This is a genomic window from Roseivirga sp., from assembly GCF_034669765.1.
GTDB lineage: Bacteria > Bacteroidota > Bacteroidia > Cytophagales > Cyclobacteriaceae > Roseivirga.
The window spans coordinates 115344-346029 of sequence record NZ_JAXMOQ010000002.1 but is presented as its reverse complement, the minus strand read 5'-3'; the positions used below and the strand labels follow the sequence as shown (position 1 = coordinate 346029).

Annotated in this window: 199 protein-coding genes, 2 tRNA genes, 1 other RNA gene and 1 pseudogene (2 of these 203 only partly in view); 99 read left to right on the top strand and 104 right to left on the bottom strand. The window is 40.3% G+C overall.

What is annotated here, in order from left to right:
- Together VOI17_RS04510 and VOI17_RS04505 are read left to right on the top strand one after the other, a co-directional pair.
- A protein-coding gene (locus VOI17_RS04510) for a glycosyltransferase family 2 protein (RefSeq protein WP_323756050.1) crosses the window boundary here: on the top strand, positions 1–48 show its final stretch. Its footprint begins 897 nt before the window's first position; 48 of the gene's 945 nt are visible here — the last part of the coding sequence; its start codon lies off the left edge, out of view; the stop codon is at positions 46–48.
- Positions 29–922, top strand: a complete 894-nt coding sequence (locus VOI17_RS04505) for a lysylphosphatidylglycerol synthase transmembrane domain-containing protein (protein WP_323756049.1) — start codon at positions 29–31, stop codon at positions 920–922. Before VOI17_RS04510 ends, VOI17_RS04505 begins: the two co-directional genes overlap by 20 nt.
- Here the strand turns inward: VOI17_RS04505 and VOI17_RS04500 are convergent.
- The gene (locus tag VOI17_RS04500; RefSeq protein WP_323756048.1) at positions 919–1431 is read right to left on the bottom strand and encodes a phosphoglycerate mutase family protein; all 513 of its coding nucleotides are present in this window, start codon (positions 1429–1431) and stop codon (positions 919–921) included. The two genes, VOI17_RS04505 and VOI17_RS04500, sit on opposite strands and share 4 nt — an antisense overlap.
- A gap of 59 nt (positions 1432–1490) precedes the next feature.
- Entirely contained in the window at positions 1491–2090 is a 600-nt protein-coding gene (locus VOI17_RS04495) for a phosphoribosylanthranilate isomerase (protein ID WP_323756047.1), read from the bottom strand.
- Between the two features lie 165 nt (positions 2091–2255).
- On the opposite strand from VOI17_RS04495, the gene VOI17_RS04490 reads away from it, so the two are divergent.
- The 5 genes from VOI17_RS04490 to rpe all read left to right on the top strand — a co-directional run bounded on the left by VOI17_RS04490 (position 2256) and on the right by rpe (position 5922).
- Complete coding sequence (locus VOI17_RS04490; protein ID WP_323756046.1) at positions 2256–2573, top strand: thioredoxin family protein; 318 nt, start codon at positions 2256–2258, stop codon at positions 2571–2573.
- A gap of 1 nt (position 2574) precedes the next feature.
- On the top strand, positions 2575–2817 hold the full coding sequence (locus tag VOI17_RS04485; RefSeq protein ID WP_323756045.1) for a DUF6952 family protein: 243 nt from the start codon (positions 2575–2577) through the stop codon (positions 2815–2817).
- Between the two features lie 116 nt (positions 2818–2933).
- Positions 2934–3653: a hypothetical protein gene (locus VOI17_RS04480; protein ID WP_323756044.1), complete on the top strand. Its 720-nt coding sequence runs from the start codon at positions 2934–2936 to the stop codon at positions 3651–3653.
- Positions 3646–5250, top strand: coding sequence for a S8 family serine peptidase (locus tag VOI17_RS04475; RefSeq protein ID WP_323756043.1), 1605 nt, complete (start codon positions 3646–3648; stop codon positions 5248–5250). Before VOI17_RS04480 ends, VOI17_RS04475 begins: the two co-directional genes overlap by 8 nt.
- Positions 5251–5265: 15 nt before the next feature.
- The gene (gene rpe, locus VOI17_RS04470) at positions 5266–5922 is read left to right on the top strand and encodes a ribulose-phosphate 3-epimerase (RefSeq protein ID WP_068417363.1); all 657 of its coding nucleotides are present in this window, start codon (positions 5266–5268) and stop codon (positions 5920–5922) included.
- A 5-nt stretch (positions 5923–5927) separates the two neighbouring features.
- Here the strand turns inward: rpe and VOI17_RS04465 are convergent, their stop codons facing one another.
- Positions 5928–6275: an arsenate reductase family protein gene (locus VOI17_RS04465; protein WP_323756042.1), complete on the bottom strand. Its 348-nt coding sequence runs from the start codon at positions 6273–6275 to the stop codon at positions 5928–5930.
- A 255-nt stretch (positions 6276–6530) separates the two neighbouring features.
- Here VOI17_RS04465 and VOI17_RS04460 point away from each other — a divergent pair, with 255 nt between their 5' ends.
- From VOI17_RS04460 to greB, 10 genes are all read left to right on the top strand, one after another.
- On the top strand, positions 6531–6995 hold the full coding sequence (locus VOI17_RS04460; RefSeq protein WP_323756041.1) for a hypothetical protein: 465 nt from the start codon (positions 6531–6533) through the stop codon (positions 6993–6995).
- Between the two features lie 108 nt (positions 6996–7103).
- Positions 7104–8219 carry a hypothetical protein gene (locus VOI17_RS04455; protein ID WP_323756040.1) on the top strand — a complete coding sequence of 372 codons (1116 nt, stop codon included), beginning with the start codon at positions 7104–7106 and terminating at the stop codon, positions 8217–8219.
- A gap of 89 nt (positions 8220–8308) precedes the next feature.
- Positions 8309–10855 (top strand): DNA gyrase subunit A, encoded by a 2547-nt coding sequence (gene gyrA, locus VOI17_RS04450; protein WP_323756039.1) that lies wholly within the window; start codon positions 8309–8311, stop codon positions 10853–10855.
- A gap of 29 nt (positions 10856–10884) precedes the next feature.
- Positions 10885–12054 (top strand): tetratricopeptide repeat protein, encoded by a 1170-nt coding sequence (locus VOI17_RS04445; RefSeq protein WP_323756038.1) that lies wholly within the window; start codon positions 10885–10887, stop codon positions 12052–12054.
- A gap of 406 nt (positions 12055–12460) precedes the next feature.
- A complete protein-coding gene (locus VOI17_RS04440; RefSeq protein WP_323756037.1) occupies positions 12461–13318 on the top strand; it encodes an AraC family transcriptional regulator in 858 nt (285 codons plus the stop codon).
- 425 nt (positions 13319–13743) lie between these two features.
- Positions 13744–14256, top strand: a complete 513-nt coding sequence (locus VOI17_RS04435) for a DUF1772 domain-containing protein (RefSeq protein ID WP_323756036.1) — start codon at positions 13744–13746, stop codon at positions 14254–14256.
- A gap of 5 nt (positions 14257–14261) precedes the next feature.
- A complete protein-coding gene (locus tag VOI17_RS04430; RefSeq protein WP_323756035.1) occupies positions 14262–15104 on the top strand; it encodes an NmrA family NAD(P)-binding protein in 843 nt (280 codons plus the stop codon).
- Between the two features lie 151 nt (positions 15105–15255).
- On the top strand, positions 15256–15657 hold the full coding sequence (locus tag VOI17_RS04425) for a DUF5367 family protein (protein WP_323756034.1): 402 nt from the start codon (positions 15256–15258) through the stop codon (positions 15655–15657).
- Positions 15658–15702: 45 nt separating this feature from the next.
- The gene (locus tag VOI17_RS04420) at positions 15703–16047 is read left to right on the top strand and encodes a 5-carboxymethyl-2-hydroxymuconate Delta-isomerase (RefSeq protein ID WP_323756033.1); all 345 of its coding nucleotides are present in this window, start codon (positions 15703–15705) and stop codon (positions 16045–16047) included.
- A gap of 340 nt (positions 16048–16387) precedes the next feature.
- Positions 16388–16903 (top strand): transcription elongation factor GreB, encoded by a 516-nt coding sequence (greB, locus tag VOI17_RS04415; protein WP_323756032.1) that lies wholly within the window; start codon positions 16388–16390, stop codon positions 16901–16903.
- Between the two features lie 43 nt (positions 16904–16946).
- On the opposite strand, the gene VOI17_RS04410 is transcribed toward greB, so the two are convergent.
- Both VOI17_RS04410 and VOI17_RS04405 read right to left on the bottom strand, forming a co-directional pair.
- The gene (locus VOI17_RS04410; protein ID WP_323756031.1) at positions 16947–18746 is read right to left on the bottom strand and encodes a serine hydrolase domain-containing protein; all 1800 of its coding nucleotides are present in this window, start codon (positions 18744–18746) and stop codon (positions 16947–16949) included.
- A gap of 17 nt (positions 18747–18763) precedes the next feature.
- Positions 18764–20482 carry an alpha/beta hydrolase-fold protein gene (locus VOI17_RS04405; RefSeq protein ID WP_323756030.1) on the bottom strand — a complete coding sequence of 573 codons (1719 nt, stop codon included), beginning with the start codon at positions 20480–20482 and terminating at the stop codon, positions 18764–18766.
- Between the two features lie 161 nt (positions 20483–20643).
- Here VOI17_RS04405 and VOI17_RS04400 point away from each other — a divergent pair, with 161 nt between their 5' ends.
- Together VOI17_RS04400 and VOI17_RS04395 are read left to right on the top strand one after the other, a co-directional pair.
- A complete protein-coding gene (locus VOI17_RS04400) occupies positions 20644–22326 on the top strand; it encodes a histidine kinase (RefSeq protein WP_323756029.1) in 1683 nt (560 codons plus the stop codon).
- Between the two features lie 5 nt (positions 22327–22331).
- The gene (locus tag VOI17_RS04395) at positions 22332–23030 is read left to right on the top strand and encodes a LytTR family DNA-binding domain-containing protein (RefSeq protein ID WP_323756028.1); all 699 of its coding nucleotides are present in this window, start codon (positions 22332–22334) and stop codon (positions 23028–23030) included.
- Positions 23031–23172: 142 nt separating this feature from the next.
- Here the strand turns inward: VOI17_RS04395 and VOI17_RS04390 are convergent, their stop codons facing one another.
- Positions 23173–25005 (bottom strand): S41 family peptidase, encoded by a 1833-nt coding sequence (locus VOI17_RS04390; protein WP_323756027.1) that lies wholly within the window; start codon positions 25003–25005, stop codon positions 23173–23175.
- A 159-nt stretch (positions 25006–25164) separates the two neighbouring features.
- Here VOI17_RS04390 and VOI17_RS04385 point away from each other — a divergent pair, with 159 nt between their 5' ends.
- The 3 genes from VOI17_RS04385 (at position 25165) to VOI17_RS04375 (ending at position 29065) form a co-directional block, all read left to right on the top strand.
- Positions 25165–26175, top strand: coding sequence for a sensor histidine kinase (locus tag VOI17_RS04385; RefSeq protein ID WP_323756026.1), 1011 nt, complete (start codon positions 25165–25167; stop codon positions 26173–26175).
- On the top strand, positions 26176–26877 hold the full coding sequence (locus tag VOI17_RS04380; protein ID WP_323756025.1) for a LytTR family DNA-binding domain-containing protein: 702 nt from the start codon (positions 26176–26178) through the stop codon (positions 26875–26877).
- A 523-nt stretch (positions 26878–27400) separates the two neighbouring features.
- Positions 27401–29065 (top strand): NAD-dependent malic enzyme, encoded by a 1665-nt coding sequence (locus VOI17_RS04375; RefSeq protein WP_323756349.1) that lies wholly within the window; start codon positions 27401–27403, stop codon positions 29063–29065.
- A 107-nt stretch (positions 29066–29172) separates the two neighbouring features.
- On the opposite strand, the gene VOI17_RS04370 is transcribed toward VOI17_RS04375, so the two are convergent.
- A complete protein-coding gene (locus tag VOI17_RS04370; RefSeq protein WP_323756024.1) occupies positions 29173–29496 on the bottom strand; it encodes a hypothetical protein in 324 nt (107 codons plus the stop codon).
- 120 nt (positions 29497–29616) lie between these two features.
- Between VOI17_RS04370 and VOI17_RS04365 the strand changes: the two genes are divergently transcribed.
- Genes VOI17_RS04365 through VOI17_RS04330 form a run of 8 tightly spaced genes read left to right on the top strand, consistent with a single transcriptional unit; the run spans position 29617 to position 36626 of the window.
- On the top strand, positions 29617–30228 hold the full coding sequence (locus VOI17_RS04365; protein WP_323756023.1) for a TetR/AcrR family transcriptional regulator: 612 nt from the start codon (positions 29617–29619) through the stop codon (positions 30226–30228).
- 2 nt (positions 30229–30230) lie between these two features.
- Positions 30231–31475 (top strand): TolC family protein, encoded by a 1245-nt coding sequence (locus VOI17_RS04360; RefSeq protein ID WP_323756022.1) that lies wholly within the window; start codon positions 30231–30233, stop codon positions 31473–31475.
- Between the two features lie 4 nt (positions 31476–31479).
- Entirely contained in the window at positions 31480–32382 is a 903-nt protein-coding gene (locus VOI17_RS04355) for an HlyD family secretion protein (RefSeq protein ID WP_323756021.1), read from the top strand.
- 5 nt (positions 32383–32387) lie between these two features.
- Positions 32388–32771, top strand: coding sequence for a cupin domain-containing protein (locus VOI17_RS04350; RefSeq protein WP_323756020.1), 384 nt, complete (start codon positions 32388–32390; stop codon positions 32769–32771).
- Positions 32771–33673 carry an ABC transporter ATP-binding protein gene (locus tag VOI17_RS04345; protein WP_323756019.1) on the top strand — a complete coding sequence of 301 codons (903 nt, stop codon included), beginning with the start codon at positions 32771–32773 and terminating at the stop codon, positions 33671–33673. The genes VOI17_RS04350 and VOI17_RS04345 overlap by 1 nt, the downstream gene beginning before the upstream one ends.
- Positions 33674–34402 carry an ABC transporter ATP-binding protein gene (locus VOI17_RS04340; protein ID WP_323756018.1) on the top strand — a complete coding sequence of 243 codons (729 nt, stop codon included), beginning with the start codon at positions 33674–33676 and terminating at the stop codon, positions 34400–34402. It abuts the gene before it with no gap.
- The gene (locus VOI17_RS04335; protein WP_323756017.1) at positions 34399–35505 is read left to right on the top strand and encodes an ABC transporter permease; all 1107 of its coding nucleotides are present in this window, start codon (positions 34399–34401) and stop codon (positions 35503–35505) included. The genes VOI17_RS04340 and VOI17_RS04335 overlap by 4 nt, the downstream gene beginning before the upstream one ends.
- Positions 35505–36626: an ABC transporter permease gene (locus VOI17_RS04330; protein WP_323756016.1), complete on the top strand. Its 1122-nt coding sequence runs from the start codon at positions 35505–35507 to the stop codon at positions 36624–36626. Before VOI17_RS04335 ends, VOI17_RS04330 begins: the two co-directional genes overlap by 1 nt.
- A gap of 29 nt (positions 36627–36655) precedes the next feature.
- Here the strand turns inward: VOI17_RS04330 and VOI17_RS04325 are convergent, their stop codons facing one another.
- Positions 36656–36928 (bottom strand): DUF1456 family protein, encoded by a 273-nt coding sequence (locus VOI17_RS04325; RefSeq protein ID WP_323756015.1) that lies wholly within the window; start codon positions 36926–36928, stop codon positions 36656–36658.
- 419 nt (positions 36929–37347) lie between these two features.
- Positions 37348–37722, bottom strand: coding sequence for an endonuclease domain-containing protein (locus VOI17_RS04320; protein ID WP_323756014.1), 375 nt, complete (start codon positions 37720–37722; stop codon positions 37348–37350).
- A 199-nt stretch (positions 37723–37921) separates the two neighbouring features.
- On the opposite strand from VOI17_RS04320, the gene VOI17_RS04315 reads away from it, so the two are divergent.
- Complete coding sequence (locus VOI17_RS04315; protein WP_323756013.1) at positions 37922–38413, top strand: c-type cytochrome; 492 nt, start codon at positions 37922–37924, stop codon at positions 38411–38413.
- 269 nt (positions 38414–38682) lie between these two features.
- Here the strand turns inward: VOI17_RS04315 and VOI17_RS04310 are convergent, their stop codons facing one another.
- The gene (locus VOI17_RS04310; RefSeq protein ID WP_323756012.1) at positions 38683–41409 is read right to left on the bottom strand and encodes a S9 family peptidase; all 2727 of its coding nucleotides are present in this window, start codon (positions 41407–41409) and stop codon (positions 38683–38685) included.
- Positions 41410–41701: 292 nt separating this feature from the next.
- Entirely contained in the window at positions 41702–42811 is a 1110-nt protein-coding gene (locus VOI17_RS04305) for a mechanosensitive ion channel family protein (protein ID WP_323756011.1), read from the bottom strand.
- 209 nt (positions 42812–43020) lie between these two features.
- On the opposite strand from VOI17_RS04305, the gene VOI17_RS04300 reads away from it, so the two are divergent.
- Positions 43021–46062, top strand: coding sequence for a VPS10 domain-containing protein (locus VOI17_RS04300; RefSeq protein ID WP_323756010.1), 3042 nt, complete (start codon positions 43021–43023; stop codon positions 46060–46062).
- An 81-nt stretch (positions 46063–46143) separates the two neighbouring features.
- Here VOI17_RS04300 and VOI17_RS04295 read toward each other — a convergent pair whose 3' ends face one another.
- The 10 genes from VOI17_RS04295 to VOI17_RS04250 all read right to left on the bottom strand — a co-directional run bounded on the left by VOI17_RS04295 (position 46144) and on the right by VOI17_RS04250 (position 60604).
- The gene (locus VOI17_RS04295; RefSeq protein WP_323756009.1) at positions 46144–48753 is read right to left on the bottom strand and encodes an ABC transporter permease; all 2610 of its coding nucleotides are present in this window, start codon (positions 48751–48753) and stop codon (positions 46144–46146) included.
- Complete coding sequence (locus tag VOI17_RS04290; protein ID WP_323756008.1) at positions 48750–49088, bottom strand: PadR family transcriptional regulator; 339 nt, start codon at positions 49086–49088, stop codon at positions 48750–48752. Before VOI17_RS04290 ends, VOI17_RS04295 begins: the two co-directional genes overlap by 4 nt.
- A gap of 198 nt (positions 49089–49286) precedes the next feature.
- A complete protein-coding gene (locus VOI17_RS04285; RefSeq protein ID WP_323756007.1) occupies positions 49287–52952 on the bottom strand; it encodes an ABC transporter permease/M1 family aminopeptidase in 3666 nt (1221 codons plus the stop codon).
- A gap of 10 nt (positions 52953–52962) precedes the next feature.
- Positions 52963–53850 (bottom strand): ABC transporter ATP-binding protein, encoded by an 888-nt coding sequence (locus VOI17_RS04280; protein ID WP_323756006.1) that lies wholly within the window; start codon positions 53848–53850, stop codon positions 52963–52965.
- 253 nt (positions 53851–54103) lie between these two features.
- Positions 54104–55432 (bottom strand): Gfo/Idh/MocA family oxidoreductase, encoded by a 1329-nt coding sequence (locus VOI17_RS04275; RefSeq protein WP_323756005.1) that lies wholly within the window; start codon positions 55430–55432, stop codon positions 54104–54106.
- A gap of 81 nt (positions 55433–55513) precedes the next feature.
- Positions 55514–56233, bottom strand: coding sequence for a DUF1080 domain-containing protein (locus VOI17_RS04270; protein WP_323756004.1), 720 nt, complete (start codon positions 56231–56233; stop codon positions 55514–55516).
- Positions 56234–56286: 53 nt separating this feature from the next.
- Complete coding sequence (locus VOI17_RS04265) at positions 56287–56907, bottom strand: DUF1080 domain-containing protein (protein ID WP_323756003.1); 621 nt, start codon at positions 56905–56907, stop codon at positions 56287–56289.
- A gap of 127 nt (positions 56908–57034) precedes the next feature.
- The gene (locus VOI17_RS04260) at positions 57035–57568 is read right to left on the bottom strand and encodes a HEAT repeat domain-containing protein (RefSeq protein WP_323756002.1); all 534 of its coding nucleotides are present in this window, start codon (positions 57566–57568) and stop codon (positions 57035–57037) included.
- An 86-nt stretch (positions 57569–57654) separates the two neighbouring features.
- The gene (locus VOI17_RS04255; RefSeq protein ID WP_323756001.1) at positions 57655–58695 is read right to left on the bottom strand and encodes a response regulator; all 1041 of its coding nucleotides are present in this window, start codon (positions 58693–58695) and stop codon (positions 57655–57657) included.
- 43 nt (positions 58696–58738) lie between these two features.
- Positions 58739–60604 (bottom strand): PAS domain S-box protein, encoded by a 1866-nt coding sequence (locus tag VOI17_RS04250; RefSeq protein WP_323756000.1) that lies wholly within the window; start codon positions 60602–60604, stop codon positions 58739–58741.
- A 182-nt stretch (positions 60605–60786) separates the two neighbouring features.
- Here VOI17_RS04250 and VOI17_RS04245 point away from each other — a divergent pair, with 182 nt between their 5' ends.
- Entirely contained in the window at positions 60787–62025 is a 1239-nt protein-coding gene (locus VOI17_RS04245; RefSeq protein WP_323755999.1) for a sterol desaturase family protein, read from the top strand.
- On the top strand, positions 62022–62396 hold the full coding sequence (locus tag VOI17_RS04240) for a hypothetical protein (RefSeq protein ID WP_323755998.1): 375 nt from the start codon (positions 62022–62024) through the stop codon (positions 62394–62396). The genes VOI17_RS04245 and VOI17_RS04240 overlap by 4 nt, the downstream gene beginning before the upstream one ends.
- Before the next feature lie 260 nt (positions 62397–62656).
- On the opposite strand, the gene VOI17_RS04235 is transcribed toward VOI17_RS04240, so the two are convergent.
- Entirely contained in the window at positions 62657–63487 is an 831-nt protein-coding gene (locus VOI17_RS04235; RefSeq protein WP_323755997.1) for a S1 RNA-binding domain-containing protein, read from the bottom strand.
- A gap of 122 nt (positions 63488–63609) precedes the next feature.
- Here VOI17_RS04235 and VOI17_RS04230 point away from each other — a divergent pair, with 122 nt between their 5' ends.
- Entirely contained in the window at positions 63610–64635 is a 1026-nt protein-coding gene (locus tag VOI17_RS04230; RefSeq protein WP_323755996.1) for a hypothetical protein, read from the top strand.
- A gap of 25 nt (positions 64636–64660) precedes the next feature.
- Here the strand turns inward: VOI17_RS04230 and VOI17_RS04225 are convergent, their stop codons facing one another.
- The 9 genes from VOI17_RS04225 to VOI17_RS04185 all read right to left on the bottom strand — a co-directional run bounded on the left by VOI17_RS04225 (position 64661) and on the right by VOI17_RS04185 (position 73728).
- Complete coding sequence (locus VOI17_RS04225; RefSeq protein WP_323755995.1) at positions 64661–65239, bottom strand: YqaA family protein; 579 nt, start codon at positions 65237–65239, stop codon at positions 64661–64663.
- A gap of 25 nt (positions 65240–65264) precedes the next feature.
- The gene (locus VOI17_RS04220; protein ID WP_323755994.1) at positions 65265–66617 is read right to left on the bottom strand and encodes a M24 family metallopeptidase; all 1353 of its coding nucleotides are present in this window, start codon (positions 66615–66617) and stop codon (positions 65265–65267) included.
- Positions 66618–66699: 82 nt separating this feature from the next.
- Positions 66700–67725, bottom strand: a complete 1026-nt coding sequence (locus VOI17_RS04215) for a c-type cytochrome (RefSeq protein WP_323755993.1) — start codon at positions 67723–67725, stop codon at positions 66700–66702.
- A gap of 9 nt (positions 67726–67734) precedes the next feature.
- The gene (locus VOI17_RS04210) at positions 67735–68964 is read right to left on the bottom strand and encodes a hypothetical protein (RefSeq protein ID WP_323755992.1); all 1230 of its coding nucleotides are present in this window, start codon (positions 68962–68964) and stop codon (positions 67735–67737) included.
- A 125-nt stretch (positions 68965–69089) separates the two neighbouring features.
- Positions 69090–69503: a DUF6691 family protein gene (locus VOI17_RS04205; RefSeq protein ID WP_323755991.1), complete on the bottom strand. Its 414-nt coding sequence runs from the start codon at positions 69501–69503 to the stop codon at positions 69090–69092.
- 10 nt (positions 69504–69513) lie between these two features.
- A complete protein-coding gene (locus tag VOI17_RS04200) occupies positions 69514–70089 on the bottom strand; it encodes a YeeE/YedE family protein (RefSeq protein WP_323755990.1) in 576 nt (191 codons plus the stop codon).
- 95 nt (positions 70090–70184) lie between these two features.
- The gene (locus tag VOI17_RS04195; protein WP_323755989.1) at positions 70185–71594 is read right to left on the bottom strand and encodes an MBL fold metallo-hydrolase; all 1410 of its coding nucleotides are present in this window, start codon (positions 71592–71594) and stop codon (positions 70185–70187) included.
- 58 nt (positions 71595–71652) lie between these two features.
- Complete coding sequence (locus tag VOI17_RS04190) at positions 71653–73377, bottom strand: SulP family inorganic anion transporter (protein ID WP_323755988.1); 1725 nt, start codon at positions 73375–73377, stop codon at positions 71653–71655.
- A gap of 99 nt (positions 73378–73476) precedes the next feature.
- Complete coding sequence (locus VOI17_RS04185) at positions 73477–73728, bottom strand: hypothetical protein (protein ID WP_323755987.1); 252 nt, start codon at positions 73726–73728, stop codon at positions 73477–73479.
- A gap of 167 nt (positions 73729–73895) precedes the next feature.
- Here VOI17_RS04185 and VOI17_RS04180 point away from each other — a divergent pair, with 167 nt between their 5' ends.
- A complete protein-coding gene (locus VOI17_RS04180) occupies positions 73896–75521 on the top strand; it encodes a M1 family metallopeptidase (protein WP_323755986.1) in 1626 nt (541 codons plus the stop codon).
- A gap of 3 nt (positions 75522–75524) precedes the next feature.
- Here the strand turns inward: VOI17_RS04180 and VOI17_RS04175 are convergent, their stop codons facing one another.
- Entirely contained in the window at positions 75525–76208 is a 684-nt protein-coding gene (locus tag VOI17_RS04175) for a metal-dependent transcriptional regulator (RefSeq protein WP_323755985.1), read from the bottom strand.
- Positions 76209–76307: 99 nt separating this feature from the next.
- On the opposite strand from VOI17_RS04175, the gene VOI17_RS04170 reads away from it, so the two are divergent.
- Genes VOI17_RS04170 through VOI17_RS04160 form a run of 3 tightly spaced genes read left to right on the top strand, consistent with a single transcriptional unit; the run spans position 76308 to position 81019 of the window.
- Positions 76308–78620, top strand: coding sequence for a TonB-dependent receptor (locus tag VOI17_RS04170; protein ID WP_323755984.1), 2313 nt, complete (start codon positions 76308–76310; stop codon positions 78618–78620).
- A gap of 8 nt (positions 78621–78628) precedes the next feature.
- Positions 78629–79126, top strand: a complete 498-nt coding sequence (locus tag VOI17_RS04165) for a thioredoxin family protein (RefSeq protein WP_323755983.1) — start codon at positions 78629–78631, stop codon at positions 79124–79126.
- Positions 79127–79144: 18 nt separating this feature from the next.
- Positions 79145–81019 (top strand): Nramp family divalent metal transporter, encoded by a 1875-nt coding sequence (locus tag VOI17_RS04160; protein WP_323755982.1) that lies wholly within the window; start codon positions 79145–79147, stop codon positions 81017–81019.
- A gap of 69 nt (positions 81020–81088) precedes the next feature.
- Here VOI17_RS04160 and VOI17_RS04155 read toward each other — a convergent pair whose 3' ends face one another.
- The 4 genes from VOI17_RS04155 to VOI17_RS04140 all read right to left on the bottom strand — a co-directional run bounded on the left by VOI17_RS04155 (position 81089) and on the right by VOI17_RS04140 (position 84551).
- A complete protein-coding gene (locus VOI17_RS04155; RefSeq protein WP_323755981.1) occupies positions 81089–81880 on the bottom strand; it encodes a TIGR00266 family protein in 792 nt (263 codons plus the stop codon).
- 52 nt (positions 81881–81932) lie between these two features.
- Positions 81933–83087: a DUF3095 family protein gene (locus VOI17_RS04150; RefSeq protein WP_323755980.1), complete on the bottom strand. Its 1155-nt coding sequence runs from the start codon at positions 83085–83087 to the stop codon at positions 81933–81935.
- 48 nt (positions 83088–83135) lie between these two features.
- On the bottom strand, positions 83136–83543 hold the full coding sequence (locus VOI17_RS04145; RefSeq protein ID WP_323755979.1) for a hypothetical protein: 408 nt from the start codon (positions 83541–83543) through the stop codon (positions 83136–83138).
- 102 nt (positions 83544–83645) lie between these two features.
- Complete coding sequence (locus tag VOI17_RS04140) at positions 83646–84551, bottom strand: sterol desaturase family protein (RefSeq protein WP_323755978.1); 906 nt, start codon at positions 84549–84551, stop codon at positions 83646–83648.
- Between the two features lie 121 nt (positions 84552–84672).
- Here VOI17_RS04140 and VOI17_RS04135 point away from each other — a divergent pair, with 121 nt between their 5' ends.
- The 4 genes from VOI17_RS04135 to VOI17_RS04120 all read left to right on the top strand — a co-directional run bounded on the left by VOI17_RS04135 (position 84673) and on the right by VOI17_RS04120 (position 91815).
- Complete coding sequence (locus VOI17_RS04135) at positions 84673–87141, top strand: zinc-dependent metalloprotease (protein WP_323755977.1); 2469 nt, start codon at positions 84673–84675, stop codon at positions 87139–87141.
- 268 nt (positions 87142–87409) lie between these two features.
- Complete coding sequence (locus tag VOI17_RS04130) at positions 87410–89104, top strand: amidohydrolase family protein (protein WP_323755976.1); 1695 nt, start codon at positions 87410–87412, stop codon at positions 89102–89104.
- Positions 89105–89115: 11 nt separating this feature from the next.
- A complete protein-coding gene (locus VOI17_RS04125) occupies positions 89116–90480 on the top strand; it encodes an amidohydrolase (protein ID WP_323755975.1) in 1365 nt (454 codons plus the stop codon).
- A gap of 9 nt (positions 90481–90489) precedes the next feature.
- Positions 90490–91815, top strand: coding sequence for an amidohydrolase family protein (locus VOI17_RS04120; RefSeq protein WP_323755974.1), 1326 nt, complete (start codon positions 90490–90492; stop codon positions 91813–91815).
- Between the two features lie 129 nt (positions 91816–91944).
- On the opposite strand, the gene VOI17_RS04115 is transcribed toward VOI17_RS04120, so the two are convergent.
- The 8 genes from VOI17_RS04115 to VOI17_RS04080 form a co-directional block, all read right to left on the bottom strand.
- Complete coding sequence (locus VOI17_RS04115; protein WP_323755973.1) at positions 91945–94308, bottom strand: ABC transporter permease; 2364 nt, start codon at positions 94306–94308, stop codon at positions 91945–91947.
- A 166-nt stretch (positions 94309–94474) separates the two neighbouring features.
- Complete coding sequence (locus tag VOI17_RS04110; RefSeq protein ID WP_323755972.1) at positions 94475–96826, bottom strand: ABC transporter permease; 2352 nt, start codon at positions 96824–96826, stop codon at positions 94475–94477.
- A gap of 141 nt (positions 96827–96967) precedes the next feature.
- The gene (locus tag VOI17_RS04105; RefSeq protein WP_323755971.1) at positions 96968–99319 is read right to left on the bottom strand and encodes an ABC transporter permease; all 2352 of its coding nucleotides are present in this window, start codon (positions 99317–99319) and stop codon (positions 96968–96970) included.
- 136 nt (positions 99320–99455) lie between these two features.
- The gene (locus VOI17_RS04100; RefSeq protein WP_323755970.1) at positions 99456–101795 is read right to left on the bottom strand and encodes an ABC transporter permease; all 2340 of its coding nucleotides are present in this window, start codon (positions 101793–101795) and stop codon (positions 99456–99458) included.
- A 103-nt stretch (positions 101796–101898) separates the two neighbouring features.
- Positions 101899–104250, bottom strand: a complete 2352-nt coding sequence (locus VOI17_RS04095; RefSeq protein WP_323755969.1) for an ABC transporter permease — start codon at positions 104248–104250, stop codon at positions 101899–101901.
- Positions 104251–104377: 127 nt separating this feature from the next.
- The gene (locus VOI17_RS04090) at positions 104378–106771 is read right to left on the bottom strand and encodes an ABC transporter permease (RefSeq protein ID WP_323755968.1); all 2394 of its coding nucleotides are present in this window, start codon (positions 106769–106771) and stop codon (positions 104378–104380) included.
- Between the two features lie 25 nt (positions 106772–106796).
- Positions 106797–109169 carry an ABC transporter permease gene (locus VOI17_RS04085; protein ID WP_323755967.1) on the bottom strand — a complete coding sequence of 791 codons (2373 nt, stop codon included), beginning with the start codon at positions 109167–109169 and terminating at the stop codon, positions 106797–106799.
- A gap of 179 nt (positions 109170–109348) precedes the next feature.
- Complete coding sequence (locus tag VOI17_RS04080; protein ID WP_323755966.1) at positions 109349–111745, bottom strand: FtsX-like permease family protein; 2397 nt, start codon at positions 111743–111745, stop codon at positions 109349–109351.
- Between the two features lie 594 nt (positions 111746–112339).
- On the opposite strand from VOI17_RS04080, the gene VOI17_RS04075 reads away from it, so the two are divergent.
- The 3 genes from VOI17_RS04075 (at position 112340) to VOI17_RS04065 (ending at position 115864) form a co-directional block, all read left to right on the top strand.
- A complete protein-coding gene (locus VOI17_RS04075) occupies positions 112340–112735 on the top strand; it encodes an endonuclease domain-containing protein (RefSeq protein WP_323755965.1) in 396 nt (131 codons plus the stop codon).
- A 407-nt stretch (positions 112736–113142) separates the two neighbouring features.
- On the top strand, positions 113143–114519 hold the full coding sequence (locus tag VOI17_RS04070) for a sigma-54 dependent transcriptional regulator (RefSeq protein WP_323755964.1): 1377 nt from the start codon (positions 113143–113145) through the stop codon (positions 114517–114519).
- A complete protein-coding gene (locus VOI17_RS04065) occupies positions 114509–115864 on the top strand; it encodes a sensor histidine kinase (RefSeq protein ID WP_323755963.1) in 1356 nt (451 codons plus the stop codon). The genes VOI17_RS04070 and VOI17_RS04065 overlap by 11 nt, the downstream gene beginning before the upstream one ends.
- Positions 115865–116284: 420 nt before the next feature.
- On the opposite strand, the gene VOI17_RS04060 is transcribed toward VOI17_RS04065, so the two are convergent.
- The 6 genes from VOI17_RS04060 to VOI17_RS04035 all read right to left on the bottom strand — a co-directional run bounded on the left by VOI17_RS04060 (position 116285) and on the right by VOI17_RS04035 (position 122894).
- Positions 116285–117175, bottom strand: coding sequence for a 3-hydroxyacyl-CoA dehydrogenase (locus VOI17_RS04060; RefSeq protein WP_323755962.1), 891 nt, complete (start codon positions 117173–117175; stop codon positions 116285–116287).
- A gap of 114 nt (positions 117176–117289) precedes the next feature.
- Positions 117290–118342: a phosphotransferase family protein gene (locus VOI17_RS04055; RefSeq protein ID WP_323755961.1), complete on the bottom strand. Its 1053-nt coding sequence runs from the start codon at positions 118340–118342 to the stop codon at positions 117290–117292.
- A 239-nt stretch (positions 118343–118581) separates the two neighbouring features.
- Positions 118582–119778 (bottom strand): acyl-CoA dehydrogenase family protein, encoded by a 1197-nt coding sequence (locus VOI17_RS04050; protein WP_323755960.1) that lies wholly within the window; start codon positions 119776–119778, stop codon positions 118582–118584.
- Between the two features lie 219 nt (positions 119779–119997).
- On the bottom strand, positions 119998–121050 hold the full coding sequence (locus VOI17_RS04045) for an agmatinase family protein (RefSeq protein WP_323755959.1): 1053 nt from the start codon (positions 121048–121050) through the stop codon (positions 119998–120000).
- Between the two features lie 3 nt (positions 121051–121053).
- On the bottom strand, positions 121054–122331 hold the full coding sequence (gene speE, locus VOI17_RS04040) for a polyamine aminopropyltransferase (protein ID WP_323755958.1): 1278 nt from the start codon (positions 122329–122331) through the stop codon (positions 121054–121056).
- 65 nt (positions 122332–122396) lie between these two features.
- A complete protein-coding gene (locus VOI17_RS04035) occupies positions 122397–122894 on the bottom strand; it encodes a SixA phosphatase family protein (protein WP_323755957.1) in 498 nt (165 codons plus the stop codon).
- Between the two features lie 145 nt (positions 122895–123039).
- Here VOI17_RS04035 and topA point away from each other — a divergent pair, with 145 nt between their 5' ends.
- From topA to VOI17_RS04010, 5 genes are all read left to right on the top strand, one after another.
- The gene (topA, locus tag VOI17_RS04030) at positions 123040–125544 is read left to right on the top strand and encodes a type I DNA topoisomerase (protein WP_323755956.1); all 2505 of its coding nucleotides are present in this window, start codon (positions 123040–123042) and stop codon (positions 125542–125544) included.
- Positions 125545–125901: 357 nt separating this feature from the next.
- Positions 125902–126201, top strand: a complete 300-nt coding sequence (locus tag VOI17_RS04025; protein WP_323755955.1) for a helix-turn-helix transcriptional regulator — start codon at positions 125902–125904, stop codon at positions 126199–126201.
- A 60-nt stretch (positions 126202–126261) separates the two neighbouring features.
- The gene (locus tag VOI17_RS04020) at positions 126262–127032 is read left to right on the top strand and encodes a hypothetical protein (RefSeq protein ID WP_323755954.1); all 771 of its coding nucleotides are present in this window, start codon (positions 126262–126264) and stop codon (positions 127030–127032) included.
- Positions 127033–127142: 110 nt separating this feature from the next.
- Complete coding sequence (locus tag VOI17_RS04015; protein ID WP_323755953.1) at positions 127143–127352, top strand: hypothetical protein; 210 nt, start codon at positions 127143–127145, stop codon at positions 127350–127352.
- Entirely contained in the window at positions 127342–127686 is a 345-nt protein-coding gene (locus tag VOI17_RS04010) for a cupin domain-containing protein (RefSeq protein ID WP_323755952.1), read from the top strand. Before VOI17_RS04015 ends, VOI17_RS04010 begins: the two co-directional genes overlap by 11 nt.
- 66 nt (positions 127687–127752) lie before the next feature.
- On the opposite strand, the gene VOI17_RS04005 is transcribed toward VOI17_RS04010, so the two are convergent.
- Positions 127753–129606 carry a hypothetical protein gene (locus VOI17_RS04005; RefSeq protein ID WP_323755951.1) on the bottom strand — a complete coding sequence of 618 codons (1854 nt, stop codon included), beginning with the start codon at positions 129604–129606 and terminating at the stop codon, positions 127753–127755.
- Positions 129607–129929: 323 nt separating this feature from the next.
- Between VOI17_RS04005 and VOI17_RS04000 the strand changes: the two genes are divergently transcribed.
- Together VOI17_RS04000 and VOI17_RS03995 are read left to right on the top strand one after the other, a co-directional pair.
- Complete coding sequence (locus VOI17_RS04000; protein WP_323755950.1) at positions 129930–130793, top strand: acetylxylan esterase; 864 nt, start codon at positions 129930–129932, stop codon at positions 130791–130793.
- Complete coding sequence (locus tag VOI17_RS03995) at positions 130790–131311, top strand: DUF1648 domain-containing protein (RefSeq protein WP_323755949.1); 522 nt, start codon at positions 130790–130792, stop codon at positions 131309–131311. Before VOI17_RS04000 ends, VOI17_RS03995 begins: the two co-directional genes overlap by 4 nt.
- A 61-nt stretch (positions 131312–131372) precedes the next feature.
- Here the strand turns inward: VOI17_RS03995 and VOI17_RS03990 are convergent, their stop codons facing one another.
- The 12 genes from VOI17_RS03990 to VOI17_RS03935 all read right to left on the bottom strand — a co-directional run bounded on the left by VOI17_RS03990 (position 131373) and on the right by VOI17_RS03935 (position 146038).
- Entirely contained in the window at positions 131373–132455 is a 1083-nt protein-coding gene (locus tag VOI17_RS03990) for an o-succinylbenzoate synthase (protein WP_323755948.1), read from the bottom strand.
- Positions 132455–133039, bottom strand: coding sequence for a riboflavin synthase (locus VOI17_RS03985; protein WP_323755947.1), 585 nt, complete (start codon positions 133037–133039; stop codon positions 132455–132457). The genes VOI17_RS03990 and VOI17_RS03985 overlap by 1 nt, the downstream gene beginning before the upstream one ends.
- Before the next feature lie 16 nt (positions 133040–133055).
- Positions 133056–133619: a 1-acyl-sn-glycerol-3-phosphate acyltransferase gene (locus VOI17_RS03980; protein WP_323755946.1), complete on the bottom strand. Its 564-nt coding sequence runs from the start codon at positions 133617–133619 to the stop codon at positions 133056–133058.
- Positions 133616–134425, bottom strand: coding sequence for a patatin-like phospholipase family protein (locus tag VOI17_RS03975; protein WP_323755945.1), 810 nt, complete (start codon positions 134423–134425; stop codon positions 133616–133618). The genes VOI17_RS03980 and VOI17_RS03975 overlap by 4 nt, the downstream gene beginning before the upstream one ends.
- Position 134426: 1 nt before the next feature.
- Entirely contained in the window at positions 134427–135275 is an 849-nt protein-coding gene (locus tag VOI17_RS03970) for an MBL fold metallo-hydrolase (RefSeq protein ID WP_323755944.1), read from the bottom strand.
- A 131-nt stretch (positions 135276–135406) separates the two neighbouring features.
- A complete protein-coding gene (argE, locus tag VOI17_RS03965; protein ID WP_323755943.1) occupies positions 135407–136558 on the bottom strand; it encodes an acetylornithine deacetylase in 1152 nt (383 codons plus the stop codon).
- Between the two features lie 75 nt (positions 136559–136633).
- Positions 136634–138028, bottom strand: a complete 1395-nt coding sequence (locus tag VOI17_RS03960; RefSeq protein WP_323755942.1) for a hypothetical protein — start codon at positions 138026–138028, stop codon at positions 136634–136636.
- A 183-nt stretch (positions 138029–138211) separates the two neighbouring features.
- Positions 138212–141214: a WD40/YVTN/BNR-like repeat-containing protein gene (locus VOI17_RS03955; RefSeq protein ID WP_323755941.1), complete on the bottom strand. Its 3003-nt coding sequence runs from the start codon at positions 141212–141214 to the stop codon at positions 138212–138214.
- Between the two features lie 184 nt (positions 141215–141398).
- Positions 141399–144038, bottom strand: coding sequence for an ABC transporter permease (locus VOI17_RS03950; RefSeq protein WP_323755940.1), 2640 nt, complete (start codon positions 144036–144038; stop codon positions 141399–141401).
- Positions 144025–144372 carry a PadR family transcriptional regulator gene (locus tag VOI17_RS03945; RefSeq protein ID WP_323755939.1) on the bottom strand — a complete coding sequence of 116 codons (348 nt, stop codon included), beginning with the start codon at positions 144370–144372 and terminating at the stop codon, positions 144025–144027. The genes VOI17_RS03950 and VOI17_RS03945 overlap by 14 nt, the downstream gene beginning before the upstream one ends.
- 152 nt (positions 144373–144524) lie before the next feature.
- Entirely contained in the window at positions 144525–145460 is a 936-nt protein-coding gene (locus VOI17_RS03940; RefSeq protein ID WP_323755938.1) for a glyoxylate/hydroxypyruvate reductase A, read from the bottom strand.
- Positions 145442–146038: a DNA-3-methyladenine glycosylase gene (locus tag VOI17_RS03935; RefSeq protein ID WP_323755937.1), complete on the bottom strand. Its 597-nt coding sequence runs from the start codon at positions 146036–146038 to the stop codon at positions 145442–145444. The genes VOI17_RS03940 and VOI17_RS03935 overlap by 19 nt, the downstream gene beginning before the upstream one ends.
- A gap of 134 nt (positions 146039–146172) precedes the next feature.
- On the opposite strand from VOI17_RS03935, the gene VOI17_RS03930 reads away from it, so the two are divergent.
- The 8 genes from VOI17_RS03930 to yidD all read left to right on the top strand — a co-directional run bounded on the left by VOI17_RS03930 (position 146173) and on the right by yidD (position 152917).
- A complete protein-coding gene (locus VOI17_RS03930) occupies positions 146173–146712 on the top strand; it encodes a DUF2911 domain-containing protein (RefSeq protein WP_323755936.1) in 540 nt (179 codons plus the stop codon).
- Between the two features lie 144 nt (positions 146713–146856).
- Positions 146857–147702: a DUF2911 domain-containing protein gene (locus VOI17_RS03925; protein WP_323755935.1), complete on the top strand. Its 846-nt coding sequence runs from the start codon at positions 146857–146859 to the stop codon at positions 147700–147702.
- A 303-nt stretch (positions 147703–148005) separates the two neighbouring features.
- Entirely contained in the window at positions 148006–148284 is a 279-nt protein-coding gene (locus VOI17_RS03920; protein ID WP_068413244.1) for a co-chaperone GroES, read from the top strand.
- 30 nt (positions 148285–148314) lie between these two features.
- On the top strand, positions 148315–149949 hold the full coding sequence (groL, locus tag VOI17_RS03915) for a chaperonin GroEL (protein WP_323755934.1): 1635 nt from the start codon (positions 148315–148317) through the stop codon (positions 149947–149949).
- 540 nt (positions 149950–150489) lie between these two features.
- A complete protein-coding gene (locus tag VOI17_RS03910) occupies positions 150490–150873 on the top strand; it encodes a VOC family protein (RefSeq protein WP_323755933.1) in 384 nt (127 codons plus the stop codon).
- 128 nt (positions 150874–151001) lie between these two features.
- Positions 151002–151952 (top strand): calcium/sodium antiporter, encoded by a 951-nt coding sequence (locus tag VOI17_RS03905; protein WP_323755932.1) that lies wholly within the window; start codon positions 151002–151004, stop codon positions 151950–151952.
- Between the two features lie 102 nt (positions 151953–152054).
- Entirely contained in the window at positions 152055–152627 is a 573-nt protein-coding gene (locus VOI17_RS03900; protein WP_323755931.1) for a hypothetical protein, read from the top strand.
- 50 nt (positions 152628–152677) lie between these two features.
- A complete protein-coding gene (yidD, locus tag VOI17_RS03895) occupies positions 152678–152917 on the top strand; it encodes a membrane protein insertion efficiency factor YidD (protein WP_323755930.1) in 240 nt (79 codons plus the stop codon).
- A gap of 2 nt (positions 152918–152919) precedes the next feature.
- Here the strand turns inward: yidD and VOI17_RS03890 are convergent, their stop codons facing one another.
- Positions 152920–153504 carry an HD domain-containing protein gene (locus VOI17_RS03890; protein WP_323755929.1) on the bottom strand — a complete coding sequence of 195 codons (585 nt, stop codon included), beginning with the start codon at positions 153502–153504 and terminating at the stop codon, positions 152920–152922.
- A gap of 88 nt (positions 153505–153592) precedes the next feature.
- Between VOI17_RS03890 and VOI17_RS03885 the strand changes: the two genes are divergently transcribed.
- A complete protein-coding gene (locus VOI17_RS03885) occupies positions 153593–154165 on the top strand; it encodes a Crp/Fnr family transcriptional regulator (protein ID WP_323755928.1) in 573 nt (190 codons plus the stop codon).
- Here the strand turns inward: VOI17_RS03885 and VOI17_RS03880 are convergent.
- On the bottom strand, positions 154162–154902 hold the full coding sequence (locus VOI17_RS03880) for a membrane or secreted protein (RefSeq protein ID WP_323755927.1): 741 nt from the start codon (positions 154900–154902) through the stop codon (positions 154162–154164). The genes VOI17_RS03885 and VOI17_RS03880 overlap by 4 nt on opposite strands.
- A gap of 202 nt (positions 154903–155104) precedes the next feature.
- Here VOI17_RS03880 and VOI17_RS03875 point away from each other — a divergent pair, with 202 nt between their 5' ends.
- Positions 155105–155773 (top strand): MCP four helix bundle domain-containing protein, encoded by a 669-nt coding sequence (locus VOI17_RS03875; RefSeq protein WP_323755926.1) that lies wholly within the window; start codon positions 155105–155107, stop codon positions 155771–155773.
- Positions 155774–155796: 23 nt separating this feature from the next.
- On the opposite strand, the gene surE is transcribed toward VOI17_RS03875, so the two are convergent.
- From surE to dnaG, 4 genes are read right to left on the bottom strand one after another with little or no spacing between them, the layout of a single operon-like run.
- Positions 155797–156573: a 5'/3'-nucleotidase SurE gene (gene surE, locus VOI17_RS03870; RefSeq protein ID WP_323755925.1), complete on the bottom strand. Its 777-nt coding sequence runs from the start codon at positions 156571–156573 to the stop codon at positions 155797–155799.
- Positions 156574–157212, bottom strand: a complete 639-nt coding sequence (locus VOI17_RS03865) for a hypothetical protein (protein ID WP_323755924.1) — start codon at positions 157210–157212, stop codon at positions 156574–156576.
- Positions 157213–157262: 50 nt separating this feature from the next.
- Positions 157263–158417 (bottom strand): 3,4-dihydroxy-2-butanone-4-phosphate synthase, encoded by a 1155-nt coding sequence (gene ribB / locus VOI17_RS03860; protein ID WP_323755923.1) that lies wholly within the window; start codon positions 158415–158417, stop codon positions 157263–157265.
- A 31-nt stretch (positions 158418–158448) separates the two neighbouring features.
- Positions 158449–160371: a DNA primase gene (dnaG, locus tag VOI17_RS03855; RefSeq protein ID WP_323755922.1), complete on the bottom strand. Its 1923-nt coding sequence runs from the start codon at positions 160369–160371 to the stop codon at positions 158449–158451.
- A 120-nt stretch (positions 160372–160491) separates the two neighbouring features.
- Between dnaG and VOI17_RS03850 the strand changes: the two genes are divergently transcribed.
- The 5 genes from VOI17_RS03850 to VOI17_RS03830 all read left to right on the top strand — a co-directional run bounded on the left by VOI17_RS03850 (position 160492) and on the right by VOI17_RS03830 (position 165055).
- Positions 160492–161589: an Mrp/NBP35 family ATP-binding protein gene (locus tag VOI17_RS03850; protein WP_323755921.1), complete on the top strand. Its 1098-nt coding sequence runs from the start codon at positions 160492–160494 to the stop codon at positions 161587–161589.
- Positions 161590–161604: 15 nt separating this feature from the next.
- Complete coding sequence (locus VOI17_RS03845; protein WP_323755920.1) at positions 161605–161841, top strand: NifU family protein; 237 nt, start codon at positions 161605–161607, stop codon at positions 161839–161841.
- Between the two features lie 213 nt (positions 161842–162054).
- A complete protein-coding gene (locus tag VOI17_RS03840) occupies positions 162055–162864 on the top strand; it encodes a PASTA domain-containing protein (RefSeq protein ID WP_323755919.1) in 810 nt (269 codons plus the stop codon).
- A 2-nt stretch (positions 162865–162866) separates the two neighbouring features.
- Positions 162867–164750, top strand: coding sequence for a T9SS type A sorting domain-containing protein (locus VOI17_RS03835; RefSeq protein ID WP_323755918.1), 1884 nt, complete (start codon positions 162867–162869; stop codon positions 164748–164750).
- Positions 164751–164752: 2 nt separating this feature from the next.
- Positions 164753–165055 (top strand): rhodanese-like domain-containing protein, encoded by a 303-nt coding sequence (locus tag VOI17_RS03830; RefSeq protein WP_323755917.1) that lies wholly within the window; start codon positions 164753–164755, stop codon positions 165053–165055.
- A gap of 400 nt (positions 165056–165455) precedes the next feature.
- Here VOI17_RS03830 and VOI17_RS03825 read toward each other — a convergent pair whose 3' ends face one another.
- Positions 165456–166082, bottom strand: coding sequence for an HAD family phosphatase (locus VOI17_RS03825; RefSeq protein WP_323755916.1), 627 nt, complete (start codon positions 166080–166082; stop codon positions 165456–165458).
- A gap of 130 nt (positions 166083–166212) precedes the next feature.
- Here VOI17_RS03825 and VOI17_RS03820 point away from each other — a divergent pair.
- Positions 166213–166286: transfer RNA gene (locus VOI17_RS03820), tRNA-Ile, on the top strand.
- A 146-nt stretch (positions 166287–166432) separates the two neighbouring features.
- On the opposite strand, the gene VOI17_RS03815 is transcribed toward VOI17_RS03820, so the two are convergent.
- Both VOI17_RS03815 and VOI17_RS03810 read right to left on the bottom strand, forming a co-directional pair.
- Positions 166433–166813: a DUF6768 family protein gene (locus VOI17_RS03815; protein ID WP_323755915.1), complete on the bottom strand. Its 381-nt coding sequence runs from the start codon at positions 166811–166813 to the stop codon at positions 166433–166435.
- The gene (locus VOI17_RS03810) at positions 166806–167354 is read right to left on the bottom strand and encodes an RNA polymerase sigma factor (protein ID WP_323755914.1); all 549 of its coding nucleotides are present in this window, start codon (positions 167352–167354) and stop codon (positions 166806–166808) included. Before VOI17_RS03810 ends, VOI17_RS03815 begins: the two co-directional genes overlap by 8 nt.
- A gap of 177 nt (positions 167355–167531) precedes the next feature.
- Between VOI17_RS03810 and VOI17_RS03805 the strand changes: the two genes are divergently transcribed.
- The 4 genes from VOI17_RS03805 to VOI17_RS03790 all read left to right on the top strand — a co-directional run bounded on the left by VOI17_RS03805 (position 167532) and on the right by VOI17_RS03790 (position 171422).
- The gene (locus VOI17_RS03805) at positions 167532–168521 is read left to right on the top strand and encodes a Gfo/Idh/MocA family oxidoreductase (protein ID WP_323755913.1); all 990 of its coding nucleotides are present in this window, start codon (positions 167532–167534) and stop codon (positions 168519–168521) included.
- Positions 168522–168539: 18 nt separating this feature from the next.
- Positions 168540–169367 carry a prohibitin family protein gene (locus tag VOI17_RS03800; protein ID WP_323755912.1) on the top strand — a complete coding sequence of 276 codons (828 nt, stop codon included), beginning with the start codon at positions 168540–168542 and terminating at the stop codon, positions 169365–169367.
- Positions 169368–169467: 100 nt separating this feature from the next.
- The gene (locus tag VOI17_RS03795) at positions 169468–170754 is read left to right on the top strand and encodes a citrate synthase (RefSeq protein WP_323755911.1); all 1287 of its coding nucleotides are present in this window, start codon (positions 169468–169470) and stop codon (positions 170752–170754) included.
- Positions 170755–170963: 209 nt separating this feature from the next.
- Positions 170964–171422 carry a CBS domain-containing protein gene (locus tag VOI17_RS03790; RefSeq protein WP_323755910.1) on the top strand — a complete coding sequence of 153 codons (459 nt, stop codon included), beginning with the start codon at positions 170964–170966 and terminating at the stop codon, positions 171420–171422.
- Positions 171423–171425: 3 nt separating this feature from the next.
- Here VOI17_RS03790 and VOI17_RS03785 read toward each other — a convergent pair.
- A pseudogene (locus tag VOI17_RS03785) lies at positions 171426–171628 on the bottom strand (GNAT family N-acetyltransferase).
- A gap of 560 nt (positions 171629–172188) precedes the next feature.
- Here VOI17_RS03785 and VOI17_RS03780 point away from each other — a divergent pair.
- The 7 genes from VOI17_RS03780 to VOI17_RS03750 all read left to right on the top strand — a co-directional run bounded on the left by VOI17_RS03780 (position 172189) and on the right by VOI17_RS03750 (position 178180).
- Positions 172189–172262: transfer RNA gene (locus VOI17_RS03780), tRNA-Asp, on the top strand.
- A gap of 96 nt (positions 172263–172358) precedes the next feature.
- Positions 172359–173645 (top strand): tyrosine--tRNA ligase, encoded by a 1287-nt coding sequence (tyrS, locus tag VOI17_RS03775; RefSeq protein ID WP_323755909.1) that lies wholly within the window; start codon positions 172359–172361, stop codon positions 173643–173645.
- A 122-nt stretch (positions 173646–173767) separates the two neighbouring features.
- Complete coding sequence (locus VOI17_RS03770; protein ID WP_323755908.1) at positions 173768–174418, top strand: protein-L-isoaspartate(D-aspartate) O-methyltransferase; 651 nt, start codon at positions 173768–173770, stop codon at positions 174416–174418.
- Positions 174419–174528: 110 nt separating this feature from the next.
- Positions 174529–175050 carry an acyl-CoA thioesterase gene (locus VOI17_RS03765; RefSeq protein ID WP_323755907.1) on the top strand — a complete coding sequence of 174 codons (522 nt, stop codon included), beginning with the start codon at positions 174529–174531 and terminating at the stop codon, positions 175048–175050.
- A 52-nt stretch (positions 175051–175102) separates the two neighbouring features.
- Positions 175103–175729, top strand: coding sequence for a hypothetical protein (locus tag VOI17_RS03760; RefSeq protein WP_323755906.1), 627 nt, complete (start codon positions 175103–175105; stop codon positions 175727–175729).
- On the top strand, positions 175729–177477 hold the full coding sequence (locus tag VOI17_RS03755; RefSeq protein ID WP_323755905.1) for a TrkH family potassium uptake protein: 1749 nt from the start codon (positions 175729–175731) through the stop codon (positions 177475–177477). Before VOI17_RS03760 ends, VOI17_RS03755 begins: the two co-directional genes overlap by 1 nt.
- A gap of 10 nt (positions 177478–177487) precedes the next feature.
- On the top strand, positions 177488–178180 hold the full coding sequence (locus VOI17_RS03750; protein WP_323755904.1) for a TrkA family potassium uptake protein: 693 nt from the start codon (positions 177488–177490) through the stop codon (positions 178178–178180).
- A 15-nt stretch (positions 178181–178195) separates the two neighbouring features.
- Here the strand turns inward: VOI17_RS03750 and VOI17_RS03745 are convergent, their stop codons facing one another.
- Genes VOI17_RS03745 through VOI17_RS03725 form a run of 5 tightly spaced genes read right to left on the bottom strand, consistent with a single transcriptional unit; the run spans position 178196 to position 181350 of the window.
- Positions 178196–178615, bottom strand: coding sequence for a molybdenum cofactor biosynthesis protein MoaE (locus VOI17_RS03745; RefSeq protein ID WP_323755903.1), 420 nt, complete (start codon positions 178613–178615; stop codon positions 178196–178198).
- The gene (locus tag VOI17_RS03740) at positions 178612–178869 is read right to left on the bottom strand and encodes a MoaD/ThiS family protein (protein ID WP_323755902.1); all 258 of its coding nucleotides are present in this window, start codon (positions 178867–178869) and stop codon (positions 178612–178614) included. The genes VOI17_RS03745 and VOI17_RS03740 overlap by 4 nt, the downstream gene beginning before the upstream one ends.
- Entirely contained in the window at positions 178866–179624 is a 759-nt protein-coding gene (locus VOI17_RS03735) for a sulfite exporter TauE/SafE family protein (protein ID WP_323755901.1), read from the bottom strand. The genes VOI17_RS03740 and VOI17_RS03735 overlap by 4 nt, the downstream gene beginning before the upstream one ends.
- Before the next feature lie 3 nt (positions 179625–179627).
- A complete protein-coding gene (gene moeB, locus VOI17_RS03730; RefSeq protein WP_323755900.1) occupies positions 179628–180767 on the bottom strand; it encodes a molybdopterin-synthase adenylyltransferase MoeB in 1140 nt (379 codons plus the stop codon).
- The gene (locus VOI17_RS03725) at positions 180757–181350 is read right to left on the bottom strand and encodes a nucleotidyltransferase family protein (RefSeq protein WP_323755899.1); all 594 of its coding nucleotides are present in this window, start codon (positions 181348–181350) and stop codon (positions 180757–180759) included. The genes moeB and VOI17_RS03725 overlap by 11 nt, the downstream gene beginning before the upstream one ends.
- Positions 181351–181462: 112 nt before the next feature.
- Between VOI17_RS03725 and VOI17_RS03720 the strand changes: the two genes are divergently transcribed.
- Positions 181463–182125 carry a class I SAM-dependent methyltransferase gene (locus VOI17_RS03720; RefSeq protein WP_323755898.1) on the top strand — a complete coding sequence of 221 codons (663 nt, stop codon included), beginning with the start codon at positions 181463–181465 and terminating at the stop codon, positions 182123–182125.
- Positions 182126–182130: 5 nt separating this feature from the next.
- Here the strand turns inward: VOI17_RS03720 and ilvA are convergent, their stop codons facing one another.
- From ilvA to VOI17_RS03685, 7 genes are all read right to left on the bottom strand, one after another.
- Positions 182131–183396 carry a threonine ammonia-lyase gene (gene ilvA / locus VOI17_RS03715; protein WP_323755897.1) on the bottom strand — a complete coding sequence of 422 codons (1266 nt, stop codon included), beginning with the start codon at positions 183394–183396 and terminating at the stop codon, positions 182131–182133.
- Positions 183397–183477: 81 nt separating this feature from the next.
- The gene (ilvC, locus tag VOI17_RS03710) at positions 183478–184554 is read right to left on the bottom strand and encodes a ketol-acid reductoisomerase (RefSeq protein ID WP_323755896.1); all 1077 of its coding nucleotides are present in this window, start codon (positions 184552–184554) and stop codon (positions 183478–183480) included.
- Positions 184555–184705: 151 nt separating this feature from the next.
- Positions 184706–185209, bottom strand: a complete 504-nt coding sequence (gene ilvN / locus VOI17_RS03705; RefSeq protein ID WP_323755895.1) for an acetolactate synthase small subunit — start codon at positions 185207–185209, stop codon at positions 184706–184708.
- Between the two features lies 1 nt (position 185210).
- A complete protein-coding gene (gene ilvB, locus VOI17_RS03700) occupies positions 185211–186938 on the bottom strand; it encodes a biosynthetic-type acetolactate synthase large subunit (protein WP_323755894.1) in 1728 nt (575 codons plus the stop codon).
- A gap of 1 nt (position 186939) precedes the next feature.
- Complete coding sequence (gene ilvD / locus VOI17_RS03695) at positions 186940–188613, bottom strand: dihydroxy-acid dehydratase (protein ID WP_323755893.1); 1674 nt, start codon at positions 188611–188613, stop codon at positions 186940–186942.
- Positions 188613–189506 carry a branched-chain amino acid transaminase gene (locus VOI17_RS03690; RefSeq protein WP_323755892.1) on the bottom strand — a complete coding sequence of 298 codons (894 nt, stop codon included), beginning with the start codon at positions 189504–189506 and terminating at the stop codon, positions 188613–188615. Before VOI17_RS03690 ends, ilvD begins: the two co-directional genes overlap by 1 nt.
- A 523-nt stretch (positions 189507–190029) precedes the next feature.
- Positions 190030–190731: a hypothetical protein gene (locus VOI17_RS03685; protein WP_323755891.1), complete on the bottom strand. Its 702-nt coding sequence runs from the start codon at positions 190729–190731 to the stop codon at positions 190030–190032.
- A 172-nt stretch (positions 190732–190903) separates the two neighbouring features.
- Here VOI17_RS03685 and VOI17_RS03680 point away from each other — a divergent pair, with 172 nt between their 5' ends.
- The 5 genes from VOI17_RS03680 (at position 190904) to VOI17_RS03660 (ending at position 200559) form a co-directional block, all read left to right on the top strand.
- Positions 190904–193504, top strand: a complete 2601-nt coding sequence (locus tag VOI17_RS03680; RefSeq protein WP_323755890.1) for a VPS10 domain-containing protein — start codon at positions 190904–190906, stop codon at positions 193502–193504.
- A gap of 103 nt (positions 193505–193607) precedes the next feature.
- On the top strand, positions 193608–196790 hold the full coding sequence (locus VOI17_RS03675) for a glycosyl hydrolase (protein ID WP_323755889.1): 3183 nt from the start codon (positions 193608–193610) through the stop codon (positions 196788–196790).
- A gap of 637 nt (positions 196791–197427) precedes the next feature.
- Positions 197428–198453 carry a hypothetical protein gene (locus VOI17_RS03670; protein ID WP_323755888.1) on the top strand — a complete coding sequence of 342 codons (1026 nt, stop codon included), beginning with the start codon at positions 197428–197430 and terminating at the stop codon, positions 198451–198453.
- 99 nt (positions 198454–198552) lie between these two features.
- Complete coding sequence (locus tag VOI17_RS03665) at positions 198553–199404, top strand: DUF5694 domain-containing protein (RefSeq protein ID WP_323755887.1); 852 nt, start codon at positions 198553–198555, stop codon at positions 199402–199404.
- A 57-nt stretch (positions 199405–199461) separates the two neighbouring features.
- Entirely contained in the window at positions 199462–200559 is a 1098-nt protein-coding gene (locus tag VOI17_RS03660; protein WP_323755886.1) for an MBL fold metallo-hydrolase, read from the top strand.
- Here the strand turns inward: VOI17_RS03660 and VOI17_RS03655 are convergent.
- The gene (locus VOI17_RS03655; RefSeq protein WP_323755885.1) at positions 200556–202817 is read right to left on the bottom strand and encodes an alpha/beta hydrolase family protein; all 2262 of its coding nucleotides are present in this window, start codon (positions 202815–202817) and stop codon (positions 200556–200558) included. The two genes, VOI17_RS03660 and VOI17_RS03655, sit on opposite strands and share 4 nt — an antisense overlap.
- A 298-nt stretch (positions 202818–203115) precedes the next feature.
- Between VOI17_RS03655 and VOI17_RS03650 the strand changes: the two genes are divergently transcribed.
- Together VOI17_RS03650 and VOI17_RS03645 are read left to right on the top strand one after the other, a co-directional pair.
- Positions 203116–204609: a BCCT family transporter gene (locus VOI17_RS03650; protein WP_323755884.1), complete on the top strand. Its 1494-nt coding sequence runs from the start codon at positions 203116–203118 to the stop codon at positions 204607–204609.
- A gap of 112 nt (positions 204610–204721) precedes the next feature.
- Positions 204722–205597: a DUF2279 domain-containing protein gene (locus VOI17_RS03645; protein ID WP_323755883.1), complete on the top strand. Its 876-nt coding sequence runs from the start codon at positions 204722–204724 to the stop codon at positions 205595–205597.
- Here the strand turns inward: VOI17_RS03645 and VOI17_RS03640 are convergent.
- Genes VOI17_RS03640 through VOI17_RS03625 form a run of 4 tightly spaced genes read right to left on the bottom strand, consistent with a single transcriptional unit; the run spans position 205557 to position 208371 of the window.
- Positions 205557–206432: a hypothetical protein gene (locus VOI17_RS03640; protein WP_323755882.1), complete on the bottom strand. Its 876-nt coding sequence runs from the start codon at positions 206430–206432 to the stop codon at positions 205557–205559. The genes VOI17_RS03645 and VOI17_RS03640 overlap by 41 nt on opposite strands.
- 2 nt (positions 206433–206434) lie before the next feature.
- A complete protein-coding gene (locus VOI17_RS03635; RefSeq protein ID WP_323755881.1) occupies positions 206435–206794 on the bottom strand; it encodes a GntR family transcriptional regulator in 360 nt (119 codons plus the stop codon).
- A 1-nt stretch (position 206795) separates the two neighbouring features.
- Entirely contained in the window at positions 206796–207542 is a 747-nt protein-coding gene (locus VOI17_RS03630) for a hypothetical protein (protein WP_323755880.1), read from the bottom strand.
- On the bottom strand, positions 207535–208371 hold the full coding sequence (locus VOI17_RS03625) for an ATP-binding cassette domain-containing protein (RefSeq protein WP_323755879.1): 837 nt from the start codon (positions 208369–208371) through the stop codon (positions 207535–207537). Before VOI17_RS03625 ends, VOI17_RS03630 begins: the two co-directional genes overlap by 8 nt.
- 127 nt (positions 208372–208498) lie before the next feature.
- Between VOI17_RS03625 and rnpB the strand changes: the two genes are divergently transcribed.
- Both rnpB and VOI17_RS03615 read left to right on the top strand, forming a co-directional pair.
- Positions 208499–208833: RNase P RNA component class A (rnpB, locus tag VOI17_RS03620), an RNA gene on the top strand.
- Between the two features lie 132 nt (positions 208834–208965).
- Positions 208966–210120, top strand: a complete 1155-nt coding sequence (locus VOI17_RS03615) for a sigma-54 dependent transcriptional regulator (RefSeq protein ID WP_323755878.1) — start codon at positions 208966–208968, stop codon at positions 210118–210120.
- Between the two features lie 232 nt (positions 210121–210352).
- Here the strand turns inward: VOI17_RS03615 and VOI17_RS03610 are convergent, their stop codons facing one another.
- Entirely contained in the window at positions 210353–211342 is a 990-nt protein-coding gene (locus VOI17_RS03610; RefSeq protein ID WP_323755877.1) for an acyl transferase, read from the bottom strand.
- 72 nt (positions 211343–211414) lie between these two features.
- Here VOI17_RS03610 and VOI17_RS03605 point away from each other — a divergent pair, with 72 nt between their 5' ends.
- Positions 211415–212191 (top strand): hypothetical protein, encoded by a 777-nt coding sequence (locus VOI17_RS03605; protein WP_323755876.1) that lies wholly within the window; start codon positions 211415–211417, stop codon positions 212189–212191.
- An 18-nt stretch (positions 212192–212209) separates the two neighbouring features.
- On the opposite strand, the gene VOI17_RS03600 is transcribed toward VOI17_RS03605, so the two are convergent.
- Complete coding sequence (locus VOI17_RS03600; protein WP_323755875.1) at positions 212210–213082, bottom strand: helix-turn-helix transcriptional regulator; 873 nt, start codon at positions 213080–213082, stop codon at positions 212210–212212.
- A 102-nt stretch (positions 213083–213184) separates the two neighbouring features.
- Between VOI17_RS03600 and VOI17_RS03595 the strand changes: the two genes are divergently transcribed.
- From VOI17_RS03595 to VOI17_RS03585, 3 genes are all read left to right on the top strand, one after another.
- The gene (locus tag VOI17_RS03595; protein ID WP_323755874.1) at positions 213185–213580 is read left to right on the top strand and encodes a hypothetical protein; all 396 of its coding nucleotides are present in this window, start codon (positions 213185–213187) and stop codon (positions 213578–213580) included.
- 74 nt (positions 213581–213654) lie between these two features.
- Positions 213655–214374 (top strand): pseudouridine synthase, encoded by a 720-nt coding sequence (locus VOI17_RS03590; protein ID WP_323755873.1) that lies wholly within the window; start codon positions 213655–213657, stop codon positions 214372–214374.
- 790 nt (positions 214375–215164) lie between these two features.
- Complete coding sequence (locus VOI17_RS03585) at positions 215165–215818, top strand: DUF2306 domain-containing protein (RefSeq protein WP_323755872.1); 654 nt, start codon at positions 215165–215167, stop codon at positions 215816–215818.
- Here VOI17_RS03585 and VOI17_RS03580 read toward each other — a convergent pair.
- Positions 215790–217991, bottom strand: coding sequence for a radical SAM protein (locus VOI17_RS03580; RefSeq protein WP_323755871.1), 2202 nt, complete (start codon positions 217989–217991; stop codon positions 215790–215792). The two genes, VOI17_RS03585 and VOI17_RS03580, sit on opposite strands and share 29 nt — an antisense overlap.
- Before the next feature lie 236 nt (positions 217992–218227).
- Here VOI17_RS03580 and VOI17_RS03575 point away from each other — a divergent pair, with 236 nt between their 5' ends.
- From VOI17_RS03575 to arsB, 5 genes are all read left to right on the top strand, one after another.
- Positions 218228–219232, top strand: coding sequence for an NAD-dependent epimerase/dehydratase family protein (locus tag VOI17_RS03575; RefSeq protein WP_323755870.1), 1005 nt, complete (start codon positions 218228–218230; stop codon positions 219230–219232).
- Positions 219233–219433: 201 nt separating this feature from the next.
- Positions 219434–219766, top strand: a complete 333-nt coding sequence (locus VOI17_RS03570) for a metalloregulator ArsR/SmtB family transcription factor (RefSeq protein ID WP_323755869.1) — start codon at positions 219434–219436, stop codon at positions 219764–219766.
- A 42-nt stretch (positions 219767–219808) separates the two neighbouring features.
- Complete coding sequence (locus VOI17_RS03565) at positions 219809–220276, top strand: DUF6428 family protein (protein ID WP_323755868.1); 468 nt, start codon at positions 219809–219811, stop codon at positions 220274–220276.
- A gap of 19 nt (positions 220277–220295) precedes the next feature.
- Positions 220296–220925, top strand: a complete 630-nt coding sequence (locus VOI17_RS03560; protein ID WP_323755867.1) for a protein-tyrosine-phosphatase — start codon at positions 220296–220298, stop codon at positions 220923–220925.
- Entirely contained in the window at positions 220922–221956 is a 1035-nt protein-coding gene (arsB, locus tag VOI17_RS03555) for an ACR3 family arsenite efflux transporter (RefSeq protein ID WP_323755866.1), read from the top strand. The genes VOI17_RS03560 and arsB overlap by 4 nt, the downstream gene beginning before the upstream one ends.
- 252 nt (positions 221957–222208) lie before the next feature.
- Here the strand turns inward: arsB and VOI17_RS03550 are convergent, their stop codons facing one another.
- From VOI17_RS03550 to VOI17_RS03505, 11 genes are all read right to left on the bottom strand, one after another.
- The gene (locus tag VOI17_RS03550) at positions 222209–222685 is read right to left on the bottom strand and encodes a Dps family protein (RefSeq protein WP_323755865.1); all 477 of its coding nucleotides are present in this window, start codon (positions 222683–222685) and stop codon (positions 222209–222211) included.
- A gap of 18 nt (positions 222686–222703) precedes the next feature.
- Complete coding sequence (locus tag VOI17_RS03545) at positions 222704–223021, bottom strand: rhodanese-like domain-containing protein (RefSeq protein ID WP_323755864.1); 318 nt, start codon at positions 223019–223021, stop codon at positions 222704–222706.
- A gap of 5 nt (positions 223022–223026) precedes the next feature.
- Positions 223027–223311: a rhodanese-like domain-containing protein gene (locus VOI17_RS03540; protein ID WP_323755863.1), complete on the bottom strand. Its 285-nt coding sequence runs from the start codon at positions 223309–223311 to the stop codon at positions 223027–223029.
- A gap of 113 nt (positions 223312–223424) precedes the next feature.
- A complete protein-coding gene (gene cydB / locus VOI17_RS03535; RefSeq protein WP_323755862.1) occupies positions 223425–224462 on the bottom strand; it encodes a cytochrome d ubiquinol oxidase subunit II in 1038 nt (345 codons plus the stop codon).
- Between the two features lie 5 nt (positions 224463–224467).
- Complete coding sequence (locus VOI17_RS03530) at positions 224468–225838, bottom strand: cytochrome ubiquinol oxidase subunit I (RefSeq protein WP_323755861.1); 1371 nt, start codon at positions 225836–225838, stop codon at positions 224468–224470.
- Between the two features lie 61 nt (positions 225839–225899).
- Positions 225900–226145, bottom strand: a complete 246-nt coding sequence (locus VOI17_RS03525; RefSeq protein ID WP_323755860.1) for a hypothetical protein — start codon at positions 226143–226145, stop codon at positions 225900–225902.
- 14 nt (positions 226146–226159) lie between these two features.
- Entirely contained in the window at positions 226160–226789 is a 630-nt protein-coding gene (locus VOI17_RS03520) for a Crp/Fnr family transcriptional regulator (protein WP_323755859.1), read from the bottom strand.
- Between the two features lie 111 nt (positions 226790–226900).
- Complete coding sequence (locus VOI17_RS17990) at positions 226901–227104, bottom strand: DUF2892 domain-containing protein (protein ID WP_416376043.1); 204 nt, start codon at positions 227102–227104, stop codon at positions 226901–226903.
- Positions 227105–227114: 10 nt separating this feature from the next.
- Positions 227115–227426: a hypothetical protein gene (locus VOI17_RS03515; RefSeq protein ID WP_323755858.1), complete on the bottom strand. Its 312-nt coding sequence runs from the start codon at positions 227424–227426 to the stop codon at positions 227115–227117.
- A gap of 10 nt (positions 227427–227436) precedes the next feature.
- On the bottom strand, positions 227437–230643 hold the full coding sequence (locus VOI17_RS03510; protein WP_323755857.1) for an efflux RND transporter permease subunit: 3207 nt from the start codon (positions 230641–230643) through the stop codon (positions 227437–227439).
- A gap of 40 nt (positions 230644–230683) precedes the next feature.
- Positions 230684–230686 carry the 3' portion of an efflux RND transporter periplasmic adaptor subunit gene (locus tag VOI17_RS03505; RefSeq protein ID WP_323755856.1) on the bottom strand. 1071 nt of this gene lie beyond the right edge of the window, so 3 of the gene's 1074 nt are visible here — the last part of the coding sequence; its start codon lies off the right edge, out of view — the gene reads right to left on this strand; the stop codon is at positions 230684–230686.

Genomic DNA, 230686 nt, shown 5'->3' with positions numbered 1-230686 from the left:
AAAGTCTATCGTTTAAAAGAAGTCTTTGTTGGACAAGCAGAAGCGTAATAAGTGGCTTAAGCTAGCCGCTCAAGTTGTAATAGCCGTAGTCGCCATTTACTTTGTAATTGGTGAAATCGACTTAAAAGAGTATAAAAACCGACTTCTTGGGGTGAAATTTGGATGGCTTGTTTTAGCCATAATTGCATTTAACGCTTCCAAACTCTTGGCTGCTTTCAGGCTCAATCACTTCTTTAAGGCCATTCAGCTTGAACTAGATAGTCGTTTCAATCTCACGCTTTACTATGTTGGGATGCTCTATAATCAGGTTTTACCCGGAGGTATTGGGGGAGACGGATATAAAGTATACTTACTCAACAAACAGTACAAAACACCACTGAAAGGTTTGATTGCCGCCACTCTGCTCGACCGAATCAGTGGAGTAGTGGCACTAGGGTTTCTGGCCTTTCTTTTAGCGCTTATTGGCGGAGAAGCCTATGGCCTTTTAGAAGGTTATGGTTTTCTGATTTGGGTAGGACTTATCATCGCTTACCCTTGCTATTATGTTTTAGTACAGTTTGTTTTCCCAACCTTTAAAAAGGTAAACCACATCACCAACCTGCAATCGTTAAGTTCGCAAATACTGCAAGTGCTATGTGCCTATCTTATGCTGAAAAGCCTTGGGGTAGCTGATGGTTATTTGGACTACTTCACGCTATTCTTAGCTTCATCTGTTGCTGCTGCCTTCCCTATTTCATTACCCGGTGGACTGGGCGTAAGAGAAGGGGTAATGGTTTGGGGTGCCCATCTCTTTATTTTAGATCAAAATGCGGCAATGGCTTTTGCCTCATTGTTTTTCCTAATCACGCTCTTTAGCTCATTGATTGGGCTAATTTACTTGCGTCAGGTCAAATCTGTTGAGGCAAAAAGCAATAGCAATTAATAATTCAAAACCATTACACGGGCTTTTCCTACTGTGTCAACAGTAACAATAAAGATTTTGCTGTATTCGCTTTCATCCAATTGTTTGAATTTATCTTCACCCAAAAGATAATTGGCTAGTCCCGGAACCGTGTTAGAATGGCCAGAAACTAATATCGTCTTTCCTTGGTAACTCTTTAAAGCCTCATCTGCAAAGGTGTTTTCACTAGGGTTGTATTCTTGAATTTCAAGTCCGAGCTGAGAGGCTAGGGGTGCTACTGTTTCTCTAGTTCTTTTATAAGGAGACGAATAAATGGCTCCAACTTCAGCCGAAGACAGCATGTTTAGCAATTTTTCAGCCCTTAAAATACCTTCTTCATTCAATGAAGGGTTTCTAGGATCATCAGTACCTTTTTCAGCATGACGCACAAGAATAAAGGTGGTAGAAGGGACTTCAACTACTTCAGCAGGTTGAGGCGTACAGCCTAAAAAGCAAAAAGAGAATAAGGCAACGAATAAAAAGTTTTTCATGGTCTAAAAATTAATTCAGGCCAATATAGAAAAAGTTTTTTAGCGTTTAGTAAAGGAAACTACTCATCGGCAAGGTCATCAATTTCAAGGGCTTCTAGAATATCAGCCATTTCATCAAAGTCTTTATAACCCGGTCTAATTTCGTTTCCACCTTGAATGGAAATTCCTTTTAAATCACTTTTGGCCAATTCTGTGACGGTTTCAGCATCAAAGCCCGAAGCCAATACAACGGGGATATCTTTGGCCAAAGCCATTAAAGCACTCTCTTCGATTTCAGAGGCATCGAGGAGAACATAAGCCAACTGGTTTTGAGATGCTTCCCAAGCACTCCTGACTGAATCAATATCATGGGCTAAAAAGCTTACAGGCAAACCTGTTTCCAGTGCTTCTGAGATTTGACCTATATTTTCTATCTGAATAGCATCTAACTGATAACCTTCAATAAGCGTTTTGATGGCTGTACCTGTGGATGTGATTTCTCCAACATATTCCACTCCAGAAAGCCAATCACTAATTTCTTTAAATTTATGAATATCAGTGTAGTTAGAGGCTGTTTCTTCAACTTCAAAACCAAGTTGATCCACTTCCATTCCTGCGCAATATCTTGCATCGCTCAGGTTATTAATTCCACTAACTTTTACAAAGGTTTTTAAGGCCATAATTATTGAGGTTCTCTATAATCAATTGATTGTTTGAATTCAGAATGTTGGCAAAACTAATAGAATTAATGCTGTTTTGCATACAATTCAGAAGCTTCTGATTATTTCGTTAGAACAGTTTAAGAATTGAGGTATAAACATATTTACTAAAGAATCAGATTAAAAATGGCAGTTGAATTAGCGAACGATACGAATTTCGAAAATGAAATTCGTGAAAATGGGAAAGTAGTAGTAAAGTATTATGCAGGCTGGTGTGGTAGCTGCAGACTATTCTCTCCAAAATTCAAAAGACTTTCAGTAGACGAGCGCTTTAATGGCATTAGGTTCTTGGATGTTGATGCCGAAGAAAGTCCAATTGCAAGAAACTTAGGGAAAGTCTCTAATTTACCTACTTTCGCTATTTTTAAGGATGGAGCATTGATAGAGACAATTGCTTCCAACAAAGAAGACCAAGTGGTAGAGCTCATTGCGAAATTGAATTGAAATGAAGATTCCCGTTATAAAGAAATTGGTTGAAGAGGTGGATCTAGAAGATTTAAGGGCAGCTGAAGAGGCTTTGATGGAAGAGCTTAAGCCAGCCATAGAAATTCAAGGCGAAGATGAAGGAGAGCAGCTGACGCACGTATTTGCAGCCATTTTTATTTTAGAAAAGATGAAGACTGGTGATGTTGATTTCAAAACCGCTTTGCGTGAATACACCCAAAAAGTAAGGACAAGTATCAGTTAAAAACTTATATTTGTTTGGGTAAACAAGAGAAATGGTAGTGCAATGTTTTTGCAGTACCATTTTTTTATACTGTGCCTTATGATAATACGTTTGTATTGAAGTTCTATATTTGTTTTATGTGGAAAAAAGTCTGCCTCTTCTTCTTTATTACTATGTTGGCCTTTTCTGCTTGTCAGTCAGGCGAAGACCCCATTCCCGCTTTAAATGCTGACCGAGGAAAGAGCTATTTCTTTATGGCTGAGAACAAATATCGAGAGTACAATGTGCGAGAAATCAGATATTCGGCTGTAGACATTAGTGATACGCTCATATACCAATTGAGAGAAGAAGTACATGAGTCGTTTATTAATAGCCAAGGCGAAGAGTCTAGAATAATCCATAGGTTAAGCCGCACCAATGACACCCAACCATGGTCCTTAGATTCAGTATGGACTGCCCGAATTGAAAAGGACAGAGCCGTATCTATCGAAAACAATATTTCTATTGTTAAGATGGTCTTCCCATCGCAGGTGGGTCGTGTTTGGGATGGAAACATCTTTAATACCAAAGCAGTCGATCAATTTAAGATTTTGAATTTTGACGTGTTAACCAATATTGCCGTAAACAATGACTTGGAGACTACTTCTACCATGACCATTGAACAGGAAAATGATGAAGATGGAATTACCTTCAGAGATATTAGAAGGGAGATTTATGCAGATAGTATTGGCTTAATTTCTAAGCTTTATAATGTGGTAAAGATCTGTTCTCGCCAAGAATGCCTAGGTGAAGAGAAAATCGAATCAGGACGATTTTACAGAGAAACCATTTATGCACATGGTTTTATAAATGAGTAGGAAGGCAAAATTTATTGTAATTCTAATCCTTATAGGCTTTAGGCTTTCTGCCCAAGACCGATACATGGTTTTCTTTTCCGACAAATCAAACTCCCCATACACTACTAGCAACCCAAGTCAATTTCTTTCGCAAAGATCAATTCAACGCAGACAAAAACAGCACATTCCAATTATTGAAAACGACCTTCCCGTAAATCAGTCTTACGTGGATGCTTTGTCCAATATCGGAATCAAAGCAATACACCGTACTAAATGGATGAATGGGGTTTTGGTTGAAATGGAAACCGTAGAGGTAAATCTAGTTCAAGCTTTAACTTTTGTTGAAAGGATTGAATATGTGGCTCCAGGCCAAATACCTTCAGGTGGCGCGGGCGGGAGTGAAGCCAATGGTAAACTAGAAGACGGAGGAGCGGCAGACTTTCAAAACAGTATGCTAGGCATTGATCAAATGCATGATGAAGGTTTTGAAGGACAGGGGATGTTGGTAGGAATATTTGATGGCGGCTTTCAGAACATGAGTCAAATTGGGGCGCTGCAACCTTTAATCACTTCCAATAGAATTATGGTGAAAAAGAATTTTGTGACCAATACCACTCAAATTGAAAATAGTGAATCACATGGCACAAGGGTTCTGTCTATTCTAGCAGCTGATGAAGCGAATGTCTATGTCGGTACGGCACCAGGAGCCAACTATATTTTATGTGTTACCGAAGCAGCAGGGGAATATAGGGTAGAAGAATACAATTGGTTATTTGCCGCGGAAATGGCCGACAGTACCGGTGTTGATGTGATCAATACTTCACTGGGATACAGTGAGTTTGATGATGCTACTATGAGTTATGCTTATAGTGATATGGACGGTGAAACGACTGTCATTTCCAAAGCCTCAAATATAGCAGCCACCAAAGGAATTGCGCTCATCAATAGTGCAGGTAATGAAGGGAATAAAGTTTGGCATTTTATCACCGCTCCATCCGATAGCAAAAACGTATTGTCTGTCGGGGCAGTAGATGGCGCTGGTTTTAGGGCCAGTTTTAGCAGTTTTGGTCCTTCCGCAGATAATCGGGTAAAACCAGATGTAAGTGCTTTGGGTCAGGGAACAGCTGTGATTACAGCCACTGGAGACATTGCATTTCAAAATGGCACCTCATTTTCTGGACCTGTGATGGCGGGTTTTGCTACTTGTCTTTGGCAAGCATTCCCAACGTTGACCAACCTTCAGTTACTGGATTTAATCAGACGAAGTGCCCATCAATTCGATACTCCAGATAATGAAATAGGGTATGGCATCCCCAATTACACAAAGGCTTATGAGTTGGCTTTTGTACCTGAGTCGCTAGAAAATCAAGTGCTGATTTATCCTAACCCAACATCTGACAGTTTCATTAACCTTGTTTTTCCTGAGGGCTTTTTGAGTGAATCGGTTAGTGTGAGTTTAGTGGACATGAATGGGCAGCAACTCAATAACTTTCAAATTGAACCGCAATTGAACAACAACAAAGTTCAGATTGATATGACCAACAGAATGGCGGGGGTCTATATTCTAAAAATCGATGGTCAAAGAACCAGTTTCAAGAAGAAAATCATAAAATATTAGCCTTATATTTGGGCCATGAACGCTCCAATAATTGCCCCTTCTGTATTAGCTGCCGACTTTGCCAACTTGCAGCGCGATGTTGAAATGTTGAATGAAAGTCAAGCTGACTGGATTCATATTGATATCATGGATGGTATGTTTGTGCCAAATATCTCTTTCGGTTTGCCCGTTTGTGAAGCAATTAATAAGCATGCTAAAAAGCCGTTGGACGTTCATTTGATGATAGCACAGCCTGATCGTTATCTAGAAGACTTTAGAAATGCTGGAGCCGCCACCATTACAGTACATTATGAGGCTTGCGATCACTTGCACAGAACGCTTCAAGTAATTAAGTCGCTCGACTGTAAAGCGGGTGTAGCTTTGAACCCACATACCAATGTTCAATTGTTAGAAGATATCATCTGCGATATCGATATGGTGTGTATCATGTCTGTGAATCCTGGTTTTGGTGGACAGAAATTCATTGAAAACACTTACAAGAAAGTACGTCAGCTTAAAGAGATCATTGCCGAGAACGATGCTAAAACCCTGATTGAAATTGATGGAGGAGTGAATGCTACCAATGCACCATTACTAATGGAGGCTGGTGCCGATGTACTGGTGGCTGGTAGCTTTGTATTCAAATCACTCGATCCGTTGGCGACCATCGAAGAGTTAAAGAGAATAGGGTAGTAGCCTTAGTTTAATAAGGCTGCCAGTTCTTCCACAACTTTTTTACTGTTTCCTACAAAGATCTGACCATCTACGATAAACACTGGGCGTTTTAAGAAAGTGTATTCCTCTAAAATGTATTTACGGTAATCCTTTTCTTCCAAAGTTATTTCGTTGAGGCCCATCGACCTGAACTTCATTGCTTTTCTGCTGAAGAGCGATTCATAAGTACCTGACATTTCCTTCATATCATCCAATTGATTAGCAGTGATGGCATTTGTTTTAATGTCTTGCTTCTCGAAATCCGATAGATTTAAATCGTCCATAATTCGTTTACAAGTAGAACAAGTAGAGAGGTAGTATACTTTTTTCATTGTGCTATTTAAGTTCATTTTTTAAATTTTCATTTTAAAAACGGAAGATTCAGTTCATCTACGTTTTGATTTCGCAGTGATAGCTCATTTATAATCTTTAAACTAAAAAGATCGTTGAATAGTGCTAACTCTTGAGCCGTACGAAAAAAAATAAAGGTCAATTGAAGCATTAGGCAATTTTTCTCTTGTATTATTTGATCGAATGCTATTATTTGTAGAATCAAAATTAACACTAACCGACTAAGAGGAGAAAACATGATGAAAAACTTAACAAAAGCTGTATTGGTTTGCTTGATGGTAACTTTGACTTCAACTGCTGTAAGAGCTCAAGGAATCACTGATCAAGACATGAAAGACTATGCCATTATTATGTTGGCACAAAAAGCTATTACAGACAAGATTAGCCCATATGTTAATGATCTGATTGAAAAACAAGATGGAATAGATGGTAATAGATATGCAGAATTAGATGCTGCGGCAAAAGGAGATATAAGTAAATTGCCTGCAGACGCTACAGATTTTGAAAAACAATTTTACGGGATTGTTCAAAAGAGAGTTAAAGACAGAACAGATGCTGCAGGAGTTGTAGTTAACAGTTTGGCCAAATACTCATTAGGAGCATCAGCATACAACGCTGTTAAGAAAGCATATGCTAGCGGTGGAGACACTAAATCGAAGATTGATGCAATGATGGCGCAGTTAGTTTCAGAGAAACCTTAATCAACCTTAACATACTAAGTCAGAAAGGTCGCAGTGATGCGGCCTTTTTTATTTGTCTATGATAATAAATCCGTTAGTTTTCCTTTATTAGTCTAAACATTGCAAATCTTGAAACACGGACGCTTACTCTTTCTTCTGGTTCTTCTTTCTTCATTGGCCCCTGCTGAGGTGAATGCCCAATTTTGGAAAAAGAAAAGTACAAGCGATGTACAAGCTTTTACCCCGGACCAAGCCAAGGAAAAGGAAGAGGTGAAAATGGTGAGCCCCATTCGGGAAGTGCTGAATAAGTTCAACCTGCAATTAGAAAAGGGCTATGGCTTTTTCCTTTATGAAAACGAGCTTACGGATGTATCTTTAGTCCGTAACCCAAGAGGTGATCAACTTTATATTGTTCCTATTGGTCAAGAATCTACTTCTGGGCCATATAATGCATACTCCAACTGGTTCAACGATCTTACTCCAACGAGTATTTATAGAATTGATGATGATTCTCAAATTGTAAGAACAGATACCACTTCTGTTATTTACAAAAACAGCGGAAGAGTAAGTCCTCTCACGCTAAGAGTTTCTTTCTCACTCAATAAAGTCGACAAACTGAGGCTAAAAACCACAGGTGAGCGCGTAATGTCCGACAAAGAGATGCTTCGTGTAGGAGTGGGGATAAGTACTGGCGCATTGAAATTCACCAATACGGTTAACTACCAAGAAGTAGACGATAGAATAGGGTATTTCAATGTGCCCCAAACCAAGATTTCGACTACCAAACTCTTTGCCTCGTTGACCTACAACGCCTATACTTTTATGGATTTCTCTTTTATGCTTGATGCAGGCGGGGGATTCTGGAAAACTAAATCGTCAGACCTTAATCAAGACTTAGTGACTTATGATCCTTTCTTTAATGTTGGGGTTATTATGGAGAAGCAAGTTTCGAAGTATTTTAAGCTCTATCTACGCCCTTCTTTCGAGATGAGGAAATACAGTCTATCCGATGCGTTCATCACCACAGCGCACTCGCTAAGTCTATTCACCATTGATATAGGTGCACTGATTAAATACCCAACATATCCAAGAAATCGACATGGCGCCAACCGAGTACAAATGGAGCATGTTTTCAACGGTAGAATCTATCGTGGAAGGTCTATATTTCAACCTCAAAATCCACGTACAGGTCAGTTCGGCCAGAACAAAAAGAAGAAAGTTAAATATGGTGGAAGAAACGATTAAAAACCGCCATTTTTAGTCCGTATTTTACATTTTACTCCAACAAAATTTAGTATCTTGCCACATTATATTTCGAACTATTTTTAGACTAAATGGCAGAAGGAACGAACGAAACAATCATCCCTATCAATATTGAAGATGAAATGAAGGGAGCCTACATCGACTACTCCATGTCGGTGATTATTTCAAGAGCTTTACCAGATGTAAGAGACGGCTTAAAACCCGTTCATAGAAGAGTACTCTTTGGTATGTTAGACCTGGGGGTAAACTGGAACAAATCATATAAAAAGTCAGCCAGAATCGTTGGAGAGGTGCTGGGTAAGTATCACCCACACGGTGATTCATCAGTATACGATACCATGGTGCGTATGGCCCAACCTTGGTCTTTGCGTTATCCGTTGGTGGACGGTCAAGGTAACTTTGGTTCTGTAGATGGAGATTCACCTGCAGCCATGCGTTATACCGAGGCCAGGCTAAGAAGAATTGCAGACGAGCTTTTAACAGACATCAATAAAGATACGGTTGATTTTCAATTCAACTTTGATGATTCCTTAAAAGAACCATCGGTACTTCCTGGAAAGCTTCCGAACCTACTGTTGAACGGTAGTTCAGGGATTGCTGTGGGTATGGCCACCAATATGGCACCACACAACCTTACAGAGGTAGTGAACGGTACCATCGCCTATATAGAAAATAACGATATCTCTTCAGAGGAATTGATGCAGCACATTACTGCACCAGATTTTCCAACTGGAGGAACCATTTATGGTTATACGGGTGTGAAATCTGCCTTCGAAACAGGTAGAGGTAGGGTAATGCTGAGGGCAAAATCAGAAATTGAAACCATGCCTTCTGGGCGTGAGCGAATTATCGTTACAGAGATTCCATACATGGTGAACAAAGCCAGTATGATCGAAAAAACGGCAGCCTTAATCAATGAAAAGCGAATTGAAGGTATTTCAGATTTACGTGACGAGTCGGATCGTAATGGAATGCGGATCGTTTATGAACTGAAGAAAGATGCCATTGGTAATGTAGTGTTGAACAACTTGTTCAAATACACTCAATTGCAATCTTCTTTCAGTGTAAACAATGTAGCCCTTGTAAAAGGAAGGCCTTATACGCTGAACACAAAGGACTTAATTAAGTATTATGTAGAACATAGGCATGAAGTGGTGGTTCGCAGAACTCAGTACGAACTGAATGAAGCAGAAAAAAGAGCCCACATTCTCCAAGGATACCTTATTGCCTTGGATCATCTTGACGAAGTAATTTCTTTGATCAGAAACTCTAGAGATCCTGAAGTAGCCAAAACTGGTTTGATGGAGAAGTTTGATCTCTCTGAAATTCAAGCCAAAGCCATTTTGGAAATGCGTCTCCAAAGACTCACAGGTCTGGAAAGAGATAAGATCCAAAAGGAATATGATGAGATCATGGAGTTGATTACCGGACTAAAAGAAATCCTTGAAAAAGAGGAGCTTAGAATGGAGATCATAAAGAATGAGTTGATAGAAATCAGAGACCGTTATGGTGATGAGCGTAGAACGGATATCATCCATTCTGCAGAGGATTTCAGTGCTGAAGACATGATTCCTAATGAGGAAATGTTGATCACTATTTCTCACCTAGGTTATGTAAAAAGAACCTTATTGTCTGAATACAGAACTCAAGGTAGAGGAGGAGTTGGCTCTAAAGGCGCTGGTTCTAAAACGGATGACTTTACTGAATACTTATTTACTGGAATGACGCACGATTACTTGCTCATTTTCACTGAGTTTGGTAAAGTGTTCTGGAAGAAAGTATGGGAATTACCAGAAGGCAGTAAAACCGCCAAAGGTCGTCCGGTACAAAACCTGATCAATATTGAAGCTGGAGATAGAATAAGAGCGGTAATTAACGTTCAAAACCTTAAAGATGAAGACTACATTAACAACAATTATGTAGTAATGTGTACCGAACTCGGAACCATTAAAAAGACTTCTTTAGAAGCTTATTCTCGTCCACGTACCAATGGTATAAATGCCATTACAATTAACGAAGGAGATCGCTTACTTGAGGTCAAATTCACAAACGGTGATAATCACATCATTATTGGAGCTAAATCTGGTAGGGCTATTCACTTCCACGAAAGCGATGTTCGTCCAATGGGAAGAACAGCAGCTGGAGTAAGAGGTTTTAGGCTGGCTGGCGAAGACGATAGGGTGATTGGCATGGTATGTGTAAACAGGGAAGAGGCTAACCTATTGGTTGTGTCTGAAAACGGATACGGAAAGCGCTCACCAATTGATGACTACCGAATTACCAAAAGAGGTGGTAAAGGGGTGAAAACCATTAATGTTACTGAAAAAACAGGAAACCTTGTGGCCATTAAAGAGGTAATCGACAGCGATGACCTTATGATCATTAACAAATCAGGAATTACCATAAGAATATCAGTGGATTCTCTTAGAGTAATGGGAAGGGCCACTCAAGGTGTTAAACTTATACGCTTAAACGAAGGTGATGCTATTTCATCTGTAGAGAAGATTCAAAACATCGAATCAGACATCGAATTAGAGGAAGTAGAACAAATTGAAGGAACCAACGACACACCGGAAGTTGAAGGCGGAGACCAAGACGAAAGTAAAACAGAAGAGTAAATTTTAAATTAAACAAGAAACTAGAAAACATGAAAAAGCTATTTTTTACCGCCTTGCTATTGTTTTTTGTAGCAGGGGTATACGGACAAAAGAAAGTGCTAAAAAGTGCCGATAAGGCACTTAAAAAGGGCGAATACGCAGAAGCACTTACATTGGCCAAACAGGCCTCGGAAAATGCTGAGACCAAGGATGATCCAGAGGTATATGTAATCCTTGGTAAAGCGAAACTATATCAGTTTAAAGCTGATTTAGAGAACTTAGATTTAGCGAAAGAATCATTTGCATATTTGAACACTGCTGTGGAAAAAGGAGACGCAGATCTTAAGGAAGATTTATATTTTCCTCCAGTGATGAACTCTAATGGTGATTTTATAGGTGGTGGAGAGGGCTTCATCTTTCTTCAAAACCTTTTGAACAAGAAAGGAAACGATTACTTTGAAGTGGATGACTTTGCAGCTGCATTTAACTATTTCGACTTATCGGCAGCGATTAAAGCGGATGTTATTATGAACTTCTATGCGGGTTATAGTGCATATAATGCTGATTTGTACGAGAAAGCTATTCCATTTTATGTAGCAGTAGTAGAGTCAAATGAGGAGTTTGAGAATACTAACTTCGCTTATAATGGTCTGATTGATATGTACATGTCTAACAAGGATTTCGATAATGCTTTGAAGTATGCGAGAATGGCGCAAAAGTCGTTTCCCGATGAAAAAGTGTACAGAGACTTCGAGATTGATATCTTAATTCAAGGTGATAAATTGGACGAGGCTATCGCTGGAATTCAAAAAAATATTGACAGTGGTGACAAAACTGCTATTCTTTATTATACCCTTGCTTTCTTGCAGTACAATGCTCAGGATTATCCTGCAGCTTTAGTGTCTGCAAATAAAGCCTTAGAACTACAGCCTGTTTATCCAGATGCTTCTTACGTAGTTGGTAGTGTTTATTTTAACGAAGGTGTTGATATTCTTAAAGCGGCAAATGATTTAACTGACAATGACGCATACGATAAGAAACGCGAGGAAGCTTTTGCGAAATTTAAATTGGCATTGCCACACTTCGAACAAGCAGAAAAGTCTAAACCGAATGATCTATTCATACTTAACCCTTTAAGTACTGTATATGACCAATTGGGTATGGATGCGAAAAGAGATGCCATTCTAGCCAGAATTGATGCGCTAGAAGGAGGAGAATAAAAGGATGAAGAATGAGGGAGGTTTAACGATCTCCCTTTTCTTTGATAACTATATTTAACATAATATAAATTATATAACATTATAGCAATTCCCGTAATACGAAGCCTGCGGAGTATTCAACATAAATGCAGTTCTTGACACAGCCTTAGCTGTTCAATAATGTTAGCATTTATGTTAAGGGAATTGCGGCCTACACCGCCACCGCTTGCTCTATAATTCTATATTAAATTCACCCCGAGAGAAATCTCGGGAACCGAACGCTTTGGTTTCTCATTGAAGCTCTTGGCTCTCGTTAAGCTGCCCAGCCCTGTTCCGTACGTGATGAAAAAGCCTGATTTTTAACTTCTGCCTCGATTAACCCAATTATTATCCCGTAATTAACAATTGAAACTACAGCAGCCAATTTATGACCAGAGACGTCATAGACATTAACGATTTTACGATTTTGGTAGAAACAGGTAATTCAGAAGAAGAAACCGTTGATACCTGCTCTTTTGAAGAGCCGCTAATAGCTGTCGCTTTTTACGGTTCGGGTAATGTAGACCTGAAAGTAAAGTATGGTGATAGTCATCAAAAATACAACTATACCAAAGGGTTAACACTAGCTTTCTATGCCAGTAATGAAGTAGAATTCATCCATACTGTATCTGCGCTTAAGCCTTTGGAGTGTATTGTGATTGCTACATCCATAAGAAATCTGGATAAGTTGCCACATCAAGAAGGCGAACTTTTTGGTGAAATGTTGCAGCAGTTGGTTAATCCAAAAGCTGCCTATGTAGAAGGGCCTAGTTTTTTTATGTCCCCTGAAATGCAGCATATCGTAGATCAGGTTTTTAATAACAAGTATAAGGGAAAGGCTAAAATGGTGTTTTTCAAAAGTCAAATGACTTCGCTTTTAGCTCACTTTTTTGGTCAGCTTTCTATTATAAGCGAAGAAACTATTTCTGCCGATGAAAGGCAGCGACTGCAGCGTGCTAAAGAAATTCTTTCCGATAACCTTGACAACCCGCCTTCCCTCTCCGAACTCTCAAAGGAAATTGGTTTGAATACTTTTAAGCTAAAGAAAAACTTTAAGGAATTGTTTGGTGTACCCGTATTCAAATACCTTCAAAACGAGCGCCTCACTACCGCTCACAATTTATTGAGAAATAATCAACTCTCTATCCAGGAAGCCGCCTGGCATGTCGGTTATGACAGTCTAAGTTCATTCTCCAATGCCTTTGCCAAGAAATTTGGCTTCCGGCCCAGCGAAATAAAGTGGTAATCCTTTTCGAACAAATCATACTCCTTTTCAGACAAATAGAACGGTAGCATAAGCCGCAGCTTTGTCTCATAATCTTAAACAATAAGAGCATGAGACGAATAAACTTTAAAACACAGACGATAATAGCATTTCTCTGTTTTCCTTCCAATATCACTCGGAAGAGATCAGCGCTGCTCAAGTTTGGGCTACCGAGGCCTATGACTTAAAAGAAGAGGCTTATAAGGTGCTACAGGTCAAGTGTAATTTATGCCACCAAAAACGGAATCCGCGCAAAGTATTCATGATAGCAATATGCTTGACTATGGCACAAAGATCTACGAGCAGGTTTTTGTGAAAAGGAGAATGCCCAAGGGTAATAAAATCAAATTAACTCAAAGCAAATTGGCCAAGCTTAAAAAGTGGCTGACAACAACAAACACATTATAATGATGGAACTATCAACAAAACAAATCACACTGTATGTCGCGGTATTACTTACTGGTCTGTCTGCAGGATTGTTCTTTGCTTGGTTTGTATCAGTAATACCGGGTACTCGAAGATTTTCAGATTTCGCCTATTTGGAAACCATGCAGTCCATCAACAGGGCGATCATCAATCCGGCATTCATAATCATCTTCTTGGGCAGCGCGGTTTTACTAGCTATGGGCACTATGCAGCACTATCAATCAGGGAGCACCTTTTGGATTTTACTTGCTGCGACTGTCACTTATCTGATCGGGACTATAGGTGTTACTGGGATGGGCAATGTACCCCTAAATAATGCTTTAGAGACGTTTCAGCTGGATAAGTTTAGCCTAAAGGAGCTGGCAATCGTCAGAAAAAACTACGAATTACCTTGGAACAAGCTGCATATGATTAGAACCGTGTTTTCGGTGCTATCATTTGCCTTAGCATTGGCAGCAGTTTTTATGAATACAACAACAAATTTTAATCAATAATAGTCATGAAAAACAATATTTTAGTTATCGGTGGCATGGGAAAAACCGGTCGTAAAGTAGTAGAACAATTAAAAACGCAGAACTATCCTGTTCGCATAGGATCAAGAAGGGCCTCCATTCCTTTTGATTGGAATGATGAGACCACCTGGGGCAAGGCTTTGGAGGGCATAGAAAAAATGTACATCACCTATCAACCTGATTTGGCCGTGCCTGGCGCACTTGATTCGATTGAGGCTTTGATAAAGCAGGCAAAGAGAAGTGGTGTGAAAAAAGCCGTATTGCTTTCTGGTAAAGGCGAGCGTGAAGCTGAGTTATGTGAGCAGGTGGTAATCCATTCGGGAATGGATTACACTATTGTGAGAGCGAGCTGGTTTATGCAAAATTTTAGTGAGAGCTTCTTTTTGGATCCAATTATAGCAGGGCATGTTGCGCTACCCAAAGCTGAGGCAAAGGTACCGTATGTGAATACTGATGATATTGCAGCCGTGGTGGTAGCGGCCTTAACCAATGAAGAGCATAACGGACAGTTGTATGAATTGACGGGGCCTAGGGTACTTACTTTCGAAGAAGTGGTGCAAGAAATAGCCAAGCAAGCTGACCGCGAAATTCAATTCACGCCAATTTCAATGGATGCTTATGTCAACATGTTGAAGCAGGCCAATGTGCCTGATGATTACATCTGGTTGATTAACTATTTGTTTACCGAAGTGCTAGATGCCAAGGGTAACAATATGATCACCGGAGACATAGAAAAAGTGCTGGGCAGGAAGCCGAAGGATTTTAGTCAGTATGCCAAAGAAACTGCAAGTACAGGGGTTTGGAATAGTGTAGCCTCAGGAGTACTATAAACCTGAACCCGTTTAACAAGATAACGTCATGCCTGAAAATAAAGGTTTACATTTTATAAACCTCTATTTATCCGTTATCTCGAATTCAGATACAATTAGGGACAATTTTCTACACCCATTTTAAAATAGGTAAAACCCAAATTCAAACATTATGAAAAATTTAAACATTAAGCATGCAATTGTTAGCTCTATAATAGTTTATGTACTGTTGATTCCAGTTTTTATCGGATCTTTTTATGTACCACTAATAGATGACCCTGACCTTCAGGCCAACTTAGCGTTAATGGTAGCTATGTTGCCAGCTGCTTACTTAGCAGCACATATTTACTACAGGAAGGGACATAAAACCAATGGTCTTGTATTGGGCCTTTTTATGTTTTTAAATGCCATAGTGCTAGATGCAATTATAACTGTCCCTGTTTTTATTATTCCACTTGGCGGAGATCACTTATCTTTCTTTAGTGATATCAGTTTTTGGCTTATTGGTTTGGAATATGTGACAATTATTGCCACTTACTGGCAACTTAAAGTGGTGAAAAACGCTACTGTTTAGTATGCAATATATTAGCTAGTATCAATCATTTAAGCTGAAATCAAAATGCCACATTTCGTAATCGACTGCTCGGAAAACATCATAAAATTGAAATCACCTGAAGAAATTATTCGGGTTGTATATGACGCAGCTGAATCAACCCATCTTTTTGAAAAGGACGATATTAAGGTAAGAATTAATCCCTTTGAATATTATACTGTTGGAAATTCTCAAGGTGATTTCATTCACGTTTTTGGCAATATCATGGAAGGCCGAACAACGGAACAAAAAAGTCATTTGTCCAACAAGATAATCAAAGAATTAAAGTTTTTGTTTCCAAGTGTCCCTATCCTGTCCATCAATATCAGGAATTTTGAAAAGGCAACTTATTGTAATAAAGCAATGGTGTGATAAGGTTATGAGCAATGAAATTTTCTGCTGCCTATTTTAATCTTTTCATTACATAAGACTAAGTCTATGAGCCTATTTCTAATTTCGCTTGTACTGCTATACCATATACCAAATACCAAAAATGTCAAATGAGTGCTCCACTCCTACTAATACTAAGTATAATATGAAATGCTTAGAAGTAAAAAGAATGGCCTTCTCTAAAACTATGAATCCCACCTACAGGTTAAAGCTAAGTAACATAACGCAGAACATTATATACCTATCAATTGATTCTTCTGCACGAGCAAACTATCTATCATTATCTTATCTTGCGAAAATTTTCACAACAAGATCAGTTATCATGAGGCGAAAAATCCCAGAATCAACCCTGCCAAAACTCAATCGCTCGCAAATGATTACTTCCGAAGGCTTTCAAAAATTACGGGAAGAACATGATCACTTGTGGCGAGTTGAACGTCCAGACGTTACCGCTAAGGTTACATGGGCCGCAAGTTTGGGAGATCGTTCAGAAAATGCCGATTACCATTACAACAAAAAACGTCTTCGAGAAATTGATAATCGCGTTCGTTATTTGCGTAAGTGTATTGATGACTTTAAAGTTATTGACTACCACCCCAGCCAAGAAGGAAAAGTGAGTTTTGGTGCTTGGATAGAAATTAAAAACGAAGAGAAAGGTTTTCAAAACCGCCTTCGTATTGTTGGTTACGAAGAGTTAATAGGTAATAAAGATTATATCTCTATGGACTCCCCCATGGCTAAAGCCCTTCTTGATAAAACTGTTGGAGATGAAGTAATAGTTAAAACCAAAATAGGTGATTTTGTATGGAAAATTCTTAAAATAGAGTATCAGATGTAGTATAACCAAAATAGATAACAGGCACCGAAGGGTAAGGCTTGTTTCATTTACTTTTTTGTAGTTCCTTAAGTTCATGCCTCGCTCGATTATTTTGAGGGTTTAACTCAAGTGATCGAGTATAGGTTGCAATGGCCAGATCAATCACTCCCGCTTTCATACAGGCTTCTGCATAGCTATCATATACTTTGTAGCTATCAGGATAGAGCATCATATTCACTTTGAAGGTGTTTAGCGATAATGTCATTCTATCGGCATGGTAAAAATCATAACCAATATCATTGATGTAGTATTCAGTAACCATTGGATGAGTAGGATTAAGCTCCTTCCAATTCTTATAGGCTATAAGTGCGTTTTCAAAATCACCTTCAAGAAGGAATTCTACCGGATATTTTTTGTTGCTGGCGACCTTAACTAGGGTTGAAAGTACAGCTTCATCGTTTCTATTCAAATACTGTAAATTGATTGTTCCATTTTCAGAATCTGGTTTGAATTGAATAAATTGACTGGAACTCCTTAGAACGAAAAGGCTATCTGATACTTTAATGAGTTCTTCTCCCTGCTCAGCAAGTATATTTTTGTAAAACAGCTGATTGTCCTCTTGATAGATTTCTACAATCACCTCGTCAGACTGGTATTTACCTATAATTTCATCTACTAACGAAGGTTCAATTTCCATTTTTTGATGTACTGGAACATAATTACTCCAGTCATACGCCAGGGCTACAGAGCGCATCACTTCAGCATTAAATTCGGGAAAAGTTGAATTTGTTAACACCACCACTCCATAACCCTTATCTCTATGAGCCGCTATCTCAGCATAAAAACCTGTGTTCCATCCATGATGCCTTAAGTAGATTTCATCGTTTCTATTTAAAAGCTGAAAACCTAAACCGAGTGTAAAAGACCAACCAGAATTACTCACCCCATATGGTGTACCCATCAATTCTGTCAGATCTTTTGATTGCTGTATGTGGGTTATAAATTTCGCATAGTCTTCGGCAGTTGTCCATAATCCATGTGAAGCTGTTGCGGGATAGATATGCCTTCTCCCTTCAACCATAGAACCATCCTGTAAATAACCTGTTGCTGCCTTCGTTAACTGATCTGCTGTAAGAGATTGGTTGAACGTGCTGTTATTCATTTCTAAGGGTTGCAATACAAGTTCATGCATGATCTCTGGGAATGCTTCCCTCCCAACATCCAGCATCATTTGTTGAATAGGAACATAGCTTGCGTATGCAAAACTAACACTTTCGCCAGGCTCTTTATTTACAGTAATTGGCTCGTTTGAAGCTGGAGAACTTCCATTTAGTATCTCCACAAGTGTTGGAAGTTCTTCACTTATACTGTATGATCCCGTTCCGTAAGGATATATTCCAGCAGAATGATTTAAAAGATTCCTTACGGTAACTTTCTTTTCTTCGGTAAATGCATTTCCCGGTACTTTCCATGATTCTAGGTAGCTGTTTATGTTTTCATCTAGGCCTAGATTATTTTGTTCAACTAGACGTAATGCTCCGTAAGCCGTTACTGGCATACTAGTTGCCGCAGCCTGGAAGAGTGTTTGTGTTGTTACGGGGGTTTGACTTTCCTTATCCATCACACCGTATCCTTTTACCCAAGCAATTTCACCATTGTATATTACAGCAATACTAACACCCGGAATTCCGTAGTGCTCCATGCGGTCTTGTATAGACCATGTAGAATCACCTTCTATATGTACCCATGTGGTGAGACCAGTTTCTACCTTTCTAATTAAATCCGCTGTATTATCCTCATTTGATTTTTCTGTACAGGACTGCAAAAGAATTACAATTAGGAGAATTGAGATGATATTTTTCATTGTCTAATTTTTGATGATTATTGTTTGGGTCTAAGAGTCTCAATAATCTGTGCATCCACCCAGTAGATATCGACATTCATATTGTCATTGTTAATGCCGTCATCTATGCGTCTGTTAAAGAGTATGTACTTGCCGTCTGAAGTGACGCTCGCATAGGCATCCCATTTGTCAGTGTTGACCTTGTCCCCCATATTAATGGCAGGCCCCCATGCACCATCCTTTTGACGGAAACTAATGTAGAGATCTGAACCACCGTAACCACCCTCGCGCTCGCTATCCCAAATGAGGTAACTTTCATCAGGGGCTATAAAGGGATGAGCTGTCCATTTTCCTGTGTTCACCATTGTACCCATCTTTTTAGGCTCTTGCCGTATGCCGTCTTTAATTGTTGAAATTCGGATGACATCGCCACTTTTATAATCGTCAAAAACATAGGTGCCTTTTGATGAGGCCGTCAGGCGCATAATACCCCAATCGTCCCGGTCAAACATTGGACCAAGGCTTTTGCGTTCTGACCAGCCTTCACCCTTACGGTCTTTGTAGCCTTCCGCCATGTGCATGCGTGAACCATCTGGAGAGAACGATATTTCACCTCTACGCGGGAATTCAATGTATTTCTTCCAGGTATTGTCTTGTTGCCGAAATCCAATTACCGTGATGGGCGTCTCTTTGCTGCTGCGAGTGACAAAGTAAAACTCCTTCATGCTTGGTGCAAAAACACCTTCGATTTCCCAGCCTTCTTTGGAAACTATGCCCGGTGCAAACGGCTCCGCAATTATCCCTGGAGGCTTTTGTCCAAAGTAAGGGCCTTCCAAGACTGGATAGTCACCATCTTTTGTTAAGCTTGATAGCCAAGTGATGCTGCGCACACCGGTCAACGGAAACGCTGTTTGATGATCACCCTCAATCACTACACTCTCTATGGATAGAGTATTATCCTTTCTGGCTTCCAACAAATTAACAAATTCACTTATCGGCTCGCGTAACTCCTCTTCTTCTAGAGTGCCGCGTGAAATGAAAACATTGGCATTGAGTTTTTTAGTTGTGAATTCGATTTTATACTTTGTAAGTAAGTCAACCGATGGGCTACCAAGAATATATTTATTGAAAGTTTCAGGCTGTGTCACTAGTATGTAGGCACCAAATACTCCACCCAGGGAATATCCAAAATAAGAACGGTCATTTGGATCGGTACGATAGTTTTGCTCTACATAACTAAAGACTTCGTTGCGAATAAATGATAAGTGATTACTGGCTTGGCCAAACTTCAATAGTGAATGTTCTGGGTTGGTTGTTTTCCAGAACGAGTAATCCTCAAATCGACTGGCATGAGCTCCATATTTTTGTTTTACATCTTCTTTTATATCCTTCTGCCAGGAAATTCCAACCAAAATAACATCTTCCATTATGTTCTCAGTGGAAGTAGATAATATTTCTATATGGTAGATTGCATCAGTAAAATAGATCACAGGATAGGTTTTATTACTATCTTCTAAGTACTCGTCTGGGAGCTTTATATAGAGTTCATATTGTCCTCCTGATTCGGGATCTTGAATGGGTACTACCTGCGTTCTAGGCATTTTATATGCTTTTTGTGCACCATCGTTTATACTATAATCTTGAGCAAAAACAGGGTTTATCGCTATCAAAATCGCTACAAATAGCATTATTATGAACTTAACTCCTCTCATATTCTTGCTCAGTTCTTTCCGGAATTCGGTGAATGAAATTTTCATTATAGGTTTGGGTTTTTGACGACTTTACTCCAAACCTCTCGGATAAGTTGTAAATAGTCATTGTTTAGTTTGTCAACTGCTCTATGGTTGTGTGAACTGCCCTAGGCTTCTTAGAAAAGACAGATTTATCATTTACTTTACATTCTAAATGTCACCTCAAAATGACCCTGAAATTCTCACCCTATTATCTTTTGATATCGGTTGTGCTATTGGCATCTTCCTGCGCTCAGGATCCTGCTATTTTCAGCGAACACGAGACTGTATACAACATAGGTGATCAATCCAAATGGGCTGCCAAGGAATTTAATGATCAGGACTGGCATAAAAGGCTGAAGTCTGTTCCGGATGGTGAAATTTTCTGGTCTAGAACCAAGGTTGATATTTTAGCCTCACCTGAGAAATTTCGGCCTTATGGCCTTGAAATAGACGCTTACGGAGAGTATGAAATTTTTTGGGATGGGATGTTGATTGGGAAAAATGGAAACCCGGGACAAGAAGCAAAACTTCCTCCTGAGGGCGAAGTTTGGGTAACCTACGGCATTCCTACGCAGCTGGCGACAGCAGGAGAACATGTACTGGCCTTGCGATTAAGTAACTATTATTTTCCAGACCATGTAGGGCAATACCAACTAAAGATTGCGGGTTATGAGGATTTAGTCACCGACCTTCTTATTAAAACTTCCTACATGCACGTCTTTGCAGGAACTTTTCTGATCGCATCCATCTATTTTCTTTTTCTATTCCTTAACAATAGAAAAGAATATCCCACACTTATTTTTAGTGTTTGCTGCTTTCTCATTTTTGCTCTTGTTATAACCGTATTTAGCAAAGATTACGTACCCATGCATTACAGTTTGCATGTCATAAGATTACAAATCATTAACTCGTTTTTGTTGGGTATTTCATTTTTGATTCCTTACTACTTCTCTATGCAATTCCCCTATCCAAGGCGGGGATTGTCATTAATTTTATACGCGGTGTTACTCATTTCCCTGTGGTTTATAAATGGTCATGCTTTTGATCTCAAAACAGGTAGCATGGTACTGAGTATGTTATGTTTTTCCTTTGGTATAGTAGCTTATGGAGCTTATAAAAATGCAAGAGGAGCACGCCTTGTTCTTGCAGCCTTACTTTTGTCGGTCGTGGTATTTATTGTCTTCGGATTTGTCATTAGTATGTACACTGGGTTAGGGCTTGTTCTGTTAGGTATGCTATATCTTTTAACGCTTAATATAAAGGCACAACGCTTGGCTTATGAAAATTCATTAGTTCAATCGACCCGCCTGCGTCTAGAATTACTAAAAAAGAACATTCAACCGCATTTTTTAATGAACACTTTAACCTCATTGATAGACTGGGTGGAAGAATCGCCAAAGAAAGGAGCTTTGTTTATAGAAGCACTGGCCAAAGAATTTGATCTTTTCAATCAGATAGAAGACCAAACCTTGATTCCTATTGCTCAGGAAATAGCGCTGTGCCGTACACATCTTGAGATTATGGAGTACCGGAAAGAACTCAACTATTCGTGGGAAGAAGAAGGTATAGACCTTGATCAAAAAATCCCACCTGGAATTCTTCACACCCTATTAGAAAATGGAATTACACATAGCTTGCCTCCGGAGGATAGCAGTATCAAGTTTAAGCTAGTGTATGAATCAAACATTGACTGCCAATCCTATACGTTTTTAACGTTTGCAAATATAAGTGATGCAAAAAGCAGAAAAGAAGGTACGGGACTCAAGTACATAAAGGCTCGACTGACAGAAAGTTATCAGTCGAAATGGGAAATCAATTCGGAGGCCGCCAATCACGGTTGGAAAAGTGTCATAAAAATACATTACTAATCAGAATGAATCTACTGATCGTTGAAGATGAATCGAGAATCGCCAAAAGAATAGAGCGAATGGCTAGAGAGATTCTTGGCAATACCTTACAGTCATTGACTCATATTAACACACTTCATGAAGCGTTGGTATTTATTGAAAACAACTCATTGGACCTCGTTCTTTTGGATTTGAACCTTAACGGTGATAATGGTTTTGAACTACTGAAAACAGCAGTTTCTCATCCCTTTCACACCATAGTAGTTTCCGCCTATAAAGACCAAGCTATTACTGCTTTTGAATACGGAGTGTTAGATTTTGTACCTAAACCTTTCAACAGAGATAGGCTGGAGCAAGCCTTAAATCGGCTCACCACAAATGAAAAAGCAGAAACGGATAAGATTAAATTTTTAGCCGTAAAGAAAAGGCACAGAATTCAGCTCATCCCCATTGAAGATTTACTTTACGTAAAAGGAGCTGGTGTGTATACTGAACTGTTTTTGGCAGACGGAACAAAAGAACTCCATGACAAATCACTCGAAAAGCTAGAACAGCTGTTATCGTTTTCTTTTGAGCGTATCCACAAATCTTACTTACTGAAGATGTCTGAGATAAGTGAGATCATTGTAAAGTCTGGAAGCCAATATAGTGTCGAGCTGAAAAACGGAGTACTTCTTCCTATCGGTAGAACTAAATACAAAGACATAAAAGCCAAGTGGCATTAATCTTCAATAACCATTTCCGATTCTTTAAGTTATAAAATTCATTTGGCGGGTTTTAATGCACACACATGCGCCAGAAAAGAGTGTCGCATAAGTGCTCAATTGCTTCTATCCTATTTCCAGTCTTCTCTCATTCGGCCAATCATCACCTATTAATCATTTCAATTAACCTGTTCAACTGAACATCTATTCCTTTTAATACTTGGGCTTCATTTTTTGGAATAATGATGTCGGGTAGGGTGCCATTTCCGTCTAGTGTTTTCCCATTCCTTTGAAAGGACAACATGGTAGAAACCTTCACTCGAATGTTGGAGTTTGTGAGGTACAATTCCCTTGAATTACCGCTTGAACCATCCGTTGTTTCGCCTACAATTTTAACATTGGGCAAGCCCTTCAATGCGCTTGTAAAAACAGTGGCCGCACTAAAACTACTTTCATTCACCAAGATGTAAACAGGCTTTGGATAAGATTGATTTCCATGATGCAAGATCATAAAGTAGGGATCACTAAACTTTGACCGATCCACCGTCTTTTCAGGCTTGAAGCTCTTATTAAACTGGTCGATGGCATTTCTTTCGCTGTCCGTAAACTCTTCAGAGTGATAACTGTACATATACCTCGCATTCATCGATTCTTCATCGGTATTCAAGGTTTTATCGGTGCGCAGATAAGCCACATTCGCTACCCATGGCGACTGCGCTGGTTGCACCACATAACTGGCCACCGTTTGAAGAATGTCTCTTACACCTCCAGGGTTATTTCTGACATCAATAATCAATGCTTTGGTAGTTGAAAAACGAGCAAACGTGTTTTGGATAAACACTTCCAAACCTTCTACTTCATCATAATGGTACATTTCTGGAAGTTTGATGTAGCCGATATTATGGTCTAACACTTTGCTCAAACCAGCAAGGTTTCCGTTGGCAACTTGCTCACTATTCCTATCATTCGCTTCATTCACTATTGAGCTGTATCCTTTTTCATCGGAGGTTAATTGAAATGTTTCAGTTTTTTCATTCATACCATCGCTGAAAACTACTTGTACACTGTCTGCGCTATCCATGTTGTTATTGAATAATAGTGCGCCATAATTCTCAATGGCCACGGCTCCTCTGGTATTTTTTGCCGCTGTGGGTGCTTTGGCTGCTTTATAATTATAGCTGTTGACCAAGGTTGCTATGAAGACTCCATCAATGCTTTTTAGATACGGATATTTCTCATAGTAATAGTCGTAACCCTGCTCATCCAAATTTTGCTTTATAGCCACCAGTTTTCCTTCAATTGTAACTACACCAAAGGGAAGTTTTAAATTATAGCTTTCATTCCCCCTACTATTGAAGGATTCATTTTTGATGGAAGAGTGCCTATCCCCTATTTGAGCCATAATTTTGGCCATTTCGTGAGCCAACTCATTAATATCAATATCCTTGTTTCGGCCGGCAATAGAGGCCGATAATTCCTTTATAGCGGCCTTATAGTCAACACCAGAAATTTGAGCGTAGGATGACCTAGACTCCAGTATTTTCTCAAACTCCTTTAAGTCTTCAATGGCTTGCGCCTTCGTGATTTTTTGAGGCCGCTTGGCCTGTTCTGAACTTGCATTGTATTGAAGCGCGCGCTGTCTATTGGCCAAAGTAAATGTTCCTATGTATCTTTTTGAAACACCATTTTGAGACAGTTGTAATTCAACTTTCACATTGGGTGCATAACTGAGACCTTCTAATACTTCCACCAGGTCCTCAGAGAAGCGCCTTTTCCATTTACCACCAAACTCACTTTTACAAAAGGCTAAGACCTCCTCCTTACTTAGGTGATCTAACTTTTCAAAATGATACCATTCATTATCGAATTGAACGATGGGCTGGTCTTCTTCCCATTTTACGGCAGTAAAAGGCGATGCCTTTGCTAATTCTAGTTTTTGACCAAAAACGACTAGTGAACTGAAGCACAAAGCAATTAGAATGAAAAACGATCTCATGTTGGATATTTTAGTGATTTACGATCAAACGTATTTTTATTTGGGCTTCAATAAAAATGAGATAGACGAACATTAGGTCTGTACAGATGAACCCAACTTTCTAACCGACTTAGCAGAATATGATTTCTATATCTTTACGGGTACTTATTAGAAGTCAATATGTTGCAACTATCGCTCAAGACCATACGGAAGATTAAGATCATTTTTAACGTGACGTTAATCTCAATTGTGGTTTTTCAACTCGCAAGAAGTGCCTATTTCTTGATTCCAGACGATTGGCTTTTCTTTTGGACCAGCGATGCGGTAGAAAACCTCCTATTCGCTTTGAGTGCTTATGTCTTGTACTATTACGGATTAAAACTAAAGGGTATTTGGAAGAAAATCGGCTTGGCCATAGCCCTTATGATCCCCCTAGTGCTATTGGCAGGGCTGAAAGATTACAGAATCCATGATGTCGTTGTTTTTGAACAGAGCTTTGAATACTTCACCAGCTTTTTAGGGCATGCTCTCTTGTATTACTTACTGACCTATTTCTTCAATCGATTAGAGTTTTTTAGTCGTTATCAGCAATTAGAAGATGAATTGAGCCAAGCCAAAGCCCAGTTATTGCGGAATCAATTGCATCCTCATTTCCTGTTCAATGCCTTTAATTCGCTGTATAGTTTGTCATTGAAAAATCATCCCGACACCTCTGAATATATCCTTAAACTATCGAGTATGATGCGTTATTTAACCGATGAAACGCATCATAATAAGATCCAGCTGAGGAAGGAATTAGACTTCATTCAAAAATACATCGCTATTGAAGAAATTAGATTTGGCAAGGATGCTCGGATCAAGCTGAGCATTGATGACTCCCTTGATCATGAAAAATGGATAGAACCTTTCCTCTTAATCGTACTCGTAGAGAACGCCTTTAAACATGGGTTTTACACTAATTCGAAGGGTGCATTTGTGAATATAGCTGTGACTATCGAACATAACGAACTTCAGTTTACCGTAGAAAACAGTGTTTTTAAGAAGCAGCATTTTCAAGAAAGTAACAGAGAAGGAAAAGGACTGGAAAACTTAAAACAACGCTTAGCGCTGCTTTACCCTAAAAGTTCGAGTTTAGAGGTTATCAATAATGAAGAAGTTTATACCGCAAAACTTAAAGTAACTTTGACATAAATGGAGTTGTATAAAACCATAATCATTGATGATGAGCCTTTAGCGATTGACGTGATAGCCCACCATTTAAAGCGGTTCTCTAATTTTGAAGTCATCAAGACATTTACCGACTCGGTGGAAGCCTTTAACTTTCTCAAAGAAGGCGCTAAAGTGGACCTTGTCTTTACAGACATTGCCATGCCCGAAATTTCTGGAATCGAACTGGTAAAGCTTTCTCGTTCTGATACTCAATTTATCATCACGACTTCTTTTAGCGAATATGCTGTGGAGAGTTTTGATTTAGAAGTGGTGGATTACCTGCTAAAACCCATTTCCTTTGAGCGTTTTGCCAAAGCCATTTCACGCTTTGAAAGCTTAGAAAACAATGTGCCTCAAAACACACTAGCCCCCTCCTTTTTCGTAAAGGAAGGAGATGAATTCGTGAAGATTTTGGTGAAGGACATTGACTACATAGAAGGTTTGAAAGACTATGCTAAAATTGTGATTGGGAACAATCATTGTTTGGCTTTAAAAACGCTAAAGTCAATCGAAGAAACACTGAGTGCTTATCAATTTATGAGAATCCACAAATCATACATTGTTCCATTGGCAAAAATAAGTCAGTACAATGGAAGGTGTGTACTGATCAACAATACTGAAATTCCCGTGGGCAGCAGTTACCGAGAAGCCTTAAAAGCTTATTTGAATAGCAATAAGTTGTAAGCCAGCTTCATTCCTATTCTTTGTCAGTGCTCAGCACATTCTTGGTCAACCGTTTGTTTTATAACCCTATATTTGATTGACCAGCTGGGTCTTCTGTTAAAGTGAGTATTTCCTGATTTTTTCTTTTCGCTTATAAGTAACAACTTCTTCGGTCTGGGTTTGATTTTCTTCTTGAAAGCCGAAAAAACACAATAGCTGATAGATGAAAAATCTGATGTTAAGGATGCAAGGCCTACCACAATTATCGACTTTGTCTATGCCCTCATTCTCATTTGGTTTAATTGGGTAATCACGATTCCAATGAGTACTACCTGGGTTTTCATAGGCTTATTGGGAGGTCGGGGACTGGGAATAAGAATTAGGAATTAAGACAAGCTAAAGAAATAAATCATGACATCTTCATTATCAATGCTTTATTAAAGTATAGGTCTATCATAAGATAGCATTAGAAATCAGTGAATACTTTATTTACCTTAAGCCCATAACAGTTTTAGTAAAAAAGTGGTTATTGCCATCTACTTAAATATGTAATATTGCCGCTGTTAAAAAGCCAACCCACAAATACTCAAAAAAAATGAACCCAACCGAAAAGGGAAGCCGAATCCTGCATGATGGCACATTAAATAAATCGACAGCTTTCACCAAAGAAGAACGAAAAGTTTTTGGCTTGCGAGGACTTTTGCCACATGCCGTCTCCACTCAAGCAATGCAGGTGAATCGTGTAATGGGCAATGTGAGACGTAAGACTTCTGACATTGAGAAGTATGTATTATTGAACGCACTTCAAGACCGTACTGAGCGTTTGTTTTACAAAACGGTAATTCAACACATTGAGGAATTGATGCCCATCATCTATACCCCCACTGTAGGACAGGCTTGCCGGGAGTTTTCTCACATTTTCAGGCAGTCAAAAGGATTATACATTACGCCTGAGGACAAAGGTGAAATCAATAAAATTTTAGACAATTGGCCCCAAACAGACATCCGTGTGATCGTGATCACTGACGGGCAACGGATTCTTGGCTTGGGCGACCTTGGGGCGAACGGCATGGGGATTCCTATTGGTAAATTGGCCCTTTACACTGCTTGTGCAGGCATTCACCCTCATCAATGTTTGCCGGTGATGTTAGATGTGGGAACTGGCAACAAAGACTTATTGAATGATCCGCTTTATTTAGGATACCCTCATCCACGACTGGAAGGCGAAGCATATTTCGATTTGGTGGAAGAGTTTGTGATGACGGTCCAGGATAAATACCCCAATGTACTGATACAGTTCGAGGACTTTTTGACGCCCAATGCCTACGCGTTGTTAAGGAAATACAGGGACAGGGTGCTGTGCTTCAATGATGATATTCAGGGAACGGCCTCTGTAGCGCTGGCCGGAGTGTATGCGTCAAGCAGAATTACTGGGCGAAACTTCGCGGACCTGAAAATTATGTTTTTAGGAGCAGGCTCGGCAGCTACAGGAATAGCCGATTTGATGGTTTCCGCATTTCAGGAAGCTGGGCTGACTAAGGAAGAAGCATATAACAGGCTTTGCTTTGTGGACATTAACGGATTGGTGGTTTCCTCCAGAAATGACCTGATGGAACATAACCTTCCTTATGCACATGACTTTGAACAAATGGATTTGATCCAAGCGATTGACAGCCTTAAGCCCCATGTGCTTATCGGGGCTACTGGAGCACCTGGTACATTTAATCAAGCAGTGATCGAGCACATGAGTGCCAACAATGCTAGGCCTGTAATTTTTGCGCTATCCAACCCCACGGACCGCGCTGAATGTACGGCTGAAGAGGCCTATGAATGGAGTAATGGGAAAGCTGTATTTGCCAGCGGAAGCCCATTTGCTAAAGTTGATTATGATGGGCACAGTTTTAGACCAGGACAAGGGAATAATGCTTATATCTTTCCGGGAATAGGTTTAGGAGCGGTGGCTTGTTGTGCGAGCAAAATTACCGATCCTTTATTTCTAGCGGCTGCTAAAACACTCTCTGAATTTGTGAGTGAGCAGGATATTATGGAAGGTTCTCTTTATCCTCCCTTAAAAGACATTAGAGAAGTATCCCTTCAAATTGCGGTGGCTGTGGCAGAGAAAGCTTACGACTTTGGCCTTGCCGGAAACGAGCGGCCAGATAATTTGAAACAGTCTATTAGTGACTATATGTACGACCCTGAGTATTAAACTGGTTTAGAAGAATGGAAGTCATGTGAGATGACTAGGTTTATGGTGAGTTTGCCCATGTAAGCGAAAACTAGAATACTTTTTTTGGTATAAAAATCAAACTCGATCTAATCCGTTGTTACCCTTCTAAACTTTTCGGCACAGCCTTCATCACATGAAGTAGGATCTGGAGATAAGATGATGAAGTTACCTTCAGAATCAAATTTGTTTGTAATTACAACATTGTCTTCTGTGAAGGTGTAAGTGTAGCCATCCGTTACCGAAGACCATTGACCAGGCCCACCACTACTTGTATACCTTTCTACCAGTTGCCATGTCCCTTTGATATCGTGCTGGTCAATATATGGGGTATCAATATCATTTTTGCCGCATGAGCTAAGCAACAATGTTAGCGTTAGCAAAGTCAGTAAAAAAGAACGTCTTTGGTTCATGATATCCTGCTAATTAATAATACTAAATAAATATAAACAGAATTTAATTTTTCCACCCCTTGCCTCTATAAAACTTTCCATTACCTTTGTTAACCATTTGGTTAAACCAAACAGTCAACAATGGCGAGAACGAAAAACGAGGATACCGAACAGCAGATTTTAGAGGCCGCTAAGAAGGTCTTTCAACTGAAAGGCATGGATGGTGCCAGAATGCAAGAGATTGCGGATGAGGCGGGTATTAACAAAGCCATGCTTCATTATTATTATAGAAGTAAGCAGTTGCTTTTCGAAGCGGTCTTCTCTCATGCCTTTGCTATGATGGCGCCTCAATTGAATCAGATCTTAAACGATGATTCTTCCATAGAGGATAAAATCCGACATTTCACACATGACCACCTGAGCTTCATCATGGCGCACCCCTACCTTCCAAAATTCATCATTCAAGAGCTCAATAGAAATCCAGACTTTGTTACGAATATGAAAACCAAAACGGGTTTTCCTAGTATTGAAAAATTCAAAACACAAGTAGCGGCTGAAGTGAAGCAGGGAATTCTTAAACCCATTGAAGGTGAACAACTCTTTATCAATGTATTGGCGCTCAACATCTTTCCAATTATCGCCAGCCCTATGATTAAAGCCTTTGTTCGTGCAGAGGATGAGGAGTATACGCGATTACTCGAAACCAGAAAAACAGAAGTCGCCAACTTTATTATCAACGCTATAAAAGCCTAGTTATGAAGAAAATAAGTTTCATCGCAATGTTCCTTTTTTCTCTACTTTCAATTGCCCAAGAGCAACTGAGCTTGGAGGAATGTTATAAGTTGGTCAGTGTCAATTACCCTTTGGCACTCCAAAACGAAATATTGACAAGGCAGAATACCATCGATATAGACATCACCAATACGGGTAAATTGCCCCAATTCGATCTGAATGCTCAGGTCACTTATCAGTCGGATGTTATTGAAGTACCGTTTCCAGGAGCAACCCCACTGAATAAAGACCAGTACCGCGCTACGGTTTCCGTCAATCAATTGATTTACAACGGTGGAATGATTGACGCCACCCTCAATACCCAAACGGCAGCGCTGAACACCAAGAAGAAACAGATTGAGGTTAATTTGTATGGTTTGAAAAAACAGGTGAATCAGCTTTATTTCTCCGTTTTATTGCTCCAAGAAAAGGCTGCTTTATTAAGCGCCAGACAAGAACAGCTGGAAGCCAAACTAAAAGAGGTGAAATCGGGGATCGAATACGGTACGATTCTGCCCACTTCGGACAAGGTGATTGAAGCTGAACTGATCAAAATAAAGCAGCAACTCAACGAAGTGGAGTATAACCAAAGTAGTTTATTCCAAAGTCTTTCTTCGCTTTTGGGCAAAAATATCAATCCAAGCACGAAGCTTCAAAATCCAGAAATCAACGCTCCTCTCACTTCTGAAATCAAACGACCAGAACTGGAGTTGTTTCAACTTAAAAAGACGGAAATCGAAACTAATCTATCCTTAATGTCGAAACAGAACTCACCTAAGGTATTCGGCTTTGCAACAGGCGGTTATGGAAATCCAGGATTAAACATGTTGGACAATTCCTTTCAAGCCTTTTATACCGTGGGTGTAAAGCTCAATTGGAACATTTTTGATTGGGATGTCAATACCAAAAAGCGTCAGTCGCTTTCCATCAATAAGGAAATTATTGACAATGAGACCAAAGTATTTGAGCTGAATACCCAAATAGAAATGGATCAGTTGCAATCTGAAATGGAAAAGCTGACAGGCTTTATCAGCTCAGATGCTGAGATTATTGAATTACGTGACGAGGTACTTAAATCGGCAGATGCCCAATTGAGAAACGGAGTGATTACCGCTTCCGCCTACATTACCGAATTGACCAACCTTTTCGAAGCCAAGAATACCTTGGCCATCCATAAGATCCAGCTCAAATTGCTGAAAGCGAACTACAACACCACCAAAGGACAATAGAACGATGAAACAGATACAAACAATCTCCATTTTAAGTCTCAGCCTCTTGACACTCTTCTCATGTGCAGAGCAAAACGACAGGGCCGATGGTTATGGCAACTTTGAAGCCACGGAAACCACCATTTCCGCTGAGAGCAATGGCAAACTGATGGCCTTTAATGTGGAAGAAGGTCAACAACTGACCCAAGGCAGCTTTATTGGCTACATCGATACCATTCCTTTGGCCTTGAAACGTGAACAACTCGGTGTTTCGAAGGAATTGATTGCTTCAAAGTCTAGAGGGGTTTTGTCGCAAATTAATGTACTGAATGCCCAATTGGCTGCAGCAGAGGTCAATAAAGTTCGCATTGAAAACCTGATCAGGGAAAACGCAGGTACGCAGAAGCAACTGGATGATATCAATGGAGAAATGGCGGTAATCAGACAGCAGATCAAAAGCATCGAAATTCAGAATGCCCCTGTCATGACCGAGCTCAAAAGTATTGATGTGCAGATCAAACAGATCAACGATCAGATTGCTAAAAGTAAAATCATTAACCCGATCAACGGAACGGTTTTAGCAAAATACGCGGAACCGAATGAGATAACCGCCTTTGGGAAGCCATTATACAAGATTGCTAACTTAAGTGTTTTGGAATTAAGGGTTTATGTCAGTGAAACGCAGTTGTCCAGTATCAAAATCGGTCAAGAAGTGGAAGTGAAAATTGACACGAACGAGGACATGGAAGCATTTACTGGCACCGTCACTTGGATTGCTTCAGAAGCCGAGTTTACCCCTAAAATTATTCAAACCAAAGAAGAGCGCGTGGCCTTGGTCTATGCGGTAAAAGTGAATGTTAAAAACGATGGCCGATTGAAAATCGGAATGCCAGCTGAAATGAATTTATCAACAAACAATAAGCTCTAGCAATTATGAAAACAGCGAAATCAGCCCTGCTCCTCTCCCTGGTCTTTTTCCTTGGCCTATTGGGGCAACAAAATCTATCTGCACAAGAAACCAAAGCGGTTACCAACCTAAAAGAACTGCACACTGAACAGAAAGCGGTGCAAACCAAAGTGATATTTACTGCGGAAGATGGCAAAGTGGTTTCACTAAAAATTGCGAAGGGTGAAGAACTGAAAGATCATGTCAGCAATCTATCGGCATTGTTCCTTTGTGTTACGGGAGACGCGACCTATGAAGACGTAAACGGCAAATCTATCCGCTTGAAGGCGGGAGATTATATGTTTATCGAGAAAGACGTGATGCATAAAGTGACAGCTAAAAAGGACAGTAACTTCATCCTCATTAGATAATGAGCATCAGCCTCCATCATATCAGCAAATCGTATAAGGACATTATTGCCTTGACCGACATCTCATTTGAGGTGAAGGAAGGTGAGTTATTCGGTTTGATTGGGCCTGATGGCGCTGGCAAAACCACCCTATTCCGAATTTTGACCACACTCCTATTTGCCGATCAAGGCGATGCCACGGTAGCGGGTTATGATGTGGTCAAAGATTACAAACAGATCAGAAATAGTGTGGGCTATATGCCAGGCAAGTTCTCGTTGTATCAGGATATGACAGTCGAAGAAAACCTGAATTTCTTCGCAACCATTTTCGGAACCACTATTGAAGAGAACTACGAGCTGATTCAGGACATCTACGTTCAGATTGAACCTTTCAAAAAACGAAGGGCTGGCCAACTTTCAGGAGGAATGAAGCAGAAACTTGCGCTTTGTTGTGCTTTGATCCATAAACCTGAAGTACTGTTTCTAGACGAACCTACCACTGGAGTCGATCCAGTGTCAAGAAAAGAGTTTTGGGAAATGCTGAAAAGACTTCAGCAAAAAGGAATTACAATTTTGGTTTCTACGCCCTATATGGATGAGGCCGCTTTATGCGATCGCATTGCTTTTATTCAAGAAGGAAAGATTTTGGAAATAGACACGCCACAGGCCATTGTAAAGCATTATCCAAAGCAGCTGTACAATGTGAAGGCCAACAATATGTATGCGCTTATACAAGGCCTAAAAGCCTATGAGCATCATTATAGCGTGTACCCTTTTGGTGAGTTTGTGCACTACACCGACCAAAGAACGGATTTCGACAGCAGTGACTTGAACGCCTTTCTCGAAACACAAGGACTCAAGGACATTATCATTGAACCCACCGCCCCGACTATTGAAGACACTTTTATGGAATTAGCCAAATAGATGACCAACGAACTCGTCATACAAGCTGAAAACCTTACCAAAACCTTTGGTCCTTTCACTGCTGTAGATGCCATTAGCTTCTCGGTGCGGAAGGGTGAAATCTTTGGTTTTTTGGGCGCCAATGGTGCCGGAAAAACCACTGCCATGAAAATGCTGATTGGTATTTCATCCCCTAGTGCCGGTAAGGCCACAGTTGCGGGTTTTGATGTTTCTAGCGAAGCTGAAAAGATCAAAAAGAACATTGGGTACATGAGCCAGAAATTTGCGCTCTATGACGACCTCACGGTAAAACAGAATATCACCTTCTTTGGCGGCATCTATGGCTTGTCCAGGGCGCAGATCAAATTGAAAACTGCCGAATTGGTAGAAGAACTCGATTTGAAAGAAGTGGTGAACCAACTGGTGGGTGCATTGCCTTTAGGTTGGAAACAGAAGATTTCCTTTTCTGTATCACTTTTACACAACCCTAAAATCGTATTTCTGGATGAACCTACAGGTGGTGTGGATCCGATTACCAGACGTCAGTTTTGGGAAATGATTTACAAAGCCGCCAATAACGGCACTACCGTTTTCGTGACCACCCACTATATGGATGAAGCTGAATATTGCGACCGTGTGTCCATTATGGTCAATGGGAAAATTGAGGCATTAGACAGCCCAAAAAATCTCAAAGTGCAATTCGGTGTGGAAAATATGAACGATGTATTTTTAAAACTGGCCAGAGGATGAAGCGCTTTATAGGATTCGTTAAAAAAGAATTTTACCACATTTTCAGAGACAAGCGTTCTTTGTTTATCCTGTTCGGAATGCCCATTGCCCAAATTTTGCTTTTCGGCTTTGCCATTACCAATGAAATCAACAATGTGGATATCGCGGTGTTGGACCATTCCAAAGATGTGACCACCCAAGAAATCATCAATAAGATTTCGGCTTCCAAATATTTTACCATTGAAACCGTAATAGAACGTGAAGCAGACATTGAGGCGATCTTTAAAAAAGGAAAAATCAAGGCTGTATTGACTTTTGAAAAGGATTTTGGTCAACACTTGATCACAGAAGGCACTGCAACTGTTCAAATTATTACGGATGCTACAGACCCTAACACGGCCAATACCATCAGCAATTACACCAATACCATTCTCCAGAATTATCAGCAACAAATCAATAAAGATGTCAAGCTTGCTTATCAAATTGTTCCACAAACCCACATGGTATACAACCCAGAACTCAAGGGCGTATTTATGTTTGTGCCCGGGGTAATGACCATCATCCTGATGTTGGTTTCTGCCATGATGACTTCAATTTCCATTGCACGCGAAAAGGAATTGGGCACCATGGAAATCCTCCTGGTTTCGCCTTTAAAGCCACTGCAAGTGATTATAGGCAAAGTAGTTCCTTATATCTTCCTTTCCATTATCAACGCCAGTGTCATTGTGCTGATGAGCATATTCATCTTTAGAGTACCTGTGAATGGAAGCTTGTTTTTGCTGGCACTAGAAAGCATCCTCTTTATCATCACTTCATTGTCATTGGGCATTTTGATATCCACGGCATCGGCTACCCAACAAACAGCCATGATGATCTCGCTAATGGGATTAATGCTGCCTACTATTCTACTCTCGGGCTTTATTTTCCCGATTACTAGCATGCCTTTGCCCCTGCAAGTGATCAGTAATATTATCCCTGCCAAGTGGTTTATCATTATCCTGAAAGGGATTATGCTCAAAGGCGTTGGTATCAATTTCCTATGGAAGGAAACACTGGTGCTCGTAGGCATGACTTTGTTTTTGATTGGCTTGAGTGCGAAAAAATATAAAATCAGACTGGAATAATGAAGACGATCGGATACATCATTCAGAAGGAATTCAGGCAGATCTTTAGAAATAAAGCCATGCTTCCTATCATTTTCATTATGCCGCTTTTTCAGCTCATTATTCTTTCGAATGCGGCTACTTTTGAGGTGAAAAACATCAAGTTTTCCTATATCGACCACGACCATAGTGCGGTGTCTAGGGCTTTGGTGGAGAAATTCGATATTTCCAGCTATTTCAATGTTATTACCGATTTCCCTTCCCACCACTTGGCAACTGCTGCTATGCTCAATGGTGAAGTCGATGTGATTTTAGAAATACCCCAAAATTTCGAACGCGACCTGGCCAAGGACAAATACGCACCACTGGGCATCACCATCAACGCCATTGACGGTGCGGCTGCGGGAATTGAAAATGTATATATCAGCCAGATAATACAGGGCTTTAACCGCAACATCAGACCAGAGTTGATGCAACAGGGGCAATCCAGCAATGTGATGAAAAGCATCAATACCATTCCCTTGTTCTGGTACAATGAAACCCTCAATTATAAAACCTTTATGGTGCCTGGTATTTTGGTGCTGCTGGTGACGATGATCACCCTATTTCTATCGGGAATGAATATTGTGCGCGAAAAAGAGATAGGCACTTTGGAACAAATCAATGTAACGCCCATTAAAAAGAGCCAGTTTATCATTGGTAAACTCTTTCCGTTTTGGGTGATTGGTTTGGCTTTGCTGAGCGTTGGGCTGATCATTGCCAAACTGATTTTTGATGTGCCTATGCTGGGCAGCTTGCTACTTATGTATGGCTACACTTCCATTTATATCTTGGTGATTTTAGGCATTGGGCTGTTTATCTCCAATTTTACCGATACACAGCAACAGGCCATGTTTATCTCTTGGTTTTTTATTGTGATTTTCATTCTGATGAGTGGCCTCTTTACCCCAATTGAAAGTATGCCCAAATGGGCGCAGACAATTACTGATTTTAACCCCATCAAGTATTTTGTGCAAGTCATGCGGATGGTCATGCTCAAAGGCTCCAGCCTTACCGACATAATGCCTCAACTTTTAAAAACACTTGCCTTTGCCGTAATCATGAATGGATTGGCCGTTTGGAGTTATAGGAAGACGAGTTGAGAAAAGAATTACTCTAACAAGGCCGATTATTACTTTGGCTTTTCAAGCGTAATGACTGCTTCTTTTGCTTTGACTTTTGGTGGCCGTTCCCCTCTGAGGTGGATGATCAGTCCATCTAAAAATTTTCTAAGGATTTGGTCTCCAGCATCCACATATTTGGGGTGGTCTTCTGCCCTGAACAGGTCGCCAAGGGCTCCTTTGGTGATTTCAAAGTCTACCAATTTTAGAATTTCCACGATGTTTTCATCTCGGAGTTTATGAGCTACTCTTAATTTTTTGAGGATATCGTTGTTCGTCAGCATAAAGAGCCGAATTTAAGGGTTTTTATCTTCTAGTTAGCAAGTTTGGTTGAGGTTATATGACCTCAGGTCCTAGGGGCAGGAGGTATTAATACCCCTCAGTCCTGCGGACAGCTCCCCTAAAACATGGGAGCAGCAGATTCTGCTGAAATTTGGGGTTTTAACTCAATTTAAGATTCCGCTATTTATTGGATAACCTGTCATGAGGCGGTTCTTGTAACACAAGTACTAGTATCCGTTTTCTTGCTGAAATTTATAATGTATTCTCAAGATTATATTCCTTGCACTAATCCACTCCCCTCCTGTTTAGGAGGGGTGCGCGGTGGGGTGGTTTTTTCCTTCCTGTTTAGGAGGGGCATAAAACGGAGTGGTCCTTTTCCAATTATTTAAGAGCTGCACAATTTAGGGTGATATTTCCACCACTATTCAGGTGGATTACCAAAACTACCTTTTATCCTCTCCAACACGGCTTCTAGTGCTTCAAACACCTCCCTGTTTTCAAATCTAATCACTGTAATTCCATGACTATTCAGAACTTTAGTCCGCTCAGTATCGTATTCAACCCCAGCAGCTGTATAGTGGTGAGCTCCATCCAATTCAATCGCTAATTGCTCTGAGGGACAATAAAAGTCTAAGATGTAATTCTCTACACTAAATTGTCTTCTAAACTTCCTGCCTTCGAGCTGTTTACCTTTTAGGAATTTCCAGAGTGTAGCTTCAGCACTGGTCAGGTTATTCCTCAAATTTTTCCTGAATTCCTTTAATGTTGGTCTGTTATTGATTTGTCTTTTGTCCATCAGCCAATACTTGCGTTTAGTCTTTCAGTACCAATGAAATTACACAATTTTAAAATTTAAAGCACCTTTCCTTATCATCACTTCTTCGATATCCAATCAGATATAAATCGACTCCAGTAACAATTGTTACACATTCTTAATTAAGAGATGTGTCTATTTACTGTAGGAAGCTTTCCCACTTTATGACACGATAAAAGACATGAAACAGAAAAACATATTTTTGGCCTTAGGCCTGTTATTGATAGCCACATTTGCAGCCGTGGGTTGTAATGGTAAAAGTAGTGTTACCACAGAAGAGGCTGAAAAGCCAACAGATCAACCCATGGAGGTAATGGCAGGTATTGATGCCGCCAACTTGCTCACTACTGTGTGCTATGCTTGTCACAATCCTAAAAGTGGTTCGCATGATGAAATGCTTGCTCCACCCCTTGTTGGTATCAAACAGCAATACTTAAATGCTACTGAAGATCGTGCGGGTTTTGTAGAACGTATGGCGGCATTCGTCACCAACCCAAGTGAAGAGAAAGCACTAATGAAAGGGCCAATAGGGCGTTTTGGATTAATGCCTAAACCACCGGTAACTGATGAGCAAATCAAGGCCATTGTTGCTTTTATTTATGATAATGAGCTTCCAGAACCAGCATGGTTTGCTGAGCACGAAGAAGAAATGCACGGCACAGATAAGAATTGAATGTTTAGCCAGTAGTTATTTCATCAATTTCAGATTCTCTTTGTCGTCTCCAAACAGACAGACTCTCACGGTTTCGTTTTGCAAACTTCAACCTCAGAGTGACGGTATATTTTTATCGTCATTCTGAGGAAGAGTATTTCGCGATAGAGAAATAATCGACCGCAAGCTCCGAAGCCTCTGAGTGTCAGTTATTTAGCGCTTACCTCTCTAGACAGACTCTCACGATTTCGTTCTTCAAACTTCACTCCAGGGTGACAGTTTATTTTAGCTTACTTATTCCCCTCCATAACCTCTGGCCCTACTCTCTTTTTATCTGAGTTTGGAACGCCTTGGGTCATCCATAAAGGAGCTTCAGCGCCTTTAAGGTAATGATCAAAGTATTGTTTCATACGGATTTGGAAATCCTTCTGGTTGTCTTCTTTGCCCAAATGATGTGGCTCATCTGGGTAGGACAACATAATCACTTCTTTGCCCAGTCTTCTGGCGGCAGAATAAAATTCCAAGCCTTGGTTCCAATCTACAGCGCCATCAGCAGTACCATGCAAAAGTAAGAAAGGTGTTTTGATGTTTTGAGCATGAAATAATGGCGATTGATCTTGGTACAACTGCATGTTTTCCCAAGGGCTTACACCCATTCTACCCTGAGACCATTCGATGATTGGGCCGTTCAAACTACCTGACTGTTTGTAAGCAATATTATACATGCTGATGAGGTTAGTCAGCGGTGCACCAGTAACAACGGCAGCAAACATATCGGTTTGGGTAACAATAAAGGAAGACTCATAACCTCCCCAGCTATGCCCCTGTAAACCAATTCGTTCAGGGTCAGCATAACCGAGTTTAATCACTTCTTTGGCCGCACTGGTAACATCGTCTAATGCAGAAGAGCCTGGCTTGCCTTCATCAAAAACGATATCAGGCATTAACACCAAATAGCCGTTGCTGGCGTAAGTAGACATGTGTGGTCTGTCGTCATAAGTAGGCATAGAATACTGGTGGTGGCGCTGCGACATTTTTTCATAGAAGTACATGACCATTGGGTATTTCTTACCCGGCTCATAGTCGGCAGGTAAGGCCAAAGTAGCTTGCAGCTTGTTACCACGTTGGTCTGTATAGTCCACCAAAATCCTTTTCCCCCATTTGAAATTGGCTTGTTGAGGGTTGGCATCTGTGATTTTCTTCGGGCTCTTAAATGTCAAGTCAGCTATCCAATAATCAGGGAAATCCACAAAAGTTTGTTCAGTGTAAATAAGCTTATTAGCATCTTTTGCCTTGGTAGGTCTTCCAATCATGCTGTCTTCATAACGCAGTACTCGTGGCTTTTTGCCCATCTCTACCGTGTAATAACCTGATTTCTTCGTCCATTCGCCATAAGCAGAAACGAGTAATGGTTGTTTCATGTCATAATCGTCTTCTTCAGGGTCTAGTCTTGCAAGTCTGAATTGAATTTCTTCTTGATCGCCCATGCCTTGTGTTATGTTTTTGGCTTCGTTTGAGTTTAAGGAAATGGCCCAAAGGTCATATCTGTTATTCAACAGCAGCCACTTGCCGTCTTTCGACCAGCCTGCGACACCATAAGAAGGCTTTTCCACAGGCGTGTCATAATCTACGTTTTGAAAACTCACACCAGCTTTGGCTGTCATATTGGTAGTTTTTCCCGTTCCGAAATTGTAAGCGAATACCTCTCCCTCTCTCGAAAAAACCGTCCATTCTCCATTAGGCGACATTCCCAATTTCCAATACAACCTTTCAGCTATCAGCTTCTTCTCCCCTGTGCGGGTGTTGACGCTGTAAATGTCTGCGTAGTTGCCAGGAATGTTCACGTCATTACGGTACTTCGTATTGTTTTGGCCCAAAGCCCATTGGCTCTTGTCGCTGTAACTTACATTGGGCATGTCTTCATTTTCCAATTGAATAAACTTCTTATCAGCAAGATTTAATACAGCCGTGTAAGTAGACCTGCGATCTCTGCCCGCTTGCACCATTTGTACTGACTGTACACGCTCATCTTTCCAATGCCATACATCTACATTGGCTTTCAGTTCATCGTCCTTTTTCAGTTCCTTCTCCTGTGCTCTCACCCCAAAATAGAGTTGTGTGTTTTTCTCATTCCATGTTAGTCTGCTGTATTCGCTAATCACCATGTCTTGAGGGAAATTAGAGTCAGCAGAAGCCGAATAAGTATTCTGTGTATTCAAAGCCGACATGCCAGCGCTAAGGTTTGACGCCCAATAAAGTGTGTTGTCTTGCTCTACATTTCCTTTTTTAGTAGTTCCATATAATACGGCCAGTTGATTACCTTCTTCATTCCATGTCATTTGACTGTAAGTAAATGCCCCTGTATGGAGTGGCCAAGAGCGATTGTTGCTTAGGTCGATAATATACAAGCCATTACCATTGTCACCATCTGCATCTACTAGATAAGCGAAGAGTGTTCCTTTTTCATTGAAGGCATAACTTGATACGTTTCCGATATTCAGCGTTTTATCGCTTTTTAAGTTCTTCAGAATAAGGTCACTTCCTTTGTGTTCCGCTTTTCTGTCGGCTGGATTTTTCTGAATGGCGATGTAATTAGAAGCGTCAGAGAAACTGTAACCACTGGTGTTTTCAACTGTCAACACCGTGTTTGAGGCCAGGTTAAATAATTCAAGTGTACTAGTACTCGGCTGTCCTGCTTTCTTTGATTTTTCTGGAACATCGGTAAGATAGGCCACCCATTGATTGTCCATGGAGAAATTCACTTGCTTTCCATTAATGGCAGTGCGCACTGTGTCACCTTCTATTTTGCGAATATGAAGTTTAGAGTCTCCATCATTGGGCACGTAAGAATAAGTCATCCAAAGCCCGTTGGGCGAAATGGAAGTGTTTCTGATGCTATTCCATTGATGGTAATCGTCAAGAGATAAGGCTTTCTTTTCTTGACTTATGGCTACATGACTGAAAAGTAGTAAGCCAAAAAGGAGTGTGAAAAAATGAGGTTTGAAGAGTTTCTGCATGACAAGAGTGCATTTAAGGTTGAATGAGAAAAAGAGTTCTCTAAAATTGAAAATGGTGTTGTCGATCAATATACAGTTTATCCTTATGATTTAGAACTGTACTTCTTTGGGTGTTGTGTTTTTTGATGTGAATGAGGGACTTACCGCAAAGGGCGCTAAGGAACACAAAGAAATTATGATGGGTAGATTGCTTCGTGCCTTGCAGTGATGATAATTGCCAAGCTCAATCGAAGTGTCATTGCAGAAAATCAGGAAACAAAGTGGAAGGGTGACCTAAACCTTTAGATTAGTGCTACTTCTTCCCTTTCACCTTTTCCTCTGACTTCTCCTTTTTCATTACAATGGTGCGGTAAGGGAATGGGATTTCGATGCCTTCGTTATCGAAGCGTTCTTTGATACTTTCGAGCACATCAATTCGAAGCTGGAAAGCGTTTGTGAAGTTAGCTGCCCAAGCCCATGCTCTAATGGTTACGGATGAATCGTTCAGTGTAGTGAGTGCTACTCTCACCTTAGGGAGGTCGTTAGCTAAATCTATTTCGGAACGGTTATCAAAAATAAGTGGGTGATTTTCGCACTCTTGCTGCATGATACTTTTTGCCAGTTTCACATTACTATCATAGGAAATACCAATCTCAACGTGCTCACAACACTTCTTTTCCCCCAAGTCATAATTGATCAGTCGTTCCTTATTGATGATACTGTTAGGGATGACGATCATCTTATTTTCAAAATTCCTGATTATCGTATGTCGTAACGTAATATCCGTCACTGTACCTACCATGTTGTCCGTCACCTTAATAATGTCACCAATTTTAAATGGCTTAAAAGAAATGATAAAAACACCTCCTACTAGATTGGATAAAGCTTCCTGCGAAGCAATACCAGCAATAATGGCTATGACTCCTGCTCCACCCAAAGCGGTTTGGGCTACGTTTTGAAAAGAAGGGATTGCAAGAAGCCCGAAAAATAGGCCTATAAAATAGATACCATATACTGCTACATACCTTAAAAACTTTAAACTCGTAGGGTCTTCATTGTTGTTTGTCTTTTTAGCGATGCTCTGCTTAAACCATAAATTAACTGATGTTGCACCAACTATAGTACAAACGGATAAAAAGCCTAAATAAAAGATGAACCTAAAGTCAGTAGTCAGTGATTCGTTGTGGATCACATCAGGGAAAATCTGGAGAAGAGTAAGAACCCCTAAAACTAACCAAAGGGCATTCAGAATTCTTTTTATAAAATAAACCGGCTTAGTGATTTCACCTGAAAACCTCTTTTCTTCTTTTTTAATGAGCCATTTATGTAAGAGGTTGGTGAGGTAACGTAACACTACAACACTGACCACTACGAGAGCTGTGTACAAAAGTTGATGCTTATAATTCTGTAAAAATTCCTCCATTATGTTCGATTACAATCAAGTCATGGGTTAGCTTGTCTACTTTCTTCCAAAGATAATTCGAAGCAAGATAAATATTCCTTTTAGTACATACTAAATGGTAAGCTGTTCATTCGCATAAATATGTCCTTAGTAATCACCATTAAAGTAAATTGGTGAATGATATGCCTTTTAGATTTTGTAATTTCCCTTTCAACCTTATTACAAAAACAATGAAAATCAATCGATCCTTATTTACGCTTATTCTGTGCATCAGCGCCTTGCTTTTGCCCGATAAAGCAATGTTTGCGCAAGCTCAAAAACAGACCTTACCTGTTGATCCCTCTTTCTACAAAAACTACTCGTGGCGAAACATTGGCCCAGACCGTGGTGGACGTTCGTTAGGGAGCTCCGGAAGCCCAGGCCGACCTAACGAATACTATTTTGGTGCTACTGGCGGTGGTTTATGGAAAACTGTTGATGGCGGAAATGAATGGTTTCCTGTCACCGATGGCCAAATTACCTCTTCTAGTATTGGTGCTGTGGCCGTAGCAGAAACCAACCCAGATATTGTTTATATCGGAGGTGGAGAAACCCAGCTTCGTGGTAGCATTACCCAAGGTGATGGCGTGTATAAAACCACCGATGGTGGAAAAACATGGAGGGATATCGGACTGAAAGAAACGCAAGCGATTTCAAGGATTAGAATTCACCCTACTAACCCCAACATCGTTTATGTAGCGGCTTTAGGTCACCCCTATGGCGACAATGAAGAACGTGGTGTTTTCCGATCGAAAGACGGAGGAAATACCTGGGAAAAAGTATTGTATGTTAGTGATAAAGCCGGTGCTGCTGATTTAATCATCGACCGTACCAATCCTAATGTACTTTATGCCTCTACTTGGCAGGTGTACCGTAAAGCATGGAAAATGTGGGGCGGTGGCCCAGACAGTAAGCTTTTCAAATCATTAGATGGTGGCGACACTTGGATCGACTTGACCAAAAACCCTGGAATGCCAGAAGGGCCGATCGGTAAAATTGGAGTAACGGTATCCCCTGCTGACCCCAATCGTGTTTGGGCAACTGTTGAAGCCAATGAAGGCGGTATTTTCCGTTCCGATGATGGTGGCTGGACTTGGGAGCGTGTCAATTCAGAACGTAAACTACGTCAGCGTGCCTTTTATTACTCAAGAATCTATGCCGATCCATTCGATAGAGATGTGGTATACGGCTTGAATGTTGGTTTCTACAAATCTACGGATGGCGGAAGAACCTTCGATATAACCATTCGACCACCTCATGGTGATAACCACGATTTATGGATCGATCCAAATGACCCTATGCGAATGATCAGTTCGAATGATGGTGGAGGAACTGTAAGTGTGAATGGCGGCCAATCTTGGACGGATTTAGATTTCCCTACCGCTCAGTTTTATCATGTTATGACTACTAGTGATGTACCTTATCATGTCGCTGGAGCTCAGCAAGACAACAGCACACTGGCCATGCCTAGCCAAGGCAGAGGGCCATCTTATTCTGTTGGTGGTGGAGAAAGTGGTTGGATTACCCAAAGCCCAGTTGATCCTGATGTATTTTATGCAGGAAGCCAAGGCGCTTTGTTAACGCGTTATAACCGTAGAACAGGCCAATACAGAGATATTCAGGTGTATCCTAGATTTTTCTCTGGTGAACCTTCAAGTGCTTTGCCAGAAAGATGGCAGTGGACTTTCCCGATTATGTTCTCACCAAAAGATCCATCGGTAATGTACACGACATCGCAACATGTATGGAAAACCACCAATGACGGACAGACTTGGGAAAAAATCAGTCCAGACCTAACCTATGCCGACCCTGAAACTTTGGGTGTAACGGGTGGTGTAATTACGATGGATATGAACGGTCCAGAAATTTATGCCACTGTATTTGCTTTGGCCCCTTCTAACTATGACGTGAATACCATTTGGGCTGGCTCAGACGATGGTAAAGTGCATATTACCAGAAATGGTGGAAAGAAATGGGACGATATCACCCCTAAAGACCTTCCTAAGTTCTCAAGGGTGAGTATTATCGAAGAAAGTAAATTCAACCCAGGCACTTTGTATTTGGCAGCCAACCGTTATCAGGTGGATGATAGAGAGCCTTATGTGTTCAAAACCACAGATTATGGTAAAACATGGACAAAGATCATTACTGGTATTAAGTCAGGTCATTTTGCCCGTTCCATTCGTGAAGATTTAAAAGTACCAGGGCTATTGTATTTGGCTACGGAACACGGTGTATATGTTTCATTCAATGATGGCGCCATGTGGCAATCATTGCAAATGAATTTACCGGATACCCCTATCCGTGATTTGGTATTGAAAAATGATGATGTTGTATTAGGATCTCATGGCCGAGGTTTCTGGATTATGCATGATGTAGCTCCCTTGAGAGATGCCGCTTCAATGAACATGAATCAAGTAAAACTATTTAAGTCAGCCAACCCGATCAGAGGTGTTTACAGTGCTACCATTCAGTATTACTTACCAAAAGAGGCTAATAATGTGACAATAGAAATCATGGACGCCAAAGGTAACCTCATTGAAACTTACAAGGGTACACCACCTGAAGGAAGAAGATCGCGCGTAGCCACTGGCAAAGGCTTAAATGACTTTAATTGGAATTTGCGCTATCCAGGTGCTACCACCTTTGAAGGAATGATTATCTGGAGTGGAAGACCTCAAAACGGGCCTCTAGCGCCATTAGGTGATTATCAGGTGAAACTCACCGCGGATGGAGTGTCTCAAACTAGTACATTCACTGTAGAAATGGATCCGAACTTAGAAGGCATTACTAAAGAGGATATTCAAAAGCAATTCGATTTGGCCGTGCAGATTAGAGATAAAACTTCAGCCGCTAATGAAGCCGTAATTCAAATTAGAGATATCCGTAAGCAAGCCGAAGCATTATCCAAATCAGACGATGCTGGTCTTAACAGCGCCATCAACGATATGCTTGAAAAAATGAAGGTCATTGAAGAGGATTTATACCAAGTGAAGAATCAAAGTGGTCAAGATCCACTCAACTTCCCTATTAAGCTCAATAACCGTTTGGCTTCTTTAAGACGAAGTGTTGAAAGTGGTCAGGCGAGACCAACAGATGCTTCTTATGTGGTATTTGATGAGCTTTCTGCTGAATTGAAAATGCATTTAGACAAACTGGATCAAGTATTGAATTCTGATCTAAAGCAACAACCGCTTTCTGGTAAAATCACATTAGAGAAAAAGGGCAACTAATCTAGTTCCAATTAACAAAAAGGCTTCCTTCTATGTCTGTAGACATTGTGAAGGAAGCCATTTTTTTTAGACACCGTTAATTCACTCGTACCTCAGTGAGTCGATAGGATTGAGATAAGCTACTCTCAAGGTTTGCCAACTAATGGCAATTAAAGCAACCATGGTGACCAAAAGTCCTACCAAGCCGAAAACCCACCAGCTAATGGCAACGCGGTAGGCAAAATTATCGAGCCATTGTTTCATTAAGAACCAAGCCACTGGGCAGGCTAAAATGAAGGCAATAATTATAGAGTTCAGAAATGAACGGCTCAGTAACCAGAAAACATTGCCAGCATTAGCCCCATTTACTTTTCTAATGCCTATTTCTTTGGTTCTACGTTTGGTTTCGTGGAAAGCAAAGGTGAATAACCCTACTGAGGACAGTAATAACGCAACAATACTTAAAGCCAAGTAGATTTTGCCTGTCTGCTGCTCTTTTGAGTACTGTTGGGCAATCTGCTCTTCCATAGTGGTATAGGTGAAAAAACCTCTTGGATTGATCTCATTAAACAACTCTTCTAAAAAACTGAATATCTCAGCTTGTTTTTCTGGCTTTACACGAATCAGTATATCACTGTCCATATAGGTATAGTACGAAAGCACTAACGGTCGTATTTTCTGCGATAAGTGTTCATAGTGGTAGTCTTTTACCACACCAATGATATTATAACTCACTGTTTCATTGGAGCGAGAATTAGTGGTAAGCTTCACTTGACCAATATCATCGATGCCCCAATATTTCATGGCAGCCTCGTTAATTACCAGTTTTGGAGAATTATTGGTATCCAATGAATCAGCAAAAAAGCGGCCTTTGACCAATTGCAAACCAAACAGTTCACCGTAATGTGGATCAACAGACATACTGTTCACTGAATTATAACCATCCTGCGAACCCACTACTTTCCAATCATTTTGATAGGCTATATCAATAGGCATACTGCCTTGTGAAACAGCCATAACATTAGGCTGTTCCGCTATATGCGACATCACATATTGAAACTGCAGTTCCATGTTTTGCTGAGCCAGACTGTCTTGAGCTCCATTAGGCGACAATTCAAAAAAGTCAGTTTTAATGATGTTGGTCTGATTCAAGCCTGTGTCCTTATTCAGCATAAAACGGAGTTGCAGAAACACTACTGAAGTTGCGACTAAAAGCAATACGGTTACGCTGTATTGAATAGTCGTCATCACACGTTGTGAACGAGGTATTTTCAGCATATTCGCTTCCCCCGAAATGGCCTGCATCGTTTTAATTTTGGCAGTTTGAATAAGTGAAGTGATTATGGAGATCATAACAATAATACCTATGACTGTCAATAAATTGAAAAGGTTACGAATTGGATAAAAATCCAAAGAAAGTTCCATTGTATTTACATACCAGGGGAAGGTAAATTGATAAAGCAGATAAGCCATTCCTGAGGCTACTAAGAAATAGAGTAATCTACTCACTACTACCTCAAAACCAAGGTCGAATTTACTGGCACCCATCACCTGTTTCACACCTAACTTCTTAACTAAAGTCAATTGCAGTGTGGATTGTAAATTCACAAAGCTAATGAGCGTTATAAGGAAAACGATGGCAGCCACAAATTGCATGGTCTTGAAGCTCGTGCTGTCGCCATATTTCGAGAACAGTGAAATATTAAAGGGACGATCATTGTAGACCGTATTCAATGGTATGGTAGAAATTTGGCTATCAGGAAAGCGGGCATTTTCCCTTCCTACTGATTCAATTTGCTGATTGAAAACCTCACGATTGAAATTATCATTCACCAAGAGTAAATCCTGTGGCATTCTGCGCCAAAAGCCCTTTGATTGTCTTGGAACCAGAAAATCAAAGGATATTGAACTGTTTGAAGGGATATTGGCGGTTATTCCAGCTACCTTATAGGTGCCAGTTTGATCGCAGCGGATTGACACCAATTTACCCATTGGGTCTTCATTACCAAAAACACGTTCTGCGAATTCCTGCGTGAGAACAATACTACTTGGATCGTTCAAAACGAATTGATCACCTCGAATCAATTCGAAATCAAAGAAGTCGAAAAATGTGCTGTCCGCTATCAATGCTTTTCCTCCAAATTCAACTTCTTCCTTAATCAGCTTGATTTCATCTTCTCCATAAGTATGTACAATCAGGCTTTTCTCTATTTGAGGAAACTTACTGTAATCTAGATTGAAAATTCGTTGAACATGTAGCGGTGACAATTCAGCCTTGGGATTCAGTTTTGCCACAGCAATGTAAATTCGATCTGACTCACTATGAAACTGATCCATGCTTTGTTCATTTTGAAGCCAAGCATTAATGAGCTGAAAACAAACGGATCCAAAAATGAGCGTAAGAAGGCTCATGGTGGCTACCATTCGGTGTTTGAAATAATTTCTTGTTGCGCTTTTGACCATTAGTTTAAACATGCCGAAATAATTTAATTGATAGGAACCAGACATTCCACGGAGTAGACTGGGCCTTAATAGTTTGAGTGTTTCTATGATATATCGCCTTTTGGCACGGGCAGGAGAATGCATTTCTAGGTAATCTGCAAATACCTCTTCCATGTCTCCCTCTATCTCTTCTAAATAATGTGGCTTGACCAAACCACGAAGAAGTTTAAGGGGCCATTTGGGTGGATGAATATGTCCTTTGGGATTCATGAATTTGGAAAGCTCAATGAGGTTTTTGGAATTGCACCCCACAATTGAGCGCGGATATCTTTCATTTCGTTAAGCACTCTTGTGCCAGATGCGGTTACGGTATAAATACGTTTTCGCTTACCTCCTCTTTTCAGCGTTGTTTCCCCAAACTCTGAATCTAAATAGCCTTTCTCTTCTAGTCTCTTTAAAGCTGATTGAACCGAACCTACGCTTAACGATTCTTTTAAACGAACTTCTAAATCGCGTTTAATTTCGACTCCATAAGCCTCCTCTCTTAAAACTAGCACCGTTAGTAGCACCAACTCTTCGAACTCTCCAAGTTTAGTTTTCTTCATTGTATATTAATCGTAATTGCAGTAAATATAAATAAAATTATTTTAGTCGCAATTGCAGTTTTAATAAAAGTCAATGTGGTTGGCTATAGTGAGTACAGTTCAAAACAACAAAAAGTCCCAGTCTGATTAACAGCTGGGACTTTTTGTAAATAAATCAGATTTCAACTAATTCTAAAAAGGTCTCTTAAAGGTTCAACTCTATTCTTTGTTAGAAGAACTTTCAACTTCTACATCCACAACATTGTCATCTGGCATCCTATCGATTAATTTATTGTAAGGATCAATCCCAGCCCTGACTGGGACACCTTTAACCCTGACTGTTAAACTCGTTTGACCAGGGCTAATTTTATGCTTTTGGAGATAAATAGAATTGGTTCTAGTTCTTCCGTTTTCATCTTTATCATCTTCAGAGAACACTCCTATATCAATAAAGTCGCCTAAGTATTCAGCCTTAGATTCCATTCCTGCACTGTCGGCATATAGTTTTTGAGAGTTGATATCAAATGTTACTAAATACTCATCCTCAGCAATTTTCTCAGCCTTTACTTGGTTTGCTTTGTTTTCATAGAGCGTGATTTTATTCCAAGTATCTTCTAAATAATATTGAAGGCTATCTGGCGTATTCTCTGCTAAGTGTCTGTACAAATCAGTGCTACCAGCGAATGGTGGCGTTTGTTTTAAAGCAAACTCATCTGCAAAGCTTCTCAAGGCTGTATTCATGGCCTCTTCTCCAATATAATCGCGCAAACCGTAAAGTATAAGGCTACCCTTGTTGTACCATTGATAAGCCCTATTACAGTTAATGAAAGTATTCTCTTTCTTACTTTCATTCGCCCTACCAAATAAGTAATCGTCTAACTCATTTCTTAAGAAATACGTCATGTTATCCTTACCATATTGTCTTTCTGTAAGCACTAAAGCAGAATATTCAGCCAGTGCTTCAGAAACAAGGTTGGCTCCTCGGGTGTAATTAGGCGCAATTTGATGTCCCCACCATTGGTGTGCCAACTCATGTGCAGTAACGAAATAAGTATAGTCAAAATCGTCTGGGTCATCGAAATCTGCCAACCAACCAAAGCCTTCGGAAAAAGGAACCGTATTCGGGAACGACTGGGCGAAACTAGCATATTTAGGGAATTCGAGTAAACGCATTTGTCTAAACTGAAATGATCCATAGGTCTCAGAAAAATACTTCAGCCCATCTTTATAAGCCGCCTCAAATCGATCTAAGTTATAATCATGGTCTGAGTGGTAGAAAATTTCAATATTCACCTTTTCTCCGTTTGGAAGCTCTTGCTCTGACTTTAGCACGTCATACTTTGCTGATACGATGTTGAAAAAGGCTTGAATGGGTGTGTCTTGGATATAGTGAAAATAACGTCTCCCATTTTCTACCCATTCGCGTTGCAAATAACCTGGTGCAATCGCAATTTGATCTGGCACGGTGCTTATGGTCGCTTCAAACTGAATGAAATCTGCATCATCAGTAAACAAAAGTGTACGCCTACCCAATTCGTCATCATGAGCGGGTAAATCATAATCTTTGGCCGGTAGATCATACTTTTTCCGCTCACTGTCACTGGTAAGTTCAACCTGAGGATTGTAACCTATTGTGGGTAAAGTTTCTGAGGTGAAAGTGCCATTATAAACTATATCTCTTCCGGAACCAGCGTTTGGAAAACCTTTAAAGATTCTTTTGCTATTCATTACCAAGTTCAGCGTATCTCCAGGAGCCATAGTTTTGGGTAGTGCCATAATTCTATAATTACCCAGTCTTGGTTTCTTTCCAAACACTTGGAATTTCCTAGGTGCAAGCTTCATTGGGGTTCTATATTGAAGCGTATCTTTTCCAAACATTACCACTAAATCAGAAAGCTGACCTATATCTAAGTGTAGTGAGTCAATATTGCTATCAGTTTTGTTGACCAAGGTAACTTCGGCATTAAAGTGCGCCTCTCTGTCGTATGGAAAAAGATCCGCTTTCATATTTACACTTGTCAGTTTTGGCTGAGGTAAATGCTCATATTGTTTCAGCTGTTTCTCATAACTCACAGATGACAATGTGGCCTCATCAGAAGTAAGATAGTTATTATCATAAACCACACTTTTAAAGATATAACCGCCTAAGGCTATTGTAATGATTAAAAACAGATAAGACACTTTAGCATTGGCAGAAGTTAGTCTACCTCTGGCGACCCGAAGTCTACTTTTGAATCCGTCATCAGTACCTCGGCTAAAAAATATGCTGAAGAATAAGACCAAGAATATACCAAATGCTGTCCAGTAACTATTGAACCAAAAAAGTGATTCTCCAAAGTGCCCTAAGCCATTCATTTCAGACCAACTGAAGCCTGGTTTATACGAAAAGAAGAACATATTGAAATCATAGCCTGCAAAGTTCCTCAGGATTAGCATTGCAAGCCACACAACCACACTTGTGGCATGACCCGCAAACTTATTATTCACAAGCAAGTGTATAGCAAATACGAGCATGACCATCTGTAAGTAATCAGGAAGCGCTATAAGGAAAGCATCAATTAAATAGACATCCAAATGATAATTGAAGTAGCCATTTAGCGTCTGAGTAACCAAGCCTGCAAAAACGGGTACTAGAGTGAGTAGCACACAAATAAAGGCCATTCCAGCAAACTTAGAGGCCACGATTGCGCTATCTTTTACTGGAAAAGTATCATTGATTGATGCATAACCACTCGCTTTATCGCGATGGAGTGATTCACCAGTGAAGAATACGATGATGATGAAAACAAAAATACCATAAGTAAAACCTCTATTTGCTACTATGTCAGACGTAACTGGTAACGAAGACACTCCATAGAGTGGAAAGCCAAACCAAAGGTCAACAAACAAAAATATAACTCCTCCTAGCAGAATTACCTTGAAGTAAACATCCTTTAAAACATTTTGAACCTCAATTTTCGCCAGTGTTTTGAAGCTTGACCATTGATATTTGTTGGTAAAACTCACATTTGCTACTAGTCTTTTTATGCTGCTGATTTTTGTGGTTTCTTTTTCTTTTTTAGTCTTGGCTACTTTTGGTGAAAAGAAGTTTTCAAAATTAAACCTTGCATAAGCACTTACAAAAAGAACCGCGCCAACCCCAAACCACAGAAGTCTGTTCAATAGGAGGTTTCCTTCAACCTGCAATAAAAAATTATTCTGCTCATAAGGAGTTAGGTACCTCGTTTGAATGTCAAAAGTGTTCAAACCAAAAGGATCTAAAATCTGAGCAATGCTACTACTCGCTACGTCTTCTGAAAAAATACTGGAGAGCATATAAATAATAAATACAATAATTCCTCCTGCGTAAATTGCCTTAATGTTTTTGGTAAATACGATTACTGCAAAAAACAGGGTACCCGCCAACCATAAATTAGGTAAGGTAAGCGTAAGCCAAGGGTACAAATAGTTCATCAACAAATTTGGGCCGTACCTCGAAGCTTCTTCCCAGCCAAGTGCAGGGCCTATTATACTCCCTAGGTAAGACCCTATTATTGACCCAAATGAGATGAAAACGAGTATAAAGAAAGACCCCCAGAATCGACCCATAAAATAGGCTGTTTTTGAAATGGGATAACTAAAGAGGAAAGTCCCTGTTTTATGTTCTAGGTCTCTATAAATAGGCACTCCCATTACAGCCGAAGCTAGAAAAATACCAAACAGCGACATGGTGAGCTGTAAGAAGGCCAATGTTATGGGAGCATTGTGAAATACCTTTTCGGTAGCTGGCGTATTACCAACACCAACTAATACAAATGACACCAGAAACAGCAATGCAAAATATATGTAAGTAGCAGGTCTACTGAACCGATACTTCAATTCGAAGTTGAAAATATTAAAAAACATGGAGCACGGATTAAATAGTGATTGGATCTACTTTTTTAGAGATGTTACTGAAATACACATCCTCTAAATCTGCTTTAGAAGCTTCAAACCCATTGCCAGGTGAAACATCACTATAAATACGTAAGCTTAATCGCCCCTCTTTTAGTTGTGTAGAAATTACCTGATGGCCCTCGCGGTATTCATCTAGTTCTACCTTATCTATCGTTTTAGCATATATTTTACCATCCATACTCTGAATACCCTCTGATGGCTTTCCTTGCATTAATACTTCTCCAGCACAAATAATAGCCATATTAGAGCATAAAGTGCTAACATCTTCTACTATGTGCGTAGATAGAATTACAATCGTATTCTCCCCTATTTCACTTAATAAATTGTAAAACCGATTACGTTCCGATGGATCAAGCCCTGCTGTAGGTTCATCAACAATAATTAAGGAGGGATTACCGGCTAAGGCTTGTGCAATACCGAAGCGTTGGCGCATCCCCCCAGAATAAGTACCTAAGGCCTTCTTACGGTGCCTGTAAAGGTTAACCTTTTCCAGCAGTCCATTGACCAACTCTTTGCGCTCTGACTTATTCCCCACTCCTTTCATCTGTGCAATGTGGTCTAACATTACCTCGGCACTTATTCGTGGATAAAGCCCAAAATCCTGCGGTAAATAACCCAGTTTCTCTCGTATGGCTTGCTTGTTTTCAGACAGGTTGATGTCATCTAGAAAAATCGTTCCCGAATCCGCATCTTGAAGAGTGGCGATTGTCCTCATTAATGTTGATTTACCAGCGCCATTAGGGCCTAGTAAACCAAACATACCTTGGTTGATGGTCAGTGAAACATTGTTGAGGGCACAAACACCATTTGAATAGGTCTTTGTAAGGTTTTTGATGGTTAATTGCATGGTTGTTTTGGTTGGTTGGTAAAAAATAATCGTTAGAAGATACGTGTGATTATTGTAACTCACAATATAAATTTTATCATTCACCATAAATAATCTGTTGATAGCGAGGTTTTTATAGTTCAAATGTGGATATACATCGACTATGGAGCACTGGTGACTGTCAAGTTTGGCATAAACAAAAAAAGTCCCAATCGTTGATTCGACTGAGACTTTAAATGATAAAGTAAGTTTTTAGTAAATGAACCGAAGTCAATTAAAACTCGCGATACTCTCCATCTAAAAAGGCATTGGCTGCCTCTTCTTTGAAACGGGCTGTTTGGTTGTTCCAGTGCAGCTTTTTGTTTGGGAATCGGCCTGCGATCACTCCTAAAAGAATGGTTTCTGTCAGTCGGGCTGCGTATGAAAATGGTGCACTTACTTGATCTTTACCCATACAAGCATCCACAAACTGGTGGTAGTGCTTCTTGCTTTCTGCACCATAGTCTTCCGTAGGACTTCCTACATTTGAGAAAGGCTCCAAGTCAATATCTACATATTCCCCTTTAACAATGTGTTTAGGAAGCTGCATAAAGTGCGGTAGCAAGAGTCTACCCTTCTCACCAATAAACATAGCCCCTTGGTCAGGCAATTGGTCGCCATTCGGCAGCTTCAAATCTTTATGGTTTTTAGGAGCACCAGGACCATCGTACCACACCCATTTAAACTTCTTGGTAGTGTATTCTGTCCCTGGAAATTCATAAGTAACTATGTTGTTTTCTGGAAATCCAAAACCCGTTGGTTTTCTACACTTAGTTCGAATCGTTTTCGGGATATCTAGGGCCAAAGCGTTGTAAGGGGTATCAAAAATATGTACGCCCATATCCCCTAAGGTGCCACAGCCATAATCCATAATCTTTCTCCAGTTTCCTGGGTGATAAACTCCTTGTTTATAGGGTCTTTCAGGCGCTGTTCCTAACCAAAGGTTCCAGTCCAAAGTATTTGGTACGGGATCGCTGCCTTCTGGTGCAGGACCATCAAAACCCCAGTTCTTTGGAGACCAAGCATGCACCGCTTTCACTTTACCGATAATACCTGATTGAATCAAAGCCGTTCCTAATTTGTAATCGTAGAATGAATGCACTTGGATACCCATTTGAGTAATCAAGTTTTTCTCTTCTGCCATTTTACGCATGGCACGGGCCTCAGTAACATGGTGCGTCAAAGGCTTTTGACAATACACAGGCTTATCCATGCCCATGGCCATCATTGATGCGGGTGCATGCGTATGATCCGGAGTAGAAACCACTACAGCATCAATGCTTCCTCCCATTTCCTTAAGCATTTCACGATAATCCGTATATGTTTTTGCATTAGGGTGCATTTTAAGCGCAGCAGCCAGATTGTTGGCATCAACATCGCAAAGGGCAGTTACTTCTACCGCTGCGTGCGATGAGATAGCTTTTAGGTCTTCCATTCCCATACCACCTACTCCAATATGAGCAGTTCTGAGTTTGTCAGCTTTTCCCAATGCCCATAGCGATGATGGAAGCATGGAAGCTGAAGTAAGTATGGCTGCGTTTTTTAAAAAGTCTCTTTTGTTCATAATAATGAATTAATGAGGAAATGAATTAGGGGGTTATTGAAATAAGGAATTAATGATAGAATGAGTTAATGAAGAAATGGATTACAGTTTTCTGATTTTGATATTCTTAAACCAAAGTGGGCTATCGTGGTCTTGCAAACCGATATATCCCGTTTTGAATGAACCGTATTTTGGATAATCTTTCCATTTTCCAACAGATTTACGCTCATACCAATCGTCTGACCAAGGCACAAACGACACAATCATCTTTCCATTTAACCAATGTTCAACACGCTCTGGGGTGAAGGTGATTTTAGTAGTGTTCCACTCCCCTGCTGGTTTAACGATTTTCTGCGTAAGATCAGGAAGATGCATGGCGTAATCTGCGCCAGTCTTTTGCCATTCTTCGAGTTTGGCGTTATTGATTTCTTCCCATTTTAGGTCATCTAGTAATTGGTATTCAGGGGCTACAGCCGCAGGGCCTCCTTCAATACCTTCTTTCAAATGATAGAAAACACCGCTGTTTCCACCTTCTGGTATTTTCCATTCCAAGTACAACTCAAAGTTGTCAAATTCTTCTGCAGCATAAATGATGTCTTTCCCGCCTTGGCGCTCAGACTCTAATTTTTTTTCAGTGTCAAAAGTCAGAGCTCCATCTTCAATGACCCATTGGGGAGGAAGATCTTCTCCATTATAGGCCCTCCATCCTTCTGTACTGGTGCCATCAAACAGGTAAATCCAACCATCATCTTCGGTTTTTGAACCAGAACTACATGCCGAAACTGTGGCAGCCAAAAGTGTAAGTAGAAAGAGTTTTTTCATCTTTGTGATTATTGATTTTATATTCATCATTTCAGTTTTTAATCAGGTAAAGGTTATTCGGCCTCTATCGGAGTTAATTTAATATTTCTCCAGCTTACTTTAATTCCGCCACCATCATGGATTTGAAGGGCGATGGAGCCTTTGCCAGCACCTATTTTCTCATCTACCAAGTTGATCATTTGAGTACCATTTAACCAAGTTGTCACTTCTGGTCCTACTACTCTAATTTTCATTGTATTCCATTCCCCCATTTTCAGGGCTTTGTCTTTTTCAGCGTCAGGTTGAATTAACCAACCACGGCCGTATGATTCATAAATACCGCCCGTATTGTCGCCTGGAGGGGCTACTTCTACCTGCCATCCACTCACCTTAGTACCTTCTACTGTGGACCTGATAAATACTCCACTGTTGCCATTGGCATCTTGTTTAAAATCAAGAGTCAATTCGAAGTCATCATAAAAGTCTACTGTAGAAAGGTAGCCATATTGGGCAGCAGGTCCACTTTCGCAAACTAAGAGTCCATCTTCTACATACCACTTTTCTTCTCCGTGATTCACCCAGCCCTCTAAATTTTCACCATTAAATAGATCAATGGTATTTGATTTTGGAGTGCATGCTACAGAAAAAAGTGATAGAACGATTGCGACAATTGAATATTTGGGATTGAATCTCATAAAGCGATTTTAGTTTGGCTTATTGGCATATGTGAAAAAATATCTAGCGCTGAATGTAAAAAATAACTCTATTAAAAACGAAAAAAATTAGCTAATCGGTTCAATGCTTAGTCAGTCATTGATAACTCTAACTTTGAGAATCATCGATAAAACCCTTGAGGTCATTCAACCTTTCTTCAACTTCTATTTTTTGAAGCATAAAGGCTTCATCTTGTTTTACATTATTAGAGAAATGAACCCAATGTTTTTGCGCCTTTCTCAACACACGAGGTGTAATATTAAATTCCTTGTGGTCTAATAAGTCTTCGGCAATACGCGAGACTTTAAAGCTACCGAAAAGGTACAATTTAAAAATATCTACATAACTATCACTCACATCGAAACCTTCTAAGGCCATTAATAAATCACCCAGTATTTCACTATTTTCTTTCTTCTTAAAAGCCTCAAAAAGCGAAGATAATGCAGCTGAATTATTTTCGATCAAGCCCAGTGTTCTAGAGGCCATAAACCGAGTTTCAGGGTTTGGGTTATCTAGCAATACGATCATGGCATTCACAACCTCTTCGGAACCAATGCTTCCTAGGTAATTTGAAGCATTAAAACTCTTATCATTTAATTCCCCCGTCAGTTCTTTGAGTGCGGTAGTGATTTCTATAGCCATTTGATTTTTTAGTAAGCATCGAAATTACATAAAATACCAGTATGCACAATTGATTTTTAGATTCCTTAATCGATTGAATAATTGTATTAACTCATAGGAAAGCTTATGTCGTAAGAAGTGCCCTCTCCTATTTTACTATTAAGTGCACAGGTGCCATTCAATAAATTTATTCTACTCTCTATATTATCGATACCAAATGATGATTTGGTATCTTTTATAACATCAAGGTCAAACCCAGAACCATTATCCTTGATCAGGATATTGATGAAATTTTCATTTTGTATCATAGAGACTGAACAGTGTGTAGCTTTCGCGTGCTTAATCATATTATTGAAAATTTCTTGCACAACTCTATAGACAGTCATGTACTTATCTTCTGAAAGGTCTTCAGAAACTATGTCATAATTGAAATCAACGTTGATACTGGCTAGTGATCGAATATCTTCCATTAATTCGCTCAAGGCGAGTTTCAATCCTGTATTTTGAATCGCATTTGGGATTAACGAATGAGCAATATTTCTTACTTCATCTACCGAGTTCTTTAATTGCTTTCTGGTTTTCGCAATCAAGGCACTGTTGTCTTCATCAAAGTCAGGGTTTTTCTTAATAAGAAGGTCTACGGTCAATAAACTTATGGTTAGGGTTTGAACAACTCCATCATGTAGATCTCTGGCAATTCTTGTTCTCTCTGTTTCGGCCCCTTTAATAATAGCGTTTATATAATTCCGCTCCATGTTATATCGATCCATAAACCATTGATGTCTTTCAATGGAGTATTCAATCGATTTCATCAAATCTTTTGGTTGATAGACCCCTTTTACTAAGTAATCTTGCGCTCCCTTATGGATGATTCTCCTGGCTATTCCTTGGTCTTCTACTCCCGTGAGAACAATGATCGGAAATTTTGGAGAGCAGCTCATCAACGACTCAAAACTGGAAATCCCAGAGGTGTCTGGTAATGTAAGGTCCAACAGCGCTAAATCAAAAGTCTTATTTTTCAAAACCTCTCTCACTTCTTTAGAAGTAGCTAATGCTGTGACTTTAGCACTGGAAAACCCAATTAAGTTTAAATACTCCATCATCAGGAATACATCGTTTTCATTATCTTCAATTAGTAAAATTTCCATTGCGGATTGATTTTTATATTTTTTCTGAAGACTTGAATTAATTCTAAGCCCCTTGGCCAACATTGATTATATTCTGCGGTATGGTGAAATGGAATACTGCACCTTTATCTTTTTCAGAGCTAAGCCAAATCTCGCCTCTGTGCTGCTTAATTACTCTTTTGCACAAAGCCAAGCCAATACCATTCCCTTCGTATTGGGCTCTTGCATGCAACCTCCTGAATGGGTCAAAAACAGACTCGTAATACTCTGGCTCAATTCCAACCCCATTGTCGGTGATCATAAAGGTATAAAGCCCATTATTCAAACTCCAATCCACATGAATCTCAGGATGGGAATCCGGCTTCTTGAATTTAATGGCGTTTGATATAAGGTTTTGAAAGAGGATATTTATTCTTCTCAAGTCACACTCTATAATGGGCAGCTTATTTTTCAAGACAATATTAGCTTTTGATTCGCTAATACTTGCAGTAAGGTCCTGTTCAAGCTCATTAAACATAACATTAAGGTCATTCGTCTCAATGAATAAATCATTATTATCGAGCTGTGAATAAGAGAGTATGTCTGAAATGAGACTTTTCATTCTTCCAGCCCCTTTTTCAATAATTTCTAAGTACTTCTCAATACTCTCTTCAACATCCCCCATTTCCATTCTTAGCAATTGAATAAAGCTGGTTATAGTTCTTAGTGGTTCCTGAAGATCATGTGAAGCTACATATGCAAATTGCTTTAATGCATCATTTTTCTTCTCAAGAAGCTCATTATACAACATCAAGGATTCCTGAATCTGAATCTCGGAAGTACGATCTCGTACAGCTCCTCTAACGATAATTACTCTTCCTGATTTATCAAATACACTCTCACCTTTTACATGAATATGTTTTACTTTATCTCCTACCCATATTCTGTGCTCTACATTAAAATCAACCCCATCATTTAAGGTGGTTTCAATTGCCTGCTGAATCCTTTCTAAATCATCTTCATGAACATATTCAACATAATTTTCAACGACCAAAGCTTTATTATCCAGCTGCTCTCTTTCAAACATATCATAGGTACCTATGGACCAATACAATTGATCTGAACGAACGAGCCATTCCCAACTTCCAACACCTGACAATTGCTCAGTTGTTTCAAGAAGGCGTGTTTTACTCTCAAGTTTACGCTGAAGTTTAAAGCGGTCTGTGATTATTCTGCTTTCTGGAATTAATAGAATTACTTCACCATTTTCGTTGTATACTGGTCTAATAGAAAAATCAATCGTTTCGGTTCTTAAGCCTTGAGTAACCTGTACGTCATATCTCACAAACTCACCTTTTGATGCCAACGTGACCGAAGAAATTAGCTTTTCAGTTCCATGGTTATCTTGATTTATTCCTGATACTTCCCAGATTTTTTTACCTATAAACTCTTCTCTTGTCTTTTTATAGAATTGAGTAATCGCTTTATTAACTTCGATAAAAGTACCATCAGTTTTCATGAGCCCAATAAACTGATACGTGTTATCGAAAATGCCCTTAAATTTGGTTCGTTGTTCTCTGAGCTCATCTTGCAACAACTTGGCCTCTGAAATATCTTTAATAAATGAAATTACAGTCTCTTGACCTTCTACCTTTTCCCCTAAAAACACACTTAACTCGGCCCATATCGTTTCTCCTTTTTTTGTTATGTACCTTTTACTAAGTTTATAGTGAGGTATTTCTCCACTTTTTAGTTTCTCGAATAGTTGCCAATCTTTGTCGACATCTTCAGGGTGAGTAATCTCTATAAAATTCACTCCTGTCATTTCATCGTTAGCGTATCCTAGAAAATCACAGAACGCATTATTGATCTTGATAATTTTTCCATCATGATTCACCAATGCAATGCCTATTACAGGGTTATTAAAGATTTGATCGTAAATGATTTCCATAAAGAAAAAGTAATGGCTAATACTTAGTTAATATCAATTCAACTAAATGTACATACATTTCATTGTATAATCTCCATTTTTTGGACTTACCCTTTTCTGTAACCTTTTATCCACACTAATGTTTGATATAACTCTTGAAACTTATGGGGGAACATGATACCTTAGGTAATTGATATAGCCAGATGATCTTAGACCCAACTGTCATTGCAATTCCTGTTTACTTCCTTCTGATAGGAATTGAATTAATAGTGCACCGTGTTCAAGCAGTTAAATCATATAGGCTAAACGATGCCATTGCAAATATTAATTGCGGGGTAACTTCACAAGTGACAGGGGCATTCCTTAAAGTATTAAGTATTGGAGTTTATACAATAATATTTGAGAAGGTCAGGGTAATGGATTTACCCAATTCAGCCATTGTATGGATAGGTGCATTTATAGCATATGACTTCTTTTATTATTGGGCCCATCGAATGAGTCATGAGGTAAATTTGTTTTGGGGTGGCCACAGTGTACATCATCAAAGCGAAGAATATAACCTTTCAGTAGCTTTAAGACAGAGCTCAACTCAAACCATTTGGACATTCGCTTTTTATATTCCAATGGCTTTAGTTGGTGTCCACCCTATCCTTTTGGTTTCCGTTTCTGGGTTTAATCTTCTATATCAATTTTGGATTCATACTGAGTCCATCAATAAGCTACCTAAATGGTTTGAAGCCATATTTAATACGCCTTCACACCATAGGGTTCACCACGCCAGAAACCCAAAATATATTGACAAAAATCATGCTGGTACTTTTATCGTTTGGGATAAGCTTTTCGGTACCTTTAAAGCTGAAGAAGAAAGGCCTATTTACGGTATTACAAAAAACTTAAACAGCTGGAACCCTGTATGGGCAAACCTGGCTCATTATTCAGACATGTGGGGGGATATCAAATCCATTCCAAATTTCGGTGATAAATTTCGATATGTCTTTGAGAAACCGGGATGGCTACCTGATTATATGGGAGGTTATAGGGCTCCTCAAGATGTAGACACAAATACTTATCAGAAATTTAATACCAATACGGCTGCTAAGCTCAATGTCTATGTATTGGTTCAGTATATTTTGTTACTTGCTGGTACTTCAATGTTTTTATTCAACTTGGACAAAATGCTGCCCACTGATAAGTTGATTTTCGCTGGGGTTATTGTTTTCTCGGTGGTTTGCTTTGGAGCGCTGTTTGAAAATCGTAGTTGGAGCTTCTTCATGGAATCTCTTCGCCTAGTTGTTGTCATCTCTGCGGCTTTTTATGCCTTCATAGGAATGAATGCAAGCTCAATAATGATTATACTTTCCATTACGCTTCTTATCGTGTTTCAAATTTGGTTGATGCAGGTACGCAAAGTAACTTTGCCAGCCAAAGCTCAATTGGAATGAAATCATCTAAACTAAAAGTAATTACATTATTCTCTCTCTTTCTATTTAGTACCGCGTGTACTAAAAAAATAGATGTGGGAGATTTTGATTCTGAAAAATGGATTGGTGATCAAGATGGTTGTTTAAACCAAAGGGCAGAGATGATTCAAGACTTGATTAAAATCAAACCAAACTTATTGGCCTTATATCACAAATCAATAATCGAAGTCTTGGGTAAACCCGAAGCCGAAGAACTTTATGAAAGAAGCCAAACTTATTATTGGTATTATATTGATCCATCTCCAAAATGTGATCAACCTTCGGAAAACCCTAGAAAATTATCGATTCGTTTTACTGCTATGGGCATTGCCAACGAAATTGATATTAAGTAGTGATAAATGGATTTCCCACTAATCGTTGAGGAAATATGATTCCACCCGCTAAATAGTTCGTTAATTTATTTATTGTAAAATATTATTTTACAAGTCAGTATTTTTACCTAATTTAATGGTGTCTATCGGTTTAACGTCAATAGACACTAACAAGCTTTAAGCGCTCTATTTTAGAATGGAGTGTGTTAGTTTAATCAAACTAAGTTTAAGTTAGTTTTAGTTTTATAGGTAGTTTATGTGAAGGTTAGTCTCTCCTCAGGCTAACCTTCTGCTTTTAAACGCACCTCATGGTCAAAGATTTCTACTTGGCCTGCTTTATAAAGGCCACCTAGGATTTTCTTGAAGTTCTTTTTGCTCATTCCGAGCTTATATTTTATCTCTTCTGGGCTGCTTTTATCTCCTAACGCTAGACTACCTGTAATTTTAATCTTATCCAGTACAATTTGACTCATATCCTTTACAGCTTCATAACCTTGCTTTTGTAAGGAAATATCAATTTTACCATCCTCCCTGATTGCTTTTACATAACCAGAACGCTCATCACCAATTTCAACATGATCAAAGATTTCGTTATGAAAAACCAATCCTTGGTAGGTATTGTTAATCACAACTTTATAGCCCAAAGTAGTCTCTTGCCAAATATGAATACTTACCTGCTCCCCTTCCTCTAATTCGTCTTTGTGTGGACTCAGGAAAGGCCCAATTTTAGTTGTACCAATCATCCGATTGGTTTTAAAATCTAGAAGTACTTTAACAACGTACTTATGGCCTGTTTCCATCCTTTGGCCTTGCTCTTTAAAAGGAACCATCAAATCTTTTTCCAGGCCTATATCCATAAATGCACCCACACTCGACACTTGCTTTACTTCTAAGCTGGCAATGTCACCTACCTTTGCAAAAGGCTGAGCAGTTACAGCAATGGGTCGACCTAATGAGTCAACATAAACGAACACTTCAATGTCATCTCCAATGTTCGTATCCGAAGGCACATATTTCATTGGTAAAAGAATATCTTCTTCGCCATTAGTCAAGTATAAACCAAAATCTACTTCACGAGCTACTTTTAATACGTGGTTTTTACCTATTTCCATGCTCATTATGATTTATCTTTTACTAATTTAGTTTACCAATCGACAAAGTTATGATTAACCAATCGTGTTTTAGGCATTCGAAGCAAAAAATAAACATTGTCTTATGGTGCTGTTTATTGTTAATGCCTTTTGCCACCCTTGGTCAAAAGCCTTATTTGGCCAGTGAGTCATTCGATCCTAGCCCAAGAAATGAAGAAAGGGTCAGGCTTGCTTTCTACAATGTAGAAAACCTTTTCGATTACTTCGATGACAGTCTTACAATTGACGAACAGTTCTTGCCTCGTGGAGATCATTATTGGACAAAAGCCCGCTATACTGAAAAGCAAAATAAGTTGGCTAAAACGATTCTAGCAATGGGGGGTTGGGACGCCCCTGAGTTAATTGGTTTTTGCGAAATTGAAAACAGGTATGTTTTAGAGTCGTTGACCCAGTTTACTCAGCTCAAATCCATTGGCTACGAAATCATACATAAAGACTCACGAGACGCCCGAGGAATTGATGTGGCAGCTATTTACAGACCTGATAGGCTTAAATTGCTCAATTATGAATTTTATGAGCTGAACTTTCCTTTTGATACTACAAGTCGTACTCGAGACATTTTGCATGCGGTTATGGAGCTGCCCAATCAAGATACCCTTCACTTTTTTGTAAACCATTGGCCTTCAAAATTTGGTGGGGAATTCGAAACTCAACCAAAGCGTATGTTTACCGCTCAGTTTATAAGGTTAAAAGCTGATTCATTGTTAGTGTTAAACCCCAATGCTCATATTGTGATTACTGGTGACTTTAATGATGAACCAGAAGAAGAAAGTATGCTTAATGGATTAGCCGTGAATACGGATATAAATATGCTAAAACCCTCTGACCTCTATAACCTGATGTTTGACCTTAGGTATGTAGCAGGTACCCATAGTTTCGAAAATAAATGGGGTATCCTGGATCAGTTTGTGGTTTCTGGCAATTTACTACTGAAGCAATCGAAAACCAGAGTGAGCAATCGAACAGCTCAAATATTCGATATGGACTTCTTGATTATGGAAGGTGCTACTGGGGCAAGGAGACCATTTAGGACATATCAGGGGCCAAAATACATTGGAGGCTATAGCGATCACTTACCTATTATTATGGATCTGATTCTAGATAGATGAATAGCTTAAAAATTTAGATAAGTACTTATATCACCCCTTCTAAATGCCATACAACAATGCCATAAACAATAAACCTAAGTATTCTAAAAGAAGAATAAACCATGTACTTTTTTGCTGGGTATGACATTGAACCAGTAAACAAGCTGATCAATGAGAATGGCAAAGGCGTTAAAGCTGCCACCACTATAAAACCTCCCCCATACTGTTCATAGCGTCTTTGAAATTTGCGCAATCGCCTTTTAAAGATGCGATGAAAGAAATGCTTGGTACTGATCTTTTTCCCAACCCAATAATTAATCCAACCAGCAAAAAGTGAGATAACCGTCATGGTGGCTACTATCGCTATGTAAACCATCATTGGGTCGTCAATTGACCATATCATAAAAAGCTCTGGGGGAAGAATGCCGACAAAAATTTCAGAGATTAAAAATATGACCAACATCACACCATAGTCATCAGACACCCAATGCTCTATGGCGTCATGTTGTTCTTGAAAGTAATTTTTGAAAATAATGATGAGAACGACAAGAACTGCCAAATAAAGAAATCCCTTGATCAGGTTCTTAGTAAAGTAGTTATAGAAACCCTTTTTCTGCTTTTTCATCTGCTGAAACAAATCAACGTAAGACTTATTTAGACCTGGCTGGTGTTCTCGGAATGGTCAAGATTTCATTCTGACGACCATCAATATACCAAACACCCGATTTATCGAAAAAGGCTTCTTCTTCCAACATTATTCGAATTTCTTTTTGCCATTCTTTAATGAAGGTAGCAGCATTCAACTCAATCGAATAAGCTGTGTTTAAGTGTAATGGATAATCGCCAGTAACGGGCACCCCACCTTGCGAATCCCACATACCCAGCGTAGTTCCAGAAGCATGACCATGGTAGCCAATTGGATGGGTATAAATTGACGGTTTAATACCCTCGGCAATGGCTTGCTCACGAGACATTTTCAACACTTCATTACCGGTCCGTCCTTCTTTAAAATTACCAGTAAAGATATCTTGAAGCCTGTTTCCGTTTTTGAAAGCAGCTTGTAGGTACGATGGCACTTCAGTTTCGCCTGGTCTTAACACATAAGCATGCTGCTGTTGGTCAGTGTTTAGTCTTAGATAGGTAATCCCGAAATCGCAATGTAAAAGATCCCCAGGAAGGATAACATTCTCTTCTGGGCGCTTTGAAAAAGTGCGTAAATGATCAAAGCTTTCTGGGTCAGCACGTTGCACATCAATGGTGGGATGAAACCATGTTTGTAGCCCTAATTCAATCACTTTATCTCGCATCCACCATACTACATCTTCTGTTGTAGTTACCCCTGGGGTGATCACCTTATCTGAAAATGCCTCTTGAATAATCATGTGTGAAATACGCACAATGTGAGGGTATATGGTCATTTCAGCTTCGGTACGAGTTTCTAACCAACCTATGGCTACCTTTTCTGCCGAAATAATTTTATTTTGATCTTTCTTGTCTAATGCTGCAGTAAACTCCTCTAAATCTGTGGCTACTACTCCATCAGTAATACCAAAGTGTTTTGACTTATTGACTGCAATTTTCTTTGGGTTTCTTTCTCGAATAATCTCGGCAACTCTTGCCCATTGGTCGGGCTGTTCTTCTGGGTTCCAAGCACTTTTAAAACTTGAGCCAACATCGTATCGAGCAACAGCAATTGATTCAATACCTTCCTTTTCGCCACGATCAAACATGATCAAGATGGTTCTTCTTCTGGCTGCCAACCAAGTAGCTGGCAATAAAGTCTTAATCACTGGATCTTCATTGTACTCTCTTGACATTACCACCCACATGTCCACTCCCTCTCTTCTCATAATTTCAGGAAGGTAATTCTGAATTTTGTCTTCAAGTAGGCGATCAATGGTTTCAGCCCTATCTTTCATTGATAGAATATGGGTACTATTGGCTTGAGAATAGGTAGGCAAAACAGCAAAGGCCAGCAATGCGAGTGTCAAAAAAGTCTTCATAGTTTAAGGTTGTTTCCTAAAGCTAGACAGATTTCGATTATACACAAAGTATAAAGCCGTTGTAACCTAAAGAGTCAGACTACTATTTAGATTTCTTCAAGCCGAACTCCTGTTGGTAATAAGCCATTATAGGTTGAAAAGGCCCGTATTTATGCTGCTCTGCAGAAAAAGTATCCGTCCAAGGACCATAAGGTGTGGAGACAGGTTTGAGCGTTTTATCTGGAAAGTCGGCTTCTTTATTTGCCTTCTCAGGCCGATTAAAACTGTTGATATAAGCTGCCACGTTATAAGCCTCTTCATCTGATAATACTGGATTGTCCCAAGTGGCCTGTAAGTAGGGCATATTGCCCTTGATGAATTCTGCTGCGGTGATAATTCGGTGCATTCCTGCACCGTCATTAAAGGTATCATTTCCCCAAAGTGGTGGATATTGATATAGACTATTTTCATTAAGTCTTACTCCTTGCCCATCAGCGCCATGACAGGTTACACAAGTTTTCTCATAAATGGATTTTCCAGTCAAAAGATCAGCTTTTACATTAGGCAATTCAACCTTTACAAAGCCTTTATATATATCAATTTTTTCTTCAGGAACATCTTCACTTACCCACTTGATGTAGGCAATCATGGCCTTCATTTCTAAGCTAGTTTCCGGTAAAGAATCGCCATTCATGCTGCGCTGCATACAGCCATTGATGCGTTCTTCAAGTGACCCCATCTTATTTTCTCTTCCACGGAACTGGGGAAAACGATTAAATACACCCACAAAAGAGCCTGCTCCTGGTTTGGTACCTGCTTCTAAATGGCAATTCTGACAAGTAAGGTTATTGCCCGCCAAACGCTTCTTCTCGTTCGCTGACATTGGGCCAATATATTGTGGTGTTTTAGTAATCAGTTCATGACCAAAATTGATAAGGGAAGCCTGACTTTCACCTTCTAAATCAGTGAGTACCGAACGAGGTTTCCAATGGGTGGGATCTACCTTTTTTGATAGAAATGCTTCTGGATTAAAATGAAGCATCAAAACAAAAACGATGAGGGTCACCAAAACCGAGAGTATCAGTTTCAGTATTTGACTTATCGCTTTTATACCTTCGATAGGGTTCATTCTCCAATTTTAGAAAATGTAACTCAAAATCAAGTCAGAATGAAAGAAATCCGCACGATTAATTAGATAAGCGGGGTTTGAAACTGTTTCTCCAGCTAAAAATCGTCCGGCCACATAAAGTTCTGCCGAAAACCCACGGAGTTTATTTTTAGGACTGTATTTAATTGAGCCATCTAAATGTGCCGTTGATGGTACCTGATATTTATTTTTAGCCGCATCAGCTGGATCTGGCAAGCTGTGATAGCCTAAACTTGAAAACATATTGAGTTTATAGTTTTCCTTGTCATGGCTAGTCTCCCATTTAACAGTCACAGCCGTAACATCACTAATGCCTTCAACTCGAGTTCTCCTCTGGAATGTATAGAATGGCTCTTTCCCCCATTCACGCGGCAAGAGCAGTCGACTTCCGTCTCCTATTCTTGTAAAGGCCACAGACAAAGCGCTTTTAGAAATGTCTTTTTTTACCATGAACCCAAAACTACTGGCCGATTCATCTTGTTTGTACTGAAGAATTGCGGAATCATTACCGCCATCTCCTACTTTAGTTTGATAGATAAACTGACTTGAAATATGCCAATCTTTATCTGTTCCTAAATCAAATTTAGCTTCGGTGAAAACCGTATTCGAAATGTTATCGGTATAATAATTCCAAAGTGATAAATCAAGTCCACCAGAGAAACGATATCCTAGTTTAGAAATAACAATGAAATTTGAATTAGTGTCATTCCAGTATTGGCTACCACTGCCATTTGTTCCAACGCCAAGCCCTCCAGTACCAATCGTGTTACCTACGTTATCAAACTCTCCTGTAAACCGAGATGAAATTCTATCAATAAATCCCGCTTCAGCATTAAAACCTTCAACAGATTGATATTTATACCACAGACCTTTTAAAGCATTTGGGAAAGGCCAGCCTTCACCGTTGATCAGAGGTGAATCTTCAACAAATCTCCCTAGTCTTATTAAATGACTATCAAACTTAAAGTCTAGATAAAACTCTGGTAAACTGAATTCTGCCGAACCAGCCATGAACCTACTGTTCCAGAGGTTAGCCTCGTAAATTGGCCCAGATCCTGTTGTCTGGTCTCTTTTATCAACCCCTCCTGTACCATAATGAACCAGTCCATTTCCAGAAACGCCAAATTTAAGCCAATCACGCAGCTGAATATGGTAGCCAACACTACCATATGAAGCCAGAATAGAGAAGTCTTCTAGGCTTCCTTTATTGGAGGTTTGCATGTAGCGTGTGGTTATTGCGCCAGACCAAAACCCCCGTTCTCTTTCTCCTTCTTGGGCTAAAGCAGTTACAAATGGAAGATTAAAAAAGCAAATCAAAAATAAAGAACGAGTGCATTTCATAGTTTCTAGTGTGGTAGTTTATGTCTTATTTTACCGTAAACATAGGTGCCCAAGAGCCCCGATGCGATGGCCACGAAAATAACAAACACACCATTACCAGCCAAAATAAACATTGGTCCTGGGCAAGCACCAGTTAAGGCCCAGCCAAAACCGAAAATGATACCACCTAAAAGATAACGCCAAACTGAGAGTTTCTTGGGAGTTATAACAATGGATTTCCCCTGTGCATCCTTCATTTTGGTTCGCTTTATAATTTGAGTAATAACAACTCCAAAAACTACCGCAGAACCTATGACTCCATACATGTGAAAAGATTGAAAACGGAACATTTCATAAATCCTGAACCATGAAATCAATTCGGCCTTCGTTAGCGTAATTCCGAAAAGCGTCCCTAATATTAAGTACTTAAAATATTTCATTATCAGCAGTTTACAGAGGTAATATTGAAGGAAGAACAAAGTAAGTGATGGTGAGGCCACCAATAAAGAATCCCACAACTGCAATTAGAGAAGCCGGCTGAAGATCACTTAATCCGGAAATGGCATGACCTGAAGTACATCCACCTGCATAGCGTGTCCCGAAACCTACACAAAAGCCGCCAAAAACTATAAATATGACACCTTTCAAAGTGAACAGGGACTCGAAACTAAAGATGGACATGGGTACTATATCAGCACCTGGATTTTCTAAGCCGTAGCCTTGAAGTTCAGTAATTGTTTTTTCTGAAAGCGCAATGGCATCTCCCGAAGATAGGTAATGACTTGCTAAGAATCCCCCAAGAATAGCACCTACTGCAAAGACTAAGTTCCAAGTTTGTTTTTTCCAGTCAAAATCGAAAAAATCGCATGATTTGCCTGCGCCAAACATAGAACACATCGTTCTAAAATTAGCAGAGAATCCGAAACTGTTTCCGAAATAGATGAGGGTGAACATTAACAGAGCAATAGCCGGACCTGCCACCCACCACGGCCATGGTGAGCTAATGATCTCAATAATATTATTCATAATGGAATTGAAATGAGTATAAAAGAAAACCAGCTACCCTTGATCTGTTATAGATCAAGAATAGCCGGAAGAATAATGTTTTGTGCTTTATTTACTTATTTGAGTGTCGTAGGACAAACGAAATTGGTTATTGGTAAATCAGTTTCGCTAATGGCTTTAAAACCACCCGCTACATCAATCACCTTATCGAAACCTCTAGACTTAAGAATTGAAGAGAAAATCATAGAGCGATACCCACCTGCACAATGAATGTGATAGGTTTTATCTTTACTGATTTTATCCATATTCTCATTAATGTAATCAAGTGCTACGTTTTCAGCACCTTCAATATGCTCAGCAGAGTACTCCGTTGGTTTTCTAACATCAAGCACATTCAAACTACCAGACTTGAAATCTTCCGCTAACTGGGTGGCTGGGATTGATTCAATAGCATCAACCTCTTTACCTGCCTTTTTCCAAGCGTCAATTCCGCCTTTCAAATAACCCAGAGTATTGTCGTAGCCTACCCTAGATAAACGTGTTACCACTTCTTCTTCTCTGCCTTCATCAGCCAAGAAAACGATTGGCTGTTTTAAGTCGGTAATTAAAGCACCTACCCAAGGAGCAAAGCTTCCGTCTATGCCAATGAAAATAGAATTAGGAATAAAACCGTCTTTAAAATCAACTTGGTTTCTGGTATCTAAGATCAAAGCTTCCTCATGGTTCGCAATGGCCTCAAAAGTTTCTATATCTAAAGGAATACTTCCTTTTTCTAAAATTTCGTCCAAACCAGAAGCACCTGTTTTGTTCAACATGGCATTTTTCTGGAAGTATTGTGGCGGAGGTAAAATACCAGTGGTTACTTCTTTGATAAACTCTTCACGCGTCATGTTCGCACGAAGTGCATAGTTTACTTTCTTTTGATTACCCAATGTATCAGAAGTCTCCTTACTCATGTTTTTACCACAAGCCGATCCTGCACCGTGTGCCGGATACACAATAACATCGTCTGGCAAAGTCATGATTTTATTACGAAGACTATCGAATAGCATACTGGCTAAATCTTCTTGGGTTAAATCAGACTTAACGGCCAAGTCAGGTCTACCCACATCACCGATAAAAAGGGTATCGCCACTAAACAGTGCGTTTTCTTTACCATTCTCATCTATTAAAAGATAACTTGAGCTCTCTTGTGTATGGCCTGGGGTATGAAGCACTTTGAATTTAACCTTACCCAATTCAAAAATCTCACCGTCTTTGGCTTGATGGATATCAAAACTGGTCGTTGCATTTGGTCCATAAATAATGGTAGCTCCTGTTTTATTGGCCAAGTCTAAATGGCCAGAAACGAAATCGGCATGGAAATGCGTTTCGAAGATATACTTTATTTTCGCACCGTTTTTTTCAGCTTTATTTATGTAGGGCTGAGTTTCTCGAAGCGGATCAATAATTGCCACTTCTCCGTTGCTTTCAATATAGTAGGCTCCTTGAGCCAAACATCCTGTGTAAATTTGATCTATTTTCATCTCTTTATATTTATTTTTTAATAATAATAGTTAAGTAGTACTATTTACTTAACAAATATTATATTTTTTCGTTCACTTGTACCGCAAAATTAGCATGCTGATTTTTAAAATCCTCTGAAATACAATAAGTTACTGCCTCATCTGTAGTCATAAAGAAGATTTCATAAGCTTTCTCGCTAAACAAATGATTTCTATGGAAGGCATCGCGCACTGGGCCAATTACTTCTGAGAAAATCAATTCAATTTCTTTCTTTTTTAAAGAGTCGATAAGGTCGCGTATACCATCAATGCCCGTAGCATCAATGTAAGAAACTGGGCCTGCATCTATAATTACCTTCTTTAGTTTACCCTCTCTTTTCTGAGTTTCATTCAAAACCCATTCTTTAATCGTCTGAATATTAACAAATGCAAATGGGGCATCTACACGAATGATGAGCAGATGTTCCCAAGACTCCAAATCGTTAAAACGCTTTTCGTTCCTGTATTCTGTAAAGCCTTTTATTCTTCCCAAAACAGCCATATGCGGGTTTGCCGCTTTAAAAAGCAGTAACAAAATTGATAATGCCACTCCAGTAACTATACCTTGAACCATACCAAAACTAAATGTGACCAAGAAAGTGATAAGCATTAGCACAAATTCCATTTTACTGGTACGCCAGAGGTATTTTAGGTACGCCAATTCAATTAAGTTGACCACGGCAATCATGATAATGGAAGCTAGAATGGCTTTAGGTAAATAGTAAAACAGAGGGGTTAAAAAGAGTAATGTGAGTATCACAATTACCGCACTGATAATTCCAGCCAAAGGCGTTTTAGCCCCAGATTCGTAATTGACTGCCGAACGGGAAAAGCCAGCAGTGGCTGGGAATGACTGAAAAAACGAACCAAACATATTTGAAGCACCTAATGCAATCAATTCTTGATTCGGAACAATCTTATAACTCTTTGCTTTTGCCTCCATTGCCTTGCCTACGGAATAGGCTTCAATGAATGAGATCACTGCCAAAGTACCTGCCAAAGGCACTAATGTTTTGAAATGTACTAATGTGATTTCTGGAATGATAAATTGCGGTAAACCGGATGGAATGTTTTCTACAATACTTACCCCCTGGTTATGAAGGCCTAATCCATAAACCGCGACAATACCAAGCACTAAGGCCATAAAAGCACCTGGCAACTTCTTGTTCCAGCTTTTAATCATCTTGATCAATACAATCCCCAACACTCCAATAACTAAAGTCAATAGGTGTGTGCTTCCTATATTTTCCACTGCGGAAATAAGAATTTCATGACTGTGATTGCTCTTTACCAATTCCACACCTATTAAATCTTTCAGCTGATTCAGAGCGATTATAAAAGCGACTGCCGAAGTAAAGCCACTAATCACCGGTTTTGATAGTAAATTGGTGATAAATCCCATTTTCATAACACCCAATAGGAACTGCAATGCACCCACAAAAAAAGCAAGAAGTATGGCAAAGGCTAAATAGGTTTCCGTACCTTCTGTAGCTAGAATAGAAATACCAGAAGCTACCAATAAAGAGTCCATCGCTACAGGGCCAACCGCCAACTGACGTGAAGTACCCATGATGGCATAAATTAACTGAGGAAAAATAGCGGTATATAATCCATAAACTGGCGGTAGACCTGCAATCATGGCGTAAGCCATACCTTGAGGAATCAGCATTACACCAACCGCTAAACCAGCAAAAACATCACCATTGAGGTTTTCTTTCTGGTAATTTGGAAGCCAACTAAGAATGGGAAACAATCTTTTAATCACTGAATGCTAATTTGAAAACCCTTTATTCTCTCGATTACAGAACAAAGATAACCAAAGTTAAAAGAAATGAATTGGCTTTGTAACATAGGTTACAAAGCATTAACAGTCGCAGGTGAAATCTTCGATATGCTTATAATTCTCAGCATAACACCCGTTAATACTGATCACCTTTTCTAATGGTATTTCATCACCAGTAGTCAACACTATGGTTTCGCCAACCTCGCCTTGCCCTATACTTTTGATTAGTGCATCCACCGAATGGAACTCTCGGTATTCATTGAAATAGGTGATTCTAGAATAATGCTTACCGATAAAGCACTCGTGAATTTTAGTTTCGAAAGGTGTAAGCATATTATTTGTAGTTGATGAACGAACAATCGATGACATCAGCAACACTTAATAGATAATCATCCGTTCCCAAATGGGAAAATAATGGGCAATTATTTCTTTGCGTTTTTATCCCATTGAGGGAATTAAATTAAGCCCAATAATTCTTAATTTAGGTCAAAATTAAAATCATGAGATTTACATTTCTAATTTTCAGCCTCGTGCTTTGCGTATCGCTGAATGCTCAAAACTTCAGCAGACAAGATACGCTTCGCGGAAGCATCACTCCTGAACGCGAATGGTGGGACCTCACTTATTATCATCTTTCCATCAAAACCGATATTGATAACAAGTTTTTGAAAGGCACAAACCTAGTGCAATACAAGGTTTTGAAGCCTGCGCAGCGCATGCAAATTGACTTGCAGTCTCCTATGCGGATTACGAAAGTAACCCAAGAAGGAAAAACCTTAAAGGTTGAACAAGATGGGAATGCTTATTTCATTGAACTCAGTCAAAAGCAAACCAAAAATAGTGTAAATGAGATTTTAATTGAGTTTGAAGGCAATCCAGTGATCAGTAAAAACCCACCGTGGAGCGGTGGTGTGACCTGGAAAAAAGACAGCAATGGTTTGGACTTCATCGCTACCAGTTGCCAAGGTGATGGCGCTAGCCTTTGGTGGCCAAATAAAGACCATATGTATGATGAAGTGGACAGTATGCTCATTAGCGTTACTGTTCCTGAACATTTAATGGATGTTTCAAATGGTAGATTAAGGTCGGTAGATCAAAATGCAGACAAAACCAAAACCTATAACTGGTTCGTAAATAACCCAATTAACAATTATGGGGTGAACATGAATATTGGCGACTACGTGCATTTCTCTGAGGTTTTTGATGGAGAAAATGGCCCATTAGATTGTGATTATTATGTGCTGCGCGAAAACTTATACAAGGCCAAAGAACAGTTCAAACAGGCCTCACTTATGTTGAAGGCCTTTGAACATTGGTTTGGTCCTTACCCATTTTACGAAGACAGCTATAAACTCGTAGAAGTGCCCTATTTAGGTATGGAACACCAAAGTTCTGTGACTTATGGAAACAAGTATGCCAATGGTTATTTAGGCCGTGATGTAAGTGGAAGTGGTTGGGGCCTGAAATTCGACTTTATCATTATTCACGAATCTGGTCACGAGTGGTTTGCTAATAACATTACTTATAAAGACATGGCTGATATGTGGGTGCATGAAGGCTTCACCTCTTATTCAGAAAATCTATATGTGGATTACCATTTCGGTAAAGAGGCAAGCCAAGACTATGTGGTTGGCATACGTAAAAACATAGTAAATGACAGGCCTATTATTGGAACTTATGGAGTAAACGCCTCGGGCTCGAGCGATATGTACTATAAAGGAGCCAATATGCTCCACAACATCAGAACCATTATTGAAAATGATGAAAAATGGAGGGGGATTTTAAGGGGCTTGAACAAGGAGTTCTATCACCAAACGGTTACCACAGCTCAAATCGAGAATTACATTTCTAAAATGGCTGGAATCGACTTATCCAAAGTGTTTGACCAGTACTTGAGGGACACCATGATTCCTGAGTTTGAATATAGCTTTGAAGGAAGCAAACTTACTTATCAGTGGAAAAAGGTCGTCAATGGCTTTGATATGCCGTTGGATATTATGGTAAACGGGAAAAAAGTAAGGATAAAACCATCTACTAAAGCACAGACCAAAAAGTTTGATAACACCATTCAAACAGTGGAAGTTGATCGTAATTATTACGTTATGAACAAACAGATCAAAAAATAAAATTTACCCCACTCTTTCCACCAATAGACTTTCACAAACGGCTTTAGTGAAAGTTTCCGAAGCATGGTTTTGATAGCTTAAAACCATGCTTCCATCATAAGTTTCAATGGATTTGATTTCTATTTCGGTTCCTAAACTGAGTTCACGGCTGTTCAAGAATTTCAAGAACTCAGTGGAAGAGTGACCAAGTGCGGCAAGTTTGACCTTTCGGCCTGAACTAAATTTACTTAGAGGCTCATAGGCTGATTCAGAGATATTCCCCTGTTTGTCAGGAATTGGTGAACCATGTGGATCTACCAAAGGATGATCCATTAACTCATCCATTCTATCAAAAAGTGCGGACGAATTCACATGCTCCAATTGCTCTGCAATCTCGTGCACCTCCTCCCAGCCAAATCCCATTTTCTCAACCAAGAACATTTCGGTAAGCCTGTGCTTACGGACGATTAATGCAGCCGCTTTCCTCCCCTTTTCTGTAAGCGAAAGTGGTTTGTACTTTTCATACTTCACCAAACCTTTGCTTTTAAGGTTTTTCACCATACTGTTTACAGTAGGATTACTCACATTAAGAGCCGCGCTCAATTCGGAAATATTAACCTCCATTTTCCCAACGGATAGCGAGTATAATGCCTTTAGATAATTTTCTTCAGTTTGTGAAGCCATGTCTTTTCGTCTCTGTGAAAGCAAAAGTATAAAATTTGTTTAGAAAACATTTGTTAGAAGACTCTAACATATTAGTTTTGTGATTCAAATTAATAAAATCGATTACTCTAGAGGCCCTCATTTATGAAGCATCAAATACTGATTACACTCATAGGGATTTGCTTATCTTCATCTTCATTTGCCCAAACGAGTAGTTTATCAGGTACTGTTCGTGACCAATATGATATTCTAGCCTATGCTACCGTAATTTTGATAGGCACTGATATTGGCACCAGCACAGACGCTAGAGGTAGATTTAAATTCGAAAAAATACCTCAAGGGAAATATAATCTCATGGTTAGCTCGGTGGGTTATGAAAACTATAACCAAGCCATTGAAATTGTTGAAGGGGAAGAGCTTACGCTTGATGTAAGCTTAACAGAAAGTAAATTAAACCTAAATGAAGTAGTTGTTACAGGGACAAGAACTGCCAAAAGAAGAGTCAACACTCCTGTAATTGTCAACTTAATGGACAGCAAGGAATTGGACAGGGTTGTTGCCACCAATCTATCGGAAGGCTTGCGCTTTCAACCTGGCTTACGTGTTGAAACGGATTGCCAAACCTGCAATTATACCCAACTAAGAATGAATGGCTTGCAAGGTGGCTATTCTCAAATCCTGATTAATGGCAGACCAATATTCAGTCCATTGACTGGTCTTTATGGAATGGAACAAATTCCTGCCAACATGATTGAGCGGATTGAAGTAGTAAGGGGTGGCGTTTCGGCATTGTATGGATCAAGCGCTATTGGTGGCACAGTAAACGTGATTACTAAAGTTCCAGATAGAAATGAATATACACTTACCAACACCTTTCAAAGTATAGATGGCCAAGCTGCAGACAATATCCTTTCAGGAAATGCCACTTTAATTAATGAGGACGAAGATGCTGGAGCAACTTTTTTTGTGAACAACAGAACGCGGCAAGCTTATGATGCCAACGGTGACAATTTTTCGGAGGCGCCAGAATTAAAAAACACATCCTTCGGAACTAACCTTTTCTATTTGCCCAGCAAAGATCAAAAGCTTTCCATAAGCCTGAGTAGCATCAACGAATATCGCTTTGGTGGAGAGATAGTAAGTAAACCTGCTCATTTGGCTCAACAAGCTGAAGAAAGAACTCATAATATTTTTATGGGCAGCCTAGACTATCAGGTGAACTTTAATGAAAACAAGAACTCTTTCATTTTCTATTATGGAGGGCAAAAGACGGACAGACAGCATTACACAGGAATCATTCCTGATAACAGTCCTGCGCTAGAAGAATTCCTTGCCAATCCTCCCTACGGTACTTCAGATGTGGTGACGCATCAAGGAGGCGTTCAAATGAATAATAGGTTTGATGAGTTTTTAGGCGGGAATGCGGTTTTAACTTTTGGTGCCGAATATGTCCACGACAAAGTATACGATCAAATTGAGGCTTACAATTACCTTATTGATCAAACCACAAGGAATATAGGGACATTTGTTCAGCACGACTGGGACGTTAGTCCTCAACTAAATCTACTTACAGGTTTTAGACTAGACAAACACAATTTAATGGACAAGGCCATCTTTAGTCCTAGGGTCTCGCTGCTTTATAAACTGAAACCAACAGCGCAGATAAGGTTGGGTTGGGGTACAGGATTTAGAGCACCGCAGGCCTTTGATGCTGATCTTCATATCGCTTTTGCTGGGGGTGGAATTTCCAGAATTTCATTGGCTGACAATCTGAAAGAAGAGCGTTCAAATAGCTTAACAGCCTCTTTTAATTACGACAAAGCCACTGAGCACGTTATTGCGGGCTTCACCCTAGAAGGGTTTTATACCAATTTGAAAGACGCTTTCTTCTTGTCTCCATTAGGGACAGATGACTTTGGTGAGCGTTTCGAAAAGCGCAATGGCGATGGCGCTACGGTGCGTGGAATCACCTTAGAAACCAGGGCCAATTTTGATTATGTATTTGAAGTAGACGCTGGTTTCACCATTCAATCGAGTCTATTTACTTCACCAGTTGAAAACATTGAGGGTTTGCCTGAAAAGCGTGAGTTTTTAAGAACCCCAAACCATTACGGTTATGCTACACTTACTTACACGCCAGTTAAAAATTGGTCCTTAAGTGGTAACTTGGTTTATACAGGCACAATGGAACTGGTTCATTTTGGAGGCCCAGCCACTGGAAATAGCGAAGACAAATATTACAGCTCTCCTACTTTTACAGAGTTAGGAGTAAGGCTTGGACATATGGTAGATTTACCTAAGATCGATACCAGTCTTGAGTTTTTTGGGGGAATTAAAAATGTTTTCGATGCATATCAGAGTGATTTTGACTACGGTAAGAACAGGGATAGCAATTATGTTTATGGCCCAAGCCTGCCTCGCACCTTTTTCTTTGGGCTAAAAGTGAAATCCAACTAGTTTTCAGCATGGCAAAACGGACATTAAACATATTGACAATATTTTTGCTTTGGTTAAGCTTGATCTTTACTGGACATAAACAGCTCAATGCGCAAAAAACAGATCAGATAAACTGGCTCAATTTTGAGCAACTGGAAGACTCACTCAAAGTAAACCCGAAAAAGGTTTTTGTTTATTTTAATGCCGATTGGTGTACTTACTGCCATAAAATGGATCGAAATGTATTTGAAGATCCAACCATCATAGAGCGTTTTAACAAAGATTACTATGTGGTAAAAATGAATATTGAATCAGAGGATACTATAATTTTTGGTAACACTGAATTCAAGAATAAGAATGCTAATAAACGAATGTCTGTCCACGAAATCCCTTTGATGATGGCCAGCAGAAAGGGAAAGCCTTTTTCACTACCCGCCATGGTCGTATTGAATGAGAATTTCGAAGCTACAGCCCGTTACTTCCAATATTTAGATGCTCAACAGATGCTTGAGATATTAGAAAATTAATATATACTTGACCGATATATGAAATCAGAATCGTTAAGCGAAGTCCACTCTACGGTACGCACCGACAAAAAAGGTTGGAGAAAGGTTTTAGCATTTCTAGGCCCTGCCTATTTAGTAAGTGTGGGCTATATGGACCCAGGAAACTGGGCCACCGATATTGCAGGAGGGTCGGAATTTGGCTACAAGCTAATTTGGGTGTTACTCATGTCCAATATAATGGCCTTGCTGCTCCAATCGTTAAGTGCCCGTTTAGGGATTGTAAAAGGCCTAGACTTAGCACAAGCGTCTAAAAATGCCTATCCAAAATGGGCTAACATTCCGCTTTATATTTTAGCTGAAATAGCCATTGCCGCCTGCGACCTTGCTGAGATTGTGGGGATGGCCATTGGTTTAAGCTTATTGTTCGACCTACCCTTGATTTGGGGGGTGAGTATTACCGCATTAGATACATTTCTGCTCCTTTTCCTACTTAAAAAGGGAATGCGGGTAATGGAAGTTTTTATCATTTCTTTGATCTTTATCATAGGTGTTTCTTTTATCATACAAATGATTGTCGTTGCGCCTGTGTATGGCGATGTGGTGAAGGGCTTTGTTCCTTCTGACCTTGGTGGAAATGCATTATACCTGGCCATCGGTATTATTGGGGCTACGGTGATGCCCCATAACCTGTACTTACATTCTTCATTAGTTCAAACTCGAAAAATTGATCGCTCTTTTCAAGGTTTAAAAAAGGCGATTAAGTACAATTTTATTGATACTGTGATTGCCTTGAATATGGCGTTTTTTGTTAACGCTGCCATTCTAATTTTAGCTGCTGCCGCCTTCTATACCAATGGTTTTTATAATGTGGCCGAAATTCAAGATGCTTCTATTTTATTGGAAAATCTGTTTGGCAGCATTGCCCCAACATTCTTTGCCATTGCTTTGATTGCCGCTGGCCAAAGTTCTACGATCACGGGCACACTTGCTGGCCAAATTGTAATGGAAGGCCATTTGAACTTAAGAATTCAACCTTGGCTCAGAAGGTTAATTACTCGTTTACTGGCCATTGCTCCTGCCCTTTTTACCATTATCTATTTTGGTGAAGAAGCCTTAGGAAGTCTTTTGATCCTTAGCCAGGTAGTTTTGAGTTTACAATTGGGTTTCGCTGTGATTCCACTGATCCATTTTAACTCAGACAAAAAAATGATGGGAGAATTTGCGATCAAGCCTTGGGTAAAAGGGCTTGCTTGGTTAATTGCAGCCATCATTGTTTACCTCAATATTACCTTAGTCATTGATGAAATAAGCTCTTGGGCAATTAACTCTGGTGACAATAGAATATACATATATACCATTGTTATCCCTATTGCCCTCGCTTGTCTCGCATTATTGGTATATGTGTTTATCCACCCTTTCCTTAACAAAAACAAAGAAGAAGAGCCTAATGAAACCAACCATTTACCTCATGGACAAGCTGAAGACTTTTCTGAAGAACTGATTATTGAATACAAGCACATTGGTATTACGATTGATTTCTCTGGCAATGACCAAACCATCATTCAGAACGCATTAAAACAGGGAGGGAAATCCGCTACTTATATTTTCATACATGTGGTAGAAAGTGCTGCTGCGCGTTATTTAGGCAAGAATACCCTGGATAATGAAACTCAACTTGATATTGATAACCTAAAGCAGTATCAGAAAATGTTGGAAGAGTTAGGCTATAAAACCGAGCAAAAAATTGGCTTTGGAAGTGCCCCAACAGAGATTGTCAAAATTGTGAAGGAGAATGATATCGATATGCTGGTGATGGGAGCTCATGGCCATAAAGGCCTTAAAGATTTGGTTTTCGGTACTACCTTAGACGTAGTACGGCACAAAGTAAATATCCCTATTTTAATTATCAGCTAAGGAAAACTAAAGGGTTTATATTCAAAAAGGCATTAAACAGGATCTCCTGCCTAATGCCTTTTCATTAAACTATCGGTCACCGTCAATTATTCTTCCCAGGCCACCCAAGATAGAGCCCTCACCTTTTGAAGAACCACCTGCCCTTGGTGCATGTTGAATGATTCTGTCCGCTAGTCTTGAGAATGGTAAGCTTTGTAAATAAACCGTTCCAGTACCTCTTAAAGTAGCTAAGAATAAGCCTTCTCCTCCAAAAAACATTGATTTCAGGTTACCTGCTCGCTGAATATCATAATCAATACCGGGAGAAAAAGCGACTATACAGCCCGTATCGACCCGGAGCGTTTCGCCATTCAACTGGCGTTTCACTACCGTTCCACCAGCATGCATAAATGCCATTCCATCACCCTTAAGTTTCTGTAGAATAAAACCTTCACCACCAAAAAAACCAGCGCCTAACTTTCTACTAAAGGCTATAGAAACGTTTGTACCCATAGCGGCACAAAGAAATGCATCTTTCTGGCAGATAATACTTTGGCCTATTTCGTTTAAATCAATAGGAATGATTTTACCTGGATATGGTGCCGCGAAAGTGACTTTTCGCTTTGCATAACCCAAATTAGTGAAATGGGTCATAAAAATGGATTCACCAGTAAGCACTCGTTTTCCTACACTAAGTAGTTTTCCAAAAATACCATTATCAGGCTCAGAACCGTCTCCCATTTTGGCCTGAAAATCAATATCTTCTTCCATCCAGTTCATGGCGCCTGCTTCGGCAATTACTGTTTCCTGTGGATCAAGCTCTATTTCCACCATTTGCATGTCATCGCCATGCAATTCATAATCTATTTCGTGTGATCTCATGATTTATAATTTGACTTGAAAATGTTTAAAAAAGAGAGTACTTCCAAATGGACTAAAGTGATTTTTGATATTTGCTTTTAAGCATTTTCGATGCTTGCGTATAACCTCCCCCGATACCATCTACAAAATGAACATGGTCGGCCTCCATGCTCCTCACATAACAAGAAAGAATTGAGGCATGTGTAATGTGATAACCAAAATGAATTTGCCCTTCACCTTCCATTTTTGCCAAGCCAGAAATGAGTGATTGACACTGATCTGTAGTACCCGAGATTACAGTGTTAATTCTTCCATCAATCACCAATGTATCCGAAGATTCAACCATGTTCTCCAAATATCGTCTCCCCTTTTTTGAATTCGGTAGATACGATTTCCCAATGAAAGTCATCACGGAAGCTGATAAGGTTCGGAAAAAGCTCCTTTGTCCCAGTTTCACCTTAATTTCGTCTTGTAATTTTGTGAAGCTTGGGTTTAGATTGAGTTTTGCTAATGAAATAGGGTTACGCTTTGCAATGTCACCATAAATCTCTTCCATTTCCAACATTACTTTGGCCATCATTGCATGTTGTTCGGCTGGGTTGATCACGTCAACCAAAAGGCTCAATACTTCATTCCCAGTGTTTGGTGCTTTTATCTCATTCCACCTACAATTCATACCCTCAAGCGATAAATAGCCCAATTGTTTATTGTCTAATGTTAGAGAGGGAAGGTTGTTTTTCAATACTTTTTCGGCATAATGTAAACCCGAACCAACAATGACAGGGGATATTAATGTTTTAGAGATTTGAGCCTTAGCGATCTTTATTTTATGACCATTTTCATAGATCGCAGAAACGGGAATAGACCCCACTCTCAAGTCTAAATTAAAGTTCTTTTTTGTATTGTACCTATGTTCAAATAAGGCATTTAAAACCTCTTTCTTTAAAGTCAAAGGAACAAGCATAGCCGCTCCGTCACCACCAAAGAAAAATGGTATGTCAATATTTGCCTTGTGAGCAATATTTAAACCTGCAATAATACTCCCAGTAGCAATCAAATTAACAAGTTGATGTTTGCCATTCCTTATGCTATTGGTCGAATTTTTAATATCTGTGGTGATCACAACCCAATCGGGCGGGCAATGGGAAAACATCGCTTCGTTTGATAAGAGCTGGCTAATTGTGCTCTTTTGAATGGGAAGGTGAGTATAGAACTTATTGTCTGACAACTATGGTGTGCTGTATAGATAGCTTTGTCTATGTATTACTTTATTGATTTAGCTTTTAGAATTAAGCCATTTTTCCGCTTTCTTCAATTCTTTAAATGCATGGAATTCAACTGGTTTCATTCGAAGCCCTAAATCAATACCTGAAAATCGGGCAATAAATTTGGGAGAGAGTATATGGGCCATGTATCGTAAACCAGTTTGAACGGCCACAGGCACTACGTTAGCCTCTAACCATTCATTGATCTCTAAAAAATTACTGGTGAGTAAACTATTATCGTTTAATAACTTTCTACAACCAGAAATAGCAAGCAGGTCTAAGTAAGCTTGAGTTCCTCTTTTAACATCCTCAATTTCAATATCTCCAATCCAATTGATATAGATCCATCCATTCTCTTGATCGAGGTTCGCTTCGTAGAAAATCTCGTTTTGGGCGTTTCGGATAATTTGTTTGTTCATGGCTTTCTCTTCGACATGATAAACCAAAAAAATGAAAAATTGATTTAAACTGGGTGAAATTTTTCAACTAAAGTAATGATTCGTTGTTCCAATTTAAAACAGCTATTCTTTCTCGGAAGTATTTCGCCTATTAAAACCGTACGAAATTTGGCCCCAAAAGCCCTTTGGGAATTTCTTGACCCCTGGAAATCCGAGCTTAATGTTTTGACCACTATGTGGAATATAAGCAGTTCTGAAAATGTAATCCCAAAGACTTAACGTCAATCCAAAATTGACACCCGTCCTTCTTTCTTTTGGCAGATCATGAGCATGGTGCCACATATGCATATTCGGATTATTGAAAATGTACTTTAAATACCCCAGTCTCACATTGATATTGGCATGGTTCCAATGACCTACCGCCAAGGTAAACATGTGAACGAAGAAGAAATCATCAATACCGAAACCAATCATGGCCAAAGGCAAGTATTCAATGGTGCGATACACTATGGTTTCCATCCAATGATACCGCAAGTGAGCTGCAAACCCCATCTGCTCTACTGAATGGTGTACCTTATGGAATTCCCATAGCCTTGGCGAAGCATGTAAAAGTCTATGCACCCACCATTGAATAAAATCTCGGATGATGAAAAGCATAAACAGCTGTGCGATTTTTGGCCAAGTTTCAATCTTTAGTGCTACCACATTTGTAAGTCCAAAAATGCCTAAAAAGTCATTGAACAGATTTACAAATACATCAGACAGGGCATTGAATACGATAAGTGAAAAAAGGAAGAAGTTAAAGAACATGTAAAAAGCATCGAGCCAAAAGTCCTTTCTAAACTTAGGTTGTTCTTTTCTCCATGGCCTTGTCCATTCCCAAATAAAAAAGAACAATGATAGAAGAATTAACCCCCAAAAATAGTTCTGCCAAAGCGGCTTATAATCGTATTGAAAGGTAATTTCATTCCAAATATAATTTGCATATCCGCTGTAAGATTCCTTTGCTAATTCCCAATACCTGCTCATTTCAATTTTATCTATGACCACTAACATAACCATTTACCCTTTGTGTTAAATAAAAGTTCCACAATTATCTCATTAGGTGTTCATTTACTTATTGGTCAAAAATTCATTTAACCACTTTAATATGAAATTGAAATTAAGAAACACAGCAATCTTAGCGCTATCGTTCGCTACTATTGGCGCATTACCCACAGGATTACAGGCACAAAGAAATAGGAACAATACTGCCACGGAACAAACGGTTCCTGAAGTAAAACCAGAGAAAAAAGAAAAAGGATACTCAGACCTTGTAAAAGACTTGAATCAAGATGAAGGTCTTTTTAATCTTTATCAAAAGGATGATAAGGTAATGTTTGAAATCCCTATGTCTGAATTAGGAAAAGACATGCTTTGGGTAACACGCGTTGTTGCTGTACCAGAGAATTTTGGTGGCTTTATCGGTAGTGGCTGGAAGATGAATGAGCAAGTAGTAAAATGGGAAAAGGTGAACGAGAATATCTTGCTCAGGTCTATCTCATTCAATAATGTAGCCGATACTACAGACGCTATCTCTAAGTCCGTAGCAGATAATAACCTCGCTCCTATCATTGGCTCATTCAAAATAGAAGGACAACCTGATGGTAAAGAAGCGTACTTAATTGATGTAAGTAAATTCTTCACGCAAGATACAAAGGCGATTAGTGCGATAAGTAACGGAATGCGTTCACAATTTCAAGTGCGTAGACTTGATACCGAAAAGAGTTATTTATCATCTGTAAAAAGTTTTCCAATCAATGTAGAAGTTCGTCAGGTAATGACCTACGATGCAGGCAGACCTCCTTCTGACTCAGAAATAGGCTTAATGACAGTAGAAGTAAGTCAGTCGATGATTAAGCTGCCTGAAAACAAAATGATGCCTCGTTTGGCAGATGAACGTGTTGGATGGTTTACTCAAAGCAACATTAACTATAGTTCTTTGAAGCTAAAAGGTGATCAACAAACCTTTTTGAAAAGATGGAGATTAGAGCCGAAAGATCCTGCTGCTTATGCGAGAGGTGAATTGGTTGAGCCTATCAAGCCTATTATTTATTACTTGGACCCTGCTACCCCAGAAAGATTCGTTAAGTGGTTTAAGCTTGGAATTGAAGATTGGCAAGTTGCCTTTGAAGCTGCTGGCTTTAAAAACGCCATCATCGCTAAAGAGCCACCAAGCAAAGAAGAAGATCCAGATTGGTCACCAGAAGACGCGCGGTATTCTACAGTTCGATACGTAGCTAGTATGACCCGTAATGCGGTTGGACCAAGCACTGCTGACCCAAGAACAGGTGAAATTATTGAGAGTGATATAGTATGGTTTCACAACCACTTGAGATCATACAGAAACTGGTATATGATTCAAACGGGTGCAGCAAATCCTTTGGCCAGAAGTTTTGATGTTCCTGAAGATGAAATTGGTGAAATGATGAGAGCAGTAGTGGCACATGAAATTGGTCATGCGCTAGGTTTACCTCACAATATGAAAGCCAGTTCGGCCTACCCTGTTGAAAAATTAAGAGACCCTGAATTCACTCAAGAATACGGTGTAGCACCAACAATTATGGATTACGCTCGAGTGAATTACATAGCACAGCCAGGTGATGGTGTAACTCGTTTTATCCGTAAAATTGGCCCTTACGACAAATATTCAATCAATTGGGGCTATAGAGTTATTCCTTCTGCGAATACGCCTCAAGCAGAGTCAAACATTTTGGACGGCTGGATCATGGAAAAGGCCAATGACAGAATGTACCGCTTTGGAAGTAGCAACGGAAGTAATCCAGAAGCACAAACTGAAGATTTGGGAGACAATGCTGTAATGGCAAGTATGTATGGAATGGAAAACCTCAAAAAAGTAGTACCTAACTTATTGACGTGGACTACTACTGCTGGTGAAGATTATACTGAAACAAATGAAATCTATGGTGAGATCATTGGTCAGTGGAGACGTTTCACAGGGCATGTTACTACGGTAATCGGTGGTATCACCGAAGATTTGAAATCAACTGACCAGTCTGGAGCAGTATTTAATGTAGTTCCAGAAACCTATCAAAAGGAAGCTATGGCATGGATGCAGAAATATGCTTTCAGCACACCTGATTGGTTACTTGATGAAGAATTGCTGAGAAGACTTGAAAGCTATGGTGCAGTTAACCGTATAAGTGGAACGCAGTCTTCTTTCTTAAATTCGGTTTTGGATCCTACTAGAGCCCAAAGGTTAATAGAAGCCGAAGCATTTAAGGGCAGAAACACTTATACCATTTATCAACTTTTTGGTGATATGAGAAAAGGATTGTTTTCTGAGCTTAATACAGGTAATGAAATCGATACTTTCCGAAGAAACTTACAGCGATCGTTTGTTGAAAAGCTTGAATCCTTAATGACGACTGATTCAAATTCATTCCAAGCAAGACAGGTGAATGTTGCCATGTCGGACATTCGTCCAGTGGTGAAGTCTGAGTTGAAAGCACTTCAACAAGAGATCAAGACTAACAAAGGTAAATTTACAGACAGGGCCAGTTCAGTTCATTTGGAAGATTTATTAGACCGAATAGCTGAGGCCCTTGATCCGAAATAAGTTATATAACCTTAAAAAAGGGCTCATATGAGCCCTTTTTTTTTGTTTAATCTCAAGTGAAGATACTTTTAGGTTTATTAGGTGTTGATGATTTGAATAATCAAATATGGTTAAGGAAACGAGCAGATTTGACCTGTCAATTTTATAAAAATGTCAATTCAACCTTTACTTAAATTGGATTCTTACCACTCCTATATTTGACTTTGAAAAAGTGCCGTAGTTTCTTATATATTAGGTTTTTAATTTTCAACAATTCAAAGCGCTAAGAATGAAACTACTACTTACGAAAACCATTCGCGCGGTTTTCCTTATGCTGTTAACGGTAAGCACAGTGAGCTTAAACGCTCAAAGTGATCCAACCGGAGAATCAGCAGTAACTCGAACCTTCGCCATCACCAATGCAACGGTGATTCAAGCACCTGGTAAGGAGTTAAAAGGAGCAACCGTAGTGATTAAAAATGGCCTAATTCAGGCTGTAGGCACCAATGTAACGGTACCTACGAATGCACAAGTAATTGACGGCAAAGACATGTTTGTTTATGCTGGGTTTATTGATGGACTTGCTAATACAGGAGCAAAACGCCCTGAAAACACACCACGTCCAAATGACCTATTCAGTCCTGACCCTCCGAACGATTATGCTGGAATAACACCCGAGCATAGCCTTTTGGATCAATTGGATATTGAAAGCAATACAATTGCTTCCATGAGAAAAGAAGGTTTTGCAATCTCTCACTCTGTGCCTTTTGGAAGAATGCTTCCAGGAGCTGGTTCTATCATCCTTTTGGGAGATAAGAAGCACGCAGATGAACTTATCTTGTCTAAAGATGTAACTATGTTCACTCAGTTCGCTGGTGCACCGGGAGCTTATCCAGGTAATGTATTGGGGATTATGGCCAAATACAGAAATCTCTATCGCAATGCTGAAAACAACAAGAAGCATTATGATTCTTATGCTGAAAACCCAAGCGGTATTGAAAGACCAGAAAGAGACAGAGTAACAGAAGCTTTCTTCCCTGTAGTTACTAAACAACAGGCTGTAATGTATGATGCTTCTGGAGTTCTTGAAGTTCAAAGGGCAATGAGATTACAAAAAGAGCTAGGTTTCAGACTGATGGTTGGCAATGTAAAACAGGCATGGGATTTAGGCCAAATGTTCAAAGACAATGGCACTGGTGTATTCTTGTCTCTAGACTTACCTGATGCTCCGAAAGAAGCGAAAGGGAAAGATTTAGATGAAATGACAGAAGAAACCAAAAGGTTAGAAGCTAGAAAAGTAGACTTCTACAAAAAATATGTTGGTCAAGCGGCTTCTCTAGCCAATTCAGGTGTGAAATTTGGCTTCTCTTCACTTGATGCTACTAGCACAAAGGTAAAAGCCAATTTATTGACCATGATAGAAAATGGTTTGAGCGAAAATGACGCACTTGCTGCACTTACAACAAATGCTGCTAGTCTTTTAGGAATTGATAAAATCACAGGAACCGTAGAAGCAGGTAAGATTGCCAACATTATGGTGAGCAATGCTCCTTACTTCACTAAAGATTCACAAATTAAATTCATGTTTGTGGATGGTGACAAGTATGACTTCGAAATCAAAGAAAAAGGTGCAGCCGGAAATGGTAACAGGTCAGCTGCTGCTGGCAATGACCCAATTGTTGGTTCATGGACTTATAACTTTGAAACACCTAATGGTGCCTCTACTGGTAAAATGACTTTCGCGAAAGATGGCGATACATATACTGGAAAAATGACCAGCAATGACGGTGCCCCTGATGCCAACTTGCAAGAAGTAACTTTTGCCAATGGCACTCTTAGCTTTATCTTCATGATAGATGCAGGTGGTCAATCTGTTGAATTAGTTGTTTCTGGAACTGTTACTGGCAACCAATATGATGCAGAGGTTACAGTTTCTGCCTTCAATTTCTCTACTCCGATGAGCGCTACTAAAGACGGCCAATAAAATCTGAAAACATGAAAAAAAATATTTTAATACTAACACTCATACTCTTTACAGGCTTTATTTCTGAAGCTCAAGTAAAGAAGGGAGATGTGCTGATTAAGAATGGAACCGTTTTGACCATTACCAAAGGAACTTTGGACAATACAGACGTTCTCATTAAAGACGGCAAGATCTCTAGAATTGGAAAGAATCTTAAAGCTCCAAACGGAGTTCAGGAGATTGATGCTACAGGTAAGTTCATTATGCCTGGAATTATCGATGCACATTCACATATTGCACTTAGCTCTGTTAACGAAGGCACAAGCCAAGTAACAGCTGAGGTAAATATGGGCGATGTTATTGATCCTTTCGATGTTTCTATTTACAGAGCATTGGCTGGTGGTGTTACCTCTACTCACGCACTTCACGGTTCTGCTAATGTAATTGGTGGAGAAAGCGAAACTTTAAAACTTCGTTATGGAACTTCTAACCCTGAGGAATTAAAGTTCGAAGATGCGCCTAGAACAATCAAGTTCGCATTGGGTGAAAACCCAACTAGAGGTGGGCGTTCTCGTGGTATTCAGCCTTCAAGCCGTATGGGCGTTGAGGCTATGTTGAGAAATTCATTTAACGATGCTATTGCTTACAGGTCTACATGGGCTGCTTACAAAGCAGATAAAAACCCGAGAAAAGTAGCTCCAGAGTATGATTTAAGAATGGAGACTTTGGTTGATATTCTTGATGGTAAAGTTTTGGTGCATTGTCACTCTTACCGTGCGGATGAGATTTATATGTTGTTGAAAGTTTTCACTGATTTCGGAATCAAGAAACTCACCTTCCAACATGCAAACGAAGCATACAAAGTAGCTTCTGAATTGGCTGAATTTGGAGCAAGTGCTTCAGTTTTCGCTGATTGGTGGGCTTACAAATTAGAGGTATACTGGTCTACAGCATACAACGCTACTATTCTTACTAGAAATGGCGTGTTGACTTCTATCAACTCTGATTCAGGCGAATTGATTCGTCACTTATTCCACGAAGCTGCTAAAACTCAAAAATATGGTGACTTAAGCGATGAGGAAGCACTTTCATTGATCACATTAAACCCTGCTAAGCAATTAGGTATCGACAACAGAGTTGGTTCAATTGAAGTAGGAAAAGATGCTGATATCGCAATCTTTGAGGGTCATCCCCTATCTGTTTATGCTATTCCAGTAATGACTTTTGTGGATGGTGTGAAATACTTTGATAGAGCTAACGATATAGCTGACCAACGGATCTATATTAACCCTGAAGAAGCAGTTGAAAATATCACTATTTTCAACCGCGAGGATGAAGACAGATGCATGGAAGAAGGTGTAGTTAGTTTCGAGGCATTATTCTCCAACAAAAAATAGAAAGTAGCTATGAAAAGAATATTCCAAATACTCATAATCGCTTTAATGGTTCCACTTCTTTCTTTTGGACAAGAAGACGACCAAGTAATGAAAGCACGAGCGGGTAAATTCGCTCTTACAAATGCCAAGATATATACTGTAACTAACGGTATTATTGAGAACGGTACTTTGATAATCAACAATGGTATCATCGAAGCAGTTGGCGCCAATATTTCTATTCCAGATGATGCGGAAATAATTGACTGCAAGGGAAAAGAGATTTACCCAGGTATGATTGATTCTGGTACTAAAGTAGGTTTATCAGAGATCGGTAGTATTGACGTATCTCAAGATTTCAGTGAAAGTGGAGCTTTAACTCCTCAAATGCAGGCATTAACTGCGGTTAACCCAAATTCAGCTGTAATTCCAGTAACCCGTGTAAGTGGTGTTACTACTGTATGGACTACTCCTAGCGGAGGGTTCTTACCAGGTACTGCTGCTGCCATTAATTTGTTTGGCTACACTCCGGATCAAATGTTCGCTGGTGCAAAAGGAATCATCATGAACTTCCCTTCTACCGCTGGTGGAGGCCGTTTCAGAAGAAGATCTCCTGAAGAGCAAGCAAAAGCTACTGAACGAGCTTTAAAGCAAGTAAACGATGCTTGGGACAAAGCAGAACTTTATGCTAAAATTGAGAATTCAGATGACGTTAGAAATTACCCTGAAATCGAAGCTTTAGTACCTGTTGTTAAAGGTGAGATGAAACTTTTCATCGAAGCCAATGCTGCCAAGGATATCCTTGCTGTTATTGATTGGGTAAAAGCTAGAGGTTATAAGGATGTGGTTATCACTGGCGTTTCTGAAGGCTGGAGAGTAGCCGATGAAATTGCTAAGTCTAAGCTTCCTGTAATTGCTGGTCCTATCCAAGCCATCCCTACACGTGGTTCTGATAAATACGATGCAGCTTATGCCAACCCAGGAATTATGAGTGCAGCAGGTGTTAAAGTAGCCTTGCGTACTGGTGATACTGAAAATGTTAGAAACTTACCTTACCATGCAGGCTTTGCGGCTTCATACGGAATGGGTAGAGAAGAAGCATTGAAGGCAATTACAATTAATGCAGCTGAGATTTTAGGCGTTTCTAGTAGTATTGGATCAATTGAAGTAGGAAAGAAAGCAAACGTGTTTATTTCTACTGGCGATCCATTTGAAACTGCTTCTAAGATTACTGATTTGTTCATTGACGGTTATAAAGTACCAATGACTTCTCAGCAAATCCGATTGTATGACGAATTCTTGAACAGAACTCCAGGTGTTAAAAAGAACGACCCTGCGCTTAAAATCATTAAGAAATAAGCATATTTCAAACACATAAAAAAAGCGACTAGTGATAGTCGCTTTTTTTATGTCTCTTTTGAGTAATTGGTGTATTGGTTATTAGTTATGGGGAGGCTCACGTCTTCGTACTTCTGACTTCCAACTTTCTCACTCCTTCCTCAACACTTCAACTGGATTGGTTTTGCTGAATTGAAGCATTTTAAAGCCGATAACCACGAATAGCAGTACAATCATAAAGACACCAGCGATAAGCCCTTGGCCAGCATTAAGACTTATTCTTACGGCATAGTCTTGTAGATATTGCTCCATCAAATAATAGCCAATGGGCAAGGCAATTAGTAATGCAATAATAAGGCTATAAAGGAAAGGAAGTGACAACCTGCCCAATAACTCAGGAACACTTGCACCTAGAATTTTACGGATACTCACCGCTTTCATTTTAGAGTTGGCAAACATAATGGCCATGCCGAAAAGGTTCATAAAAGAAAGCAAAAGCACTACTCCTGCTAGAATGCTAAAGAGCGTTGAGATCTTTGACATGTTTTGAACACTGCCATTTACTTTTTGATCAAGCTGAGTAATGTCTGGTTCAATTACGGTTTCGTATTCCTTCCAAATGGATTCAAGACTGGCCACCAGTTTATCTCTACTTTCAGGTTTTACTTTGATTAGATAACTATGTGCAATATTGTTGACATCTGGCAGAAAAATATGTGCCATTGGATCAGGACTTCCTACTCCCCAAGTGGAAATATCGTTGGCTAATCCTACAATAGTTTTTGGTTTACCATCAACGTTCAGCGTAGTTCCCACAGGGCTTTGTAACCCTAATTCTTTCGCCAGACGCTCATTGATAATACAGGCGTTTTCCAGAGGTGTATTGGTATCAGAAAAGACATTACCTTCCTCCAACTCTATATCTACTAAGTCAAAAAAGTTATCTGACACGTAGATTCTTGATGGGTTGTTCTTTATCAAGGTGTCCACTAACTGTAATTCAATATTGGAAAAGCCATTAAAGTTGAATGGAAAGGGCCCTTTGGCTACTTTCTGCACTCCAGGAAGGTTTTTAAGTCTTTCATTAATCACCTCAGCGTTCTTCTTTATTTTCGGGTTACTATTACCGAAAGTCAGTACATTCTCTACGTTATAGCCTGTATCAAAGTGATTCATTTTAGTCACTTGAAGTTTCAATACATAAACCCCAAACACCAAGCAAATGGTAATGACAAACTGAGTGGTAAGCAGTACTCTCTTCAATATAAAACCAGCACCTCTCGGACTAGAAAAACCAGAGAGCACTTTGACAGGGTTCAGTTTTGAAACTACTAAGGACGGGTAAAGCCCTGCAACTAAACCTGTGAATAAGGTAAATACAATTAAGAAAATAATCACTTCGGGTTGACCGCTTCTCAACCCTACAGGGACTTGAAATAGGTCAGAAATGCTCTTTTCGCTAAGTTCCAAAGCCACTACGGTAAGCAATAGAGCCACCACCGCATAAACCACAGATTCCATAAGAAACTGCGTTCTTATTTCCTTTACATTAGCACCATTGACCTTTCGGATACCAACCTCTTTGGCACGTTTAAGCGAAAGACTTAAGGCAATGGCCACATAGCCTAAAAAGGCACAAAGCAAAACTCCAAAAGTGATGTACATTACCGTTTTAATCATTTTTTTGGAAGCCCCAAAAAGGGAGTAGTACTGCGCACCATAATCATAGATAGAATTACCCCAGTATGCGTCTGCTAGGTTTTCGGTATAGATTCCTTTAAGATTTTCAAAAGCACCTACATTCTGAGCCGTTCTAAAAACACCTTCTTCGAGCTGTTCTTTCGATACTTCTTCCTTAAGCTTGACATGCGTTAACAAGTAGAAGAACGCTCTGTTTGAGTCGGCCATTTCCTTTTTAAATTCTTCCATGGAAAAGAATAGCCCTGGATTAAATACGGATAACTCAGAAACCTGATCCATGACTCCAGAAATCAAGAATGTGCCCTTCTCATGAATTTGTATTTCTTCGCCTACAGGGTTCTTATTTGGAAATAAGGTCTCGGACAAACTACTTGAAATCACAACTTTCCCCGTTCCTTCCAAGGCGTTTTGAGGATTACCATATTTGAGAGGAAAGCTAAAAACATCAAATACATTGTTGTCCGTATAAAAGCCATTCCCTTCTTTTAAATAGGCCTCTCCGTCCGCACTTAGATAAAGGTCACCTCTTACACCATTAATGGTATTGAGTTCCTCAATTTCAGGATTAGATGTCTTGATTTGCTCAGCAAAATCTTCGGTGATATAATCTTTGTACTCCCCAAAATCTAACATGATCCTGTACACCCTATCCGCATTGGCGTGATTTAGGTTTCTGGAATATTCATAGCGCACATAAAGCCCCGCCATTACAAAACAGTACATGCCTAAAGCCAATGAAAAGATCATCAAGAGTGTATAGCCTGTATTTCGTTTTAGGTTAGTAAAGGCTGATTTTATATAGTTCCGTAACATGGCTTGTTGGTTTATTAGTTAATTGATGATTAGTGAAAACGAAAACCCATTTCTGAATCCATCTTCGGTCTTCCAACCTTGTTTCATTAATTCCTTATTTCATTAATCCATTATCTCATTTCTTCATTATTTCATTAATCCCCTCTCTCATTATTTCATTAATTCCTTACTCACTTCTCAACACATCTATCGGGTTTTTCTGGACACTGAAATAGCTATGTAAACCAAGCACAGCAATGGCCAATACACCCACCATAATAATGGCTTGGACAAAGAATGGGGTTAAGTTTTCTAGTCTGTAAGGGAAATCGGCAATCCATTTTTCCAAACCATAATAGGTAAGCGGAACGGCTGCAATAAAGGCTAATATTATCAGCCAAGTGAATCGCTTATTTAAAGTTTGTGCTAAGTGCAGATAGCTTGCGCCTAGTACTTTTCTGATCCCCACTTCTTTTTCTCTTAACTTATTCTCGAAAGAAGAGAGCGCAAAGAGCCCTAAGAAAGCAACCGAAACGACCATCAAAGTGAGGAAATCGAAAATAGTAATGAGCTGCGATTCTTTCTCATAGGCAGGAGAGAAAAAACCTTCAAGCTCTGTTAAGTTAGGGTCTGATTTTACGCCTAGTTTATTGAGCGCCAGGCCTATTTGCGCTTTTACCGTCTCCTTATTGTTAGCCCTATACTTAAACTGAACAGGCCCCCTTGGATTAGCCGTATAGGTAATCATAGCGGGTTCTATTACATTTTTAGCCGAAGAGAAATGAAAGTCCTTCACTACCCCCACTACAGTTCTACCATTAGGCATTTTTGCCCCAATGGCTGGGTTCAATCCAAGTTTCTTTTTTGCTGTTTCATTGATAATGACCAAACTGTCCAATTTAGACTTTGGCAGGTTAGAGAAGTCGGTTCCCTCTAAAACCTCAAGTTCAAATAGCTCATTAAAATTTTGGTCCGCTGCACCAGAGTAAATAGTAATGGGAACAGGTTTTCCATCCACCAAAATCGTCATAGGTGGCGGAGGCGCAAACATAGGCAACGGAGAAGAAGTTACTTTTTCAATTTGCGGAATCGCTTCTAGCGCATTTCTAACGGTCTGATAATCGAGTGATCGCCCCTCTTGGTAAAGACTAAAAGTCATTATATTCTCCTCGTTATAACCCTTATCTAAATTGATTAAGTAATTCGATTGCCCTCGAATAACCAAGGCCGTAATGAGTAAGCCAGTACAAATCATAAACTGTAATACGAACAGTGATTTCCGAAGAATATTCACTTTAGATTGAGGCAAAACCCCTCTGAGTACTCCTGAAATACTGAAAGAACTCAATGAAATTGCTGGATAAATTCCTGAAATCAACACTACAAGAATGAGTACAGCAACAGGTAACAATAATAGCTGTGGGGCTTGACTAAAATTGATATCCAATTCTTTACCAATGAGCGGTTGGGCGTATGGTAATGCCAATTCAAGCCCAATTAACGCGACTATTAAAGCACAAAAGGACAAGGCTAAAGTTTCTGCCATTTGAGAAAGTACCAAACGGCTGCGACTTGCGCCCATTATTTTCCGAATGCCCATTTGCTTCACCTTAGAAAAAGAAAGGGCTGTAGTAAGGTTGATGTAGTTGAAGCAGGCCACAAATAGAATTAAGCCTCCAACAAGAGAAAAAATGTATAAGTACTTTGATTGACCACCAAACAAATTTTTAGCGTCATAGCGTTCGGTTTGCCCATTGAGGTATAGATCTGAGAACTTAAGAAATGCAAGTCCATCCGCTACTTGTGTAACATCATGTAAGACCAATATTTGCTTAGCATCTGCCATCAACTCATTCGGTGAATGTCCTTCTTTTAATAGAAAATAGCTGAAGCCTGACCCATTCAGCCAATTGTCTTTATTGTAATCATAATTTGATATTTCGGCATTAATCGACCCTAAAAAATCAAACTTTAAATGACTGTTTTTAGGAATAGGCTTTAGTACTCCTGCTATTCTAAAACTACCTTTATTTTGAAAAGTGAGCGTTTCGCCTACGGGGTTAATTCCTGGAAAAAGGGTTTCTGCAATAGCAGAAGAGAGGATGATGTCAGAGGGATCAGCCAGTGCCAATTCCTCATTGCCAAATTTTAAACCAAAATCAAAGAGTTTAAAAAGTGATGGAGAAGAGAAAAACAGTTTATCCGTTCGTATCCATTCATCATTGACCATATAACTAGCATAAGAGTTTCTACTTATACTAACAGCGTCCAATACAGCAGAACTCTCCTCTTTCAATACATGCATCAGTGCATCAGATGGCCTTACTTTAAATGACGTGCCATCTTCTCTTTTCATCTCTAAAGACGACATAAAGGTGTTTGGAGCATTCTCATGCCAACGGTCATAGGTCACTTCGTCTCGAACATAAAGAGCAGTCACCAAAAAGCAGAACATGCCAATGCTTAAACCTATAAGGTTAATCAGCGTAAAAGCTTTCTCGCGTTTTAGGCTTCGGAATACAGTCTCAAAATATTTCATCAGTCGTTATGGTTTATTAGTTAATTGGTCATTAGTGAAAAAAAACTATTTCTGACTTCCAACCTTGTTTCATTAATTCAATATTTCATTCCCTCATTCCTTTATTCCTTCATTAATCCCTTCACTCATTACCTCATTATTTCACTCATCCTTCAATATCTCCACTGGGTTAATCAAATAGGCTTTAACACTATGAATGGAAACGGTAATGAAAATCACTACTGAAGCAACGGCAATGGCTCCGAAGATTAGGAACACAGGCATTTCAATTCGATAAGCAAAAGAACTAAGCCAATTGTCCATCCAATACACCACTACAGGTACAGCAATAGCCACCGCAATCAGTAGCTTCCAGACGCTTGATACATTCAGTGTTTTCTGAATGCTCAAAAAGCCTGCTCCCAGCACTTTGCGAATACCCATTTCCTTCAGCCTGCGTTTTACCGAATAACCTGCAATACCGAACAAGCCAATAAAAGCGACCAAAGCAGCAATTACCGTAAAGGTGTTCAGCATGGTAATCATCACGTTTTCTTGTTTGTACTGGGAGTTGATTTGGTCTTCTAGGAAGAAGAAGGTGGCCTCATCGCCACTGGTTAAACCTGAGTATTTCGATTTGACATTTTCAACAACCGACACCATATTTTCCTTATCTAACTTCAGCACCAATACCCCTGTATAGGCGCCCAAAGGTTTAAACAGTGTGGCTTCCACAGGTTCTTTTTTAGAGACAAAATGAAAGTCATTCACTACTCCTACAATTGTTAAGGCAGTGCTATTTTGTTCGATAGTCCGCCCAACAGCATTATTGCCAAAACCAAGTTTTTCGGCAGCTGTGGTATTGATTATGATCAAGTTCGATGAGTCGGTATCTTCGGGAAGGAATCCCCTACCATGAATAATTTCCATGCCCATGGTTTTAAAATAATCAGGGTCTACATCAAACATATTCCAACGAAAATCATAATCACTGAAGGTCATTGACCCCATAACCCTAGAAGGAATAGATGTAGCATAAGTGGCAGAAAGCACCCCTGGCACTTTGAGCAACTCATTCTTAAGCAATACTTTTTTACTTACAGCTTCTCGTGAAAATCTATTGAGTACTAGTTGAGAATCTTTATCAAAGCCAAGGTTTTCATTCCGCATAAATTGCATCTGACGATTGGCCGTAAACGAAACACAAATGAGCACGATGAAAACTACAATTTGAAAAATACTGACAGCACCTATTAGCCTCTTGGTTGAAAAATTACTTGATGTGTTTTTGAAAATTTTCACCACATTAAGCCGAGTGCTTAAATAAGCGGGATAAAGAGAACACAGACCGGCAATAATCAAAGAAAACACTAAGCCTTTGACTAAAAACTCTGGTCGTTCAAAAACACTAATGGCTAAACTTCTATCGATAAGGCTTTCCAGTTGCGGAAGTAATAATTCCACCAAAATGATAGCGGCCAAGAAACTGAAAAACACCTGAATGACAGACTCAATCAAAAACTGGGTATAGAGCTCTTTATTTCTAGCGCCCGACACTTTTCTTACGCCAATTTCTTTAGTTCGTTCTATAGACTGCGAAAGCGCTAAACTTACATAATTAAACACAGAGCAAATGAGTATAAACGCGGCCACAAGGGTGAAAATAAAAATGTACTGACGATCTGTTTTTTCAGTTACAGGCCCTCTTACATCCAAAGAGAAATGCACATCTGCCAACGGTTGTAATGTTAAGCGTCTAGTTTCACTTATAGCATTTACTTTAAACAGATTGTTTAGTTTTGATTCTACCTCACTTATTTGAGCCTCTTTGTTGAGCAAAAAATAGGTTTGATCATTGTAACTCGCATTCCATTGGTTAAAGCCATTCTCACCCCTCCAGCCATTCACTGTGGTGTGTAATGCAATAATTTCGGCTTTGATCGAAGTGGTATTTGGCAGGTCTTTATACACCCCATCAATGATCAAATCAACACGCCCCACTTTAACCACCTTGCCCATTGCATTATTTGCGCTGCCAAAATATTGAGTGGCTTTTGATTCATTGATTAACATTGAATTCGGTGTCTTTAATACACTCGAGACACTACCCGCTACGAAATCGAGATCGAAGAACTCTAAAAACCCAGGATCAATGGCCGCACTTTCAACCCTGCCCACTGAGTCTTGAACTCCTTTGACTACAATGCTTTTAGGTAAATTCTCCAATCTACTGAAAGCTTCTATTTCAGGAATTTCGCCCTGTGCTGTAGGCCCAAGTGCTGAAGTAAGCCCGCTCTGCTTCTCTTCACCTATGTCTGATGTATTAATTTGAACCACTCTGTAAATCCTATCCTTCTTTTCATGAAACTGATCATAGGCCAATTCATTCTGAAGAAAAAGGTAAATGATAAAGAATGAGCCCAAACCGATACTCAGCCCTAATATGTTCAGACTTGCATAGAGCTTGTTTCTTCTCAGGTTTCTAAAAGCAACTTTGATGTAGTTTCGTAGCATGGTTGTTTAGTTATGGGTGTATTAGTTATTAGTTATGCGGGCTCTTCCAAGTTACCTCTTCGGTCTTCCAAACCCTTATTTCATTAATCCCTTCCCTCATTAATTCAGTGTTTCATTGTTCCCTTTATTCATTATTTCATTCGTCTTTTAGTATCTCCACTGGGTTAATCAAATAGGCTTTTATGCTGTGAATGGAAACCGTAAGAAAAATCACGATGGAGGCAACAGCAATGGCTCCGAAGATTAGGAACACAGGCATTTCAATTCGATAAGCAAAAGAACTAAGCCAATTGTCCATCCAATACAATACTACAGGTACAGCAATAGCCACCGCAATCAGTAGCTTCCAAACGCTTGATACATTCAGTGTTTTCTGAATACTCAGGAAGCCCGCACCGAGCACTTTGCGAATGCCCATTTCTTTCAACCTGCGTTTTACTGAATAACCTGCAATACCGAACAAGCCAATAAAAGCCACCAAAGCTGCAATTACCGTAAAGGTGTTGAGCATGGTAATCATCACATTTTCTTGTTTGTATTGGGCGTCAATGCGGTCTTCAAAAAAGAAAAATGAAGACCTAGAGAGGTTTGGAATCTTATTGTAGACATCCAAAACTCGTTTGGAAGTGGAAGCCCAATTGGCATCATCAAGTTTAACCAAGAACTGATTATTAGAACCTTCGGTATATTGTCTGAATACTACTGGTTCTATAAGTTCCTTTTTGGAGGCAAAGTGAAAATCACTGACTACTCCAATAATTGTAAATGGTGAAGATGCTGAACCTACTGTTTTACCGACAGCTGTCACTTCATCATAACCCAATTTTTTAGCTGCTGTGGCATTGATCATTATGAGTCTAGATGAATCGAGGTCTTCAATTACAAAATTTCGACCACTTAACAGGTCCATCCCCATAGTTTGGATATAATCGTGATCTATTTCAAAAAAACTAAATTTAACATCTGATCCGTAAAAACCCGTAGAGGAGACAACATCATTAGGAAGTTGGCTACCACTACTCACAGATTTTACACCTGGGAGCTTTAATAACTCATTCTTATATACCTCTCTAGTTCTCCAAGGAATGTACTCCAAAACCAACTGATGATCCTTATCGAAGCCTAAATTTTCGTTTCGCATAAAGCGCATTTGTCGGTTTGCAGTAACCGAAACACAGATAAGTACTACAAATACTACAATTTGGAAAACACCAATGGTACCGATCAGTCGCTGTGATGAAAAGCTGCCCTTACCATTCTTGAATACATTCACTACTTTCAATCTGGTGCTCAAATAGGTAGGATAGAACGAACATACTATTGCATTGACCATAGAGAAAACGATGCCTTTGACCAATAATACAGGCTGTGCTAAAACGCTAATTCCTAAATCTCTCTCTATCAATCCTTCGAGTTGAGGAATCAGTAACTCTACCAAAATCATCGCGATTACAAAGCTTATAAAGACATGAAGTAGAGATTCCAAAATAAACTGTTTGCCTAGCTCCAATTTACTGGCTCCCGTTACTTTTCTTACCCCTATTTCCTTTGCTCTCACTATTGATTGAGAGACTGCTAAACTGATGTAATTGAAAACAGAACTGACTAAAATGAAAATAGCGACATAGGCAAAAATAGAAACATACTGTCTGTCAGTTTTTTCAAATACTTTATCCCTCACATCTAAGGAGTAATGAACATCAGTAATGGGTTGTAAGGTGAGTTTCTTTCCTTTTGCCCATTTATTATTAGATGTATAGTGTTGTGTAAGTTTTTCCTTTAGGTCACTTATGTTTGTACCCTCTTCTAGGAGTAAATAACATTGTGCACCTACGTTCCAACTCCAAGAACCCTGACCATAACGGGCATGTATAATTTCATTGAGCATAATAACATCACCCTTGATGGATGAACTGTTTGGTAGGTCATGAAACACTCCATCAACTACATAATTCACCTTATTATAATTAATTACTTGACCCAAAGCATCAGAAGTTCCATAAAATCTCATTGCCGTTGACTCGCTTATTAATACCGAATTAGGAGACTTCAGAACTGTTTCATTAGTTCCATAAATATAATCTAGGGTGAAAAAATCCAGAAACTCAGGATCAACAATTAGGGCTCCTATGCCTGATTCTCCTTCGCTACCCTCGTTAAATGAAAGTGGAACTGGCTTCTGTATGACTCTACTAAAAGCCTCAATACCTGGAATGCTCTCCACAAATTCAGGGGAAAAAGCATAGGACATATTGGCTTCCTTTTCTACACCAAAATCGCTTTCAATAGTCTGTACTACCCTATAAACCCTGTCCTTCTTTTCATGGAACTGATCATAGGCCAATTCATTCTGAAGAAAAAGGTAAATGATAAAGAATGAGCCCAAACCAATACTCAGCCCAAGAATGTTCAGGCCAGCATAGAGCTTGTTCCTTCTCAGGTTTCTAAAAGCGACTTTAATATAATTTCGTAGCATGGCTATTTAGTTATTCGTGTATTAGTTATTGGTTAAAAGGGGCCTCCGGTCTTCGGACTTCCAACCTTGTTTCATTAATTCATTACTTCATTAATCCCTTGTTTCATTCATTCCTCAATACGTCAACGGGGTTCTTTCTTGAGCTTAAATAACCATGTACGCCAAGGATACCTATGGTAAGGAAAACTATAGCCGCAGTCGCAATGGAAAACTGTGGAGTCAGATCAGTAATTCTATAGGGGAATGACGACAACCAATTATTAATCAAATAGTAACAAACGGGTGTCGCAAGGAGTAACGCCAAGACAACCAGAACCACAAACCGTTGACTTAGTGCCTTGATTAATTGAAGGTAATTGGCACCAAGTACTTTTCTGATTCCCAGCTCTTTTTCACGCAATTGTCCCTCGAAACTAGAAAGTGCAAACAGACCAAGGAAAGCGATGACCACAAGCATTGCTGTAAGCCAATTAAAAATCCTAACCAATGTTTCTTCCTGCTGATAAGCGGATGCATAGAATGTGGCCAATTCGGTTGTTTCGAACGGTGTTCCCGTGTTAAAGCTCTCCCATACGTTTTTAACAGCGAGCATTACCGTTGCCCTTTCCCCTTCTTTGAACTTGAAATGAAGGTTGGGGATTTCAGGTTTCCTGGTAGAAATTAATAATGGAGTAATCTGACTTTTTGCATCAGCAAAATGAAAATCCTTCATAACGCCAACAATCTTATACCTACCCGCTAACTCCATACCAATCGGGTCATCAACCCCTAATTCTTTATAGGCTGTTTCATTAATCAGAACAGCCTTTTTCAATTCTGAAGTTTCGAGTTCAGTAAATGATCTTCCCTGAAGAATTTCAATTTCCAGTAAATCAGCGAAATCGATATCCGCAGCACCTGTCATAAAATCTGTCAACACTCGTTCTCCATTTTTCTCAATAGGAAATGAAAAACCAATTCCCCTAGTGGGCATTGGTGCTCCACTAACATCTAAAATTTGAGCAATTCTCTCCAGCTCCGTTTTCAGCTGTTCATACTTACCATCAAAACCTCCCTTGTATAAATTTATATAATGCACGTTCTCAACATTGTAACCGAAATCCATATTGATCATGAACTTTGCTTGAGACCTGATTGCCAGCGCACTCATTAAAAGGCCAGCACAGATGAGAAACTGAAAAACAAGGAGGCCTTTCCGCAATGTTGAAGTTTTGGAGTATGGAAATACCCCCTTCAGCAAATTTGAAATATTGAATGACGAGGCAACAATCGCTGGATAAAAACCTGAAATGAGTACTACTAATAATAAAGCAGTTCCTGGAATAAATAATAGCACTGGGTTATTGAACAAAGAGAATTCAAGCCTTTTATTAAGAACTGAATTGATACTACCCAAACTTAGTTCTACAGCGATAACGGCTACTATTAACGAGACAAAGGCGATAAAAGCAGTTTCACTTACTAACAAAGAAAGTAATCGGGTTCGGCTGGCGCCAATCACTTTGCGTATGGCTAAATCTTTGGTTCTGGCAAAAGTTCTGGCAGTATGTAGGTTTACATAATTGAAACAAGCCACCAATAAAATCAAACCTCCAACAAGAGAAAATATAACAATGTACCTCCTTTGCCCACCAAACATCTTGGTTTCATAACCATATGTTTTTCCGTCTAAATATAAGTCGCCAAATGAGTTCACCACCAAGCCTTCAGCATAGGTTTTGTTTTTATTGTTTATCAAAATCGCCTTGGCATCTTCAGCTAGTTGATCAGCTGTATAGTTCTCTTTCAGTAAAATATAGTTTTGGCCATAACCCAACGACCAACGATCCTTATACTGAGTATATGGAGTTTCGTTAAAGTTGGCCGACATCAACATGTCAAACTGTAAATGCGAATTACTAGGAATTGGATTTAAAACCCCTGTGACTTTAAAAACTCCCTTTTCCTCAAATTCAATTATTTCTCCAATGGGGTTTTTATCACCAAAATGTTTTTTAGCCAATACTGATGAAAGAATTACACTATGAGGCTCAACCAGCGCACTTTCTTCGTTCCCCAATTGTAAGCCAAAGTCAAATACTTTAAAAAATGAGGGTTCGGTATAGTGTAGGTCTCCTGTTTCAAACCAATCATCGCTTATTTTATAATTATCATTTAACTTATAACCAACATTGGCAATGGTTTCAACACCCGGGCTTTCATTGAGCAGGGCTTCTCTCAAAGCAAATGGAGGTAGTAGAGATGAGGATTCACCATTATTGTATTTCATAATTACTTCAGTAGTAAAAATCCGATCTACTTTGCTATGCCATTTGTCATGAGTGAGCTCATCCCTTACGTAAAGGGAAGTGACAATGAAACAGAACATTCCCAAACTAAGGCTCAGAATATTCACCATTGCGAAGAATTTACCTTTCCTTAAATTCCTTATTCCAGTTTTTAAAAAGTTAATCATGGCTTAGTTTATTAGTCATTGGTCATTGGTCATTGGTGAAGACGAAAACCCACTTCTGACTTCCTTCTTCGATCTTCTAACCTTGTTTCACTCCTTCATTAATTCATTATCCCCTTCACTCATTATTTTACTCATTCCTTAAAGAGTCTACTGGGTTTGAAAATGCGGCCTTAACAGATTGATAAGAAACCGTAAGCATAGCCACCATCACAGTGACCAAACCTGCAATTAGGAAATAGTACCAACTGAGGTTGATACTATAAGCAAAACCTTCCAGCCAACGACTCATGGCGATATAGGCGATTGGCCAACCGATAAGATTAGAAATCAAAATAATTCGAACGTACTCTTTAGAAAGCATCATGACGATCTTGGAAACATCGGCTCCGAGCACTTTTCTAATGCCAATTTCTTTGGTGCGTTTTTCGGCTAAATAAGAAGCCAAACCAAACAAGCCCAAACAACCAATTGCAATGGCCAAAACCGTAAAGGTGAGAATGATTTGACTGAGCTGCTTGTCCTTTTCATACAGTTCTTTGACCGCTTCATCAACATACCTTAATTCAAACGGACGATTGGGAACTAGCGAAGTCCATACTTTAGCCATTTCAGCCTTAACTGATTCTATTCGGGACATATTGACCTTGGCATACAGCAGTTGCTTATAGTCTTGTGGCCCCGTATAAACTGCCCAAGGCTCGATATCATTGTGAAAGCTAGTAAAGTGAAAATCGTCAACCACTCCAGTGATAGTGCCCATCATACTTTCCTCTATTCCAAAATGTTTTCCAATTGCTTCTTCTGGCGTTAACCCTAGCTTTTCGATGCCAGTTTTATTCACCAAATAGTAAAATGAAGAGTCCCAATCGGATTTATTCTTAAAGCCCTCGCCAGCCAACAGTTCGAAACCAAAAGTTTCCAGAAAGTCTTGGTCGCCATACATTCCTCTGAAGGAAATACTGACATTTTTAGGCAGACCATCCATCACCGCTCCCCAACCGGAAAGCACATTAGAAATCTCATTATTACTCCCCGTTACTTCCTCTACCCCCGTAATGGTTTCGAATTGAGTTTTTAAAGAGTTATAAGCATTTCGGGCTGCGCGATCTGGAAGTTTGAGATACACTACCTGATCTTGGTCATAGCCTATATCTGTATTCTGAACATACCGGAGTTGATAGAAAATGACCAAAGTGCCAGTGATGAGAAAAACACTGACTGTAAACTGAAGCGTCACCAATATTCTTCGGAACACATTCCCTCCTTTTACATTGAAAGTACCTTTGAGCACCTTTACCGGCTGAAATGAAGAAAGGAATGAAGCGGGATAACTGCCCGCAATAAAGCTGATCACCAAAACAAAGCCGAACAATATGAGCATTAAACTAGGGTCGCTTTGAAGGTTAATAGACAGTTGAGTACCTGCCATTTGATTAAAAAACGGCATTGAAATTTCCGCCAACACCACACCGATAATTACCGATAAAAGCGTGATCATAAAAGTCTCCCCATAGAACTGTAGAATCAGCTGTCTTCTATAGGCGCCCATTACCTTACGAATTCCAACTTCCTTCGCTCGTTTTTCAGACTTGGCTGTACTCAGGTTAATATAATTGATACAAGCGATAAGCAGAATAAAGGCGGCAATCGCCACTAAGGAGTACAACAACTCCTTAGATATTTTCTCAGGATAATCAGACCCTATGCTTGTATCAAAATGCATTTGTGTGATCGGTGCTATTTCAAATGACATTTTGAAACCTCCTGCCGTCATTTCATCACCAATATCATCTTCGATATATTGGTTTAGCTTGTTTTTAAAGCTTTCGGCAGCAGATTTATCGTTAAGTTTTACATAGCTAAAATAATTCATAGGGAACCACCTAGAATTATCAATTTGGCCAAAGATTGAATTCAACGATATAACCATATCAAAATTCAAAGCTGTATTCCCGGCAGGATTTGCCACAACCCCCGTTACTACAAAATCACTGCCGTTGGCATTTATCGTTTTGCCATAGGCATCGGCTGCGTTATCAAAATATTTTTGGGCAGTCGATTCGGTCAATACAATGGACTGCTTCTTAAGAAGTGCATTATTGGCATTGCCATCTAAGAATCGATATTGAAATACCTTAAAGAAACTTGAGTCGGCATAAAACACATTCGTTTCAGTAAATATTTTGTCCTCATACCTCACCAAAAACTCTCGCCCAACACTCCAGTCAAAAACAAAGGTGGCTAATTCCGTTTCTGGAATATGCTCTAATGCCACCTGAGTGGCTTTACTCGGAGCGATTGCAATATGCTCCGTTTGTCCAGAGGTTTCAAAAATAGAAGTGACTCGGTAAATTTTATCCGCATCTGGGTAAAACTTCTCGTAAGACGATTCATTTCTTACATAGAGTAAAATGATAATACAGGCCATAATGCCTACCGACAACCCTGAGATGTTGATCAGTGAGTAAGCCTTCTGCCTTTTTAGGCTTCTAATTGCAATGTTGATGTAATTTCTGAACATGACCTTGTTGTTTTAATTATTGAGTTTATTCGTTGCGTAATGAGTCTACTGGATTTTTTCTGGCTGAATTAACAGACTGATAAAGCGTAGTAAGCCAAGCAAAAAGCATTACCAAGACCACTGGCAATGCAAAAAGAGACCAGTCAAGTTTAATCCTAAAAGCAAAGGTGTTGATCCAATCTTCAAGGAAATAATAGACCAAAGGAATGACCAATGCGGTGCTGATCAGCAGCATACGACTGATGCCACTGTTCATTAACCAAATCAAATGGATGTTTGAAGCCCCGAGCACTTTTCGAATGCTGAATTCTTTCAGGCGCTGTTCGGCCAAGAATAGGGTAAGCCCAAACAAACCTAGCAATGCAATTAAAATGGCCACCCCACTGAATGTGGTAAATATATTGGCCAAGCGCTGTTCTTGAGCGTATTGCGCGGCAAATTCTTGATCTAAAAACGAGTATTCAAAAGGATAAAGATTGGCGAACTTTTCGTATGTGGTTTGAATAGAAGCAATGGTGGCTTCCATATTTTCAGGCTTTACCTTTATATAAGCCAGATTATTGTCATTGGGCTTATAAAGGTATGCCGCAGGTGTTACTTCATTCTTCACGGAGAAGAACACGAAATTTTCTACTACTCCACCTAAATTCGGGACGCCAACATCATACTTAAAGACGTTCTTGCCGATTTTATCTTCAATCTTCCATCCGCCCACTTTGGCCAAGGCTTCATTCACGATTAGAAAATCATTTCCTTCTTTACCCAATTCCGGCTGGTAAAGCCTTCCTTCTAGTAGTTTTATATCGAATTTTTGAAAGAAATCTTCATCCACTGGAAAAATGGAAACTGGGGTAACGTCTTCACTGCCCTCTATTTCTAAATAAAACTGTGCTTGTCCGCCAAAGGCCTTTGGTCCCGCTCCTGTCATCCATTCAATCGAAGGATTTGAACTCAATTCATTCTTGAAAGCTTTGTATGATTGTTTGATGGCCGCGTCATTCAACGGAATCATAATGACTTGCTCTTTATCAAAACCAAGGTCTAAGCCTTTCAAATGCTTGAATTGCTGATAGATAACATTTGTAGTAATAAACAAACCAATGCAAATAAAGAACTGAACCACTACCAATACATTTCTGAAAAGCAAGCCTGATTTTCCTTTGGTGACACTGCCCGATAAAATCTGGGTGGCACTAAAACGACTGAGGAAAACCGCGGGATAAAGTCCAGCAAAAACACCAATGCCTAAAACAGCCAATACCATAAACAAATAGGTAAAGGGGTTTTGGTAATCAATAAATATGGAAGAACCCGCAAAAGCGTTAAATGTAGGTAGCAGTATTTCTGTGAAACAAACTGAAAGCACCACTGCAATGAAGGAAAGGGCGATAGATTCAATAAAGAATTGAGCGATAATCTGGCTTCTATAGCCTCCTACTGTTTTTCTAATCCCCACTTCCTTGGCCCTCTTTAGGTACCTGGCCGTTGATAGGTTGGTGTAGTTAATACATGCAATAAATAGAATTAGAATAGCAACAAGCATGTACAATCTTATGAATTGCTTATCGCCAGTCTTCTTAAAAAACGAGTATAAATCACTGAAGTAAACTTCCCCCACAGGCTCTAAACGAACACTTGAGTTCTTAATATGAGGTTGAAGTAGCGCTTTAGCTTTACCCTCAATATCCGCCACTTGTGCGTTTTTATCAATCTGGACATAGAGTGGAAATGCCGTCATTACATTCCAGTTCCGAAAACCTCTATCATCGCCATAAGCTTTGTCAGATTGCTCTAGCGGAAGTATATATTTGAAATTCATGTGAGTTTCTTGACCAAGATCATCAATCACCCCAATCACCTTAAACATTCCATAACCATTCAAATTGACGGTTTGACTAATGGCATTTTCCGCAGAATCGAAGAGTTTTTCTGCCTCAGACTTTACCAAAATGAGCTCACTTACCGTTTGCTGATCTAGTGGCTTAGACTGCCCGAGCACATCAAAATCAAATACATCAAATAAAGAAGGATCCGCAAAATGGATGGACTGTATTTTAAATTTTCTTTGATCGGCTTCAATAATCAGTTCAGAAGCTTGACCAAACCTCACCGTATTCTTCACCTCTGGGATACCTTCTTTTAAAAGCTCTCCCATTGGAAATTGGGTCATCATTTCCCAATTGGGTTCAACCGCTGTAGTATCATCTCTGGCAACTAATACCCTATAGATTTCTTCTGAATTAGCGTGATATGAATCTTTATCAAATTGCTCCCTCACATATAAGCTTAGAATGACAAAGCAAATCAGGCCCACCGTTAGCCCAAATACATTAAGAATAGAGTAAAGCTTGTTTTTTACTAAGTATCGAAAGGCTATTCTAAAGAAGGATGATAACATGGATTTTATTTGGGTTAAATTTAAAAAGGAAATAAATCTTACGATAAAAACTATCAGCCCCTAACCAACTGTCATACCAAAGTTAAAACACTGAAATACAGTTTATTACATCATAAATAAAAAACCATTTTGGTCGCCATCGCACTTTGCCGTCCGTTGACGGACGGCAGCCCATTTGATCATGAATCACGAAGGGTATCTACTGGATTAGACTTTGCTACTTTTAAAGAATACCATCCTGAAGACAGAAGTGTTGCGCCAAGCATTATCAGGCCAGCTAAACCAAAGAGCCATAAAGGTTGGTCAGTTCTGTAAGCAAATTGAGAAATCCATGAGTCAATTATCCTAATCACAACAGGAACTGCGACTACGATTGAGATGATCATTGCGATTACAAATACTCTATTTTGAAGTCCAAAAAGCTGTGCAACTCCTGCCCCAAGCACTTTACGAATACTGATCTCCTTCAGTCTCTCTCGGCCATAAAATATCGACATCGCAAATACCCCTGCAAAGGCAATAAGACAAACTCCAATACCTAAAACCCCCATCATTTGCATCATCTTGGTTTCTGAAGAGTAAAGTCGTTTATGCTCCTCTTCGAGCACTTTCAATACAAAAGGTTCCGAAGGCTCATATTCCCAAAACATCTGCTGAATGGTTTGAATAAGTTCCCCCACATTGGTGTTTTCAGAGTAGCGAATAGAATAGTTAGCCCTTCCATTCGAATAGCTTAAAGGCATAAATAACATGGCCGGAATTGGTTCACTTACCGAATTAAAATGGAAATCACTTACTGCACCTTCTTGAACAAGATATCCAGGTTTTGATTTGCCATAATAAGAAGGTAGCAATTTGCCAATAGGCTCATTTTCGAGCGTATTAAGTGCCGTTTCATTGAGTAGAGCCACTTTGCTATCACCACAAAATAGGGAGATTACATCAGCATCATAATTCTCCTGAATCCCATAGAATTCGAAGAAATGACAATCGATCCCAATACTCAATAACTCAACTTTTTCCCATCCATCTCTAAACCCTGGTTTCTGTAGGTCATTAACATCCAAAGCCCTCATTGGATGTTCATCTGAAAGCGCTATATCTTGAATGGCTGGCATCGCCATCAAACGATCCTTGAATGTTTGTATAGTTGATTCATCCCCTCCTTGAAACCAATTGGACTGGAAAACGAGTGTATTTTTAAAATCATAACCCGGCTCTTTGGACATCATAAACTCAAGTTGGCGATTCATAAAGAGCATGGCGGAAATAATCCCAAAGGCTATGAAAAATTGAAAGGCCAGTAAACTCTTTCTGATCAGAGATTTTGATCCGCCATTTCTACTAAAAGAATTGAATAGACTTGAAACCTTAAAACTGGAAACAATTAAAGCGGGATAAATGCCAGCGATAAGCCCCACCATAGAGGTAAAGGCCAAAAGAATCAAATAGGTTCTAAAACCAAAAATAGCGACAGTTAACTCTCTGTCAACAAATTGACTATAAATTGGAATTAGTGCTTCTATTAATATCAAAGCACATATAAACGAAATAAAACTCAACAAAACAGACTGAATCAAAGACCTCTTGATCAATTGAGTTCTTCTAGCTCCTATGATCTTATGAATGGCTACCTCTTTGCTCCTGTCCAATGCAACCGCCAACGAAATATTGCCAAAATTAGCGATGGCCACAGCAAGTAAACAGGTAGAAATTATGACTAACCAAACGACCAACTGTTCATCCGCCTTTGGCCCAAATGATCTAGCAATATCTAAAGTGCTAAAATGATAATCTTCAATTGGCTCCAACTCGTACTTTTCTCCCTGAGATTCCCCACCCTTATCCTGTTGTATTAACTGAGCTTCCAAAGCATCTATATCAGCACCCTCGTTTAACGTCATAAAAACCTTAAACATGAGATAACCTGTGCTAGTGAAATAGTCACTATAGTCAGGGTTCGATTTCATAGTTTCAACCGAAATAAGAAACCGTGGGTCAAGAGAGGAATTAGAAGGGAAGTCTTTATACACACCGGTGACTTCAAATTCATCCTCTCCCACTAATATCCTCTTTCCAATAATTTGCTCTCCCTCGAATATCTTTTGATGGACAGACTCGCTGATTAAAACCGTTCCCGGAACATCAAACATTCCAAAGTCTCCACTGACTTGTTTCACATCAAACATATCCAAGAAGCCTCTTTCTACATACCAAAAACCCTTCTCTTCAAAGGCCTTTTCCCTTTCTGCACTTGGTCTGACTAATTGAGTTAGATATGAATTATTGTAAGCCCTAACCAAGGATTCTATTGAAGGATTTTTTTCGAGGTAGCTTGATGATAGGATATAAGGGTAGCTGGAACTGTTTGCAGATCGTGATGAAGCCGAGTTTGTGGTTACTAGCCTATGAATTTTTGCACTGTCAGGATAAGATTGGTCAAACGTATACTCATGAATCAAATAAATAGACGTCAGGAAAATAAAACAAAAGGCAATGGCAAGCCCGATTACGTTAGTCCAAGTATAAATCAGATTCCTTCTGAGGCTTCTCAAAATGATTTTAAGATTCAGCATAGCTTAGAGTTTATTTTTTTAGGTAAAACAATCTCAATGCCAGAATTAAAGCACTGAAAAATAGATGATTAATACTGAATTTTCTTTGTGACTTGGTCGCCACCGAACTTTACCGTCCGTTATCGGACGCTAACATTTGTTTGTATATTCGACAAGCTTTTGATTTGTACAAGATTGAAAGACAAATGTAAACCAATGCTAAGACGAGACATGATGAGACAAAATCCCCCCAACCCCCTTTAAGAAAGGGGGAAGGCTCCGAATAGACAACATTGGTTAGTTAAAGCCGAATACAGAAGGGTAAAGAAAAGATGAAGCAATATTGAAAAGAAATGGCATCGTTAATGCCTCCCCCTTGGCCAAGGGGGTTGGGGGATTGTAAAGTGAAGATTATAAAAGGTGCTTTTACTAATATTAGAATAGCGAAATCCCCCTAGCCCCCTTTAAAAAAGGGGGACAGCTCCGAATAGTCATTTGTACTTAATAAAAGGAACGCAGGAGGATTAAGGATAAGAAAATGTAGAATTTGAACATCAAAAGTACGGTTACCACCTCCCCCTTGGCCAAGGGGGCTGGGGGATTGATAAGTAACTTATGACTAAATCATATTACAATAAGAAACTAAAACCATTGGCTCGTGAGCTCCGAAAACATGGAACTCCCGGTGAGGCCATCTTATGGGCTCATGTTCTCAGGGCAAAACGGTTTTATGGGCTTCAGTTTAACAGACAATTCGCTATCGGAAATTACATTGTTGATTTTATATGTAGAAAAGAAAAATTGATTATAGAACTTGATGGCCGATCGCATGATGACAAACAAGAACAGGATAGAAAAAGAGACATACGACTAAATGAGCTAGGCTATAAGGTCGTTCGAATTGCGGAAGTAGATGTTAAATATGACTTGAAAAATGTAATTAGAGCGATTGAAGCTCATTTGTCAGAAGAGACATTGAATAAACCAATAGAGAAGATGAAATCCCCCTAGCCCCCTTTGAAAAGGGGGGACAGCTTCGATTAGGCATCAGTGTTTAATCAAATTTTAATACAGGAGGGTAAGGGGAAATGAAAAAATATTGAAAGTAATCAACATCGTTACTGCCTCCCCCTTGGCCAAGGGGGCTGGGGGATTGAAAAAACAGTTACAATATTAGTCTTAATCATTACCTAGTAATAAGTATTAATTGAAACCAAAACATACATAGGGTTTAATTTCGAAAATCCCCCTAACCCCCTTTGAAAAAGGGGGACAGCTCCGAACAAGCATGAGAGGTTATTTTAATACTAAAGAAGAAAAGACCAATAAACAGAAGGTGCAAAAATTGAAAGTAATCAGCATCAATACCGCCTCCCCCTTGGTCCCGAGGCTTCGGGGGATTGTAAAATAAACACACCATGAAACAAGGAAAAATACTCATCATAGACGACAATGAAGATTTACTAAAAGCAGCAAGGATTTATCTGAAGCGGCATTTTGGTCAAATTGATTTGGAAAAAGACCCCACACTTATTCCTGATTTACTTCAGAATGACGCTTACGATGTGATTCTTCTGGACATGAATTTTACCCAAGATGTGAACTCAGGGCAAGAGGGCTTTCATTGGTTGGATAAGATTCTAGAGATCGATCCATCGGCAGTAGTAGTGCTAATTACCGCCTTTGGTTCAGTAGATTTAGCCGTAAAAGCCATTAAAGCAGGCGCTTCTGATTTTGTAATGAAGCCATGGGAAAACGAACAGCTTTTGGCCACACTCCTTTCTTCCATCCGTCTAAGGTCATCTAAAGAGGAATTGAAATTGATGAAAGATCGGGAAGACACTTTGACCCAAGACCTCGATCATAAATTCAAGGAAATCATTGGCCAAAGCGGATCGATGATCCAGGTGTTCGATACCATTGACCGAGTAGCCAGTACCGATGCTAACGTTTTAGTACTGGGTGAAAATGGCACAGGTAAAGAACTGATTGCCAGATCAATTCATAGAAACTCAACAAGAGCAGAGAAGCCTTTTATCAGTGTAGACTTAGGGGCTATTTCTGAGAACTTATTTGAAAGCGAACTCTTTGGTCACGTGCGCGGATCTTTCACCGATGCCAAAACTGATCGTGCGGGTAGGTTTGAAATTGCCAATGGTGGCACCTTGTTTTTGGATGAAATCGGTAACCTTTCCCTACCACTTCAAGCCAAACTCTTAACCGCAGTGCAAAACAGGAAAGTAAACCGAGTTGGGTCGAATAAGACGATCGATGTGGATATTCGCTTGATCTGCGCCACCAATATGCCGCTGTACGAAATGGTGCAAAAAGGAGAATTCAGGCAAGATTTGCTCTATCGGATTAACACCATAGAACTAAAATTACCTGCTTTGAGGGAACGTATTGAGGATATCCCCCTACTAGCAGAGCATTATCTAAAAGACTACGCTAAGAAGTACAACAAAGACATTTACAAGTTCAGCGAAGCTACTCTTAAGCGCTTGGAGAAATACAGCTGGCCCGGGAATGTACGTGAATTACAGCATGCTGTAGAGCGCGCGGTCATCATGAGTCGTGATAACATTCTTCAACCAGAAGACTTCTTCTTCAATAATAATCAGCCTGTTCGTGATAAGGATGACATCAATTTAGAACAGTTCAACTTGGAAGATGTCGAGCGGATTTTGATTAGGAAAGTATTGGCCAAACATAACGGAAATATCACCCATGCGGCCCAAGAATTAGGTTTAACGCGTTCATCCTTGTACCGAAGACTTGAGAAATATGGGCTTTAATCGCTTTAGAATATTCGTGTTGATCCGCGTTATCGTATTGTTTGTTACGGTTGCCGTTTTCGTGTATTTGCTCTTCTTCGATCAGAAGTATGTAACTACCGTGGTCACTGGTTTCCTCATCATTTTCGAAGTATTTGAGCTTTTCAACTACATAGAAAGCACGAACAAGAAGCTCACCCGCTTCTTTGACGCCATCAAATACAACGACTTCAACATGAGTTTTACCCATGATAATAAGCTGGGTAAAACGTTTAAAGCGCTGAACATGGCCTTTAAAGATGTGATTGATGCCATTTTGGAAGAACGTAAAAAGAGCGAGCAGTCTTTTCAGCAGTTGCGCGTAGTCGTTGAAAATATTGGTACAGGAATCATCGCCATCAACGAGACTAGAGAAGTGAAATTGATCAACCGTTCTGCGCTTCATTTATTGCAGCTAGAAAGCCTTAGAAGTCTAGATGACCTCAGACAAAAGGCACCTAACTTTCACTTTACCATTACTCACCTTAACTCCTCTAAAAGAGCAGCTTACAAAAATGAAAAAGGACAGGAGTTGGTAATTCTAGAAACCATGTACAAATTGGGTGGCGAGCTTTACAGATTGATTGCCTTACAAGACATTAAGGCTGAATTACAGGCCAAAGAACTAGAAGCTTGGCAGAACCTGACCAAGGTACTTCGACACGAAATCATGAATTCCATTGCCCCTATTTCTTCGCTCACTTCTACCCTAAGCGAAGTGTTAAAGGAAGATGTAATTAAGAAAAACGGACTCAATACCATTGAAGATGAAAGCTTGGAAGACCTAACCGAAGGCTTGAGCACCATTTCGAGCCGAAGTGAAGGCCTCATCAATTTTGTAAACGCCTATCGCGATTATACCAACCTACCAGAACCTGACAAGCGTCCAACGGATATCAAGTCACTGGTGCAAAACACGACAGCCTTACTCAAGAATGATTTCCTTAAAGCGAATGTAGCATTAGAAGTCATTCATGCTGAAACCCCAATTGAACTTAATATTGACTATCAATTGATTGAACAGGTGCTGATCAATATTTTGAAGAATGCCTTAGAAGTGGTTGAAAATAAAGAAAATGCTACAGTGAAACTAGAAACCCATGTGCATGGAGAGTTAGTAACTGTATCAATTAGCGACAATGGCGCGGGCATTACCCCTGAAGCCACTGAGAAGATTTTCATGCCTTTCTTCTCTACCAAAAACAGAGGTTCTGGTATTGGCCTCAGCCTTTCTAAGCAAATCATGCAGCTGCATGGTGGAGATATTCAGCTAGAAACTGAACTGGGTAAAGGGGCTACATTTAGAATGGTGTTCCATCAGGAATAAGCCTTTTAGATCCTTCGTACCTCAGAATGAAAAGCATTGTGCGTTTAATGATGGTTGGACTTGTTTTTCAACTTGCCCAGTTCATTCTAGCAGAACGTAGCTAAGCGTTTACTTTAGCTCCAATCGTTGATTGAAAGTTAACTGCCTATTTTCTTTTCCTGACCCCGGACTTCAGGGAAGGATCTAATTTCTCGATTGCTTTACAGTTTCTAGTTCCTTCGCTGCCACTCAGGATGAAAAGCGGTGTTCGTAGAATTGCAATGGAGCTTAATTTTTTACGGGATAGGGCTTAATTAACATTAAATAGAGACTCTAATTTACTTAACCACCAATAATTGTGCGAAGGTAAACCGCCTCCTTTCTTTTCCTGAGGTACGAAGGATCTAAACCTTCTACTATTCTAAAGAAAACGGGGCACTATCAAACAAACCCTTCTTCCTTAAACCTTGGGTTCGGATAAGTATAAAAGCCCTCTCCTGTTTTTACGCCTAGTTTACCGGCATCAATATAGCTTTTCAGCAAGGCAGCAAAGGCCTGACTTTTCTTGTCTGGGTGATTGCTGGTGATATGCCATGCCGTATCGAGCCCAACCGTATCTAAAATTCCGAATGGCCCCATTTCCATTTTAAAGTTACCCATCCAACTTCTGTCAATATCCTCAATAGAACCAATGTCCATTGTTCTGAGTGAACCTGCGGCTCCTAAAAGGGCCATCAGCATGTAGTTGAAGATGTAACCCGTGTTTTCCTTTTGAACAAAGACAGGCGTTTGCCAAAGCTTCTCTCCCAACTCCATCAATAAATCATTGATCCAAGTTTCTGTTCCCGGATGCGGCATTACGTCCACCACATTGGAATAGAATACATCATGGAAGTGGAAGTTGCAGAAACGCTCAGGTCGGCCAGAAGCATCTGCTATTTGTGAACCGAGTAAATAGGAAGTGTTGGTAGTGAAAAGCGTCTTTTCGGGGCAAAGCGCTCCAAACTGCGCCCAGACTTTACGTTTCAATTCGAGGTTTTCAGTGACAGACTCATTCAAGAAGTCGGCATCATCTGCCGCGGCTTCAGGGTCGGTGGTAAAAGTCAAGCGGCCTTTGGCTTCCTCAGCTTGTGCCTCGGTGAGCTTTTCATTTCGAATTAACATTTTAAGAATGCTGGCCTGAGTTTTAATGGCAGTATCAAGTGCTTTCTCTGAAATATCGTAAATGGTAGTTTCAAAACCACTGATGGCAGATTGCAGCCCTACCCTTAAACCAAGCGTTCCAGCCCCCAGAATAAGTACTTTATCGATGTCTTCTATTTTTAGTTGCATGTCTTTCCTTCTATTCAAATTTCATAAACTACAAGAGTAATATTTACTCTAGTTATTAGTACGAGGGTAAATTCGATTGAAATTTACCCTCATTCATTTAGATATTGTAAAAACTCATATCCTATCCTTTTCCAAAGCCTTTACCGCATTGGCACCACAAGCTTTAACGGCATAAATCAAATTAGCAAAACGAGGATCTTGTGTCAGTCCTTTTTTATAGCGGGCGTAAATCTGCTGAATAATCACCCCGATTTTAAAAGCCCCAAAAACATAGTAAAACACTTGATCTTTTAGGTCGAAGCCTGTTTTTTCTGCATAGCGCTCCACCAATTCATTACGCGTATAATTGCCCGGTAACCATGTAAGGCTGAAAGGCTTTAGCGCCTCAGAATCATCCGCTTGTGCCCAATAGGCCAATGAAGTACCTAAATCCATCAAAGGATTGCCCACAGTGGACATTTCCCAATCCAATACCGCAATAATTTCATTCAGCTTTTCTGGGTTCAATACGAGGTTATCGTACTTATAGTCATTGTGAATAAAGCTGACATATTTTTGCTCAGGAATGTGTTTTTGAAGCCATTCGGCCACCACATCCATATGAGGCAGCTTATCCGTTTCGGATTTGTAATAACGCCCAACCCAGCCTTCTACCTGTCGTTGGGTATAGCCTTCAGGTTTACCGAAATCGGCCAAACCAGCAACATTCAAATCCATGGTATGAAGATCTGCCAAGTTATCGATACAGGCTTCAGAAATGGACCGCATTAACGTAGGTTTGAGCTCAATGTCTTTCGGGGGTTGACTGCGTAGAATCACGCCTTTCACACGCTCCATAAGGTAGAAATCGGCTCCCATCACCGAATGGTTGTCGCAAAACAATACAGGCTTAGGGACTTTGGAATACACAGGTTTGAGGGCCGAAAGTACCCGAAACTCCCTGTGCATATCATGTCCTCCTTTGATATTCGCTCCAAAGGGCGGACGCCTCAATACATATTCCTTTTCGCCCGTTTTGATTAAATAGGTAAGGTTTGAAAAACCACTTGGAAATTGAGAGACTTCTAACGCTCCAGAAAAGCCTGCTAAATGGTCACCCAAATAATCTGTCAGCTTAGTGAGGTCTAACTCCTCTCCTTTCCTGATGTCTTTTGCCTTATCAATCATTGGTTGGTTTAATAGTTATTGGTTATTAGGGAAGAGTGTATTGGTCATTGGTCAATGGTGAAAGCTCAAGAAAACGCTAAATAAACCGTCATTCTGATGACGAGGTACGAGGAAGAAAGAATCTGTTGGCTCTTTACTATAAAAGCATAGAACAGACGGATACTTAAGGTTTCGCCCCAAAAGGCTCTACCTCAGTATGACGGTTACTTCTTACTTCCGTCTTCCAACTTCCTGCTTCCTCACATCCCATACCCTTTCAAAATCGCTTTGGCTAAACTCGCTTTATGAACTTCGTCTGGGCCATCGTAAATTCTTGCACCACGTTCATGGCGGAACCAAAACGAAAGTAAAGTATCATCGGTAATGCCGAGGGCGCCATGCACCTGAATGGCACGATCCAGCACTTTCATCAGTACATCGGCCACATAAAATTTGATCGTAGAAATTTCTAAACGTGCTGCTTTAGACCCTTCATTATCAATCTTTTGCGCAGCATGAAGTACCATATACCTTGAAGCATTAATCTCAGCCCTACTCTCAGCAATCCAGTTCTGAATGGTTTGTTGGTGGCCTAACATTCTACCGTCCCTTAGTTCTCTTGAAGCCGCCCTACTGCACATCATATCAAAGGCTCGCTCGCAGATACCAATCCAGCGCATGCAATGGTGAATTCGGCCTGGACCTAAACGTTGCTGCGCCAACATAAAGCCACTGCCCATTTCGCCAATCAAATTACTTTTCGGTACACGACAATCCACATAGTGAATTTCGGCATGACTCAAATAGCCTTCTCCCACATCGCCCATAATGGGGATATTTCGGGTGAGCTCAAATCCTGGGGTATCGGTAGGCACTACAATCATACTGGCCCTTTTATGTGGTTCCGCATCGGGATTGGTCACTGCCATGACGATGGCAAATTCAGCCCCGTCTGCCGCTGTGGTAAACCATTTATGTCCGTTGATGACGAATTCATCTCCCTCCAAAACAGCCGTAGTACCCATATTCACAGGGTTCGAACCTGCAAAGTCTGGCTCGGTCATGGAAAAGCAGCTTCTGATTTCGCCTTTCATTAAAGGCGCTAAGTATTTTTCTTTCAGTTCAGCTGAAGCAAACTGATGCAACAGTTCAATATTTCCAATGTCTGGGGCTTGGCAGTTGAGCACATAATGGCCTAATGGCGTAGTCCCCAATAACTCCGATAGCTGTCCAAATTCAGTCAGCGTTAAACCCGCTCCGCCTTCTTCTTCAGAAAGATAAGGTGCCCAAATGCCTAATTCCTTCGCCTTTTCTCGCTTGGCTTTCAAAATATGGTTCACTTCGTCCCAAGGGTCTTTCAAAAAATAGAGTTCCGAAGGGTACAATTCTTCCTTTATAAACTGCTTTACTTTAGGGTAAAGGGCTTTTAATTTATTGGTGGCGAATAATTCGGTCATGGGGTGTGTTTGGTTATTGGGTAATTAGTTATTGGTTAAGAGGGATCAGTAAATCGGTGATCAGGGAATATCGGATAAGGTAATTGATCTTTAGTTTCTTAACAAAAACTCTAGGGCATATATTGAATGACTCCTTTTCATTTCAAGACATAAAAAAACCCCAAACTTATTGAAGTAAGGGATTCTAAATTCTTAAACCAAGAACTGTATGTCGTATAATTAATTCAATTGCAGCATTCCTTTACTGGCAGCCATCAGGTTGATCATTCGATAAAGCGCTCTGGCGCCCACGTTAGCATCCCATTCGTCTTCGCTAGGCGAAACCTCATTCAGGTCGCAACCAATGATTGTACGTCCTGATTTGACTACCTGCTTGATTAAATACATGACCTGCTCCAAATCAAAACCTCCTGGTACAGGAGTACCTGTATTCGGACAAAGTTTTGGGTCAAGGCCATCGATGTCAAATGAAATATACACTTGCTGCGGAAGTTCTTTGATGATCTCTTCGCACTGCGTAGCCCAGGTTTTTCCTGCGTACTGATCGTGCTTTAACTGCTGATCGAAGAAAGTGACCACTCGCCCATTAGAATTGGCAATAAGCTGCTGTTCTTCATCACAGAAATCACGAATCCCCACCTGCACCAACTTGGTTATCTCCTTTATTTTAAGGGCATTCGTCATGATACTGGCATGCGAAAACTCAAAACCCTCATAGGCCTCACGTAAATCGGCATGGGCATCAATTTGAAGCAAACCGAAGTCGCCATAGTGTTTTGCGCAAGCTTGAAAATGGCCCAATGGAGTACTGTGGTCGCCACCGACTAAAATGGTGGTTTTCCCCTGCGACAGCCAATATTCCGACTGTTGCTTTACATATTCCATCAGCTGATGCGTTTCCTTGTTGATTTCAGCCAGAATAGCTTCCATTTCTTCGCGCTCTTCTTCATCGCTGCCCTCTTCCAACCAAGCAATATATTCTTCAGATTTTTCGCGCAATTCACTTCCTAACGAGTACCAAACCTCTGGAATATCAGCCATGGCCACACCCAGTTTCCAAGGTTCTGCAATGTCCAACTGACTAAAGTCGATTTGAGAAGAAGCTTCTAAAATAGCTTCTGGCCCATCGGCAGTGCCTGCACCATAAGACACGGTAACATCCCAAGGCACTGGAATCACCACTACTTTGGCGGAATCGGTATCAAAAGGCAAGCCGAAAAGGGTGCCTCTCAGCCCTACATCATTGGGATTAAAATTATCTATATCGGCCATACATTAACTGATCATGTCAGCCACAAAATTAGGCAATGCAAAGGCAGCTTGGTGAATGCCTTCATTATAATATTTCAAACCATGCTTTTTAGCAAAATCCTTGCTCTCTTCAGCATTAAAACCATTTAATGGATGTGCTTTTCCTTTAGAAGAATAAGAGAATGACCACATGCCCGTTGGGTAAGTCGGGATATACGCCAAGTAGCAATGCACTTGATCTTGTCCGAAAATAGAACGGTATACTTGGTAAATTTCTCTGAATACTTTGCTGTTGAATCGAGGTGATTCACTTTGCGTGACCATGATCCCATCATCGCTCAAAATACGGTACACTTCTTTGTAGAATTCAACCGTAAACAAACCTTCTGCTGGCCCTACTGGATCGGTAGAGTCTACAATCACAATATCGAAAGAGCCATTGGCTGCTTCTTTCACGTATTTGATACCGTCATCTACAATCAGGTTCAATTTTGGATTACCGAAAGCCGAAGCGATGCCCGGTAAATGCTCTTTACAAGCCTCAATTACTTTGTCGTCAATTTCTACCATCACTACTTCATCGTAGCAATCGTGGCGCAACAATTCGCGGGCAGTACCGCCATCTCCACCACCAATCACCAAAGCTCTTTTCGGCTTAGGGTGTGTCAACGTAGGAATGTGCGTAATCATTTCGTGGTACACATACTCATCTTTTTCGCTGGTCATTACCATACCATCCAAAGTAAGTAGGTTACCGTAAGCCTGTGTTTTATATACTTCTACTTTTTGAAAATCAGACTGTACATCGTAAAGCTTTCCGTCATGCTTTAAAGAAAGCGCTATTTTATCGTCACGTTCTGTAAACCATACATCTCTGGTACGGATTGGTTCGCCCTCTTCGCTGCTTTTTTCGTCACGCATGGCCTGTACATCGAAATCTCTTTCTTTCAGAAGCGCCTTCTCACCTCTTAATAACTCCATTGCCGAACCATGTCCCGCTTGGAATTTCTCTTTAAGGATTTGATAAGCCACCCAAGGATTTACGGTGTCGCCACAAGTAAAAATATCTACTGAAGCATAACCGTATTCTGGCCAGGTATGAATAGCCAAATGGCTTTCCTGAATTACCACAACGCCCGAAACGCCATAAGGCGAGAAATGATGGAAGGTGGAATTGATGATGGTTGCGCCTGAATCTTCCGCAGCGCCTTCCATACTTTTTTCGATGTGAACTACATCGTTTAAAAGTTCTGATGAACAGTTGTAATACTCGACAATGATGTGTCTACCCAATGAAGCCATTCTATATTTTTTTTCTGCAAATATGAGGTCTTCATTTTAAACGGACTAAAACAAAATAAAAAAACTTACTTGGAGCTCATTCCGGGGTAGTAATAATCCTTGGTTTCGGCAGTGCCTCCCGATACTTCTTCCCATTGTTCAGCAGTTACCTGAAGCCAAGCACAGGCACCTGTTACAAAACCACCTTGCGAATCACCAGTGAGGTATTCATACAAATTGCTAATGGATGGGTTGTGCGCCACAATCGCCACATTTTCAAAGATATCGTCAACACGGTTGACCGCTGCCATCATTACATTACGCGTGGCTTCATAGTACTCTTCGGACGATATAATCCTTGGCGCAACCTCCAACTGCTGTATGATTTCGGCACAGGTTTGTAAAGTGCGCACCGAAGGGCTAGTATATATAGTGTCTATTTTAAAAGGAAGCTTTTTCAAGTACTCCCCCAACAAAGCTGATTCACTCTTCCCTTTCTCACTCAGTTTTCTTCCGAAATCACGCTCGTTTTTTTGCGGCATTTGCGCATCTGCATGTCTTATCAATAAAAGATTCTTAACCATTCTCCCTCCTCCTTAGTTACAGTTGCTACAACGTGTTTTTTACCTGCTTCATATAAATACATAGGGGGTAAAAACTCTTTCATTTGTTTTTTTGAAACTTTTATGCCCATCTTTGGCGCGGTCAAAATTAAAAATTTACCAACTTATGTCTAAAAATCTCGTCATTGTAGAGTCTCCAGCCAAGGCCAAAACCATCGAAGGTTTTCTGGGAAAAGATTACAAAGTTGTATCAAGTTATGGACATATACGTGACTTACCTAAAGGCAACAAGGCCATAGACATAGCCAATGGTTTTAAGCCAACTTACGAGGTAACAGCCGATAAAAAAGAGGTGATAAGAACCTTGAAAAAATTCGTCAAAGAATCGGAGATGATCTATCTAGCGAGTGATGATGACCGCGAAGGAGAAGCCATTAGCTGGCACTTAAAAGAGGCCCTAAAACTTAATGACGATAACACGAAACGAATCGTTTTTCGTGAGATTACAAAAAATGCCATTCAAAACGCCATCAATAATCCGCGTACGATTGACATTGACTTAGTAGATGCGCAACAAGCCCGTAGAATCCTTGACCGACTAGTAGGATTTGAGTTGTCGCCAGTACTTTGGAAAAAAATTAAACGTGGCCTTTCTGCTGGTCGTGTGCAATCGGTTGCGGTGCGCATGGTGGTAGACAGAGAACGCGAAATAGATCAGTTCACCCCTATTTCTTCTTATAAAATTACCGCCATTTTCAACCTTGGCGATGGTGTTGAATTGAAAGCTGAGCTTCCTTCAAAATTTAATACCGAAGGAGACGCCCACGAATTCTTAAAAGGCTGTGTAGGTGCCAATTATTCGATTCTAGACTTACAGAAAAAGCCAGCCAAGCGTTCTCCAGCGCCCCCATTCACCACTTCTACCCTTCAGCAAGAAGCCAGTAGGAAATTGGGCTATTCGGTGTCACGTACCATGTCCTTGGCGCAGAAACTATATGAGGTAGGTAAGATCTCATACATGAGAACGGATTCATTGAACCTTTCTGATGATGCTATAAAAAGTGCTGTGGGAGAAATCTCTTCTGCATACGGAAAAGAGTTTGTGGAAACCAGAAAGTTCAAAACCAAGTCGCAATCGGCACAAGAGGCCCACGAAGCGATTCGTCCAACGAATTTCGCTACGCATACCGCTGGTGCAAATTATGACGAACAAAAGCTTTACGACTTGATTTGGAAACGTGCTATTGCTTCGCAAATGGCCGATGCCCAATTGGAAAAAACTACCGCTTCAATTTCCATTTCAACCCGAAAGGAAACCCTTTCTGCTTATGGTGAAGTGATCAAATTTGAAGGTTTCTTAAAAGTATACATCGAATCGACAGACGATGAAGATGGCACAAACGAAGCCAAAGGCATGTTGCCTCCATTAACTGTGGGGCAAACTTTGGAACTGAACCACATGATGGCCAAAGAAGGCTTTTCACGACATGCTGCCAGGTTTACGGAAGCCAGTTTGGTGAAGCAATTGGAAGAAATGGGGATTGGTAGACCATCTACTTACGCCCCTACCATTTCTACCATTCAGAAAAGAGAATATGTAATTAAAGAGAACCGTGAGGGAATGGAAAGAAATTATCAGGAGCTGATTTTAGCGAATGATAGCATCAAAACCAAAACCAAAACGGAGAATACTGGAGTTGAAAAAAACAAACTCTTCCCTACCAATATCGCCATGATTGTGAATGACTTTTTGGTAGAGCATTTCCCGAATGTGATTGACTTTTCTTTTACCGCCCGGGTGGAAGAGCAGTTTGACCAAATTGCACAAGGCAAGCAAGAATGGCCAAAAATGATTGCTGATTTCTACGGAGATTTCCATCAGAAAGTAGAAAACACAGAGCAACTTGATAGATCAGAAATTAATTCTTCTCGTGAATTGGGCATTGACCCTGAAAGCGGAAAAACACTCCTTGTGCGCATGGGTAAATTTGGGCCAATGGCGCAAATTGGTGAGGCCGATCCTGATAATGAGGAAGCCGAAAAGCCAAGATATGCCAGTCTTAGAAAAGGCCAGTTTATTGAAAGCATTACGATGGAAGAAGCGCTTGATCTTTTCAAGCTTCCACGCACAGTAGGCTTATATGAAGACAAAGAGGTCATCGCTGCCATTGGTAGATTTGGCCCTTATATTAAGTTTGAAGACAGTTTTATTTCATTGCCAAAAGGTGTTGATCCTTTAGAGGTTGAATTGGATCAGGCGATCTCATATATCAAAGAGAAGCAGAATGCGGACGCCCCTATTTATGTTTATAAGGAATTGCCTGTTCAGAAAGGTAAAGGGCGTTTTGGGCCATTTATCAAATGGAACGACATGTTTATCAATGTCAATAAGAAGTACGATTGGGACAATTTATCTGACAAGGACATTGTTGAACTGATTGAAGATAAAATTCAGAAGGAGATTGATAAAGTCATTCATAACTGGGAAGATGCTGGCATCAGGGTGGAGAAAGCCCGCTGGGGACGACACAACATCATCAAAGGAAAGACAAAGATTGAGCTTGCTAAAACCGTTGACGTCTCTGAAATGACGCTAGAACAAGCCAAAGCTGAAATAGAAAAGGCCGCTCCAAAGAAAAAACCAGCGAAGGCCAAAGCCAAGAAGAAGTAAAAGCATTTCAGACCTGTCAGGTCTTTTTATTAACTCCCCCTCCATTTCTTCCATAGTGCATCATACTATGTATGGAAAACGAAAACATGGCCGTCATTCCGAGGGATGCCTTTTTCAGGCGACCGTGGGAATCTGTCCGTTCAAAATAGCAGCAGCCAAGAACAGACAGATTGCTTCGTCATATGCTTTTGCTAACTGAGCACATCAGCCTGAGTGAAGCAATCTCGTGGACAAATGAAATCGTGACAATATTAGGAAAATGTTATCTCACAGGATAACTTTACGTAATGGTTAGGACCATAAAATTTCACGAACATCATTTCATTGAATTCTATCAAAAAGGAAAAAATAACGGTGATGAAAAATTATAAGGACATAAAGAATTTTGACGAGCTTGTTGAACTGGAGCACGGGAAAATCGGGGCAGAGAGCCGAAATAAATACGAAGAAGGTGCTCAAATGTTTATTGTGAGTGAAATGCTCAAGTCTGCGCGAAAAGAGGCTAACCTGACACAAGAACAGCTTGCTGAAAGGTCAGGGACAAAGAAGAGCTATATTTCTAAAATTGAGAATGGAAAAGGAAACATCCAGCTCTCTACTCTAATCCGGATTTTTGAACAAGGATTGAACAGAAGAATCGGACTGACTTTCTTGTAAAGTGACAATAGAATAAGCCAAAGTCGAAATAGATCAATGAATACAGAATGGATTGACATAATGAAACAAACAAGTCGACTGAAGCTAAGTCGATGGCGGTTGTTTGACCATTATTTCGTTGTGATTTTCATTCTAGTTATTCCATTACTTACCCTTTTTCACTTGTTTGAAATCTATGTCACCAACTCTTATGATGGAGTAAGAACAGCCAGTGAACTCATCTCAACTTCTTGGCCTTGGGTAATTATTGCTATCGCTCTCTATTTTACACGAAAAAGGCAACTGAGATTTAAAGAAGTGAAAATTGAGTTTACTGATCAAGAATTTAAAGAAGCAGTAGAAAGAACAACCAATGAATACCATTGGCGAATTGACTTGAACAATGAAAATATTTTACGAGCATATCGACATTGGAATTGGACAGGAAGTTGGGGTGAAATGATTACGATAATTAAAGACCATGACCGACTTCTACTCAATAGCATTTGTGACCCTGAGAAAACGAGTTCTGTTGTTTCCTTTGGTTGGAATAAGAGAAATGTTGAAACATTTCTAAAGCACCTTAATGATGCTAAAAATGGCATTCCAGTTCAAGAGGTGATTGAGATGCAAGAAAATGAGTGTACTTTAAAGAAGGTGCTATTCCGTCTGTTTGCTTATCCATTATGTCTCTTTCTTATTGGTTTTGGATTCTATATGATTTACGATGCTGATGATTGGGGAACACCATTTACAGGAATGGGGGCAATTGCGATAGCTTCATTCTACCTATATACAGACTTGAAACTAATAATGAGAACCAGAAGGACGAACACACAACAACAAATATAATTCTCGCCCCTGTTGGTGTTCTTCACCAACAGCCCACTGAATTTCATTCTCCACCTTTAATCCTAGACCTTTCGTGCCTCAAGGAAAGAAAATAGACAGTTTTACATCGAATGGCTTCAATATTAGAAGTAATCAATTCCACTACACCAAAGAAGCCTGTTATTTGCAAACACCTTTTCATCCTGAGTGGCATCGCGTTCTCTGAAGCTTTAGGGGATGGAGAAGCGAAGGAACTAAAGCGAGTGAAGCCCTTGTTGGCCTTGATAACGATAAGGCATAAATCCCCTACCACCAAAAACCCAACCCGATATGAAAATTGAGTCCTTTAATGAAAACCTAGACTTTAACGAAAAGAAGATCGTGACTAAAGTCCTTTTGGAAACTTCCTTTTCCAAAGAAATTAGAATTCTCTTAAAACAAGGGCAAATGATGAAAGAGCATAAAGCTCCTTTTCCCATCATCGTGCATATTATAGATGGCCAAATAGATTTCGGTGTACAAGGCAATGTACATCCATTAAAAAAAGGAGATATCATCACCCTAGATGCTAATATTCCCCATGATTTAACTGCCCTGCAAGACAGTATCGTGCGTTTAACGCTTTCTAAACTAGATACCAGTGAACGTGTAGAAAAGGTGGTTTCAGACTCATAGAAGAATGCTAGCGTTCAGACCTATAAGGTTTTAAAACCTTATAGGTCTTTGCTATACAAATGCCAATTACAAACCCGTGATTTTATACACAGTTTTACCACCAACAAAGGCTTCATCATTGGTATTATAAAACACCTTAGACAATTCACTCGGTACCTCTGCCGCTGTTACCTGTTGCTGGGTGCAACCATCGGTAAGCCCAGTACAACTGATGGCAATAAAGTTTGGGTTTTGGTATGTAAATGCCACATGTCGGCCAGAAGCCATTTTATGGTAAGATGGATATGTCCCTACATAACTAACTGCGCCTGCTACTTCATTTTTCAAGTATTTGAAGGTTGCACCTTCATCTGTGCTTATAAAACTGGCAAAATCTGGATTTCCTAATGGATTTCTATTTTCTAAATAAACCAAGCGCCCTTCTGGGCTAATGGCCTTTGGTGCAAATCCGTCAACGTTCTTATGTTCTGAAATCAACTGCCAGTTATAAGCATCGGTAGATGAATATACTGCCATGTCAAATTTAGAATACTGGAACCCAGTCCCCGAAGGAACATAATAATATTCTTTATAGGTGAGAGCGTAATAGCCACCCTTGCTATTCTTAACAACAAAATTTGGCGCGATGCCATTTTCGTTTTCCAGTTTCCATGAGCTTCCATTATTGGTTGTTGAAAAAGTACCCTCACCTGTATACGCCACTGTTTTCTGTGCTTCAGCATATCCATATAGTACGTTTTTGAATTCCGAATTTTGATACGTCTTTGATGTCATGTCATACTTTTTATTTCTGAAATAGAGCTGCTCGCCCACCTCCATCACAAATCCGGTATTAGAGTAATTATTATCAAAATTTATGTTTGTAGCAACGTATTCCTGGCCCGAAGCAGTTGATTTTACAAGGCCATAATCACGATATTTACCACCTTCAATAAAGCCAGTATAGTAAACGGTTCCGTTTACCTTGGCTGTTCTTGGAAAAGCGATATCAGTTTCAGTGAGCGTTGATCCGCTGGCTTCAAAAGTTGTCTTTAACACAGTATCGTATTTGCCAGTTCTTAAGGGATTTTCATACAAATCGACATACATTTTCCCGTCTTCTACAGCCACGGCTATCGGATTATCTTGATAATCGTAAGTTGAAGGATAATCATAATAAGCAAGTTGATCATTTGGGTTTACAACCACGGCAGCTCCCCCACTGGCATATCCAAAGTAGCCTTGATTATAGGATAGCTTTGCGTTATTATTATTGTTGGCGCTGACACCTCTCAATCTTCTTGCATCAAAAGCAGGCCATACTCTAGAAGTTAAATTGTTGGTAGCGATATCATACTCAGCCAAAGTGCGATAGTACATACTTAAGAACCCGATTTTTCCATTGCTATAAATCATTTCACCAGGCAAGGCATTCACCGCTATTCCTAAATTTGTCGACTGGCCATTTTCAAATTTATAGAGTGTGCCGTTAAGGTAATAGGCTACACCATTCGCGTCCATCACAGGCCCTGCAGAATTGTATATTGTAGGTACTGTTTGTGTGCTATTGTCATTTAGGTTTTTTAAAATTTTACCCGATAGCAAAATGCCATTATTACTCACCGCAGTAAAATCACTAATACCAGACAGCTCAGTGAAAGTCACCCCTGCATCTTTTGAGAAATAGAATTTATAATTGGCATTGCTACCGTCTATTCGGGTGTCTAGACTGGCCGCTATATATTGACCATTTTCGCTTACTACCAATTTCGTAGCCTTAAACAGCTCTGTGGGTTCCATTATGGTACTTATCAGTGGGCTGGCCCCTCCTGAATCTGGCTTATCGGGGTTGGGTTCGTCATCATTTCCACAAGCACTCAAGAACAACAAAATGCACAATGCAGCGATTAGGGATATTTTGGAATGGATGATTTTACTCATAATGGATTGATTCAAGTTATTTCACAAAAATCAATGCTATTCAGCCTTGTTTCAATACATCCCCATCGGTATTCAGGCGTGCGTGTTAGTGGGTATTTGTATTCTGATTCTTGTAATTCCTACAAGCAGACGAATTCTTTCTTCACTTTCGTTACACTTCAGGTTCATCAGAATGACGGTGAATAGTTGTCTTTTCAAAGTAATTTACCCTTTGTATAAAAAAGGTTACTGCCCTGTGACTTAGTATTATTACTGAAGTGAAATACTGAAAAGTATTTTTATCTTCAACACAGCTAATCAAACTTTGAATAAACAGCACTAACATGAAAGCAAGATTAATAATAGCATTGTTGATATTTACCATATCACATTACTCCTACGCGCAATGTGAGTCGGTTACGGTTCAAAGTGTATCCGAATTCACTCCATTGGCTATGGATTCTTTATATGAAGCTGATGGCCTTAGAGACGGCCCTGATTATGATGGTGCTACGTTATACTTTCCTACCAATGGGGAATCCAATTTAAAGAGTATCGTCCTCGTACCAGGCTACAAAGCCACACAAAAATCTGTGAGTTTCTGGGCAAGATACCTTGCCGAGCGTGGCTATGTCACCATGACGATTGGTACAAACGTTTTAACCGACAGTCCTGCATTAAGGGCCAAAGGACTGGTGGATGGCATGGAAACGATACGTCAAGAAAACAAAAGAAGGGATTCACCATTATTCCAAAAACTAGACACTGAAAATATAGCTGTTGGTGGCTGGTCCATGGGTGGTGGTGGTGCACAATTGGCTGCAGCACTCGACAAAAGAGTAAAAGCTGTTATTGCCATTGCTCCGTGGTTATACCCTCAAACGCTTGTGCAATCAGACCTGGAGCACGCTGCACCAGTGCTAATTATCAGTGGTCAGGTTGACCCAACGGCCCCGCCAGCAAAGCATTCGAATGTACACTATGACTACACCCCAACAACGACCACAAAAATGCTCTTTGAAATTACTGAGGGTAATCACTCTACTCCGCTGTTCCCAAGCACAGGAAATGGAGATGTAGGCAATGTAGCCTATGCTTGGCTTGAAACTTTTCTACGTGGCAACGACTGTTATCTGCAAATGCTAAATGTCAATTCATTGAATCAAAACTCAACAGCGTCAAAGCATCAAACCAATCTGAAAAAATGAGTGAAAATGGTCGCCCAATATTAGCGCTTAAGTTATCAGGAGTTGATATAGGCATGGAGCTTTTGGGTTGGCTGTCATTGATAGGGATTTGGGTTTTAGTATTTCTGAATTTTCAGAATTTACCTGACACAATACCCATTCACTTTAATGCGGCTGGAAAAGCAGATGGGTTTGGTAGCAAATGGAGCATTCTAACATTACCAATTATTGCATCAGTACTATACGTTGGAATGACGATTTTGAACAAATTTCCTCATGTTTTCAACTATCCTACTGAGGCAGTAACAGAAGAAAATGCCTTGAAAAACTACACAATGGCCACCCGGTTAATCCGTGTATTGAAGTTAACGTTGGTTATAATATTTGGACTGATTGTGTTTAGAACATTACAGAATATTAACGGAACGGCTGAAGGCTTAGGCGTTTGGTTCTTGCCCTTAACAATAGGACTTATTTTTATTCCAATTACCTACTACATTCTAAAATCGATTAGACAGTCAAAAACGAATGTTAAGTAGGTTTATTGCCACATTTTAGCTCATGGTGAATGCATATACTGCTCCTCATAATGACAGTGAATTACTTTCCTATGGTTCCCCAGCCCATTGCTTTGTTAAACAGCAGTTCGCCTTTCCTGATTTCTAAAGGAGAATTGATGTTGTTGTGGTAGAGTTGACCAGTGCCCAAGCCTTGTGGTAAGGTGGGTTTGTATTGGGCTGTGAATTGAGCAATGGCATTTAAGCCAATATTAGCTTCCAACATGGAAGTCATCCACCAACCAATGTTTAGGCTTTCGGCTATTTCAATCCATTCTCGGCAAGAAAGAATCCCACCCAATAAAGCGGGCTTCAAAATGATATACTGTGGTTGAATACGCTCTAAAAGTGCTCTTTTCTCTTCTATAGAATTCACTCCAATGAGTTCTTCATCCAAAGCAATAGCCAAAGGGCTTTCTGCACAGAGCATCTTCATTAACTCATATTGATGAGGCTTAATTGGCTGTTCAATGGAATGGATCTCCAAAGCGGCCAACTGCTCTAGCTTTTCCATAGCATCAGCTTCTTTAAAGGCACCATTTGCATCTACCCTGAGTGTTACATCATTGGCTGAGTATTGCTCTCTAATGCCTTCTAACAAAGCCAATTCGGCATCGAAGTCGATAGCACCAATTTTAAGTTTGATGGTATTGTAGCCTTCCTTCAGCTTATCATTGATCTGCTTTTGCATAAAAGCCTTCTCTCCCATCCAAATCAAACCGTTGATCGGAATTCGATATTTACCTTGCGCAAATGGAGTATCAAAAATGATTTGCTTGCCTCCGTTGAGCAGATCGAGCAAAGCTGTTTCTAATCCAAAGCGAATGGAAGGTTTTTCAATTGGCGTATTGGCTGAAATAAACTTCAGCAGCTCACCAGCTTCTTCTGGAAAATCTAATACTGAAAGCGTATTGAGTAAAGTTCGAAGTTCATTTTCGTAATTAGGGTTATAGTCTATGCTAAGGCCTTTTAGCGGACTGGCTTCTCCCCAACCAATGCAGTCAGGATTCGCTCTTTCCCAAACCTTGATGAACCAAGTTTCCTTTTCTGTTAATGAACCTCGGCTAGTGCCTGCTTCGAAACGAAACTTTAAAAGGTGCGGAATAACTTCGAACTGTAAACGCATTACTTCCCTAATAAGCGCTTAACGTACTTCCCAATAATATCGAATTCAAGATTTACCTTGTCTCCAGCCTTCAATTGGTGGAAACAAGTATGCTCGTAGGTATATGGAATAATGGCGACTCTGAAGCTTGCTTCTTCTGAATTGAAACAGGTTAGACTTGTACCATTCACGCAAATTGAGCCTTTTTCTACAGTTACATTTCCTAAACTAGGGTCGTACTCAAAGTCGAAAAGCCAGCTTCCATCCTGTTCTTGTACTTGAGTGACTGTGCCAATTTGATCCACATGCCCCTGCACTACATGACCGTCAAATCGGCCATTCGCCACCATACAGCGCTCTAAATTCACAACTGTACCTGTCTGCCAATTCGCCAAATTCGTTTTCTTAAGGGTTTCTTCAATGGCGGTCACCACATGTACTCCATCCTTCACTTCCACCACAGTAAGACAAACGCCATTATGAGCTACACTCTGATCAATTTTTAGTTCTCCACTTAAGTTACTTTTTACAGAAAAGTGAACGTTAGTACCTTCCTTTTCTACTTTTTTGATTTCGCCTGTGGTTTCAATAATCCCTGTGAACATCGTTTTCTATACAATTTTATTTCACGCCTAACTCTGGGTATTTACCTGTTTTAGTACGGTAAAACGCCTTCATCTTTTCAATATCTTCCTCTACATTTCCCGAAGGGTAAATGGTTGGGCCTATACCCGCTATTTTGTCTTTAAAGTCTAAAAAGCCGAGTACAATTGGCACTCCGCCTTTCATGGCAGTATAGTAAAAACCCGTTTTCCATTCAGGAACATACTTTCTGGTTCCTTCTGGAGTAACCATTACCGCAAGCTCATCTCTACTTTGAAATAGAGCGGCCATCGCATCTACTGTACTTTGTCTTTTTTCGCCAGGTTTCTTGGGAGATCTATCTATAGGAATTGCCCCCATACTTTTGAGCATCCAGCCCAACGGGCCCACCATAAATTCCTTTTTGATCGTGAAATTCAATGGAACTTCCAGCAGATAAAAAGCTGCTCGGGCATATACAAAGTCCCAATTAGTGGTGTGAGGCGCTGCGGTAATGACCACCTTTTTCACTCCATCAGGGAATTTTCCTTCGAGCTTCCAGCCCGTTATCCAAAACAAAAACCTAGAAAGTAATTTCATCATTTGGCCGAAATTGAGGGTTGTGATTTAGCTTTGGTAAGCAATTTAATAACAGCGGGCTCATCAGCATGTGTATCGAAATAATGCATGGCAGATTCGTAGCCAATTTCATAAATCTCTTGCGCCTTTTTCATATCGAAAGTAGTGTATTTACGCAGGGAAGTCGGCTCAATCAAAATGTCACAGTATTCTTTACTTGCCGAAACATTGGCATTCACGCTTACCATAGAAATGCGTTCTATCATTCGCTTTGGCCCATCCAAATCATTTTCACGAATTACAGGCGCTACGCTGACTCCAATTACAACATCACAAGTGCCTCGTAAAACCTCAGAGGGTAAGTTATTGACGATTCCCCCATCTACATAAGCTTCATTTCCTATTCTCACTGGATCGAAAATAAAAGGAATACAACTCGAGGCCATCATAGCTTTTACCAAGGGGCCAGAAGAAAACACATGTTTTCGACCTTCATTCAAGTTAGTGGCTATAATTTGTAATGGAATTTGAGCATTATCAAAAGTGTCTTCCTTAAAGAATTTCTTAAAAATATCTTCGCTTTTGCTCATGTTAATAAGGCCAGAAAGGCTAAAGGCCGGCCATATAATCTTGAACAGGTTGGTTTTAGAAATCAATTCCAATGCTTCTTTAGGCTTATAGCCATGCGTATAAAAAGCACCGGCAATTGAGCCTGCACTCGTACCAGAAACCGCATTAATTTCGATTCCAAGTTCGTCCAGTGCTTGCAATACACCAAAGTGTGCAAATCCGCGAGCGCCTCCGCCCGATAAAGCAATTCCTGTTCTCATTTTATAGTACTTCTGACAATGGGAAGGTACGGTTTAGCCTTACTCCTCTCTCTGTATTCTTCACTGTACAACACTCATTCATTGAGTCGTGTTCAAGAAAAAGGATGTATTCGTTATCGGCTGCTTCTTTCAAGAATTTTTCTTTCTCTGAAAGGGTAAGTAGCGGACGTGTATCATAGCCCATTACATAAGGCAAGGGAATATGGCTAGTAGATGGAATCAAATCAGCTGTAAAAACGATGGTTTTGTCTTTGTACTTGATTTTAGGAATCATCTGCTTGTCGGTATGTCCATCGGCCAAGAAAATATCGAATTGTGAAAAAGGAGATTTCCCATCCAGAGGAACCTGATTCAAATGACCGCTTTCTTGAATTGGTAGAATGTTTTCTTTTAGAAATGACGCCTTCTCACGTGCATTGGGTTCGGTAGCCCATTTCCAGTGGTCGGCATTCGACCAATATTTTGCATTGGGAAAATGTAGTTGCAGCTTATCTTGGTTGTCTCCCACATAATCTACACCACCACCACAGTGGTCGAAATGCAAATGGGTTTGAAACATGTCGGTAATGTCATTTGGAGAAAACCCAGCCTTCTTTAACGAGCCATCCAGGCTAGCATCTCCGTGTAAATAGAAATGGCTGAAGAACTTTGCGTCTTGTTTATTCCCAATACCATTATCAATCAAAATCAACTGATTTCCATCTTCAATCAAAAGGCAACGCATTGCCCAAGTACACATGTTGTTTTCATCCGCTGCGTTGGTTCTTGTCCAAAGTGATTTGGGGACAACGCCAAACATGGCACCACCATCGAGTTTAAAAAAGCCAGTATCTATAACGTGTAATTTCATAAGCAATGGGTTTTACATATAATCAGGCATTTCAGTAACCTGCCTTTCAACTGCAAGGTCGCTTAATTAGAATATTTGCCCAAATGGAATGATGAATTTAAGGTCGTTCTGCTGAAACATGGAAACACTCACTAACTCAGCTTTTGAATCAGTTTGTCCATAAACTCCATGCCTTGAATAAGCTGATCTTTATGGATGAATTCGTTGGCCCGATGAGCTTGTGCTATATCACCAGGGCCACAGATTACGGCTTGGAAACCACCTTCGGCAAACTGCCCTGCCTCAGCAGCATAAGACACAGCATCCAATTTTGGATTTCTTACCAAATCTTTCACTAATACTACAACCTCTTGATCATCTGGTGTATTCAAGCCTGGCACGGCAGGATGCACATTACCTGTAGAGATTTTAAAATCAGGATGAACTTTCCTTAATTCAGCTTCGCGTTCTCTACAATACAAGTCGAACTCTGCTTTAATTTCTTGTGGTGTCTCTGAAGGAATAGTACGTACATCCCAACTGAACTTACATTCTTGGGCAATCACATTGGGCGCAATTCCACCTTTCACCATTCCTATATGAATTGATGTATGATTAGGCGTAAAGCGATCATCTGTTCTTCCCGCTTCAATCAAAGAGTTCATTTTGTTCTCAAGCCAAAGGATTAAACGCATGGCTTCATGAATAGCACTTACTTCTTGCTTAATTCGGCTGCTATGCCCTTCTGAGCCACTTACAGTAGTTTCAAAAATACAGATCCCTTTTTGCCCTGTTACTGGCCGCATCATGGTAGGCTCTCCAATGATGGCGAACTTAGGTTTTACTTTGTAATGGGTATTAATGGCTTTCACCAAGTCGGGAGCGCCTAAACAGCCAATTTCTTCATCGTATGAAAAGGCGAAGTAAATTGGCGTTTTCAAATTAGCTTTGAGCATGGTGGGTAAAGCCGCTAAACAGCAAGCCACAAATCCCTTCATGTCGCAGGAACCACGGCTGTATAACTTACCATCTTCTTTGTCTGTCAACACCCAAGGATCAGTATCCCAAGCTTGGCCTTTTACTGGCACTACATCCATATGTCCAGAAAGAATGACTCCGCCTTCAGCTTCTGGGCCTATTCGACAATGGAGATTCGCTTTGGTTCCGTCTTCATTTGGTACACGGTGATGTTCTACCCCATGTTTATCGAGATACGCTTCAATCCAACCTAAAATTGACAGATTGCTTTCGCCCCCTAATACTGGAAATGAAACGAGTTTGGTTAATATTTCTTCAACATTCATAATTTGGTCATTAGTCACTTGTCATTAGTCATGGGTATAAACTTCTTAATACCCAATACTCACTTACCCTGTACCCTAAAAAGGTCCCCAGTCAATGCTTACGCTGAAGAGCAAAAATAGCCATGAAACGATCAGAATTACACCCACAACAGGCATAATAAATCTGAGCCAGCGGTCAAAGGAAATTCGGCACATGGCGAGCATGGCAATTAAGCCGCCCAAGGTTGGATTGAAAAGGTTGGTTACTCCATCACCTATCTGAAAAGCAAGAATTGTGGTTTGACGGGTTAAGCCTAAAACATCCCCCAGTGGAATCATAATGGGTAAAGTAGCCAAGGCTTGTCCGCTTCCCGAAGGAATTAAGAAATTAATACCGCACTGCGCCAAAGACATGGAAACAGCGGAAGCATAAGTAGGTAAGTCACGAAGCGTTTCAGCTAAATTAAAAGCGATGGTATCGGAGATATTGCCCATTTCCATGGCTACCTTAATGGAAGTTGCCAACCCCACCATAAAAGCCCCAGGAGCCACTACGGCTACTGAAGATAAAACGGTCTCTCCTATTTCTGTTCCTGACATTCGGGCAGCGAGGGCTGCCACAATGGAAATAATAATGAACATGGCGCTAATTTCGGTAAGGTACCAGCCATGGGTAAATACGCCATAAAGCATTACTACCAAGCCGCCAACGAAAATGATCAGCATTAACCAATCCTTGCCTGTCATTCCATAAGTATCCAATGGTTTAGAAAGCTGAAAACCTTTGGTGTCCAAGCCAATAGAAAGGCTCTTTTCCGGATTTTTTAATATTTTTCTGAAATAGCGAACATTGACATAGGCCAAAGCACTAAGGGCGACAATGCAAAGTACGGAACGTAAGAGCCAACCCGAAAACATGGGCATTTCGGCCAAGGCATGTCCAGTGCCAACGGTGTAAGGATTCACAGGCGAAAGCCCGAAACCAACAGTTACACCACCTACAGCAATTCCTGCTGCCAACATTAAATCACCCCCTAAAGCCAAACTAGCAATGGCCGCAATGGGAATCATGGCAATATTATTTTCATAGCCTACAAAAACACCAAGGGCTCCAAAAAGGTAAGTCATAATTACGACCAGCAGCATTCTTCTTTCGAAGCCCATTTTCTTAACGAAAGTACCTACTGCGTTTTCGATCATTCCCGTTTTTTCCAACACCCCGAACATGATACCGCTTGAAAGCACTACAAAAATGATAAGAATGGCGGAAGAGAAACCTCCTGGGATGGCCCTAAACATGTCTAGAAAAGACAAAGGGGTTGGGTCGATTTGATGGTATGAGCCTGGCTCCACCATTTGGCGGCCATCTACCTCTACTCTATCGTAAGCTCCTGCTGGAATGAAGTGGCTTAACAAAGTAATGAGGATAAGAATACCAAAAAGCATCACAACTGGATGTGGGATATTCGAATACCATTTCTTCTTTTCCATAGGCTATTTTGATAGAAGCTAGCTTAAGCCTGAATTATGAATTAGACTTTCTCTGCCTTGTTGGCAGACAAGTATTCCATAAATAAATCTCTTCATTACGAAACCTAATACATAAATCAGGTTAAAAAAAAGAACCCTCCAAAAATTCGAAACTTTTGGAGGGTTCACTTAAAAGGTTGACGATTATTTCAATCCTTCTAAAGCTTTTTTAATTGCGTTATGCTCAGCCTTAAGCTCTTCTAAACGCTCGTAAACATCTTGTCCTGGCGCTTGGTCAGCTCTGCTCAACATACCATTTAGGTACCCTAATTGGCTTTGAAGCATACCTTGCATGTAAGTTCCTGGAGGAGTTACAATTCTGTAATACAAAGCTTCCAGTTGATCTTTCTTTAGTTGGTCTTTCTTACTCAGTTTCTCTTTATTTAATGAGTTATCCAAGTTTTTTCTCGCTTCTTCAACAGCGATCAATAAACGATCAACATCCTCAGAAAAACTCTGAAGTTCTAAAGCTACTCTTTCTTGCTCTGCAACATCAGCATCTGTTACAAGTGTAGCCCTAGGGTCAAGGCTTAATTTGAATTTCTCAGTATAAGTCTTGTCACCCACTTTCATTCTAACGGTAAACTCTCCAGTAGAAACCATCGGGCCAAAACCCTGATAAGATCTTCTAGGGTTACTGTCCCATCCGCCTGAATTACGCATATTCCAAGTAAAACGGTTCAATCCTTCTTTTTTACCTAAGCCAGAAGATGGTGGTGGTGTAGAAAAGCCAGTAGACATATCTACTTCTAAATTATCAACTGGTGCTGGTCTTCCGCTAGTGAATGACTTCACAATTCTACCTTCCTGATTAATAATGTCCAATTGAACTTCCTCATTAGTGTCACTCAAGTAGTAGTCAATATCTACTGCTGAACTAGGATATTCAGGAACACCTCTTGATCCACGGTTTCTGAAACGGTAAGCATCTTTTGGTTTGAATAAGAAAGCATCTGCATTTACAGCAGCCTCCATATTATACAAACTTGTGATATTGTCTAATATCCAGAAGCCTCTACCCATGGTAGACATGGCTATATCGTTGTTATGGATTTTTAAGTCAGTAATCGGAGTAACAGGCAAGTTATTTTGGAAAGAAACCCAATCCTTACCATCGTTCATAGACATGAACAAGCCAAACTCTGTACCTGCAAACAATAAGCCTTCTTTGTTCGGATCTTCGCGTACTACTCTCACCGGATAATCATTTGGAATACCTTTAGTGATTAACTCCCAATTCTTACCGTAATCTTCTGTTTTGTAGATATATGGTCTGTAATCATTTAATTGATATCTCAGCACAGTAATATATGCTTTTGCAGGATTGTGTGCAGAAGGTTCAACTGAATCTACACGACCATCTTTTGGCATATTAGGGGTCACATTCGACCAATTCTTACCACCATCTCTAGTTACATGAACAGGGCCATCATTTGCTCCTACCCATATTACGCCTGGCTGAACAGGTGATTCTTGAATGGCATAAATCGTACTGAAATATTCTTCACCCGTTACATCTCTTGTAATTGGTCTACCCGCAGAAACTTGCTTGGAAGGATCAAAAGCCGTCAGGTCTGGAGAGATTATTTCCCATGTTTTACCATTATCGGTTGTTTTATGTAAGTATTGAGAACCATGATAAACTAAATCTGGGTTGTGCGGAGATACCGTAATTGGAGCTACACGCTGAAATCTAAACTTCAATTTATTTCCATCATGACCATAAATATTCATTGCCCCAATGCTATACTGCATTTCTTGTCCTGTACGTTTGTCGTACACTCCAAAGTTTCCTTTACAGTTAGAGTAAACGATATCTGAATTACCTGGCTTTGGAACAGCTGGGCCAGTTTCGCAGCCACCAAGGCTAAAAATAGGGAAGTCATTAGCGCCAGTAGGAAGACTAGGTACAGCTAAAGTTGAATTATCTTGCTGTCCAGCATAAATCCAGTATGGTTCCTGATCGTCAATATCTATTTGATAAAGTTCAGCAGTCGGCTGGTTCAATTGTGTTGACCATGTTTTAGCATTATTGATGGTTACGTTCGCACCACCGTCATTTCCTTGCACCCAAATTGAAGTATCGTTAGGGTTGATCCAAATATCATGGTTATCACTGTGCGGAGTAGAAACACCTCTCCACGTTTTACCACCATCTGTAGACTTATTAAAACGCAATGCACTATTATATACTACATCGGCATTTTTTGGATTGGCATAAATGTTTGTGTAGTAGAAAGGGCGGTTAGTTAGGTTTGAATTATCACTTACAAACTCCCATGAAGCACCACGGTCATTCGATCTGTAAAGTCCACCTTTATCATCTCCAGCTTCGATATTTGCATATACCCTATTTGGGTTAGCAGGCGAAACAGCAAAGTCAATTTTACCAATAAGACCATTCGGAAGTCCTTTCGTTAATTTCTTCCAAGTATCTCCACCATCGGTTGATTTGTATACTCCACCTTCCATAGAACCTGAAATAATATCCCAAGGTTTTCTTTCGGCACGCCAAGCACCAGCATATATGGTGTTCGCATCGTCTGGAGCAAACTCTAAATCAGAGAAACCAATACTATCAGAGTGATAAAGTACCTTATCCCAGTTTTTACCACCATCCTTGGTTCTGAAAACACCGCGTTCAGTGTTTCTTCCAAAAGCACTACCTATGGCAGCTACAAATACTATATCTGGGTTATTTGGGTTGATTTCTACCGCGCCAATCTGACCAGTTTCTTTCAATCCAATAAACTCCCAAGTCTTTCCAGCATTGGTAGACTTATACACTCCTTTACCAGTAATCACATTCGATCTAAGGCCGTCAGACCCAGTTCCTACATACATGATGTCTGGCTTCTTTTGGTATACCGCAATGGCACCAATAGAAGGGGTTGAAAAATATCCGTCTGAAATATTGTCCCATGAGTTACCATAATCATCGGTTTTCCAAACACCTCCACCAGTGGCTCCCATATAGAAAGTAGAGGGCTGTGATTCCACTCCCATAACGGCAGTTACACGGCCACCACGGTTTGGTCCCAAATTTCTAAATTGAAATGCATCGAGTTGAGGGTTGTCTTGCGCCTGGCCAAAATTAAAAATCAGCAAAAAGAGCGCGGAAAGGGTTAGTAGTCTAGTTTTTCGCATATCCTATAATTCTTGAATTGGGAAGGTAATAAACTCAGGTTTAGAACCCTTCAAAAATTGGTTGACTGGTAATATGGTTATAGATATGACACTGAAAGTTAAATTTTCCCCTTCACCCAGGATGCATAAAGCAAAAAAGCCAATCACCATGGATTGGCTTTTAATATCTATTCAATTCATTCTATCATTCACTTCTCAAGGCCTTCACAGGATTGCCCATGGCAGTTTTCACCGACTGAAAACCAACTGTAAGCCAAGCGATGATAGCGACAACAATCACTGGAGCTAAAAATAGCAAGGGGTTATTAATATTAATTTGGTAGGCAAATGTGGCCAGCCAATCGTTCATGATCCAATAGCCTACTGGGATAGCGATCACTGCTCCAATGACCACCAATTTGGTGAAATCCGAAACCACAAGTAGCGTTAAGTTTTTTACGGTCGCACCTAGTACTTTTCTCACCGCAATTTCCTTTCTTCTTCTTTCCAAAGTAAAAGCAGCTAAAGCGAACAACCCCAAGCAAGCAATGGCGATGGCCAAACCAGAAGATGCAGTAAAGAGTTTTCCGAATCTTCGTTCTTCTTCATAAAGTGAATTAAAAGAGTCATCAAGAAACACAAAATCGAAGGGTTCATCCTGAACTAGTGCATTCCATCCGGACTCCACTTGCTTTACGGTTTCACCAAAGTTACCAGTTACCTTAAGCGATAGAAAATCTCCTCCGTACCAGTCTCCTTCCATACGTCCGTCTTCAAACATTCTCCTGAGGATTAAGGGTTCAACTGAACGCTTTAAACTTGCATAATTGAAATCACGAACAACTCCAATAATTGTATAGTCTTCGCCATCTCCCCTTGATAATTTTTTACCCAAGACCTCATCGAAGGCCAAGGCCTTCTTTGTCGCTTCATTGATCACCACTGATGCTGAATCTGAGGCGAGATCATTCGAATAGAACCTGCCCTCTACCAATTCTAAGCCCATGGTTTCTAAATATTCATCTGTGGTAAAGAGATTCATAAGACTAAAAGACCTTGGATTGTCTTCCATGGTAGTATATCCCCAATCTGAAATTCTATCAGACACATAGCGGTCGGTTAGCGAGATGGATTCTATATTTGGATCCTGAAGTAGCTGATTTTTGAAGGCTCCGAGATTGTCCTCTAAGACTCCCGTATGCTTTACCACCATAATTTGCTCCGGTTGAAAGCCAAGCTTTTTATCGCCCATAAACCTAAGTTGCGAAAACACCACCATTGTGCTAATAATCAAGAAAATTGAGATAGCGAATTGAAAGGCCACAAGGCCTTTTCTTAAAAACACATTCCCACCACCTATTTTACTTTCTCCTTTTAATGCCCTGAGCGGCTGGAAACCAGAAAGGTAGAATGCTGGGTAGCTACCAGCCAGTAAGCCCACTACCAAAACTAGCCCCAATAATTTAGACAAAGTATCCACAGCCAATAAGTCCGAATAGCTGAAATTTCGATTGGCCAATTGGTTGAAACCATCTAAGAACAAACTAGCAATACCCAGTGACAAAATCATGGCCACCAAACTGATGAGCATAGACTCAACTAAAAACTGATGTACCAATTGCTTTCTTCTGGATCCCAATACTTTACGCATACCTACTTCTTTTGAACGAGCAGCCGAACGAGCAGTAGAAAGATTCATAAAATTGATACTGGCGATTAGTAGAATGAAAAACGCCACAGCGGAAAATATATATACATTATTAATATCGCCTTGAGATCCCAAAGCCATATGTGGATAATAAAGGTGAAGATCCTTCATTGGTTTCAAAGTGAAAGTCCTTGCTTTTCCTCCCTCTGCCAAGTATTCAGCATAATTAGCGTGCCCAGTATATTTTACTAAATCAGGGCCAACGTACTTAGCTACAAAATCAGGATATTTGGCCTCTACAGATTCTGGAGTGGCGCCAGGCACCAACTTGGCATAGGTAAAGAAGTTATTACCCGTCCAATTACCTACAGTAATCCAGCTTTCATGTGGGAAAGATTCAATGAAATTATAGTGAAAGTGCGTATTATTTGGCGGGTCGGCTACCACGCCTGTCACTTTGATGGAGTTGCCACCAACGGTGAGTAATTGACCGTAAGCTTCTTGATTCGGGAATAATTTAGCCGCTAGCGATTTCGTAATTATAATAGAGTTTGGCTCTGTCAGTGCTTTATCTGGATTTCCTTCTAAAAACTGCACAGTAAATATTTTATGAAAAGTGGAGTCGGCTGAAAAGCCCTCTCCTTCTTTAAAAATTTGACTATTGACCTTAAATGTTTGATCGTATGGTCCAGATAATCGAACGACCTCTTCGATTTCAGGGAAATCTCTTTTCGATTGAGCCCCCAAGCTAGCTGGAGTATATTGACCACTCTGACCATTGGCAATGCGATAAACACGGTCTACATCTTTATGAAAATTATCGTAGCTAAGCTCATTAGTGATGTAGAGCATAATGAGCAAACAGGCGGCTAAACCTAAGGAAAGCCCTGAAATGTTGATAATGGAAAAGAACTTTTGGCGAACCAAACTCCTGACCGAGATTTTGAAATAGTTTTTGAACATGGCAATGTTGTTTAATGAGTTAATATCTTCTAGACCTTTGATATATTTTGGACGGAAGAATCGAAGTATATCCCATCCGAATTTGCGTTTTGCAGCCGTTAAGCCGTCTGTTTCGACCCTTTTATAAAACAGCTCATAGGCATCTCCTTCAATGATCTCGCGTATCCTTGGTTTACAGTAAAACTGTAAAAACCAAAGCGCCCATTTTGGAGGCTCGTGATCAAATTGCTGCATATTGATTTAGACCAAAATCTATGTTTGGAATTTGTTCGTGCAGTCGGTTGCGTTGCTCGCGCACAAAATTGAGGGCCTTATTTCCGGCAACAGTCACCGTGAAAAATCGCTTTCTTCGACCTCCCCTTTCGTTGGTCGCTCCGCCCACTTCAGATTTCAAAAACTCTTTGCTTTCCAAGCGATCTAATGCCGAATGCACCGCACTAATATTGATTTTACGTTCGGTTTGGGCTTCAATTTCTTCCATTACACTAATGCCATAGGCATTGTCGTTCAGAATGGCCACTACGAGCAAAACCAGTTCCTCGAACTCTCCTAGATTAATTCTTTGCATCTGTTTTTATTAGTTTCACAATAGTAAATGAAATAGATATGTTTCACTATTGCAAATGAAATAAAAACAGTGTTACTGAAACGTAATATTTGTGTAGTGAAATGGAATAACGAGCGCTTGAAGCTGCCAATTCCCTAAAGAGGCTTCAAAGCTTAATAGCCATTATCCATGTCTATTTGGTGAAGTAGGTCTCCCCCATTAATTAGCCTCTCGATGTTCTCTTTAAGAAGGCTAATGGCCGATTCAGGTGAAGTAACACTGGCCACATGAGGTGTGACCACTACTTTTTCATGCGTCCAAAACGGATGATCACTTGGTAAAGGTTCTTGGTGGAACACATCTAGCATAGCACCCGAAAGATGATTCTCCTGAAGCAGTTTTAATAAATCATTATCTACTAAATGATTTCCACGAGCTACATTAATCAGGTAACAGCCCTTTGATGTTTTGATCAACAGTTCATGGTTCAATATCCCCACTGTTTTTGGGGTGATGGGTAATAAATTCACCAATACATCAAGTTTAGACAGGAATGTATCCAGATTGTTTTCATCATAACATTGCACTCCTTCTATTTGCTTTTGAGTTCTAGAATAACCTGAAACCTCAAAGCCGGCAGAACAAAGTTGTTTGGCTAAATGTCCACCGAGTTCGCCAAGGCCCATTACTCCTACTCTGAGTTTATTGTAAGTAATCCGTTCCCAATGAGTCTTTTGTTGGTTCTGCTGAAGCAGCCCAAAACTTCTTTGATGCATGATTACGCCCATCATCACGTAATTGGCCATGTCCGTAGTTAAATTCGGATCTACAATTCTGGTAATGGGAATGTTTTCCGGAACTTGGGGGTCAGTCATTAAATGATCTACTCCTGCACCAAGCGAACTGATCCATTTTAAATTGGGAAGTTTTTCAATCACACCTTTGGCCAAAGGCTTCCAAACAAAAAGCGCTTCTACTTTGCTTAAGTCATCTTCCGTAGGCCAAACATGGATTTTACTTACATATTCCGATTGGCTTAATCCTTCAATCCATGCTTTTGGATCCCATATTGAAGTTGAAAGTAGAATGTCTATTTTTTGCTTACCCATTTTGAATCTTTAATATAAAACCGCCAAGGTTTCAATGCGTCTTCTTCGGCATAATCCACCCCTATTCGCGTACTCGTAATTATTTGGTCTTCGGAAACTTCGAGTTGCTCTTCGATCCATATTTCATTTCCCAATAAGCTGAGACCATTATGGGTTTTAGTGTTTAAACCTAAAGCCTTACCCACATTTCCTGGGCCCGAAGTTAGTGCTTTGGTCAACTTATCAAACCCTCTTCTTTTAAGGATGGTATCAATTCCTTCTATTGGTTGAAATGCCCTGATCAAAACAGCATCAGCCAGTCCTTCCACATTCGTTACAATGTTGAGCATATGGTGAATTCCATAGCAGAGATAGACATAAGTATGACCTCCTTTTCCATACATGACCTCTGTTCTTGAAGTTCGGAGACCATTATTGGCATGGCAAGCTTTATCGTTTCTGCCAGAATACGCTTCAACTTCAGTAATAATCCCAGCCGTTATCCCTCTGTTAAAATTGGTGACCAATTTTTTACCTAAAAGCCTTTTGGCCAAAACATCAACACTGTTCTCTTCGTAAAACCCTCTTGTTAATTGCATTGAATGAAATCTAAATGACCAAAAGTCTATAAAGCCTTTGTTCAGATCAATTATACTGAACCTAAAACAAGAAATTCAGTTTACTTTACTGAATCAAAATTCGACTTTAAAAATTAAGCACTAAATTTATACCTATGAAAAGAACACTGACCCTAATTGTAATGCTTGGCCTTTTTGTCTTTACTCAAAACGCCTTTGCTCAAAAACCAGCTGCTAGTCCATTGGCTACAGTAAAACAAATGATTGGCACTACCGAAATGGAATTGGTATATAGCCGTCCTAGCCTTGCTGGCAGGGATGCAAATGAACTAGTAAATACTCTTAATAAGGGTGTGTGGCGTACAGGAGCTAACACAAATACCATTATTGCTTTTGACAAAGATGTAACCCTTGGTGGTAAAGCACTTAAAGCCGGTCGCTATGCATTATGGACAGTACCTGGTGATAAAGAATGGAAAGTTATTATTAGTAGTATTACAGATAAATGGGGAACATCCTACGACAACTCTGGCGATGTAATGAGCTTCATGGCTCCTGTAACTAAGACTTCTAATAAAGTGGAGACTTTTGTGATCAACCTTACGGATTTTGATAAAAATTCAATGGACAAAGGAAATATCGAATTGGCTTGGGGAAATCTTTCTGTGAAATTCCCAGTGAAAGTGAATAACTAAATCACACAAAAAAGTATAATAGAAGGTCGGCCATTAAGGTTCGACCTTTTTTTATACCCTGTTGAACTTAATTAAGGGAAAAGGGATTGCACAACTGTTACAGAGTAATCATTTATATTTGAACCGCACAAACACAAAAACCACATGAGAAAATATTCATTCATCCTAGCTGCTCTTTTGATCAGCGCAATGGCAATAGCCCAAATTAAAATGCCCCCGGCAAGCCCTACTTTCGAGTTAAAAGGCACCGTAGGATTGGCAGATGTTAAAGTAGTGTACTCAAGACCTAGTGCCCGTGGCCGACAAGTGGCGGGAATATTAATTCCATATAACGAAGTATGGAGAACAGGCGCAAATGCTTCAACAAAAATCACTTTCAGCGAAAGTGTAAAATTAAATGGCCATCCTGTGCCTCCCGGCACTTATGCCCTTTACACTCAATTTACTGAAGAAGTAGCTACTATTATTTTAAGCAAGAACCTTACTTGGTGGGGCGCTATTGGCTACGAAGCCAAAGATGACCTTTTGAGATTTGACGTACCTGTAAAACACCCAAGTAGCATGTACGAGACCTTTACCATTAGCTTTTCAGATTTCACCATGAACTCTGCCAACCTGAATATGAAATGGGAACATACAAAAGCGATGTTCACTATAGAGTCAGATGTTGACAGCAACGTAATGGCTGATATTAAAGCACAGGTAATCGATAAAAAGCCTTCTGATGCAGGCGTTTATTTTCAAGCCGCTGGTTATTATTATGACACTAACCGTGATGCTAAATTGGCTTTAGAATGGACTAACAAAGCCATTGCAGGCAGTACTGATGAACAATATTGGGTCATTCACCTTAAAGCCAAGTTGCAAGCCAAATTAGGGATGAACAAAGAGGCCATTGCTTCGGCACAGAAATCAATGGCACTGGCCAAAACTGGTGGAAACCCTGATTATGTAAGGTTGAACGAGCAATTGATTGCATCTTTGAAATAAGATTATACTATTCAATAAAATTACAGAAAGAGGTGGCATAATGGCTACCTCTTTTTTTTGTTTTATATCATTGCATTGGCCGATAAAGAAGTAGCTGCACAATTACCACCTGACAGTACGACTTACAAGCAAATGGGTATACTCCATAGAATCTGACAAAATTAAATCCCTCCTGCTCGTAAAAGCAACATTCAGCTGCAAAGCCTGACAAAAGCCTGACAAAACTTCATATTTATCGATTGGCACATTTAATGCAAATGGGCTCTTCGACAAATTGTTTTAACACTTAACTATTTATAGAAAATGTCAAAAGTAAACATCACTCCATTGGCCGACAGAGTTCTAGTAGAAGCTGCCGCTGCTGAAGAAAAAACTGCTTCTGGTTTAATCATTCCTGACACTGCGAAAGAAAAACCACAAAAAGGTATTGTAATAGCAGCAGGAGCTGGAAAAAAAGACGAGCCTTTAACTGTAAAAGTTGGCGATACTGTATTGTACGGTAAATATGCTGGTACTGAAATTTCAGTAGAAGGTAAAGACTACTTGATCATGAGAGAGTCTGACATTTTTGCAATTGTTTAATCGAATCAGAAATTAAAAAACTAAAATAAAATGGCTAAAGAATTATTCTTTCGTAATGACGCTAGAGACCGTCTGAAAAAAGGTGTTGACACCTTGGCAGATGCTGTAAAAGTAACCTTAGGTCCTAAAGGTAGAAATGTAATTATCGATAAAAAATTCGGTGCCCCTACCGTAACTAAAGATGGTGTTTCTGTAGCAAAAGAAATTGAGCTAAAAGAGCCAATCGAAAATATGGGTGCTCAGTTGGTGAAGGAAGTTGCTTCTAAAACTGCTGATAGCGCTGGTGACGGTACTACTACTGCCACTGTTCTTGCTCAGTCTATCTTCAACATTGGTATTAAGAATGTTGCGGCTGGTGCAAACCCAATGGACTTGAAAAGAGGAATCGACAAAGCTGTTTCGGCTGTTGTTGCTAACCTTAAAAGTCAATCAAAATCAATCCAGAACTCTAACGAGATCAAGCAAGTAGCTACCATTTCTGCCAACAACGATGAAGAAATCGGGCAAATGATTGCTGATGCAATGGACAAAGTAGGTAAAGACGGTGTTATCACTGTTGAAGAAGCTAGAGGTACTGAAACTGAAGTGAAAACTGTAGAAGGAATGCAGTTTGATAGAGGTTACCTTTCTCCATACTTTGTAACCAACACAGAGAAAATGGAAGTAGAGATGGAGAATCCTTACATCTTGATCTACGACAAGAAAATCTCTTCAATGAAAGAATTGCTTCCAATTCTTGAGCCAGTAGCTCAAAGCGGAAAGCCTTTAGTAATTATTTCTGAAGATTTAGATGGTGAAGCCCTTGCTACCTTGGTAGTAAATAAAATCAGAGGTTCTCTAAAAATTGCTGCTGTTAAAGCACCAGGCTTTGGCGACAGAAGAAAAGCAATGTTGGAAGACCTTGCTATCTTAACTGGTGGAACTTTAATTTCTGAAGAAAGAGGGTACAAGTTAGAAAACGCTACAATGGAGTACCTTGGTACTGCAGAAAAAGTGAATATCGACAAAGACACTACTACCATTGTAAATGGTGCTGGAACTGAAGCCGATATTAAAGCGAGAGTATCGCAAATCCAACAACAAATCGAAAACACTACTTCGGATTACGACAAAGAGAAATTGCAAGAAAGACTTGCTAAACTCGCTGGCGGTGTGGCTATCCTTTACATTGGAGCTGCTACTGAAGTAGAAATGAAAGAGAAGAAAGACAGAGTTGACGATGCATTGCATGCAACCAGAGCAGCCGTACAAGAAGGTGTAGTTGCTGGTGGTGGTGTAGCGTTGATCAGAGCTGCTGCTGCTTTAGATAGCGTTGAAACTGACAACGAAGATCAAGCTACTGGTGTTAACATCATTAGAGTGGCTTTAGAGTCTCCATTAAGAACAATTGTTGCCAACTGTGGTGGTGAAGGTTCTGTGGTAGTAAACGAAGTGAAAAACGGTAAAGCTGATTACGGTTACAATGCTCGTACTGAAAAGTATGAAAACCTAATTGCAGCGGGTGTAATTGACCCAACTAAAGTAACTCGTTTAGCACTTGAAAATGCTGCTTCTATTGCTGCACTTCTTTTGACTACTGAATGCGTAATTGCGGAAGAAGTTGAAGAAGGTGGCGGAATGCCAATGCCTCCAATGGGCGGTGGTGGAATGGGCGGCATGATGTAATCTGCTTCGCTTAGTACATAGTATTTAGACAATAGTATCTAGTATATAGAAAGAGCCTGATTCGAAAGAGTCAGGCTTTTTTGGTTACCTGTGAGTTTTTTTAAAAGAAAAACCATTCGAAGCGTCATGCTGAGGGTTGAGCCTTTCTTACAGTCTGAATGCTCCCTCAAAGCAAAATAGGCGAAACCGAAAGCATCTGTCTGCTCATACTTCATCGCTTCTAATGCATGACTTTAAATACATACAAACCCTCTGATTTTCTTTTGTAACGAGGATTCAACGCCTTTGTGCAGGTATTCTTCGATAGTCTCATGCCTACCACCTTAGTACATTATTAGCACTCTCCTTTTCATCCTGAGTGGCAACGAAGGAACTAAACACCAGTAATAGCAAAGGGATCTGGAAACTTCCGAGACTTCGGAATCAAGATGAGTGTTCAATAAATACACAACCAGAATTACCTTCTCCACACGAAGTTTTGATAATCCCCGATACTTTAGAGCTTTGTATAAAGCTTAAAACTCAAACGGAAAGTAAAGTATGAACTTAAATCAAGTCACTGTTCCATCATTGGATTTGACAAAGTCAATTCCCTTTTATGAAAAACTAGGGTTGAAACTAATAGTGGAATCATTACCGCATTACGCCAGGTTCGAATGTCCTGATGGACACTCAACTTTTTCGATACACAAAACTGATAGCTTACCTAAAGGGGATGGCGTTTATGTCTATTTTGAATGCGATGATCTTGATAAACATGTTAGTGCGCTGAAGGAAAAAGGAATTGAATTTGATCAAGCGCCAACTGATCAAAGTTGGCGATGGAGAGAAGCAAGACTAAAGGACGTTGATGGAAATCAATTGATCTTATTTTATGGAGGAGAAAACAGATTAAACCCTCCTTGGCGTATTGATAAGCACTAAATTCTAAAAATAAATTGCCCTTACTGGCATTTAGTACCCAAATTTAATCTCTACTTTTCGCCCATTTCGGTAAAAGAAAACTAATTTATAAAAACAACGTTCTCGATAATCCTTACTGAATACCACTGATGATTACTCAAGTTTTATTGCTGGCCTTAGGCCTTATTTTATTGATCTCTGGTGCCAATGGTTTAGTGGATGGTGCCTCTGCCCTAGCCAAAAAATTCAATGTGTCGGACCTTGCTATTGGCCTCACTATTGTGGCCTTTGGTACTTCTGCACCAGAGTTAGTTGTTAACGTTTTTGCCTCTTACCAAAACCATCAAGACATCGTTTTTGCGAATGTAATTGGCAGCAACAACTTCAACCTTTTCATTATTCTAGGCATTACAGGCCTAATTACTCCATTGGTGGTTCAGTCGAGCACCATATGGAAAGAGATTCCGATTTCCTTTTTAGGCATTGTACTGGTATACACACTCACTCATCATATTTTCGCAATCGATAACTACACGCTTACCCGAGTGGATGGCTTTCTATTACTATCTCTATTTGTTCTATTCCTCTATTACGTATACAAACAGTTAAAAACCGACCCGGTGGTAATAGAAACCAAGGCGGCAAATTATTCTAACCTAAAGATGTATGGATTCATCCTCTTAGGCTTAGCAGGACTCGTTATTGGCGGAAGGTTATTGGTGACCTCAGCGGTAGATTTAGCCACTACTTTTAGTATGAGCGAGAAAATGATTGGGCTTACGATTATAGCAGCTGGAACTTCATTACCTGAATTGGCCACTTCGGTAGTGGCAGCACTGAAGAAGAACAGCGATATAGCCGTAGGTAACATTATTGGCTCCAATATCTTTAACCTGTTTTTCATTTTAGCCACCTCTGCTGTGATTCGACCAATAGCCTACGATACCGTTTTCGACTTAGATTTATATATTTTGGCAGGAGGAACCTTATTTGTTTTCATGGCCATGTTCACGGGTAAAAAGAAAAAACTCGATCGATGGGAAGCAGCAATCCTGTTGGTGAGTTACGTTGGGTACATAGTTTATGTAATTCAGAAATAATACTTGCTTCATTACTTTTAGAATCAGGCACAATTATCCGCTTTTTTAATTCAAAATAGGTTAATTACTAAGTTTTCTGCAATTTCCAAAAAACCTAAATCGATGAAAGAAGGCTTAATTAAAGATGCCTACGAAGCAATAATCAAGGAAATCCAAACCTTAATTACCATCTGTTATCTTCTAACCGTGGGCATAGGAATGCTTTTCAATTACCAGCTTTACGATGAGTTTGGCATCAATATTTTTGACTATTCCGATGTGTTTGATTTCCTAATCGCTCCCTTTGCCGATTTCAAAATATTGCTCTTCTCCATGGCTTCTATTGGAATTTCATCCATTCTATTTCAAATGGACATCGTTTGGAAAAGAAAATTCCCTATCTCCTATTCAAAATCTAGCTTTGGTTGGGACAAAAAACCTTGGTTCAATAGATATCGCTATTTTGCCTTTGGCTTTCTCTTCATATCTTACTTATTTCTTTCAGCGGATGAGTATGGAAAATATGCCAGCAATCAAATTAAGGAACAAGCACCTATTGAAGTCCGTTTTGCTGACAATGAAATTAAATCTGGTATTTTGATCGGCAATACAGCCAACATAATGTTTTTATTGAACGATGAAAAGGTGACAGCCATCCCTATTACTTCCTTGGTAAAGGAGTTTGAAATCAAGTAAGGAACTCATTCAAAATGTAACTCGTTCTGTCGTATCTCTTATCTTGCAACATGAAACGGATTATTGCCACCATTTTCATATTTCCAATTCGCGTTTACCAATACGCCATCTCGCCAATGCTGGGTGCCAATTGTCGCTTTAGCCCCACTTGCTCTGCTTATACCGTTGACGCGATTAAAGAATGGGGAGCACTAAAAGGGCTTTGGTTAGGCGTTAAGCGATTCAGCAAATGCCATCCTTGGGGCGGGCATGGCTATGACCCAGTTCCGAAAAAAGACCATAAGCATTAAGGCTACAGTTTAAAATCTCCGTTCCGAAGTCCTTTATCAATCATCTCTTCGGTATAGTCCCAAAGTGTATTTGAGCCTTTCTGAATACCATTGATCTTCTTGATCACAGTTGCTAACTCAACACTAAATTCAGTCCAAGTGCCTCCGCCATTCGAAAGATTCTGCAAAACAGGCTCCAGCCTGTCGATGGCTTTGGCAAACTTTGCCTCATTGGTCTCTCCCGTTTCAAACTCCTTCCAAACCGCTATCAACTCTTCCTTTTGATCTATCGGTAATAAGCCAAAAATCCTCTCAGCTGCTGCAAGTTCTTCGTTCCAATTGTCATGGCTTTTGGATGTATCATACAAAAAGGTGTCTCCGGCATCAATTTCTACAATATCATGGATCAATACCATTTTCAGCACCTTTAGAATATCTATTGGCTCGTTAGAATGCTCCACCAATACCATCACCATCATGGCCAAATGCCAGCTGTGTTCAGCATCATTTTCATGTCGATTGCTTTTGAACAGCTTGGTTTTTCGTTGAATGTATTTCAACTTATCTATCTCATGAATAAACTCAAGCTGCTTTCTTAATCTTTCCATTCGTATTTGACCTTCTTGTTTTACATTTACAGACACAAAGAAACAGGGCTTTTTAGTTTTAGGAAAGGACAATTGTCCCAATAACCCCATGATCAGAATCAACAAAGAATTTCTCGGCCTTATCGAAATTCTACGAGAAGATTCAGTTTATCAAAACTTGATTACTGAGCATAGTTTTAAAGCTGGTGATGTTATTCTTGAACAAAACAGCCGAGTGTATGATGTTTATATAGTCAAGAAAGGAATAACCAAATGCTATTTAACTGAGGACACAGGAAAAGACTTTGTTCAGGAATTCTTTGGGCCAGGAGAAGTGTTTGGGGAGGTAGAAATTTTTAGTGAAACCTATAGTTTTTGTGCTGTAGAAGCCATCACTGAAGGCGCTCTATTCAAAATCTCTCACTCAGATTTCGCTGAATTACTCGATCGGAATAAAGCACTCAATTGGCTGATGTTAAAATCGCTGGCCTCAAAAGTGAAATATAAAGCCATTCGCCATTCCTTTAACCAATCGCACAATACAGAGACCAACCTAAAGCGGCTAGAATCGCAATACAAAAACATATATAGCTTAATTCCGAAGAAGGATTTGGCCAACTATTTAGGAGTCACAGAAAGAAACTTGAATCGGGCTATCAATAGTCTGAAAGAAAGCACTTAGTTCTTTTCAATAATCTCTCTTGGAGTCCAAACTTCGTAAATAGGACTTCCGGTACTACTCAAACCACTGTGGTGCCATGCTTTATCAACCACTTTATAATCAAATTCTAAGGAAGCCCCTACTCGGTTGACATCTCTCGAAAAGAACTCAATATTTTCGGTATACTTTCCATTTACGGTGGTGTAAGTTCCTCCACCCGTTCCAGAAAATTCGCCAGTATCTACATTGTAGGCAATCCATTGAAACCTGGTTCCAGACAGTATTTTCATAGTTTTTCTAGCCCTGATTGGGCGATCTACTATTTCACCATTTTGTTGTCTCCCTGTAATTAGGAAGGCATTGGCCAAGTCACCACCGGTTCCATTATCTACCCTTGTCCAAACTCGGCTGTCTCCTTTAAAAGTAAGTTTATTTCCTACAATCGTATATTCATGAGTTTCTGATTTGCCTACCATCTCAGCATCTTGTGTGTTGAATTCATAGGTCTGAACTATCGTGTTTCCTTCTACTTTCCAAGAGCCTCCTGTGGTATATAGGAACGAATTATCATCAGTGAAATGGGCAGCAGAGCTCACATAGCCCCCACTCATAATGGCCACAGCATGTACTTCTCTGCCTTGATCATTTTTAAAAGTTGTTTCCCAAGCTCCTTTTAAGGCTTCGGGAGAAAGCTCAGTCTTCACTGGGTTATACAAACCAAATAGAGCAAGAGTCAAAAGAGTGGTCAGGGTTTTCATAAGTACATTATTTAGACATCAACACAAGGTATTGAAGCGTAAACAAATAACCTATTCGAAAAATGATTGGTGGAAAAATGACTAAACAGATTATCTTTTAAGCTCGGAAAATCAATCATAGCACACCGACAGTACCCATTTCAGACCCAATTCTAAAACATATTTCGTATCATATAGCGTTTTCACATCAAAGCCCTGGATTATGAAATGGACCTATAGCATTAAGAACAAAATCACTGCAGCTGTTCTTTTGGCAGCAATTCTGATCGTGACATTAGCCAACAACCTTGTGGAGCGAAGCCATTTTAAGCAGCTCGATGCCTCATTTGCCTCGATGTATGAAGACCGAATGCTGGTAGAGAGTTATATTTTTAAACTTTACGAAAACCTTCATCAACGTCAAATCTTGATTATGGAACCGGAAGCCCAAGAAGGATATATGCACTTAGCATCAGCCCTTTCAGCTTCCAGAACGCAAAGAAATCAATTGATTGAAAAATACGCCACCACTTACCTTACCCCTGAAGAAGAGGTTGAGTTTGATAAACTAAAAGCGATTGTTGGAAATATTGATATGCTCGAAAAAGGTCTGGTAATGAATGAAAGCTCTACTGATCAATTGAACCAATTGGTCAGCGACAATAATGAAATTACTTCTGAGGCCTTTAATAGCCTTTCTGCACTATCTTCTATCCAAACTAGTGAAGCACAGACAATACGAGATGAATCGGAAAAGATCATTTTGGGGAATATCTCCATTTCACAATTAGAAATGGCCATTCTGATTATTATTGGCTTGGTGATTCAAGCACTCATCTTCTCCTCAAAATCATTGAAGACTACAGCGCAACAAAAGCATCACCTCAACTAATTTAAGCTGAAACTAATTCAGGGTTAAATATCCCAATCATCGTTAATTTGGGCAATACTGTGGTAAGCAGTCATATCATATTGACAAGGCACTACCGAAACGTAATTGTGGTCCACCGCCCAAACATCAGTATCCTCTCCTTTATCATTATTCACAAAGTTACCCGCTAACCAAAAATAAGGTCTTCCATAAGGGTCCTTTCGCTGATCGAACTCTTCTTGCCAATGGGCTTTGGCTTGGCGACAGATCTTGATCCCTTTAATTTTCTCGTTTTGCTTTGGGGGAATATTTACATTCAAAGCCACGTTTTTAGTAATCCCCTTTTCCAATACTTCTTTGGCAATATGGATGATCTGATCTATAGCATGAGAAAAGTCTGCTTTCGAAGAAAAATCAGCTAGAGAATAGCCTACAGATGGGAAACCCTCTATAGCGCCTTCAATGGCTGCAGACATGGTACCTGAATAAAGTACACTGATGGCCAAATTGCTTCCGTGGTTTACACCACTTACGACCAAATCAAGCTTTCTATCCTTAACAACAAAATGCTTGGCTAGTTTAACACAGTCGGCCGGGGTACCCGAGCATTTGTAAGCAACAACTCCTAAGTCTTCAAAGATATTGGTCTCTATAAGTCTCAAAGGGTTTCCAATGGTAATGGCATGCCCCATTCCTGATTGAGGGCTATCTGGTGCTACCACGATCACTTCACCGATTTGGCACATCGCTTCGATGAGTACACGAATCCCTTTTGAGGTGATTCCGTCATCGTTTGAAACAAGAATAAGAGGTTTTGACATTTAATTTATTTCTTGGTTATAATGCTGCACCAATTTCGCAACATCCTCTAAGCGATCAAGCCTTAACTTCTCTTTTTTAACATACTTCTTTAATTCAGTACGATCTTCACCAAATTGGAAAAGAACATCGTTTTTCTTGCCTGAGGACTCTCTAATTATGCCATCTTCCTTAACCAAAAACATTTTGTAAGCCAGGAAAGACCTATTTCCATTAAAGTTTGAATAATCTTGGTACCTGTATCTACTGTTAAGTCTAGATGGAGCATTGTTATTTCTTACCACTACATATTCCCTCACCAACAAAGTCATTTTACCAGTAACAACCACCTCAAAAAATACTGGGCGTTTGTAGTTATTCTGAATGGCATAAGGAAGAGAATAAAATGTTCTTCGTGACTTTATAGATTCTTGTAAAAATGAAAACGAAATTACTTGGCTAGCATCATACGCTTCAGTTCGATCTCCAATTTTCAGTTGAACTGTCTGTCTATCTAAATCATATTTTAAATTTCCACTTTTAACACTTCCATCAGTCAGGCTAACTTGTCCTTCATGCCATAACTCAGAAGGGAATGTCTGCGCATTGGCACCAAAAGCTATAAAGCTAAATAACACGAGAACATAAACGTACAATTTCATATCGCACAATTTTTTTTGTTTTGGGTTGAACTCGTTTTAAACCCTAATGTTTATTTTTTCTTTAGCGTAACGTGTTCAACGATTTCGAGACCATAACCAATAAGCCCAACACGTTTTGTTGGATGGTTAGAGATTAAACGGATTTTCGACACACCAAGGTCACGTAAAATTTGTGCGCCTATCCCAAAATCTTTCTGATCCATTTTCACTCCAAACTTACCTTCCTTCGCTCCTGAAGCCTTAATAGCATGAAGTTCATCCAATAAACGAGCACCTCTGGCACCTTGGTTCATATAGAGTACAACACCTTTTCCTTCCTCTTCTAACATACGGAGCGCATGTTTTATTGGATTGCCGGTGTCACGGTTAAAGCCGAAGACATCTCCTAAAGTGCTAGAAGAATGTACACGAACCAAAACAGGCTCATCTTCTTTCCACTCGCCTTTTACTACTGCCAAATGCACTTCCTCTGTATTTGTTTGTTTGAAGGCCTGTAGATGGAAATCGCCATAATCAGTCGGTAAGTCCACAGAATCCATACGTTCAATAAGGCTTTCCTTTTCTAAACGATAAGAGATCAAATCTTCGATAGAAACTAGCTTTAAATTAAATTTTTCAGCTACTTTCTTTAAGTTTGGAAGACGGGCCATGGTGCCATCTTCATTCAATATTTCTACCAAAACGCCACAGGCCTGCAAACCTGCCAAACGTGCAAAATCAATAGAGGCTTCCGTATGACCAGTTCTTCTCAGCACTCCCCCTCTTTTTGCCCTTAGTGGGAAAATATGACCTGGCTTCCCTAGTTCTTCAGGTTTAGTATTAGGGTTTACCAATGCCTGAACCGTTTTTGAACGGTCGCTGGCTGAAATCCCTGTGGTACACCCATGACCAATTAAATCAATAGAAACCGTAAAAGGAGTTTCATAAGCTGCAGTATTTGAGCCCACCATCATTTCTAGGCCAAGTTCATCACAACGGTCTTCAATTACCGCAGCGCAAATCAGTCCACGGCCATGGGTAGCCATAAAGTTGATGATTTCAGGCGATACTTTTTCAGCAGCACAAATAAAATCACCTTCGTTCTCACGATCCTCATCGTCTACCACAATAATTACCTCGCCATTTTTTATGGCTTCAATGGCTTCTTCAATTGTGTTCAATTGAATTTTATTTTTGGCAGTTTCCATTGTATTTGATTCTATCATGCTCTTTATTTCTATGCGTATATAAATACTTTTATTTTGACACCACAATTCCCAATTCGGTGGTCACCTGATCGAAAAGTGTTTTTAAGTGCTTAATCATTTGAAGCAATTCATCTTGTTCTTTTGCCTCAGACGACTTCTTCAATAGTTCTTCATTATGATGCAGCATTTCCTCGATTTTCTTTCGCTTTAATCTCAGAATCACTTTGTAAGTAGCGGTTGGTAAATCTTCCTTTTCATGGCTAGTGCTAATTCTATGAAGCTCTTCCCAGCCATCACTGATAAAATACTTCATGTCTAGTAAATCAATTACCAATTGACTCATTTTAGGGTTACTGGGCCCAATAAACATATCTGGTTCTACGTTTTTACCTGCCTTGATAAATCCCGAAGCCATAGAAATAGTTTCATTAATCAACACATCATCAAACTTTAAATCAGCTGTTTCTTGTAAAATGAACTCTCCAATTTTTTGATGTTCATCAAAAGGTTCATTAGCGTAATTAATGATCATTCTTAGGCACTCCTTTTCTACATAGAAAGGAGTATAACCAGTTTGTTCTTCTTGTTTAGACTGAAGTGAATCGGCCAGTTGTTCATCTACTGCACTCGACTCACGCTCCTCATGCTGCCTATCCTTCTTGCGATTTTTAATCAGAATCTTATTCAATTCTGAAATCAAAACTTGCTCATCAATTTCGAGCAAATCGGCACAAGACTTTAAATAAACAGAACGCTTGATACCATCAGGAATCAGTGAAATACTTTCTACTACATCACGTATAACGGCTACTTTCTTAACCGGATCGATGTTCTTACCTCCTTCAGTTAGGATGTTCGTTTTAAAGGTGATGAAATCTTGGGCGTTGTCTTTCAGGAATTGCTGAAAGGCCTCTGAGCTCATGCTGCGTGAAAAACTATCTGGATCTTCCCCCTCAGGGAAAACCACTGCATGCACATCTAGGTCATGCTCAAGAATTAAGTCAATACCTCTAAATGAAGCTTTTATTCCAGCTGCATCGCCATCATAAAGCACTGTGATGTTCTTTGTATACCGCCCAATTAGGTGGATTTGCTCTTTGGTAAGTGAGGTACCCGATGAAGATACTACGTTATGGACCCCCGACTGATGCATGGAAATAACATCAGTATAACCTTCCACTAAATAACAAAGGTCTTCGTTCCGAATGGCTTGTCTAGCTTGGTGAATGCCATAAACAATGTCGCTCTTATGGTACACTCCCGTTTCGGGCGAATTGATATACTTAGGCTGCTTCTTGTCTTTGCGAAGTGTTCGAGCACCAAAGGCAATAACTTTTCCCCCAACATTATGAATGGGAAACATTACCCGGCCTCTGAACCTATCGTAGGTTTTATTTTCAGATTTAAGAATTAAGCCTGCCTTTTCTAAGATTTCTTCAGAATAGCCTTTTTCCAAAGCCGGCTTCATCAGTCCATCCCAAGCATCGAGGCTATAACCTAAATCGAATTTCTTAATAGTAGCTTCAGAAAAGCCCCTTTCTTTAAAGTAGCTAAGTCCAATACTTTTTCCTTCGCTGTGATTCCAAAGGATATCCTGAAAAAACTCACCAGCATATTTAAGGGCTATAAAAAGGCTATCACGTTCATTTTGAGCTGTTATTTGCTCGTCCGTTTGTTCCTCTTCTTGTACTTCAATGCCATATTTATTGGCAAGGTATTTTAGCGATTCAATATAGTTAATGCCTTCCACCTCCATGACAAAGGCAATGGCATCGCCTCCTTTCCCTGAGCTAAAACACTTAAAAATATCTTTAGAAGGAGAAACGTAGAAAGAAGGGCTTTTCTCGTTGGTGAAAGGACTGAGCGCCCTGTAATTTGACCCCACTTTTTTCAACGACACAAAATCACTGATCACCTCGACTATGTCGATGCGGTTTTTAATTTCCTGTATAGTACTGTCGCTTATTGCCATCCCTTCTTGCCTCAAATATAGGGCATTGCTAAGGCTTGAAAAAGTAAGGAACGAATTTCATTTAATCCTGTTATTCAGACTAGACAAAAAGCCGTTAATTTGCAGCGGAATTAAAGAACTATGGCAGCACTTACTAAGGAAAACGTAATCAAAGCACTCCGACATGTTGACGACCCAGACATCAAGAAAGATCTGGTGACCTTAAACATGATTCAGGACATTGAAATTGAAGGTAACAAACTCACTTTCACGGTGATGTTGACCACCCCTGCTTGTCCGCTGAAAGAAGTGATAAAAAACGATTGCTTAAAGGCTATTGAAGAGCATGTTGGTGCAAATATTGAAGTTAGCATTAACATGAGCTCGCATGTAACCAGTACTCGGGATAATGCTCCCCTCCTTCCTCAGGTTAAGAATATTATCGCCATTGCCTCGGGAAAAGGGGGGGTAGGTAAATCTACTGTTACGGCTAATCTTGCTGTTGCTTTGGCCCGTAGTGGCGCAAAAGTGGGCTTAATCGATGCAGATATTTACGGCCCTTCCATACCTACCATGTTCAATTGCGAACATGAGCAACCGAATATCAAGAAAGAAGGCGAAAGAAATTTAATCATTCCGATTGAGCAGTATGGTGTAAAGTTAATGTCAATTGGGTTCCTCACTCCAGCAGAAAATGCAGTGGTTTGGAGAGGGCCAATGGCCAGTAGCGCATTAAAACAGTTTATTGCCGATACAGATTGGGGAGAACTGGATTATTTATTAATAGACCTTCCTCCGGGCACTGGTGACATTCACTTGACTTTGGTGCAAACCGTACCTGTTACAGGCGTTGTATTGGTAACTACTCCACAGAAAGTAGCCTTGGCCGATGCTCAAAAAGGCTTGACCATGTTTATGCAGCCACAAATCAATGTACCTATTCTCGGTATTGTTGAAAACATGGCCTACTTCACTCCAGAAGAGTTACCCGACAATAAGTATTATATTTTTGGAAAGGATGGTGGAAAGAACCTAGCAGAAAAGCACAAAGTGCCTTACTTAGGCCAAATCCCATTGGTGCAAAGCATTCGTGAAGCAGGAGATATTGGTTACCCAGCGGTAATGCAAGACTCTGTTACAGCTGAAGCCTTTAAAAGCTTGTCACAACAAGTTGCTCAACAGGTAGCGATAAGAAATGCGCAATTAGCTGAAACAAAGCGGGTAGAATTAAAAGTTTAACGTACATTTATACCTATGATAGAAAGAGTTGAAGCAGCTTTGGAGAAGATCAGGCCATTTCTTAAGGCCGATGGCGGTGATGTAAAAGTGCTTGAAATCACAGACGAAATGATTGTGAGGCTTGAATTACTTGGCGCTTGCGAAAGCTGTCCAATGTCGCACATGACCATGAAAGCTGGTATTGAAGAGGCTATAAAGAGAGATATACCTGAAATAAAAGGAGTTGTGGCTGTAAGTACGACCACGGTATAATATTCCTCAACTGACACCTACTAAATGAGGCATAGTGTTAAAAACACTGTGCCTTTTTTGATTTGAAGCAAATGGCCAGACCAAACAAAAAATAACTTAGTCTGTCCATGTTGTTATTAAACATTTGACCGTTTTCTTAATTGATTATCTTTGTGGACGAAGTAACCTAGGAACCATCGCATTTTCAACCTACTTCATGCAATACAAAACCTTATGAGTGACAAGTCTTTTACGTTTAGCAGATTTTTGAAGAACCTATTGATTATGGCTGGTATCGGAGTCGTTTTCGTGCTGTTCTTCTTCTATATCTATCTCCCATCTTCCACCAATCACAATGAAACTATCACTGTGCCTGAATTGATTGGTTTGACATTCGAAGACTTGGATGAGTTTGTAATCAAAAGAGATTTGAGGTACGAAATTGTGGAAGACTCTGGTTATTCTGAATCATCTGCACCGCTTTCCATCCTATCTCAAAACCCAAAGCCTGGCTCCAAAGTTAAAATGAACAGGAAAATTTACATCTCTTTAAATGCCAAGGTTCCACCAAAAGTAAAAATGCCCAACCTGATCAATACTGATGTTCAAAATGCAGAAGACATTCTTAATACAAACGGATTGAAGCTTGGCTCATTGACTTATGAGCCCAACCTGGCCAACAACGCGGTGTTGGCGCAAACAATTGAAGGAAAACCCATAGAAGCGGGTACTTCTATCTTCAAAGGCTCTTCTATTGATTTAGTGATTGGTGACGGTGAAGGTGTGCAACGTTTTCTCGCCCCTAATTTTATTGGGAAGAACTTAGAAGATGTTAAATTTCAAATCAATGCTTCAAAACTTAAACTTGATGTAATCAACTTTATTAAGTTAGATAGCGTGGCTCCGAATACGGTCTATAAGCAATTACCTCCAGCAGGAAGTATGATTAGATCTGGTAATCTGATCGAAATATGGGTGAATAGTAGTGACTCAAATAACGAAGAACCTGATGAATCATCTGAAGGTGTTGTTAAAATGCAATAAGGTTGATAAAAAGATGGCTACTCATATCGTTCGCTGTTATAGCCCTGCAAACCACGGCTCAAATCACCGAACGACCTTTACCTTTTAAGGCGAAATCTAAGAACAACGGTACTTTCGTTACATCTGCAGTAGGAGTTAACCAAACCCAAGCCAGCCTAACACTTCCATTTTGGGACGATTTCTCACAAGCTAGCGTTTCTCCAAATCCTTTAATCTGGAAGTCAGGCGAAAATGTAAGAATCAGCAGTTCAATTGCAATTGCTGCCCCAACTTTAAATGTAGCCATCTTCGATGGTATAGATGCCAGCGGCAGGCCATACAACCCAACGAGTTTGCTCAATGGTGCTACCGACAGCTTGGTTTCTCAACCTATAGATTTAAGCGCGGTTCCAATAAATCAGGCAGACTCAGTTTACATCAGTTTCTTTTGGCAAGCTACCGGAAATGGTGAGTTGCCAGATAGACAAGATTCTTTGGTGCTCCAGTTCAGAAAGCCAGATGGTATTTGGCAAAGCGCTTGGAGGCAAATTGGAGGAATAGACAATCAGTCTGAAGAATTCAACCAAGTAGTGCTAAAAGTGAACTCATTATTTTTCTATGATGGCTTCCAATTTCGTTTCAGATCTTTTACTCGTTTAGCAGGTGCATTTGACACTTGGCTTGTAGACTACATTTACCTGAATGACAGCCGATATGAAGGAGATGTAGCCCATGTGGATCGTGCACTTACAAGAAAACCTTCATTCTTGATTGCTCCTTATTCGGCCATGCCTACAGAGCAGTTTTTTGCTAATCCAACAAAATATCTATCTGAGACTAATACAGGGTTCTTCAATCTAAATGATTTCTTTCAGCCTATTCAGTTCACGACAACCGTAAAAGACCTTGGTACTGGAAATCAATTGGAAGTTTTGAACAATGAAAGCGTGGCCAATCCCCCACCAGGTCCTTATGCACGAAGGACATTCACTTCCCCTACGCTTTCGGTGGCCAATATTGATACTAATGCCGATTCCCTTTGGCTGGAAACTACTTATTACATTAAATCGGGAGATAACTTTTACATTCAGCGTATTTCTGCAACCAATGACACCACCTTTAACACAAGCCTCGATTACAGGCTAAACGACACCGTTCGAGTAGTCACCAAGATTCATGATTTCTTCGCCTATGATGACAGCGATGCGGATTTCGCAGCAGGAATTAACCAAAATGGAGGCAAGCTCGCCTATGAGTTTTATGCTGAAGAACGCGCATTGCTCACCCATATCGATATCAATTTCCCGTTCACCCAACAAGCGGGAGAACCCATTGAACTGTTTGTTTGGACTAACATTGAAGAAGAGGGAAGCACTGAAGAAATTCTATTTCAGGACTCCTACAGTGTATTGCGTCCTGCAAGTATTGGTGCAATGACGACCTACGCATTGGACACTCCATTTTTTGTACAAGACACTTTCTATATTGGTTTCCAACAAGCTACAAATGAGTTTTTAGCCGTGGGGCTCGATAAGAATCAAGATTCCGGAGACAAGATGTTCTATAATGTAGATGGTACATGGAAAAGGAATGAAAATGTAAAGGGAAGTTTCCTTATGCGCCCAAGGTTTAACAAATCAATAGCTGCTAGTTTTGTTCCAGGAAAAGCTGCTTCTGAAGTTCGATTGGATATATATCCCAATCCGAACGAAGGTGAGTTTAACATCAGGGGCCAAGTAGAAGCCATCCAACTTTTCGATAGTTGGGGAAAAGAAGCGCCATTCACCGTGGAAGAGACTGAAACTGGACTCAAAGTTCTTTTTGGAAAAAATCAAAAAGGCATATATTTGCTTCACGTTAAAAAGGAAGGACAAATCATCACTAAAAGATTGATTCTAAACCACTGACAATGGCAGATATTACAGTAAAAGAATTGAAGGAAAGAATGCTCAACGGGGAAGTTAAATACTTCATTGATGTGAGGGAAGAGTGGGAATTCGATGAGGATAACTTAGGTGCCAAATTGATCCCATTGGGCGATATTCCTCACAGAGTTACTGAAATTGAAGAGCTGAAAGAAACCGAACTCATTATCCATTGCAAATCTGGCGCAAGAGCAGGTAGAGCTCAGAAATACTTAATTTCTAGAGGCTTCACTAATGTAAGAAACCTATTAGGCGGTATTGAGGCTTTCAGAGCCGATCAAGACTAATCCTAATTCAAAGTCCCAATTTATCATTCATTCAGCGCGTCATTCCTAAAGCTTAGGCCTTAGCTACAGCGTTGGCGCAGGGATGCCTTTTTCAGGCGACCGTGGGAATCTGTCTATTCAAAGCCGAGGCCTGTCGTAGTTATTTTCCGCTCTCTACAAGTCAAACACGCTTACTAATCCTCGTTTGTAACGAGGTTTTAACTACCACAGCTACTCCCTAAGTCTCGGAACTTACAGGGCGACTGAAAAGCAAGTTTATCCACTAAAAGCAGGCCCTAATGTTCCCTCTCCGAACAGACAGACTCTCACGGTTTCACTTTTCAAGTTTCAACCTCAGAGTGACGGTAAGTTGTAGGGCACCCCACTAACCTCGTTTGTAAGGAGGATTTAACTCCCACAGCTACTTAATCACATTTACCCAATCGTCTGGTGTAATGTTGTGGAAGCCATTCAAACCCATGGACATGGCGGCTTGAATATTCTCTAGTTTATCGTCAATAAACAAGGTGCGCGAAGCGTCTAGTTGATGATCGTTAAGGATAGGTTGCCATGCGCCAAAGTTAGGCTTGCGCTCCCCTACTTCCTGCGAAAAGTAAACTTGGGTGAAATACTCATGAAACGACTTATTTGGAGATATCAAGTCGACAAGCTTGAGAAAGAACCTCGCATGGATATCATTGGTATTACTCATCACAAAGAGCTTATATTTTTGAGAGAGCAGTTCCAGTTTCTCTAACCTATGCAGTGGGATTTGGCCCAGCATGGCATTCCAAGCACCATCTAAAACATTGTCTTCAGAAAACACATTTAATGACTCCCTTAAATGCGCCCTAAACGTAGGGTCGTCAATATGGCCAGTTTCATACAGCTTAAAGAATTCAGCTGTTTTCGACAGCTCAAGTACTTCATTCTCAGTACGCCCAGAGATTTCAGCAAATGCCTTAATGGTTGCGGCTTCATCTAAATTAATGATTACCCCACCCAGGTCGAAAATGATTGAATCTATATTGCTTAAATCTGGCGTCATGTTTTGTTGTTTAATTAATCGCAAATATGTAACATTGCACTCCCAAAATCAAAGGGTTTAAAGCACAATGTAGCTTGTTCGTTTTTCAGAATAGCTTCAACATAAAACCAGCCGCTTTAAATAAGATCTTGGGCCTATAACTCAGCTGGTTAGAGTATCTGACTCATAATCAGAAAGTCCCTGGTTCGAGCCCAGGTGGGCCCACAAAAAAGCCTTATACGTAATGTATAGGGCTTTTTCTATTTATGCTTATGGGGAATAGTTTGGGGATAAAATGAATCCGTTCAAATACACATAAAAAGACACCCACAAATTGTAAGTATCTTTAAAGGTTTCCTTTCCAATACGGATTAACTTTTCTTCCCCAACAACGACACCTGAAATTCTAGTCGTTTGATTTCTCTAAGCATGGCATTTTTATCCATTTGATTCCAATTGTAAATCTTAAGCAGAGACATGGTAATAAAACCTATCAGGGTGTAAAAAGCCCACTCCAGTTTATCTACAATTACATCGGTATTGAGCATTTCCACAAAGGTGTAAATCGAAAGGCCTAGCACAACTAAATTGAACACAAACATAACTACAGTGATCCAGCTGTTCTTTCCTTTAAACAGGCCTAAAATCATTTGAGGCATGTTTTGTTCTCCTAACTGATCGTAATAAGCAGCTTCTTCTTTAGTAAGTGCTTGGTGGATTAAATCATCCATTTCTTTTTCTGAATCATTCATAACTCTCGTTTTTAAGTTTCTTTTTTAACTGTTCTCGTGCATGGTATAAACTCGACTTTACCGTGCCTTCCGGCTTATCGAGTATTTGAGCAATGATTTTTATCGGAGTCTTTTCCAAATAGAAAAGCCGTAAGACCTGCTGATGCTGTTCAGGCAAATCATGAATGGCTGCCAACATAAGCTCCATTTGATCATGCGGTTCAGCTTCTGAAGGTGAAACATTTTCAGCTTCAAACTGATGTACACTGTTCCTTTCGCGCTGCCGCTGTTTAATCCAATCTGCTGCCCTGCGCTGAACAATCTTATAAGCCCAAAACCGGAACAAAGCAGGATCTTTCAACTTGTGAATACCTTTAATAATAGAGACCCAACTTTCTTGTGCAATTTCATAGGCATGATCCTGATCTTTTAAAAAACCATAAGACCAGCTTAAGACTTTAGGTTGCCAGCGTTTCCAAAGCAAGCCAACCGCAGTTTGGTCTTTGTCTTGGCAGCGCAAAACAAGCAACTCATCAAAAATTTGGTTTGAACTCCGTTTCATAAAAATCTAATAAGGAGTCGCATAAATGATTGAAAGGTTCAATTAAAAAATAACTATAGGGTGCCTACTAGTTCGTCCAAAAATCAGATTGAATACAAGATACCCAAAAAGAGGGGCATTCCTTAGAGCCTGATAATTTTATGGCTACTTTTGCCACAGTTCAAAAAAACCATATCAATGCTTAAAATTGGCGTTCTGGGTGCTGGCCACCTTGGTAAAATTCATATTAAATGCATCAAAGATATTCCTGAATACGAACTCGTAGGGTTCTATGATGCTTCAGAAGAAAATGCAAAAGCAGTTGCGCTAGAGCATGGCATTAAAGCCTATGCCACCATTGCTGAATTACTTGAAGTAGTAGATATCATTGACATCGTCACTCCTACCTTATCACATTTCGATTGTGCCAAACAAGCACTGGATGCAGGTAAGCATGTGTTTATTGAAAAGCCAGTCACCAATACGATTGCTGAAGCCGAAGCACTCATCACGCTTTCAAGAGCAAAAGGACTGAAAATTCAGGTAGGTCATGTTGAAAGATTCAACCCAGCCTATGTAGCCGCTCAAGACTACCTTAAGCAGCCCATGTTCATTGAGACGCACAGATTGGCGCAATTCAACCCAAGAGGTTTGGATGTGCCCGTGGTGCTCGATTTGATGATTCATGATATTGATGTGATTCTTCATGCTGTTGGATCTCCAGTGAAACATATCTCGGCCAGCGGTGTTGCAGTAGTCAGTGATACGCCAGACATTGCTAATGTGCGCTTAGAATTCGAAAATGGTTGTGTCGCGAACCTTACTACTAGCCGTATAGCGGTAAAAAACATGCGCAAATCACGTTTCTTCCAAAAAGACGCTTATGTATCTGTAGATTTCCTTGAAAAGAAATCTGAAATCGTGAGAATGCAAGAAGCCACTGGAGAAGAAGGCCCTTTTTCTATGATTTTAGATTTAGGGGAAGGCAAAAGCAAAAAGGAAATAATTTTTGAAAACCCAAAAATCCATCCAACCAATGCCATTCGAGAAGAACTCTTTACTTTTAATCAGGCAATAAACAATAATACCGAGCCAATTGTTACCATTGAAGATGGTTATAAAGCTTTAAAAGTGGCTCAACAAATTCTGGACATTATTGAAGCCAACCTAAAGCAGATTGGCTCTTAAACATAAACAACTATCATTATGGACAACAGAAAATACTTACCCGCTATCGTCATTTCTGTCATTGCGGTGATCATTCTTTTCGCAATATCGAGCAGCGTTTTTTATACCATTCAAGCCAATGAGAGAGCGATTCTCTTTAAAAAATTCTCTGGAGGTTTGGACAAGGACAATGTCATCACACAAGGCTTTCATGTAAAGGCGCCTTGGAATGAGTTAATCGTTTTCGATGTAGCCGAAACCCAAGTGGAAGAAACCATGGATGTGCTCGACAAGAACGGTTTGAGCATTAAAGTAGATGTGTCTGTTCGTTTTTATCCTAAATTCGAACGTGTAGGTTATATCTATGAAAGCTTTAGAAAGAGTTATGTAAGTACTTTGGTTACACCTGAAGTACGATCAACAGTACGTCAGGTAATGGGCCGTTACACTGCCGAAGAAATTTATTCCACTAAGAGACCAGAAGTAGAAACTGCGATTCGAACAGAAACGGCTGAAGTTTTGGGTAGTGAAGCCAATAACATTGAAATGAGAGCACTTCTTATTCGCTCCATTAATTTGCCTGACAAAATTAAGCAGGCTATTGAAAGTAAACTACAACAAGAGCAAGAAGCCTTAGCTTATCAGTTCCGTTTGGACAAAGAAAAGAGTGAAGCGGAAAGAAAAAGGATCGCTGCTGAAGGTGAATCTGCTGCCAATAAAATTATCAACAATAGCTTAACACCAAGTCTTTTAAAGATGCGAGGCATTGAAGCAACGTTGAAATTGGCTGAATCCCCTAACTCTAAAGTGGTTGTTATTGGTCAAGGAGATGAGGGCTTACCATTAATTTTAGGGGGTAACAATTAAAAATAACTAAAGTAGGGAACAAGAGTTTCATTTAAGTGTTTAATACATTAAATTCGCTCGCCTAATAAAGCACCCCAAACTAAGTAAAACACTTTATAGAATGTCAAGTACTGCTGAGATTAAAGTTGACGGTAAAACATTAGAACTACCGGTAATTGAGGGCACCGAAAATGAGAAAGCCATAGATATTTCCTCTCTTAGAGGAGAAAGTGGCGTAATCACTATCGACCCAGGATTTAAAAATACAGGTTCAACCAAAAGCGCTATCACTTTCCTTGATGGTGAAAAAGGAATTCTACGTTACAGAGGTTACTCAATCGAAGAATTGGCTGAGAAGTCTACCTTCCTTGAAGTTTCATACCTTCTGATTTACGGAGAACTCCCGACCCCAGAACAGTATAAGGATTTCACCAAAACCATCACCAATCACACATTGGCGCATGAAGACATCAAGAAGATTCTAGAAGGATTCCCTTCAACTGCGCACCCAATGGGCGTTTTATCTTCCTTGGTTTGTGCTCAAACAGCCTTCTACCCTGCCTCTTTAGACCCTAACAGAGCGGCTCCAGAAGTGGACATGAGTATCATCCGTTTGCTTGCCAAAATGCCAACATTTGCGGCTTGGTCATACAAAAACCAAATCGGGCATCCAGTAAACTATCCAGACAATAGTTTAGACTATTGTAGCAACTTCCTTAAGATGATGTTTTCTAACCCAGCGGAAGCTTATGAGGTTGATCCTGTAGTTGCGAATGCTTTAGATAAGTTATTAATCTTACATGCTGATCACGAACAGAACTGTTCTACCTCAACAGTAAGAATGGTAGGTTCATCTCATGCTAGTTTGTACGCTTCCATTTCAGGTGGAATCAATGCCCTTTGGGGACCGTTACATGGTGGTGCTAACCAAGCGGTAATCGAAATGTTGGAAAGCATAAAGAAAGACGGTGGAGACACTAAAAAGTGGATGGCGAAAGCCAAAGACAAAAACGATCCATTCCGTTTGATGGGCTTTGGACACAGGGTTTATAAGAACTTCGATCCAAGGGCTAGAATCATCAAAAAAGCGGCTGACGATGTTTTGGAAAAATTAGGAGTGAATGATCCTATTTTAGAAATTGCCAAAGGCTTGGAAGAAGAAGCTTTGAACGATGCTTACTTCGTAGAAAGAAAGCTATATCCAAATGTGGACTTCTACTCAGGTATTATTTACAGAGCTTTGGGTATTCCTACAGACATGTTTACAGTGATGTTTGCTATGGGTAGACTTCCTGGTTGGATTGCACAATGGAAAGAAATGCGTGAGAACAAAGAACCTATCGGAAGACCACGACAAGTATACACTGGTTACAATGAAAGGGTTTACGCCCCTATAGACAAAAGATAATTGAGTTTTTACTCATTATTTTAAAAGGAGCTTATTTAACAATAAGCTCCTTTTTTATTGATACAAACGCCAAAACACCTATTAAACTATCCAGAATATTAACCATACTAAAACTGTATTTACTAATTTATAGTTTTGATATTCAACTGATTTACAGTATATTATACTTCTATTTGATAAATATTCAAAATCACTAAATTAGAAACTATATGAATTTCCAAGGAGTAAAAGCACCAGAGGTACCCAAAGGCGTTCAGCAATACCGCCCAGTTACCGATTACATGACCCACGAGGTTATTTCATTCAGCCCTGAACAAAGCATAGCAGAGGCTATGGATATCTTTTTAGACAAGCACATTTCAGGCGCACCCGTCATTGATGAGAAAGGAAAAATTATTGGAATACTTTCAGAAATTGACTGTATGAGAATTATGGTAGACGAAGCTTACCACAACCTTCACCACGGGAAAATTACTGTTGCAGAATACATGAGCAATAACGTTGCTACAGTATCAGTTGACATGGATGTATTGGACTGTGCTCAAAAGTTCTTAAGAACGCATTACAGAAGGTTTCCCGTAGTAGACGTTAACGGTAGAATCAAAGGCCAAGTGAGCAGAAGAGACATCCTTCAAGCCACTAGAGACTTAAAAACTTCCTCCTGGTAGAAATCATAATACATCCTGCCATTCTTCGTGTCGTTTTAATGTAGCCTTTGTAAAAGGGCACAGAGGAATGATTTTGACTTTATTTTGCGTGCGTACTCCACGGCATACTCAACCAACTTCACCCCCATACCTGTTCCTCTGAGCGTGTCGCTTACTTCGGTATGGTCTATGATGATTTTTTCAGGTCCCGCTTTCGAAAAAGTCATTTCAGCCAAGCGCTCCCCCTCCTTTTCAAAATAAAAACTTCCCTTATTATCTGTTTCTTCTTGCTGTATAATGGTTACCATGATTGCCATTTAAATTTACAATACTAAGTTAAGAAACAAGAAGGTGATATATAAATCACACTTCATAATTGGGGTAAAAAATAAGCCCATGTAAATACGTTACATGAGCTCTGTTTTTTTTAGGTTGAGGAATACAGAATAACTGAGCCTCTTCAATTATTATGCCTCACAAAGGAGAGCGAATAAGAATTTATTAAGCTCAGTGAAACTCATAAATTATTTATCTAAGTGATTTACTTAGATCAAATCAATAGAGCCCAAAGGAAAAAAAGACATAGATCTGGTGATCAAAATCCCAAAGATCACTTCACCAACAAAATAAATATTCACTGTGGAGGTTTTTATCCTACTCAAGACCAAAGAGTTGAGAATTTATGTGAAAATTAGTTCGTTTTTTTTAGCGTTCAACGCTTGTAAATCAAGAACAGTATACTACTTTTGCATCACCTTAAACGAAAGGGATTACAAACAAAAATATTGGAGCGGTAGTTCAGCTGGTTAGAATGCCTGCCTGTCACGCAGGAGGTCGCGGGTTCGAGTCCCGTCCGTTCCGCAAAAAGCCTTAGAGAAATCTAAGGCTTTTTTTGTTTCTACCTTTTAACCTCTCCTTTCAAACTCTATATTTGCGCTCCCGATTCAAAATAAACCTATGAGTGAACTCATCAAAGAACTACAATGGAGAGGCATGATCCACGACATCATGCCCGGTACAGAAGAACAACTGGATAAAGAGCAAACCACGGGTTACGTTGGCTTCGACCCTACTGCCGATTCTTTGCACATTGGCAACTTGGTTCCTGTAATGCTTTTGGTGCACCTTCAGAAGGCAGGCCATAAGCCTATCGCCTTAGTCGGTGGTGCTACGGGCATGGTGGGCGACCCTTCGGGCAAATCATCTGAAAGACCTATGCTATCGGAAGAACTTTTGAACCACAACCTAGATTCACAGAAAAAACAGCTTCGCAAGTTCTTGGACTTTGATTGCGGAGAAAATTCTGCGCAACTCGTCAATAACTACGACTGGTTCAAAGATTTCAACTTCCTTGATTTTATCAGAGAAGTGGGCAAGCACATCACTGTGAATTACATGTTGGCCAAAGATTCTGTGAAAAACAGATTGGAAAGCGGAATGTCATTCACTGAATTCTCTTACCAACTCGTTCAGGGCTATGATTTCCTTCACTTGAACCAAAACTACGGTTGCAAACTGCAAATGGGCGGTTCTGATCAATGGGGGAACATTGTTACAGGTACTGAATTGATCAGAAGAAAAGTGCAAGGCGAGGCTTTTGCCATGACAGCTCCTTTAATTAGAAAAGCGGACGGATCTAAATTCGGCAAATCAGAAGGCGGAAACGTTTGGCTGGATCCGAAGAAGACCTCCCCTTACAAATTCTACCAGTTTTGGTTGAATACGTCTGATGAAGACGCTTCGAATTTCATTCGTGTGTTTACCCTTCTTCCGAAAGAAAAGATTGAGGCTTTGGAAGCTGAGCACAATGAAGCTCCGCATTTAAGAACTTTACAAAAGGCTTTGGCGGAAGACATCACTGTTAGGGTTCACTCTGAAGAAGATTTAAAAACAGCTATTAAGGCGTCTAACATCCTTTTCGGAAAGTCTACCACCGAAGACCTAGAGTCTCTAGATGAAGACACATTGCTTTCAGTATTTGAAGGCGTTCCTCAGGTACAAGTGTCTAAAATGGACTTGGACCAAACTGAGAATGTTATTGATTTGCTTTCTGTGGTTACTCAAGAGGTGATCTTTAAATCTAAAGGTGAGGCCCGCAGAATGCTGCAAGATGGCGGAGTGAGCATCAACAAAGTAAAAATCGAAGACATGAATGCCAAACCAGCCATTCGCTTGCTTCAGGAGAAGTACTTCTTAGTTCAGAAAGGGAAAAAGAATTACTACTTGATTTCAATTACCGAATAAGGTAAATTGAGCTAAATCATTCAAAAAGAAAGCGTTAAGAAATTGATTTTTTTAGCGCTTTCTCTCTTTTTACACAGATCAATTCAAATCAGCAGCGCAAACCGTAATACGGTTTCTTCAATATGGAAGATAGTTACAGACATAAGGGAATGCGAAGACAGCTTGTAAAAGTGGTTCGCTCCAAAGGCATTAAAGACGAACGGGTTTTGGACGCGATCGGGAAAATTCCACGCCATTTTTTCTTCGAAAATGCCTTAGTAGAGCACGCTTATGAAGATAAAGCTTTCCCCATTGGGGCTGGCCAAACCATTTCGCAACCTTACACCGTAGCCTTTCAAACTGAATTACTGAATATAAAACCTGGAGACAAGGTATTAGAAATTGGAACCGGCTCTGGTTATCAGGCCATAGTGCTTTTAGAGCTTGGGGCAGAAGTGTATACCATAGAGTATCAAAAGGAGCTTTATGAGCGTACCAGATTCGCCCTACCCGAAATGGGCTACAAGGCTAACTTCTTCTATGGAGATGGATCGCTGGGTTTACCCAAATTCGCTCCCTATGATAAAATAATTGTTACTGCCGGTGCTCCCACCGTTCCTGATGCACTCATAGACCAGCTAAAAGTTAATGGCTGCTTGGTGATTCCTGTGGGCAATGCCAAAACGCAGCAAATGCTAAAGCTTACGCGACTTGAGGGTAACAAGCTTCGCAAAGAGGTTTTCCATGATTTCAAGTTCGTCCCCTTACTTGGCAATGATGGTTGGAAAAAATAAACATGAAATTACAAACATATTTATATATGTAATTTCTAATATTCATAAAAATCAAATTCTCTTCCATTCTTTCATCTTACCGCATTAGCTTTGCAGCATAAAACCAAGTTATGGCAGCTAAGACAAAAACTACCAAAGATTCACGCGTAACGATGACGGAGTTGGTACTTCCTAACGACACCAATACACTCCACAACCTTATGGGGGGCAAACTGATGCACTGGATGGACATTAATACCGCCATTGCAGCGCAAAAGCACTCTAACCGCATTGTAGTCACTGCCTCTGCCGATAATATATCTTTCGGAAAGCCTATTGCTCTGGGCGATGTAGTGACGCTTACCGCCAATGTAACACGCGCATTCAATTCTTCTATGGAAGTGTATTGCGAAGTATGGGCTGAACACATTCCTTCTGGACGTAAATTCAAAAGCAACAGTGCCTACTTTACTTTTGTGGCCGTAGATCAAAGTGGAAGGCCGATTGATGTACCAGAACTCGTTCCAGAAACCCCTGAAGAAAAAGAGCAATACGAAGGAGCATTAAGAAGAAGGCAACTCCGTTTGGTTTTGGCCAAAAGGATGAAGCCAGACGAAGCGACAGAACTGAAAAGTCTTTTCTTTGGATCATAGTCTATATTTCACTAGACAATTGTTAGATTTATCAAAATAACCAATTGGCGCCATGGCTGAGGATATCTCATTTCTTTCTCATTTCATTACTGAAGAAATTTATCTGATTAAAGATGATGTTGCGGCAGCGCCAACCCAAGAGATTAAGGGTGAAAAAGTAGTAGAGGCTCCTATTGAAAAGGCCAGTCCAGCCCCTATCAAAGAAGTGAAGACGGAAGGAGTAGCAGAAACTCCTGTTGAGAAGGCCAGTCCGCCCCCACCAACTCCAGTGGTGGAAGAAGCTAAACCGGTTTACATCAAGCCCCTCCCTACTGAAGGCAATAACCTCAAGCATTGTCTCATCTTTTTTGAAGCTGAACAGCCTCAATTGGAGGCAGAGAAAAAAGCTTTCCTCCTTAAGGTATTGACTTCCGTGAAACGAAGTTTAGACGATGTGCTTATGGTGAATGTAAAAGAAGCTTCTCCAGAGCAAATTGAAGCAGTATTGAATGAGTTTAACCACCGTCATGTCTTAGTCTTTAATTCCAAAAAACTGGACCGTTATAACAATAGTCCTGTTTACGAAGTCAAAGAAGATCGAAAGAAATTCTATATGAAAGCAGACGATCTTACACTAATTGAAAGCACCTTAGCCTTGAAAAAGGCCATTTGGGCTGCTTTGCAGAAGATGTTTTTATAATGCATTTCAATTTAAAGCGGCTTGATCACCTCGCTTTCTGGATTAGTCTTTCAGGAATCTTGGTTTTTATTGCTGACTTTGGTTATACCCAATCAGACCTCTCTCAAAGTATCATCAATAGCTACTATTTTGTAGTACTAGGCATTGGACTGACATCCATCATATTTCGCTATGTTGAGCGAAAAAACCAGAAAAAGACTAAGGTGCTTATCTTCGATACCCTTAGTGTTCTCATCACCATCACTGTACTTTACCTCCATTTAATCCATGGGGCAAGCCACAAACTTCACCCCATACTATTCAATGACAACCTGATTAAGTCTGCCGTAATCCTGACCTTTATTCGGGAATTTTCAGAGTTAAGGCTCATTTATAAGCGGACAGTACTCAACCCTGCTCAATTGTTCATTATCAGTTTCTTGGTCATCATTCTACTGGGCACGGTGCTTCTCATGCTCCCAAGGGCAACTTATGACGGAATCTCATTTATTGACGCCTTCTTTACCTCTACAAGTGCGGTTTGCGTAACAGGCCTGATTGTAGTGGACACAGGAAGCTATTTCACGGAATTTGGGCAGATCATTATTATTATGCTGATTCAAATTGGTGGCTTAGGAATTTTGACCTTTGCCAGCTACTTCAGCTATTTCTTTAAAGGAGGTTCTACCTATGAAAACCAATTGGCATTGGGCGATATGAGCAATTCAAAGAAACTCAGCGAAGTCTTCTCCACCTTAAAATACGTGCTCATTATCACCTTTGGGATTGAAATGTTATCAGCCTCGTTGATTTATTTCAGCTTAGATCCCAGCACCTTTGAATCTCAATACAGCCAAATATTTTTTGCTGTATTTCATTCTATTTCTGCATTCTGTAACGCTGGCTTTTCCACCCTAAGCAATAGCGTATATGACGTAGGTTTTAAATTCAATTACTTCTTACAAATTGTATTGATTTCTACCTTCTTTTTGGGTGCCTTGGGCTTCCCTATTGTGGTCAATATTCTGAATTACTTGAAATATCGTTTGTCACAGGTCTTTACTTTTTCAAGTCGGCTAAAGAATTACAAGCCTTGGGTACTGAACCTAAACAGCCGGATTAACCTAATCACCACCTTCTCATTGACAGCTGTTGGCTTTGTATTGTTCTTTATATTGGAGTACAATAACACGATGGCCGAACATGGCTTTTTCGGTAAGATAGTGACCGCTTTATTTGGAGCAGCCACTCCAAGAACCGCTGGCTTTAACTCCGTGGATATGGCAGCTCTGAGTTTCCCTACCTTAGTAATGACACTGCTATTGATGTGGATTGGGGCATCACCTTCATCAACGGGTGGAGGCATTAAAACCAGTACTTTTGCCATAGCCACCTTGAACATTCTCAGTATTGCCAGAGGGAAAACGAAAATTGAAGTGTTCAGAAGAGAAATAGCCGACATATCGGTGAGAAGGTCTTTTGCCATTATATCGCTTTCACTTTTGGTGATAGGCTTTGGCATCATGGTGATTTCAATGTTCGATGGCGATAAAACGCTCATGCAAATCGCTTTTGAATGCTTCTCTGCTTACAGTACTGTAGGCTTAAGCTTGGGCATTACAGGCGATTTAACCAGTGTAAGTAAGATTGTGCTCGTTATCATCATGTTTGTGGGTAGAGTAAGCATGTTATCCATTATGATTGCTATAATGGATAAAGTGAAGGATAAGAGTTACAGGTATCCCACAGAAGAAATTACGATCAATTAAACTTGAATCAATGAAATACATTATAGTTGGATTAGGGAATTTTGGAGCTTCGTTGGCCGAAAAACTGACTGCTCAAGGGAATGAAGTGATTGGAATTGATACTTCAATGTCAAAGGTAGACACGTTCAAAGAGAAAATTTCTCACACCATTTGCATGGATGCCACCGATGAGTTTACCGTAGCAGGCCTGCCGCTAAAAGATACCGACATCGTAATCATAGCCATTGGCGAAGACCAAGGCTCAAATATTATGGTCACCGCCATATTCAAAAACTTTGAAGTTAAAAGACTGATTAGCAGAGCAATAAATCCATTGCACGAAAAAGTACTTAAAGCATTAGGAGTAGATGAAATAGTGTATCCTGAGCAAGAAACAGCTGAACGCTGGGCCAAAAAGCTTTGCATGAACAATGTTGTAGATTCTTTTGAGCTAGGCGAAGATTACACCATTATTGAAGCTAATCTACCTAAAGAGTACGTTGGACAAACAATCCAAGAAGTTAAGTTCCGTGAGAATTTCAACCTCTTGGTATTGACTACCATTAGAAAAAAAGAGGTGAAGAGTATTTTGGGTAAAACTAAAACTGAGTCGAAAGTTCAGGGCGTTGCAACGCCAGACTTTATGCTCGAAAAAGATGACATCCTCGTGCTCTACGGATCCAACAAGGATTTGAAAAAGTTCTTAAAGCAGAAAACCGAATAAAGCCTAGCTAAAAAATCACGGGTGCGCGGAAACCCAGACTTCACCATCCTCGAAAAACTCCTTTTTCCAAATGGGTACCCTTTCTTTTAGGGTATCAATACAGTATTCACAGGCCTGAAAAGCTGCTTTTCGATGCGGAGCTGCCACAACAATCACCACGGCTTCCTCTCCAACTTTCACCAAACCTGTGCGATGATGAATCAGCACTTCCTCTACCTGAAACGCAATTTTGGCTTGATCTGCAATTTTCTGCATTTCCTTCAAAGCCATTTTCTCATAGGCTTCAAATTCTAATTTGAGCACTGGTTTGCCTTTGGTTTGATTGCGCACCGTACCCACAAAACTAACAATGCCCCCGCATTCAGGATAAGACACAGCCACTAAGCAGGCTTGTGGATCGAGTTTTTCAGAAGTAATATGAATCAGTGTTTTCATCCGCCACTTACGGGTGGAATTAGCACCACCTCGTCATTTTCTTTAATCAAATAATCATCGTTCACGTAATCGGCATTGACGGCCAATTGCAGAGAAGCCAGCCCTTGGAACGCAGGATAGAGATCAACCAAAGCTTGGCGCACATCGGCCACAGAACTCTTTTCTTTCATTTCCAGCGTCACCTGGTTACCATTCAGAATATCCTTCGCTATGCCAAAAGCAATCACTTCAATTTTCATCTTATCTCTTTTCAAACAAGGTACTTCAATAATAAGCGTCCGCCAGCAAATAATACCAATAATGCAGTGAGCATTTTCACCTTTTTCTGCGAAAGCTTAAAAACCGAAAGCCTGGAACCCAATTGCCCTCCTACCAAAACGCTAAGGCCCAAGTATAAAATCATTTCAAAGTCAAAGGTCAAATTGTCCTGACTAAGTTGCCCCGCCAAACCTGATGCTGAATTAATCAGGATGAAAAAACTAGCAGTACCTGCAATGGTTTTGGCCTTGTCCCAATGCATAATGTGCAGTAAAGGCGAAAGGAAAATTCCACCTCCAATCCCCACCGAACCGGCCAACAATCCAATGCCACCACCAATGGCTCCATTGACGATTGGCATGTCCTTCTTACCTTTTGACACTTTCTCTACACTCACCTTTCTCAAGTAATCTTCCATCAGCATGACGATACCCGCAACCACCAAGGTTGATCCTAAAAGAATGAAGAATACATTTTCCTTAAAGGGAATTCTGGCACCAAGAAATGCCAGGGGCACACTGACCAAAACCAATGGTAAAGTCTTCTTCCATTTAACATGACCTTGCTTCGCGAATAGGTAAGTGCCGCCACTCACCACGATCAGATTACAGACCAAAGCGATGCTGCGTAGCAATCGATACTCAAAGCTATAAAGGGAAAGAATGGCCAAATAACTTGAGCCACCTCCAAAGCCCACGGAGGAATACAAAAAGGCAATCGCGAAAAAGAAGAAGATCAATTCGTAGTCCATGAATCAATAGATTTCCATGCTATGATCAATCTCTTTTTGCCAAGCCAATATTCCGCCTTTCAAATTCTTTAATTTTGAGAAACCTTCTTTTTTAAGGAGTTCAAGGGCTTTTCGGCTGCGTTGCCCACTTTTGCAATGAATAACCATTGTTTCATTTTGAGACAGTTGATCAAGTTCAGCTCCAAGCTCGAACAATGGGATATTCAGCCCTTTTAGGTTAGAAATGGCATATTCATAGGGTTCTCGGACATCCAAAATAAAGGGAGGGTTTCCCGATTCAATCATCCGATGTAACTCCTGAACCGTGATTTCATCCCCCTCGTTTTTGGTTTCACTTATGCCACAAAAGGCTTCATAATCAATCAATTTAGTAATCGTAGGATTTACACCAGAAACAGGGTTTTCTGGATTCAACTTAACATTTAAAAACCTTGTGGTAAAATACTGGCTGTCAAATAGAAACAATCTACCGTCTAATCGAATCCCTAAGCCTGCTAAAAGCTTAATGGCCTCATTGGCTTGCATCGCGCCTATGATACCAGTGAGTGCACCAAATACTCCTCCTTCGTTACAGCTAGGCACCATTTCAGGTGGTGGTGGAGTAGGAAAAAGATCTCGGTAATTTGGCCCTCGGCTACCGTCCTTTCGTTGGGCATTGAAAACACTCACTTGCCCTTCGTAGCGAAAAACTGCGGCATACACCAAAGGTTTACCCAGCAGCACACAGGCATCGTTGACCAAGTATCGCGTGGGTAGGTTGTCGCTGCCGTCTACTACTAAGTCGAAATCTCGAATAATAGCTAAGGCATTTTCAGCATCAAGTCGCGTTTCAAAATGAGTAACTTTTACATTTGGATTCAATTCTTGAATCACCTTGACAGCCGATTTGCCTTTTGATTCCCCCGCTTGATCGGTTTTATAAATCACCTGCCGTTGCAGGTTAGAAAGACTAATTTCATCAAACTCAACCAATCCAATTCGCCCCACTCCTGCTGCAGCCAAATAGCTAAGGTTAGGAATCCCCAAGCCACCTGCCCCAATCACCAAGACACTGGAGGACTTAAGTTTCTCTTGTCCTTCAGTACCAAAGTCAGGCAGAATGATTTGCCTGTTATAACGTATGAGTTCCTCTTTACTCAGCATTCGTAAACTTATCTAAATCGGTTTGAGTATCAATATCTAAGGTAAAGCGAAGGTTGTTGGTTTCAAAGAAGTCTACCTTTTCTGTATTTCGTTTGACCAATTGGCTACAACCATTAGGATCGGTATGCTCCAGAATTTCCTTTCTATAATCGCTGGCAAAAAATACAGGATTTCCTTTCTGTCCATTGTACAGCGGTACCAGAATATTCTTCCCATGCTCTTCCCTGAAACGATTCAATAAACGGTTATAATCTGCTGCGGTTAAAAACGGCATATCCGCCAAGCAAATGACATATACATCGCCTGTTGCTTCCGCAATTCCGGTTTGTATAGAAGAAGTCATTCCTTGTTCAAAAGTGGGGTTCATTACTGTTCTAAGCCTGTCATCTTTCGAAATCAGGCTTTCGATCTTTTCCGCTTCCTTTCCCAAAACCACTATGATCTCTGAAAAATCAGCTTTGGTAATGGACTTCAAACTTCGTTCAAAAATGGTCTTTCCTTCCATAGGCATTAGAAGTTTATGCCCTCCTTCCATTCTTGAAGAAAGCCCTGCTGCTAACACTATGGCTGAAAAATTCGTCATTCTATTTCAATGATACGGTAAATGACTGTATTATTAATGAATCATTGAAACAAAACCACCTATTCAATACTCCGTATCGATAATGGAACATTTACTGTAACGTACCAAAACATTGGAAAACTTAACACCGGAACAACTCTCTGAAATAGAAAGTCAGTTGAGCCACCCTAACGGACAATTTGGAATAGATGTAGGCCAAAACATGCATTCCACTAACCTAGGAATGATCACCTCATCCATCCAAGCCTTGACCATCGCCAGCGGTAACAAGGTTCTTGAGATCGGACACGGTAACTGCCACCACCTACCCCTAATTTTAGAACAAGCTGAAAACATTCAGTTCTATGGCCTCGAAATATCGGAAACCATGAAAGCCGAAGCTGAACTTAAGAATAAGGCGAATTTAAAGCCTCAAAGGGTTGAATTTACACGCTATGATGGCATCACCATTCCTTTTCTAGACAATTCATTTGATAAGGCCATGACAGCGAACACCATTTACTTCTGGAAAAAGCCACTTCAGTTCTTGGAAGAAGTTTATAGAGTAATGAAACCCAATGGTACATTTGTAATTGCCTTTGCGCAAAAGGAATTCATGAAGGACCTTCCCTTTGTGAAAGAGAAGTTTCAGCTCTACAACAATCAAGACCTTTCAGACCTAGTAAGTAAATCAAGCTTCAATCTTATCAGTATTAGTGACAAAACCGAAAATGTGATAGGCACAGCCAATGAGCTGATCAACCGAAATTATGCTGTTGCTGTATTAGGGAAATAAGCCCCCTAAACGATAAAACCGAATAAATCAGGCCTTTCATTCAGGTACTCAAAATTCAAGTCCTTCTCTTTCATTCGTTGCATTAGCCCATCAAAATCGGCTTTGTGCTGCTGCTCAATTCCAATTAAGGCAGGCCCTTTTTCACGTGCGGTCTTCTTGGTGTATTCAAAATGAACGATGTCATCTGTTGGGCCGAGGACTTCCACCAAAAACTCTTTTAATGCTCCTGCTCTTTGCGGAAAACGTACAATGAAGTAATGCTTCAATCCCTCGTAGAGCAAAGAGCGCTCACGGATTTCTTCGGTACGAGAAATATCATTATTCGAGCCAGAGAGGATACACACTACATTTTTTCCTTTGATCTCTTCCGCAAACTGAGCCAAAGCAGCTACAGACAATGCACCCGCAGGCTCTACCACAATGGCATCACGGTTATACAGTTCGAGCATCGTGCTACAAATCAGTCCTTCGGGAACTGTCACCACCGCATCTAAATGCGTTCGGCAAATCTCGAAGGTCAAATCGCCTACTTGTTGCACGGCTGCGCCATCTACAAACTTATCGATACTGTCGAGTTTGGTGTTTTGGCCTAAAGCCATTGAGTTCTTCATGGCAGGCGCACCTGCAGGTTCTACCCCGATAATCTTCGTTTGCGGACTTAGTGTTTTAAACACAGAAGCCACTCCAGAGGCCAACCCGCCTCCACCAATGGGTAAAAACAGATAGTCAATCGGACTGCCGCAATCTTCCAGAATTTCTAAGCCCACAGTTCCTTGACCTTCAATGACCTTTTGATCATCAAAAGGAGGAATAAAAACGCTTGAGTGCTGATTACAGAATGAAATCGCCTCTTTTTGGGCATCGTCAAAGGTATCGCCAACGAGCACAATTTCTACGAACTCCTTTCCGAAAAAGCGGACTTGCTCTACCTTTTGTCGAGGCGTAGGCGCTGGCATAAAAATGGTGGCTTTCACCTTCAACAAATGACAAGAATGCGCTACACCTTGGGCGTGATTTCCAGCACTGGCGCACACCACACCACTGTCCTTTTCTTCAGCCGAAAGCCCGCTAATCTTATTGTAAGCACCACGAATTTTGTAAGAACGTACCACCTGAAGGTCTTCACGTTTGAACATGATTTTCGCCCCAAATTTATCTGAATAAGTAAAGTTGGGCATTAAGGGTGTGTGCGTAACAATTCCTTTGAGGATCGTTTGGGCTACCTTAATATTTTCTAAGCTTGGGGAGTAAGCTTGGGAGGTTTTGTACATTTTTAGTTCTTCCTTATACCATTATTAGAATCAAAAGACTACTTCACACTTAGACAGCGCAAAGCAGTCTTTCAATCCAACCTAAACCAAAGCCTCTTCTGGCTGAACTACCTTTTCGTTTTCAGGCCTTAAACCTCTTACTGCCCTACCCGCAAGCCACATTTCAGAATTACGGATCGCTTCCAATTCTACTTCAAGCTTCTCACGGTAATCTGACTGAGAGTTAGAGTCGATAGAGTTTTTGGCTTCAACGCCATCCGTCACCGACTTGTACAACTGTTCAAAAACAGGTTTGGTGGCGGCATAGAATTTATCTTTCCAATCCAAAGCGCCACGCTGTGCGGTAGTAGAGCAATTGGCATACATCCAATCCATACCATTATCAGCAATAAGCGGATAAAGGGATTGCGTTGCTTCTTCTACCGTTTCGTTAAAAGCTTCGGATGGTGAATGTCCATTCGCTCGAAGTACTTCATATTGCGCTTGGAATAGACCTTGAATTGCGCCCATCAAAGTACCTCTTTCGCCTGTAAGGTCAGAGGTTACTTCTTTGTAAAAAGTGGTCTCGAAAAGGTAACCCGAACCCACTGCAATACCCAAAGCAATGACACGATCTCTAGCTTTTCCAGTGGCGTCTTGGTGAATGGCAAAGGAAGAATTCAATCCTTTTCCTTCCACAAAAAGTGAGCGCAAAGAAGTACCCGAACCTTTTGGTGCTACCAATGCTACATCAACATCCGCTGGAGGGATAATGCCCGTTTTTTCACTGTATGCCACGCCAAAACCATGAGAGAAATAAAGCATTTTACCCGCAGTCAGGTGTTTTTTCACCGTTGGCCAAACGGCAATTTGAGCCGCATCAGACAATAAATAACAAATAATCGTTCCTCGCTCAAGTGCTTCTTCAATCGGAAAAAGTGTTTCTCCTGGCACCCAGCCATCGGCCACGGCTTTGTCCCATGTTTTGGATTCCTTTCTTTGTCCAACAATTACATTAATGCCATTGTCTTTCAAATTGAGCGATTGCCCAGGGCCTTGAACGCCATAACCGATTACCGCAACCGTTTCGTTCGATAATACTTCTTGTGCTTTTGCTAGCGGAAATTCATTGCGGGTCACTACGTTTTCTTCTACCCCGCCAAAGTTGATCTTTGCCATTATTATTGTTTTTAGTGTTTCTAATTCTGTTTAAATCCTTCTCCTACTTCCATAGCCGTCATTGCGAACGCTTACGCCTTAGCTTCATCGTTGGCGCATGAAAATTTCTTGCGATAGCAAAGAAATTGACGAAGCAATCTCTCCGCTCACTCTAAATCCCTTCCAACTCCCCCATTGGCTTCGTTACCGAAACTCGCCCCGAACGGACAAATTCAAGCACTCCATAAGGACTCAGAAAGTCGAGCAGCTCCTGCGTTTCTTCTTTATGCCCCGTTTTCTCTATAATCATGAAATCCGATTCCACAGAAAGTATCCGAGCATTGTTATCGCGAATCAGCTTTTCTACCAGATTTCCTTCTGAAATCGATCTTGTGGATATTTTATATAAAGCGATCTCCTGAAATACCGTATCACTATCGGTATGGTAAACCGCCTTCATTACCTCCACTTGTTTTTCAAGTTGAAGCACGAGTTTCTTTACCTGAGCCTCCGTAGTGCGTACCACAATCGTAAACCGATAAATCCCTGAACTCTCTGATTCAGAGCTATTAATGCTATCAATATTTAAATGTCGTCTGGTCAATATGGAAGTGATGCGGTTCAGCAACCCAACACTGTTTTCTGAGAAAATTGAAAGTGTATATGCTTGTTCCATATTATTCTAATCTGATTTCTGACACCGAAGCACCCGTGGGCACCATCGGAAATACATTATCTTCTTTGCCAACATGTACCTCTAGTAAGTAACTTCCTTTATGTTGAAGCATTTCATTGATTGCAGCGGGCAAATCTTCTCTCTCACTAACCGATTTCCCTTCAATGCCATAGCCCTTGGTGATGGCTACAAAATCTGGATTTTCCATTTCGGTGGAAGAATATCGTTTATAAAAGAAGAGCTGTTGCCACTGGCGCACCATGCCCAAAAATGAATTGTTGAGAATGATAATTTTAACGGCCGCTTTGGTCTGAAAAATGGTTCCCAATTCCTGAATGGTCATTTGAAAACCACCATCACCAATGACGGCAATCACTTCGCGCCCAGGCGCACCCAGCTTAGCACCCAATGCCGCTGGCAAACAGAAGCCCATTGTACCCAATCCACCAGAAGTAATATTACTTTTGCTTTGTTTGAACTGTGTATACCTGCTGGCCACCATTTGATGTTGTCCTACATCCGTGACCAAAACCGCATTGCCATAGGTCTGTAAGTTCACTTGATGAATTACTTCCCCCATGGAAATTGAACCCTTGCTTGGCTTTAAATCCTGTTCAATGACTTTTGTCTGTTCCACTCCTTTTAAAGCCTCAAATTCTTGCAACCAGTTTTGATGAGATCGCTCATACACCAGCGGAATCAAGGCTTGCAAACTTCCCTTGCAATCGCCCAATACCGCTACATCGGCTTGGACATTCTTATTAATTTCGGAAGGATCAATATCGAAATGAATCACCTTGGCTTGCTTCGCATAACGGTCCAAATCCCCCGTAACACGGTCATCAAAACGCATACCTATGGCAATCAAAACATCACATTCGTTGGTCAAGACATTGGGTGCATAATTGCCGTGCATTCCCAACATTCCCACATGCAAAGGATGATCTGAAGGAAGTGCGGAAAGTCCCAAAAGTGTAGTTGCCGCAGGTAAATTGGCCTTTTCAATCAGTCGCCTAAATTCCTTTTCTGCATTGCCCAAAATTACGCCCTGCCCAAAAACCACCAGTGGCTTCTTGGCTGAATTGATCAAATCAGCAGCGTGCTCCACTTGGTTTAAATTTAAAGTTGGAACGGGAGTATAGCTTCGAATTTGCTTGCATTTACGATAAGCGAAATCAAACATTTCAAATTGCGCATCCTTGGTAATATCAATCAAAACTGGGCCAGGTCGGCCAGAACGAGCGATGTAAAACGCACGTGAAAGGGCTTCTGGTAGTTGCTCGGCTTTTGTTACCTGATAGTTCCATTTGGTGGCTGGCATGGAAATACTGATGATGTCAATTTCTTGAAAAGCATCTGTACCCAACAAATGCGATCCCACTTGCCCAGTGATGCAAACCAAGGGAGTTGAATCAATCATTGCATCTGCAATTCCTGTAATCAAATTGGTAGCACCTGGGCCAGAAGTGGCCAGCACCACTCCTACTTTTCCTGTTACGCGGGCATAACCTTGCGCGGCATGAATGGCACCTTGCTCGTGCCGCGTTAACACATGACGCACCTGCTCTTGATAATGATAAAGTGCATCGTAAACGGGCATAATTGCACCACCCGGATAGCCAAAAATCAAATCAACATCTTCTGCAATAAATGACCTGAGCACAGCGTCTGCGCCCGAAGTACGCATCGTTTCTTTTACTGGTGGAGTAAGTGTAGCTTCTAAATACATATCATTGATCGGTTATGCAGCCTTCTGATGCAGAGGCTACGGTTTTGGCATATTTATACAAGGCTCCTCGGGTCACTTTTAAGACTGGAGCTTCCCATGCTGCTTTCCTTTTTTCTATTTCTTCGGCAGGAATGTCTAATGAAATTCTATTATGAATTGCATCAATAGTAATCGGGTCGCCATCTCGAACCACGGCAATAGTACCACCTTCTTGGGCTTCTGGGGTGACGTGACCTACCACAAAACCATGGCTTCCCCCAGAAAATCGGCCATCGGTAATCAAGGCCACAGAGTTACCCAAACCAGCACCCATAATGGCGGCAGTTGGCTTGAGCATTTCAGGCATTCCTGGTCCACCTTTTGGCCCTTCGTACCGAATGACCACTACATGGCCCGCTTTTACTTTTCCTTCCCTAATTCCTTGAATTGCCAAAAATTCGTTGTCGTAAACAATGGCTTTACCTTCGAATCTTTCGCCTTCTTTCCCTGTGATTTTCGCAACAGCTCCTCCTTCGGCCAAATTGCCAAAAAGCATTTGCAGATGGCCTTGCGGTTTTATTGGGTTTTCAATTGGACGGATTACTTGCTGATCTGAACTCAATGAAGGAACATCAGCCAAGTTCTCGGCTACAGTTTTGCCTGTTACAGTCATACAATCTCCATGAAGCATGCCTTTTTCTAGCATGTATTTCATAACAGCAGGCACTCCGCCTACTTGGAAAAGATCTTCCATCAAGTACTTCCCACTAGGTTTCAAATCCCCTAAGAGCGGAGTGGTATCGGATAGTCGCTGGAAATCAGCCAGTGTCAAATCAACATCAATGCTTTTGGCCATGGCCAACAAATGCATTACGGCATTGGTCGAGCCACCCAAAACAATCACTACCCGAATTGCATTTTCGAATGACTTTTTGGTCATAATGTCTTTGGGCTTCAAATCCAGTTCAAGAAGGTTCTTAATCGCTTTGCCAATGGCTTCGCACTCCTGATTCTTCACGCCACTTACTGCAGGGTTTGAAGCACTAAAAGGCAATGACATCCCCAACGCTTCTATAGCAGATGACATCGTATTGGCCGTGTACATTCCACCACAAGCTCCGGCTCCAGGGCAAGAATTCTTAATCACTCCCTTATAATCTTCATCCGATATATTCCCAGAAAAACGTTCTCCCAAGGCTTCAAATGAAGAAACAATATTCAGTTTTTTGTCCTTATAGCAGCCTGAGGCAATGGTGCCTCCATATAGCATAATAGAAGGTCGGTTGAGTCGTGCCATCGCAATCACCGAGCCTGGCATGTTCTTATCACAGCCGGCCACCGCAATAATGGCATCGTAATAATGCGCACCAGCCACCGCTTCAATGGAATCAGCGATGATTTCTCTTGAAACCAATGAATAGCGCATGCCTTCGGTGCCGTTCGCGATGCCATCGCTGACGCCTATGGTGTGATAAATCAGCCCCACCAAATCATTATTCCAAACGCTTGCTTTGACCTGACTTGCTAATTGATTCAAGTGCATATTGCAGGTGTTACCATCATAGCCCATGCTCACAATTCCTACTTGCGCTTTTTCCATATCGGCCTCTGATAGACCAACGCCATAAAGCATGGCTTGCGAAGCAGGTTGGGTTTCGTCTTGCGTGAGTCTTTTACTGTATTTATTGAGTTCCATCAGGTATTTACTAATTGTGTTTTTGAAAGCTGACGTACTAAGTTTTGATAGACTTTCGATACTTGAAAACCGATAGTTTCTTCCCAAGGCAAGCGAAAAGGGTTGCCATCGAGCAAACCAATTCCGGCTACTTCTACCGCTGTTCCAGTAAAGAAGGCACCATCCGTGCCCTTCACTTTTTCCGGAGGAAAATAGGCTTCCACTACCTCGCACCCTAGTTCTCTGGCAATCTCCATTACGGTTTCTCTTGTGATTCCTGGAAGAATATTCCCCAATGGCGGTGTGTAGAGCACTTTATCTTGTTCAAAGAAGAAGTTGGCACCACTGCCTTCGGCCACAGAGCCATTTTCATCCAAAAGCAAAGCCTCATCAAAGCCTTTGCGCTTGGCTTCGGTAGTGGCTAAAATGGAGTTGGTATAATGACCCGTCACTTTGGCTGCAACAGGCACAGAACGAGGATTCGGTCTTTCGTAGGAAGAAACCATTACATTCAGGCTTTTATCACCTAAGTATCGCCCCCATTCCCAAGCGCAGAGAAACAAATGAGATTGATCCACCGGGCCTAAACCCATGTTTTCACCCAAATAAATCAAGGGGCGGATATAGGCGTCAGTCAGCTGATTTCTTTCGAGCAACTCATAAGTCAGCGCGGTCAATTCATCTACTGAATAATCAAAAGGCATGTGCATGGCAGCCGCTGAACTCAGCAATCTTTCATAGTGCGCTTCAGCTTTGAATACTGATGGAGATCCATCGACATCGTATGCCCGAATGCCTTCGAATACACCACTTCCGTAGTGCATACTTTGGTTGTACAAACTAGCGCTGGCCTCTGAGGCTTTCAGCCACTGACCATCTAAAAAAACTGTGGTATTTGATCCGTAATACATCATTTTATGGTTTAAAATTATCTAGGTTCTTTTTCATTCTGGTTTTGAATTTCTCTTCTTCTACAATCTCTTTATACCGTCATTATTTTTCATAAACACTATAAATCAACACTTTACATTACCGCTACTTACAATTTCAACATCCTGCTTTCTGAGCATTTTTAGGGGCCAATTTTGACATTCAGGCATAAAAAAAGCCCTTCTCACGGGGTGAAAAAGGCTTCTAATGCATTGACAATAGTATCCTATTTCACCCCGTCCGGGTGGTAATAATGACTACTGTAATAATAACTGTGTACTTTAACATCTATGCTTATTTTTTCAATCCAAACTGATCCTGAAACAAGTTCAGGAGGACATAAAAAAAGCCTTTCCGGTGGGGAAAGGCTCTCGATATTTTAAACTATATCATCCCCTCCCATCATGTTTTCACGACAGTAATAATTTGGGTGATAATAATAGTATTTGCTCTCATTGTTGGCTCAAAGGAAAGTAGATTGTTTTTCTAATCAAAGAATTTTCAATTTCATTTTTCGCAAAACACTCCCTTCGGAAAATAAATTTGACTGTGTTCATAAGTCATTAAACCCGTTTTTACCAGCTCATGTGCGGCAAAATCTGTCTCTATCCCTCCTTCAATATCCGACTGATAAAAAATCAATTGACCTTCATTATCATTGAGGTTTAAAGCTCCTATGATGGTATTTCGTCCATTTTTCTTGGAAACGGACCTGATCAAATTTTCGGTGAAACGGTTGGTCTTAACAGCGGCAACATTTTCATCCTCCTTATTGGATTTGTACCGAACAAAATAATAATTGGTTGCCATTTCTACATCAGCTTCATTCTTATCCCAAATCGTACAAAGTGTTTTCTTTACATCATTATGCGGAATCGGGTCGGTAGGAAAAACCTCCAAAATATAACGATCAGCGGCAATGGCAGGATCGGAACTAAGAATGGTTTGCGTTTCTTCCATATTGGTATCGAATAAGAAAACCCCACCTCCTGTATAGAATGGCCCTGCGGCAATCATCTTCCTCTCCTTCACTAAGCGATTGATATTGTTCATATGCCCCGCTTGTAAAGAATCTACTGCAGCCTGAGAAATTTCAGTTTTGTTGGGGTTCGTATTCAGGAAAACGAAAGTGTATCGCCCGTTTCCGTATTGCGCTGACAGTGAAAATGACAAGCAAAAAAGTGTGAGTAAAAGATAGAGTCGTTTCATATTTTGATATTTAGCCTGACAGTTAAGAATCATATACGCCCCTCTTTCTCATCCTGAACGAAGTGAAGGATCTTATTGAAACATAAAGATAAAAAATTCATTTCACCATCGGTCAATCTTTAATGCAAGCTGAATTATGTTTTGTGTATTTTGAGGCATACAAAAGTTCGATATGAAAAGACTTTACGCTATCGCAGCTTCAATTGCGCTGCATTTTTTTTTGCTTTTACCATTAAGCGCACAGCAAAGCCAAAACCCCTTAATGGATTCATTCAAGGATTATCAAAACATGAAAGCCAACACGGAACTTGGTCTAGAATGGATTCAAATCGGTCCAACGATTAACTCAGCAAGAGCAGATGCCATTCAGGTTGACCCTGCAAATCCGGGGACGATGTATGTGGCTTTTGGTTCTGGAAATCTTTGGAAATCTATCAACAACGGATTGACTTGGAAACCCATTTTTGAAAATCAAGCCGCTTTAGGAATTGGAGATGTAGCCCTCGCTCCTTCCAACCCAAATATCCTCTATTTAGGCACTGGAGAAAGCCTCAAAAAACCTAGAAACTTCACCATGCCGGGCACAGGCGTTTATCGGTCTGATGATGCTGGAGAAACCTGGAAACACCTTGGCCTCACCAACTCGTGGCACATTGGAGAAATCGCTATTCACCCTACTAATCCAGATATCGCATTGGTTGCAGTGTTGGGTAAATTCTGGTCTGACAATGCTGAAAGAGGAATTTATAGAACGGAAGACGGTGGAAAAACATGGGAACATGTACTTTATGTCAATGACCAGACTGGAGGAAATGACATTGTAATTTCACCTTCAAACCCGAACATCATGTACGCTTCCATGTGGCAACACAGTCCAGAAGTAAATGGATTAGGCAGCGGAGTGTATAAAAGTGAAGATGCTGGAAAAACATGGAAAAAGGCAACCAACGGAATGATTCAAGATGCCAATGTGGGGCGAATTGGCTTGGCCGTTTCATACACCAATCCCGATAAGGTTTACGCCTTAATGGACCATAGAAATAGAGCCGAGAGTGAAGGTGCTGGCAAGTTCTTTCAAAGTATAGATGGTGGCAAAAACTGGAAAATGACACATGAAAAGGGACTTCCTTTCTTCTCCACCATCGGCTGGTATTTTGCGGACATGTATGTAAATCCACAAAATGATGATGAAATTTACGGCCTCGGGCCAAGAGTGGCTCACAGTACCAATGGAGGTAAAAGTTTCGATTATGTGGGTGGCGATGTCTATCACCTCTTTCCTAGCGCAGCCGATCCTTTGCACCTCGATCATTGCGAAATGTGGATCAACCCGACCAACCCGAACCATATGGCTTTGGTGAATGATGGTGGCCTATACACCACCTATGACAAGGGCAAAAACTGGCTTCATCACAACAATATTCCGGCAGGAGAATTCTACGACATTTCATTAGACGAACAAGAGCCTTATATGATTTATGGCGGTGTGCAAGACGATGCCAGCGTTTACGGGCCGTCATCGGAATATGACCCACGCTATTATAAAGACTGGAAATACATTTGGGTAGATGCTTGGAGTGGTGGCGATGGCTGTGTCACTTGTGTAGATCCAACCGACCCCAATACGGTCTATTTCAGCATGCAAAATGGAGCCGCCAGAAGGAAGGACATGGCAGCTGGAACTTCAGTTTCCATCAGACCACGACTCCCCAGAGAACATTCAGGAAATCTTGAATTCAACTTTGTAGCACCCTATTTCATTTCTCCACATGATAATAAAACGCTTTACCATGCTGGAAACTTCGTTTTTAAAAGTATTGACAGGGGAGACAGCTGGGAAGTAATAAGTGGAGATTTAGGGGTTTCGGCTGATGCACAAAAGAAGTCTGTAGCTGCAGGTGCTTTAGTGGAATCGAAATTTAAGAAAGGACTCTTGTACATGGGCACCGACAAAGGTGCTTTTTGGGTGAGTAAAGATGACGGCAAAAATTGGGAGGAACATTCCATGGGTTTACCCAATAATTACATCCGCAGCATTATGCCTTCGCAGTTCAAAGCCTCTAGGGTTTACGTGGCGCTTACAGGCTTGAATTATGACGATTTGAACACTTACCTCTATGTTTCGGAAGATTATGGTGCCAACTGGAAACCGATCATGAGCAACCTACCCAATGAAATTACCAATGTAATTTTAGAAGACCCCATCAATGAAAACATTCTTTATGCTGGCCTTTATCGTGGTGTGTACATTTCAACTGACAGGGGTAATTCATGGTCCATTTTAGGCAAAAATCTACCAGCAGTAGCGGTGGGCGATTTAGAAATCAATAGAAAAAGCATGGATTTGGTGGTGGCTACGCATGGCCGTGGATTGTATAAGGTAAACTTAAAACCTGTGCATGAAATGCCTAAAAACAACCAATCAGCCTTTCTTTTTGACTTACCCCCTTTTAAAAGACCTGCTTATGGTGATACACATCGAAACCCTGATTATGAAACACTCACCAGAACCGCAATCAGTTATTATTTACCTGCTGCGGCAAAAGTTAGTTTGATGATTAAGGATGGAAAAGAGGAAATTATCTGGACGAAAGAGCTTACTGGCGAAAAAGGAATTAATCAGTATCGCTGGGATTTGATTCTTAAATCTGTAGAAAGCGATCAACCCTATTTTGTCAATTTTGACCAGTTTATCCCTCGAGGAAAATATACGCTCCTATTCACCGTAAATGGAAAAACAATCGAACAAGGTTTCGAAGTCAACAATAAATAATTTAATATAAATGAATCCGAACCCCATATTTCACCACAAATAAATTTCAGGCAGTTCATCCTGATATTATTTTCTATCTTTTGCTGAAGAAACAACCATAACTATGCGTACCAACAAACTCATTCTTTTAGCCTTACTTTTTATCGCTCCACTGTTCATTTCGGCTCAAACCAGCCTCGATGACCAATTCGGATCACAACGCTTTCGTTTTATTGGCCCAGAAGGCAACCGAGCCATTGCCATTGCTGGCGAACCGGGCAATCCCATGGTCAATTACATTGGTGCAGCTTCTGGCGGACTATGGAAAACTGAAAACGGAGGTCTTAACTGGCGTCCTATCTTCGATAATCAAGACATTTCCTCTATTGGCTCCGTTGCCTTAGCTCCTACCGATCCTAAGCAAGTTTGGGTAGGAACGGGTGAAACCTTCGTTATTCGTCCAGCTCACGCCATGGGCAACGGTATTTACTTTTCGCCAGACGCTGGCAGAACTTGGGAGCACAAAGGCTTAGAAAAAACCGGTCGTATTGGTCGAGTAATTGTTCACCCCACCAATCCAAAGATAATTTATGCCGCTTCTTTAGGCCATACTTATGGTCCGCAGCAAGAACGAGGTATTTACCGCAGTAATAATAGTGGTGATACTTGGGAGCGTGTACTTTTTGTTGACGAAAACACAGGAGCTTCGGACCTGGCCATTGATCCTAAAAACCCGAACATTCTCTATGCCGCCATGTGGTCAGTGCACATCAATTCGTGGGGCTTGAACAGCGGTGGTAACGGTGGTGGAATTTACCGTTCTATGGATGGTGGCGACACTTGGGAGCCAATGAATTTGAAAGGTCTTCCTGGAGGAGAAAAAAGACCTGTGGGAAAAACCGCAGTGGCTGTTTCTTATAGCAATCCAAATGTGGTGTATGCCCTATTTGAAATCAACAGTCCAGAGCTTTGGAGATCGGATAACAAAGGCGAAACATGGACTTTGATGAGTCAGGACCATGATTGGAACGAGCGTGCGCCTTATTATACCAGAATTGCAGTGGGCACAGGAAACCCAGATGAAGTTTACTCGCTGAGTGTACGTTTTGTGCAATCGCTAGATGGCGGTAAAACCAGAGTAAGAAGGCCTCCGAGCGGTGGTGGTGATAATCACGACATGTGGATTGACCCGACCAACCCAGATAGAATGATGGTAGCCCATGATGGAGGCGCAAGTATCACTTTAGATCATGGCCGTTCATTCCAGCGTGTGGTTTTACCAATCGCTCAGATGTATCACGTATCTGTGGATGACCAAGTTCCATATAATGTATTCGGAAATCGTCAGGATGGCTGGTCTTATATGGGACCAAGCAATTCGCTTCAAGGCTACATTCCATTGGGTTTATGGAAAGGCGTTGGAGGTTGCGAAAGTGGCTTCGCGAAACCAGATCCGAATGACAATAATATTGTTTGGTCGGGTTGTTATGACGGTGGTTTGGAAAGACATGATTTACGTACTGGCTATTCCAGAGAAGTGCGCGTTTGGCCAGAAGCAGGTTATGGCTGGGCACCAAAAGACATGAAATACCGCTGGCATTGGAACTTCCCATTGAGTTTTTCAACCCATGTAAAAAGTAGAGTGTATGTCGGAAGTCAGTTTGTACACCAATCTGACGATGGCGGACAAAGTTGGCAAATCATTAGTCCGGATTTGACATTGAATGATAAAAGCCACCAAGAAAGTTCTGGTGGCGTGGCCATTGACAACTTGATGACATTTGATGGAGCTACCCTTTTCGCCATTGAAGAATCGCCTTTAGAAGCGGGTTTAATCTGGGTAGGAACGAATGACGGCCAAGTGCAACTGACCCGTGATGCTGGAAAAAACTGGACGAACTTAACGGCCAATATCAAAGGCTTGCCAGCTTGGGGCACCATTGCCAATATTCAGCCTTCTAAATACAACGCAGCTACGGCTTACATTTCGGTTGACCTTCACCAAATGGGTGATTTCGATCCATACATTTATAAAACAGCCGATTACGGTAAGACTTGGACGAAAATTTCGGATGGAATTCCAAAGTCGGAATCAAGTTTTGTGCATGTAGTGAAGGAAGACCCTAAACGTGAAGGAATGCTTTACGCGGGCATCGATAAGGGAATTTACATCAGCCATAACGATGGAAAGACTTGGGCACGATTGAGAAACAACCTACCTCCTGCCCCAGTGTATTGGATGGAAGTGCAAGAGCGTTTTGACGATTTGGTGGTAGGCACTTACGGTCGGGGGTATTACATTTTAGACGACCTTGGCGCTATCCGTAACGCAGACAAACTGGGCAGCGAACCTCAAGTTTTTGAAATGCGCGACACTTACCGTTTCAATTCAAGAGAAAGTATTAAAACCGATGGGCCAAGCAATAATTCGGGGCAAAACCCACCTAATGGCGCCATCATCAATTACTATTTACCGCAGAAACATGATGGTCAACTGCTATTGGAAATTCAGTCAATGAATGGAGATGTGATCCGCACCATGGAACCGTCTAAAAATGCAGGTGTAAACCGAACGGTATGGAACCTCAGGTACGAATCTACATACCGTCCACAACTGAGAACACAGCCTCCTGGCCGTCCTTGGGTGCAATTGAATGGTGAAGGCTGGCGTCCGCTGACTACTTGGGATTTAGACTTGAATGCTGGTCAGTTGGGGCCAAGGGTAGTGCCAGGCAAATACAGAGCGGTGCTTAAAATGATGGACAACAACGATAACCTGCAAAAGGAGATCGTCCAAGAATTCAATGTGCTGAAAGACCCATTCTCTGAAGGTACCATAGCCGATATTCAAGCGCAAGTGGACTTTTCTTTACAACTGCGCGATGCCATGAACATTGCAGTGAGCAGTATTAATGCGGTGGAAGTTTTGCGTAGCGAATTGGAGGCCATTATTGCCGAAGAAAGCGATAAGAAAATCCAGAAAGAGGCCATTCGTCTGAAAGCTATTGCTGAAGAGATCGCGAGCAAACTTTACGACATCCATTTGACAGGAGCACGTGAAGATGCCTTCCGTTCTCCGATGAAACTTTACGGTAGATTAAGTGCTCTGGCCAGCGATATTAACGGCAGCGGTATCGATTTCAAACCTACTAATCAGCAAGGAGAAGTTTCTGAAATCTTGAATGAACGCCTGCAAAACGCTGTTAAGCAATTCGAGCAAATCAAGGAAAACGATATCGAGGAATTCAACAAAGCCCTTGAGAAGAAAAATAGAACTTTGACGATTGAGAAGACTGGGGGGAGGTAGTTATCAGTTATCAGTTATCAGTTATCAGTTATCAGTTATCAGGAAACGGGCTTTCTTAAAAGCTTGTTTCTTGGTGGATGATAAAACCAATTCCTGAGATAGGCTTGGTTCTCACCATCAGAGTATCTAAATCTTTAACTTTAGTCATAGAAAATCACCGTCATGCTGAGTGTTGAGCCCTTGCTCCTTTTGAGAAACTTAGATAAAGTAATTTAGGCGAAACCGAAAGCATCCGTCAGTGCTTGACTTCTGAGGCCTTGAACTGACTCTCCGAGGTGTCGGAGTTTTCATTTGAGCCATAATGCACTGTATATATTTCTTTGTGCTACAAACCGCCCCGCTGGGGCTTTCCTTTTCCTCAAGCATTCAGCTTGGCCTAGCCCTGAAAGGGCGCAATAACATAACGAAGGGTGAAACCTACATCTTAATCATAGTCCTGTAGGGACGAGACAAATCCTTTATAGAGTGTTTTGCCCTTACGGGACAAAACAAAGCATAGTTAGATTAGGCCGAAATCTCCGAGACCTCGGATAATCCAACACCAAAACCGCCATAACCTTCTGACGCCTAGATTTATTTATCAACGGTCTAATCTATATTTTCAATAACTTTGCCTTGAAAATCACATATACAGTCAATGAAAAATCAATTCATTAGCATCCCGAAAGTCTATCTTTACGCACTATTCATTTGTCTACTCGCCTCATGTAAGGATGCGAAAAACACTGATCCCATTGATCTCTCAGGGAAAATAGTCATTCCAGCGACTACTCAAGACACTGTACTTTTTGTCACCTCAGTGGATAATTTCTCTTTGCCTGTTTTTATTTCTTTTCCTTCATCATCGTCTAATTCATTGCCTGCAACTGTGGTTTTACATGGCTCGGGTGGAAATTGGAAAGACAGCGACCAAAACAATGATGGCACTGCCGATACCGTCACTGAATGGGAGTTATCGAGCCAGAATAAGGAATGGAAAAACATCTTTGATCAAGAAGGAATTGTTTCAGCCTTCCCCGGCAGCTACTATGGCAGAGGTACTGTTGAGAATGAAGGGGATTGGAAAAACCCTCCATTACAATTTGGTATTAGTGCCACATTTATCAGGAATTATGACGCTTATAGCACCCTTGAATTACTTAGAAAACTGGTGCGAGAAGACGGTACCCCAATCGTAACTTCGGACAAGGTAGCGCTTTTGGGTTTTTCCCATGGAGCAACAGCCGTACAGAGTACTTTATTTAACACAAATGCAATACCAAACGGCCATGAATGGTCTCAATCTTATAGTGGAACAACTTACACCACAGAAATAAAGGCTCCAGCATCTCTACCCACAGATGGTGGTTTTATCGCTGGAGTGATGTATTATCCTGGTTCATTTCACAACAGTTACTATGGTAACCCTTGTAGCGGAACGAGCTTTTTCCAAACCTATACTGACTTTATCATCCATCTTCCTTCCGATGATTCGCTTACGCCAAACTCCAATTGTATGGTAGAAACCGTGGGAAATAATGGAGGCGGAACATCCACTGTGTACAATTACGAAAACGTAGATCATGGTTTTGACAGAAAAGTAAGCGGTGCAGATGGTGCTGCCAGCACTTTAGCTCTGCAGCGATCAATTGACTTTTTGAAAACCAAATTGGAGATCAATTAACCACTGCGCGACCAACTTTATTCATTCCATATCATTGGTTCATGAAGGAATTTCAAGATCTTCCGCGCAAAATTGAACTAGATCAAATCTTAGCATTTTATGCGTAAAGCAACTACCCTATTATTGTCGCTGCTATTTATAGCCCTATTAGGTTGCGACCAAAAGAAAATCCTTGAAACACGGACTGAGGCAACACAAGAGACATTAGGTAAAATCAAAGTACTGAATGTGGCCACCTTTCATTTTGGCTATACCTCAGATGCCAACAAGGTAGATTTTGATGAAGATGACCGTAAAATACAGGAGGAAATTCGTGCCCTTTCCAAAATGCTGTCCGAGTTTAAACCCACCATTATTTGTATCGAAAATCATCCTCAATACGATAAAGAAATCAATCAGGCTTATCAGGAATACCTAAAAGATCCATCCCAATTGAACACCAATTATGGAGAAAAAAGCATGGTGGCTTTTGATGTAGCTAGACTCAATAATGTGGCTCAGTTATATGGAATCGACAGTTACATGGATTATAACTACTTGATCGGAGAGCAAATCGTCAATACCATCGATTCGGCCACCTACAGAGATTACATGAACAACCCGTTCAAAGATTCACCCGAGTTGGCTGAGCTTGATAAAAACTTTGATCACCTATCGCTTTTAGAAAAGCTGAGGTTTTATAACCATCCAAAAACCCTCGATTTCAATATCAACATCAATGCGGATAATCTGCTGTATGTTGGCACTGAAGATGGCTTTGAAGGTGCAGATGAAGCCGCTAAATTCTATCAAAGAAATTTAAGGATCTACTCGAACCTCAACCGAATCCCATTGGTTAAAGATGACCGAGTGTTCATCCTTATGGGTGCGGCTCATGCATCATTTTTAAGGGAATTACTGGAAAGAAGCCCTAAATTCGAAATGGCTAATACACTTGATTATTTAAAATAACCATTGAATTCAGTGTTTAGGAAACCCTTACGTACTCTTTTCAGTTAGCGTTAGCTTATGCTCCTACTCGTTATTCTTGCTACCCTAATTATTGCCTTTCTGCTCTTTCTCAATTTCAACCCACAATTTGGAGGCAAGATTACTCAAGCACATAAGGCTCGTTATGCCCAATCCAAGCAATGGGATGGTAAGAAATTCGTAAACGAAACCCTTACCGAAATGGACATGAGCTTCAGTTCCATGATTGGTTTAATGAAGGAGCAGTTTACGGACAGTCATTTGCGTAAGCCAAAACAGCCCATTCCCGTCATACCATTCGACAATTCTAAATGGAAAAGCGATCCAGAAAAGCCAAAATTTGTTTGGTATGGGCATTCAGTAGTGTTACTGCAATTAGATGGAAAGAATATCCTTATCGATCCTATGCTTGGGCCTGACACTTCGCCCATAGCGCCTTTCAAAACCAAACGGTTTAGCGAAAACACTTTAGCCATCATTGACCAATTACCACAACTAGACGCAATACTGCTAACCCACGACCATTACGATCACCTTGATTTGGCAAGTATCAAGAAGCTCAAGTCTAAAGTAAACACTTGGTTTGTGGCTTTGGGTGTGGCACGACATTTAGAGGCTTGGGGCGTTTCAAGCAATCAAATCACTGAATTCGACTGGTGGGACCATATTGAGTTCAAAGGAATTTCCTTGACCTTCACTCCTTCCCGTCACTTCTCTGGTCGTGGCCTAACCGATCGAGCTAAATCACTTTGGGGAGGCTGGGTTTTTAAAACATCCAAAAATTCCATTTACTGGACAGGCGATAGCGGTGAAAGCGATCACTTTAAAACTGTAGGTGATAAATTAGGGCCTTTTGATTGGTCTTTTGTGGAATGCGGCCAATACAACGAGCGCTGGCATGCCATACATATGTTCCCTGAAGAAGCGGTTCAGGCGGCACTAGATTCAAAATCTAACATCATGATGCCTGTCCATTGGGCAGGTTTTCCGCTGTCTTTACATACTTGGAAAGACCCTATTGAACGTTGCATGGCCGAGGCAAAACGATTGGATCAAAAAAACACTACCCCGCAAATTGGCGAGGTAGTAGTAATGGGTGAAGAGCCTTACGGTCAGTGGTGGAAGTCTCTTGATTAATTCCCCTGCCCTGCTTCTATGGCATCACCTTCTTTCTTTTCTTCTTTTGGATTGAAATGCTTTTCGTAGAAAGCGAAAATCCTATTCCACTGGTCATGATAATCGCTTTCATTACTAGCTCCACCTGCACCATGTCCGCCATTCATATAGTTAACCCAAGTTACATCTTTGCCTAGCCTACGCATGGCGTAATAGAGCTCACGAGTATTAGTGCCTGGCACATTCCAATCGCCCTCGCCAGTAAGCAGTAAATGTGGTGTGGTAATTCTATCTGCATAATACACGGCTGTAGTTTGAAAATACTTTAATGGTTCGTCCCAAAACGATCCACCGATTCTGTCTTGTCCATTTTCAGCAGCAGCATAGTTTCTAGTGCCAATTTTAGGGCTATCACCCAAGAAACTGATGATATTCACCTTACCTGAAATATTGATTGCCGCAGCAAATCTATCGGTTTGAGTGATGAGCAATGAAGCTGCATAACCACCATAACTGGTACCTTGAATACCTACCTTATCATTGTCTACTTTTCCTTCATCGACCAATTTATTAATGGCCGAAGTCACCCCTTTTAGCCAAGCTTCTCCCGGATATCCCTGCTCTAAATCCACAGAAGGTCTTAAACCAAAATAGCCTTGGTTCGCAAGCAAGTTTAGACTGGAACGGTAACCGTTGTCAAAGAAAGTCTCATATACCTCGAGCACTAAAGGGTACTTTTTATTCGGGTCGTAATCCACTGGATAATATAGAATGCCTTGAAGCTCAACACCATCTGCATCTCGGTAGGAGATCAATTCAGTCTTAGTCCATTTTTTATTGGCAACCCAAGGGTTAAGGTTGGTCAATTGCTTTTCTGAATTGAAATCAAGTTTGTTTACATAGACATTAGAAGGATAATCGCCATCAGATTTGCTGTATACCACAGTGTTTCCTTCATCGGCAAAACGCCAACCATTGTATAGATTGCTGTTGCTCATCAAGTTCTCAAACTGTCCGCTATTGATATTATAGCGCTGAATACCACGATTCCATTTGTCTTTTTCGGAATAGCTCACATAGAGGTAATTTCCATCTTCAGACCATTTCACTACGCTTCTATTGGGTGCATTTTTCTTTTCTTCTTTGTCTTCAGGTAATGCATACACCATTTTAAGGTTTTCACCATTATTATCTATTGTCCACCAGCCTTTGCTTGAACTCAGCAAAAGCTTTTCACCTTGTGGATGCCATCGCATTACGGAAAATTTCACCTCTTTCTTCTTCTCTTTATCTTCATAAGCTTTGCCTTTAGTGAGGTTAATCGGATCATTTTTTCCAAACGCTTCAATAGTTTGTAAGTACACGTTGCCAGAATCCGCCCAGACAAACTGACTACCGTCATCATCCCAATTGAAAGACCTGCGCTTTTTTGTGCGCTTATAAAATATCGTTGGATCACTAGTGGAGGATAACGCTTTAAATCCCGCCTGATATTCTGTTCCACCCTCACTTCTATCATAAGTGGTTTTTAATGGGAAACTTTCTGAGTACGTCAGGTACTGTCCTTCAGCATCTACTTTTAGTCCACCGTAGTCAGATTCAGGTAATACATTTTCAACTTTACCCGACTTTAAACTCACTTTTACAATTTCTGTTAGCCCGTTGGTTACATTAATTTTGTCCCACTTCAAAAAAGGTGCATTGCCATCATAAACAACAATCGGTCCTTCGGTGGCTTCCTTGTATTCTGCCATGGCTGTTTCCATCCAACTCTCTTTTCTCATACCAACAATCACCTCATCTCCATTTGGCAACAGTTCCATGCCATTACTCGTGGCCAGCAATCTACTGTCCTTTATTTTTACTTCATTCACTTTCTTGCTCTTCATATCATAGTAAGCAATGGTCATTTTTTCTCCTTTTTGCTGAAAGAAAAGAAGCTTTCCAGCATCATCAGTCCATTGTAAGCCTGTTATCATCACAGGGCTAGTAAACGGCCGGGTTTCAACGCCCGTGTTCGTATCTATAATTACTAATTCGCCTTCACTCGTTCTTAAGTAGCTTGGGTCACGAAATCTAAAATGGTCGGTACCGAACCGACTTCGACCATCAGAAATAGTACCCGCCAGAAATTGACCATTTGGAGAAAGGGTCTGGCTGCCTAACGACTTTACGTTGATGGCATCTTCAATTGTAAAATTGGTTTTTTGGGCGAATAAGCCCGATGATAGTAGAAGGCCTAAGCAAATAAGCGTACTACAGAATAAGTTCTTTTTCATGGCTGAAGGTTTTAAAGCAATAATTTACTCATTAAAACCATAGCCTGCCTGCCAAATACACTAGCGGTAAAGACACTTTAGATGACGCAAAAGGCTTGAATAGTTTATCCGATAAGGCTTAATAATGGAGGGAAGTAAGTGAAAAGACATTCCACGGTAGATTGATAGGTCTCAAAATTATATTAGAGCCTTTTTTCGTAATCCAGTTGATTTAAATCCACTATCTTCAAAACAAAAAACAGTTATCCAAAAGCAAGATTCTACCATAAAATCCCTCTTTAAAAGCTTTAGACATCAGGTGTTTTGGCCACCGTTTATTCTGCTTTTGGTGGCGCTCATATATAGCCTAGTAGATGTGGAGCATTTCCTGGCAACCACCACCAACATCAATAATTTCATTCTCGATAAGTTTGGTTGGCTTTTCAGCTTGGGCACCTTAATGATGCTCCTCACCTGCCTGATAATCTGTTTTCACCCCATTTCAAAAAGAAGAATTGGCGGAGAAGGTGCCAAACCTTTGCTCACCAAATGGCGATGGTTTTCAATCGTCATCTGCACTACCATTGCCACGGGCATTATATTTTGGGGAACAGCTGAACCCATCTTCCATGTAATGTCACCGCCCAGTTTTAGTGGTGTTGAAGCCAATACTCCAGCAGCAGGCAGTTATGCATTGTCTGTAATGTATTTGCACTGGACGTTTACCCCTTATGCCATTTACACCATTCCGGCCATCATGTTCGCGCTGGCTTTTTATAACGAAAAAAGAGCCTTTAGCCTAAAGTCTACCCTCTACCCTTTTATAGGCCCAAACCGGCATAAATGGTTGGGCATTGGTATTGATAGCATTTGCCTGTATGCTTTAGTAGCGGGCATGGCAGCCTCATTGGGCGCTGGAATTCTCACCCTTTCTGGGGGAATTAACAGTCTTTTTGGTTATCAATCCAACACGGTGTTATTCATCATTACCCTGACCATTGTGGCTGCCTTTGTCATTTCTGCCATTACAGGTTTAATGAAGGGCATAAGAGTTTTGTCGGATATTAACATTCGAATCTTTATCATTTTGGCCATTTTCATTTTCGTGTTTGGCCCTACGGGAAGTATATTGGTTCAGAGCATTAAGTCATTGGGGCTGTACTTTCAAAACCTGCCAGAATTCAGCCTTATTTCAGTGCTTCATCCTGATGACCCTTGGCCAAAAAGCTGGACATCATTCAACTGGGCCAACTGGTTGGCTTGGGCACCCATTACCGCGCTCTTTCTTGGGAGATTAAGTTATGGCTATACAGTAAAACAATTCATGATTGTCAACTGGATTTTACCCAGCCTGTTTGGCGTGATTTGGATGTCCATTTTTAGCGGAACAGCCATCGATATGCAAATCAATCAAGGCATCGGCTTGGGTAAGTTATTGGAAACAGCAGGGCCAGAATCCATCATTTATCGGGTGTTTGAAGAATTACCTTGGAGTAATATTGTGGCTTCAGTGTTTCTATTCACGGCATTCCTTTCGTATGTCACCGCAGCAGACTCGAACACCGAAGCCATGGGTGGGATCAGCTCAACGGGTATTTCGCCTGAAACTCCTTCCCCACCAATTTTCATTAAGGTGGTATGGGGATTGACCATTGGAGCCGTGGCCTTTACCATGGTAAGTATGGCTGGAATTGACGGCATAAAAATGCTCTCCAATTTAGGTGGCTTACCTGCTTTACTCCTCATTATCGCAGTAAACCTAGGCCTGTTGAAAGTGCTTTTCTTTTCGAAAAAGAAGAGCGCTAATGCTTAGATTGGAATACCTGAACAAGACCGTTTTCTTTCCCTGACTCCGAGACTTCGGAGAAGGGTCTAAATTTTAAAAATCACTCCAAAAGAATACCTAATCGTTTTACCTTTGCCCCATGCGCTTGACTGCCCTTTTCCTACTTTCATTTCTGCTCACGGCAAAAGCGCACGCTTTCCAAAATGACAGTATCCCAAATAAACGGCTAAACACTATTCTGACGGTAAGTGGAGTTACTTACGGAGCTACATTAATCGGGCTCAGTCAGGTGTGGTATAAAGAGCAAGGCTTGGAAAGATTCAAATTTTTCAATGACAATGCTGAATGGCATCAGGTAGATAAATTTGGGCATTTCTATTCCACCTATCAGTTTTCGCGCATTGGCGATGGACTTTTGCAATGGGCAGGCGTTGAAGAGAAAAAGGCAGCCTTTTGGTCTAGTGTGGCCGGAGCTGGATTACTCATTCCTATCGAAATATTGGACGGGTTTTCACCTGATTTTGGTTTTTCTTATGGCGACATGATTGCCAACACAGCTGGTTCTGCCTTCTTCCTTGGGCAGGATTTACTTTGGAACGAGCAACGCATAAAACCTAAGTTCTCCTTTCACCGAACAGCCTTGGCACAGCAAAGCCGAAATCTTTTAGGCAATGGTTTGGCCGAAGAACTCTTTAAGGATTACAATGGTCAAACCTATTGGTTCAGTATAGATATTCATGCTTTTTCAAAGCAATCTAATTTTCCAAAATGGCTCAACTTGGCCGTTGGTTATGGGGCGGAAGACATGATTCGCGCCAGAGTTGTCCAAAACGACCAAGCTGGTTTTGACAGCTACCGTCAACTTTACTTGGGCATAGATTTAGACCTTTCTTACATTGAAACTGATAAAAAATGGCTCAAAACACTGCTCTTTATCTTAGATGGTTTTCACATTCCTGCCCCCGCATTCGAGTTTAATTCAAAGAAGTCGAAGATGCATTGGTTTGCTTATTGAGTTCAATCAGGTACCTAGAATCCTTTTTACCATAAACCGTTTCAATTGATTTGTTTGGGTAATGAATTACAGCTTCGTCACTAATTTTATATTTAGTTAAAAGGATTTCCTTCTGACGAATTCTCAATGTGGCATTGTCTGAAAGTTCAACATCAGAATTAAGTGGCACCTCCTTTATCCCTTGAGGGAAATTAAGGAACATATATTCTAGACTCACCTGAGAGAAATCCTGCGACCGTACCGTTAGTTGATCAAAAACTAATCGATTAGCACTTGCTGATGATTGATCACTAGTGTTTATTGTAAAACGTCCCAAATTAAAAGACTTCTCATCAGAGTAGTTCTTTTCAGTATACCTCTTTTTAGAATACATTGAAACCGAACTTTTTCCTGAAACCTTCACACTGCTCAAACCAACCAAATTCAACCTGATCGTTCGAATAGATGACGTTATCCTTTTCACTTTCCTAAAGAACAAAGTGTCATTTTTAATCTCAATTCTACTTAGAAGCTCTTTGTCATCGTAAACAGGGTAATACTGTGTCATCAGCATTCCGTTTGAGGCCAATTTGGCCTCAACCTCCTTGATCTTAACTGAATCAGTTGTAAACCAGTGTAGATCATCAAACAACACAGGGTCATCACCAATAAAGGCAGATAGGCGCCAGCCATCTTCTACCACCAAGTGTTTGAAAGGAGTTTCAAAAGAATCATAACGAACTTCATCTTTCGTTCCTCTATTATGATTTGTGGAAAGCATGTAGAAGCACAAGTAAGCAACCGTAATAAAAATAAACCCAAAGAAAATAGTGAGTACCAATTTAGACGCCTTCATAATTATGATTTTCGGTTGTTAAACAATTCAACTATTTCATCAATGGACATGTCCAATACATCCATTTTCTCAAAAATTTGTGGTAAGTCTTGGGTCAAGAATTCAGCTTTCTTCAAGCCCTTGGCCTTAGCATAACCATTTTTTTCTACAAAATACCCAACCCCCCTTTTGTTGTAAATAATTTCTGATTCCTGGAGGTGGGTATAAGAGCGCATTACAGTATTCGGGTTTACCTCCAACTCCACCGCCAAGTCTCGTACAGAAGGAATTCTTTCGTCTTCTTTCCATTGCTTCCTGATAATCATAGAAAGCATAATATCAGCAATTTGAAGGAATATGGATTTGTTATCTTCGAATTCCATCTTAAGCTTCTTTTTCCTTGAGTTTCAAAAACACTAGTAGTGAAAAAACTACCCCCACGGGAATGGTTAAGAAATGCCAATTGTACACTACCGAGCTGTAAAAAAGTTTATTCATGGCTAATTCATCTGTTCCTTTTGAGTAATCAAAATTCAACCAAGCAACGTAGAATATTAGAGCTATCACGGCCGCAACCAATAACGCCCACAATATTATTTTCATTAAAGGAGTCTTTTGGAAAGTGACAGCAGCAAACAGCAATATGGTTTGAATGAAAAAGTAAACCATTAAGCCTAAACCATAGGGTGCTATGTTGAAACTAAAAGGCATAAAAAAGGCCTGAGAAATATTATTCAAAACACCATTCACGATAACTGAAAACAGCCAATAGCTTAGTAAAAAGAACAATGGATAAACCAAAGTGGTAAGTAAAACCTCGCTACTAAACTTCTCTGAATTACTGGCCGGAATCATTAAGTAATCAATAGTTCCTTGCTTAGAGCGAAATCGAATAAAGCTACTACCAGTGAAAATAAAGCCTGAAATATAGAGTGACAGAACAAACAAGTATTCATGTAGACTGAAGACCATATCATTGTAGTAAACATCCATATTCCAGTATATCACTATAAATAATATGGCAAAGCCCAAACCAATGCAGGCAGTATAGAGCATTCGTTTCAGGTTGAGGTGAAGTGTAAGCTTTACTAGGCTGGTCAACCTTTGTAGACTAATCGTTGAATTATTCATGAGTTGTTGTTTTGAATTTTTCGGGATGAGCAACAATGCCAGAAAAGAGTAACTCTAAATCAATTTTAGATTCCAGATTCCCTTGTGACGGAACAATGGCCTTTCCGTTGCCTACTCCCCTTTCATGGTAGAGCCATTGGGTAGAATCTGGAACGGCATCAGTGGACACAAAGTCGTATTGGTTAGAAATGTCTTCTGTGCTCTTATTGAAAATAATAGCGCCATTATTAAGCACTAAAACCCTATCAATCAAGTTCCCCAAATCACGGACTTGATGGGTAGAAATAAGAATAAGTTTGTCATCGGTCATGCTGGAGGCCACCAGTTTTCGGAATACGCTTTTCGAAGGAATATCCAGTCCGTTGGTGGGTTCATCAAAGACCAATAGCGAACAACCCGTAGCCAAACCGAATGAAATGTAGAACTGCTTTTTCTGGCCGTAGGATAAGTTTTTAAGGTTCTCAGATGGATCGATCCCGAAACTGGTCATGTTTGAAGCAAATGCCTCATGATCGAACTTGGGATAGAATGGCGCATAGAGGGCCACATGCTTGTCCATTCGAAGGTTAGACTCTTCAATTTCTTCGGGCAGAAAATAAACATTGCTTAAAAACTGAGGACTACGTTTTGAAGGAGTCTCCCCCAGCATTTGACATTCGCCAACTTTAGGATAAAGCAAGCCCGTGAGTATTTTAATAAGGCTTGTCTTGCCCGCTCCATTCTTCCCCAATAAGCCAACAATATTCCCTTGACCCAACTCAAGATTGAGTTCATGAAATAGCACCTTTTTCTTGACGTAATGAAATGATAAGTTTTTGACTGAGATCATATTTTAGTGTATTAGACAACTAGTACACTGCAACAATATGAAAAAGAAATTTCAGATGCAAACACTTTTGTAATTTCATTCTAATGATCACTGTATTAAACATCATTGTTTCCCTACCTTTGCAGCTGATACAAGCCACCTTATCGCTGCGACTAGAGTAATCGAAATCGGAGAGGAAAGTCCGGGCACCATAGGGAAGCATAGCGGCTAACGGCCGTCATCCACCGAAGCGTTAGCGAAGGCGGAGAGGACAAGTGCAACAGAAAGTATGTACAGGTAATGCTGTAGTGAAACCAGGTAAACTCTATGCGGTGAAATGTCACATATACCTGCTTTTGAGGGTTCCCGCCCAATGCAGGAGGGTAGGCAGATGGACCCCGCCAGTAATGACGGGGCTAGATAAATGATAAGGGCCTTGACCTAGTTGAGGAACAGAACCCGGCTTATCGGCTTGTATCTTTTTTTCTTCTTTGGGTTTATATTAGCAATCCGCATATAATTCCATTTGAGTTCTAAGCAGAAACATTAATTTCGCTTATTGTTGGCACGAAGAATGTCCAATGTAATTTTTCAAAAATACTAACCCATCACAAAATGGCCAAGATTCTAATCATCGATGACGAACAAAGTATCCGCAGCACCCTGCGCGAAATTCTTGAATACGAAAACTACACCATCGATGAAGCCAAAGATGGCCAAGAGGGTTTAGAAAAACTGATTGCGGACAAATACGACATTGCCCTTTGCGATGTTAAAATGCCTAAAATGGACGGTATTGAGCTTTTGGAACGTGTTCAAATGGCAGGTATTGACACCCAGTTCATTATGATTTCGGCACATGGGACCATAGAAACTGCTGTGGACGCTACAAAAATGGGTGCCTTTGACTTTGTTCCTAAGCCGCCAGATTTAAACCGACTTTTGCTTACCGTAAAAAACGCACTGGAGAAATCATCTTTAGTAACGGAGACCAAAACCCTCAAAAAGCGACTTTCCAAAAAGTATGAAATGGTGGGAGAATCTTCCGCTTTGAAAGACATTATTGAAATGATGGACAAGGTAGGCCCTACCGATGCCCGTGTTTTAATTACTGGTCCAAATGGAACAGGTAAAGAATTGGTGGCCCATGGAGTTCATGAAAGAAGCAATCGTGCAAAAGCGCCATTTGTAGAAGTCAACTGCGCTGCAATTCCTTCTGAACTCATTGAAAGTGAATTATTTGGCCACGAAAAAGGGTCTTTTACTTCTGCCATCAAACAGCGTATTGGTAAATTTGAACAAGCCAATGACGGCACACTTTTTCTGGACGAAATTGGAGACATGAGCCTTTCGGCACAAGCCAAAGTATTGAGGGCTTTACAGGAACATAGAATCACCCGTGTAGGCGGTGATAAGGACATTAATGTAAATGTTCGTGTTTTGGCGGCCACGAACAAAGACTTGAAAAAGGAAATTGCTGAAGGCCGTTTCCGTGAAGATTTATACCACAGGTTGGGTGTTATTCTAATTGCCGTACCGGCCTTAAAAGACCGAAAAGAAGATATTCCGCTTTTGGTAGATAAATTTCTGCAAGACATTGCCAACGAATACGGCAATAAAAAGAAGGCGATCGAAGATAGCGCTATTGAAGAACTTCAGAAATACGATTGGTCAGGAAACATACGAGAATTACGCAATGTAACCGAACGATTGATCATTATGGCTGGTGATGTTATTGGTGACGAAGATGTGAAAAAGTATCTGATCTAATCAGAAACGGGCTTTCTTCACGTCTTTATTATACTCTACATCCGCCTTAGTGTAGGCTGGGCACGCATGTTGGGTACAAGACGATATGCCCATAATTAATACGACTAACAAAAGGGCTAATAACTTAAATTTCTTCATTACTCAATTTTGAAATGGCAAATTTAAAAAATTCCAATGGTTTCAATAGTAAAATCTCAACTTTCAATCAAAACGGGTTGAAGTAGATAATATTTCAACCCACCATTAAGTTACATCCGCGAACATCTGAGTTATCGATTCTACCCAAAACCTCAAAACTACCATCAGAATACACCTTGCCTAAATCTTTGGTTTCAATAAAAGAGCAACTGTGTAGATTAGCCAAATCGACTACGTTTATACCACCGCTGCGCACTTGATTCGTTACTGTAAGCGGATCATTGATGTCTCTAGTGAGAATTTTCATGGTATAACCACAGCGAAAGATTCCTTTTCCTTGAGAGTAGCCCTGCGATAATAATTCAGTCATTCCATACTCTGAATGAATATTATGTACCCCAAAACCAGACTTTAACATTTCGTGTACCTCGTCTCTTACCAGCTCTTCCCTCCTGCCCTTCATTCCACCCGTTTCCATCACAATCAGTTCGGGGAAATTCATTTGGTATTGCTCAACAAAATCAAGCAAGCCAAAAGTAACACCTAATAAAATCGTCTTTCTGCCTTCTGCTTTACACTTTAAAAGTGTATCGTAAAGTTCTTGTGAATTATTAAGGAAGAAGCCAGAAGATGGATCTTCCGAAATGTCAATAAATCTATTGGCCATGGCCACAAGACTAGAATTACTCCTTTCTAAATAAGAAGGCAGCAGGGCCAAAACCGTATAATCCTTTACTTCACCATAGGTTTTAGTGAAGATTTGAGTTGCTATTTTTAAATAGAACTCGTCATTAGCGACCCAATGTTTACTGGTAGTTTGCCCGGTAGTCCCACTGCTTTCATAACAAATATCGGATTGCCAATCGCCTGATTTGATGGTATGGACTTTAAAAAACTCAATGGGCAAAAAAGGAATCTGTTCAAGTTTAGTCACCAGCTCAGTGGCTACCCCCAGATGGTTCACAAAATCACGATAAATAGGATTCGTTTTGTGCTGAAGTCTGAAAATATTCAATGCCAGTGATTCAAATGAGTTTTCATCGACATAAAAAATTCGCTCATATAAACTTTTCGCAGTATCCATTCGTTAATCAGTCGGCCCTTGGTAGAGCATTAGGGCAAATATGCCTATAATTGTATTGAGTTATAAAAGCTGATGGAGTTAAGTTTTCAAAAACATTATAAAATCATTCTTTCGATTGCGCTATTCGGGCTTGTATTGGCCTGCAACAGACCGCCAGAGTTACCCTTAGAACCTTCAATCGGCTTTAATAAAGTCGAGTTCAAAGAAATAGTGGAAGTGATAGGATCGGCTGGTGTTGAAATTAGAACTGGTCAACTGAGCCTGTCTTTCAATATTTCGGATGGTGATGGCGACATCGGCATTGATGGAGGAGATACTGGACCCGATTACGACTTTATCACATACCCTAATGGAGCGATTGTTAAATTTGGAGAAAGGCCTGAAGACCCTCCCTTTACCTGCGTAGATTATATTAGAGAAGCTGGCGAAGGAGATAATGGCCTTGATTTAAATGGCAATGGTACGGTAACAGATACCCTAAGAATAGAGTTGAATGAAGACCGTTTCAATTTCTTCATTGATTTTTTTGTAAAAAAGAATGGCACATATCAAGAGTTGAATTTTCGAAGAATACCAGAATCAGCCAATGGAATCACGTTGTGTGGCGAAATCCCTTTCGATAGTCGAATCCCCTGCCTTTCAAATGAAGATGATGCATGCTCAGCAGTATCCAAAAACGCTGGTCCCATTGAAGGTGTAATTAAGTACGATATGAAATCAGGGCTTTTTCTTCCTGTCTTTAGAACTGACACAATTAAGATAGTTTTCCAAATCCAAGACAGGGCATTAAACCGCAGTAACGTTGTAGAAACCCCCGAATTCACTTTACAAAGCGCGAGAATAGACTAGTTTTAGCCACAGGTACTTTTAAGTCATATAGCTCTTTCTAAATTCTTGAGGGGTCTGTCCTGTGTTCTTTTTGAACAGTCTGGAAAAATAGGAATAATCGGTATAACCTAGCTCATTTGCGATTTCAGCAATGCTCAAATCCTTGAACATGAGCAAGCGCTTAGACTCCAGCAACACACGCCCCGTAATCACTTGACTAACGGATATCCCAAGTACTTGATTACAGATCCGGTTTAAATGTTTTAGTGAAACATTGAGTAATTCCGCATATTCCGAAGGTGACTTTCGATACAAAAACTGCGCTTCCACCAGTTGCTCGAAGGTCTTGATTGTGCTGCCATACCGAGAAATTCCTTCCACCTTATTACTCGAAGGATGATAAGCACGGGTTAAAGCCACATAAACCAAGGTAATCAGTGCATGAATTCTTAACGATTTATGCTCCTTCTCCTCATGAAATTCATCCAGCATGGATTGACAAATTCCAACCAAGGATGCCAGCGTTTCAGGATCTAAAATAATTTCAGGCGTATTTTGATTCGAATAGAAAAAGGGAAATCTGTCCAATTCAAATTGATTATCTCTGAGCAGATAAAACTCCTTAGAATGAGAAAAAACATACCCTTTGACATCATCCGAAAGCTTCCATTGATGCATTTGACCTGGGCTTAAAACGAAAAAACTACCAGGCTCCACTTTATAACTCTGAAAGTCTATTTCATGAACCCCAGAACCTTCTGTAAACAATACATTTAAGTAGAAATCATGCTTGTGAGGAAGAAAAATCACGCTATGGTGATCAACAAGGTGCTTCTTCAAATCATTCACATACACGCCATTTCCTTGACTGAGCAAAAATTGATCGAGATGTAGTACAGGGATGTTTTCCATATTTCAATTTTGTAAAAATGTCTTTATTATCCTATTAATAGCACTCTTTGTAACAGTCCATTTTAATAGTAAACCATAACTTTGTGGCATAATTAGTAACCTATGAGTAGATTCAACGCACTGAGGAAAGGTAAATGCCCAAAATGCGAAACGGGGAAAGTTTTTATCACCAATGGAAACATACTCAAACTAAAAGGGCCAGTAATGCACGACAACTGCCCCCATTGCAACTATAAGTTTGAGCGTGAGCCGGGCTATTTCTATGGTGCCATGTTTATGAGTTACGGAATTACCATGGCTGAAGCATTGGCAACTTTTGTGATCATACAAATATTCAACCTGGATCTTTCAGTAGATGGTATAATGGCGGTCATTATCGCTGTAATCTTGATTTTCATTTTCCCCAACTACAAATTATCTCGAATACTTTGGATGTACATCTTTACCAAAAAAGAAGAAACTGACCCCGCAGACAAAATAGAAAGGCTTAAAATTTGAATTAAATAGGCTTTAGAATACCTTTCCATCATTCAGTTTGAAACCAATTTACTGACAGGTTCAGGCTTTATTATATGGAAGAAGTTATTCAAGACACCCACGATTCTACACCACTCGAAATCCTTTATCAAGATGAAGAGATAGTGGCCATTAATAAACCCAATGGCTTGCTCGTGCATCGGTCTCCTATTGCTACCAATACCAATGTTTTTGCCGTACAAGAACTCAGAAACCAAATTGGGCAGAAGGTCTCTCCTGTCCATAGATTAGATAGGAAAACTTCAGGCATTCTCTTGTTTGCGCTAAACCCTGAAAGTCTCACCCATTTACAGTCTCAGTTTGAAAACAGAACGGTTCACAAAGTATATCACGCTATTGTTCGAGGTTATACCGAAGATGAAGGCATTATTGATTACCCACTGACCAACGACAAAGGCAAAACGCAAGAGGCCATTACACGCTACAAAACCTTAGAACGCACAGAAGTGCCCGTAGCTTTTGGTAAGCATACCACCTCACGTTATTCTTTAGTAGAGGTATATCCAGAAACTGGCCGAATGCATCAAATCCGAAAACATTTTGCGCACATCCTACATCCCATTATTGGTGACCGCCCTCATGGCTGCAACAAACAGAACAAGCTCTTTCTAGAAAAATGGAATTTAACCGAAATGCTGCTCCATGCCATTGAAATAGAGTTTGAACATCCGGTTTCTGGTGAAAAAATTCGTCTTAAAGCCGATTACCAAAGTGAGTTTAAGAGGATGTTGGAGAGTTTAGTGTTTAATGTTTAAGGCTGTCTTACCATAGCCCCCTATCACAAATTCTGCTGATTAATCAAGGACTCTGTCCGCCAAAATGGTTAAAACCATTGTACAAATAAATTTATACAAATAGCCCACGGTTTAAACCGTGGGCTATAGAACCACCTCTTTGCGGTTAAAGAATATATTACCCAAATCAACACTCTCTGTGTTACTGAAAAAACCCGAACTTCTCGGAGCCTACAGGGATGACTGAAAAGCATGCTATTTGCACTCTCCTTTTGGTCCTGAGGGGTACCGTTCGCAGGATCTTTAGCAGATGAGAAGCGAAGGAACTAAAGTTATCTCGCCCCTTCAGGGCTTAGTTATTCATTTACTGATAAGGAATGGGTTACACCCATTCCTATGATATTTCGCCCCGTTGGGGCTTATTGTGCGGTCTATTCTTATTTGCGCAAAATAATATTAACTCACTCGGGTCATTAATGGCAAAGCATTTTAATATCCTCAGCCCTGAAAGGGCGAAATATCAAAACGAAGGGCGCAGCCCTTCGGAAAACAGAACCCAGATCATATAGAAGTCCTGTAGGGACGAGATATTAAACCTTTGTGTTACTCTATGCACTTTTCAAATAATAAAGCCCCATTTTGAGGTTTTCCCATAGACTCCTTGTCTTCGAGGTTTCACACTTCACAAGTCAAGGCTACCGTGTCGCTTAGCATAAACTTACGCTATCAATAAGCCAAAAAGTATTCTTAACTTCACTTGCCTTCCAAAGCGCTGGCGCTTAATGACAAACAACCAAAACCTTTGTACTAAATGAAACAAGTTGAACGATACCTATCCTTCATTTCATGGATAATCATCATTGGTTTATCCATATATTTTTTTATCGAAAATGTAGGTGTTTATTTCACAGGATATAGAAGTGACAGTTATACCAGTAATCCACTTTGGGTAAGTACACACCTAATTGGTGGCACCTTAGCCCTATTGTTAGGGCCATTCCAATTTTCAAAATGGCTTAGAACCAAATATGTGACCTTTCACAGGCTTTCAGGTAAAATATATATCATTGGAGCTTTCATTGCAGGGTTATCTGCCCTTCGATTATCATTAATAAGCACATGTGTAACCTGTCGGGTTTCGCTTTTCATTTTAGCTATTTTGGTTCTCTTCACTACATTTTCAGCTTGGTGGTGTATAAAAAACAAAAACATTAAAGCCCATCAACAATTCATGGTTAGAAGCTACATCTGTGTGCTGTCATTCGTAGCGGTAAGAATAGGGGGAATTGTTCCATTAGACTTTTTATTCGGGCAAATAGACGATCCAACATTTGGTAGAACTGTAAATGAGTACTTCTTTTCATTTGTACCAATCATTTGTGGAGAGATATTCTTGACTTGGTTACCAGCTTTGAAGAAAACGAAAGGTAGAAAAACTACAACACCAATAAACCCTGTTCTCTGAGCGTATTGATGGGTTTAGATATCCAAAAGAGTTCGAAATCTTCGAAATGGCTTTCGTAGTCGGCTTTGATTTGGGCATAAGTGAGCAGAGGTTCATCTCCAATTTTCAGCTGCTCTAGGATGTGAATAAGCCATTCTGCTTTTTCGCCCTCAGTGGTGATGTCGAAACTTTCTCGTTTGGTGAAAAAGGTGAGCTGTGCCCTTTCTCTGGTTACTCCCTTTTTAGTTTTGGCCTGAAAAGACACCAAAGGAGCCCCACCTAACCACACAATTTTAGCGGTGGGTCTGGTGACTAATATTGGCTCATTTTCTAAACTGTTGATGATGAAGTCTCGCTTGATTTTCGTTTTTGGAATTTTAAACTCGAACCACTCTTGCAGCGGCATTTCGAAACCAATGCCATGCATAAAATTGAAAAGCGACTTCTTTAGACCAAAGCTAAATTGCTCATGGTCTACGCCAGTTTTGTCCTTGAACATCACATCGTTATTGGCAAATGATATCGACTCATAGTTGGGTGTAATTCCGTATTCAGAAGGATTGAGCCCAACGGGACTGTGGGCTGTCAATGCAAACTGATGCCAAAAACCAGACTGAATAATTCCTAATTCAAACATCTGACGCACCATTTCAAGACTGTCAATCGTTTCTTGCACGGTTTGACTTGGGTAACCATACATTAGGTAGGAATGCACCATAATACCCGTTTCTGTGAAGTTTCGGGTAACGGCCGCTACTTGTTCCACCGTTACGCCTTTATCAATCAGCGCCAAAAGTCGGTCTGAAGCTACTTCCAAACCACCTGAAATAGCGATACAACCCGAAGCTTTCAGTAATGCACAAAGGTCCGCTGTAAAGCTCTTTTCAAAGCGGATGTTCGTCCACCAAGTAATGGTCAGCTTGCGTCTGATAATCTCAATCGCCATTTCGCGCATTAAAGCTGGCGGTGCCGCTTCATCCACAAAATGAAATCCCCTCTCCCCTGTTTGTGCAATCAATTCTTCCACCCGGTCCACCAAAAGTTTAGCGGTGAGTGGCTCGTAACGCTTGATATAATCGAGGGAAATATCACAGAAAGTGCATTTCCCCCAATAGCAACCATGTGCCATGGTGAGCTTATTCCATCGCCCATCACTCCACAGGCTGTGCATTGGGTTGGCAATCTCAATCACCGAAATGTATTTATCGAGCATTAGGTCTGAATAATCAGGCGTGCCCAATTGGCTCTGTGGAAAATCGTTTTGAATGGAGCTGTCGTTATACACCACTTCCCCATTTCCCTTCAGAAAAGTTCTTTTAAAGATATTGAAGTCTGGATTTTCAGGTTTCGGATTAAGCACATTAGAAGTTAAAAGCGCAATCGGTAGTTCGCCATCGTCTAGCGTAATGTAATCGAAGAAGTCAAAAACGCGCACGTCCTTCACCGTTCTCAATTCGGTATTGGGAAAACCACCACCCATCGAAACTTTCATCGCTGGATAATTGGCCTTGATGAACTGTGCACAGCGGAAAGCGCTGTACAGGTTACCAGGGAAAGGCACAGAAATACAAACCAATTTAGGTTGATGTGTTTTCAGTCTTTCTTCCAGAATTTTGATGGTGATTTGATCGACATAAGTGAGCGGAGTCTGTAGTTGTTTATACAGTTCATCGAATGCATTGGCACTTTGCCCCAGCCTTTCCGCATAGCGACTGAACCCAAAATTCTCATCAATACAATCAATAATGAAATCAGAGATATCTTCCAGATACAAAGTCGCTAAATGCTTTGCGCGGTCTTGCATGCCCATAGCTCCAAAAGCCCAATCTAAATCATATACTTGCTCGAATCTAGCCGCTTCTGGCAAAAAGGACTCTGAGCATATCTGACGAGCGAAAGTTTGATTCTTGTCTTGTAGAAAGGATATTACTCCTTCTATCGTATTTAGGTATTCTTCCCTCAGCGCATAAATTCGTTCCGAATTTTCAGTATTGATTCGGTCGTTTTCTTCAGCATAAGAAAATAAATACTGAAGGCTTTCCTTCGAGAATAATTCCAGAATCACTTCAATTCCCAAGTCCATTTGAAAGGAAGAAATCGACTTGGTATTTAGAAAACCCTTGAGGTAAGCCGTGGCCGGATAAGGCGTATTCAGCTGGGTAAATGGAGGCGTAATAAGAAGTAGATCTTTCAAGCAATTGACTTAAATCATACCATCAACCTGACAGCACAGCGCAAAACTCGATAAAAATTCCGAGACTAGACACGGTTTATGGCAGAGAAAGCATGACCCCATGGTTTAAATTCATAGTTTTGCCACCAGTTGGAAAACAGTTTTTCAACCTAAAACAATTGGTCTATTTTTTCGCTTTAGGTGGCAATGGTTGAAGAACAGCTTATGTCATTTCTAACTTTTCTACGCTTAAATTCATGAACAAAGAACTCTCTCTCGTTACTGGAGCGAACGGCCATTTGGGCTACAACCTGACTCGTCTTCTGCTTTCCAAAGGACATACAGTTCGCGCCACACTTAGAAATCTGAAAAAGGCAGATGCTTTAAATCAACTAGGCTGCGAAGTACAACATGCCGATTTGATGGACAAGGGCTCGCTAGTGAAGGCATTTGAAGGCGTCACTTATCTCTATGCCGTAGGTGCTACTTTCGAAATGTGGTCGAAAAATCCGCAAAAAGAAGTCTACGAGAATAATGTTACGGGCACAAGAAACCTATTTGAAGCCGCTGCTAAAGCTGGCGTTAAAAACATTCTCTATATCAGTTCAATAGCGGCATTAAACTATTCAATTCTTCCAGCACAAGAGAAAAACGGCTATAATAACGACCGCAGCAGCTGGTATTACAAGTCAAAAAACGATTCGGATAAATTGGCGCTTTCGTTGGGAAAAGAATACGGAATCAGGACGGTGTTGGTCTTACCTTCCGCCATGATTGGCAGCAAAGCCCACAGACTGAACTATAGCAACAGATTGGTATGGCAAATTCTTCAAGGTGATGTTCCCGTAGAAACCAATATTTCACTGAACTGGATTGATGTGAAAGATGTAGCGCTCGGAAGCTACTATGCCATGTCAAAAGGCAGAGATGGCGAAAGGTATACCTTGGCTAATGAAAAGCACACTACTGTGAAAGAATCGGTTCAAATTGCAGCCAAACTATACCCAGAACTGAAACTCAGGATCCCCAAGAAAGTACCGAAGTTCTTACTCTATATGGTTGCGGGCGGAATGGAGCTAATGAGTAAAATCACTGGAAAAGAACCTTTATTGCAGCGTCACTACCTCGATATGTTCTATGGTTTAAAGCTGGATTACGATATCAGTAAAGCCAAGACAGAATTGGGTTTTGAGCCTACCCCAGCCAAAGAAGCACTTGAAAATGCCTTTAGGTATTTGAAGGAGGAATGGACTAGGAGGTAGTTATTGGTAGATTGGTTAAGAGTTATGGGTGAATAGAGTTTCGACCAAAAGAGCAATTGTTATAATCGCTCACTAATACCCCTAGCCCCCTTTTTCTTAGGGGGAATTAGTGCAATCAGCGAGCTGTGTTTAAAAATAAAGCAAGAACCCATTGTGAAACCAAAACTCTATCGTAATATTGCAATGAATAAATAATAAAGCATGGGCGTTACTAAGTCTGAAATATTTACTGAAGAGCAAAACAGGATTTCCATGATTGCGAAAGCCTTTGGTCATCCGGCCAGGGTAGCTATTCTTCAACATCTTTTTAAAATGAACACTTGTGTTTGTGGTGATTTGGTGGAAGAAATTGGCTTGGCGCAACCTACCATTTCTCAGCATTTGAAAGAACTCAAAAACTTGGGCTTGATCAAAGGAAATGTGGAAGGAACGAGCGTTTGCTATTGTATTGACCAAGAAGCTTGGGCAAACATGCAGCAATTATTCAGTCAGTTTTTAAACCCAAACTTCGATACCCCTGACGGGTGTTGCTAAAAAATAGTTTCTATTAATCGTAACATTGCAATAAATAATATTATGAAAATCTCAGAAATCAAAAATCATCTTAGCACATTGAATCAAATCGCTTTCGAATTGCCTGATGGCAGCTTAGTACCGAGTCACTTTCACGTTACCGAAGTCGGACAAGTCAGCAAACATTTCATTGACTGTGGTGGCACTGTAAGAAATGAAGAAGTAGCTAATTTCCAATTGTGGGAAGCCAATGATTATGATCACAGACTTCACCCAGAAAAACTAGTTCATATTATTGAGCTGTCAGAGAGAATTCTTGGCTTGAAGGATTTAGAAATTGAAGTAGAGCATCAAGGCGCTACGATTGGTAAATATGGCCTTGATTTTAATGGCACCAACTTCCTATTGACCAATAAGCAAACCGCTTGCTTAGCGATGGATAAATGTGGTATTCCTCCCGAAAAGCCAAAAGTTAAATTAAGCGAAGTTCAAACTGCTGGAGCATGTACGCCAGGCGGAGGGTGCTGCTAATCCATAAATCAACCTAATCATGAGCAATCCCAACACATCACTCCTACCGAATATTGAGGAATTCATTTCTTCAATATCGGTAAATCAAATTTCAGGTGAACGAAAAGCCGTTCTTCAACCCTTGCTTTACTACATTCAAGAAAAGCATGATCATAATGAAGCAGCACAACTCAACTTCATTTGTACCCACAACTCGCGCAGAAGTCAACTAACGCAAGCTTGGGCAAAAGCCATGTCGGTTTATTTTGAAATTGATATTGACAGTTTTTCTGGCGGTGTAGAAGTTACCGCCTTTAATGAAAGTGCTATCAATGCGTTGATCAACAGTGGGTTTAAAGTAGAAATGGAAGGAGAAACCAACCCTAAGGTGAAACTTACTTTTTCAGAAAATCATGCTCCTCTGGCCATGTTCTCCAAAAAATTTGATGATGCCATCAATCCAGCTGAGGATTTTGCAGCGATTATGACTTGCTCAGATGCTGATGCCAATTGCCCGTTTATTGCTGGGGCAGAAAAACGAATTCCCGTAAAGTATGACGACCCAAAACTGTATGATGGTACTTCAGAAGAGGCCGCCAAATATGCAGAGCGCAGTCGACAAATAGCCACAGAGATGTTCTACATTTTCTCTCAAATCAAAAAATCATGAGTCAACCAAAAAAACTAGGCTTTCTAGACAGTTACCTTACCCTTTGGATTTTTATTGCCATGGGACTAGGAGTAGCATTGGGCTATTTTATTCCCTCCATTCCGGAAGTAATCAATTCTTATAGCAGTGGATCGACCAATATCCCAATTGCCATAGGGCTGATTCTAATGATGTATCCGCCATTGGCGAAAGTGAATTACGGACTGCTTCCTAAGGTTTTTAAAAACGTCAAAATCCTTTCAATATCCTTGATTTTAAACTGGATAATCGGGCCGGTTTTGATGTTCATTTTGGCCATTACTTTTCTTCAGGATTACCCTGAATACATGGTTGGTCTAATTCTGATTGGTTTGGCCAGGTGTATCGCTATGGTGTTGGTTTGGAACGATTTGGCCGAAGGCAGTAGCGAATACGGTGCTGGTTTAGTGGCCTTGAACAGCATCTTCCAAGTGTTTGCTTATAGCTTTTACGCATGGCTCTTCATTACCGTGCTTCCACCCTACTTCGGTTTCGAAGGTGCGATTGTCGACATTTCGATTGTAACCATTGCAGAAAGTGTTGCCATCTATTTGGGCATCCCCTTTTTAGCTGGAATGTTAAGCCGACTTATCTTGGTGAAGCTTAAGGGTGAGCATTGGTATACTACCAAGTTTATCCCCACCATTTCGCCCATGACCCTAATTGCCTTGCTCTTTACCATCGTGGTAATGTTCTCGCTCAAAGGTGAATTGATCGTTGAGATTCCTATGGACGTTTTGGTGATTGCTGTTCCATTACTGATCTATTTTACACTCATGTTTATCATAGGTTTCTTTTTCAGTAAAGCCATGGGAGCCGAATACGATAAGAATGCAGCAATTTCGTTCACGGCTGCTGGAAACAACTTCGAGCTGGCCATAGCAGTAGCCATTGCTGTCTTCGGACTTAATTCAGGACAAGCTTTCGCTGGAGTTGTTGGGCCTCTGGTAGAAGTACCTGCCCTGATTCTATTGGTTCGGGTTTCTTTTTGGTTGAAGAAGAAATATTACTAAGTCAATTTCACTAAGAATAGAAGAGGCTCATTTCTCATCATTTTAATGTATTGTAAGATTAAGAATACTCACTACTTCTTGTATTCATAATTGTTCAAAAGTCAATCGAGCTCACTTTCAAGTTGAACGAAGCCTATTAGGACAGGTCGCCATCCAAAACTTCTCAACCTTACCAATAGTATAGGCTAAACAAAAAAGACTCCCTTAAAGCAATTGCTTAAGGGAGTCTTTTAATATCTGAAAACGCTATTCTTATCTATTCAGAAAGGAAGAATACATCCAAACGAGTTTCTCTTGCTCCCGAATGTAATCACTCATCAATGCGTTTGTTCCTTCGTCATTGGCGTCAGCCGATAAATCTAAAATTTGGCGCTGTAACATGATAACCATTTTGAAAGAGTTCAGAATATTTTCTACTGCCCTTACCCCATTGGTTACTTCGCTGCTTTCTTTGATAGATGAGCCTACCGCATACTTTGAATAATTGTGCTCAGGCGTATAGCCTAAGGTCAAGATTCTTTCTGCCAACTCATCAATCTTAAGTATTAAGTCATTGTAAAGCTCTTCAAATTTTATATGGAGCTCAAAAAACTTCTCGCCTTTAATGTTCCAATGCGCACCACGAGTGTTTTGATAAAAAATTGAATAATTTGCCAATAACTCATTCAGTCTTTTTGCTAGTATTTCAGCCTTTACACTTTCAATACCGATTGCATTTGTGTCATCCATAATTCCTTAGTTTAATGTCTATCTAATTTTGTACTGAAGACTTGACCAACCCCCACCGTTATACACTTGTGTATAACCATTGGATTTTAAAATATTCTTGGCCGAAGCACTTCTCATTCCCGAAGCACAACAGGTGATTATAGGCTTATCTTTGTTCTTCAACCTACTTAGGTTCGAACCCAAAGTATCAACTGAAATATTCATCGATCCTTTGATATGTCCGCCTGCAAATTCGCCCTTCGAGCGTACATCTAGAACAACAGCTCCCTGCTGAACAAGTTCCTTAAAATCCACTTTTGGACCTAAACCGAACAATCTTTTTAAACTATCTAACATAAAACTTAAGCGTTTTTAGACTGAACATAATTCACATCAAACCAACTGCCACCATTATAACATTGAATGCCATAACCTGATAGAAATTGCTCTGCTTGTCCACTACGATTTCCAGAAGCACAACACAATACCAATGGACCTTTCATGGCTTTAAGCTCTTCTATTCTTTGAGGAACTTCCTGCAAAGGAATATTCACTGAATTAGCTGCATGCCCACCTTGAAATTCTTCTGGTGAACGTACATCCACAATACTGGCATTACCCTGATTTATTAGTTCTTCAATATTCATTTCTTCTTGTTTTATTTAGTGCTTATTTTCTACTAGACAAAAGTACAACCTTGGGGCGTTAGGCTTAGTTACATTTGTTACAGAACCTGGCCTAGCACTCCCAAACACCTAGTTTAATAGCTATGGTCGTCAATCTTTACTTTCCCACGGAATGTCCAGAAAACGAAAAATGTATAAATGGCAATAAGCGGAATAGCAATCATGGCAATGATGAGCATAATACTTAAAGACTTTTCCGAAGCCGTGGAATTCATCAGAGTTAAACTGTAGTCTGGGTTAATCGAAGAGAATAACATGACTGGAAAAAGCTCAAAGGCCACCAATAACAAAAGCGAAGCAATGACTCCGGATGAGGATGCAAATGCCCATTTATACTTTTTCTTCGATACGAGTCGGGTAATATTTGCCACCAGCAATACCAAACAAGCAGGCAATATAAAGAGCCATTCTGCTTCTTTCAATTTTTCTGTAAGGTGAGGCACATACAACAAAGTATAAAAAGTGAGGTGCAACAAACTAAGCACAAAGAAGATAGTGGTGTTCTTAATAATTATGGTCAACCGTGCATAAAGGCGGCCTTCTGTTTTCATACCTAAATACAGCGCACCATGAAGCATAAATAGGGACAGAGAAGTCACTCCAGTTAATGCGCTAAAAGGGTTGATGAATGAGAAGCCCGTTTCTCTACTAAATTCACCATCCGCTCCTATGGGCATTCCTTGCAGTACATTGCCAATTACCATCCCCAAAGCAATCGCCATCACTGTACTAGAGATACTGAATGAAATGTCCCAGGTTTTTCGCCACCAAGCCATTTTTTCTTTTCCTCTAAATTCAATCGAAACGGCCCTGAAAATAATCATCACTAAAAAGAGCATTAAAGGAATGTATAGCCCTGAAAAAAGCGTGGCATATACTGGAGGAAAAGCAGCAAAAAGTACTCCTCCTGTAATTACAAGCCATACTTCGTTTCCGTCCCAAACTGGACCTATTGCATTAATCGCTAGCCTTCTGCTTTCCTCTTTTTTAAAGAACAAGTGGATGGCTCCTACGCCCATGTCGAAACCATCGAGAATCGCATAACCGGTTACTGTCGCACCCAAAATCAAAAACCACCAAGTTGTATATTCTATACCTAAAAATGTTTCCATAACGCTTAAAAGTTAGCTACTTGTTCAGATTGCTTTGGTCTATCATCTTCCATACGATCATCATAAGGCCCGTGCTTAATTTTCTTATTGAGCAGATAGATAAAGAGTACAAACAGAAGCGCGTAAACGAAGAAGAAAAGTATCAGCGTAAATAAGATTTGATTAGCAGTTACTGCCTGAGAAAAAGCTTCATCGGTTCTCAGTAAGCCATATACTACCCAAGGTTGCCTACCCATTTCTGCGGCAAACCAGCCCACCTGATTGGCAATTTGCGGAAGAAACACCGCCCAAGCCATCAACATTAAAAACCACCTGTATTGAAACAGTTTACCCTTCCACCAGAGGTAAATGGATAGAATGCTCAGGCCAATCAGCACCATACCTATGGCAATCATAATATGGTAAAACTGAAAAACCGCATTCACCTGCCCTGGGATTTCATCTTCAGGAAAATAGTCTAAGCCTTTGATGGGCGTGGTGAAATCTTGATGGATAAGGAAGGTGAGAAATTTAGGTATCTTCAACCCCGTAACCTCTTTGTTGTCGTGATCAACCCAACCAAAGAGGTACATATCGCCAACGGCCAAACTATCATAGTGTCCTTCGAAAGCAGCAAGTTTTGCAGGCTGATATTCAGCAACTCCCTCCGCTGAACGGTGCCCAGTGAACAATTGTGCAAAAGAAGCTACAATCGCTACCACCAAAGCAATTTTGAAAGCCGGTTTGGCGATTTCTAAATAGCGTCCTTTAAGTATGTAATATGCATTTACGCTAATCACCAGAAATGCCCCTGCCAGAAAAGCCCCTATCAAAACATGTGAAAGTCGGTCGACAGAAGATGGGTTAAAAACCATGGCCCAGAAATCAGTAATTTCTGCTTTCTGTTTCATTCCCTCACCCACAATTTTGAACCCTGCAGGAGTTTGTTGCCAACTATTCGCTACCACAATCCATACGGCAGAAAACATGGAGCCAAATGCTACACCGATTGTTGAAACGAAATGCACCCAAGGCTTTACTCGGTTCCAACCAAAAAGAAGAATGCCTAAAAAGCCTGATTCTAAAGCAAATGCAAAAAGACCCTCCGCAGCTAGTGCGCTCCCGAAAATATCACCTACATAGCGGGAATAAGTGGCCCAATTGGTACCAAATTCAAACTCCATCACAATTCCGGTGGCCACTCCTATACCGAAAATTAGGGCAAATATTTTGACCCAAAAACGGGTCATGGTATGGTAAATCTCCTTTTTAGTGCGGAGATACATTCCTTCCATAATGACAAGGATGACGCCCAAGCCTATGCTCAATGGCGGATAGATGTAATGGAAAGCAATGGTGAAGGCAAACTGTATTCGGGCGAGTATTTCGGTATCCATAAAGCGATAAAGTCTAATATGTTTCTTCCCTTATTTTTCTACGTGCTAACCTTGTTTCTTGTCAGCTTTTTTTCAAATATTTTATGAGTACCACAATGAAATAAACCCAAGGAGTACCATGTAAAACCAAATCAAAGTAATCCATGATTTGCATTCCATTCGCTCCTCCCATTACCCATTTTATTTTACCCCAAATGTGGGGCTCGGGCGTGTAAGGTGCCAAACCAAGTGTAAGCACCAAAACAATAGCCAACTTTAAACTTCCTTTTTCCTTTTTATCTGTTTCGCTCTGCTGACCTTTTTCCATCAATAAATCTTCGTTTACAATATTTCTATACAGTTTCTGTGCAGCTCAATTTTACCATCGGCCTCCAAACCTTTCAGCAACCTAGATACCACTACCCTAGAGGTGTTTAACTCATTGGCAATTTGCTGGTGCGTTTTCTGAATTTTGAAAGTGCCCGTGGCCTGTTGTGTATCCAGTAAATATTTCAAAAGTCTCTCGTCCATGTTATGAAAAACCACGCTATCAATAGTGGTAAGTAATTCATCAAAACGAGTTTGATAAGAACTAAAAACGAACTTTCTAAAACTCAAATATTTGATCATCCAAGCATCCAAATAGCTATTCGGAATCATCCAAACAATAGAGTCTTCTTCGGCCATTACATGAAATCCTGTGTTTCGCCCTTCCAAACAACATGCAATTGACATAGCACAAGTCTCCCCTCCTTCTAAATAATAAAGGAATACTTCATTTCGCGCCTCATCTTGACGCATCACCTTAAGCAGACCTTGCAAAACGATGGGCATTTCCCCTCCTCCTTGCTCTGAGCCGAAAATGAGTTCTCCAGCCTTTACTTTCTTTAGTCTGCCTGCAGTCCTAATTTCGTCTGCTAGCTTTTGTTCAAGACCAGAATTGGCCAACATCTTATCTAAAAGTTCATTCATATCGTCATTCAATAAATCAGCTATCTGCTGATTTAAAGATAAGGCGAAAACCCGAAAACCGTGAGGTCTAAGACAAATGAATCAACTTGTAATCAATTAAACTTGCCGTTTTTAGCAACAGGATTTTGCCGAGTCTCTTAAACCAAACTTCTTCAGGATAATATCCATCAAACACCAATTGGTAAATGATGATTGAAGCAAATTAGCGCCCACAAAAGCGGTAAACCACAACCAATTTTGATTCACATAAATTGACAATAATATGCTGACTAAAATGAAAGCACCGGCTATAGCATGTTTTACTCTTGTTACCATTATATTCTTTTTAAATGTTATTCATTCTCTTAATGTCCATTACCGCCACATGAATTTTCGACTCTGATTCTTGGCTTTCATTCAGATTTCTAATCTGCAACATTACATCGTCTACGGTGAGCATTGGCACAAAGGCATAGAACAAAACAGACTGGCGTTCGCCTATGCTTGAAGCAAACCAATTAGAAGACATGGATTCACCTTCCTGGTCTTTATAACCTGTTACATCCATATAGGAGAAGGTTTTAACTCCTGCCTTTTTTAGCAGACTTTTAATGTCTTTTTGAAAGGCCCTTGCTGCTGTGATTATTAATAATTCCATGATCGTCTGATTAATGGTTTGATGATTTATTCTCCCACTTTTTTCGTTCGGTCATATAGTAAATGAGCGGAACAACAATGAGGGTAAGCAAAGTAGAAACAATAGCCCCCGCCACTAATGAAATGGCAAGTCCCTGAAATATAGGATCGAATAGAATGATAGATGCACCAATCACTACTGCACCAGTGGTGAGCAAAATAGGTTTGGTACGCACTGCACCTGCATCTACAATGGCCTGCTTAATCGAAGCGCCTTCGTTTAATCTGATCTCAATAAAATCGATCAGCAGCACCGAATTTCTTACCATAATTCCAGCCAAAGCAATCATGCCTATAAAGGAAGTCGCAGTAAAGAACGCCCCGAGGATCCAGTGACCTAATACAATTCCCACCAGCGAAAGCGGTATGGCAATCATCATTACAATTGGCGTTTTAAAGTTCTGGAACCAGCCTACAATCAGCATGTAAATGATTACAATCACGACCAAAAAGGCAGTTCCTAAGTCTCTAAAAACCTCCATGGTGATTTGCCATTCCCCGTCCCATTTCACCGTATAATCCGACTCATCTTCGGGTTGACCCATGTACATTTCGTTCACAGAGTAGCCTTTCGGCACAGTCAAGTTTTGAATCTGCTCGGTCATGCCCAAAATAGCGTATGCCGGACTTTCCAAATCTCCAGCCATATCGGCCAAAACGTACACCACACGCTTCTGATCCTTGTGATAAATTGTGGCCTGAAGGGTGTCTTGTGTTATGGTTACTAAATCGCCCACGGTAACTAGGTTACCTTGCTGTCCTTTGATTTTAAGTCCCTGAATGTCTTGCAGACTAGATTTATCTTTATCATCTAAGGCAAGTACAATACCGACAGGGTTATTGGCATCTGGGTCATAGAAATTAGACACAGGATATTCTTGCATAAGGTAAGTGATGCTTCCCACCACTTGCTGAGGAACAACCCCGTGCATCATGGCCTTTTCACTATCTACCTCAAATCTGTATTCTGTTTGACCTGCTTCCACATTCCAGTCTACATCTACCACATCTTGTGTATTCGACAGTAAGTCTTTTACCTGGGCAGCCAGCTTAATTTGTTCTTTATAATCAGGACCATAAATCTCCGTCACCAAAGTTGAAAGTACGGGCGGGCCAGGTGGCACTTCCACCATTTTAACGTTCGCGTTATGTTTAGCAGCTATGGCCTGAATATCGGCACGTAACATTTTTGTAAGGTCATGGCTAGACAAATCACGGTCAGCCTTGTGCAACAGGTTTACTTGAATATCAGCCTGATTACTTCCTCCACGTAAATCATAATGCCTCACCAAACCATTAAAGGTAATCGGTGCCGAACTGCCTACGTAGTTCTGATAGCTCACCACTTCGGGCACATTGGATAAATACTGAGCGATTTCCTGAGTTACCGCAGCTGTACGCTCTAAGGTGGTTCCTTCTGGCATATCTACTACCACCTGAAACTCATTCTTATTATCGAAAGGCAGCATTTTAACCACTACCGACTGGTTGTAGAACATAAACATTGAGCCGAGTAGCAATACCAAAGTACCACTCAAAAGCACCCATCTTTTAGTTTTACTCTCCAGAAAAGGAAACTCTATAGATTTATAGGCTCTATAAATGAAAGTCGTTTCGTATGGCTTTTCCTCTTTATGATCTCCACTTTCCTTTACACGAAGAAAAAGATAGCCTAAGTAAGGAGTAATGGTTAAGGCAATGAACAATGAAAGGATCATGGCAATAGATGCTCCTATCGGCATTGGGCTCATATAAGGCCCCATCATCCCTGATACAAATGCCATTGGCAAAATCGCGGCAATCACTGTAAATGTGGCCAAAATAGTAGGGTTACCTACTTCGTTGATGGCGTAAATAGCAGCTTGTTTGAAAGGTAGTTTCTTTGCTTTAAAGTGCCTGTGCATGTTTTCAGCAATAATAATACTATCATCTACCACAATACCCACCACAAAAACCAAAGCAAAAAGCGTGATTCGGTTAAGCGTATAACCAAGCATGTAATAGCTGAAAAGCGTAAGGGCAAAAGTGAGCGGAACAGACAAGAATACCACTAATCCGCCTCTCCAGCCCATGGCTAGCATCACCAAAACCGTTACGGCTATAATGGCCACCCCCAAATGCAAGAGCAACTCTCCTACTTTGTGCGAAGCGGTTTCGCCATAGTTTCTGGTGATGGTTACTTCAACATCGTTCGGAATCAAGTTCTTCTTCAAACCTTCTACTTGCGTCAGGATTTTATCTGCCACTTTCATGGCATCAGCACCTTTTACTTTGGCTACAGAAATGGTAACCGCAGGGTATTCTGAAGGAAATGAAGCATATTCTTCGTTTGCCTTGCCATAACCAAACGACACATAATTACTAGAAGCCGATGGCCCATCTACAATTTTGGCCACCTGACTTAAATAAACGGGTAAGTTTTTATTCACCCCTACTACCAACCGCTCCACCTCTTCTACAGAAGAAAGGAACTTACCCGTTGTAATCAGAAATTCTTGATCGCTTTGAACAAACTTGCCCGACTGGGAACTGCTGTTGCTGGCCTGAATAATCTGCATAATCCCCATCGGATCTACGCCATTTTCAGCCATCTTATCTTTGTCCAGCACAACTTTAAGCTGTCTGGTTCTTCCGCCAATTACTTTGGTAATGGCTACATCACTTACTTTTTCAATCTCAGTAGTCAGTTCTTCTGCCAATTGTCTGAGTTGGAAATCGGTATAACTTTGGCTCCAAAGTGTAACGCCCAACATCGGCACGTCATCAATCGACCTTGTTTTCACCACAGGCGGATAAACGCCTTCGGGAAACATGTCATTATGTTTTGAGAGTTCATCGTATAGCTTAACGTATGACCGCTCTACGTCTTCACCCACATAAAACTGAACGATGAGTACCGCTTGGCCATTCATCGACATACTGTGAATGTGCTCTACACCTTTGATATTCGAGATTATTTTCTCCAAAGGCCTCACCACACGATTTTCAATTTCCGTTGGATTTGCCCCTGGATAGCCAATCATAATATCGGCCATCGGTACGATTATTTGCGGTTCTTCTTCACGCGGAATAAGAAACGAACTATATACACCAATGATCATCAACGCCACCATAAGCAATACGGTCAGCTTAGAGTTGATGAATAGATTGGCTATTTTTCCTGAAATTCCTTCTTGCATTTCTGTCTCGTTAAATTGTTTTCAATCGGGTTTAAAAGCCTTA

What these genes read in the sequence shown, in the direction of transcription:
- VOI17_RS04500 (WP_323756048.1), bottom strand. Translation starts at nt 1,431, where the DNA reads ATGAAAAACTTTTTATTCGTTGCCTTATTCTCTTTTTGCTTTTTAGGC.
- VOI17_RS04495 (WP_323756047.1), bottom strand. Translation starts at nt 2,090, where the DNA reads ATGGCCTTAAAAACCTTTGTAAAAGTTAGTGGAATTAATAACCTGAGC.
- VOI17_RS04490 (WP_323756046.1), top strand. Translation starts at nt 2,256, where the DNA reads ATGGCAGTTGAATTAGCGAACGATACGAATTTCGAAAATGAAATTCGT.
- VOI17_RS04485 (WP_323756045.1), top strand. Translation starts at nt 2,575, where the DNA reads ATGAAGATTCCCGTTATAAAGAAATTGGTTGAAGAGGTGGATCTAGAA.
- VOI17_RS04480 (WP_323756044.1), top strand. Translation starts at nt 2,934, where the DNA reads ATGTGGAAAAAAGTCTGCCTCTTCTTCTTTATTACTATGTTGGCCTTT.
- VOI17_RS04475 (WP_323756043.1), top strand. Translation starts at nt 3,646, where the DNA reads ATGAGTAGGAAGGCAAAATTTATTGTAATTCTAATCCTTATAGGCTTT.
- rpe (WP_068417363.1), top strand. Translation starts at nt 5,266, where the DNA reads ATGAACGCTCCAATAATTGCCCCTTCTGTATTAGCTGCCGACTTTGCC.
- VOI17_RS04465 (WP_323756042.1), bottom strand. Translation starts at nt 6,275, where the DNA reads ATGAAAAAAGTATACTACCTCTCTACTTGTTCTACTTGTAAACGAATT.
- VOI17_RS04460 (WP_323756041.1), top strand. Translation starts at nt 6,531, where the DNA reads ATGATGAAAAACTTAACAAAAGCTGTATTGGTTTGCTTGATGGTAACT.
- gyrA (WP_323756039.1), top strand. Translation starts at nt 8,309, where the DNA reads ATGGCAGAAGGAACGAACGAAACAATCATCCCTATCAATATTGAAGAT.
- VOI17_RS04445 (WP_323756038.1), top strand. Translation starts at nt 10,885, where the DNA reads ATGAAAAAGCTATTTTTTACCGCCTTGCTATTGTTTTTTGTAGCAGGG.
- VOI17_RS04440 (WP_323756037.1), top strand. Translation starts at nt 12,461, where the DNA reads ATGACCAGAGACGTCATAGACATTAACGATTTTACGATTTTGGTAGAA.
- VOI17_RS04435 (WP_323756036.1), top strand. Translation starts at nt 13,744, where the DNA reads ATGATGGAACTATCAACAAAACAAATCACACTGTATGTCGCGGTATTA.
- VOI17_RS04430 (WP_323756035.1), top strand. Translation starts at nt 14,262, where the DNA reads ATGAAAAACAATATTTTAGTTATCGGTGGCATGGGAAAAACCGGTCGT.
- VOI17_RS04425 (WP_323756034.1), top strand. Translation starts at nt 15,256, where the DNA reads ATGAAAAATTTAAACATTAAGCATGCAATTGTTAGCTCTATAATAGTT.
- VOI17_RS04420 (WP_323756033.1), top strand. Translation starts at nt 15,703, where the DNA reads ATGCCACATTTCGTAATCGACTGCTCGGAAAACATCATAAAATTGAAA.
- greB (WP_323756032.1), top strand. Translation starts at nt 16,388, where the DNA reads ATGAGGCGAAAAATCCCAGAATCAACCCTGCCAAAACTCAATCGCTCG.
- VOI17_RS04410 (WP_323756031.1), bottom strand. Translation starts at nt 18,746, where the DNA reads ATGAAAAATATCATCTCAATTCTCCTAATTGTAATTCTTTTGCAGTCC.
- VOI17_RS04405 (WP_323756030.1), bottom strand. Translation starts at nt 20,482, where the DNA reads ATGAAAATTTCATTCACCGAATTCCGGAAAGAACTGAGCAAGAATATG.
- VOI17_RS04400 (WP_323756029.1), top strand. Translation starts at nt 20,644, where the DNA reads ATGACCCTGAAATTCTCACCCTATTATCTTTTGATATCGGTTGTGCTA.
- VOI17_RS04395 (WP_323756028.1), top strand. Translation starts at nt 22,332, where the DNA reads ATGAATCTACTGATCGTTGAAGATGAATCGAGAATCGCCAAAAGAATA.
- VOI17_RS04390 (WP_323756027.1), bottom strand. Translation starts at nt 25,005, where the DNA reads ATGAGATCGTTTTTCATTCTAATTGCTTTGTGCTTCAGTTCACTAGTC.
- VOI17_RS04385 (WP_323756026.1), top strand. Translation starts at nt 25,165, where the DNA reads ATGTTGCAACTATCGCTCAAGACCATACGGAAGATTAAGATCATTTTT.
- VOI17_RS04380 (WP_323756025.1), top strand. Translation starts at nt 26,176, where the DNA reads ATGGAGTTGTATAAAACCATAATCATTGATGATGAGCCTTTAGCGATT.
- VOI17_RS04370 (WP_323756024.1), bottom strand. Translation starts at nt 29,496, where the DNA reads ATGAACCAAAGACGTTCTTTTTTACTGACTTTGCTAACGCTAACATTG.
- VOI17_RS04365 (WP_323756023.1), top strand. Translation starts at nt 29,617, where the DNA reads ATGGCGAGAACGAAAAACGAGGATACCGAACAGCAGATTTTAGAGGCC.
- VOI17_RS04360 (WP_323756022.1), top strand. Translation starts at nt 30,231, where the DNA reads ATGAAGAAAATAAGTTTCATCGCAATGTTCCTTTTTTCTCTACTTTCA.
- VOI17_RS04355 (WP_323756021.1), top strand. Translation starts at nt 31,480, where the DNA reads ATGAAACAGATACAAACAATCTCCATTTTAAGTCTCAGCCTCTTGACA.
- VOI17_RS04350 (WP_323756020.1), top strand. Translation starts at nt 32,388, where the DNA reads ATGAAAACAGCGAAATCAGCCCTGCTCCTCTCCCTGGTCTTTTTCCTT.
- VOI17_RS04345 (WP_323756019.1), top strand. Translation starts at nt 32,771, where the DNA reads ATGAGCATCAGCCTCCATCATATCAGCAAATCGTATAAGGACATTATT.
- VOI17_RS04340 (WP_323756018.1), top strand. Translation starts at nt 33,674, where the DNA reads ATGACCAACGAACTCGTCATACAAGCTGAAAACCTTACCAAAACCTTT.
- VOI17_RS04335 (WP_323756017.1), top strand. Translation starts at nt 34,399, where the DNA reads ATGAAGCGCTTTATAGGATTCGTTAAAAAAGAATTTTACCACATTTTC.
- VOI17_RS04330 (WP_323756016.1), top strand. Translation starts at nt 35,505, where the DNA reads ATGAAGACGATCGGATACATCATTCAGAAGGAATTCAGGCAGATCTTT.
- VOI17_RS04325 (WP_323756015.1), bottom strand. Translation starts at nt 36,928, where the DNA reads ATGCTGACGAACAACGATATCCTCAAAAAATTAAGAGTAGCTCATAAA.
- VOI17_RS04320 (WP_323756014.1), bottom strand. Translation starts at nt 37,722, where the DNA reads ATGGACAAAAGACAAATCAATAACAGACCAACATTAAAGGAATTCAGG.
- VOI17_RS04315 (WP_323756013.1), top strand. Translation starts at nt 37,922, where the DNA reads ATGAAACAGAAAAACATATTTTTGGCCTTAGGCCTGTTATTGATAGCC.
- VOI17_RS04310 (WP_323756012.1), bottom strand. Translation starts at nt 41,409, where the DNA reads ATGCAGAAACTCTTCAAACCTCATTTTTTCACACTCCTTTTTGGCTTA.
- VOI17_RS04305 (WP_323756011.1), bottom strand. Translation starts at nt 42,811, where the DNA reads ATGGAGGAATTTTTACAGAATTATAAGCATCAACTTTTGTACACAGCT.
- VOI17_RS04300 (WP_323756010.1), top strand. Translation starts at nt 43,021, where the DNA reads ATGAAAATCAATCGATCCTTATTTACGCTTATTCTGTGCATCAGCGCC.
- VOI17_RS04295 (WP_323756009.1), bottom strand. Translation starts at nt 48,753, where the DNA reads ATGAATCCCAAAGGACATATTCATCCACCCAAATGGCCCCTTAAACTT.
- VOI17_RS04290 (WP_323756008.1), bottom strand. Translation starts at nt 49,088, where the DNA reads ATGAAGAAAACTAAACTTGGAGAGTTCGAAGAGTTGGTGCTACTAACG.
- VOI17_RS04285 (WP_323756007.1), bottom strand. Translation starts at nt 52,952, where the DNA reads ATGTTTTTTAATATTTTCAACTTCGAATTGAAGTATCGGTTCAGTAGA.
- VOI17_RS04280 (WP_323756006.1), bottom strand. Translation starts at nt 53,850, where the DNA reads ATGCAATTAACCATCAAAAACCTTACAAAGACCTATTCAAATGGTGTT.
- VOI17_RS04275 (WP_323756005.1), bottom strand. Translation starts at nt 55,432, where the DNA reads ATGAACAAAAGAGACTTTTTAAAAAACGCAGCCATACTTACTTCAGCT.
- VOI17_RS04270 (WP_323756004.1), bottom strand. Translation starts at nt 56,233, where the DNA reads ATGAAAAAACTCTTTCTACTTACACTTTTGGCTGCCACAGTTTCGGCA.
- VOI17_RS04265 (WP_323756003.1), bottom strand. Translation starts at nt 56,907, where the DNA reads ATGAGATTCAATCCCAAATATTCAATTGTCGCAATCGTTCTATCACTT.
- VOI17_RS04260 (WP_323756002.1), bottom strand. Translation starts at nt 57,568, where the DNA reads ATGGCTATAGAAATCACTACCGCACTCAAAGAACTGACGGGGGAATTA.
- VOI17_RS04255 (WP_323756001.1), bottom strand. Translation starts at nt 58,695, where the DNA reads ATGGAAATTTTACTAATTGAAGATAATGAAAACGATGTATTCCTGATG.
- VOI17_RS04250 (WP_323756000.1), bottom strand. Translation starts at nt 60,604, where the DNA reads ATGGAAATCATTTACGATCAAATCTTTAATAACCCTGTAATAGGCATT.
- VOI17_RS04245 (WP_323755999.1), top strand. Translation starts at nt 60,787, where the DNA reads ATGATCTTAGACCCAACTGTCATTGCAATTCCTGTTTACTTCCTTCTG.
- VOI17_RS04240 (WP_323755998.1), top strand. Translation starts at nt 62,022, where the DNA reads ATGAAATCATCTAAACTAAAAGTAATTACATTATTCTCTCTCTTTCTA.
- VOI17_RS04235 (WP_323755997.1), bottom strand. Translation starts at nt 63,487, where the DNA reads ATGGAAATAGGTAAAAACCACGTATTAAAAGTAGCTCGTGAAGTAGAT.
- VOI17_RS04230 (WP_323755996.1), top strand. Translation starts at nt 63,610, where the DNA reads ATGCCTTTTGCCACCCTTGGTCAAAAGCCTTATTTGGCCAGTGAGTCA.
- VOI17_RS04225 (WP_323755995.1), bottom strand. Translation starts at nt 65,239, where the DNA reads ATGAAAAAGCAGAAAAAGGGTTTCTATAACTACTTTACTAAGAACCTG.
- VOI17_RS04220 (WP_323755994.1), bottom strand. Translation starts at nt 66,617, where the DNA reads ATGAAGACTTTTTTGACACTCGCATTGCTGGCCTTTGCTGTTTTGCCT.
- VOI17_RS04215 (WP_323755993.1), bottom strand. Translation starts at nt 67,725, where the DNA reads ATGAACCCTATCGAAGGTATAAAAGCGATAAGTCAAATACTGAAACTG.
- VOI17_RS04210 (WP_323755992.1), bottom strand. Translation starts at nt 68,964, where the DNA reads ATGCAAACCTCCAATAAAGGAAGCCTAGAAGACTTCTCTATTCTGGCT.
- VOI17_RS04205 (WP_323755991.1), bottom strand. Translation starts at nt 69,503, where the DNA reads ATGAAATATTTTAAGTACTTAATATTAGGGACGCTTTTCGGAATTACG.
- VOI17_RS04200 (WP_323755990.1), bottom strand. Translation starts at nt 70,089, where the DNA reads ATGAATAATATTATTGAGATCATTAGCTCACCATGGCCGTGGTGGGTG.
- VOI17_RS04195 (WP_323755989.1), bottom strand. Translation starts at nt 71,594, where the DNA reads ATGAAAATAGATCAAATTTACACAGGATGTTTGGCTCAAGGAGCCTAC.
- VOI17_RS04185 (WP_323755987.1), bottom strand. Translation starts at nt 73,728, where the DNA reads ATGCTTACACCTTTCGAAACTAAAATTCACGAGTGCTTTATCGGTAAG.
- VOI17_RS04180 (WP_323755986.1), top strand. Translation starts at nt 73,896, where the DNA reads ATGAGATTTACATTTCTAATTTTCAGCCTCGTGCTTTGCGTATCGCTG.
- VOI17_RS04170 (WP_323755984.1), top strand. Translation starts at nt 76,308, where the DNA reads ATGAAGCATCAAATACTGATTACACTCATAGGGATTTGCTTATCTTCA.
- VOI17_RS04165 (WP_323755983.1), top strand. Translation starts at nt 78,629, where the DNA reads ATGGCAAAACGGACATTAAACATATTGACAATATTTTTGCTTTGGTTA.
- VOI17_RS04160 (WP_323755982.1), top strand. Translation starts at nt 79,145, where the DNA reads ATGAAATCAGAATCGTTAAGCGAAGTCCACTCTACGGTACGCACCGAC.
- VOI17_RS04155 (WP_323755981.1), bottom strand. Translation starts at nt 81,880, where the DNA reads ATGAGATCACACGAAATAGATTATGAATTGCATGGCGATGACATGCAA.
- VOI17_RS04145 (WP_323755979.1), bottom strand. Translation starts at nt 83,543, where the DNA reads ATGAACAAACAAATTATCCGAAACGCCCAAAACGAGATTTTCTACGAA.
- VOI17_RS04140 (WP_323755978.1), bottom strand. Translation starts at nt 84,551, where the DNA reads ATGAGCAGGTATTGGGAATTAGCAAAGGAATCTTACAGCGGATATGCA.
- VOI17_RS04135 (WP_323755977.1), top strand. Translation starts at nt 84,673, where the DNA reads ATGAAATTGAAATTAAGAAACACAGCAATCTTAGCGCTATCGTTCGCT.
- VOI17_RS04130 (WP_323755976.1), top strand. Translation starts at nt 87,410, where the DNA reads ATGAAACTACTACTTACGAAAACCATTCGCGCGGTTTTCCTTATGCTG.
- VOI17_RS04125 (WP_323755975.1), top strand. Translation starts at nt 89,116, where the DNA reads ATGAAAAAAAATATTTTAATACTAACACTCATACTCTTTACAGGCTTT.
- VOI17_RS04120 (WP_323755974.1), top strand. Translation starts at nt 90,490, where the DNA reads ATGAAAAGAATATTCCAAATACTCATAATCGCTTTAATGGTTCCACTT.
- VOI17_RS04115 (WP_323755973.1), bottom strand. Translation starts at nt 94,308, where the DNA reads ATGTTACGGAACTATATAAAATCAGCCTTTACTAACCTAAAACGAAAT.
- VOI17_RS04110 (WP_323755972.1), bottom strand. Translation starts at nt 96,826, where the DNA reads ATGAAATATTTTGAGACTGTATTCCGAAGCCTAAAACGCGAGAAAGCT.
- VOI17_RS04105 (WP_323755971.1), bottom strand. Translation starts at nt 99,319, where the DNA reads ATGCTACGAAACTACATCAAAGTTGCTTTTAGAAACCTGAGAAGAAAC.
- VOI17_RS04100 (WP_323755970.1), bottom strand. Translation starts at nt 101,795, where the DNA reads ATGCTACGAAATTATATTAAAGTCGCTTTTAGAAACCTGAGAAGGAAC.
- VOI17_RS04095 (WP_323755969.1), bottom strand. Translation starts at nt 104,250, where the DNA reads ATGATTAACTTTTTAAAAACTGGAATAAGGAATTTAAGGAAAGGTAAA.
- VOI17_RS04090 (WP_323755968.1), bottom strand. Translation starts at nt 106,771, where the DNA reads ATGTTCAGAAATTACATCAACATTGCAATTAGAAGCCTAAAAAGGCAG.
- VOI17_RS04085 (WP_323755967.1), bottom strand. Translation starts at nt 109,169, where the DNA reads ATGTTATCATCCTTCTTTAGAATAGCCTTTCGATACTTAGTAAAAAAC.
- VOI17_RS04080 (WP_323755966.1), bottom strand. Translation starts at nt 111,745, where the DNA reads ATGCTGAATCTTAAAATCATTTTGAGAAGCCTCAGAAGGAATCTGATT.
- VOI17_RS04075 (WP_323755965.1), top strand. Translation starts at nt 112,340, where the DNA reads ATGACTAAATCATATTACAATAAGAAACTAAAACCATTGGCTCGTGAG.
- VOI17_RS04070 (WP_323755964.1), top strand. Translation starts at nt 113,143, where the DNA reads ATGAAACAAGGAAAAATACTCATCATAGACGACAATGAAGATTTACTA.
- VOI17_RS04065 (WP_323755963.1), top strand. Translation starts at nt 114,509, where the DNA reads ATGGGCTTTAATCGCTTTAGAATATTCGTGTTGATCCGCGTTATCGTA.
- VOI17_RS04060 (WP_323755962.1), bottom strand. Translation starts at nt 117,175, where the DNA reads ATGCAACTAAAAATAGAAGACATCGATAAAGTACTTATTCTGGGGGCT.
- VOI17_RS04055 (WP_323755961.1), bottom strand. Translation starts at nt 118,342, where the DNA reads ATGATTGATAAGGCAAAAGACATCAGGAAAGGAGAGGAGTTAGACCTC.
- VOI17_RS04050 (WP_323755960.1), bottom strand. Translation starts at nt 119,778, where the DNA reads ATGACCGAATTATTCGCCACCAATAAATTAAAAGCCCTTTACCCTAAA.
- VOI17_RS04045 (WP_323755959.1), bottom strand. Translation starts at nt 121,050, where the DNA reads ATGGCCGATATAGATAATTTTAATCCCAATGATGTAGGGCTGAGAGGC.
- speE (WP_323755958.1), bottom strand. Translation starts at nt 122,331, where the DNA reads ATGGCTTCATTGGGTAGACACATCATTGTCGAGTATTACAACTGTTCA.
- VOI17_RS04035 (WP_323755957.1), bottom strand. Translation starts at nt 122,894, where the DNA reads ATGGTTAAGAATCTTTTATTGATAAGACATGCAGATGCGCAAATGCCG.
- topA (WP_323755956.1), top strand. Translation starts at nt 123,040, where the DNA reads ATGTCTAAAAATCTCGTCATTGTAGAGTCTCCAGCCAAGGCCAAAACC.
- VOI17_RS04025 (WP_323755955.1), top strand. Translation starts at nt 125,902, where the DNA reads ATGAAAAATTATAAGGACATAAAGAATTTTGACGAGCTTGTTGAACTG.
- VOI17_RS04020 (WP_323755954.1), top strand. Translation starts at nt 126,262, where the DNA reads ATGAAACAAACAAGTCGACTGAAGCTAAGTCGATGGCGGTTGTTTGAC.
- VOI17_RS04015 (WP_323755953.1), top strand. Translation starts at nt 127,143, where the DNA reads ATGGCTTCAATATTAGAAGTAATCAATTCCACTACACCAAAGAAGCCT.
- VOI17_RS04010 (WP_323755952.1), top strand. Translation starts at nt 127,342, where the DNA reads ATGAAAATTGAGTCCTTTAATGAAAACCTAGACTTTAACGAAAAGAAG.
- VOI17_RS04005 (WP_323755951.1), bottom strand. Translation starts at nt 129,606, where the DNA reads ATGAGTAAAATCATCCATTCCAAAATATCCCTAATCGCTGCATTGTGC.
- VOI17_RS04000 (WP_323755950.1), top strand. Translation starts at nt 129,930, where the DNA reads ATGAAAGCAAGATTAATAATAGCATTGTTGATATTTACCATATCACAT.
- VOI17_RS03995 (WP_323755949.1), top strand. Translation starts at nt 130,790, where the DNA reads ATGAGTGAAAATGGTCGCCCAATATTAGCGCTTAAGTTATCAGGAGTT.
- VOI17_RS03990 (WP_323755948.1), bottom strand. Translation starts at nt 132,455, where the DNA reads ATGCGTTTACAGTTCGAAGTTATTCCGCACCTTTTAAAGTTTCGTTTC.
- VOI17_RS03985 (WP_323755947.1), bottom strand. Translation starts at nt 133,039, where the DNA reads ATGTTCACAGGGATTATTGAAACCACAGGCGAAATCAAAAAAGTAGAA.
- VOI17_RS03980 (WP_323755946.1), bottom strand. Translation starts at nt 133,619, where the DNA reads ATGATGAAATTACTTTCTAGGTTTTTGTTTTGGATAACGGGCTGGAAG.
- VOI17_RS03975 (WP_323755945.1), bottom strand. Translation starts at nt 134,425, where the DNA reads ATGAGAACAGGAATTGCTTTATCGGGCGGAGGCGCTCGCGGATTTGCA.
- VOI17_RS03970 (WP_323755944.1), bottom strand. Translation starts at nt 135,275, where the DNA reads ATGAAATTACACGTTATAGATACTGGCTTTTTTAAACTCGATGGTGGT.
- argE (WP_323755943.1), bottom strand. Translation starts at nt 136,558, where the DNA reads ATGAATGTTGAAGAAATATTAACCAAACTCGTTTCATTTCCAGTATTA.
- VOI17_RS03960 (WP_323755942.1), bottom strand. Translation starts at nt 138,028, where the DNA reads ATGGAAAAGAAGAAATGGTATTCGAATATCCCACATCCAGTTGTGATG.
- VOI17_RS03955 (WP_323755941.1), bottom strand. Translation starts at nt 141,214, where the DNA reads ATGCGAAAAACTAGACTACTAACCCTTTCCGCGCTCTTTTTGCTGATT.
- VOI17_RS03950 (WP_323755940.1), bottom strand. Translation starts at nt 144,038, where the DNA reads ATGCAGCAATTTGATCACGAGCCTCCAAAATGGGCGCTTTGGTTTTTA.
- VOI17_RS03945 (WP_323755939.1), bottom strand. Translation starts at nt 144,372, where the DNA reads ATGCAAAGAATTAATCTAGGAGAGTTCGAGGAACTGGTTTTGCTCGTA.
- VOI17_RS03940 (WP_323755938.1), bottom strand. Translation starts at nt 145,460, where the DNA reads ATGGGTAAGCAAAAAATAGACATTCTACTTTCAACTTCAATATGGGAT.
- VOI17_RS03935 (WP_323755937.1), bottom strand. Translation starts at nt 146,038, where the DNA reads ATGCAATTAACAAGAGGGTTTTACGAAGAGAACAGTGTTGATGTTTTG.
- VOI17_RS03930 (WP_323755936.1), top strand. Translation starts at nt 146,173, where the DNA reads ATGAAAAGAACACTGACCCTAATTGTAATGCTTGGCCTTTTTGTCTTT.
- VOI17_RS03925 (WP_323755935.1), top strand. Translation starts at nt 146,857, where the DNA reads ATGAGAAAATATTCATTCATCCTAGCTGCTCTTTTGATCAGCGCAATG.
- VOI17_RS03920 (WP_068413244.1), top strand. Translation starts at nt 148,006, where the DNA reads ATGTCAAAAGTAAACATCACTCCATTGGCCGACAGAGTTCTAGTAGAA.
- groL (WP_323755934.1), top strand. Translation starts at nt 148,315, where the DNA reads ATGGCTAAAGAATTATTCTTTCGTAATGACGCTAGAGACCGTCTGAAA.
- VOI17_RS03910 (WP_323755933.1), top strand. Translation starts at nt 150,490, where the DNA reads ATGAACTTAAATCAAGTCACTGTTCCATCATTGGATTTGACAAAGTCA.
- VOI17_RS03905 (WP_323755932.1), top strand. Translation starts at nt 151,002, where the DNA reads ATGATTACTCAAGTTTTATTGCTGGCCTTAGGCCTTATTTTATTGATC.
- VOI17_RS03900 (WP_323755931.1), top strand. Translation starts at nt 152,055, where the DNA reads ATGAAAGAAGGCTTAATTAAAGATGCCTACGAAGCAATAATCAAGGAA.
- yidD (WP_323755930.1), top strand. Translation starts at nt 152,678, where the DNA reads ATGAAACGGATTATTGCCACCATTTTCATATTTCCAATTCGCGTTTAC.
- VOI17_RS03890 (WP_323755929.1), bottom strand. Translation starts at nt 153,504, where the DNA reads ATGGAAAGATTAAGAAAGCAGCTTGAGTTTATTCATGAGATAGATAAG.
- VOI17_RS03885 (WP_323755928.1), top strand. Translation starts at nt 153,593, where the DNA reads ATGATCAGAATCAACAAAGAATTTCTCGGCCTTATCGAAATTCTACGA.
- VOI17_RS03880 (WP_323755927.1), bottom strand. Translation starts at nt 154,902, where the DNA reads ATGAAAACCCTGACCACTCTTTTGACTCTTGCTCTATTTGGTTTGTAT.
- VOI17_RS03875 (WP_323755926.1), top strand. Translation starts at nt 155,105, where the DNA reads ATGAAATGGACCTATAGCATTAAGAACAAAATCACTGCAGCTGTTCTT.
- surE (WP_323755925.1), bottom strand. Translation starts at nt 156,573, where the DNA reads ATGTCAAAACCTCTTATTCTTGTTTCAAACGATGACGGAATCACCTCA.
- VOI17_RS03865 (WP_323755924.1), bottom strand. Translation starts at nt 157,212, where the DNA reads ATGAAATTGTACGTTTATGTTCTCGTGTTATTTAGCTTTATAGCTTTT.
- ribB (WP_323755923.1), bottom strand. Translation starts at nt 158,417, where the DNA reads ATGATAGAATCAAATACAATGGAAACTGCCAAAAATAAAATTCAATTG.
- dnaG (WP_323755922.1), bottom strand. Translation starts at nt 160,371, where the DNA reads ATGGCAATAAGCGACAGTACTATACAGGAAATTAAAAACCGCATCGAC.
- VOI17_RS03850 (WP_323755921.1), top strand. Translation starts at nt 160,492, where the DNA reads ATGGCAGCACTTACTAAGGAAAACGTAATCAAAGCACTCCGACATGTT.
- VOI17_RS03845 (WP_323755920.1), top strand. Translation starts at nt 161,605, where the DNA reads ATGATAGAAAGAGTTGAAGCAGCTTTGGAGAAGATCAGGCCATTTCTT.
- VOI17_RS03840 (WP_323755919.1), top strand. Translation starts at nt 162,055, where the DNA reads ATGAGTGACAAGTCTTTTACGTTTAGCAGATTTTTGAAGAACCTATTG.
- VOI17_RS03830 (WP_323755917.1), top strand. Translation starts at nt 164,753, where the DNA reads ATGGCAGATATTACAGTAAAAGAATTGAAGGAAAGAATGCTCAACGGG.
- VOI17_RS03825 (WP_323755916.1), bottom strand. Translation starts at nt 166,082, where the DNA reads ATGACGCCAGATTTAAGCAATATAGATTCAATCATTTTCGACCTGGGT.
- VOI17_RS03815 (WP_323755915.1), bottom strand. Translation starts at nt 166,813, where the DNA reads ATGAATGATTCAGAAAAAGAAATGGATGATTTAATCCACCAAGCACTT.
- VOI17_RS03810 (WP_323755914.1), bottom strand. Translation starts at nt 167,354, where the DNA reads ATGAAACGGAGTTCAAACCAAATTTTTGATGAGTTGCTTGTTTTGCGC.
- VOI17_RS03805 (WP_323755913.1), top strand. Translation starts at nt 167,532, where the DNA reads ATGCTTAAAATTGGCGTTCTGGGTGCTGGCCACCTTGGTAAAATTCAT.
- VOI17_RS03800 (WP_323755912.1), top strand. Translation starts at nt 168,540, where the DNA reads ATGGACAACAGAAAATACTTACCCGCTATCGTCATTTCTGTCATTGCG.
- VOI17_RS03795 (WP_323755911.1), top strand. Translation starts at nt 169,468, where the DNA reads ATGTCAAGTACTGCTGAGATTAAAGTTGACGGTAAAACATTAGAACTA.
- VOI17_RS03790 (WP_323755910.1), top strand. Translation starts at nt 170,964, where the DNA reads ATGAATTTCCAAGGAGTAAAAGCACCAGAGGTACCCAAAGGCGTTCAG.
- tyrS (WP_323755909.1), top strand. Translation starts at nt 172,359, where the DNA reads ATGAGTGAACTCATCAAAGAACTACAATGGAGAGGCATGATCCACGAC.
- VOI17_RS03770 (WP_323755908.1), top strand. Translation starts at nt 173,768, where the DNA reads ATGGAAGATAGTTACAGACATAAGGGAATGCGAAGACAGCTTGTAAAA.
- VOI17_RS03765 (WP_323755907.1), top strand. Translation starts at nt 174,529, where the DNA reads ATGGCAGCTAAGACAAAAACTACCAAAGATTCACGCGTAACGATGACG.
- VOI17_RS03760 (WP_323755906.1), top strand. Translation starts at nt 175,103, where the DNA reads ATGGCTGAGGATATCTCATTTCTTTCTCATTTCATTACTGAAGAAATT.
- VOI17_RS03755 (WP_323755905.1), top strand. Translation starts at nt 175,729, where the DNA reads ATGCATTTCAATTTAAAGCGGCTTGATCACCTCGCTTTCTGGATTAGT.
- VOI17_RS03750 (WP_323755904.1), top strand. Translation starts at nt 177,488, where the DNA reads ATGAAATACATTATAGTTGGATTAGGGAATTTTGGAGCTTCGTTGGCC.
- VOI17_RS03745 (WP_323755903.1), bottom strand. Translation starts at nt 178,615, where the DNA reads ATGAAAACACTGATTCATATTACTTCTGAAAAACTCGATCCACAAGCC.
- VOI17_RS03735 (WP_323755901.1), bottom strand. Translation starts at nt 179,624, where the DNA reads ATGGACTACGAATTGATCTTCTTCTTTTTCGCGATTGCCTTTTTGTAT.
- moeB (WP_323755900.1), bottom strand. Translation starts at nt 180,767, where the DNA reads ATGCTGAGTAAAGAGGAACTCATACGTTATAACAGGCAAATCATTCTG.
- VOI17_RS03725 (WP_323755899.1), bottom strand. Translation starts at nt 181,350, where the DNA reads ATGACGAATTTTTCAGCCATAGTGTTAGCAGCAGGGCTTTCTTCAAGA.
- ilvA (WP_323755897.1), bottom strand. Translation starts at nt 183,396, where the DNA reads ATGTACAAAACCTCCCAAGCTTACTCCCCAAGCTTAGAAAATATTAAG.
- ilvC (WP_323755896.1), bottom strand. Translation starts at nt 184,554, where the DNA reads ATGGCAAAGATCAACTTTGGCGGGGTAGAAGAAAACGTAGTGACCCGC.
- ilvN (WP_323755895.1), bottom strand. Translation starts at nt 185,209, where the DNA reads ATGGAACAAGCATATACACTTTCAATTTTCTCAGAAAACAGTGTTGGG.
- ilvB (WP_323755894.1), bottom strand. Translation starts at nt 186,938, where the DNA reads ATGTATTTAGAAGCTACACTTACTCCACCAGTAAAAGAAACGATGCGT.
- ilvD (WP_323755893.1), bottom strand. Translation starts at nt 188,613, where the DNA reads ATGGAACTCAATAAATACAGTAAAAGACTCACGCAAGACGAAACCCAA.
- VOI17_RS03690 (WP_323755892.1), bottom strand. Translation starts at nt 189,506, where the DNA reads ATGATGTATTACGGATCAAATACCACAGTTTTTTTAGATGGTCAGTGG.
- VOI17_RS03685 (WP_323755891.1), bottom strand. Translation starts at nt 190,731, where the DNA reads ATGAAACGACTCTATCTTTTACTCACACTTTTTTGCTTGTCATTTTCA.
- VOI17_RS03680 (WP_323755890.1), top strand. Translation starts at nt 190,904, where the DNA reads ATGAAAAGACTTTACGCTATCGCAGCTTCAATTGCGCTGCATTTTTTT.
- VOI17_RS03675 (WP_323755889.1), top strand. Translation starts at nt 193,608, where the DNA reads ATGCGTACCAACAAACTCATTCTTTTAGCCTTACTTTTTATCGCTCCA.
- VOI17_RS03670 (WP_323755888.1), top strand. Translation starts at nt 197,428, where the DNA reads ATGAAAAATCAATTCATTAGCATCCCGAAAGTCTATCTTTACGCACTA.
- VOI17_RS03665 (WP_323755887.1), top strand. Translation starts at nt 198,553, where the DNA reads ATGCGTAAAGCAACTACCCTATTATTGTCGCTGCTATTTATAGCCCTA.
- VOI17_RS03660 (WP_323755886.1), top strand. Translation starts at nt 199,462, where the DNA reads ATGCTCCTACTCGTTATTCTTGCTACCCTAATTATTGCCTTTCTGCTC.
- VOI17_RS03655 (WP_323755885.1), bottom strand. Translation starts at nt 202,817, where the DNA reads ATGAAAAAGAACTTATTCTGTAGTACGCTTATTTGCTTAGGCCTTCTA.
- VOI17_RS03645 (WP_323755883.1), top strand. Translation starts at nt 204,722, where the DNA reads ATGCGCTTGACTGCCCTTTTCCTACTTTCATTTCTGCTCACGGCAAAA.
- VOI17_RS03640 (WP_323755882.1), bottom strand. Translation starts at nt 206,432, where the DNA reads ATGAAGGCGTCTAAATTGGTACTCACTATTTTCTTTGGGTTTATTTTT.
- VOI17_RS03635 (WP_323755881.1), bottom strand. Translation starts at nt 206,794, where the DNA reads ATGGAATTCGAAGATAACAAATCCATATTCCTTCAAATTGCTGATATT.
- VOI17_RS03630 (WP_323755880.1), bottom strand. Translation starts at nt 207,542, where the DNA reads ATGAATAATTCAACGATTAGTCTACAAAGGTTGACCAGCCTAGTAAAG.
- VOI17_RS03625 (WP_323755879.1), bottom strand. Translation starts at nt 208,371, where the DNA reads ATGATCTCAGTCAAAAACTTATCATTTCATTACGTCAAGAAAAAGGTG.
- VOI17_RS03615 (WP_323755878.1), top strand. Translation starts at nt 208,966, where the DNA reads ATGGCCAAGATTCTAATCATCGATGACGAACAAAGTATCCGCAGCACC.
- VOI17_RS03610 (WP_323755877.1), bottom strand. Translation starts at nt 211,342, where the DNA reads ATGGATACTGCGAAAAGTTTATATGAGCGAATTTTTTATGTCGATGAA.
- VOI17_RS03605 (WP_323755876.1), top strand. Translation starts at nt 211,415, where the DNA reads ATGGAGTTAAGTTTTCAAAAACATTATAAAATCATTCTTTCGATTGCG.
- VOI17_RS03600 (WP_323755875.1), bottom strand. Translation starts at nt 213,082, where the DNA reads ATGGAAAACATCCCTGTACTACATCTCGATCAATTTTTGCTCAGTCAA.
- VOI17_RS03595 (WP_323755874.1), top strand. Translation starts at nt 213,185, where the DNA reads ATGAGTAGATTCAACGCACTGAGGAAAGGTAAATGCCCAAAATGCGAA.
- VOI17_RS03590 (WP_323755873.1), top strand. Translation starts at nt 213,655, where the DNA reads ATGGAAGAAGTTATTCAAGACACCCACGATTCTACACCACTCGAAATC.
- VOI17_RS03585 (WP_323755872.1), top strand. Translation starts at nt 215,165, where the DNA reads ATGAAACAAGTTGAACGATACCTATCCTTCATTTCATGGATAATCATC.
- VOI17_RS03575 (WP_323755870.1), top strand. Translation starts at nt 218,228, where the DNA reads ATGAACAAAGAACTCTCTCTCGTTACTGGAGCGAACGGCCATTTGGGC.
- VOI17_RS03570 (WP_323755869.1), top strand. Translation starts at nt 219,434, where the DNA reads ATGGGCGTTACTAAGTCTGAAATATTTACTGAAGAGCAAAACAGGATT.
- VOI17_RS03565 (WP_323755868.1), top strand. Translation starts at nt 219,809, where the DNA reads ATGAAAATCTCAGAAATCAAAAATCATCTTAGCACATTGAATCAAATC.
- VOI17_RS03560 (WP_323755867.1), top strand. Translation starts at nt 220,296, where the DNA reads ATGAGCAATCCCAACACATCACTCCTACCGAATATTGAGGAATTCATT.
- arsB (WP_323755866.1), top strand. Translation starts at nt 220,922, where the DNA reads ATGAGTCAACCAAAAAAACTAGGCTTTCTAGACAGTTACCTTACCCTT.
- VOI17_RS03550 (WP_323755865.1), bottom strand. Translation starts at nt 222,685, where the DNA reads ATGGATGACACAAATGCAATCGGTATTGAAAGTGTAAAGGCTGAAATA.
- VOI17_RS03545 (WP_323755864.1), bottom strand. Translation starts at nt 223,021, where the DNA reads ATGTTAGATAGTTTAAAAAGATTGTTCGGTTTAGGTCCAAAAGTGGAT.
- VOI17_RS03540 (WP_323755863.1), bottom strand. Translation starts at nt 223,311, where the DNA reads ATGAATATTGAAGAACTAATAAATCAGGGTAATGCCAGTATTGTGGAT.
- cydB (WP_323755862.1), bottom strand. Translation starts at nt 224,462, where the DNA reads ATGGAAACATTTTTAGGTATAGAATATACAACTTGGTGGTTTTTGATT.
- VOI17_RS03530 (WP_323755861.1), bottom strand. Translation starts at nt 225,838, where the DNA reads ATGGATACCGAAATACTCGCCCGAATACAGTTTGCCTTCACCATTGCT.
- VOI17_RS03525 (WP_323755860.1), bottom strand. Translation starts at nt 226,145, where the DNA reads ATGGAAAAAGGTCAGCAGAGCGAAACAGATAAAAAGGAAAAAGGAAGT.
- VOI17_RS03520 (WP_323755859.1), bottom strand. Translation starts at nt 226,789, where the DNA reads ATGAATGAACTTTTAGATAAGATGTTGGCCAATTCTGGTCTTGAACAA.
- VOI17_RS17990 (WP_416376043.1), bottom strand. Translation starts at nt 227,104, where the DNA reads ATGGTAACAAGAGTAAAACATGCTATAGCCGGTGCTTTCATTTTAGTC.
- VOI17_RS03515 (WP_323755858.1), bottom strand. Translation starts at nt 227,426, where the DNA reads ATGGAATTATTAATAATCACAGCAGCAAGGGCCTTTCAAAAAGACATT.
- VOI17_RS03510 (WP_323755857.1), bottom strand. Translation starts at nt 230,643, where the DNA reads ATGCAAGAAGGAATTTCAGGAAAAATAGCCAATCTATTCATCAACTCT.